Raw genomic sequence first — 230,686 nt, 5'->3', positions numbered from 1 at the left:
GTGGTAATGTCGGTGTAATCATCTACCTCGCAATGCTCCAGACGCTCGACCAGTGCCTCCAGGGCGGCATCGTCCAGATGGTGCAGGTTCAAGATATCCGCGCGGAAAAATAGCGCCTTATTGGTGTTATCCCAGATCAGATCTTCCACCGGATAAACTTCCGAATAACCGGGCACCAGAATACGGCACGCCGTTGCGCCCAGGTCTTCATATACCGCGACATAGACTTCCTTGCCCATGTCTTCAAGAATACCGAACAGGGTTGCGGCTTCTTCAGCATTAGCGTTTTCACCCTTGGCGGAAAAGTCCCATTCGACAAACTCGAAGTCGGCTTTGGCGCTGAAGAAGCGCCACGACACTACTCCACTGGAGTCGATGAAGTGCTCTACAAAGTTATTAGGTTCCGCCACGGCCTGGCTTTCAAAGGTGGGTTGAGGCAGGTCGTTGAGGCCCTCGAAGCTGCGGCCCTGCAACAGCTCTGTCAGGCTGCGTTCAAGTGCGACTTCAAAACTCGGATGCGCTCCGAACGAGGCAAACACGCCACCGGTACGCGGGTTCATCAAGGTGACGCACATCACCGGAAATTCGCCTCCTAACGATGCATCCTTCACCAGCACTGGGAAGCCTTGCTCTTCTAATCCCTGAATACCCGCCAGAATGCCTGGGTATTTTGCCAGGACGTCCTGAGGTACATCAGGCAGGGCGAGTTCGCCTTCCAGGATTTCGCGCTTCACTGCCCGCTCGAAAATTTCCGACAGGCACTGCACTTGTGCTTCGGCTAACGTATTGCCGGCACTCATGCCGTTGCTGAGATACAGGTTTTCGATCAGGTTGGATGGGAAATATATGACCTCACCGTCCGACTGGCGTACGAAGGGCAGTGAGCAGATGCCGCGGTCTATAGTGCCGGAATTGGTATCGTACAGATGCGAGCCCCGTAATTCGCCATCGGGGTTATAAATTTCCAGGCAGTAGGCATCAAGGATTTCAGACGGCAACGCGTCTTTACGGCCAGGCTTGAACCAGCGCTCGTTGGGGTAATGTACGAATGTCGCGTTGGCGATGTCCTCCCCCCAGAACTGATCATTGTAGAAAAAATTACAGTTCAGACGCTCGATAAATTCGCCAAGGGCCGACGCCAGGGCCGCTTCTTTAGTAGCGCCTTTGCCGTTGGTAAAGCACATGGGCGAGTGTGCATCGCGTATATGCAGCGACCATACATTAGGGACAATATTGCGCCACGAAGCAATTTCGATCTTCATCCCCAGGTCGGCCAGAATGCCCGACATATTGGCAATGGTCTGCTCCAGCGGCAGATCCTTGCCTGCTATAAAGGTGCTCGCGTCTGAGGTCAGACCCGGTATCAATAGCGCCTGTGCATCGGCATCCAGGTTTTCTACCTCTTCGATGACAAATTCCGGGCCCGTCTGCACGACCTTTTTAACCGTACACCGCTCGATGGAACGCAAGATCCCTTGACGGTCTTTGTCGGAGATATCCGCAGGCAGTTCGACCTGAATCTTGAAAATCTGCTGATAGCGATTCTCGGGGTCAACAATGTTGTTTTGCGACAGCCGAATATTGTCGGTGGGGATATTGCGCGTCTGGCAGTACAACTTCACGAAGTAAGCCGCACACAATGCTGACGAAGCCAGGAAGTAGTCAAAAGGTCCTGGCGCCGAGCCATCGCCCTTGTAGCGGATAGGCTGATCGGCTACGACCGTAAAATCATCAAACTTTGCCTCAAGCCGAAGGTTGTCGAGAAAATTAACCTTGATTTCCATGCGGAATTACCGAAATGTGAATAAACGAATTGGCCACCATTATCCGGTATCTAGGCAGGAAATTTTTGCCTTTAGAGGAAAGCAGACGGTAAATCCTGGGTGGTCTTCATGAAATGACAGGCTAGACCAGCTGTATAAGTGCAGTGTAGGTAGGGCTACACGGGTTTGCTAAAGTTTAGAGGGCAGGGCGGGGTTGCCTCCGGTATGACGTGAATACCTCTACATCAAAGAGGCGTATTTCGCGTCAGAAAGCGCCAAGGCTTGAGCAGGATCAATAAGGTATCCCCAGACTTCTGTACGGTGAATATTCACACCGAACGCTCAGGAGTCTCTGATGCCCAAGAAATTTCCTTTGCAACCCAAACACCCGGAACGTATCTGCTGGGGTTGCGACATGTACTGTCCTGCACATTCTCTTGCCTGTGGTAACGGTGCCAGCCGAACGATGCACCCGGTTGAACTGTTTGGTGATGATTGGGATACATTTAATACGCTCGGGGATGAACCAATGAAGGATGAGACAAAAGAGCACGACCAAAAGAACTAACCTCAACTCTTACACTAGAAGAGAATTGCGTTCATCCCCTGCGCTTAGCATAAGGTCTGTATAACGCAGTCACCAGGGTTTGAGTATCTACCAACGGGTTGATTGACTTGCGGAGCTTTCAATAAAGAAGGGTCTAAGATTTGGCTATGTAACGGTTATCAGCTGCCCTTACCGACAGAGATGATCCGCAGATAGAGGCTGTCTACCCGAGCACTCAGATAATTAGTGCGTCCGTACTTTTTTGGATGCAATCAAGACCATTGCGCGGCACCGATTCATTTAAATCAGTTGTAGCCGTTCATTTAACAGGCAGAATGATTACGTCAGAGATAGCCATGCTTATAACCGTATAGGGGTTCGTAGCGTTTGTAGCCGCTCTACATGTCATTTGGAAGGAGGAAGCGACAACTCCTTCATGCCAGCTGTCGTCAGCGTTACTGGGCCAGAGTCGACACTTGTGATCAGGTAGTAGCCATCAAATCCCGTCGATATTTGACAAAGCCGCGCTTACTGTCACCTTTAAATCCTGCCCGCTCAAAGAAGGCATGGGCTTGGGTGCGGTGTGTTGAGCTTAACAACATGATCTTTGAACAATCCTGACCCATACAAAGCTGCTCAATGGCTCTGATCAATTGTTTGCCTATTCCTGCTCCGCGTTTTACTTCATCAACAATGATATTTTCAACTACCGCAAATGGCTGAAAACCAAACATCGCATCTTTACAGAAAATAAGTAAAGCGCTGGCTATGACTGCACCTTCGTATTCACCTACCAAAAGGTAATGTGTAGGATCGTGCTGTAATTCCTCCAAACGTTCTGGAAGCACTTTAGTAAAGGCGCTTTCCACCAGCTGGTTGTACAGCCTTCCCAGGGCATGAGCGTCGTTAGGCTGTGCTCTTCGAATCATTAATATTCGTGATGTAGCCTTTATTGGTTTTCTTCGATCAAGCAACATGACTCAGGAGCGGTCACAGTGTTGACGTGCTGCTTGGCAGCGTACCTACTTTCATAACCAACTAGCGGTTAAGTATGGTTGACCGTCTAGGGATACGAGTTTTTGCCGTAAGGCATACACACGAAATAGTAGTGGCTTAGCCTGACAGAGACACTAAGTGTTCAGAAGACACTGTTGGGTATTAATTTATCATAACGACCGGCCGGCTCATTTTCTACCTGTGAGAAAATGAGCCATAAACTTCCAGGCTGTGTCCGATGACGCCTAACGCCTTGCTATGCGGCCCTCTGATGAGTTAGGGCCGCCATGTTACCAAGTACTTATTGGAGCCAACCTTCAACCACATCGGCGCCATGCTCGGCTTTCCAAGCCTTGAGCGTCTTGTGATTACCGCCTTTAGTCTCAATAACTTCACCCGTTTCCGGATGCGTGTAACGTTTCACAACGCGGGCGCGGCGTGGAGTTTTATCGGGGTGAGCAACCAAACCCTGAGGTTTGCGGGAGTAGCCGGGATCGATAATAGCAATAATATCGCCCAGATTTTTACCGTACTCGCCCATCAACGACTGGAGCTTGGATTCAAACTCGATTTCGCGCTGCAGCGATTCATCGTTTTTAAGCGATTCGAGTAGTTGAAGTTGAGCTTTCAATTGCTCTTCGGCGGCACGGAATTCAGCAAGCTTGGACATAAAACCCTTAGTAGTAAGAAGTAGGAATTAACATTTTATCGTCTTAGGCAAAGCCCATTGGATTGAGTGCCATAAAACGCATGCTTGTATGATTATGGATGAATCTTATTATGTCCAGATGCAGGCAAGGACTTTGACTCATTCATGCAAATTGGACAAAGCCAAACGAGCATATCACTTTCAAGCTGAAGGGTATAAGCATAGTTTGAAATCTTATGGCTTCTTTCACACTCGACGGGGAGGGTAACCTTCATGCTTCCCTAGGTATTTAAATAGCGGCCTGTTTAGCAGGGTCAATTTCGACTAGTTATGCCGCCTACTTTGCTACTCACAAATAAACGCCGAGGCGCTTATTCCGCTTTATATCCCTATGGAGCCGCTAGCCTAGCCTGCCCATCATTCTTCACTTGGGTAAAGCATGTTCTTGATCTTACCCATAAATGCAGATCTCTATCCTTGGAAAGGACCAATCAAACAGATTTCCCCACCTCCTGTAAGGTATTTATTGTCTCTGAATGAAAGTTCAGATAAGTCATCATAAACCGATTGCCGCCTTTCTCCTTTAATTAAGGAGATGAGTGTCGTAGCTGTTAAGTCGTAGCCTTTGTTGTCGCACTCAGGCTAGCCCATTTACGGCTTTTTAGAGCTGGACACCCTGATAGAGCAATGCAGGAAGCCGCTTTGCCGATACAGCAGGATCAAAACAGCCTCTGGCTGCATCAAGGCGCTTCGTTGTAAGGCTTATAAAGATAGTGTAGTGGTAGCCATTGCTACTGTTGTATATGCTTATGCCAATTTACGTGCAGCCTTGGAATTAACCTTACCATGAGTCCTGTCATTGAGAAGACTGAGCGGGCAACTGTTGTTATATGTAATACATGTAGCATGCCCATACAGATAATTATTGACCGTTTTGCTACCGATGAGGACGTTGCTGTCGTGGTAACGCATGCGGCAAAAGGATGCCTTATCAAACAGGTTACCGTGCAGCAGGCCTGGGAATTCGAAGGTGAGTGCAAATGTTAGCCCTGGGTTCGGTAAAACAACTCTGAACAAGTCGCACGCCCAGACTCTACCTAAGGAATATAAAACCTAGTACCTGCGTCAGTATTGCAGCCACCATTAATAGGCGATTGCGGTACGCGGCAGGAAGCATAAGGTATCTGGGCTATCCCAATAATTCGGGGCGCCTTACGCATACACAACGTATTGCTACTGACCGCATACTTGACTGATAAGAAAAGGGCGCAGGCCGGCAATGTGATAAGACAGGCTTCAAAGCCTTGATTAGGCCGCCTTGCCCTGCATGCGTTATTGCTATTTCTATAATGCTCAATACCTACTACACATTGTCTTACTGAAGTATTCCGCAAGCCGGATAAAGAACCTTGTGCATTGGCACGCACTCTAGTGTAAGCCCTGTAGGCGAGTGGTAAATGGACACTTTATCGCCCACAAAGCCGCATTTTCTATAAAACGCTGCGGCATTCAGGGTCGCATCCAAGTGCAGGTATTCAAGCTCTGCGTTCAAGGCTAGCGCTTCGAGATGCTGTAGCATGTCGCGTGCAGTTCCTTGGCCCATGTATTCGGGTAGAACAAAAATCGCGTCGATCTTGCCTGTCCCCAGATTGATCATACCGGTTCCTATGATCCTGCTTTCAGTAACCGTGACATAGAAGCTGGAGTCGACATCGTTTGCATAACCCGGCGTGGGCGCTTTGCTGGTCCAGGCATCGATTTGTGCTGCTGTATAAACATTTGCGCATTGATGTTGAATTGCCCGGCTTCTAATACGCCAGGTATCGTCCACGTCTGCACGTGTGGCTTTGCGGATGGTGAACACATCAACTCCTCTTTAGAGGTAATACAAATGTTTACTTAAATACGATAGCGGCTTAGTGCCTATACCCTCTAAGGCGAGACACGCGTTATTTTCTTATGTCCCACGATAGCCTGAAAAGTTAAGCCTGCTTTATTAGGGTAGCCAACCATGGAGCTTAAAAAAGAAAGCATGCATGAAGTCGTTGGCTCTATAGCGCCAAGCCACACTGAGCTAGCAGATGACCATGATCGGTATATCTGATAGCACGACACCCGTGGTGGACGAGCCACTATCAGCGGCAATACTCTGGAAACATTGTCGGAAGTAGTGCCTGGTAGCTATCGCTAAGCCATCACGCAGTAACCATTTGAAATAGTTTGTGTTTAGGCTTAAGCCTGAAAAGGCACAAAGTCGCTTTTTTCCATCCTTTAGATGGATTCCACTAATGACATTTTCCCTGAAAATCGAGCAGCTCTTGGTCATCCACCTGCACATGGATGAGCTGGATCGGCGTGCAGCGCCTGTCTTGCTTTTCCATCTGCGGCGGGCAATGCCTCGTTATGGATAGACAGGAACACGCCGTCTCTTTGTTCAGAGCCCTTTGGCGCTGGCTTGGTCGGTCAATCGGGTTGTCGCATACGACCTTCATGGATGCAAGGAAAGGAAATCGTTATGTCCCACTTGAAACCACTTGCTGCCGCTATCCTACTAGCCTTCAGCATGCCCTCATGGGCTCAAATGAACATCGCTGAGGCGATTCAGGAGGGTGAGAATAACGTTGCAACCCTTGAGCAATCCGATACTGCCATTAACAGTCAGGCTGCTATCAACCAGCTGGGAAGTAACCATATTGGGTATATCCAGCAGGAACAGGTTAATAACAGTCAGGTGACTATTACCCAAGACGGAGTGGCCAACGAAGGGCGGATCTATCAGGTCGGCGGAGGCGGGAAAGAGGATATTGTAACCCTTGAACAGCGCGGCGATTCCAACGTTGCCACGCTCAACCAGGGTAACGGTGGTGTAGCTCAGGTTAATGAACTGCACGCCATCCAGGAAGGGGTAGGTAATACCATGAATGTTACCCAGAGCGGGTATGACGCTTTTCTAGGCGTTTCCTCCCGCGGTAATAACAACTGGGTTGAGGCCGTTCAGTATGGCGGTACGACTTCAGGCAGTGTCACGCAGGAGGGCGATAATAACACCGCTTACTTTAGACAGTCCGGCGGTGGCGGGGCAGGTATTACTCAACGGGGTAACGGCAACAGCGCTTCGCTTGAGCAGTCTACGCGCGAATTTTCCAATGGTGGGATATCGCAGACGGGGGATGATAATTTCGCCTACGTCAGACAGAGCAATATGTTTGGCGGCCTGAGTGTTTCGCAGGAAGGCTCGAATAATGATGCCTATATCGTGCAAGGAACACGTGTTTCAGGACTTACGGGCACTACAGTAGGTAACGACAATGAAGTCGAGGTTACCCAATACAGCGACAATAGCCAGATCAGGTACAGCCAGACGGGCGATTTGAACATCGCGCAAATTGATCAGATTGGCTATCAGGCCAACAATGTTGCTTCTCTTACTCAAAACGGGATTGCTAATCAGGCACTGGTTACCCAGAGCGGCGAGACCTTTTATGGCAACACCGCAGGTATTACTCAAACGGGTATGGCTAACCGCGCAACAATCACCCAACAGTAACGCATCATTTCTATAGACAAACGCCGCTTTGTACGTCGCCTGACGACAAAGCGGCGTTATTACACGTTTACTGCTTTTGAATGAAACCCTGGATAATATCCAGCGAGGCGTCATTCACCCCTTGCGTTTCCTTTACCTTGTCCAGCGCAGTTTGCGCGGCCTCTACCGAGCTATAGCGGATCACCCCCATGCCTGCCGCTGACGATGCCTGAACCGTCGTACCGCCTGTAGCATTCGCAACCTGATCAATAACATCGGCAGTCTGTACAAACACCTTCAGACGGGGAGGAACGAGCACGGCTTGCCCGGAGTTCAGGTTGACCGCTACGCCCATAGTGCCCGACTGCGCAGCACTACCAGCAGAAACGGCTGATTGTGATTTCAGATGTGTCTGATTGTCCTGCTGCAGCACAATGGCATAAGGTCCTACCTGACCTACTACATTGCTATCTGTCGGTACTGACTGCTGACGACTTTGGCTCTGGATAGACGAAGAGGTCTGCACCGAGGCATTGGATTCGATACGCTGAGCTGTTGCGTTAGGGACCAGGCGGAACTGGGTGTTCCCCACGTTAAAGCTGGCTCCAGTCGCCGCCTGCTGCAGTCGGGCCGAATCTGTCGTTTGAGCATGCACCAAGGGTGCTGCAGCCAGGGTTATGGTCAACAAGAATAAAGTGGTCATTTTCATGATCAGTGCCCCACCACGCGAAGTTTGAAGGCTTGCAGCTTGGCGGCATTGCCTTGTGCATCAACCACATCTGTTAAGGATAGTGTCCAGTCGCCGGTCGCTGGCTCATCCAGGAACGCATTGCTCGCAGCCAATGAAACAGTGAAACCAGTTCCAGACGTGATATCCGACAGCGTGGAGAAAGGCGTCATGACATAACTTTTAGTGCCGCTTGGGGAGGTAAGAACAGCCTTAAGGTTCGATGGCTTCATATGACTGGTCTGAAAGCTGAGCTGTACAGCCTCAACCTTAATATTTTGATTGATACGTACCTTCAGCGTTGCAGGTGCATTCACATCGCCAATCGTACTGGCCGAGTCGTTAGACGCTTTCCATTGAGTATCTTTCATCGCTGGCAACAGGTTAAAGCTCATGGCTTTATTCACTGCTGCTGTTGCATCCACTAATCCAAAGCCATACCAGTTACTGAAGTGATGACCTGCCGCATTGGTAATCCACCCAGGTTCAATAACAGTACCACCGTAGCTCACTACTGGTTGGTAAGGATCAAGCGGGCGTGCCGTGCTGGCCAGGATATATTTTACGTCACGCTGGGTCAGCTTGGGATTAGCGCCCAGCATCAGGCTCACCACACCAGATACCGTAGGCGCGGCGGATGATGTGCCGTTCATACGTGCCCAGTAATTGCAGGATTTATCGATAGGGGACTGGTTACCTTCCAAGGCATTAGAGGAGGAACTCGCCGTATTGGCACCGCGAGAGCACCCCATCAGGTCCGTAGTCACAATCGCTGGAGAATAATAAGTGGGCCTGATGGCTTCTCGAACGTTGGTCAAATCCGGATTATAGGCTTTTTGATTACCAAACTCGCCGCCAAAGCCTGAGATCCAAACTGATGACCCTGCCGTGGAATAGGATGAGCGCAATCCTCGTACGTTGACAGCCGCGGCGGTAATAATCGTGATGAGATTATTGTTAGGGTCAACGGTTGAAGAGGCGCAGGTGACATTGAGTTCAGCCGCTTTCTTGGAACAGATGTTGACTCTTCCAAAAGGCGTATAGGAGAAAAACTCCTTAAACGAGTTGCCTGCAGACTTGATGTAAACACCACCCTTGCCACTGCGGGTAGACTGCATCAGCCTTTCCCAGGCAGCCTGTTCAGAGGTTGAGAACGCCGGGTAGTAGGGCGTGCTGCTTCCCCAGCTGTTATTGAAAACAGCAACATCTCTGGATTCCTTACCGCTACCCCAGGCATACAGAATGTTCGCATCCTGACTGGTAGAGTCCGCATCACTGGCCAGGAAGTTAAAGCCTTTTAGTTTGGCTTCTGGTGCGATGCCTCGTCCTCCTATCCCATTCCAGCCCATTTCGGCAATGATGCCTGCCACCGAGGTGCCGTGTTCATCCGTGTCGACACTAGGCGTCGGATCGTTTGAGCCATTTACGAAGTTTTTGGAGCCATTGGGTACAACATTACCTGACAGATCTTCATGACGTATTTCCAGCCCGTCATCGACTACCCCAACAATGACATTTTTACCCCTGAAACCCAACTCATGTAATACACCCATCCGCAGATCTACACCGGCAAGCGGCGTTACATCGCCAATAACTTTTTGCCCTCTATTTCGTAGATGCCATTGATAAATGAACAGAGGATCGCTACCGCTCTGAACATTGGGTGCTGCTTGAGACAATGTAGCGTCTTCAGCTGCCTGGGCTACGCCACAGATTCCCCCTGCAAAGAGCGAAACTAATAAAAAAACAGGTTGTTTGGATGAGAGCATTATTCCGGTCCTTCGCTTTATCATGAGATTTAGCCAAGCTGGATTAACGATACGTCCCGGATTCGTTATCCCAATAGGAATATAGAGTTAAGTTTCTATCTTTAGAAATAGGGGGTAGGGATGAATAATCTGTTTAATTCTCTTAAGTGCTACTCTTATGATATTGAAATGAGATTTTATGATAATTATTTTGATAGCATTTAACAGGTGTTACTTTGCATAGATAATTGATAATTAATGGGTTTTTATTTTTCTGTATTTTTTATCAGGCGTGATGTAATTTTTTCAAAAATGAAATAATCCGACAAGTGGTATATGTATTTTATGCGCCTTTGTATGCCCTTGTAGAGGGCAGTAAGTGACTGGTTAGTCATTTTAGGGGCATAACATAGCACTTGTAGGGCTTAAGAATGTTGAATTTCAGGAGCAAGCTAAAAGTTAGTTAAAGTGCAAGGTTTTCATTTCAGGTGAACGTGACAGCTTTAAAAGCGGGGGTCGAGGAGATCAGTATAAGCTTCACTCACTAAGTCTTTAGCCTCCAGGTTAAAATAATCAAAAGCCTCCAGCGTTTTTGCAGTAGCCGCCTCCTCACTTAGATGCGCACCGAACTCTACCTCCAGTTCAATAAAGGCTCCTATGCCTTCAACTTGGTCCAGGTGCACTTCCACCCCATTCACTGTAAAGACCTTACGAAGCTTGCGTACGCGCCCTGTAATACCTAATGCGTTGGCAAGTACTGCTCGAAGCCCGTCAGGATCATGTGTCTCAGACACCAGGAAGGTACTGGACGTAGGGCCGGGCTGGTCGTCTCGCTCATAGGCAATAACAAGGCCCGAACATTTTATATCTCCTCCCGCTTCAGTTATCGCAAGACCTGCCGATAGCCCTTCCGCATATATACATAAGCTGGCTCTAAAAGAACAAGCGCACCAGCTGAATTATTCGAAACGACACTTAACGGAAAAATTTATGAATAGCTGGTTTGGGAATGTCAGCGTTACGCGCAAGCTTACGCTGGGTTTCGGTGTAGTACTGGCCTTAACGTTGCTTCTTGCCTGGAGCGGCTGGAGCGGTTTAGGCAGTGTCATTCAGCGGAGCCTCTGGATGACAGAAATCACCAAGCTCAATAGAACGCTGACAGACCTGCGTATCGCACGTCTGCAGTTCATGCTGGCTAATGGCGATGAAACCAGCACGGAGCGCCTTCAGAAAAACCTGAACATCTATCTTGAACAACAGAAAAAGCTTTTGGGCAGCTTTACCAATCCCGTAAACGTCGCTCTGCTAAAGAAGCAGGATGAGATCAACGGCGATTACCAAAAGTCGTTGGGCAACATGCGTGATGCATACAAGGTTGCGAATTCAGCTCGCCAGACTATCAAGCGCGAGTCGGCTGAAGCGGCCACGCTAGTCGATAAGATGGCCCATAGCGTACTGCTGCTGCCAAGCTATGATGATCGTCGCTTTTCGCAATTCCAAACAATCTCCAAAACCAAGGAAAATCTGCTGAAAACGCAGTTCCTTGTCAGTGTGTATGCAGCCAACTCAACGTCCGAAAATGAGCAGGCATTGCTTAGCCAGATTGATACGGCGGGCAAGGGCATTGAGCAAATGATGGATACATTCAAGGATGAGCTGAGCTATACCGCCCAGCAAGTCAAGGCATCGTTGGATCGCTACAGCGTAGCCGTAATGGATTACAAGAAGGCCAACGCTAATATTGCTCAGGCTCGCAAAGAAATGACAGATCAAGGCTATGAGATCGTCAATATCAGCGAGGAACTCTATAAGTTCCAGCTGGATCGTCTGTCAGTTGAAAGCAGCCAGGCGCGCCAGCTGCAGATTGGCAGCACCATCCTGGCCTTGCTACTGGGAGTATTGGCTGCCTGGGTAATTACCCGCCAGATTACTCAACCGTTAAAGGAAACATTGGGCGAAGTTCAGCGTATTGCGTCCGGTGATCTGACAGCTTCTGCACGCGTCACCCGCCGTGATGAGCTGGGTGTGCTTCAGCAAGGTATCCAGAACATGGGTGATACGCTACGTGAACTGATCTCCGGTATACGTGATGGCGTGACTCAGATTGCCAGTGCTGCGGAAGAGCTTTCTGCCGTGACTGAGCAGACCAGTGCGGGTGTAAATGGCCAGAAGAGCGAAACGGATCAAGTGGCTACAGCCATGCACGAAATGACCGCAACCGTACAGGAAGTGGCCCGTAATGCTGGCGATGCATCTACTGCAGCCAGCGAAGCGGACGAGCAGGCACGTTTGGGCGACAAGGTAGTGAACGAGGCGATTGTACAGATTGAGCGCCTTGCCTCTGAGATGAACCGCTCCTCTGAAGCCATGACCAGCCTGCAAAAGGAGAGCGATAAGATCGGCAGCGTGATGGATGTCATCAAGGCTGTAGCTGAGCAGACCAATCTGCTGGCGCTTAATGCCGCCATCGAGGCAGCACGTGCCGGTGAAGCGGGTCGTGGTTTCGCAGTGGTAGCCGATGAAGTTCGCGGTCTGGCTCAGCGCACCCAGAAGTCTACTGAGGAAATCGAAGGGCTGGTGGCAGGGCTGCAGACAGGTACTCAGCAGGTCGCCAGCATGATGAATAACAGCCGCAAGCTGACTGATAGCAGCGTTGAGCTAGCCCGTAAGGCAGGTGGTTCGCTGGAAAACATTACCCATATGGTTTCCAATATCCAATCGATGAACCTGCAGATCGCCGCGGCTGCCGAACAGCAGAGCGCGGTGGCTGACGAAATCAACCGCAGTATCGTCAACGTCCGGGATGTCTCCGAGCAAACCGCTGCGGCGAGCGAGGAAACAGCAGCTTCCAGCGTTGAGCTGGCGCGTCTGGGAAATGAGCTACAAACCATGGTTAGCCGCTTCCGCGTCTGATTCCTTCTGTCAGTGCACGGTGAAAAGCCGTGCACTGAACATGCGTTTGCCTCTTTCCAAGTGCATTGTATTCCCGCAGGGCCATGAGCAGTAGGCAGTGATTTTCTCACTGCACAGAAACGCCCCGACTTGCGCAGCAGGTACGTCAAGTGAGTGCTTAAGCGGGGCGGCTTCGTTACAATACCCCTTCATTTTTGTACGCCCGTCTACAGGGATAGTGTCTTGGGTCTTTTTCCTGACTGCTTGCGTTATAGCGAGCCGAACAGTCAGCGAGACCTCTAGCAGGGAGCTTATTCAGCATGATCGTCGGTATTGACCTGGGAACGACCAACAGTCTGGTTGCCGTTTGGCGCGACGGTGCGCCTAAACTTGTTACAAACGCTCTGGGAGATACGCTGACGCCTAGCGTAGTAGGTCTTGATGACGAGGGGCAGGTACTGGTGGGTAAGACAGCGCGCGAGCGACTGCATACCCATCCTGCCCGAACAACAGCCCTGTTCAAGCGGTATATGGGAAGCGCTCAGGAGATACGCTTGGGCGAGCGTACCTTTCGACCGGAAGAGTTATCAGCATTGGTGCTTAAAAGCCTCAAAGCTGATGTCGAGCGTGAGTATGGTGAGCCAGTAACCGAGGCTGTCATCAGTGTTCCGGCGTACTTCAGCGATGCACAGCGTAAGGCGACCCGTATCGCTGGAGAGCTGGCAGGACTTCGGGTCGAAAAGCTCATCAATGAGCCCACCGCAGCAGCACTGGCCTATGGGTTGCATCAGAAGGACAGTGAGACCTCGTTTCTGGTCTTCGATCTAGGCGGCGGCACATTCGATGTGTCCATTCTGGAGCTGTATGATGGTGTCATGGAAGTGCGAGCCAGTGCGGGTGATAACTTCCTGGGCGGCGAAGATTTTGATCACATGCTTGTGGATCGCTTCGTGGCGCTTCAAGGCCAGCAGCCAGGTTTTCCCTCGTTAGAGCTTGTTCGTCAGTCGCTGCGGCGAGAGGCTGAGCGGGTGCGCAAGGCACTGGCTCAGGACGCCAGCACCGATTTCATACTGCGTTACAACGAACAGGAATGGCGACAGTCTTTTACCCAGGCGCAACTGGCTGAACTCTTCACACCGCTACTGGAGCGTTTGCGGGGGCCTATCGAGCGAGCACTACGGGATGCACGGATTCGTGTAGCGGATCTGGATGAGATACTGCTAGTCGGTGGTACGACTCGAATGCCACTGGTACGCAAGCTGGCGGCAGGACTATTTGGCCGTTTTCCCTCCATCAGTCTCAACCCTGATGAAGTGGTGGCCCAAGGCGCAGCTGTCCAGGCAGCACTCAAGAGCCGCGATGCAGCGCTCGAAGAGGTGGTCCTGACCGATGTCTGCCCCTACACACTTGGCATTGAAACATCGATCACGTTTGGTCAGCAAAGCGAGAGCGGACACTACCTGCCCATTATCGAGCGCAACAGTGTCGTGCCTGTGAGTCGCGTCAAATCAGTGCAAACGCTGCACGACGACCAGAGCAAGGTTCTGTTCAAAATTTTTCAGGGCGAGAGCAGGATGGTCAAAGACAATATCAAGCTGGGAGAGCTGGAGATTGAGGTGCCTCCTCGCAAGGCGGGCGAGATCAGTATTGATGTACGTTTCACTTACGACAACAACGGTATTCTTGAAACCGATGTCACGATTCCGCTGACGGGGGCCAAGCATCGACTGGTTATCGAGAACAACCCGGGCGTGTTAACCCCGGATGAGATCCAGGAACGGCTTAAAGCACTGGAAAAGCTTAAAATTCACCCGCGTGACCAGCAAGTAAATACTCATGTAGTGGCCCGTCTGGAACGTCTTTACCAGGAATTACTGGGCGATGAGCGTGAGGCCGTTGGGTATTTAGCCGCTCAGTTTCAACAGGTTCTGGAAACGCAGGACGAGCGCAGGATCAGTGACGTACGCAAGCAGATCGTTGAGCGGCTTGATAGCCTTGAACGAGGGGCATGGTAAGCCTCATGAACTGCTGGGATATCCTGGGCCTCGACGAAGAGGTCGATGAGCGTACTATAAAACGACAGTACGCCAAGCTACTCAAGGTACATCGTCCCGATGAAGACGCAGAGGCTTTCCAGCAGCTGCGCGAGGCGTATGAAGAAGCCCTGAGCTGGGTCAGAGAGCGTATTGCCGACGAGGCTGAAGAAACACCTTGGCCTGTTACCGCTCTGTCAGAAGGCCCTCTTTTCGCGCCGATTGAGCCAGTAACGCATGGGGGCGAAAGCGTCATGGGCGGGCTGGCGCAGGACTGCCCTTTGGCTGAGGCTGAAGAGCCGGCCTCACTTGTGGGAGGCGCACCTCGGCCTCGCCCTGCGCCTGATTATCCCGAACCCGCGCTCACTGCCGAGGCACTAGCGCGGCACGAGGCCAAGCGTTTGCTGGAGGAGGCCTCTGCTGAAAACCTGAAGCAAAAATGGGTTCAGGCTCAGGAGCTAAACTGCACAATACCGTTTCAGGCGGGTCTTGTTGAAAGGTGTCTTCATCATGACGAAACCGACCTCTTGGTCGCTGCGGTCGAGCACCTGCAATGGCTGACGCCCTGGCAAAGTGCTGCTCTCAGTCCCAGCCAGGAAGCGTACCTGGCGGCAGAGCTGCTTGGTCATCAGCGAGAGCCTCTTGATAACCTTGGCGAGGCCGGTAACGAGCTAGGCTTTCTAGCGCAGCTCAGAGTACTGAGCAAGCAGCCCTGGGCGAACTCATTCGATAGACAGCAACAACTTCAGGGTTGGGTGCTGGAGATGCTGGACGAGGCCGACTACCTTACACCTTCATTGTTTGAGGGCGTATGTTGCCTGTTTGGCTGGGATGACCGGAAGGGCATTGTACCTGCGCCGTACGAGACATGGTGTGCCTTGGTAGAGCGCTGTGAGCAGGAGGCTTACGCGCTCCGCCTGCAACAGCTCCTCAATGCAGAGCCGACAACTCCTGAAGGAAAGGCTGCTCATCTGTTACTGGGGCCTATCTCTCATTCCGAGCAGATTCGTCTCGCCAAGGCTTTCAAGCCAGAAGACAGAGTGGCGCGTGAGACCCTGAGGGACAATTTGAATCATCGTTACCCTGGTCTGAAACAGCGTTTTCCGGATGCGCGACTTGATGCGTTTGTTAAGGTAGAACCTAAAGAAGGCAAGCCACTTTCGTATGGCTGGATATGGGCAGGCGCTGCCCTGTTTGCACTTTTTTATACCTTGCCACAGCGGTGGCAGGAAGGGCGTCTTGACCTATTTACCTTGTTCTATTCCTTGACGCTTTGGCCGCTTATTGCCGTATGGGTAACCAAACTACTCACGCGCTTGTGGCGACCGGTAGCCAAATGGCTAGAACCGCTCGATTTGATCCTCACCTATAAGGTGCTGCCTGGGCGGTTATTCAACCCAGAAGCCTCGCGCTGGATGCTGCTGCGCAACGGTATTCCTCTAGCCCTTATGGCCTTGTTTATGGGGCAAAAGGCCGGGCTTATTGCACTTGGAATCATGGGGTCAGTGGCTTACGCCTGCTTTGTACGCCTACCAGCCGGGAGTACCCCATTCGATGCGATGATGGCTTATTACCGGCGTAACGATTTTTCTAAAGTCACTCGACTGATCCTCATTACGGCTGTCTTTATTGCTATAGGAGGTCTTGTAGGCCTTGTTACACGCGAATCATCCCCAAATCAAAAGGTACCTGTTTCATCCAGTGCGGTGGAGCAGTGCGTCATGCACTCTGCACCCCAGGTAGCAAAGCTCTGTGACAAAGCCCAGGATGCGCAGGCTTGTATGTTGAAGTTACAAAAACTTTTCAGCGAGCAATGCAACAGTCAGCAGCCTGAGCCAACTGTTAAAAATAGCGCATCAACATAAGGCTGGGCTCAAGAGGCACAGCTTTAGGAAATTTTTATGGACCACCCCGCGTTGTTTCATTGGCGCGGGGCTTTCCATCGTTAGCCTAGCAAGCAGGTAAAGGCGCTAGGCTCTCTACAAAAAGTCTTCGAGCGCAGGTACTTTTCTTACAGAGCCTAAAGTAGGTTACTCAAAAACTAAATCTAGCGCACTAGATATCATGATATTGAAATTTATAAATATGATGCGTAGAGTAGCTCCTTCATCTGCTCATGGTCGCCATCCTGTAGATCCACTTGGGCAGCTATGAGCTTAGGCTTTTGACGAAGCGTCATATTTATTCATTGATATTGAAGTATTTAAATGAGCAAATCCATACTGCAAACTACTATGCTTGGCCCTTATACGCTTAAGAGTCGTATTGTGTTACCGCCATTGACTCGTTCGCGTAGCACCCAGCCAGGCAACATACCCAATACGCTAATGGCAACCTATTACCAGCAGCGGGCTAGCGCAGGGTTCATGGTCACTGAGGGAACACAGATCGAGCCTCGTGGCCAAGGTTATGCCTGGACGCCGGGCATATACTCACCCGAGCAGATCGAAGGATGGCGACTGGTAACCGACGCGGTGCATAAGGCCGGCGGTATTATCTTCGCTCAGCTCTGGCATGTAGGCCGTGTATCGCATACATCGTTGCAGCCAGAAGGGGCCGCGCCTGTTGCACCCTCAGCCATAGCCGCTGAGAACGTCAGCGTATTCATCGAAACCGGCCCTGGTACTGGAGTCCTCAGTGCACCTTCAACGCCTCGTGAGCTCAGCACGGCTGAGGTAAAAGAGTTGGTCCAGTTTTACGCGCAGGCAGCCCGTAATGCATTGGACGCGGGTTTCGATGGAGTTGAAATACATGCCGCCAATGGATATCTGATCAATCAGTTTATCTCGGCGCACAGTAACCAGCGTACCGATGAGTATGGCGGTTCGCTGCACAACCGTTTGCGTTTCCTGCGGGAAGTTACCGAAGCGGTTGCCGCAGTGGTTGGCAAGGATCGAATGGGCGTGCGTTTTGCTCCGCTCTTTGAGACAACGGATGAGGCGCGGGTGTATCTGGGGCTGGTTGAGGAAAATCCTCAGGAAACCTACCTGGAAGCCATTAAAGTGCTTCAAGAGGTAGGAATAGCCTACTTATCAATTGCCGAGGCAGACTGGGATAACGCACCAGAGCTTCCTGATGATTTCCGCGAGGCGGTCCGCAACACGTTCAAGGGCCGTATCATCTATGCGGGGCGCTATACGTTAGAGCGTGCGGAGCGAGTGTTAAAGGCCGGGTGGGGTGATTTGATTGCGTTTGGCCGTCCTTTTATTGCCAACCCCGATCTGCCTGAACGGATTGCCAATGATTGGCCGTGGACTCCAGTGGACCCTGCCACGATGTATGGGGGCACTGAAGTCGGCTACATCGACTATTCTCGATACGAGTCCTGAGAAATCATTCAAATACCCCTTGGCAAAAATGCCAAGGGGTTCCGCTGTGATAACATTGACTGGCTGTTTACTATAAAGGAACCGTTACCGGATACCAGCAATGAGTATCGATGTCAGCTTGGCGCTTAAAGCGCTCGATAATCCTACCCGTCTCAAGATCCTGAATTGGTTGAAAGAGCCCCGCCGGCACTTTCCAAGCCAGGAAGTTGATCCTGAAACCACTGGGGTATGCGTAAGTATTATCCAAGACAAAGCTGGGCTTTCCCAGCCTACGGTTTCGCTGTACTTGAGTACTTTGCAGCGTGCACAGCTGGTTACCTCTCAGCGTATAGGTCCCTGGACATACTACAAGCGTAACGAGGCGAGTATTGCCTTGTTAAAGGAGGCGCTAGGCGAGTTGATCTAATCACGATGGGCCTGTCTAATCAGCGATACTGCGTGCCTGATTGCGATTATGCAAGCCTAGTAGACTGGCCTTTGCGTCTTTATTGTCGTTGTCTTCGCTCTCTTCAAAGCGCCTTACTTAAGTGCATGGTTGGCCTGCATGCGCTCCTGGTTATCTATAACACCTTAAGTAGAGTCCCTTCTTCCGCGGCTTTGTCCAGGCGCTGCATCAGAAGCGCTTTGCACACAGTTGTCATGTCTGCCTGATACGTCTTCTACCGCAGGCTAAAAAGATAGTTACCTATGGTGCTGAGAAGCTCCCTTACAGCACTGTGTCCTGATTGTGCATTCATATTATTTTAAGAAGACGAGCCGGGCTGCACAGTTACATTTCTCAGAGAATCGGTGTTATAGCCAACAGCCATGGGATATGTTCACGAATAAAAAAGGCAGCCCTAGGGCTGCCTTTTGTTAGCGTATGCCATTATTTCTTTTCGGCATATTTGCTCTGTAGCGTTTTGGCATGCTCAAGGTGCGCTTCCAGTTTAGGCAGTGCAGCTTGTGCCAGCGCCTTCAGCTCAGGATCTTTACCAGTATTCGCTTCGTTACGATAAATCTCGATGGTTTGTTCGTGAGCTACAACCTGGTTATTGGCATATGCGGCATCAAACGACTCATCGCGTACTTGAAGGATCATTTTCTTGGCCATGTCCATCAGCATCGCATTATCAGCGACTTCCAGCTTTTTCTGCTGGGCCAGTTGCTGAAGTTGCTCATTCATCTTGGTATGGTCATCAATCATTGACTGAGCAAAAGTTTTTACATCCGCAGACTGGCTCTTTTCAAGCGCAAGCTTGGCCGTTTCTATCTCAGCAATGCCTTTGGCCGATGCATCGTTAATGAAGTCTTCAGGCGACATGGCTTCAGCTTGGTTAGCATTGGCCGATTGTGCATGGCCGGAAGTGCCGTGTGCGCTATCAGCGTGGGTAGCGTTTTGTGCAAAGGCAGTCGCCGTGCCCATTGACAGCAAAAGGGCGCACGTGAAGGCAAATTTTTTAGGCAGTGCTGGGCTCATGGTGATTCTCCTGATCTAGCTTAAAAAACACCGGATCGCTTGGCATGCCTCTTAGGGCAGCGGCACAAGCAACTAGTCTCATCTCCGATGATGCTGGGCTTATATAGCCTACTGGTTGTGACTGGTATCCCATTCGAGTTGTTCCCATGTTCATGCAGATCCATGAAAACACTTGTAAAAACGTGTCTCGATTGAACACTGGCAGACAGTCAATTTATGAGCCGGCCCCGCTTAAGTTAATCGCAAGAAGGCAAGAGACAAGAAGGTATTCTTATGAAAGCTGAGATTTCGGCAGCGATGCTAGGGCTGGATTTGTCAGAGGAGAGCGAAAAAGCACTCTTCGGCTGGTTTCTGGCCAGTTACCTGTTTGGTAAGCGTATTTCGCAGGATATTGCTGCTCGGACCTGGCGCGTACTATTCGAAGCGCATCGCTGTGATACACCACTTAAGCTTATAGGCTGCGGCCGACAGGGTTTAGTAAGAATCCTGCGGGAAGGACGTTACACTCGCTATGATGAATCGACCGCCGAACGATTGCTTGAAGTATGCCAAGTACTTCAGGTCGAGTATGAAGGCCGGATTCTAGGCATCAAGGACAAAAGTGAAAGTCGCTCGGATTTTGAAAGACGGGTGCTTGCATTCAAGGGAGTAGGGCCCAAGACATTAGAAATTTTCATGCGAGAGGCCGGCCCCGTTTTGTTTAGCTAAGTCTAACGGTGCAGAGGTTGCGTAAGGTACGGCACTTTATAGGTACAGACTGGGAGCCAACGTCAATGTAGCGCCCAGCAGTGCAAAGAGGTATCTACTTATAAGTGGATGCAGGTATGCACAGCGCCAACCGGCATCGCCACGTTGTCAATCGCATGAATCATACCTGTGGCCAGCGCTGCCTCAGGGTTCAGAATGCGCGGAGAGGCCTTCAGATAATTGCGAATATCCATTCGCTCGCTGGCGCCCTCGGTTCGCTCCATCACAATGTCGGCATACAGGTCCAGATCGTAGTCCAGACTCATGGCGTATTCAGACATGCGAGCATGGTCAATGGCCCCATGCAGACTCCAGTGAAAGGGATGAATCAAGAACTTGCTATGCCGACAGGCCGTACGGTGACGTCCCGCCAAAAACAGGATGTTACCCATGGATTCAACGGTTCCAAGGTTATGGGTATGAACCGGAATAGGAAATGAAACCAGGAAGTTGTACATCGAAAAACCATAGCTGCAATCGCCGCCCATGGTTGCAATCTTTATCAGCAGGCTAGAGGCGTCCTGCTGTAAGGCCTGCGAGCATTTCTCGATCAGCTGACCACACGTGGTTGAATTGATAGGGCCAGTAAAATTAATTACGTGTGTGGTCATGGTGTATTTACTCAAGAATAAGCCAGCGGTGCTTAGTGGTAGTCCCTCTACCTGTTAAGCAAATCGGCACTGAAGGGCGATCCTTGAGTGCGTGTGGCAGGTCATTTACAGGCCGGAATACGCAATGTTTTCTTGAGTCCGCCCGTCTATTTTATCTTTGATAGAGGCGTCTGCATCAAAGCGGGACTAATGAAAAAGGCGCCTGAGCGGCACCTTTATCATTATATCGATTGACTTACCTGAGCTTAGTAAGCCTTGGAGGCATCGACCTGAACGGCTTTCTGCATCTTTGGCGGTAACGGGTTGCTGGTATTGGTCGGTAGAGACTGCTTGTAGAGGTTGGTCAATACACTTTCCAGTGGCAGATTATCCGAAGAGTCACCTACGGAAATGGTGTAGCGGCCAGCATCAGCAATCCAGTTCCAGGTGTTGGTATCAAAGTAGGCCAACGAACGAGCGTCCAGCTGAACAGTAACCTGCTTGGACTGGCCCGCCTTCAGGAAGACTTTAGTAAAGCCTTTAAGCTCTTTCTTCGGGCGATCGATCAGCGCTTTCTTCGGGCTCACGTAGACCTGGGCTGTTTCATAACCGTCTTTCTTGCCGGTATTGGTTACAGTAAAGGTTACATCGATAGTTGAGCCGGGCGTCAGTGACTTCGGACCAATCTTCAGGTCAGAGAAGCTGAACGTGCTGTACGACAAACCGAAACCAAAGGGGAAGAGCGGCTTAATACGCTGCTTATCAAGACCGCGATAACCCATATAAACGCCTTCCGAATAGGTCATTTCGGTCAGGGCATTATCCCCGATGTAAAGATCCGGATTCGGATAGCTGGCATAGGCCGGATTGTCTTGGATACGTTTTTCAATCGAGATCGGCAGCTTGGCAGAGGGGTTGGTATCGCCAAAAAGGATTTCCGCCAGGGCCTGACCACCGAACTGACCCGGATACCAGGCGTGCAGGACAGCCTTGCTCTTCTTGACCCACGGCTCAAGGTTCATGCCGCCACCACCATGCAGCACTACGATAGTGTTGCTGTTGGCCTTGATAACATTCTGAATCAGGTCGCTCTGGTATTCAGGCAGATCAAAACCATGATCTGACGCTTCGCCTTCGTACTCACTGTTAAAGCCTACCGCTACCATGACGGCATCGTATTGGCTCAGGTCCGCGGGCGCAGCCAGCGAAGCCCAGCTCATCTGCAGGCCATACAGGCTACCCGAGGTAGGAATGTAGTGGTCATTGACGCGGCTGTATTCGAGCTTGATGTCGTAGGTTTCGCCTGCCTTCAGGCCATACGCCTTGCCTGAGTGGGAAATCGAGTCGGCCAGGTCGTTGGATAACGGCTTGCCGTTAAAGTCGATGACCAGCTTGTTGTCGACCCACAGCTTGTACGCACCATCACCCCGCACCTTGAACACCTGATCGCCACTGACGGTGGGCTTGATCTTGCCGGTGAAGCGGGCGGAGAAGTTGTCCTGGTCCGGGCTGAAGCCGCTAATGGCGGTGGTGCCATTAGCTGTAATGTTCTGGGCCCTCAGGAAGTCCCAGTTTACGCCAGGCTCACGACGCTTAACGGCTGGCTCTCCCGAGAAGTTGGGGTTGTTAAAGTACTCAGCTGTCAGGCCTGATACGGTCTCGGTGGAATCAGTGCTGTCAACGGTGTACCACTCCGAGGTCTGCGGGTCGAGAGACAGCGCCTGGATGTAGGTGACCTGGCTCTGGTCCCCTGCTAGCTGCTGCAGGCCTTGCAACTCGGTGGTGTAGGTATTGGCAGCGGACCAGCCGGTACCGAACGGATAAGGCGGACGCTGTTTGGCGATGTCACCAATCACGGCAATGCGTGCTGTTTTGGGAAGTGGTAGCAGGGTGTCAGAGGAGCCCTTGGCCTTTTCGTTTTGCAGCAGAACAATGCCCTGACGAGCCATCTCCAGAGAGGTGCTCAGGCTGCGGGGATCGTTACCGATACCCGAGGCTTTTGGAAGGCCCTTGTCAAAGCCAAAGCCGATCATGGCGCGCAGGTTACGGCGAACCTTTTCGTCAATCACAGAGACTGGCAGCTGACCGCTCCATACATAGGGCATCAGAACGGATTCGTTCATCTGCAGGCCGCTGGGCATGTCCAGGTCAGCGCCCGCTATAGCCGCCTTGTAGCCATTCTGAATGGAGTTGAAGTCACTGACGACAAAGCCCTTGAAGCCCCATTCGCCCTTGAGCATGTCGGCAATCATGCTATGGCTTTCGCAGGCATAGTCGCCATTGATCTTGTTGAAACCACACATGATGGAGGCGGGATTGGCGTTCTTGACCAGGGACTCAAAACCGGGCAGGTAGATCTCACGCAGGGTGCGGTTATCGACCTTGACGTCCAGGTAGTGACGATTGGCTTCCTGCTCATTGGCGACAAAGTGCTTGGCACCTGTCCAGATGCCCTGGGCTTCAATGCCGTTGGCCACAGCGGGTGCAAGCACAGCGCCGAGGAAGGGATCTTCACCGGTCAGGTGCTCGGCGGAACGACCGTTGTACGGTGTACGGTACATGTTCAGGCCGGGCGAAAGCAGCTGTTGACCACCTGATGCGCGGGTATCGTAGCCGACGGCCAAGCCATAGGTTTTGGCAAGATCTACGTTCCAGGTGGCGGCCAGGGCAGACTGAGCGGGGTATTGCACACCAAACATGGTGCCTTCAACGGTTACGCCAAGCGACGAGTCACGGGCTAAGGTGCCAGGCAAGCCAAATTTGGGCATGGCACGCATCATATAGCCGTTATCGATATTGATATAGCTGATCTTGTCCGATAGCGACATCTGAGAAAGGATCGACTCGACTCTGCTTTCGACTTCCGAACCTTGCATGAGAGGGGCTGCCCAAGCACTGCTGGCACTTGCCAAGGCTACGGCTAGCAAGGATCTGCTGGCTACAGGAAAAACACGAGTAGGTTTCTGCATGTTGATGGGGGGTCCGTCCGTAGGATTTATATGATCAGCGTGAGACTGATCTCACTTAAGAAAAAAGAGGTGCGTAAAATAACCGTACTGTTCAGTTCAGTTATGTGACGAGTTCACATATTTAGAATCAAATAGCTATTACTTTGCTTTTAGGGGCCACTCTAGGAGTGGCAAATGGCCATTAAGTTTCCTGATGTGACAATCTGTCTTAGCATAGCGATACAGGTTAGTGATCACGGACGCAGGATGAGAACAAAAAGCCCAAGCAAGCGCCGCGAGATAGTGGACGCTGCGACGAAAGTGTTTATGGAAGTGGGTTTTGATCAGACCTCGATGTCAGAGATAGCCAGCCGGGTAGGAGGCTCTAAGGCCACGCTCTATAACTATTTCAGTTCAAAAGAGGAGTTGTTTGCCGAATGCATTCGTGCGAATGCCGCTAAACATTTTGAGCCACTGTTTGAGTTCCTTCCACTGGATGCTGACCTGCCTACCATGCTGGAACGGTTTGGTAATGAGTACGTCCGTATCATTATTCAGCCTGAGATCATGCAAGGGCGGCGTCTCGTCCTCTCAGGAGCTGGAAGCAGTAAGGTGGGGAGTATCTACTATGAGAACGGACCCAAGATAGGCTGGTCTCGCATGGCGGAAGTGCTACGTAACGCCATGGATAATGGCCTATTGCAACGTTCCGATCCATGGGTAGCGGCGCTGCATCTCAAGGCCCTTCTGGAGGCCGAGTTTCATGAACAGGCCATGCTGGCGTTAGAGCCCGTCATTGACCCCAGCCGGATCGGCCCTGCTGTACAAAGGGCGGTAGCTATCTTTCTCAAGGGGTATCGTCCAGGTATTTAGTCCGCAGTTGTTTTTAGCACCTCTTGAAGCGGAAGAGTTTGAGCTTATTCTGGCGAAGTGCGAAGCATTACACGTGCCATTTCGGCTGCTGTTTCGGTGGCCTGAGGCATAGATTCACGGTGTAGGCCTTGAAGTACGCCTTTACGATCCGCCTCGCTGCGGTTCTGACTCATCTTCCATTTTCCTTCCAGACGGGAAATATGGATTTCTATGCCGACAATTCGGGACAGCTGCTCGTCAATGAAATCAGCTGGCGCATCGGTCATTCTCCAGGGCGTGTCTTGAGTGGCCTCATGTTCACGGGTCAGACGAGCCGCAAGGCCTCTGACCCATTGGACATCGTCTCTGACCTTGATCCGTCCGTAGGCATGGACGGTGGCATAGTTGTAAGTCGGCACGACCCGATGCGTTTCAAGCTTGCTGGCGTACCAGGAGGGTGAAACATAGGCACTTGGCCCCTGAAAGATGACCAGCGCTTCATCATGTCCCTTAAGCACTTCCTGCCAGAGCTGACTGGCCCGGGCCACATGAGCCTTGAGGATGCTCAGCCCCGCCTCATTGGTCTCCAGCAAAAGCGGAAGGTGCTCGGCGGACAAACCATGACTTCCCTGTATAACCAAAGCACCCAACGAGTGCTCCTTGACGAAGCGATGCAGAACAGCCGGGTCCGTTTCCTTGAAGTGGTTGGGAAGGTACATGAGCAAGGCTCCGCTAGAAAATCAACGTAACCTTAGCGGTATGCCTCCAGAGGCAACCATATACAGAATGCAGCAGATTGGACATTACAGTTATGGCCCCCTGCAGCATCACGGTATGCCGTTTCTACCATAGGCCAGAAAGCCGGGGCGCTCAGCCAGCCGATCATAATAAGTGTTCAGGGCGGGTAGGAGGGGATGTGTTAAAGGCGTTTCGAACCATCGGTTTACGGAAAGGCCGATCGGAATGTCCGCGAGCGAAAAGGCTTCGCCTGCTACATAACCCTTGGTTTTCTGAAGCTGCGCGTCAAGGATGGCCATATACGCTGACCATTGACGATGGCTCTGGTTGATTTGTGTCGGATCCTGATGGCTGGGTGATTGCCTTACCAGCGCCTGGAAGGCATAGCTCCAGGAGGGGTTCAGCGTAGAGGCTTGCCAGTCGACCCACTGGTCAATGATGGCGCGAGACTTGGTATCCACCGGATATAGAGTCTCTCCATCGTAATGATTCGCCAGATAGCGAATGATCGAATTCGATTCCCATAAGACGAATCCCGCGTCCTGGATAACCGGGATCATGGCGTTAGGATTCAACGCCAGAAAGTTCGGATCACCCATTGACCTGAATCCTGTGCCCCACTCTTCAAGAGTGAAAGGAATGCCAAGCTCTTCGCACGTCCACATGACCTTGCGAACATTGATTGATGTCTCCTTTCCCAGTATTACCAGCATGGTATGTCCTTATCGGAGGCTGCTACTGATTCTAACCACTGCCTGGCATCGCTGGGTATTTATCAGGACGTCAATGTTTCGAGCCAGCCTGCATAGGGCGTGTTGGCAACCTGTCGACGGTTATAGTCAGGCGCTCCGTCTGTCCACCACACCGGTCCACGCTCACCCAAAGCGCGCTTGGCTTCATCGACCCGGTGGCGAGCCTGCTGTTCAGCCGTCTTGTCGTGGTTACGCTTCGCTTGGCCTACTTCTCTCCGCGCCGCCATTAGCTGTTGGGTAAGCGCCTTGCGTTGCGCCTCCGAAAGTGCAGGATTGGTGCATCGCCAGAGCTGACCGCGTACTACGAAATAGCGGCCGTCAGGCGTAACGGGGTAGGGAGGCGCATCGATACTCATAGGTTTACATACACACCCATGAAGAATTTTCAGAGCGCTGAGCGAACAGGCGTATTCGCTCGGGAGACGCTAGGAAAACAGCAGCGCAAGCGGGCCTATGTCGAATACGGAACATGCTTCAAGAGTAGGGGTTTAGTTGTGTGCCGTAGCGGGTTGATCAACAGGCGGTGTTGTTCAACCTGCTCAGGAGAGGTCAGGTGCTAGGAGTCGCAGAATACGCAACGCCTGTTACCATATCAATCAACTGGCCAATCGACCAAGGCTTGGGCAGAAACCTGACCTTATACTTGATACTGGCTGTGGCTGGCGTGTCATAACCTGACATGACAATAATCGGAATATGGGGCCACGTCGCACCTACATGATTGGCGAGCTGTGCGCCGTCCATCGAGCCTGGCATACGGATGTCGGTGATCAGCAAGTCGATATCTGCCGCCTTGTCCTGCAGGATGGTATGAGCAACATCAGCCGACTCTGCGGTTATGACATTCAAACCTTCACCATCCAGAAGTTCACGGACGAATTCCCGGATCACTTCCTCATCTTCTACAACGAGTACAGTGGAAGGGGTGCGGTTGGTACCTTGTGTCGATTGTTGACTATACATATGTCAGTGCTTTTCCAAATATCTGCCAGAAGCCGTAGTCAAACGGGTGTGCTCGGAAGACTCGGCGTATTCCCTGTATGGTTCGAAGAATGGACACAAAGAGAACAATTAAGTGCCAGCATAAGCCCCGTTATTGGTTAATTTGTTGCACCTGTACGTCCTCAGCCAGTTCTACTGACCCATCAAATGCCGGGAAGCGGAATAAAAAGCCAGCACAGTGTTGGCTTTTTATTCTGAACGTCTTTTATTTCCTGACCCACTTCCCATTGAGCTGGATGTATTGTCCTGCAGGTGTTTTCTCGATGGCTTTCTTACCGGCAATTGCTTCTACATCGCCTAGTTGAATGCCATTTTGCTGTGCCAGGCGCTGATACTCATCGCGACGTGCCTGGTTGATAAGATTGGCGATCTCGCTACTTTGGCTACTGCCATTGATGGCACCCAGGTAGCCATTAGGTTGCTCACCCACCTGGCCAGCGGCCTTGGCGTTACTCAAGGCTGCCATAGCCTCATTAAGACTCATGGCCCACGCAGGGTTGGTAAAAAGCAGGGCCAACATCAGGCTGGCGGTACGGATACGCATGGCTGGCTCCTTAGAATAGGCCACTGTTTTCGCTGAGAACGTTGTCGAGTGCCTTGTCTACCTTGATGTAGATTTCGTGCTGGATCTTTACGTTCAGGTTGATATTGATCGGCTCGTTTGGAACAGCGACTTGTACAGTAGGCGTACAGGCAGCTGTTAGAAGGCATGCGAGCAACATGCCGAATAATAGGCGCGACCCCATCAGGGCTTCTCCTCGGTAGTGGGTGCAGTTTGGTTACGGCGCAGACGCTCCTGCACACGGCGCTGAATAGTGTCGCTGACCCGGTCGGTCAGTTGCAGGCTGGTCAGCAATTGCGGAATATTCTCTTCCAGATTTATTCCAAAGTTGAATGCTCGTCCCTTTTCAATATCAGGGTTGCGACCCTCCAGGCGAAGCGAAAGGATCAACGTTCCATCTTCGTGATAATCAACACCGCTGCGAAGCACATCGTAATGGAAGTCATCTAGAGCGTCGGCTACCAACTTCATGCCAGGATTGCTGCGACCCATTGCGCTGATGCGTTCCGAGCGGAAGCGTAGCACGCCGGGTCCGCGTGCGCCGATAGCCCCTTGCTCGACGCGAATACCCTGGCGGGTCCAGTGCAACGGAAGCTGTCCATCAACCGTTCCCTCGCCGCTGAGTCCTTCGGTAGGGTAGGCCTCCAGTAGCGAAGCTAATTGCAGACCCGAGAGTTGTAGCGGCAATGCAAGCGTGAAATCACCCAGGCTACCCTGGCCAGGCGGTATCCATAAGCGACCTCCCAGGATGGCCGTTTGGGCCAGCTGCCAGGAAAGGGTGCCGGCCAGCGGCTCGGCCAGGCGGGCGCGGTAGGTACCACTCAGTTCAAGTGGGCCCAGGGTAAAGCCTGGGTTGAGCGTATCGGCTTTGAAGGTTGGTATGGATACGTTCAATTGATCGCCCTTTAGATCCAGCGCGACCTTTCCGCTCAGGCCATTCATTTCCAGGCGATCATAAACCCCACCCAGCCCTTGAGTATCCAGACCAATGTGAATGCTCATGTTGCCCTGCTGAGGGATACGAAGCGCAAGTTGACCATCGAGCCGCCCTGTATTGAGTTCCAGCAATGCCGGCCAGGCGGTAAATGTAGTCGTAAACGGGTTGCCAGCCCGCATAAACAGCGTATCTAGCGTACCCTCAAGCTCAAAAGGCTTACCAGAAGCCAGGCTAAGCTGTGTCCTGAAGTGGAGGCCTGTATCGGCGCCAAGCGTGCCCTTTAAATTCAATGCCTGATCTTTCACATTGATTTGTCCATCCCATTGCCAGCCGGTAGGTTTAAGCTGCGGGTGGGCAATACGCGTACTTTTCAGACGAGTATTACCTTTTAAGGTAAAGCTCATTTCACCCTGATCATCCAGATGGCTCATTAGTCTGAGTGCAGGCGAGGTCGCGGAAAGGCTGTCCAGGCGTGTAGCCGAGGGACCAGAACCCACCTCTAGCTGACGTGCACCTAGCATGACGTTGGAAAAAGTCAGGTCTGCGCTGTTTTGGTCAGCTTGACCATGAACTGTCAGTGTGGTGTCGAGGTTCTGAATGGCAATACTGGATTGCTTGATCTTTGGAGTTGTACCTTGCAGGTTAACTCCATCCAGGTGTATTCGCCACGGTGGCTGGGTGGCAACACTTACTCGTCCTTTTAGCCTTACAGTGGATTCACCCTGCGCGCCAATGGCAATGTCCAACGGAAGCATTGAGTCGGTTTGCGCGAACACGGTAGGTGTCTGTGCCTGGATATGAATCTGGTTAGGCCGCATCCCCTGGGGGAGTTGAAGTCGCCAGGGTTGATCTCCTATTGCAAGCTGCAGGTCAGCTTGCAATGCCCGGGGTAGTAAATAGCCTTTATCCAGGCTGGCATCCAGACGGGTATCACCTTGAAGTGAGCCTAACCCCGGCACGGGCCAGGCCTGGGGTAAATGTGCATCAAGTCGAATACTTCCTTGAGCATTGAGCAACGTCTGGATGTCATCAATCGTATTGGGTAGGGTCAGTTGCCAGTCGCCTTGAATTCGAAGCGCACCCGGTAAGGATTTGGTTGTAACAGCAGGTATGGGCCACCACTGGTTAATCCACGCCAGAAGCCAGGGCCCTTCATGAAACGCGGGGATCAGCAAATCACCGCTCCAGGCTACGCCTTTACCATAGGGCGTCAATGCAGTACGCAGCACAAGCCTTGGTTGGTCGTCGATTGCAAGATTGGCTGTTAGGCGCGGGGCCTCGGGCGTGCCTTCAAGAAGAGCCATGGTTTGCAGCGTTCGTCCCTCATGGCGAAGCTCCAGTTCCAAGCTAAGAGGGAGTGCCTGTTGTTCTGCCTGGCGTGCAGCAAAGGCGCCTTCTACAGTGCACTGACCTTGGGCGCAGGGCACGGATAGTGTGAAGGCAGAAATATCCAGGCGGTCGGGTAGCCACGCGGGTATGGCGAGGGGCTGGTTAAGATTCAGCGGTCCTAGGGGCTCGTCACTGGAGTCGGTTTTTATCGTTTGTATGGCTAGGTTAAGGTGATCGATCCTGAGGCGACTTTCAGACCATTCAAACAGCAAAGGTCCGGTTTCAAGTGACTGCACTGCACCGTCATTATCCTTCCTGACAACCGACAAGGTTTGCAGCCCCACTGAATGACTATTCAGATGAAGACCCTGAACATCCCAATGTGTAACGCCGAGCGCGCGAGCCAGTAGCGCAAAGCCCAGCGCACTCGCTGCCAGTAATAACAGGAAAACAACGCCCACCCAGCCCAGGCAGCGAAGCCAACGTACGGTGCGAGAAGAATCGAGGTTGGACAGTTGACTCACCGCTTTAAAACAGACTCAGCGCTAGGGTGAAGGGTCCGGAGCACCGAATCAACCCTGAAGCCCGCTTTTTGAAGCGAATGGCCGCTTTGGTTATGTAATACCAGCCCATTATTAGAGATAACAATATGCAAACATGCTTACCCTGTAATCAGGAGGTCAGTCATTCAGGCTAAATCCGCTAAACACAGGACTTGAAGAGCACGTCACGGCCACCGGGCCGTGACGTGTCAAATTACAAGCAGAACGTAAGGACGAAATTGAACACCAGGGCGGCTATAAAGCCGAGCGGTGCTGCTTTGAATAGCAGTTTTGGAAAGAGGGCGGAACGGCTCTTCTCTGTCGGGCATGAGCCTAGCAGCAGGCTACCTCCTGACGAGAAGGGCGAGATGGATGTCGCCTGTGCGCCCGCAACGATGCAGATGAAAATGATCATCGGATCGATAGACAAGTTGGCGGCAATCGCCGGCACGATTGGAAAAAGCGCAGGTGTTACTACGCCCAGCGTACTGGAAAACAGCGACATCAATGCAGCCACAACACCAAAGGCAACGGGAACAAACATGGCCGGTATATTGGCACTGATCCAGGAAGCCAGTAGGTCGACAGTGCCTGCCTTTATCGCAACCGATATCAACATGCCCACACCACAAATCATGATGATGGTCGACCAGGGAAGCGTCGCCATGACCTTGCGCTCATCCCCCAGCTTGAGCAGCAGTGCTATCACAGAGAAAACACTGGCGATCAGACCAATGTCCATCTTTGAATTGATAAAGCTGATAGTGGTGTTTTGAGGGAAAACAAGGCTGGCAATAGGTGCGAGCAATACAATCCCCATCATGAGGAGCGTCAACCAGAGCGTGGTCTTTTGGTCTTTGGTGAAGTGAGTCGGCGCGCTGATACTGAAGGCCGCCTCTTTCATGGACTTTTTATGTCCACTGAACAAGAGGAACGCCGTAATGACGAGTAGGGGTATAAAAATCGTACTGGCGAAAATACCAAAGCTATTTATAAAGGCAGTTTCTTCTGGAATACCTGAGTTGACCATCAGGCTACGGAAAATGATGCCACTCTGGCTGGAAACAAAGTTTGCACCACCCAATGCACCGTAGTTCACTGCCATCGCACCTACGATAAGGCTCATTCCTGTGCGCTCACACAGCAGCAGAGTAATTGGAGCCATAAAGGCCAGCACGGTGTAGTAGCCAGCCCCCAGCCCGGCAATCAGCGCAGAAGTAGCAAAGACGGCATAAGGCAGGAGATAGGGTACTTTTCTGCAGCTGTAGAGCAGATGCTCTGCCAGCTTTTCCAGGGTGCCGTTAACAATGGCAAAACTGTAGAACAGGCACACCGAAAAAATGATGAAAAAAATCTTGAGCGGCCAGAGGTTGATAACCTCCGACGGGCTCATGCCCATTACAAATGAGCCAATGAGATAGGCGAAAGCTATCGCAAACAGACCGATATTGATCCGGGTCTTGTACCCCAGCGCAATGGCAACGGCAATCGCCGTCACGACGAGTAAACTCATCATAATCGTCTTTCCTTGTTGTTATTGTCTGGTTTCAGGGATTGAACTTGAACAGCCTGGCCGGGTTGTCCACCAGTACTTTCCTTCTTTCCATTGCATCGGGGAGAAGTGAGTTCATTATCGAAAACTGGGCATCATAATTGGTCTGTTTCTCGAAGCGGGTATGAGGCCAGTCACTGCCCCACAGGAAGTGGTCGGAATGTCCATAAGCCTTGCGCAAGAGATCTACCATCGTAGCAGCCTGCTCCTGCGTGGCCTTGCTTCGGTAAGTAGCGGATAGCTTGATCCAAACGGGGGCATCAGGTAGAAGCGAAAGGAAGGCCTGATGCTCCGGAATCTCAGGGTCAATACAACCTGCCGGCAAGCCAAAATGGTCGATGATCACGCTAACGCCTGTATCCAGTAACACAGGAACAACCAGGCAGAGGTCTTCCATGGCACGCTGGATCTCGACAGACCAGTTACGGTCTACCATTTTCTTGAAGAAATTCTTCCACCGCGGCTGCGAGTAGTCCTCCAGTGGAAGGCCAACCAGATTCAGTCGAACGCCTACTACACCAGCCTTTTCCAATTCATCAAGCTCAGCATCACTGACCTCGGGGCTAACCACCGCTGTACCGCGAAGTCGTTCCGGATAGACACGGAGCGCAGCTACCATGAAATTGTTATTGATGCCTAGAAAACTGGGTTGCACCAACACGCCATGTGAAAGCCCGCAGTGCTCAAGGTGTGCCAGATAGCTTTCTACAAGAGCATCGTAGTCAGGGCTGTAGCGGCGATTTTCAGTAAGCGGAAGGTCGCGGGAAAAGATGTGTGCATGGGTATCGATGCCCGTGATGGGCATAACGTGCTGAGGCATGGGGACTACCCTTGTTGTTTGTTTTCAGCAAAGGTCACTACTTCCCCTTGCGGTCTTAAACATATATTCATCTATATGAATATTGGAACGTATAGCGACGGCTGTTAACTGTCAATGCATCGAAGACTAATGCTCATGATAGAGTGAACTGACTAGTCGTTTGGATGACGATATGAACAACGCAAAGTTGGGACAGGATGAGCGCTTGCCGCTCTATCAACGGTTAAGTGATGAAATACTGGCCAGAATCGCTTCAGGCGAATGGTTGCCAGGCCAATCAATTCCAACCGAAGCTGAATTGACCAAGCTCTATGGGGTGGCGATCGGGACGGTAAGAAAGGCTGTTGATACGTTGGTAAATGAAGGGTTGCTTGAACGTAGTCAGGGTCGAGGCACCTTTGTGCGCCGCCCCAGCTTCAATGCTTCTTTCTTCCGCTTCTTCCGTCAGGTGAGTTCTTCCGGTAGTCAGGCAGTTCCAGCAAGCCGGATCCTAAGTCGTACGTTTGAGCAGCCCCCTCCCGCTGTGGTTCATGCATTGATCCTCAAGAAGAACGAGCAGGCCTTGCATCTGGAGCGCGTCCGGGTTATCGAAGGGCAACGGACATTTTATGAAGACATCTGGCTTCCCGGCTCGAAGTTTTCTCAGCTGCTCGAAGTGGAACCGGGTAAGTTTGGGAATCTGCTCTATCCCTTTTATGAGCAGCAGTGCGGTCAGCATGTTGCTTCGGCGCAGGAAACGTTGACAGTAGAATCAGCCACGGCCGAAACGGCACGGATTCTGGGAATAGAAGAGGGTAAGCCGGTGGTGGTGGTCGAGCGTATCGCCCTGGGATATGACCGGCTTCCTATTGAATATAGAGTTTCCCGAGGGGCCGCAGAAGGCTTTCGCTACCAGGTCGATATCACGTAGCAGGGCACCTGATATGCTCTTTTGCCAGTATCCTTTCTAAGCTTTTCATAACCATGACCGATCAGACCACGCCAAACCCGTCACAGGATGATAACCGCTTTGCTGAGGTGGCTCAGCTCATCTCCGCAGCCCGTCAACGAGCGGTTCACGCTGTCAATATCGAGCTGATCGAGTTGTATTGGCAGGTAGGGGCACATATCAGCGCCAAGCTTGAGACGGCTGAATGGGGCGATGGTGTGGTTGATCAGCTGGCACGTTATCTGGCCAAGGCTCAGCCGGGATTACGAGGCTTTACTCGCGCCAATCTTTTTCGGATGCGGCAGTTCTATGAGGCATACCGCGACACGCCAGTGCTGGCTGGCCTGGTACGGCAGCTGCCGTGGACGCACAATCTTATTATTCTTGGGCAAAGCAAACGCATAGAAGAGCGTGAGTTTTATTTGCGGCTGGCTATGCAGGAGAAGTGGTCCAGCCGTGAGTTGGAGCGGCAGTTCAAGTCTGCGCTGTTCGAACGGTCCGTCACGCAACCGGCAAAAGTCTCGGCAGTGCTGAGACAAAGTCATCCTGAAGCGTTGAGCGTGTTCAAGGATGCTTACATGGTTGAATTTCTGGACTTGCCTGAAGGGCATGCTGAAGCTGATCTGCACCGTGGCCTGCTGCAGCGGCTTAGGGATTTTCTAATTGAGTTAGGGCGAGACTTCTGCTTCGTGGGTTCCGAATACCCCTTGCAGGTAGGTGGGCGTGACTTTGCGTTGGACCTGCTGTTTTTCCATCGAGGGCTGAATTGCCTCGTGGCCATCGAGCTAAAGGTTGGTCGCTTTGAGCCGGAGTACCTGGGCAAGCTCGAATTTTATCTTGAGGCGCTGGATCGGGTTGTACGCAAGCCTCATGAAAATGCAGCAATTGGCGTCTTATTGTGTGCAAGCAGGGATGATGAGGTGGTTGAGTACGCGCTGAATCGCTCCTTATCGCCTGCGCTCGTAGCGGAATATCAGACTCAATTGCCTGACAAAAAGCTGTTGCAGGAAAAGCTTCACGAGTTTTATCGGCTGAATACGGACAGTGACAGCAGCAGTTTAAGTTAAGAAAAGCTATTACAAAGAATTTCTGTCAGGGTATCTGGGAGGTGCGTAAGCTTGCTGTTGCAAATAGGCCAGCGAGACGCACGGTACAAGGTCAAGCATGGCCAACTGCCGGGCGACAGCACTTACTGAGGTATCCCTCGGTGTTTTCTTCTCCTGGTTAGACATGGCAGACGAAATGGCTTTCGCGACCTAACTATGATTCTCCCAGTGAAAAGGCTAGATGTTATGTGCGTATATCTTCTGAACATGCTTGCTGCATAGTCCTCTGAATAACAGCCCGAATCAGGGCCGGTCTGAGTGCACAAACATTCCAGACGAAGCCGAAGAGGTGCTGATACGATACCCGCATGATTGCTCTCTGCTGTTCACTGTATCAATACGAAACGCCTGCACATGACAGATAACAAGAAAAGCTGGGTCCATCTAAGTCAGGATGCTGAAACCGGCATCGAAACGATTCGTGCTCATTTTGAGGGGCACGCCTATGATCCTCATTGGCACGACAGTTATCTCGTAGGGTTTACCGAGCAGGGCGTGCAGCAGTTCAGCTGCCGAAACGCGCTGCATTTCAGTACACCTGGTAAAGTGTTCATGCTTGAGCCAGGCGAGGTCCACGACGGCCATGCACCAGTAGAAGGCGGCTTTACCTATTCCATGCTTTACCTGGAACCACAGTGGGTTGAGCGTGAGCTACGAGCGTTGCATGAGAGCACGTCTATAGAATGCCTACCCAGCTTTGGCTCTACGCTAACCGAACAGGCCGAACTCCTTGTCGCAATCGCTGACGCCTTCAAGGCGCTTGAGTACAGGGAGCTGCGGATAGTGAAACAGACGGCTTTGGATCGGCTTTTGATCAAGCTGACTGACCACGTGAAGTGGCGGATTCGAGCTGCCTATGATCCTCGACTTCCTCAGGTGGCTTATCGTGCCAGGGATTATTTGCATGCCCATATGCAGGATGATGTAGGGCTGGATGAGCTTGCCAGTATCACAGGTGTAGATCGCTTTCGCTTGACTCGGGCATTCAAGGTTGCCTTTGGCTTGGCACCCCATGCTTATCTCATTCAGCTGCGGCTCTCCAAGGCTCGCTTTCTACTGGCGAAAGGTGACCCGCTGGCCGAGGTCGCCATGAAGTTAGGATTTGCAGATCAGAGTCATATGGGACGCTGGTTTCGCCGTGCTTATGGACTGACTCCTGCTAGCTATCGCAAGCGTTGCTCAAATCTTCCAGACGCCTCGCGCGGTTGACGCAAGAATGGGTTTTAGCCCTATAGCGTCGGAGCCAATGTGATGATTTCTTTGCCGTTCATTCTGTTTTCCCTTGTTGCTTCTATAACCCCTGGACCTACAAACATCCTGGTACTGAGCCACAGTGCCCGCTATGGGTTTTGGAAGGCATTACCTATTGTATTGGGTGGGTGCGTAGGAGCCGCGGGTATTGTATTAGTAGCCGGAGTTGGCATAGGCCAAAGTCTGATGAACTATCCGACTGTACAGTTCGTGATGAGCATTGTCGGGGTACTGTGGTTGAGCTATCTGGCTTGGCAAATATTCAGTAGTCCTGCAGTACCCTTGAATGAGATGAGTAAGTCGGTCGCCGAGCAAAAACATGTCGGGTTTGGCGAAGCTGCCAGCTTGCAGGTGATAAATCCGAAGACCTGGATGATGGCAATTGCGGTTATCAGCGTGTTTACCCAGGCCGGTTCGGATAAGACGACGCAGGTCATGCAACTGACGTCTGTGTTTTTCGTGATCTCGATTCCTTGCCTGCTTGCTTGGGCATTTGTGGGCACAAGTGTTTCGCGCTGGCTGGACTCGGTGGCCCGAGTCAGGTGCTTCAACCGTATTATGGCTCTACTGCTGCTAGGATCAGCATGGTTAAGCCTGCTTTGAGGTGAAGCGTATAACGCGGCCAGATAGTGGGCTGAACGCGTTAAAGCCGCCTTTACCTATTGCTTTCAGGATGTTTGGCCCGAGCCAGCCAACCCTTCCATAACCATTTTTTCTGCTGAGCATCTAATGGCGTATCGAGTGAGTGCAGCGCTAGCCATCGGTTAAATCGTATCTGTTCGAGCTCTTCCGCTGGCTTGCATATAGGCCCGCCTAGAACTTGTTCCATATTGGTAAGCAGCGAAGCAGGCACTTGTTCCTGATATATACAAATCTGCTCTCTCAGAACATCCAGCGTGTAATTGAGGATTTCCTTGTCAGAAAACTCAGGCACAGACATAAGACACCTCATTGTAAATCCGGTCATCAAGCAAAAGCATTAAACACATGCCAGGGCCCTTTAACAAATACAGCTACCTGTAGCTACCTGTTGCTGCACGAAGCATCGCAACCAAATACGTCTTTAGGCGCGAAGGAAACATACGGGTTTATTGCCATGGCGTTCTAACACTAAACAGAACGAACGCAATGCCTGTAGTTTTATTAGCTGAGCCCATTTCAAACGCCTCTTAGAAAACCTTGTAAAGCAGAAAGGCTAATCTTGCTTATAGCCCTCATGCCCGTATGCGGCTGCATACAGAGGAGCGAATAAATGAAGTAAAAAACTGTACCTCCGCAAGTAAAGCACTTTCTCTACTACGCTAAACGCGGCGATACAGAGGAGCACACTTCATGAGCTATGACACCACAACAGAACAGGCCAAAATAACGACCTTGTATTAATGGAGAGTCAAAGAGGAGTTAAGTTGCAATGGCGTTAACTCTTTAAATACATTGAACTTTGTGAAAATATAAGTTTTCGTTTCTATGCTCTTGACCTGTTTAAGATAGCGTTTGGCTGGAAAGCTGAAGATACACAAGTCGACCCTTCTAAACTTCTACACCATACTTATACGTGTATAGGTATCGGTTTATTGGTTGCGTATTATCTATGTAATATTTTGAAATATTCATTAATCCGGACACATGAATGTCGCACCTGTAAGCAGGGAGGGTCTTTTGTCAGCACGTCCCCGTCGTTGGCGTTAGATGGTTAATCCGTCTTGTACGCTTGTCTCCGGCAAACACAACGCAGCCATAAATAAAGATGCCTTTCACCTGCATTGCGATCATGAGGTAACAAGACTCAGATCGCCTGTTTTGGCCAAGCGATACCGGGCAAGGTCTTCTGCTAAAAAGAGTGGCCCCTGGTAATAATGTGCTGCTTCGGAGCGGATGTCTTCGATGGAAGGGGACTGTTCCGGATTAGCCTGATAGCGGGCGCTAAAATGCGTCAATAGCAGATTAGGCAATGCAATAGATTGAGCAAAGGTTGCAATCAATGCCGCTGAGCTATGCCCAAAGGTATCGCCAGCCTTGTCTGCAACTTCCTGTGTGTAGGTTGACTCATGAACCAGCACCTGAGCAGGTTGGCAGAAGGTGCGTAACAGTTCAGGTTGATCATTATCACCGCAAACGACTACACAGCGAGCAGGGTGGGGGTAGTGGACATAATCGCTACTTTTTAGCGTTTGGCCATCATGGAAAGCATCAATACCTTTGCGCAGCTGCCCCCAGATCGGACCACGTGAAATACCGTCGGCTGTCAATTTCTCTGTATTCAGATAGGGTTCGCGGGCCGTCTCGGTGAACCGATAGCCGAACGAAGGGACACGATGCGAAAGCGGGATAGCATCGACTGCCCAGTGCGCAAAGGACCAGGTATCCAATGCCTCGGTTGGAAGAAAATCTACCTCAAAAGGCAAGTACAGCTGTGTGAACTGCTGAGTGGCCTTAAACCATTCAGCGATTCCCGCTGGTGCAATGATCGTAAGCGGCTTTTTTCGGCCAGACATCCCTGCACTGGCCAGCAAGCCTGGCAAGCCATAGCAATGATCGCCATGTACATGCGTGATGAAAATGGCTTGTAAGTCATGGAGTGAAAGGCGGGTACGTAGTAGTCGATGCTGGGTTGCTTCGCCGCAGTCCACCAGAAACCAATCACTGCCTGTTTCTTCTATCAGGGCAAGGCCAGTTACGTTGCGTTTTTTAGTGGGCACGCCAGCAGATGTGCCAAGAAATAATAAATCCACAAGCGCCTCGAATTATCATGAGTGTTGCTAAGGCTATAGTGTATAGCTTTAGCAACACTGGCCCCATCGTCTGACGGCCTGTTATCAGAAGTCAAATGCCCGGGGTTACATCATGTCTGACGATATGAATCAGCTGCGCCATAGCTACCGAGACGTGCTCTGTTACGCTCACACTGAATCAGCAGGGCGAAATGGCCAGCGTTTTGAGTGACTCAAGCTCAGCAGTCCTTATTTTGATGCCGAAACGCTACAGTCAGGTTGGCTGTCCCAGCCGTCGATGTTGTCGGCGGGCATCTCAGGGGTAAGTACAGGGTCATCGTCCTAGAAAACATCCTGAAAGACCTGGGTAAGTCTGTTGGGAATATCTTTTTCCTTTCATGCGTCGTTAACCTCGACTAAGTAGAGGGAGGCGCGGGGGGAGGAGGCCGTAAAGCCAGATACTGGCCGGGACTCGGCTGCTTCACTTCAGGTGCGGGGCAGAGGTCAAACCCCAACTTTAAATAATGCTGGCAATCGTGCCGTTTCGATTTGCACGCTTGTCAGTACATTCAGTCCGGCTTTTTCTGCCTGACACCCCAAGACACGAGAACTCATCGGCCGGGTATCAGTAAGAGCGCCAAAGATACATCCGGGCGGGGAAGAACAGGCTGTTATCACCACACCTGCCGCTTAGGCGCGCACCGAGGCCGCTGCACGTGGGTCCGTTGCGATGCCTTCTAACCTCCGCCTCGCGGTAGCGGCGGGGCGCTAGGTTAAATTGATGGGCTTTGTTGATGAGCTGCGTCGTACGGGCCAGTTCTGCTAGGCCGATTGCGCTGGCTATAAGGGCCATTTATAGCTCGCGTAGAGAGCCCGTCATGTCCGTAACCTGACTCATCGCCTCATGACGGATGACGCGGCGCTATCTCTTTTCGCATACTCATGCAAGTAGTTAAATAATACCAGCCCTTTATAAGTTCTGCTCAAATACCTAAACAACGAGCAAGAGTCATCAGGAAAAACCATAGAAACAAAAAGGCCACCTTAAAGGTGGCCTTTAGTACTACCTGAACTATTAACGTTTGGTTCCAGTAGTAGGGTCGATATCATCCATGTGATCGGTACCGCGCATACCTGTGCGGGTGGCTACATTGTCATTTTCAATATCGACATCAGTGCGACGTACTGTGTCGCGAACAGTTTCGTTATGGTGAGTCGTTTCCTTACCCACTACAACTTCTTCCACCACGCGCGCTGTTTTTTCAACGACAGCTTCTTCAGCTGTTTCCTGAATTTCTACTGCTCCAGATTTAAAAGCAGACACATCATCAGTCGAGACAGGGCGATCTACGGGGCGGCGTTCGATTACCGCATGCTGTTCGCTAAGATTAACGGTTTCTTCAACCGGGCGTTCGCTTATGCGTGAGACTACACGTACACGGCCGAGGCTGTTTTCCCGCTTACCAACTTTCAGTTCCTCTTCCATGACGGGGATCGCAGTACGATCAGTCATGTCAGTAGATGTCCGGCCTGCCAGAGTCGAGTCCACACCCATTGTCGAAGCGGTATTGGGATAGTCGCCAGATACGGGCCCGGTAGAAGTGCTGGTGCCCATGGTTGTTGCGGAAGAGCCTATTGCCCCTTGGTTGCTCCAGTTGGCGCTGCGCTCATCGATATCAATAGCGCCATTGCGCTCCATGATTTCCTCTACAACGGCCACCTGTGCATCGTCATTAACGGTCACAGTAAGCACTGTAGAGCCTCGACGCACCGCTTCTGGATAGGTTTCGGCGTAACGGCTGCTGTGTGTGTCATTATCACTAAAAATCGAGCTGAAAAAGCCGCTAATCTTGTCAGTCACAGACTCATGGTCATGGCCATGAGTAGTGGAGCGCATTGATGCGTCGGTCGTGCCATCCAACATGGCAGACTCGTTCGAAGCGGCCATGCGAATATCCGTCTGGGATACGCCTTTAGACAAAAGCTCACGCTTGACTTGTTCTGCTTCGTTAATGCGATCAAAGGCTGCGACTAAAATGTGCTGTTTCATAAGTTCACCTTTCGTTCTCTTCGGCAGCTGCGCTGCGATTCGATTGGGCGGTGCAGACTGCGTTTACCGCGCGGGACCGGAATCGTCTGAATCCGGGTGAGGGTGGCTGCGTTCCACAGTCACGTTTTCGCGTTTCAATGTGACAGGCACCGTACGGTGTGATTCACGAGTGACGCGTTGGACATGAAGTTCTTCCTTTAACATGAGCCGCTTTTCAACAACCAACACCTCTTCGAAAACAGGAATAATGGTGATGTCACCGTCCTGTCTTACCTGCGGAAGGTTTGCAGGGTCCACGGGGGTATCGTATTTTACCCGCTCAATAACCGTTTCCTCATAACGCAAGGTATCGGAAACGGTGTAGTCCTTGGATTCGACGGTTTTATTGATCCGGACACGGCCGGACTCAACAGTCTCTTTATGCAAGACAGCGTGTTCTTCCACGACGGGTATCGTTTCGGTCACTTGCCCATCAGACTGCTTGTTACTCATCGTCTATCCTGCTGTTGATTGCGCTCGATGTTTTCATGCCATTCGTAGAAGTTGAGTAAGCAGAAAAGCGTTAGTTCAGAGAAATTTACGAGCGGTAGAGTAGGTTCTAGAGCGGCTGAGAGGTGTGTCTAAAACCAAAGGATCGGTATGAACGCAAGTAACCTTTAGTAGTCCGGGCGTGCGCATGAGGCGAGGCAACAGGCGTAAGTGCCTCGACTTAAACCCTCAAGCCATGCATCCATACCAGGCCATCGGAGGTATTGGCGCGGGGACGATATTCGCAACCAACCCAACCCTCGTATCCCAATTCATCAATTAGCTTGAACAGGTAGGGATAATTGACTTCACCCTCGTCTGGCTCATGGCGATCCGGCACGCCAGCGATTTGTATATGGCCAATTCTATGCATGTCGCGACGAAGCTTCGCAGCGATATCGCCTTCTACGATCTGGCAGTGGTAACAGTCAAACTGGACCTTTAGGTTGGGAGCACCTATTTCTTCACAGATTGACTGTGCCTCATCCTGACGATTAAGAAAGAAACCTGGCATATCGCGTGTATTAATGGGCTCTATCACAACTGTCAGCCCTGCTCTGGCTGCCTCTTGGGATGCGTAGGCAAGGTTTGCCAGATAGATTTCACGGTGTGTTGCGCGATCTGCGTGTGCAGGAAGTAAACCAGCCATGACATGAAAGCGGTCATTACCTAATACCGTGGCATATTCCAGTGCACGGGCAATGCTGTTACGAAATTCAGCCTGTCGGTTAGGCAAGGACGCGATACCACGCTCGCCGGAGGCCCAGTCTCCAGGTGGAGCATTGAACAGGACTTGGACAAGTCCATTATCATCAAGTCGAGTCTTGAGCTCGTGTGGGCTGTAGTCGTACGGGAACAGGTACTCGACAGCCTTGAAGCCATCAGCTGCAGCAGCGGCGAAGCGGTCGAGAAAGTCATGTTCGGGATACAACATGCTTATATTTGCAGCAAAGCGTGGCATAGCTTCTCCTTGAGGTATTTCGGTTATAAACCAAGCATAGTGAGCTGCTGGAGGCTTGGCTTATCATATTCTGATCTCATACGTCTCAGCCGAACTCAGCCTTACTGAAGTCATCGCGTCACGGTTAAGCCATCTCCCTGTAAAAAGCACTTTCTATACTCGGCTCCGCTCTTGAGGCCTTGCAGGTAGTTGCGCCGCTATAAAGATCGGTGTCAGTGCAGATCCAGGGGCAACCCTATCGGTTTACAAGGAAACCCACATGTCGATGACGATCGCTTCGTTTCGCCGTACTCTGCTGGCCTGTGGTTTTGGCCTGACGCTATTGAACGCCAGTGTCCACGCCGCTGATAGTGAGGATTCATTGCCGTTACAAAAGGTGCAGTTACCTGGATCGCATAACACGTACGAGAAAAAAGACACCTTTAATTCGCTAGCCGATGCGTTCAGCTACGTGCGAATGATAGAAATCGATGTCTGGGCTCAGCTCGATAAGTGGTACGTCTCTCACAGCAATCCGGTAGGTAATGACAATAACTGTCCCAAGAGCGGGGTTGTCGGGAGTGATCGTAATCAGGACCTGCGATCCTGCATTGACACAATCGCAGCCTATCACCGTCAGAATCCCAACCATCCGCTGCTGCTGGTTAAATTCGAGCTCAAGGGTGGGTTCTTTCTGGGTAACTCACCACAGGCCTTCGACAATCTGATTGCGGATATACGTAATGGCGGTGCCAATGCGCGTATCCCGGAGCGGGATATTTTTACACCTCTGGATTTGCGCTGTGGGAAGGGCGCCTGTACGGCTACGACACCGACACTTGAGCGGGTCGTAGCCGATAAAGGCTGGCCAAGCCTTAACGATCTGAAAGGTAAAATCATGTTCATGATCGTACCGGGCACCGTCTCCGACTCAGCCCCTCGCGAGTATGCGCGTGCGCTGTCCCAAGGGCTGGCTCGTCTGGCATTTCCGGCGTTGATCATCAAGGATCAGGACACACGTACCAGTTACTTTGGTAACGACATTGGCTGGAATGTCATTCTGGACATTCAGGCAGGGCGTCTGGATGGCGGTACTGTAGCGAAGAGCGTAGTAGACGGCTATCACCGTAAAAACATGCTGCTTTCCATTAATGATGAAGCGCCAGGCGGCACACCCGTCAATGTTCAGGCCGGTCGGCAACGTCTGCAGCAACTGGCACGTGACTACCATGCCAATATTGTCAATACGGACCAGGAAACAAGTGGTATTCCGTACGTGTTCGCATTGCCGTAAGTCTACAAGGACCTGTCAATATTTGCGGCAGGTCCTTATGCCACCCGTTCCGTTGCTCGGCGCCATTGGCGATTGATCCACCGCCAGGCAATCCAGCCCAGACCCAGCATATAGGCCAGACTGCCGGGCACCCACATGATAAGCCCAGCCAACTGCTGGTCAGCCAGCTCACCTGATTCGTGATACAGCGTTTGTGTGCTGAAGGTCAAAAGTGCGCCCAACAGGCCGGTATGCATGAGTGTCAGGAGTAGTGCCAGCAACGCCTGAGGGACGCGTGCATGACTGGCTCGCAGGCAAGACCACCAGAGTAGCCAGCCGGTAAATAAAAAGCAGATATGCTCGGTTACATGCCACCAGAGGTTATCCAGAGCAAGCTGATAGGGTTTGGGTGCATGCCAGCCCCAGATAGCCAGCGCATGGAGTAAGGCAGCAGCCGTCGGATAGCGGCCTGCTTTCAGAATAGGGTGCCAAAGGCCACGGCCACGACCCTGCATGGCTGCCTGCCATTGAGGCAGTGGCCTGGCCAATGCCCACAGAGGCGCGACAATAACCATATACAACATATGCTGGACCATATGCATGGCTGTACTGGTTTCCGCCCAGCCATCAAACGGGCCGAATGTTGCCAGGGCGGCAATGATCATGCCTGTATGAAACCACAATGCCTCGCCGCGGTGAGGCGTCACTTTGCGCTGTCCCAGTAGATAAAGCCCCCACATGGCCGCCAGCAGAATAGCGCAGCCCCAGATCGGCAAGCGTTCAGCCAAATGACCATCCAGAAGCCCATGCCCGTATGCGGCGGGTGCGAAGCCCAGCAGTAGTACCAAGCCTACAAGCATGGTGGCATCACCAGAATCGGAATCCCTACGAACAGTGTGGCGATAGCCCCAACCAGATGCAGCCCAGCGCCGAGTGTCGCCAGAAAACGCTGCCGGCGCGCTTCCTCGGAATCACCTTGGTTAATCGCTTGCCAACAGCGCCGTGCATTCCATAGTAGAAAAGCCAGGGTAGCGAGCGTAAGCAAACCCAGCATCAGGTTTAAACGGTTGAGCGCACCGGCCTCGGCCTCGGGTGGTGCTATCTGGCAGGCTACCGAAAGCCCACCGTAGATGGCGATGAACCAGAGACTCCAGACGGCAAGGCCTGCAATCAATTGCAAAGGGTGAGCTGGGCGCATTAGTAGGGTTTCCAGGTGAGGGGAAACAGGACCGTAGCGGTATAGGTAATGACGAATACTGTTGTGGTATAGACCCACCACTGCAATACGATCTTGGGCTCATAGGGCGCAGAAATACCCACATACCCCCAGTGTACGCGCAAGGCTTGCAACCCAGCCGCCAATACGCCTACCACTGCATGCAGCAGGCTATAACCGAGCATGACCAGTAATACCGCATCGTGAGTCGTTTCAGTTGGTTTTAGCGGCGCCTCAAATATCAGCATTACAAGCAGCAAAGTATGCAGAAGGCCGAGCACCGTAATGCTCCATAAATGAAGGCCCAGACGCGAGATGTTCTTTTGCTTTAACTGACGTACAACACGGCGTAACCAAACGGTAGTGGCAAGTGCTGGTAAGAGGGCGGCCAGCATAAATCCATGGTTGAGTGGGTTTTGCGCTGGAATCTGCCAGTTGGGCGATACGCTCCAGAGGTAGAACCAGCCGAACAGCAGTGAGAGGTACAGGGAGCCATTGGAGATCAGCGTGGTACCCATTCCCCAGAGGCCTGGCCCGTCGAAGGTGCGAGAGTGTAAAGGTGGCTCGTCGGGTTTGGTGTGTGCATCAGGAGCGGCTTTAGGGTGAGCACCGTTCTCCCAGCTCCAACGCAGGCAAACGACGAGCGCAGCCATGGTGCCCAAACCTGCCAGCGTGTAGGCACTGACCAGCAGGCAAATACACACCACGGCCAGTAGTGCTGACAGCACAAAGGGCCACATCGAATTACCGGGCAGGTGAATTATATGGCGGATACGGCCCGTCACCGGATCGACGCCCCACGTTTCACGGCGTCCGTGGCCACTGACGGAGAGGCCATATTCACCGTTGGCGATGGCTTTGGGTAGATGGGGCTGATCCCACAGCGGGTGTCGGGTGGTCACATCTGGCAGGCTGACAAAGTTATAAGCCGTAGGCGGCAATTGAGTCGCCCACTCCAGAGTGTCGGCTTTCCACGGATTCTCGCCTGCCTTTTCGCCAAAGCGAAAGTGCAGGAACAAGTCGAGCAGGAAGGTCGCTACCCCAAAGGCCATGATGAAGCCGCCAATAGAAGAGATCAGGTTTGGTAGATCCCAACCCAGGCCGCTTTCATAAGTATAGACACGGCGCGGCATACCCATCAGTCCTGTCCAATGCATGATCAGAAACGTCAGGTTAAAGCCAATAAAAGTCAGCCAGAACCCCCATCGCCCCAAGGTCATTGAGGGCATGCGGCCTGAGAAGTGGGGAAGCCAGTAGTAGATACCAGCCATGAGCGGGAAAAACATGCCGCCCACCAGTACATAATGGAAGTGGGCTACGACAAAATAGGTGTCATGCACCTGCCAGTCGAAGGGGACGAGCGACAGCATCACGCCGGTCAACCCGCCTGCGACAAAGATGACGATAAATCCTACCAGCCAAAGCATGGGCAATTCGAACCGGGGTTTGCCCAGCCATAACGTGGCAATCCAGGAAAATACCTGAATGCCTGTTGGCACCGCGACTAACATGCTGGCTGCCGAAAAGAACAGCTGGGCCAGCTGCGGGATGCCGATAGTGAACATGTGGTGCACCCACAGCCCGAAACTGATGAAACCCGTGGTCAGTACTCCTAATACAACCCAGCGGTAGCCCACCAGCGGGCGGCCACAGAACACCGGAAGAATAGTTGAGACGATCCCGGCTGCCGGCAGGAAAATGATGTATACCTCCGGGTGGCCAAACAGCCAGAAGAGATGCTGCCACAGGATAGGGTCGCCTCCGCGGGCTACATCAAAGAACGGCAAGTCGGCAGCGCGGGAAATTTCCAGCATCAGGCTCGCCAGAATCATGGGTGGGAAGCCAATGAGAATCATCATAGCCACTACGAGCATGTACCAAGCAAAGACCGGCATCTGGTGTAGTCCCATGCCGGGTGCCCGAGCCCTCAGAATGGATACGACAATTTCAACGCCTGCCGAAATGGCGGAAATCTCAACAAAGGTAATCCCGATCAGCCAAAAATCCGAGTTGAGCCCCGGGGAGTACACGCGGTCCGACAGCGGCGTGTACATGAACCAGCCAGCATTCGGGGCAACATCGAGCAAAAGGCTTGATAGCAGGATCAACCCGCCAAACAGATAACTCCAATATCCAAGGGCTGACAGGCGTGGAAACAGCATGTCTCGTGCGCCCAGCATTTTGGGTAACAGATAGATGGCGAGGCCTTCCAGAATCGGCACGGCAAACAGGAACATCATGACCGTTCCATGCATGGTGAAGACCTGGTTGTATTCATCCGGTCCCAGGAAGGTATTGCCCGGAATAGCCAGCTGGGTGCGAATCAACATAGCCAGCAACAGACCGATCACGAAGAAAAACAATCCGGTGACTAGAAAGCGCACGCCAATGGTGGTGTGATTAACAATACTCAAGGCGCGCCAGCCTCGAGGATTACCCCAGATCTCGTCCAGATCCTGGTGAAGGCGATCCTGTTCGGCCTGATCGCTTTGTGGGTTGGCAGTGATGTCGGTCATGGGGTCAGCGTCTCCAGCCAGTCGGCGAGTACATCAAGCTCTCTATCCTCTAGATGGTCGAGCGATGGCATGCGATTTTCCGGTTTTAGACGCTGATGTTCTGAAAGCCAGCGTCGAATGGCTCCGGCCTCGTTTCTAAGCACGCCGGCTCCTAAATGGCTCCGGCTGGCCACATCACCCAAGTCCGGGCCGATCAGAAGCGTTTCATCAGTAGTCTGCACAGGTGACCCTTTAAGGCTGCTAACCTGATGGCAGGCAGCGCATTCGCGCTGGAACAGGTCTCTGGTTGTGGCATCTGGTTCTGGCGCTTGCCATTGCTGTCTCGCCCTAATCCAGTCTGCAAAATCTTCCGCCGTCTGGACCTCGCTGTAGAGAATCATGTGGGTATGCTGCATGCCGCAAAACTCACTGCATTGCCCCCGATGGGTTGCAGGCCGGTCGGCCTCCAGCCGGATGACATTTGTACGGCCAGGAATCATGTCGATCTTGCCACCGAGGCGCGGAATCCAGAACGAGTGAATAACGTCTGCACTCGTAACATGGATATCTAATGGGCGGCCCGCTGGAAGGTTCATCTGGTTGGCGGTTACCACACCGCTTTCGGGGTAGCGCACCTCCCACCACCATTGATGGCCAATGACTTCAACCTTGAGAGGCTGTTCGCCTTCCACTGGCAGGGGCAACATGCGCTTGCCCTGAGGAATACCAAAGCTAAGCAGCAATACGATGCTGACGCAGGGCAGCACGATGCCTCCCCAGACAATCCAGCGGCGGTTATAGATCGCCGCTTTTTCTTCCGGTATCGCTGCCGGTGACCGCCGCATCCCGATCAGCCAAAGCGCCACAACCCCCACCAGCACTACAGCAGAAAAGCCAAACATGGCCCACCATGTCCAGGCCACGGCCTCAGCCGCCGGCCCATAGGGGTCAAGCATGGATTGCGGGCCGCTACAGCCGCTTACTAAGGGAACTGTACATCCCCACGCGGTCCATTTAAGGGTCTGCCATTGACCGGAGATCTTTGCATGCCTGTAACCGAGAACATTGAAAGCCGTGCCGCTGTGGCTGGCCACCCGATTCACCCGATGCTGATTCACTTCCCGGTGGCGGCGCTTATTGCACTGGTTGGCGCTGACTTCGGCTACTGGTGGACAGGCGATGAGTTCTGGGCACGGGCCGGACTGTGGCTGGCGGGTGTGGGTGCTGCCGGTGGCTGGATAGCAAGTATCGCCGGGCTGATCGATATCACTACTGTGGCTGATATCCGCCGCCGTATCACGGCCTGGTGCCATGCAATTCTGGCCGTGATGATGCTGTCGCTGGCTTCGCTTAATTGGATGGTTCGGTATCAGGGAAGCGAAGAGCTGGTGCTCTGGAGCTTTTACCTGACTGGCGTCACGGCTGTGTTGATTTCTCTGGCGAGCTACCTGGGTGGTCGTCTGGTTTATGAGCATGCGGTGGGCGTTGATGTGGAGAGTTGATCGGTTCGTCATGCGCCGCTCCAGCCTGGCTTGGCTAGAACAAGATAGAGCGTGCCCACGATGGCAAGGCTGAGAGCGACTGCCAGACCCATACTCCAGGTCCGTACAGCTTTAGGAGAGAGACTGTCGAGTTTTAGTATCAGTGCGCCGCATAGCGCGTGCCCGACCACCATGATGGCAACCAGGCTGAGCTTGAGGATCAACCAGGGGTCAAACAGGCTATGGCGAATGAAGAGGACGGTCCCGCTGATGATCGCCACCAGGGCACAGGGCGTTGCGATCAATGTAAATACATAACGGAGCAGCTCAGGCCTCAGCAGTTGCAGCGCGGGAAGTGGGGTATCTAGTTCTGACGTAACGTCTCCTGTACCGGGTCGGTAAGGCCGGTCGGCCTTGTGTATATCGCGACCCTGCGCGATCAGCAGGCCCGGTAGATAGAGTAGGCTGCCGCACCACCCAATCAATCCTAGAAAATGCAGCAGCTTTAATAACGGCATAAGTGTCCCACTAATCCAGATACATGCTGGCCTACGGCCGGTCCTTGGGGTCCGACCCCGGGAGGCGTGCAGATGTTCTGATCAGGGAAGAATGGGTTGTAACATAGCTTGTATGAGTGAGCGTTGAGCTGAAGCAATGGAGAGAAAAGCGATCTTCATCATGGACTCTACACAAGCCAGGAACCCCATGCTGTGCGCGTTCGCAGACGGATGCCGCTGCCGCGAAACCATGGCCAGATAGGTGTAAACAAGGCTATATGGATTAAAGAGCCCGACAGCCTCTTGCCGCATTGAACAAAACCCGCCAGCGCGGGCATTGGTGTCAGTTCAACTGGCAGTCCAGGCATCGTTATTTCATATGCGTGCGACTGTACGGGTATCGTTACCTGCGTCTCCATACTACCTGGAACGCGATGAGTCATGGCCCGGATAGTCGGGGCGCTTCTCGCTGAAGATCTAAGAGGCAAACACTGGGCTCAGTGCTCGCCTACCGGCTCAAGATCGTCGGCAATCAAGGCGATGAGCGCATTCTGCTGTCGGCTTGAAAGCTGTCGGAAGCGCTGAAGCAGATCGCGTTCATGCAGGCTTAGGGTAGGGCTATCCATTCGCATGTCAGGATCAGCTTCCAGTAAGCCGTCCTGTACAAGACTTTGCTCAAGATAGGAGATGATTTCGGAGTTCATGCTGCGATGATGGTTGCGGGCGACCTCGGCGATACGCTCACGCATGCCTTCAGGCAGTCGAAGGACGAACTTTTCGGCGGTACGGGTCGAGTAGGATCGAAGGGCTTGTGGCATGAGTCTATTCAGCTCCGTTAAGGTAAGAACGAACAGCTGTGCAGTGAACCGCTCCAGCCAGGTTTCAACAGCGGCCTGACAGCTTGTGGCTATCAGGCCGTGAAATACTTAGATGATCGACAACAGCAGCCGGCCGGCAAAAAACACCAGTACCAACCCCATCGTGCGCTCGAACCAATGTCCCATGCGCAGGAACAGCTGACGCACACGGGGGCTCGAAAACAGAAAGCTGACGAGCATGAACCAGACTGCATTCACGCAGCACATCCACAGGCCATACAGCGCCTGGATTTTCATGGGGGTCTCGCCGCTTACCACGGTGGTAAAGATGGCCAGGAAAAACAGGGTTGCCTTAGGATTGGTAGCATTTGTCAGAAAGCCTATCCGAAAGGCTTTTCCAATCGTTTGCTCGTCAACGACTGCAGGGCTGCCCTGAACCTCATCCAAGGCTTTGGTCGGTTTGCTTTTGAGCAGGCTGATGCCCAGATAAAGGATGTATGCGCCCCCGACGACTTTTGCGACGCTAAGTAGCCATGGAGTGGCATGCATCAGGGCGCCAATGCCCAGAAGCGTGTAAAGCACATGCACTGAAATACCTGCGCCAATGCCCAGTGCCGTGAACAGGCCAACCAGGCGACCGTACCGTACGCTCTGGCGTACGGTAATGGCAAAATCCGGTCCTGGCGCTACTACCGCCAGGAAATGGATAATCGCAAGGCTTAAGAACTCGGTGAGATAAGAGGACGTCAATTTCAACTCCAGAAGGTCAACGGACTGCTAGTGCCTCGATAACCTACGAAGCAGGAAAGGCTAAGGCGTAAATGATCCGAGCCTGGGGTCACGGAGTGCATCTTTCTCGAATTGAAGAGAATGAGGTCACCCGGGTCCGGTCGGATTTCAACATCGGGTGGCCCCAGCAGAGCGGGGTCTATCCCATAACTTGCGCCCCGTAAGGCATCGAATTGATCAGGCGTAAGCTCAGTCCGCCACATTTGTAGAGCACCGCCCTCGCTTGGCATGTTCAGGTATACATTGCAGGCCATCTGAGCCTGAAGGCTCATGGCCTCAGTGCTCTGCGGAGCGTCTTTGATAAAGATATCGTGGTGGGCCAGGAAGCGAACCCCCGGTTTGACGACGCGGGAAAGCCCCACATACATCTTGCGTCCATAAAGGCTTTGCAAACGTGCCCCGGCAGGCCAAACCTCATCCAGGGTACAGCGCAGCAGATCGATAGGGGACAGGTAAGGTTGGCAGCGTCGCCGTAACTCTTCGATATTCTCGTAAACGCTTTCAAAATAGTCTGCCAGCCGCGGCGGCTGATTTTCCGCCTCATAAAAGGCCATACCGATACGGCCAATACTGGGTGCGTTGAGGTAGCTTTCGAAGCCTTGTCCAAGAATTTGCTGGGCTATTTTCAACGCCAGTTCCTGAGGAATGAACTGCCGGACGTGGATGGCCATGATCTCTTCGTTAGCGAGAGCGTTGATGGACGACGTCTCGAGACGCTGCTTTTCAAGCATCATGAGCAGGTTCCTTGGGTTATGGGGTGACTTCCTGATGTGCTCGTTGGGTCGTTATACGTCGTAAGTTCTGACCATTGTGTTGTCACGTCATGGGGAAGTCACATCGTAATGAATGGACAGTTTTCCTTTCTTTTCCTTAACCAGGAGGTCTTTCAACCCTGTGAGCTCCCGTGAAGAGCGAACATGCGTACCGCCACACCCGTAAGGGGTAAAATCACCAAAGCCGACCCGGCGTTGACCTTCCTGATCCAGGGTGATGCTTACTGGCAGGTCCTGCTGTACGAGCTGGACAAAGTGTGATTCCAGCTGCTCCGCATCCAGAGGGCGTGCCTCCTGATCAGGCATGAACTCAATCCGGCCTTCACCTGGCCAATGATGGGCTTTGACTGGCCGCCAGCCAAATGTCTCTCCAATATGACCAATCAGATGCCCAGCGGAGTGTAGGTGCGTATGCAGCTGACGGCGCTCCTTATCGACTCGCGCCTCAACGCGTCCCGGTGTAACAGGTTGCCGTGTGTAGTGGACGATACGCTCGCCATCCTGCTTGACCATAACGACTTCGGCGTCTCCCAGCCTGCCGGTGTCGCTCGGTTGGCCGCCACCCTGAGGATGAAAAGGTGTTGCAACCAGCTCGACTGCGTAAAGATCTTCCCAAGGGGCACAGGTGGTAACTTCAACCTCCATGACCAGAATGTCACTTGAATAATACAGACGCTGAGTCATGTCTAAAGCCCTTTGTAAAGCAGATGCCTGCCCCATTCTAGGGAAGGGGTGATATTGTGATAATCCGCCTGCATTCCAAAGGACTTTTGCGCGGTGAGCACAAATCTATCGATCACCCTGATGGGAGAGATGGTCGTCTTCGTCAAAGTCGTCGAGACCGGCAGCTTTTCCGAGGCGGCACGTCAGTTAGGCACGACGCCTTCTTCCACCAGCCGAAGTGTAGCCCGTCTGGAAAAGGCTCTGGCGACACGCCTCCTCAACCGGACCACGCGCAAGCTACGCCTGAGCGAAAGCGGCGAAGAGGTCTATCGGCGTTGTATAGACATGGTGAATGCGGCGCGTGCCGTTATGGACGTCAGTGGGCAATTCAGCCAGACCCCAGAGGGCGTCATCCGCCTGAGCGTTCCTAAAGCCGTAGGACGGTTTTTGATTCATCCGCACCTGCCCGAATTCCTGCGTCGCTATCCCCAGGTAGACGTACACATGAATCTAAGCGATCACTATGTTGATCTGATTGATGGTGATGTGGATTTTGCCATTCGCATTACCGATCAGCCGCCCCCCGGCCTGATGGGACGAGAGTTGGTGCAAATCGATCACCTGCTGGCTGCCACCCCGCATTATCTGGCCGAGCACGGCATACCCGAGCATCCGCGGGAGCTTACAAAACACAGTTGTATCTATCTTGGGCAAGAGCCAGCCGACTCTCGCTGGCGCTTCCGGAAGGGCAACAAGACGGTCAGTGTTAACGTGCGGGGCCGTTACGCCGCCAATCATACCGGTGCACGGCTGGATGCTGTGCTCCACCATATTGGTATTGGCAGCCTTCCGTATTTCACGGCGCGCTATGCACTGCGTAAAGGGCTGATTGTTCAGGTCTTGCCCGAGTGGTCATTTCAAACGCAATACTGCGGCGGAGCGTGGCTGCTTTATCCTGCAACGCGGCATCTGCAACCCAAGCTCAAGGTATTTATTGATTTTTTGGTTGAGCGATTAAGTCAGGAGCCAACACTCTATGATGATCCAGAAATTGGCGTAGCCGTTACCCAGTATCGTGAGTATGAGATGCCGGAAGCAGGCGGCGACTGGTAGTGCCGCCTGCATGGATCAATAACCGATCGCGGCCCCTGCCGGGCGGCGCACGTCGTTGGAACCGTAAAGATAGCCTTCCCGAACACGCCCGGAGACTGCCGAGTCGTTGCCTGAGTCATCCGCGTTTACGCCCGGCGCACCCGGTAGCCCTACCATGATCAACTCAGCTGCCCCCCATGGCGTTTGTTGAACCATGGTGTAGCCCATCTCTTGTAGGAGCTTGAGGCTGTCAGCTGATACACCTCGCTGCTCGTAATACACCTCGTCGGGCATCCACTGGTGGTGGATCCGAGGCGCATCGACCGCTTCCTGCGGTGGCATGCCATGGTCAATTACATTGAGGGCAGTTTGCAGTGTAATGGAGATGATGCGCGAACCACCCGGTGAGCCCAGCACCATAAAGGTTTTGCCGTCTTTGTTGACCAGCGTGGGTGTCATGGAGGAAAGCGGACGCTTGCCAGGGGCGATGGCGTTGGCAGTACCCTGAACAAGACCATAAAGGTTTTGCTCCCCCACCTTGACGGTGAAGTCGTCCATTTCGTTGTTCAAAAAGAACCCGGTTCCAGGTGCGATGACTACCGAGCCGAAGCGGCCATTGATGGTATAGGTAGTGGACACGGCATTCCCATGCTCATCCATGATGGAATAGTGGGTTGTTTCCGGTTTCTCGCGTGTTTCCATGCCGGGAATGACTTGTGCCGAGGGGGTAGCCTTATTAGGAATGATGCGATTACGCACCTGGGTGGCGTAGTCTTTGCTGGTCAGCTGCTCAACCGGATTGTCGACAAAGGCCGGATCGCCTAAGGAGGTGTTTCGATCCAGATAGGCCTGCCGCATGGCTTCAGTCAGCGTATGAATGTAGTCCGCCGAATTGAAGCCCATGCCTTTCAAGTCATACCCCTCCAGAATATTGAGGGTCTCGCACAGGGTTACGCCTCCAGAGCTGGGCGGTGGCGCCGATACAAACGTGTACCCTCGGTATGTACACGAGAGCGGAGCAGTTTCATTGACTGTGTAACGGGCAAAGTCGTCTGCAGTCAGGACACCGCCTGCAGCCTTGGATGCATTCTCAATGGCCTTGGGAATTGCGCCTTGGTAAAAGGCCTTGGGGCCGTCTTTGGCAATGGCTGCAAGGGTATTAGCCAAGTCGGCCTGCACCAGCCGATCACCCGGTTGAAGCGCAGAGCCATCCTTGCGAAGAAATATCCGGGCGGCTTCCGGATCATCCTTGAAGCGTTCAGCCGTGGTATCAAGGATGTCGGTATCGGCTCGGGTCAATACAAAGCCGTCCCGCGCCAGCTGAATCGCAGGTGCCATGACCTGCGCCCGGGAGAGTTTGCCGTACCGCTGGTGCGCCGTGTCCAGACCCAATACCGTACCGGGTACACCGGCTGCGAGATAGCCATACAGACTGGCGTCTTTACGGACCTTGCCATTGCTGTCGAGATACATGTCCGCACTGGCGGCGGCAGGCGCTTTTTCACGGAAATCGATAAAGGTATCTTTGCCATCGGCCAAGTGGATTGTCATGAAGCCACCGCCGCCGATATTGCCGCAACAGGGATTGACCACCGCCTGCGCATAACCAACGGCGACGGCAGCATCAATGGCGTTACCTCCCGCCTTGAGAATATCTACACCTACCTGGGAAGCCAGCTGTTGCGACGAGACGACCATTCCGTGTCGAGCCTCTACGGCAGGGCTTGAGGCAGCAAATGCAAGTGCAGGCGCCAGGAGCGTAGCGGTCGACAGTGAGACTGCCGCAGCAAAAGGCAATGTCCATTTAGCGAACATCAAGGTCTCCTTGTTGGGGTTATTATCAGGTATACCGCACCGGGCAAAACGCTCCGATGCCATGGATCTTTATGGATACTAAAGGCTGTAGAGTTGCATTGAAACGCTGAAAGAAAAGGCCGGACAATGTCCGGCCTTTTCTTCATCACCTTTAACGGGGTTGAAGCAGCAGCGCGACCAATGCGCTCCACCCGGTCTGGTGCGAAGCCCCCAAACCGCGCCCGTTCTCACCATGGAAGTACTCATGGAACAGGACAAGGTCTGCACAGTCAGGATCATTCTGCAGCTGTGGATAGGCCATCATGCTGGGACGGTGGCCATTCTCGTCTTTTAGGAACATGCGCGTCAGCCGTTCACTGAGCCCATTCGCGACCTCCTCCAGAGACGCGAGATAGCCGGAACCGGTGGGGTATTCCACCGAGAACTTATCCGAGTAGTAGAGGTGAAACTCATGCAGAGACTCGATCAGCATATAGTTGATCGGCATCCACAGCGGTCCGCGCCAGTTAGAGTTACCGCCATAGAGCCTGGAGTCGGATTCAGCAGGTTGATAGCGGGCACTAAGCATGGAGCCATCGTCCTGCCGCATCTCGAAAGGCGCTTCGGCATGTACCTTGGACAGTGAGCGAATACCATACGGGGAGAGAAACTCTTTCTCGTCCAGCATCCGCGTCAATAGACTCTTGGTACGCTGGCCACGCAGCAAGGCCAACAGGAATCGATTGCTTTGGCCGGGTTCAGTCCAACGGGAAACCAGGCGTGACAGATCGGGACGTTGCCGTACGAATTCCTTTAAGCGATCCCGTACGCCGGGCAAGCCTTCATATTCCTTGGATTCGAGAACCTGTACGGCAAACAGCGGAATAAGCCCTACAATCGAGCGCAGCCGCATGGGTTCGCAGGTGCCATCGGCACGGTGCAGTACGTCATAGAAGAACTCATCCTGTTCATCCCATAGCCCATCATAACGCTCCTCACCGGCATTGATCGCTCCGGCGATGTGCAGGAAGTGCTCGAAGAACTTGACGCTGATGTCCACATACACTGGGTTTTCTCTCGCCAGTTCGAGAGCAATGCGCATCAGATCAAGTGCGTAGGCAGCCATCCAGGCAGTACCGTCGGCCTGATCGAGATGCGAGCCCGTTGGCAAGACTGCAGAGCGGTCAAAAATACCGATGTTATCTAGCCCCAGAAAACCACCCTGGAAAAGGTTACGACCTTCGGCATCTTTGCGGTTAACCCACCAGGAAAAGTTAAGCAACAGCTTATGGAAGACACGCTCCAGAAACTCCCGGTCACCATGGCCTTTCAGCTCTTTTTCCTGCTGATAGACATGCCAGCAGGCCCAGGCATGAACCGGTGGATTGGCATCTTCAAAATTCCACTCGTACGCCGGTAACTGGCCGTTAGGGTGCATAAAGCGGTCTTTTACCAACAGTAGCAGTTGCTGTTTGGCAAAGCCGGGATCGATCATGGCATAAGCCACAGCCTGGAAAGCAAGGTCCCAGGAGGCGTACCACGGGTATTCCCATTTATCAGGCATCGACACGATGTCGAAATTGACCAAGTGTCGCCACTGAGTGTTTCGGCCGTTCTTACGCTCATAAGGTGGGGCCGGACGGTTGGGGTCACCCGTGATCCAGCGATTTACTTCGAAATAGTACAGCTGCTTAGACCATAGCAGCCCGGCAATGGCTTGGCGTTGTACGTTACGAGCGTCTTCGTCAACGATGTTATGCTGCAGTTCGGCATAGAAGGCATCGGCCTCAGCGCGACGTTGGGCGAATACGGCCTTAACGTCAATATGCGGATCAGCCGTCTCCGGGGCAAATCGCAGATAAACGACGGACCGGCCCTTACCCTGAACATCCAGCGTAAAATGGGCCGCGGCCTTGCTGCCAGAGTCACGGCGGATCGCCTGCTCATCACCGCTTACCACATAGTCGTTGATGCCGTCCTTGAACGGACCTGCTGCTTCAACGCCTTCCAGTTTAGGTCTGTTGGTTTCGTTGTTGCAAAAGATCCATTCAGGCGTTACGTCACCCCAGGCCGTAGTCACGTAGTCGGCCCAATTGTAATTGGTCGCCTTGACTCGGCCATCATCCATAATAGACAGCAACGGTCGTTGAGGCGCGCCAGTCCAGACCCAGGTATTACGTGTCCACAGGTGGGGCATGACATGCAGCCGGGCTGCTTCTGTCGAGCGGTTTACTACCGTAACCCGCATCAGCACATCATCAGGTGTATTCTTGGCGTACTCCACCGTGACGTCGAAGTAGCGGTTATCGTTGAAAACGCCAGTATCGAGAATCTCGTACTCGGCATCCGCCAGGCCACGGCGAGCATTTTCCTCAACCAGATCCTTATAGGGAAACTCGGCATGAGGATATTTGTAGAGCATTCGCATGTAGGCGTGGCTTGGGACACCATCAAGGTAGAAGTACAGTTCCTTGACGTCCTCGCCATGGTTACCCTCTGCATTGGTCAGGCCGAACAGGCGCTCCTTGATGAACGGATCGCGCTCATTCCAGAGTCCTAACGCCAGACACCATTGCTGGGCTACATCGGAAAAGCCGGCCAAGCCGTCTTCGCCCCAGCGATAGGCCCTGCTACGCGCATGCTCATGCGGAAAATAGCTCCAGGCATTGCCGTCGGCACTATAGTCCTCGCGCACCGTTGCCCATTGGCGCTCACTCAGGTAGGGCCCCCATTTTCGCCAGTGTTCAGCATCAGCGCCAGAAAGCCGCTGACCTTCGACTGTGTTGAGGATGCCCGGTGCTGGATGTGCCGTCATCGTGTCTCCCGTGATAATCCAGATTGTCCAATCCAGGTGCGCATGGAAACGCCCTTAATGATGTATAGACACTCTTTGCCCAGAGAGGATTCATATTCAACGCTTACGGCCTCAACTGGGAAGCATGTTAAGCAGGGGCTAGCGGCACGAAACGTCTTAGATAGCACCTTTTACGGAGGAGTTAACCTGAAACCTATTCATGTACGGCAACCTTTTCTTACAGTTCATAAGCGCTTGATATGACAGTACAATGGCCTATCGCTTTGTAATCATCAGTAGAGAAGAACAGGCACCTGTTTTCTTGCGGATGCAAGGTGGCTGCTCTCGTACTTACCCGTTCGCGAGAGAACTTACGGCTTGCCAGGCTTATAAAGCCTTTGAGTTGTGCATGTCGGCTTACCCACCGATGTGACATCTTACCGGTAGGCAATGAGCGTTCCCGTTCGTTACATGCGCGGGAATCCTTCCAATCCGTCACGAAAGACCCATCAGAAACAGGCCTGATCGTCACACCGTATTAGTCAGAAAGGAAACGGAAGTAAATGTTGAACAAACGGATCACCTTGATTGCTTGTGGCGTATTGAGTGCAACTCAAGCATTGGCGGCTGAAACCCAGGCCTCCAATGGATTCATAGAAGACAGCAGCCTCAAGCTATTCCTGCGCAATGCCTATATGAATCGTGACTACAAGCACGGCAATGAGGACAAGGCGGAGTGGGGGCAGGGTGTAACGGCTAATTTCGCATCTGGCTTTACGCAGGGCACCGTAGGATTTGGTGTTGATGCCTTTGCTCTTTACGGTTTGCGTCTGGACGGAGGCAGGGGGCGCTCTGGCGCTGGCGGTATCGATTTTTTCAAACAGGGTGACAGTGGCAAGGCTGCCAGCGACCTTTCTAAGGCAGGCGCATCGATCAAGGTAAGGTTTTCCAATACGACCATTACCTACGGCGATCAGATGCCAGCGCTGCCTGTGCTGAACACCGACACGTCCCGCCTGCTGCCGGAAAGCTACACCGGTACGCTGATTACCTCGAAAGAAATCGATGGGCTGATCCTTAATGCCGGACGATTCACTGAAGAGTCCCGCAAGAGCGCCCAAGGCCGTGACAGCGCGGGTCTGAAGAAGATTGACGTGATTGGGGGCAGCTATAAGTTCTCTGACCAGTTCCTGGCCTCGCTTTATGCCTCCGATGTAAAAGACGTTCTGAAAAAGCAGTACATCAATCTGAACTATGTGCTGCCGATTGATCAAGACCAGTCTCTAACGCTCGACTTCAATGGATACAGGACTCGCCTGGACAAGCGTTTTGCCCAAACCTATTCAGGCGATGCCAATGCGCGTGATAACAAGATCTGGAGTCTGGCTGCAACGTACTCAGTCGGCCCTCACTCTTTTACCCTGGCTCACCAGCGCAGTACTGGTGATATCGGCTACCCCTACGGCTGGTATCAGAACGCAGGCGGTGTAGGTGATGGTGGTATGACGATCTTTCTGGCCAACTCCTACTGGTCTGACTTCAACGCCAAGGACGAGCGCTCATGGCAGCTGGGTTATGGGCTGGATTTCTCCACCTACGGCGTGCCGGGCCTAAGCTATCAACTGGCTTATATCCGCGGCGATCATATCGATGCCGGTGATGGGCGCGGTAAAGAGCGCGAGCTGTTCAATCAGGTGAAATACGTGGTTCAGAATGGTCCAGCCAAGGATCTTTCAGTACGCCTGCGTAATTCCATCCTGCGTACGTCGAACAATGTCCGTTCCTATAACGATGATGGCAACGAAGTTCGTCTCTTCATCGATTACCCGATCAGCATCTTCTAAGTAAGTGCTGGCCGGTTAAGTCGACGAGGCGGATCGCTTATCTTGAGCGATCCGCCTCCTGCAATAATCAATTGTGATAACAGTTGATTGCAGCCCCAGATGTGTTCCATGAATTATTTGCAACGCGTTAGGGTAGCCAGTGTGTCGCCGCCCAGTACTCCCCTCCAGAATAGCCTTAATGCCAAGTTTGCCTAAAACGGCGCTCTTGGGAAAATAAAGCTTTTAAGGATAAACGGTCGGGTATTTGCATACAAAATGTCACAAAGAGAGCATAGCGTGAGGTGAACAGTTCTCTAAGGTCCTCTTGTATGTCCACCATCCAGACTCACGATGCGGCACCCCCAGCCACGCGTCCTCGGCTGGACCAGACGTTCAGTCCACGCAGTCTCTTTCTGTTTTTCGCTCTGCTCATTGCGGGCATTCTTATCAGCTCCTACGGCATCGTCAGTGATGTCCGCGAGGCGGGCTCGGTCGCTACCACATGGCTGCCTTTCGCGCTGCTGGGCCTTGCCCTGGTCATCGCGCTTGGATTCGAGTTCGTCAATGGCTTTCATGATACGGCCAATGCCGTGGCAACAGTCATTTACACGCATTCCTTACCGGCCCAGGTGGCCGTCGTGTGGTCCGGTATCTGGAATTTCATGGGTGTGATGCTTTCCAGTGGTGCCGTAGCGTTCGGGATTGTCGCGCTATTGCCTGTAGACCTGATTCTGCAAGTAGGCTCCAGCAATGGCTTTGCCATGATTTTTGCCTTGCTGATTGCCGCGATCGTCTGGAACCTGGGCACTTGGTGGCTAGGATTGCCTGCTTCATCGTCTCATACCTTGATTGGCTCGATACTGGGTGTCGGATTGGCCAACGCCTGGCTGGAAGGACGATCCGGTAGCAGTGGCGTGGATTGGAGTCAGGCATCAAAGGTGGGCTATGCGCTTTTCTTATCGCCACTGGTAGGCTTCATTTGTGCAGCGCTCCTGCTACTGACGTTACGTGTGTTGGTCAAGCAGCAAGCGCTCTACCAGGAGCCCAGAGGCACACAACCGCCACCGTTCTGGATCAGGGGGCTCCTCATCCTGACCTGCACAGGGGTGTCGTTCGCCCACGGTTCCAACGATGGCCAAAAAGGCATGGGGCTCATCATGCTGATCCTGGTTGGCACATTGCCGATGGCCTATGCACTCAACCGAGCGGTACCGGCGACTCAGACGCCACAGTTTGTTGCTGTAGCTCAAGTAACTCAGCAAGGGCTGGTCAGGGATGTACCTGGAGCCGCGCCCGCTGATCCACGGGGTGTACTCGTTGAGTATGTCCGTACCCGCAAGGCCACGGATGAAATTATTCCTGCACTAGGGGCTGTAACAGGGTTGATAGCCGATGAAGTGAAAAACTACGGCACGCTGGCTAACGTACCGGCCCAGGCCATGATGAACGTGCGTAACGACATGTATCTGACGTCTGAAAGTATCAGGTTGCTTGAAAAGCAAAAGCTGGACACCTTTTCCCAAGACACACGAAACAACCTGAACGAATTCAAGCGCCAGATTGACGAGGCGACGCGCTTCATTCCGCTTTGGGTAAAGGTGGCGGTAGCGATTGCGCTGGGCATGGGAACACTGGTGGGATGGCGGCGGATCGTCATTACCGTGGGTGAGCGTATCGGCAAAACGCATCTCACCTATGCCCAAGGCGCCAGTGCAGAGTTGGTGGCTATGGCCACGATTGGCGCCGCCGATATGTATGGGCTACCCGTCTCGACGACCCATGTCCTTTCATCCGGCGTGGCGGGAACCATGGCAGCTAACGGCAGCGGCCTACAGATGTCCACGGTACGTAACCTGGCACTTGCCTGGGTATTTACCTTGCCCGCTGCGATGCTGCTATCCGGCCTCTTGTATTGGCTCTTCCGAAGCATTTTCTAATAGCCAATGGCGAATAACTGGCTGCTGTAAACACAGCAGCCAGACGCGAAAGGTTAACAGCACATCTACCGCTCGCCCCTGAATACTCTATTCAACATAGAGTATTTCGTGTCACAACAGCTTTTCAGCTGCTCAAGTGAGGAGTCCGTAAGGAGTAGCCGCAAAGGAGGTCAATGCAGTATTTTTCTCTCTACACGCGCCTCCAGCTTACCGAGAAGCATTACAGTGCCTTTATGAGTATCTCGCTCATAGGGCTGTTTGCTGTAACGCCAAAGGTCCTCTAGCCTTATCTTACAACAAGATCACCAGAGTGACCTGTAATGGCTACTAATGCACCGTTTAGTTGGGAAGACCCTTTACTGCTCGAACAACAGCTCAGCGATGAAGAGCGAATGGTACGCAACAGCAGCGCACAGTTTGCGCAAGCCACGCTGGCGCCACGTGTTTTGGAGGCCTTCCGGCACGAGCAAACCGATCCGTGGATCTTTCGTGAGATGGGAGAGGCAGGCTTGCTGGGTGCCACAATTCCCAGCGAGTACGGTGGGAGCGGACTCAACTATGTATGTTATGGGCTGATTGCCCGTGAGGTTGAGCGGATCGACTCTGGATACCGCTCCATGATGAGTGTTCAGTCGTCTTTGGTCATGATGCCTATCTATGAGTTTGGAACCCAGGCACAGCGCCAGAAATATCTACCCAGACTGGCATCAGGCGAATGGATTGGCTGTTTCGGTCTGACAGAGCCGGATCATGGCTCTGATCCAGGATCAATGGCTAGCCGCGCCAAAAAGGTGGAAGGCGGCTATCGCCTGACTGGTAACAAGACCTGGATCACCAACAGTCCGATTGCTGACGTATTCGTCGTTTGGGCCAAGGATGAAGTTGGAGATATCCGCGGATTTGTCCTGGAGAAAGGCTGGGAAGGATTATCTGCACCTGTCATTCACGGCAAAATCGGGTTGCGAGCCTCCATTACCGGCGACATCATCATGGAGAATGTTTTCGTTCCTGAAGAAAATCTGTTCCCAGATATTCGGGGCCTCAAAGGCCCGTTTACCTGCCTTAACGCGGCCCGCTACGGCATTAGCTGGGGAGCCCTGGGGGCTGCTGAGTTCTGCTGGCACACCGCTCGGCAATACACCCTTGATCGTAAGCAATTCGGACGCCCGCTGGCAGCCAATCAGCTGGTTCAGAAGAAGCTGGCCGATATGCAGACCGACATTACCCTGGCCTTGCAAGGTTGCCTGCGCCTTGGCCGAATGAAGGATGAGGGGACAGCGGCTGTAGAGATTACGTCAATCATGAAGCGCAACAGTTGCGGCAAGGCGTTAGACGTCGCTCGTATGGCCCGCGATATGCTCGGAGGAAATGGTATCTCCGACGCGTTCGGCATTGCTCGGCATCTGGTGAACCTTGAGGTAGTCAATACCTACGAGGGAACGCATGATGTTCATGCACTTATCTTGGGCCGGGCACAGACCGGTATTCAGGCCTTCTTCTAAGTTCGTTGAAGAAGGCCGATTTATGGGTGGAGCACTACCAGTCTGAACCTGTCATGGATACCCGAATGTGCGGACGGCTGCTGCCAGCCGTTCCACGGCATGGCCGATCCCTTCGAGTGATGGGGCAGCAAACGACAATCGTACTGCGGAGCAATCAGGTGCCTTTGCATAAAACGCACTACCCGGCACGTACAAGACCTTATGCTCGATAGCCTTTTCAAGAACTGCTTTTGCGTCCAGTCCATCGGACCAACGCCCCCAGACAAACAGACCGCCTGCTGGCATCTGGCACTCGAACCGCTGTCCGAGCTGCGCCTGTAGGCCGCCCACCAATGCCTGACATTTTGCGCGATAAGCCTTGGTTAAAACGGGCAGATGCCGCTCAAGAAACCCTTGCGCTAAATAGGCCTCAGCAATGGCCTGCATCCAGCCTGAAGTACATAGATCGGCGGTCTGTTTGGCAATAGTGCAGCGCTTGAGCACATCGGCAGGGCCAATCATCCAGCCAATACGCACACCCGGCGCCACAATCTTTGAAAGGCTGGACAGGTACACCACGCAGTCTTGGGTTTCAGGCTGCATACGAGCCAGCTCGGCCAACGTAGGGATGGCTGCGCCGGTAAAGCGTAGATCACCATAGGGGTCATCTTCGACAATCAGCAGGTCATGACGAGCAGCCACTTCCAGCAAGGCACGTCGGCGCTCCAGACCGAGCGTAAGCCCGGTGGGGTTGGCAAACGTGGGTGACACATAGAGCAACGTGGGCCGTTGCTGCTGTGTATAGCTGGCCAGCTGGATATCCAGCTTTGCAGGATCGATGCCGTCCTGATCGGATGACACCGTTTCAATGCGCGCTTGGGCAAGCCGTAAGGCCTGGAGGGTAGCGGGGTACGTGGGCTCCTCGACGAGTACAATGTCGCCCGGCGAGAGCAGGACTCTAACCAATAGATCGAGTCCCTGTTGCGAGCCAGACGTGACGATCAGGCTATCCGCTTCACAAGGGATACCACGCTGACGGCTCAAATGGGCAAGCGCATCGCGTAGCCCCGGCAAACCCTCGCTGCTTGAATACTGCAGACAGGCAACCGGATTGCGAAAGGCAATCGCCATGGCTTCGGCCAGCCCAGCTTCATCAAACAGGTCGGACGCCGGGTATCCCCCAGCCAGTGAGATCATGCCCGGCACAGAGAGATACTTGAACAGCTCTCTAATCGGAGAGCCTTGCGGAGCAGCAAATACAGGGTTAAAGGTACGCATGGGAACCCACCGTTGGTCGCGATGAGAAAACTATGCGGCTGCCGCTTCGATCAACACAAACGAGAAAAAGTCATAGGCTGTTGAAAGAAAGGAATTCTGACGCTTTTAGCGCCTCGCTTGACTTTCCTGCCGAACTGTTTACTTTTAGCGCCCATGAACACCTTCATCACCCCCATCGCCGCGTATTATTACTACCTGAACGCTTTCGGGTGGTAGGTGCTGCGCTGCATTCCGAACCGCCTGTGGCGGCTCGGTGAATGCAAACTCTCCCAGTCTCTGCAGGTTAAAGAACCCAGGAGACTTATCCCATGAGCAAACCCCAGCAAGACCTTCTTCACCTGTTGGAAGAACGCGGTTTCATTCATCAGACTACTGATCGTGATGGCCTTAATGAGGCACTAAACAGTGGTCCTGTGACTGCCTACCTGGGCTTTGATGCGACGGCTGATAGCCTTCATGTTGGGCATCTGCAGGGCTTGATGCTTATGCGTTGGATGCAGCGCGCAGGACATCCCATCCTACTGCTGATCGGTGGCGCTACGACCCGCATCGGCGATCCCAGTTTTCGCGACAGCAGCCGTCCGGTGCTAAACGATGCCCAGATTGCTCAAAACATGTCGGGTATTGCCAAGGCGTTCACTACCTATCTTGAGCTGGGCGACACAGACGGTCGGGCTAGAGTCGTGGATAACGCCGAATGGCTTGATGGCCTCGGCTACCTGAGTTTTCTCAATACGGTAGGGCGGCATTTCTCGATCAACCGCCTGCTTACATTCGATGCCATTCGTAATCGACTAGACCGCGAACACTCGTTGTCCTTTGAGGAGTTTGGTTACACGCTGCTTCAGGCTTACGATTTCGTCGAACTAGCGCATCGGTATGGGTGCACCTTGCAATTAGGTGGCGCCGATCAGTGGGCCAATATCATTAACGGCGTTGAGCTTTCCCGCCGTCAGAATGGCCCGCAGCTCTATGGCCTTACCATGCCGCTCCTGACCACGAGTGATGGCAAGAAGATGGGCAAGTCGGCTCAGGGCGCTGTGTGGCTGAATAGCGACAAGCTTTCCGCCTATGACTTCTGGCAGTTCTGGCGCAACTGCGATGATCGGGATGTGGGGCGATTCCTTGCGCTATTTACCGAGTTGCCTATGGATGAGGTACGTCGCCTGGGAGCCTTGCAGGGAGCAGAGCTCAACGAAGCGAAAATCGTCCTTGCCAATGAGACCACGCGTCTGGGGCATGGCGAAGCTGCCCAGCGTGATGCCGAAGCGGCGGCACGTGCATTGTTCAGTGAGGGAACCCAGAGCGACACACTGCCAAAGGTAGAAGCCAGCCGCGCTGCACTGCAAAAAGGCCTGACGCTGACTGATCTTCTGGTGGAGACCGGTTTGCAGAGTTCACGCAGCGCTGTACGCCGATTGGCCGAAGGGGGCGGGCTGCGTATAGATGATGTACAGATCCAGAATCCTGATGAGCCTCTGTCCCAAGCCCTGGAGGGCAGCCGTTTGAGCCTGGGTAAGAAGCGCCATTTCCAGGTCGTGCTGGTGGACTGACAAAGAAAAGCCCCGGCATGCCGGGACTTTATCAACCATTGCAATCAGGTGGTGAATCGCATGACGAGCTTGTTCATGTCTACAGCTAGCCTAGACAGTTCTGCGCTGGCAGCAGCCGTCTGGTTGGCGCCTGCAGACGATTGTATCGAGAGGTCACGGATGCTGACCAGATTACAATCAACGGCTCGAGCTACCTGGGCCTGCTCTTCAGAAGCAGTTGCAATCAAGAGGTTCTTCTCGTTGATATCGGTAATTGCCTGGGCGATCTGAGCGAGTGCATTGCCGGCTTCCTGGGCAATGTCCAGACTGGACCTGGCTTCGTTACAGCTTCGCTGCATTGAGCTTACTGCCTGCTCAGAGCCGATCTGGATACCGCCAATCATTTGCTCGATCTCACGGGTGGACGCCTGTGTACGGTGAGCCAGTGCACGGACTTCGTCGGCCACGACCGCAAACCCTCGACCTTGCTCCCCGGCACGGGCAGCCTCGATGGCCGCGTTGAGTGCCAACAGGTTGGTCTGCTCCGCAATGGCGCGAATCACATCCAACACCTTGCTGATGCTCTGGGCTTGTGTGGCTAGACCTTGTACTTCGTTGCTAGTCGTTTCGACTGTAGCAGTCAACGCCTGGATCGCATTGACAGTCTGGGTGACGCGCTCGGACCCTGTGTGCGTAGCCCGCTCCGAAAGCTGTGCAGCATCGGATGCTGATGACGCATTACGTGCGACTTCCTCTACAGCAGCCGTCATCTCGTTGACTGCAGTAGCAGCCTGTTCAACTTCCTGGTTCTGTCTCAGCAGTCCCTGGCTGGACTCCTCCGTAACGGCATGCATTTCCTCCGCTGCAGACGCGAGCTGCGTCGATGAGTCACTAATGTGCCGAATAGTATCCCGTAAATTGGACTGCATAACGGCTGTGGAAGCCATAAGCTCACTCAGCTCATCTTTACCCGTTACCTTGATCTCAGCGCGAAGATCGCCTTCAGCAATCTTTTTGTTGACGGCCAGTACCTCACGTAAAGGCAATACGATGCTGCGAGTAAACAGGACAGCCATGACAACCGAGAGCAGGACTGCGAATACCACAATAGCGATCACAAATTTGAATGCGCTCTGGTAGTTGGACTCTGATTGATCACCAACTTCTTCAGCGCCTTCATAGTTTAAGTTGAGCAACTCCTCAATGGACTTCTGCAACTCGTTTGTAACAGGGCGAATTTGCGTATTGATATACGTTAATGCTTCGCTGGAGGGCTTGGTGTTAATGGTTATGAGGAGGGCATCCAGCATGGCGTCATACTTGGTTACCCGGCTATTCACCTCATCGTAAACCTTCTGCTCCTGTTCACTGGCTACCAGGGTCCCATAGCGACGATTGGCATCGGTCATCTTGGTACGTGCTGCCGCTATTGAGTCTAATGTTGTTTGTTTCAAAGACGGGTCTGTGATGGTGGCCAAGCGCAGACTTTCAAGGCGTAACCGAAGCACTGATGAGTCAATCTGACTGGCAACGCTAATGCTGCTCATCCAGTTCTGCTCGATTTCAACAGCAGCATTACGAATTTGCTGCATCTTGGATAAGGATAGCAACCCGAGCATTACCAATAAAACGGTAATCGCCATAAAGGCCAGGAAAGAACGCGGTGCGAGTTTGAGTGCTCTTAAAAACATGATCCGATTCCCTTACTACCCAAAAGCAGAGGAAGCCCATAAAAATTTTCTTGCTAAGAGCGTATCGGCAAAGAATTAAAATTACTGTAGTAAAAGCATGTTTATTTTCAATAAATCGCTAACATTTAAATACGTATTTTTTAAATTGTTGTTTTTATGAACTTTCTTATAGCAACATCTTTTATTACTGACGGTTACTGCTGTAAGCGCGCATCCCATGAGGAGGTAAAGCGTCAAACAGTACCTGCCTTGTTTAGTCAGGCTGTTCATTAGCTGTACGGGTGAAATACGGTTTTATTTTCGTTGGCCAAATGAGCGAAGGCCTTAGAGAGTGAGGCCTCAGTGCATAGCACGTGCAATACCTACGTAATGGTAAGTCAGCGGGCGAAGACCCATTAAGTAAAAGGTCTTCAGCTCAAGCATTTCAAAGCCAGCACTTTGAATAAGCTGGCTTATGTGCCGGTTAAGGCAACAGCCCCCAACCATACGCGACCACAGCGGTGTCATTCGATCCTGCCAAGAGCGGACCGTTACGTCAGGAGCTTGCCCATGCTCGCAAAACAAGAGCTGCCCATCTCGCTTTAGCACTCTATGCATTTCTTTGAGTGCAGCCACTGGGTCTGGAATGGTGCATAACGAATAGGTCACAACAACCGTATCAAAAGATTGACCGGGAAATGGAATCTGCTCGGCTGATAAGCCGACCAGCTCAACATTGAGGCCTGCACGTTGAGCACGAGACTGCGCCAGCCGATGCATACCAAGGGAAGGGTCCAGTCCAATGATGCGCTCGACTTGAGTGACGTCGTAGTACTCAAGATTAAGCCCGGTGCCGATACCAATCTCTAGCACCTTTCCATACGCCAGGGGGATTAGTGATTGCCGCTGCTGGCGCACGGGCTTGATCCCACACGCGATATCCAGAAGGTAAGGCAAAACATGGTGCTCGTACCATGAGCTCATACTGAATAGGCCGCTCGATTAATTAAGAAGAGAACCACTGTATCCGCTCTGACACGCTAGCGGGGAAGCAGCAGGCATGTCCGTCATATGACTACTGCTGGATTACCGAGCCTGTTAGCGGCGCCGAATTGGCGTGATGCCCTAATTTCCCATCTGGAGTATTCCATGGTGGCCGCTGTCTTGTACCAGAACAACGTGATCGTTCTGAGTATTCACCCGGATACCCCAGGAGATGTCCAGCGTCGTGACTACTCTGATCGAGATGGTTGTCTACCTGCCAGTATGGTTTAACGCTTTGTACATACAGTGCCGGTGCTAACCAATCTTAAAATTCGCAACTGCCTTGCGTAAGGTTTTGTCTTTTACAGGTACACGCTAAAGCCCAGGAAACAGGTATCAGGGGCACGACAGCTCTCTTACTTGGATGAGTATAAGGAGCAAGGGCATAGATCATATCAGTTATGGTTTCAGGCCTGAGCCTGTGCCATAGAGAGGGTTAAACAGGTGATCAAGCGAGTCGAGGATTCGCTCCTGCTCGGTCAAAACCGTACCTAAGCCACGACGGAGAACCTATTTATCCTGTCCTGCCGCTTAGACTCGCAAGCGGCAAAGGTGACTTTTTACATTAAATGTATATTTTTAGGAAAAACATATAAATCATTGTTTTAATTGAAAAAATATCTACATGGCTATCTATGGCCATCTTCTCCTTGCTCATTTAACGGCGTTCTTGAAGCTTCTTCTGAGGTTACATAAAAAGGTTGATACTTGGCTTAACAGTTAATGTGATTTCTTAGTTAAATCTCTAAAAGACATTAAATAATTCAGATAAGTTATTGATTTTATTCATGTTTATGATGAGAAAAATCATTCAAAAATCTATGCTCATCAAGATGCATGAAGCGTTGAATCCCGAGTCGCTTCTAAAGGTCCATAAGTACTCTATGTTTACTAATGAGGTTGGATCATGGGACTGTTCAATTCGATTCTTGAAAAGCTTGGTTTAGATGGTGTGAGTAACGAAGAGCAGAGAAAGGCTGACGTTGGTGTTATTGATGCTAGCAAGACCTCTACACGCATCGTCGTAGATTCGGAAGAAACCAATGCGGCCAATCACGCCACTGCTGGGCAAAACCAGACGGAGGCGGCCACCAGTGTGCACAATTCAACAGACATTTCGGCGCGGCTAGATACCATGGCAGAAAGTCATACCGACTCCCTGAACTGGCGGTCATCCATTGTCGATTTGCTTAAGGTGCTTAACCTCGACAGTAGCTTTGAGTCCCGCAAGGAGATGGCTACCGAGCTAGGCTGCCCAGCGGACACGCTTGAAAACTCGGAACAGATGAACGTATGGCTGCACAGGGCTGTTATGCAGAAGTTGGCTGAGCACCACGGCGCAGTTCCACCTGAGCTTAGAACGTAACCTGCTGTGTAAGGCAGGCATCCAAAACGGGGATGCCTGCGAAACACATCTGATGGTTAGGTATTCCCCATTAAGGGGTCACTAATAGAGTGACGGCCTGTCTCAAGCCGACCCGCCAGACGACGCTCCCAGCGGTTTTGATCAGCACGAATCGTGATGTCATACCATCCGCCACTTATACGGGTCGATACACGCTGCTTGTGCGTGGCACCCGCCCCAAGCTGAAACTGTCGTGGTCCTTCAAGTGTATAGGGGCAACGATCAATGTGAACCGTGATCGCCTGTAGACCGTTATTAGTGATCGTCATAACCAGGTTATGGCTTTTGCCATCACGTTGCAGGTGCACCTCAGTCTGTTGCTCTTTAAGGTTCCCGCGCAGCGCTCGATGAAAACCATTAGGTCCCAGCAGCCACAAGTCATAGGCGCCTTCATCGGTTGCAGTAGGAACCCAGACATCACTCAGCAGCTTTCCTGCCTCAATAGTGTAACGACGAGGAGGCTCTTCCAGATGCAGCCGATCATACACATGCAACACGATGCCTTGTTTACCCGTGTTACGCATGGTCAGCGTAAGCTGACGGGTTTCAGAGCTCCCCTCGGCTTCGACCTCTATCTGGTAGGGTAATGCACGTGAAGGCCGAGCCAGGCGGTGCTGTACTGGAGGCCGCTGCTGGTCAGCCGCAGGCAAAGGGACTTGTGGGAGCTGTTCTTGCTTTTCACGTAGACGGTCTGCCGCACGGCGCGAGGTCGTTTGCAGTGGCGGCAGCATTTCCTGATTCGGATTAACGAAGTTGAACGCCGAAGTCAGATCACCGCATACCGCTCGCCGCCAGGGGCTGATATTGGGCTCCCTCACATTAAAGCGCTTTTCCAGAAATTGGAGTACTGAGGTGTGGTCGAAGACCTGTGAGTTGACCCAGCCTCCACGGCTCCAGGGTGAAATGACAAACATCGGCACACGAGGGCCCGGACCATAAACGCGTCCATCCGGGGCCGGTTGCTCCTTCGAGCCAGGAGGGGCCTTGTGCTGAAACACTTCCGCATCAAAATCAACCGTTGATTTGCCTGCAAGTGTGCCGTCTGCACGCAAGGAAGGTGGAGTCGGTGGCGGCACGTGATCAAAAAAGCCATCGTTCTCATCATAGTTGACGAGCAATACCGTTTTGCTCCAAACCTCCGGATTCTCAGTCAGTGCATTGAGAACTTCCTGGGTGTACCAACCGCCCTGAACAGGGCTCGAAGGCCCAGGATGCTCTGAGTATTCTGCCGGGGCGACCAACCAGCTTACCTGAGGCAGCTTGCCTTGCCGAACGTCGCGCCTGAAGCTTTCAAACATCGTTTCAAGGTCACTGCTATTTGCTGCCGGCATGGTATTGCCATTGCCTTTATACAGCGGAGCGACCGCGTCCAGCTCCTCGCGATACACCACAAAATCAGTGAAATCTGCCGGGGGCTGAGCTGGGTTACCGACCTTGACGCTAGCCGCACGGTATTGGCGAAAGCCGCCATGAGCATTGTCGCCATAATTATCCGGCAGATACTGATAGACCTTCCATGAGACTCCCGCATCCTCAAGGCGCTCGGCATAGGTTGTCCAGTCGTACCCTTCCTCTGGTGGACCTGGGTCGTACCACTCGTTGACGACCGCTGCAACGTTGGAGCCGGTGGGGCCGTTAGTCCCGGTCCACAGGAACAGGCGGTTCGGCGTCGTTCCACCCAGCAGTGAGCAATGATAGGCGTCACAGAGAGTAAAGGTATTGGCTAGAGCGAACTGAAAGGGCACCTCGTTGCGCTCGTAATATCCCATCGAGGTAGGTGTCTTATAAGTAGGCCACGCACTTAGACGGCCACTGTCCCAAGCTGCATGGGTGTCGGCCCAGGAGTGAGGCGTGTCATGTACACGCTGAGCGTTGCCTTTGCGGCTGTCAAGATGATAAGGCAGGATCACACGTCCCTGGCCTTGCTGCTGCCAGACGGAGCGTCCTTCGGGCAGCGGGATTGTCAGCCGGTCGGCAAAACCTCGTACGCCGGGCAGCGTTCCGAAGTAATGGTCAAACGATCGGTTCTCCTGCATCAGGATGACTACGTGTTCGACATCCTGAATAGTGCCAGTACGGTTATGAGCTGGAATAGCCAGTGCTCGTTGGATCGAGGCGGGCAGCATAGCGATTGCCGAACCAACGGCTGCTGCCTGCAAAAGATTTCTTCGAGTGAGAGAAGGCATAACTCGTTCGCTCCCTGTACGTGCTGAGGTGGGTTTAACCGGAACAACTCGTTACACATTTGTACGGGCAGCAAGTAGCAGAAATATGACACCGCGAAAGGATTGTGAGTCTCTGGACGGGCCAATCGCATATTGGCCTGCTGGGGAGGCCGGGTGCGACTGGCCATGCCCGGTCGCACCCGGGAGAATGTCAGGATTTTTCAGTAATAATGAATTGATTGGTGCCGAGCTTATGGGCTCCCCAGGAGACAGCGTAACCCTGGCCAAGCCTTACGGCCTCGGAGACGGCTACCGCCTCGCTGTTATACACACAGGCCAAATGCCATGGGGTGTTTCGATAAACTCCCCAGCCTTTGACCCAGTCCTGGTCGTTGGGATCTGTTTGTAGCTCACGGAGTAGCCATTTGAATTCCATAACAGCCTTCCTGGTAGCAGTGGGATAGGTAATACCACAGTAACGCCCGCTCAACGCAGCGGGCGATTCGGGCTTTTGGGAAGTGTAGCCAAGATCTTTGCGTTAGCCTGACGAGCTAACGCTATCGAGTACACGACCAGGAATGATGGCGTCACGATGAGATTGAACATCGAAACGGACGGATGTTCACGAGAATAAAGAGGGAGGGATAGGGCCCCATCCCTGGGGCAGCATGCTCAGCTAGGCAGTAGATCCTGTCTGCCTATGTGATTTATCGTTTGCCTAATCAATAACTTGAGCCTTGATTTACGATTTAAGTTGGCCATTCATCCCATTAGACAAACGGCAGGCTGTAGTGGCGAATAAATATTAAAACGCCCCCTCTAAGAAGAAGTACCACTGCCTGGCCTGCTGCATCATGAAATACCTGTCTCGTCTTACCTATATGTTTGCTGATTCATTTGCTCTGAAGGGTATTATCGATCAAGAGGGGAGCCTTACCATTACAGCAGATCCACTCGACGGGGGTGATCCTTATATCTGGCGCTTCTCGGCGCGGTATCTGCAAAATGGTGCTCTGTTCCAGACATTGCTGGACGACATCGAGCATGAGCTGCATAAACATAGCCAGCAAAAGGAGCAGGCTCTGGCAGACGAACTGGCCGCACCGCCTGTAGGTCAGGTGTCTCCTTAAGACAACTACGTACCAGGCTTGCTTTTGGCAGTTGCCCATCTTGTTAGCGCCAGTGCTGCCAATCATTCGACAGCCTTCCCAGGATCTTGAGCAGACTTACTCAACCTCTGCCTGTTTTTGACGTCAAAGGGTATCTCTCTTAGCAGGATCTGGCAGTCCATGAGCCTTACCTACGGCATCTGCTCGGATGCGCATTTGCATAATTGGTCAGCATTTTCTCGCGTTGACGAAAAGGGACTTAACAGCCGTCTCGGGCATATTCTGGACCAGATTCAACGCGCAGCCGAGGATACTTGCAAAGCAGGAGGACGAACGCTCTATATCACGGGCGATCTATTCCATGTACGCGGCTCCGTTTCGCCAACAGTGCTTAATCCCACTATCGACCTTTTTACACGGCTTACAACCAGCCTGGGCCTGAAAGTCCGTGTGCTTGCCGGCAATCACGACCTTGAGTCACGCGATAGCAGTGCATTGGGTAATGCCTGCGAGAGTTTGCGTACTATTTCAGGCATCGAAGTGATCTCGACGCCTGCGCTTTTCGAGGATGAAAAGGTGGTAATGGTGCCCTGGTACGACAGACTTGATGACGTTCGTCATCATATCGATACCTGCCTGGCAGACGTAAGCAGACGTGGAGAGATACCCGATACATGGACATTGATGCTCCATGCTCCAGTCAACGGTGTGCTGGCAGGCTTGCCTGATAACGGCTTTAGTGCAGCGGAATTGGCACGTTATGGCTTCAAGCGTGTCTTTGTCGGGCATTACCATAACCATAAGCGGTTTGAGGGCGAAGTCTATAGCGTAGGCGCAACGACTCATCAAACCTGGAACGACGTAGGGAGTCGAGCCGGATATCTCCTGGTCGGTGAGGCCGAGGTAGACTTCCGTAACTCTTCTGCACCTCGTTTCATAGACCTTGATAATCACTGGAATGAAGCCGAAGCCCGAACGCAGTGTGCAGGCAATTATGTGCGTGCCCGGCTGGGCGAAGCTACCGAGGATGATATTTCCCAGCTTCGTAACCAGCTCAAGGATTGGGGGGTCTTGGGAAGTCTGGTACAAGCCATACCTTTGCCACGCTCTGCTACTACCCAGCGTCGTTCACACGTATCCAACGCACCCACATTGCGCGAGTCGATTCGTGGATGGGTGCAGGAAAACAGTACTTTTGGTGATCCACTGATCACGCTATGCAATGACATTCTGAACGAAGCCGAGGCCATCGACCCATGAAGGTGCAAAACCTTTCGATTACTCACTTCATGGCCATTGGGCATGTCGAGACACTCCCGCTGAATGATAAAGGGCTTGTGCTGATTCAGGGTGAGAACCTTGATGATACAAGTCAGCAGAGTAACGGAGCCGGCAAGTCTTCAATAGCCGATGCACTCTGCTGGGGGCTGTATGGCGAAACGGCTCGCCAGGAGTCTGGGGATGCGGTTATCAACCGTACCGCGGGAAAGGGCACAGAAGTGAGTCTTGAGCTGCTCGACGAAACCGGAGCGCTCTACCGGATCAGTCGCTATCGCAAGCATCGCCGTTATAAGAATCAGTTACGCCTGGAACACTTGGCGAATGGCGTTTGGCAAGACTTGACCAAAGGCTCGGATAAGCTAACGCAAGCGCTGGTTGATAGGGTGGTTGGTTGTTCACGCGAAGTCTTTACTAATGCGATCTATCTTGGGCAGGAAGCCATGCCTGATCTACCCGGCATGACCGACCGCAACCTCAAGCTTCTGGTAGAGGAGGCCGCTGGTATCGATCAGCTCCAACGGGCTTATGAGATTGCACGCGCCAGGCTGAGCCGGTGCAAGGTTGAGGTAGGTGAGCTGACAGCTCAGGCTCAGGCATTGGTAAATGCCATTACAACCTTTGCGGCTAACGTCAGCGCGGCCGAGCAGGATCGTGACGCCTGGATCCGCCAGCAGCAGACCGCCATTCAGGCGGCTATACAGCAGCATTGTAATGCGCTGGCAGCTTTTGACGCTGGCATGGGGGACTACCTTGAGGCACGCATCAGGAGTCTGGATGACCAAGCCGCTGTTATCCGCGGCAGGATCGCTGCATCTGATGCCGAGCGACAGCAGGAGCGGGTGCTTGCCAAGGCGCATCGTGAAGCCGAGCTGACCTATGCGGGCATTCAACAGAAACTCAGGGATGAGCAGACCAAGGCCCAGCAGCTTACTCACTCGCTGGAGCATATCAGTGATCAAGTTGGGACGACCTGTTCTCAATGTGGGCATGTTATCGAACCACAGGATTTAGAGACCTCGCGAGCGGCGGCCCAACGAGCTGTAGAAGCTCAACTGGAAAAGATCCTTCTTTTGGAAGACCAAAAGAGGTCAGCTCAGCAAACACTGGAACAGGTGGAGAAAAGCCTGCACGGCTTTCGTGAACACATGACAGATGTTTCTGAGCAAAGCGCAGCCTTGGGGATGCTTGAACAGCAAAGACAGAAAACCCAGTCTGAGCAGCGTGCCTGGGAGCAGCAGGCCAACCACCTCAAAACGTTAGAGGAGCGGATCGTGCAATTGAAATCCGCGCAAAATTCTCATGACGCAACCATTCATCGTGCGCGTGAGCAATTGGCTCAGGCACGAACACGGCAAGAGGCACTCATTACAACGCTCGATACGGCACAGAGGCATTTAACCCTAGCGGAAGAAGCCGTCCGCGTCTTTAGTCCTGCAGGTGTACGTGCTCATATCCTTGACAACGTGACGCCTTACCTGAACGCTCGGACAGCGCATTATCTATCGACGTTAACGGATGGAAACGTGACCGCGGTATGGTCCACTATTGCGCTTACCGCCAAGGGAGAGCTGCGTGAAAGGTTCTCTATCGATGTCGTGAGCGCAACGGGAGGAAAGACCTTTAAAAGTCTCTCTGGAGGCGAAAAGCGTAAGGTCAGACTTGCGACAGCCATGGCTTTACAGGATCTTGTTGCATCACGCGCAAGTAAACCCATCAAACTATTCATGGCAGACGAGATTGATCAGGCCCTTGATAACGCAGGCCTTGAGCGACTTATGTTTCTATTGGAAGAAAAATCCCACGACAAGGGAACGGTGCTCGTCATAAGTCATACAGACTTGCGTGACTGGATCCGCAACAGCATTACGATTATAAAGAAAAATGGGCAGGCAACAGTGGATGCAGCTTATGCCACGTAGGCGGTGGCAGTAACTTAGAGGAGATGGGAGAAGATAAAGCTAAGCCGAGCATCCCTGCAGGCTTGCTGATGAACGAAGGAGAGGACTCATGCCGCGTTGTCCTGACTCTTGCGTTCCTGATACTTTTTAGCAGCTGACTCAAGGCTACTGACAATGCTGTCATAGACATCAACGGTCATCTTGCTGGCATCTGGATAATCCGTTTCGAATTTCTTCTGAACGGCTGGACTGCATTCGCTAACCGCGTTCTCTATACGCTTAAGCTGTGTCTTATTGATGTAGACCGCCGGTTGACGGTTGGCGTTAGTCTGAGACGCCTCGTTGGCATCATCATCTTCTTGAGCAATTCCCGCAAAGGCCGCCAGAGAATAACGGCGGTAATAGGTAATCGCGCTACCTACACCTTGAGGATCCATTTTCATGCAGGGTCCGAGCAAGGTGTTGCTTATCCATTGCCCCGACTCATGCATCAGTACTGTCTCGACACTGACTTTGCCATCTTCAAACCCAGGCATCTGCACGATCGAAAGACCGAACTTGCTCAAGATCGGACGGGTTGTGTTCAGTACCTCAGCCAAATCCGCATACTTGCTTCTAAAGTGCGGGTTGATGCTTCCCTTCGTGGCGTTTTCAATCTCAGCCTGTGCAGCAGCCAGAGCCTTGGCAAGGGCGTCGATACTTTCTGACATTTTCATACAGGTATCTCCAGAGCAATATAACCCCTACCAGTGGGCAGATAAGGGTGGACGTCGAGAACGGATGAGAAGGGTGAAGGAAATGTTTCAAGCAGTACCTCTTATATGGGGACTACACGCTCAAAACCAACCAGAAAGCCTAGCGTGAGCTGACCTTTTGTCGGCTAAAACTCAACCGTCACGGCGGCTTCTCATTCGTCCGTACGCTATTGCTTGGACCACAATAAAAGCCGTTTAGCTGCAGTGAACGCAGCTAAACCTGATAAAAGCTCATGCCTTATGCAAGGCGAGAGAAATACCATAACTTAAGGCTTGCCCTGTCAGCTGGCGAAGCTCGTCACCAGACTCCCGTTTAGCTGCTTGAACGAGGCGATCACCGAGGGCACCTTCCAGGCAAGTAGGAGTTGCCTTGAGAATTTCCAGCCCCTTTGCGGTAAGAACGCAGTCATGGGCCGTTCCAGCGATAACATCCCCGTGCTCGATCAGCCCTGCGTTGCCGAGCCACTTGACGGAAGCAGTGAAGAACCGGGCTTCATCTGCACAGGGATTGAAGTCATCAATCTCGTTCAGGCCGGCCGCCTCGATATGGTTTTGCATATCGGTACAAAAGAGATTACGGGGAATAGGAAAGGCCTCGTACAACTCACCAAAAAGCCGACCGACCAGATCATCGAACCGTTCAATATTGGTAGTCATGGGCACTCCTTAGTCAATTTCATCGCATCATAGCTGACATCCTTAACCAGAGGAGAGCACCGCTCGGCGAAAAGCACGGTAAATCAATATCTTAAATCTCGCTTTCGATCTTTATCGGTCTGGACCTTAAGAGGCACTGTGCTAGCGAGCCCATGCCTCGTTACGTTACTATTTGCCTTACGATTTTTATCTTTTACGTAAAGCGAGTGGTTATGAGCCGTACCGGTATAGATAAGGATATGGTTGCCAGTGCGATCCGGCAGTTAAAGGAGGAGGGCAAATCTGCGTCTGTACCTGAAATCCGGGCGCTGACAGGAGGCTCCTTTACAACCATTCAGCGTTATAAAAAAGAACTTGAAGCGGATAGCCGAAGTCTGTCCGGTCCAGGGGGCCGCATCCGAGCGGATATCCTGGGGCTGGTCGAGCAGCTCGAAAAGAAGTTACTGGAAAGGGCTCAGCTGGAAATAGGCGAGGCCGAACAGAAACTGGCAGCCCAGGCCAAAACGGTTAACGAAAAGCTCCAGCTTGCAGATGAACGCGCCAGTGCTCAGCAAGAGCGTATCAAGGACCTGGAGGCAAGGCTCGCCAAGGCCGAAACGCTTGGCGAGGAGTACGCAAGCAAATACAACGCGGCGAATAACGAACTTGCCAGGCAGGCAGTGGACTTGACCCACAGCCAACGAGAATCAACTGCCCGCGCCCAGCGCATCGAAGCGTTAAGCACTGAACTCAAGACAGCACGCGATGCGCTGGAAGGCTATCAAGAAGTCATGCAGCGGCAGCGCTTGCAGGATCAAGTGCAGTCCGATTCTGCCGTCAATGACTTGCGTCACCAGCATCAAAAGGTCTTATCTGAAAACGAGTCCTTGCGACAGCAAAATATCCACCTCATCAGGGATAATGAGCGACTCCAGGCTCAGCAAACAGCCCATATTCGGCAGCTGGATGAACTCGCTCGCCAGCTTGAACAGGAACGTGCCACAGGTAAGGACCTGATCAGGCAAATTGCTCGTTTAGAGGCACGGCTGGAGACGCTTCAGTCTTGAGGCGTGCCATTTAGTGCAAGCTGCTGGCCAAGCTGTTCGACCAGATGCTCCACTGGAAAAGGTCTGCCCAGGAGAAATCCCTGCGCCTGATCGCAGCTCAGGATACCCAGCGCTTTAAGCTGCTCGGCCGTTTCGACACCTTCTGCCGTCACGGACATCGACAGAGCCTTACCCAATGCAACAATGGCCTTGATGATTGCCTGATTACTGGTATCGCCCTCGCTTAAGCTCATGACGAAACTGCGGTCTATCTTGATGCCATCGAACGGATACTGACTTAGATAGCTGAGGGAAGAGTACCCCGTCCCAAAGTCATCCATGGACAGCTTCACCCCTAGCATCTTGAGTTCATGCATCAGCGCAAGAGCGCTCTCGGCATTATCCAGCATGACGCTTTCGGTAATCTCCAGCTCAAGCCGCGCAGGGTCTATACGGGTTTCGCTCAATATACTGCGGATACGTTCTACCAGGTCATTACGTTGGAATTCGATACAGGAGAGGTTGACCGACACGAAGATAGGCTCTTGCCACTTCAGGGCTTCAAGGCATGCCTTACGTAAAACCCAGTCGCTCAACGGCACAACAAGCCCACTCTGTTCCGCAATGGGTATGAATACAGCGGGACTAAGCAGACCACGAGTAGGGTGGCTCCAGCGCACAAGAGCTTCGGCTCCGATGATCCTGCCGCTTTGAATACTGAACCGCGGTTGAAACACGAGCCGCAACTCGTCGCGCACCAAGGCTGCTCGCAGGTCTTCCTCGATCTGCTGGCGCTGGACAAGTCGCTCGTTCATCGCACTGTCGTACAATCGCCACGTATTGCGGCCGGCACCTTTAGCCTCATAGAGCGCAATATCGGCAAACCGAAGCAACTCACCCTTGATGACGCCGTGGGCTGGCGCTTGCACAATACCGATGCTAACGCTGACCCTCACCTCAAGATCATCGACCGTAATTGGAGCAGAAAGACAGGCCAGCAGACACTCTGCCAATACTGCGGTGTTTGGCTGCCTTTGACCGGTGAGCACAAGAACAAACTCATCGCCCCCCTGGCGAGCTATAAATACGCTGCTAGCCATACAGCGCCTGAGCCGGTCTGCAACTTCAATCAAAACCTGATCCCCAAAGCCATGCCCTTGGGTGTCATTGACGTGCTTAAAGTCATCCAGATCCAGATAGAAAATGGTCAATGGGCTCTCGGGTGTCGGGCCATGCGCCAATTGCTCCTTGAGATACTGGTACATGTACGTGCGGTTTGGTAATTGAGTCAGCGGGTCATACTTGGAAAGGTGCTCGTAATGTGCATGAGCCTCCATCTCGTCTGTAATATCGCTCAAGGTACCGCGGTATCCGGACAAGACGTCCTCTGTCCAGACGGGACGAAAATACAAATGCCCTATGCGCTTACGACCTTTATGGTCCATGTAAAAGCACTCAAGTGCCTTGGGATTTCCCGCAGACTCAGGCGTCTGGTAAAGATTCTCCTGGAATTCCGTTTCGCTGAAGTCAATGAGTTCCTCCAGGGATTTTCCCAGCCAATCACGGATATTAAGGCCAGTATTCGTGGCGAATCGGTCGGAAAGGTAGATCAGCTCCCGCCGGGCGTTTGTCTCCCAGATCCAGTTCGAAGAGGCTTCGGCAACATCACGGAAACGGGCCTCACTATGCTCCAGGGCTTCGCGGCTGCTGTCGATCAGTGCAGCCGTGCGCAAGGAGCGGCCTTTGAGTCTGGTCAAGATCAGGTATAACACGAGCGCTGTAATGAATAGTAAAGGCAGCATTACCTTCAACAAGGTACTCCCCGGACGTTCAAAGTTCCAATGGAGCTGGAAGGGAACGCCCAGTTGATCACTGATGACCAAACTTGCGTTATCTAGTGCTGCAGGACCTGCTTTTAGCTGGTTGATACCGGATGCTGCGCCTATCGAAGTCAGTTTTTCCTGATCCAGGCGTTCTACAAAGACGATGACAGGAAGCTGACTTCGGTCAGGGAGATTATCAATTCCGTTTGGATGAACCAGGGCAGCGGAAACAATCGTGGGTAGGCCACTGACCTGATAAAACCCCTGGAGATAGGTAATCTTTGGTGAGTTTCGAAGCTGGTCCAGCATGGCAGGCAGCCCGCCTTCTATCCATGAAAGGGCATCTACCGGATCAGAGGTACCCTTTATAAAGGCGTAACTGGTGTTATTAGCACTGTCGATAACCAGAACGCCGTCCAGCCCAAATTGTGAGAGAAGCGAGCCGGCCAGCTTGTCCTTTCCGCGTGCCCACGTTATGTCAACGGCAGGGTAGATGTGGACATAGTTTTCATCCCAGGACGCATAGTCCAAAAGGGTAGCTGCAGTGGACTTCTTGCGAGCATCGAGAGTACTGCGTACGGCCTGTTCGTCCTGTGTAACGGCTTGGGCATTAAGCGACCAGGCGATGTAGCTCGTTACCGCACCTGCCAGCGCAAACATGCTTAGCATGAGCACAGTAAAAATCAGCACTGAGCGCTGAGCCAGCTCAGTATGGGTTTGTGAACGAAAGGACTCGTCCTTGTTTATGACAGGCGGCAGCGGGGACATAGGCATGGTCAGCAAGCGGGTCGGCAATCTGCTATCAGGTTGTTTGATATCGACCTTTTCTGCCATCTCTATAGCTAATACCCCAAACCAGACGATGTGAGGCATTACTAGACAGACAGGCAGACCTTCCGGCGGCTTTTACCTCAAGAATTCCTTTCAGGTGCCGCTTCAATAAGTACCAGTTTGCATTACTTCATTGACCCCCTATCAAGGTTATGTGTATGAGCCTTCGCTCCTTGAAAATTGCATACCGAAGCCTGTTTTGCTTTGGCATCATCGCTATCATCCTTACAGGGCTAGGGCTGTTCGGCCTGTCTCAGATGTCGCATATCCAGAGTCAGTCTCGAAAAGTAGAGCTGAACTCGCTGCCCAGTATTATTGAAAGCGACAATCTGGCACTGCAGATGGCCCGTGTTCGTATAGAAGCGTTGCGACTGATCGCATTGCCGGGTCCTGAGACCTTTCAAAAGACCCAGCAAAAAATCAAGGATTTGAGCCTGTTGATCGAAGCGGGCTTCAAGCGTTATGAGCCCCTGACAAGTTCGCCAGAGGAGAGCCAGACGCTACAACGCCTGCAGGCTATCTATCGCGACTACATGACGAATGTAGAGCAAATCAAGGCATTCATGCTGAATGGGCAAGTTGATAATGCCCGCAAACACGTCATGGGGGGCATGGCTAGCCTTGGTTTAAGCATGAATGAGCAGACGGAAAAATTGCGCTCTTTGAACCTGGAGGCCGCAAAGGTCTATGGCGAAGACGCACAGGCAGTGTATGACAACTCGGTCTCTATTACCCTGACAGTTATCGGCTGTGCCCTGGCCCTTACGATACTGCTGGCTTGGCGCCTGACGCATAGTTTGTCCAAGCCTATTCGTGATGCTGTACAAGCGGCTGAGACCATCGCCTCGGGTGACCTGACCCATCGCCTGGAAACTGCCGGTACAGACGAGGCTGCTCAGCTTCTCAAGGCCATAGAAAAAATGCAGGGTAACCTGCGCGATACACTCGAGCAGATCAATAATTCTGCTGAGCAACTGGCCGCTGCGACTGAAGAAATGAGCGCAGTCATGAGCGAAAGCACTCAGGGACTGCAACAGCAGAATAGTGAAATCGAAATGGCGGCCACGGCAGTCACCGAAATGAGTCAAGCAGTCGAGGAAGTAGCCGGTAATGCCACCTCGACCTCTACCGCCTCCCGGGCAGCGGCTGAAACGGCTCGTCATGGACAGCGTCAACTCAACGACACTCTAAGTGCCATTGGTGTACTGACTGATAATGTTCTAAGTGCCTCTGAGCAAGCGCGTCAGTTAGCCGAACAAACACGCAATATCAGCCAGGTGTTGGATGTCATCCGATCGGTAGCGGAACAGACCAATCTACTGGCCTTGAATGCCGCAATTGAGGCGGCCAGAGCAGGGGATGCCGGTCGCGGTTTCGCGGTTGTAGCAGACGAGGTGCGCTCCCTGGCCCATCGGACCAGTGAGTCCACCCGTGAAATCGAAGCCATGATTGGCAGTATTCAGCAGGGAACGACCCACACGGTAGATGCGCTATTGACCAGTGCTGATCAAGCCAGGCAGACGCAGGAACAAGCCGAAGCGGCCAGCCATGCGCTAGGCACCATTAACGAGGCGGTTAATGGCATTGATGAACGTAATCTGGTGATTGCCAGCGCAGCCGAGGAACAGGCGCAGGTTGCGCGGGAAGTCGACCGCAATTTGGTCCGTATTCGCGACCTGTCTGTCCAGACTTCCGCTGGCGCGGAGCAGACCCATACGGCCAGTCAGGAGCTTTCCCGCCTGGCTGGAAACCTGAGCGGCATGGTTCGCCGTTTTAAAGTCTAACTGACTGGTAGAACGATGCCGGGAGAGACCCGCATCGTTCTACTCTACGTTTTGGCAGGGTAACGCAACGGACTGTAGTAAGTGCGTCCTTGATAGAGGACGTTTGTAAGCGTCTCGTTGCAGTCATGCTTTAAGGTAGGTTCATGTCTTTTCTTGATTCACCTGTTCCCAGCGCGCTCAGACGCCTATCGCTGGAAACATTGACGATGGCCCTTTTGAGCCTGGTCTTTGTGTCGCTGGTGGGATTTGACTTCTGGCAGAGCTGGCATGCCCGTAATGTTCAACTGCACCAGTCTGAAAGTACGACGCTCAACCTGACTCGAGCATTGGCTCAGCATGCAGAGGACTCATTCGAGGAAGTTGACGTTGCGCTTATGAGTCTTCAACACCTGTTGGAGCAGGGGAATGAACTAGATCTTAAACCGGAAGCACTGCATGGGCTGCTTCAGAAATATGCACGGTCACTGGAGCAAGTAGAAGGTCTTTTTGTTTTTGACGAGCAGGGCAACTGGAAAGCGACATCCCTACAGGATACACCTTGGAAAGGTCAGAACTCTGACCGTGGCTACTTCAGGTTTCATAACCGCAACACTACCGAAGATCCCTTTATCAGCCGCGCTATCCATTCCCGTTCTACAGGTAATTGGATCATCCCGGTATCCAGGCGGATTACCGACAGCCAGGGACAATTTGCAGGTGTGGTACTGGCCACTGTCAAAATGGACTATTTTCTTAACTTCTATAGGCACATTGAGCTTGGTCCCTCGGGTGCCATAGTGCTGGCTATGCCGGATGGTACGATCCTGAGCCGTCGTCCCTTCAAGGATGAGTATTTGGTTGGTAAACACCTTGCGCAGAGTTATGTGATTACCACGGCATTGGCTCAGGCACCTTCAGGCATCGTTACCATCAAGGCAGTCATTGATGGAGTAGAGCGGCTGTATGGTTACCAGCGTATAGATAAGTATCCTTTATTGGTTATGGTCGCCATAAGCAAGAAAGAACTCTTGTCAGACTGGACAGGTGATACACAACGCTCGGCCTTCATCGTAGCCAGCATTATTATTGTGATGTCGCTGTTTGGCCTGGTATTGATGCGTCAGATCGGTCATGCCAATACGGTAAAGGCTGAACTCCTTGAAGCACATCGTGCCTTGGAACAGCAGGCCTTGTCTGACGGACTGACAGGCTTGGCCAATCGTCGCTATTTCGACACTGCGTTGCAGCAGGAACTCAAACGGGCAGAACGTTCGGGGCAGCCGTTAAGCCTGATTATGCTGGATATCGATTTTTTCAAAGGATACAACGACCGGTATGGACATCCTGCAGGTGACTACTGCCTGAAACAGGTTGCACAGGCGCTGAAACGAAGCCTTCCACGATCCGGAGATCTGGCTGCACGTTATGGCGGTGAGGAAATGGCTGTAATCCTGCCAGCCAGCGACAGACAAGGCGCTTGGGTTGTAGCCAAACGTATTCAGGATCAGATCCGCAATCTCAGGCTTGAACACCACAGTAGTCCATTCGGGATGGTAACAGTAAGCGGCGGTATTCATACCTATCTACCTGGCGAGGATGGCGTACTCACTACGCAGGCGCTGATTGAACAAGCAGACAGAGCGCTGTATGAGGCCAAGCATAACGGCCGTAACCGAATAGTGGCGAGAGAGGATAGCGGTCACACCTGATCAGCAAGGAGGGCCGCTTCAATCCTATAAAGGCATGAGAACGATAATGCGTAAGAAAGGTAAGCCCTGAGTCATATATTCAATACGCAATTTAACATAAGATATATTATGCGAAGTTATAGGTTAGGCTTTAAAGGCGTAGTGACCGTGACTGTTAATAGCCTCGTCATTTCCGATTAAAGCGCTAATCGGAAATTAAACGCTAAGACAGCGAATGTTGTTATTTGAAGTAATCCTTTTAATACCACAGTGCAGCGGTAAATTTGTTAAATCATACGACCCTAACTTATCGTATTCGGCCATGTATAATTTCTTTATACAGTTGGTACTCACCGGCAATATTTGCGCTAGAAGTTCCCGACGGCCAAAGACATGATCGAGTCTGGTCGAATGGAGAACTCTGCGTCATAGACGACGAGAAGTTCTATCTGTACGGATCGATAGAAATCGCAATTCATGAGCACACTGAAGGGTTCATGTGGGGTGCATGGGTAGAACTGAGCGAAGAACTCTTCTTTTGGTATCAAGAGCTTCTGGAAGCTGAAGGCCGCGAAAGGAACCCACCTTTTCCGGCAGTGCTAGGCACTGACATTCCGTTTTACCCGCTAACACTTGGTTTGCCACTTACCGTCCACATCCAGCCAAAGGGAATACGTCCACTTTTCTTTCTAGAAGCTGGGTCACATCCACTTATCCATGACCAGAAGACCGGGGTCACCGTTGAGGACATCAAAGCAATCAAGCGCTGGCTTTTATCTCTCTCACAACCAGCCATCTAACCCTTCTATCGAGTTGCTAGGTCGATTCATAAGGGCAGACACGGCAAGTCAGCGTCCTTTGGGCTTTGCAGTACGAAACCCCCCTATTCTTCGCTAAACATTAAGTGTCATGGCAAGCTGGCCGCTATAGAAATTCAAGGCCCGGACATTCATATCGCTTACTCCGAGTCTGTAAAAAACCGTCTTTATACTTATCTCTCGATACCGTCTGACACACAACCGGGGTCTCTGTTTTTCCTTACTTACTCAAACCAAGGCTATCCGCCATTGCTGATTGATAGCTCGCTTGACTTAGTCATCCATGTTATTTCTAACGATGCATGAGGGCTTGGTTTACACCTTGGTTCAAAGCGTTCGCTTCGCTCGCTTACGACGAGCTACGCATCAAACATTAGGTACTTATCTATGCCGCTACACCGCGTAGTTATCTTCTGCTCCGAACCCGTTGCGCTCGCTAATTTTTATTGTGCCGCTTTCAGGTTAGAAATTATTAGCAGCGAAGGTACTTTTATTGATACCGGAATCAAGGACTCGCAAGTATCAAGGCTTGCGTTTCACAAGAGCAAGAAAGCATCTACAAGCTCTATCAAACTTTGCTTTTACACATCCGATGTCGCAGCCGAACGAAAACGCTTGGTTGATCTTGGCGCAAACATGGGCAAGCTGCAGGGCAACGCAGAATCACTGTGTTTTTGTGACGGAACGGACCTCGAAGGGAATGTATTTCAAATTACAAATCGCGCCTAACAAGTCGTTCAAGTCACTCGCGGTGCTCATTAGAAGCGATGATAAAAGGCTGCACCTTGCTCTCTAGTGCCAGCGCCATCTCGCAAGCCTCACGTAGGTGACTCATAATCAAGCCTTAGTCCCAACCCATCAGGACTTTCGGACAGCGCTTGATATCAGCTCTCTGGCGGGCATAAAGAATCCCTGCATCAGCCCTCTCCTCTTCTCCAGCAGGTCCATACGACCCTTCTAAAAACTGGCACAGTTCAACAGAGTAAACTGTGCCAGTTTGAATATTACTGTTGAAGGACCGTGGCCATATTTCCTGTACCACTCTGGGTTACAGTAGCAGCGTTACCGTTTAGGTTCGAAAAGTCAGTTAGATTAGATTGCTGGGTAATAGAAACAATATTTCCTATTCCTGTTTGCATAACATCTACCGAGTGGCCTGTATCGGCGATGATTTCGTCAGTGTTGACCTGTGAAAGGGTAATTTCGTTTGAAGAGCCAAACTGTGCGAGGCTAGTATTAGTACGACTGCTCGCTTGGTCAACACTAGCAGAGTTATTATCCCCTTCCTGGATGAGATCTGTACGCGTATAGACGTTATTCTGGTTTATATTCGCTACGTTATTATTTCCTGCAGAATGACCTGTAATGCTGCCTGATATGGCTCCTTGAACGATAGCCAATTCGTTATTATTACCCTGTTGGGAATAGCTGAGGCTGTTTAAGCCGCCCGACTGAAATACCGTGGCTGTATTGGCATCGCCCGACTGGGAGAAACTAAGGCCATATTGTGAGTAACGGCTACCAGAATATTGTTCGACTGTAGCGACGTTTGCATTACCGTTCTGAGAGGCTGTAGCAGGCGAGTCTGAAGGGCCGCCTTGCTGACTAAAAGTCATCTGATTCGAATCGCCAACTTGAGTAACGCTGCCAGATTTATAACTTGATTGCGTAGCGTTTAGAATATTGCCGTTACCAATGGTACTAGCGGATAGTCTGTTAAAACCCTCCCCTTGCTCTACGTTATGAACGTTATTGGATCCTTCCTGATACAACGTAGCGGAATTCTGATTGTAATAACCCTGTTGAGTAAGCATCACAGTATTAGCGTCGCCCTGCTGGGCTATTGAAGCGGTAGCCTGAGGCCCTGGCGAAAGTTGATAAACAGCAGCTGTATTACTATTGCCTGTCTGACTAAGTTCAGCAGAATGCCCATTGCCCTCCTGAGAGGTTTCCGCTGAATTACCATTACCGTTTTGTACGATGGCCGATCGGTTAGCATCACCGGTTTGCGTCTGTGTAGCGCTATTACCTTCACCGCTCTGTTCGAGCGTTACCTCGTTGCTATTTCCATCCTGAGTTTGCGTTGCACTATGGCTAGCTGCAAAAGCTGTACCAGTGAGCGAGAGAAGAACAGCAAATGCTAGGGGTTTTAGCGTAAACATAGGTACTTTCCTTGTGAGGCGATAGGATCATTTTGCTCAGTCAGGGACAGAGCTCAGAAGCTATAGACCACCTATGGGAAACACGCAAAATCTGGTCGCTAAGTGGTGCATTTCTTCGAAAATCTCAAAGAGCTTGCTTCAACTTTGAAAGGCCTAGCTACCGGCACCTAATGTAATCTACCTTATTACCTGGCAGGTAGTTCGTAGCCTCTGCCGCCTGGGTTTTGAGCGTTGTACGGAAGCTGGAAGACAAGACTCAATGTCACCTAACGTCACCGTTAAGCCGTGATAGCGTTATGTTCCTAAACAGGTCTTCGAATACCCTTCCAGCTGGCATCTTGAAGATACAGACACTGCTGCCTCGCCAGCACTAATTGCTGTCTTGGTAGAGCCTGGTCATAGGGGCAGTTGGATTAGCCCTTTTGCCTGATAGCCACTGAAACGCTCGACCGGTTCAATGCTCTTTTGGACAATTACCCGTTTTTGCTCTGTATTCCAATGGCAACGTTGTGCCTGGCCGAGCCGCCTGCCCTACCCTTAGCGTAAGCGCTGGAGGTCGCTAGTGACCAAAAAGTGTCAATAATTATTGTAGTTGTAAAACTTGCTCAACCGCCGTGCTCGTTCGCTCTCGCTTTCAAGCGCATAGAGCCTACGATAAAACTGACTCCGGTTTACGCTATTACTTTCACAGGCTTCAGTGACCGGTACGCCTTTGATCAAGAAGTCTTCCAGGGCGCGGATAACCTTCTCTCCTCTGATGGAGGTGCCTTCCAGCAAAAGGTCAAAGTGTTCACGCTCAAGTGATCCAGGTTTCAAAAAAGATAATGTACGCGCGCGCATGGCTCTCTCAGTAGTACCCAATGGCAGACATATGGGGTGAACTATCGCAAAGGTAGGCTAGCAAAAGCTAAGTGAGTCTCACTTCGAGTAAGGTCAGTAGAGACTAGCCGACAAGATACTAAAGTGACGTTTGGATATGAAGAGTAACTTATTGAATTGGCTAGGTCAGCTACCTTTCTGGTTTAGCCTGCCTTACCACCCCTCATCCCAAGCGAGAATCAAAATAGGTACTGTCGCCCTTAAGAGTATAGCAAAGGGTAAAGCGCTGACACCTCCTTAACGCTACGGCAAGTGTAAGAGCTGTCGATCCTTCGTTTTTGTCTATGCCGTTTATAAGATACACATTACCGCACCTCTGGACGACTTCGCTTAGTTCACCGATGTGATATCAGCACTGCAAAACGGGTTGAAACATGGCTTGCCATGCCCTTCGCCAGCTCCTCTTCGCCAAAGAATACCGTTCCTACGCCATCCCGACGCATGAGGTAGGACTCATCTTCACTATGGGTGCGGATCACGATTTCCACTTCTGGATTAAGCGTCTTGGCCGTTTCTACCATTTGACGCGCGCTGATCGAGTCAGGCGTTGCAACGACCAGCATGGCTGCCTTGGCAATATGGGCCTGGATAAGAACTACCGGGTCAGCTGCATCTCCAGAGACGGCCGCTTTGCCTTCCTTTCGCAACTGGTCTACCACTTCTCTGTTCTGCTCGGCAATGACGTAAGGAATGCCCTGCTCGTCCAGGACCTTTGCAATACGACGGCCTACTCTGCCGTAGCCCACCAGGACAATCTGACGCTCAAGGTATTTGCGGTCAGTATCCATAGGTAGCTCAGCATATGGGTCCTGGCGGCTTTCGAGCTCGCGCGCAAAAGCCGAGCGCGCCAGTACCCAGCGACGCAAGGGTTCGATAAGGGTAAAAAGCAGTGGATTGATTGCAATGGAAACCAGGGCGCCAGCCAGGACAAGGCTCATGCCTTCTTGTGGCAGCAAGCCCAGCGCCAGACCAAGGCCACCCAATATGAAAGAAAACTCCCCTATCTGGGCAAGACTGGCAGCCACTGTCATCCCGGTATTGAGCGGATATCGCAGCGCCAGGGTAATGATCAGCGCTGCCAGCGATTTCCCGAGAACGATAATGGCGACAACGGCCAGCACATGGAGCGGCTCCTGCATCAGGATCATCGGGTCGAACAACATGCCCACGGAAACAAAGAAGAGTACCGAAAAGGCGTCGCGCAGCGGCAAGGATTCTTCAGCGGCCCGATGGCTGAACTTGGACTCTCGCATGACCATGCCGGCAAAAAATGCACCCAGCGCAAAGGATACGTTGAACAGCTTGGATGCGCCAAAGGCGATGCCTATGGCAATGGCTACCACGGCCAGTGTGAATAGCTCGCGCGAGCCGGTACGTGCTACCTGCCAGAGCAGCCACGGTAATGCTCGGCGGCCCGCAACCAGCATCAACGCAACGAACGCAACGATTTGCAGCAGGGTTTTGCCCAGCGTAATCCAAAGCGGGCCGTCCTGAGCAGGCAATGCCTCGCTTGTACTGCCAAGCATACCCGCCAGCGGTGGCAGGAGCACCAGTACCAATACAGTGGCGAGATCCTCAACCACTAGCCATCCGACGGCAATCCGGCCATTCATGCTGTCCAATATGCCACGTGCCTCCAGCGCCTTGAGAAGGACCACCGTACTGGCGCAAGACAGGCACAAGCCAAAGATAAGCCCACTGCCCCAACTCCAGCCCCACCAGTGCGCCAACGCAGCGCCAAGGACCGTGGCAAGGCTCATTTGTACAATGGCCCCAGGAATGGCGATGCGCTTGACGGAAAGCAGATCACCAATTGAAAAATGCAGCCCCACACCAAACATCAACAGCATCACGCCAATTTCGGAAAGCTCTGAGGCGATATTCATATCGGCGACAAAGCCAGGTGTGGATGGACCTATGAAAATGCCTGCCAAGAGATATCCAAGCAGTGGAGGTAACTTCACTTTTTCAGCAAGAAAACCCAATATCAATGCGACAACAAGCCCCACTGCAATAGTTGTGATCAGGGGAATGTTGTGCTCCATATAGCTCCTATTGATCTGTCTGATTCCAACCCCGAGACATGAGCATAACGGGCCCTACTCTCATTAGCTCTTATTGAATAGCGGAAAGAATGTTCTTTCATTACAGGATATTGATGCTGGCTTTTGACGGATAGCTCAATTACACGGTTACCAAAAAGAAAAGCACAGAAGAGCAGGCAGAGACGCAAGCTCAGACATAAGTCATCGTGTAGAACTCAAGGGGAAATTGGGTAGCCCCTTGAGCTATCGCCTTGTCAGCCTCTGGGTCAGGGCGCGCGCTTTGGCTGGGTAGAGGGCAGAAGAATGGTAAGAATGCCCAGCAGCGGCATGAAGGAACAGAGCGTATAAACGTATTCGATTCCGCGTAGATCTGCCAAATGGCCCAGCGCTGCGGCGGCAATACCGCTAAAGCCGAACATAAGCCCAAAAAATACGCCGGCAATCATGCCTACATTACCCGGCACTAACTCTTGCGCATAAACCACAATAGCTGAAAACGCCGAAGCCAGGATAAAGCCTATTATGACGCTCAGTACGCTCGTCCAGAACAGGTCAACGTACGGCATGGCGAGTGTAAAGGGCGCTGCGCCAAGAATGGAAAACCAGATCACGGCCTTGCGTCCGATCTTGTCACCAATGGGTCCGCCAAAAAAGGTGCCTGCGGCCACAGCGCCTAGAAACAGGAACAGGTGAAGCTGAGAGCTGGCCACTGACAAGCCAAACTTCTCGATCAGATAAAACGTGAAGTAACTCGTGATGCTAGCCATGTAGATGTATTTGGAGAATACCAGCAGCGCCAGCACAACCAGAGCGGTAGTGACCTGGCGGCGAGAAAGCCCATGCGTGGCCCCATGACCGCTCTTTTTGCCAGAGGTATTCAGGTGACCTCGATACCAGACGCTAAGCCTGTATTGCACACCGATGGCAAATAGTCCGAAAAGGCCAAACCACACGATATTGGATTGACCAAAAGGAATGATCAGTGCTGCTGCCAGCAGAGGGCCAATAGCCGTTCCTGCATTGCCGCCCACCTGGAAGGTAGACTGCGCCAGCCCAAAGCGGCCGCCTGAAGCCAGACGGGCGACTCGAGAGGTCTCGGGGTGGAATGTAGAGGAGCCGATGCCTATCAGGGCTGATGCCACAAGGATCGTTGAAAAGGTATCCACAAAGCCTAGTAGCAGGATGCCCAGCAATGTACAGACCGCGCCAGCCGGAAGCAGATATGGTTTTGGATGGCGGTCTGTATAAAAGCCAATCCACGGTTGTAATAACGAGGCTGTTACCTGAAAGGTCAAGGTAATAAGACCTACCTGAGTAAACGTCAGCGCGTAATTTTCTCTCAGCATCGGATAGATAGAAGGGAGAACAGACTGGATCAGGTCATTGATCAGATGCGCAAGCGCGCAGGAGAAGACAATGCTCATTACAAGGGGACTGGTGGCAGAGGCTGGGCGAACAGACGTATCAGCCTGGGCAGTAGGCACGGACATGAACGGTTTCTCGTTATAGTCATTATTTAGCCCCGTACTGTGCCATTTCGTGAGCATCGGATCTAGATACATTTTGAAACAGAGCGGACTGCGAGGCGATATGCAAGAGAGAAGCGGCTCTCTGAATGACCGCAAGCGAATACGCACAGAAGGCTGCTAGCCAGCTTCTACTGTCTACAAGCGCAACCACTTCAAACCAATAGGGTACGTCACGAATAGTGATCGTTTCCCCAAGCCAACATCTCAGCAATTAAAGCTTTAAGCACAGTTTGCGTACGATGAGCCACGTTCTCTTGGTACCCAAATGGCTCTATTTCTTCCATGTAGGTACTCTGCGCCAGTTCCAGTTGGACTGCATGGATATTGGCGGCGGGGTCGCCATAATGACGGGTGATATAGCCTCCCTTGAAACGGCCGTTCAGAACATGGGTATACCCCTCTGCCCTGGCACACACGCTTCTAAGGCGATCAGCCAATGCTGAGGCACAACTCTCGCAGTTGAAGGTCCCCAGATTAAAGTCAGGCAATGTTCCATCGAACAGCCGCGGGATGTGTGAACGGATAGAGTGCGCATCGAACAATAGCGCATAGCCAAATTGGTCGCGTAGCCGCTTTAATTCAGCGGCCAGGGTCTGGTGGTAAGGTCGCCATATCGTATCCAGGTACAGCGCTCTCTCCTGGGTAGACGGAGCCTTGCCATCCAGAAACAGCGATTTTCCATCAAATAACGTATCAGGGTACAAACCGGTCGTGGCACCAGGATAAAGCGGTGTATCGTCTTCCGGGCGGTTCAGGTCGATTACAAAACGGGAGTAGTTGGCGCTCAGCATGCTTGCGCCTAGCTCAGTGGCGAAAGCATACAACCGAGGGATATGCCAGTCGGTGTCAGGCAGGCATCGGGCATCATCGGCTAGCCCAGCCTCAATAGCCGGTGTGAGCCGTATTCCAGCGTGGGGCATGCTGATGAGCAGCGGCACGCGACCCGGCTTAAAGGTCAAGACATTATCCATGAACTACTTCCTCTCCATGATAAACAATGCGCTTGGGCAGGTCTCCGCCTAACCAATAGGCCAGGTCGGCGGGCTGCTCGATATCCCAGGCGATGAAGTCAGCTACCTTGCCCACCTCTAAGGTTCCGTGGGTAGCTGCCAGGCCTAGAGCCTTGGCGGCGTGTACCGTAACGCCAGCCAGGGCCTCTTCCGGCGTAAGGCGAAACAATGTGCAAGCCATGTTGAGCATGAGGCGCAACGATAGAACAGGCGAGGTGCCTGGGTTCATGTCTGTAGACAGTGCAATAGGCACACCTTCCTCGCGTAACCTGTCGATTGGTGGTAGTTGCTTTTCGCGTAGCAGGTAGAACGCGCCCGGTAAGAGAACAGCCACCGTACCGGAGGCAGCCATGGCCTTCACATCGGCCTCCGTCATATATTCAAGATGGTCAGCCGACAGGGCTTTATAGCGTGCTGCCAGACTGGAACCACCCAGGCTGGATAGCTGCTCAGCGTGCAGCTTGATCGGTAAGCCCAGTGCATGGGCCGCTTGGAAAACCCGCTCCACCTGGGCAGGTGAAAATGCCAAGTGCTCACAAAACGCATCTACGGCATCTACCAGCCCTTCTCTCGCCAGGGTTGGCAGAAGGGTTTCGCAGATGTGTGTGATAAAAGCATCCGGCTGCCCAGCATATTCGGGTGGCAATGCGTGGGCCGCCAGGCAGGTAGTACGAACCGTTAACGGTAGCCTCTGACCTAACTGACGCGCCACTTGCAGCATTTTTCGTTCGGAGGCCAAGTCCAGCCCATAACCAGACTTCACTTCAAGGGTAGTTACCCCTTCGCGTAACAGGCTGGCCAGACGCTTTCGAGCACTTGCAAGCAATTCATCTTCGCTTGCATCCCGGGTGGCCCGAACCGTACTGGCGATGCCTCCCCCCGCTCTGGCAATATCAGCGTAGCTTGTCCCCAGCAGGCGTTGCTCGAATTCGCCGCTGCGGTTACCGCCAAAGACGGCATGGGTATGGCAGTCGATCAGCCCCGGGGTGACCCACGCGCCCTGGAGGTCATGGATTTCATCATAATGCTGGGCAGGAACGGCGCTATGCGGCCCAACCCATTCAATAAGGTTGCCTTGAGTCACCAATGCGCCATGCGTAACGATACCGTAGGTACAGTCTTTCATTGTGGCGAGATGACAATTCTGCCAGAGGCGTTTCATAAACATACTCCGTCCTGCATCAAGCGCTTTTCGCCTGAATTCAACGCGGTGTTTTTGCCATAACCATCCTGATGGGTCGGGAGCCCAGGCGGTCGCGTTCGCACATACGGCGTCCGCCTCTATGCCGTTGGTGTAATCATCGGCAGATTGAGCCCCTGCTCCTGTGCACATCGGATGGCGATGTCATATCCCGCATCGGCATGGCGCATAACGCCAGATGCCGGATCGTTATGTAATACGCGGGCAATGCGTTCGGCAGCCTCGTCAGTACCGTCACATACAATGACCATGCCTGAGTGTTGCGAAAAGCCCATGCCTACACCGCCACCATGGTGTAACGAAACCCAGGTCGCCCCGCTGGCAGTGTTGAGCAATGCATTGAGCAGTGGCCAGTCCGACACAGCATCGGAGCCGTCACGCATGGCTTCAGTCTCGCGGTTGGGACTGGCAACCGAGCCGGAATCAAGATGGTCGCGTCCGATCACTACCGGGGCTTTAAGCTCGCCACTGCGTACCATCTCGTTGAAGGCCAGCCCCAATCGGGCTCTATACCCCAGACCAACCCAACAGATTCGAGCTGGCAGGCCCTGGAAGCTGATACGCTCCTTGGCCATATCCAGCCAACGGTGCAGGTGTGCATCATCTGGAATGAGTTGCTTGACCTTAGCATCGGTCCGGTAGATGTCTTCAGGATCACCTGATAACGCTGCCCAGCGGAACGGTCCTACGCCACGGCAGAACAGTGGCCTGATATATGCCGGAACAAAGCCAGGAAAATCAAAGGCCCGCAGGACACCTTCATCCCTGGCCATCTGCCGAATGTTATTACCGTAATCAAAGACTGGCACTCCCATCGTCTGAAATGCCAACATTGCCTGAACGTGTTCAGCCATAGACTGCTTAGCCGCTTTGATGACCAGCGCAGGCTCGGCCTTGCTTCGGGCACGATAGGTATCCCACTCCCACCCCTTGGGAAGATAGCCATTGAGTGGGTCATGGGCGCTGGTCTGGTCAGTGACCATGTCAGGCCGTATCCCGCGACGTACCAGCTCAGGCAGGATTTCTGCCGCATTACCCTGCAGGGCGATGGAGATTGCCCTGCCCTCGGCCGTGTAGCGCTCAAGGCGCACCAGCGCATCGTCCAGGTCCCTGGCTTGCTCGTCTACGTAACGGGTCTTCAGACGGAAGTTGATTCGACTCTGCTGGCATTCAATGTTGAGTGAGCAGGCGCCAGCCAATGTCGCGGCCAATGGTTGTGCCCCACCCATGCCGCCCAGGCCAGCCGTCAGAATCCATCGGCCCTTGAGATCACCTTTATAATGCTGGCGCCCGGCCTCAACAAACGTTTCATACGTGCCCTGAACAATGCCCTGGCTGCCGATATAGATCCAGCTCCCCGCTGTCATCTGGCCATACATCATCAGGCCTTTGGCATCGAGCTCATTGAAGTGCTCCCAACTGGCCCAATGGGGCACAAGGTTGGAGTTGGCTATCAGCACCCGGGGTGCGTTTGCATGGGTTTTGAAAACACCCACTGGTTTGCCAGACTGGACTAACAGCGTCTCGTCAGATTCCAGCGTCTTGAGCGTTGCTACGATGGCATCGAAACATTCCCAATTACGCGCAGCTCGACCAATTCCCCCATAGACAACCAGCTCATTAGGATTTTCCGCTACCTCAGGATCAAGGTTATTCATCAGCATGCGCAGGGGTGCTTCAGTCAGCCAGCTTTTTGCGTTCAACTCAGTGCCGCGCGGGGCTCGAACAGTCGTATCACGGTAACGGGTTGGTTCCGACATAGCAGCTCCTGGTGTTCAAACGTAACAACGCACTTTATGTACTTACTTGTATATACAAGCAAAGCAAATATAAGGCCAGCTGTTCTAAAATCGCTATGACCTGTTGCCCGCGATATACCTTAAGCCGATGTAGACTGGAGAATCTGTATCAGAGGACTAAAACACGTCGCCCCGACTTGAGAATATTTAGATCGCCTTAGCGTTACCGCTGCCTAATCAGTGGGCAAAAACGCTACATTATTGTGCAGTCGTATAGGATGCCTGCTTTAAGTAGAGCCCAAAAAGCTTGATAAAAAGAGTTCACACGATGTTTGGCCTGGATATTGCTCGTCCTGTATATACAGGCATGTACGTGAGTTATTCATTCTCAACGTTTGCCCATGCATACAGGACCTATCATGCATCCAACTCTTGTTATCCAGCCGGGCCAGTTCACGCTCGATGATCTCCGCACCGTGTATCAGCAACAGGTCGCGGTCAGCCTTGACTCAAGCTGTCACGCGGTTATCGAACAGAGCACCCAGACGATTCGTGACATCATAGCCAGCGAGCGCACCGTCTACGGCATCAATACAGGCTTTGGCCTTTTAGCGCGTACGTCGATCCCGACTCCATCCCTGGCGACATTGCAGCGTAACCTGATCCTGTCTCATTGCACGGGAACCGGTCAGCTACTGGATGATGCCAGTGTCGGTCTGATCATGGTGCTCAAGATCGGGTCCCTGGCGCGAGGATTTTCCGGGATAACCCGACAGGTCATCGACGCATTGCTTGCGCTGTATAACGCCAGGGTATACCCCTGCATCCCCTCTCAGGGTTCGGTAGGCGCCTCAGGGGATCTGGCACCGCTCGCGCATATGTCGTCGGTGTTGATCGGAGTCGGTCAGGTCCGTCATGAAGGTCGTACTCTGGAGGCTACCGAAGGCTTGGCAATTGCCGGCCTTACCCCTCTCACGCTTGGGCCCAAGGAAGGCCTGGCGTTGATCAACGGTACCCAGGTGTCTACGGCGCTGGCCTTGCGTGGTCTGTTTGCTGCCGAAAAACTTTTTTCTGCCGCTGTGGTAGCCGGCTCACTGACCGTTGATGCCTTGAAAGGCTCTGATGTCCCCTTCGATCCGCGTATCCAGGCCGTGCGCGGCCAGCCGGGTCAGATCGACGTGGCAGCGCTCTACCGGGACCTGCTGGCCAGCAGCGAAATACGTGACTCCCACCGGGACTGCAAGCGCGTCCAGGACCCCTACTCCCTGCGTTGTCAGCCACAGGTCATGGGTGCCTGTCTTGACCACTTGCGCTTCGCCGCAGGGGTATTTCTACGAGAGGCCAATGCCGTTTCAGATAATCCGCTGGTGTTTGCCGCGGAGGGCGACGTGCTCTCTGGCGGCAACTTCCATGCTGAGCCTGTGGCCATGGCGTCGGATGTTCTTGCGCTTGCCATATCGGAAATCGGTGCGCTCTCCGAGCGCCGTATTGCTCAACTGGTAGACCCTGCACTTTCCGGCCTGCCCGCGTTCCTGGTAAAGGAAGGTGGACTGAACTCCGGCTTCATGATCGCTCAGGTGACTTCGGCGGCGCTCGCCTCGGAAAACAAAACGCTGGCGCATCCTGCTTCCATTGATAGCCTCCCCACCTCGGCCAATCAGGAGGATCATGTTTCCATGGCGACCTTTGCAGCGCGCCGACTGCTTGATATGGCTGGCAACAGCTCCGCCGTCGTAGCGATTGAACTGCTCGGTGCAGCACAAGGCATCGAGTTGCATGCGCCTCTCAAGACCTCAACCAAGCTTCGTGAAGTCCTGGCAATGATCCGTGAAGAGGTGCCTCATTATGATCAGGACCGCTATTTTGCCCCTGATATAGCAGCGGCGCGGGCCTGGGTGGAAAACGGCCTCTTTGCTCGGTGGGTACCTTTTGAACAGCTATATGCCCAAGTTGGAGACTGATGCAGCCTACCAAGCCGTGTTGATTTCAGACTGGGAGCAGAAGTAGAGCTGATGCAATGCATTGACTCGGGCACCTATGCGACTCGACTCACCGCATTACCCATCTGACATGGGTAATACAGCGGCGCGGGAGATAAAACCCTCTGCGCCGCCATCGCCAGACGTGTTGCTCAATGTGGTTTTGGATTTCCAGCGATCCGCACCCCAAGGGCGTGCATGCTCCACGTGATGTGTCGGGCTAGGCCTAAACTGAGCATGTCATTACCCGTTATCGTAGACGCCAACTCGATAGCATTCCGCTCATCAATCAACTGCGTTGGCGCTATTGCAGCTGCTGTTCAGGGCAAACGCTGTATTCTGTACAGCAGCGGTATTCGACGCGACACCAATATCTCCAAAGCCTATGCCTCCGATGTTGCCGTCGGCGAAAGCGAAAAGGCTGGCGCACGCTATGCCCTGGATATTCTGCGCGAGCATTGCGGCTCGCCCTGGCGCTGTTAGACACCCGCCCCTTATGCGACTGGTTCTTTTGTCAGAACCGCTCTCCTTTTCTTACGGGTGACCATACATGAACCTGATCGAACAAACCTTAGCCACGCTGCGCTACATTCTGGACAGCAGGGCCATTGTCACCGGTGGAGCAATCAATCCGCGCCACCACACGGACTGGAGCCATTACGGCCCTACCTGCCCGAACGTTCTGCTACTTCCTCGTACCACGGAAGAAGTGTCCAAAATGCTGCGTATCTGCAACACACACAAACAGCCGGTAGTCCCGCAAGGAGGAATGACGGGGCTTGCTGGCGGTAGCGTGCCCCGCGCAGGTGACATCGCGTTGTCGCTGGAGCATATGGCAGGTATCGAGGAAATCGACGCGGCGGCGGCCACCATGACGGTGCTTGCAGGAACCCGGCTGGAGACAATCCAGCAGGCCGCTGCCGAAGCAGGCTTTCTGTTTCCGCTTGATCTCGAAGCCCGGGGCTCTTGTCAGATTGGCGGCAACATTGCTACCAATGCTGGCGGCAATTCGGTTATTCGCTACGGCATGACCCGTGATCAGGTACTTGGCCTTGAGGTTGTTCTTGCTGATGGCCGAGTGCTCAACCTCATGAACAAGATGATAAAGAACAACACAGGTTATGACCTGAAACAGTGCTTTATCGGTTCGGAAGGCACATTGGGCGTCATTACGCGTGCTGTACTCAAGCTGCAGCCGCTACCCGGTCATGTCACGACAGCAATGTGTGCGCTGCCCGACTATGCCAATGCGGTACAGCTGCTGCGTGCGCTGCAAAAGCGGATCGGGACGCCCCAGGCCTATGAGGTCATGTGGCCGGCGTTCTATCAGATAGGTGTGGAGTGGTCAGGCCATGCCGCCCCTCTGCCGAGTGACAAGCCGCTTTATGTCCTATTTGAATCAACCGGTTCAGGCGAGGCGCTTGAGGCCCTGCTAGCTGACGCGCGTGGCACTGGAGACGTTACCGACGCGGTCGTTGCGGCTTCGCCCCTCCAGGCGCGCCAGCTCTGGAAGGTGCGGGAAGCGACCCGTGAGTTTTCGGCACGCTTCAGCCCGTTGAGCTTCGACCTCAGCCTGCCGATGGGCGAAATCGACGCCTTTATCCAGGACTGCCAGCAGCAGCTGGATAGCCGCTTTCCAGGCCACCACACCTTGTATTTCGGCCATATCGACGACAGTAGTCTCCATGTCACCATAGATCTGAACTCACTGCCGGAGCCTTCACCTGTGGACGCGCTGAATGACCTGATCTATACGGCGGTTGGAGGACGCAAGGGTTCGGTGTCCGCTGAGCATGGTATCGGTGCGCTTAAGCGTAATTATCTGCATCACTCGGTTACACCCGAGGCCATGGACGTCATGCGTCAACTCAAGCAGACCTTCGACCCGAATGGCATTCTCAACCCTGGAAAGGTTATTGCCTGAATCAGTCTATGCATAAAGGATTGGCTGTCCCGATATATGCGAGTATTCAGGGGCAGCCTGAAGGAAACCAATCAACCGCGCAGGCGCTGCCCCATACTTTGAATGCTTTCTGTTACTACATGGAAAACAGTTGTCGATGACCGAGAAGAACGCGCCGCAAGCCCTGTACCGCCAGGCGAAATCCTTTGTTGAAGGCAAGTTACGCCTGGGGGAATGGAAGCCGGGGGATCTTATCCCCTCGGAAAACCGCCTGGTTGCGGAGCTGGGCATGTCGCGCATGACGGTCAACCGAGCGCTTCGGGAGCTGACCGCCGAGGGCCAACTCATACGGATTGCCGGTGTGGGTACCTTTGTGGCGGATCGCAAGCCACAGTCGAATCTGCTGATGATTGCAAACATAGCGGATGAGATCGCTGCTCGCGGTCACCGCTACAGCTGCGAGATCCTCGAAGCTACACGCGAAGCCGCGTCGATGACAGTGGCCGCAGCGCTACAACTACCTACCGGAAGCTCTGTCTTTCATATCGTGTGTGTGCATTGCGAAGAAGGCATACCCGTTCAACTGGAAGACCGCTATATCAACCCTGCCATGGCGCCGGAGTTTCTTCAGCAGCGTTTCGGTGAGCATTTACAGCCTTCCCAATATCTGTTGCAACACGTCCCGGTTGATGAGATGGAGCATATTGTCGATGCGACTCTGCCTACCGCAGACGAATGCAAGGCGCTAAAGATTGACCCGTCCGAGCCTTGTCTGGTCCTGATGCGCCGCACCTGGGCCGACCGTCAGACCGTGACCTATGTGCGGTTCCTGCATCCTTCCTCCCGCTATCGGCTGGGTAGCCGCTTTCCTGTCAACGGGGGTAATCGCGCACGCTGAGTCAGACCGGCGTCAGCTCGACCAGACAGCAGGCCACGGTGCTACTAGACGCAAGGCGTAGTACCTTCAATTCGCCCGCTTGCTCGATCAGGAAACTATCCTGTACGCCAAGTTGAGCGGACTCAGTGCCTGTCTCAACCGTCAGCGAGTCGCCTGCGCTAAGAATCAGGATGACCGCGGCTGAGGTATACAGGCTGACCTTATCTGATATCGTCTGCCACTGTAGGCGCGCCTGGAATCGAGCTGGATCATAGATCAGGTTAAAGTCACGCACTGGACCCTCAAGCAGTTCGCAACTCACTACAGCCTCACCGGCAAAGGCAAACGGATCGAGTGGCCGTAGTAGGCGGGAACGCTGACCGTTTACTGTCAGTGTCATGCCCATACCTTCCAGCACGGTGATGATGCGCTGATACCCTGCGAACGCTGAGAAGTCCCCCGGCACCTCGACATCTGCAACGGAAAACCGCCAATCGAAGCCACTCTGGCTACCGCTAGTATCCCGGGCGATTTCAAGCGTAACGCCTGCGCCATTCTTCCAGGGCATGCGGGAATAACTGGCACAACGCAATAGCTTGGCGCTCATGAGGCGAAACGTCCTTCCAACCGATAACGTGAGCCGGGGTAGATCAGTCGGGCACTGGTAACCGTTTGCCCGCCTGACCAGGTACGTCGCCGTATTAACAAGCACGGCTCGCCAGGCGCAATGTCAAGCCAGGCGCATTCCTGCGCGGAAGCCAGAATTGCTTCTACGACATGCTCCCCTTCACTTAGCGGCGCGGCCTGAGTCAGGTAAGCATGAGGCGTTATCTGCGTGAAATCCTGCGCCAGATAATCCGGTACCAGGGATGCATTCACGTAACGATCTTCTATCTGCACCGGCACATCGTTTTCGTAATGAACGAGGACGGAATGAAACACTTCTTGCCCTTCACGCACGTTCAGGAGCGCCGCCAGCTCTGGAGTAGCGGTCGTAGCCTCCAGCATTTGCACCTGAGCCCGATGACAATGCCCACGCGATTCGATTTCATCAGCGATGCTGTGTATCTCGAATAGAGCCGCTTGCCCTTTGGGCTCCGCCACAAAGGTTCCAACACCCTGCATTCGTATGAGTACCCCGTCCGCCGTCAACTCGCGCAAGGCTCGGTGAACCGTCATACGGCTAACGCCTAGTTCGGCTACCAACTCGCTCTCGGAGGGAATCTTGTGGTGAGGCGGCCATTTACCGTTCTGAATCTGCTGAACGATCGTATGCTTCACGCGGGTATAGAGTGGTGCAGGCGCGGCTTCCAGGCCCTCGGGTAGATAGGCTGGCTTGGTAGTCATCAACAAATTCCTGGAGTCGTAGGGTTTCAAGTTTACGGCCCCCGCATACATCTGTATATGTATATACAAGTATAATCTTTGCCAGGATATGCGTATGCATGGGTATTTTGCTGAGCGCGCCCTGTTAGCCCAGGGGTGGACACAAAACGTACGAATCGAAGTCTCGGAAGATGGCATTATCGAACGGCTTATACCGAACACTTCGGCGGATCAGGGGGAGCGACTCAGGGGGCCCGTCCTGCCCGGCATGCCCAATCTGCACTCTCATGCGTTTCAGCGCGCCATGGCAGGGCTTGCAGAAGTCGCTGGCAACCCCAACGACAGTTTCTGGACCTGGCGTGACCTGATGTACACCCTGGTCAGGCGGCTCCAGCCAGATCATATCGAGCTCATAGCACGCCAGCTCTATATCGAAATGCTCAAGGGCGGTTATACCAGCGTCGCGGAGTTTCATTACCTGCACCATGACCGGGACGGTCGACCTTATACAAATCAGGCGGAACTGGCGCTGCGGTTGAGCCAAGCCGCACAAGACATTGGCATCGGCCAGACCCTTCTACCGGTTCTGTACTCCCATTCAGGGTTTGGTGGCCAAGTACCTACAGATGGACAAAGCCGTTTCATCAACAGTACCGATAGTTACCTGCAACTGGTTGCACACCTTCAGGCTGAACTTGCCCAACGGCCAAGCCAACGGGTTGGTTTATGTTTCCATTCCCTGCGCGCCGTGACCGAACAGCAGATCCATACGGTAATCGCCCAGGCAGAGACTAATATGCCGATCCATATTCATATTGCCGAACAGCAAAAAGAAGTAGAGGACTGCCTCGCCTGGTCTGGTCGTCGCCCACTGCAATGGTTATATGACCACATTCCGGTCGATGCTCGCTGGTGCCTGGTCCATGCGACACATGCCCAAGCGGATGAAGTGATGCTTATGGCGCGAAGTGGTGCCGTTGCAGGGCTGTGCCCAACGACCGAAGCCAATCTGGGCGATGGTATCTTTCCGGCGGTGAGCTACTTGAGCCAAGGCGGACGTCTGGGCATTGGCTCGGACAGTCATGTTTCTGTCAGCATCGTGGAAGAGTTACGCTGGCTCGAATACGGTCAACGCTTACGGGACGAGCGCCGTAATCGGCTGTATAGATCGCATCAGCCCAACGTAGGCCGCACTCTATTTGAGGCGGCGCTTGCTGGCGGCGCACAAGCACTGGGGCAACCTATTGGCGCCCTGGAGGTAGGCAGGCGTGCAGACTGGCTCGTGCTCGATGAAAATGACCCCTACGTCGCCAGCGCCAAAGAAGATGCCCTACTCAACCGCTGGCTGTTTGCTGGCCATGATCGGCAAATCCGTGATGTGATGGTGGCTGGCCGCTGGGTTATCCAAGATGGCCACCATGTACTTGAAGAGCAGACCGCGGTGCGCTTCGCCGATCTTCTGCATGCCATACTTTAGTTAGCTCGATTCCTCAATTGGGGCAGTGGCTGTTAGCAGGCGCGAAGCGGTGTTCTTATAGGCTATGGCGCAACGCCATAAGGCATTTGGTCGTATAGTTGAAAGGCTTATGCTAGGCGAGCTGCGCTAGTTCAAATGCTGACTACACTCACGGAAGACACAACTGCTTCAGTCAAACAGGTAAAAACCAATGCGTAGGAACAGGGAAGAATGGGTTTCCATGCTTGAATCACGAGCTCACCATGAAACGCTCTGGTTTAGCCGTGCGCCTTTGCTGATTGGCATCGTTGCGGCGGTTGTGGTCTGCCTGGGCTATGTCTTTTCCCACTGGACCTTTATGGCAGTGGGACTCTTTGTCCTTATCATCGGTTTTAGCACCCAGGCGGTTCTCTGGTTCGGCTTAAAGGATCTTAATCGTCGCCGCTAACTCTCGAATCGCCCTTGCTTATAAAAGGGACACCGGCCAAACGGCGCGCTCAAGCAATACGTTAAGACTGCCTAAAGCGAGCACAAGCGGGTTTCATGAGCAGAATCCCCCAGACCTGCTCGCATATACCTTTATCCAACTTAAATAGCCTGTTGTAGCACTCAGATCAGCCTGGCTTTTGCGGTTAGGGTCTTACTAAAGAACTCTGCAACCATTGGAAAAATGCAACCACGCTGGTGGAGTACCTCGTCCGGCTTTTGGGTATTCCTGTACTGCAGATGGAAAGGGCCTCTTTCATCCAGATCGTTACGATTGAAAAATCCGTGTCCTAACCCCTCGATAAGCACAAGCTCCGCATTACACCCCGCCTGAGCAAGCGCGTTATATAGCATCTCGCTTTGCTGCCAGGGCACCGCGGTGTCACTTAACCCGTGAAGGATCAGAAACGGCGTGTTCTGGGGCCGGATATGGCTTATAGGGTTGGCCTGAGCCACCTGATCCGGCACTTCTAAAATAGGCGCACCGATAAAAAGTGATTCTAGCGAATCCGGGTCCGTACTTCGTTTACCCGCGGGTAGCTGGATGGATTCTGGATCGTCCGAGGGCTTGCCGTCAGGGTCACGAAATTCGTCCTGTCTGAGAAAGTCAGTCGGGCCATAACCATCTACCAGCGCTTGAACGTCGCTGGAATATTCCGCATAAGCGTCTCCAGCAAAGCGCTCTGAGCCACTCAGCGCCGCCAGCGCGCCTAGATGGGCGCCGGCCGAGGAGCCCCATATGCCTAGTTGGGAAGCATCGACCCCATATTGGTCAGCCACGGAGCGAAGCCAGCGGATTCCTGTTTTTACATCCTCTACAGCAGCAGGAAACGGCGCAACGGTAGACAGCCTGTAATCAATACTCGCCATCGCAAACCCCTGGGAAGCAAAGTATCGCTGCAGGTCAGGCGCCAACTTGCGATCGCCAAATCGCCAACCGCCCCCGTGCAAGAACAAGATGACAGGCGGTGGAGCGTCGACTGAGTCTGGCAGGTAGAGATCGGCTTTAAGCACCTCTCCGTCAGGAGCCGCAAAGGGAATATCAAGAAAGGTTGGCATATTGACTCCTCCAGACCATTACTGACGTGGCAGTACTTTCAGATCGATCGTATCCAGATTGGCCAGAACGCGGTCAAAGCGGAACGCTGGCGGGTCGAGTGGAAAAAGGTGTGGCTCGTAAGGATCGCCAATCAAGCGGAAGAAAGGCTCGAAGAGGCCAGGAATCAACCATCCCAGGAAGCGCGTGTACGGTGCATCCAGGCGATACGAGTGAACGCAGTGCGCAGGCACTTGAATATAGTCGCCGGGCAGAACTTTGATCTCTTCTCCATTGATCCACATCGTCATATGGCCATCGATACAAAAGAAGTTTTCCGCGTGTTCCTCATGGTAATGAGGAGGAATGGCTTCTCCAGCAGGCCCTTCGGTCATTACCGTAATGAAGCGGTCCCCACTTGAGGCCTGAGTTTGCAGGAAGGAAAACACCTGATCAGCCGCCACCAGCCGCTCACCCTCACCTTCTCTTAGGACATAGGGCTGGCGAGTGGACGGCAGATCAGCTTCAACCACGGGACGGGCGTCCTCCCAGGCAATGGGTTGATCCAGTATCTCAAGATCTGACAGTACCGATTGATACTGCTGGCGGGTCAAGGTGGGGCCGGGTTGCTCTGGCGGTACTGGTCGCGAAAAAGGTGTACCAAGCGCAGAGTATACGGCTGCCCCTTGCTGTCCAGTCGTCCACGCAAGCACTCGCGTACGCCAGCTAAGCATCCGATAGGCATGCGGTGTCTGTGAAGGGATGTAAGCATAGTCACCACGGTTGAGTAGACGGAGCTCACCGTTTAGGAATAGCTCAAGTTGGCCGTCCATTACGTACAAGGCCTTGTCTGTTTCGCTGTGCAGCATGAGCGGCGATTGCGTATCTTTACTACCAGACAGAATAAATGCCTCAAACAGCCCGCCGGTCTCCTGGCTACGTGCGATAAAGGTTACAACAACATCTCCTAGCAACAGGTGCTGTCCTTCCCCATTGCGTAAGGCATAAGGGCTCTGCTGGCCGGGGAGCTTTCCAATGGCTACTGGCTGCCTGCCAAGAGGTTCGCTTGAGTATTGGACGTTTGCGCTGAGTGAACTCATAAGATTACTCCGAAAAGCGGCTTGTATGAGTCTACCTTACGAGGTTTCACTAATCAGTTTCCAACGCTTTATTATGATCAATTAATCATCTGGAGTGATCATGGAGCTAAGGCATCTCAGGTACTTTACGGTACTAGCACAGGAGTTACATTTCGGCCGTGCGGCAGAGCGCCTGTGTATCGTCCAGTCGGCGTTAAGTATGCAAATCAAAGCGCTTGAGCATGAGTTTGGCCTACCGCTTTTTATACGTAACAAACGCAATGTCACGTTGACCCAGGCTGGACGCCTGCTGCTCAAGGACGCACAGATCACACTTCAACATAGCGAGCGAACGGCGTTTCTGGCCAAACAGCTGGCCAACGGCGCTGCGGGCTCCCTGAGGATTGGTTATGTGGCCAGCGCGTTGTATTCAGGAATTCTCCCAAGAATACTGCGCAAAATGCGCCGAGTGATGCCAAATGTTCTTCTGGACGTTGATGAGCTTCATCCTTCAGGTCAGTATCCGGCGCTGATGGAGCGCAAGATAGACGTGTCATTTGGCCCTACGCTGACCCTTTCACCGCCGGCGGAGCTCTGCCAGCACAAAATTGCATCCTATCCGATCAAGCTGGCCTTACCTACGGATCACTCCCTGGCGTCCATGCAATGTATTCCACCCGAGACCCTGATTCATGAAAGCTTTATCGGCTATATGGGCTCTCATGATGCTTCCGGGACACGTTTAACCCAGTTTTTGCTGGGCTTTGAGCCCAACACGCACTATCGGGCAAATAACCCACAAATGGGGCTTGGCCTGGTAGAGGCTGGCCTGGGCGTAATGCTGGTTGCCGATCTGATGGTGCCGCTTGATGAACGTTATGTTGTACTTCGGGACATACAGGGTATCAGTGCAGAACTAGACACTACGATGAGCTGGCGAGCGGATGAAGATGAAGAAGTAGTGTTGAACGTAATCAAGTTAGCGATGAATCAGGATCCTGCTTGCACTCAGGACGTGACAGGCTCAACCAGAGCGCCATGACAGATCTCGATGTGATGTTTTGCTCTATAAATCAGACTCTAATGAGGACTGGCCGCGTCTACAGTGCAGCCAGCCCACGCTTGAATCTACAGTTGCCTTTGTTTCAGCCCAGAAAACGATGCCCTGAACCCCAAAATAAGGTCCCAGGCCAGAAAGGCGAGCAGGCTGATACCCAATACGGGTAGAAAGACGCCCAGTGCTGCCGAGATCACGACCGTCAGGATTCGTTGAACGAGCCCTAACTCACGCCAGGCTTCTATAAGGCCAGGTTGTGCCACGCTGCTTAGGGTCGGACGGCGACGCCACCAGAGCACGTACCCCCAAACAACCATGACCACCAGTCCGCTTGCAAACGCTATCAATAACAACTGGTTGGCAAGGCCAAACAAAACCCCCATGTGTGCATCGATTCCCCACCGGGTCAGTTTGGCCGGCAGTGAATACTGAGCAAACGTAACATGATCTACCACCGCCAGTGTGTTGGGGTCGATGGCGACGGCATCCACATGAGTAGGCCAGCGACGGTCGATCTCACTCACCGTCCAGGCCTTGCCCGGCTGCATAGGTGGTTTGATTTCGACTTTCGCAGCGTCGATATGCTGGGTACGCGCGGTGGCCATTACCTGATCGAACAGTACTGGATCAATCGGATCGGCCTTTGGCATATGATCCATGTGCATATGGTGTTCGGCATGCTCATCCATGCGCATCTTCATAGCCGTAGCACTATTCAGTTCAGTCGAGACGGCAGGGGTCGACCAACCATAATAGCTACGTAGAACGCCGATGTTGCTACCTGCATACTCTGACCAGGTCAGCCCTGTGGCGGAAAAGAATAGCAGCCCTATCAATAACCACACGCCGGTGGAGGCATGTAGCGAACGCAAGCCTGCAGGCGTTTTATGGCGCAAACGCATCCGCCGTGAAGCCCACAACACCAGACCGCCCAGACTAGCCACCCATAGCCACGATGCCGCCAGCTCACTATAGATCCGGCCAACATCGCCCAACAAAAGACCACGATGGAACTGATCGAGCCAGGTTCGTAATGGCAGAACACCACTCGTCCCGTATACCTTCATGTCTCCTTTGACTTCACCCGTCACCGGGTCGATAAATATGGCGCGGCTTTCAGAGGCCTTCAAGCTTGGTTCACTAAACATGACCCGCGTGGTATCACCCGGTGCAGGGGCTGGTCTTACAGCGCTAACGCGCGATAACGGCTCCACTTCTGCCTGTGCGGCCCGTACTTGTGCAGCCAGACTCAGTGATGGTCCCTGACTATGGGTATGTAAGGCATCCGCATAGAGGTAGTTTTCAAGTTGCGGTGTCAAAGCGTAGACAATCCCGCTCAGCGCCGCTACGAATAAAAAGGGACCGATAAAGACCCCGATATAAAAATGCAGCCTTTTAAGTAATTGGATAAAGGCGCTCGGGCTGTTTTGAACCGGCGCAGACAAAGAACCTGACATGTGATTTCACCACGGCTAAGCACTACGGCAACACAGGGTTGCCGCTAACAAAGGGTTAGGACGTAAATGCAAAGTGCACGTGTAGCCAGGAGCTGTCAGGGTGCCCGTGGATTAATGCAGGAAAACGTATCCCGTGGAGGTCGGCAACGGCCGATTTCAATCTGATACAGGCGTTGCCGTTTATAACGAAGCAACCAGCCCAGCGCAGCAAACATCAGAAGCGCCAGGGGCAGTGTGCCCGCAAACGCACAATCGCTCATGGCGAGCTGCTCTAATGGCGAGGTATGAGATGAGGCAGCCATGTGCATAGTGCCTTTATGCTCATCTGCTGCGCGGGTCATAGTGGAGTGATGCGCATGATGAGCCACTCCTACCACCGTATCGTGCAGCGAAGGGATGCGGTACGTCTGCCCATGCATGACACCATGGCCCAAACTGCAAGCGAGACCATTGAGCAGGATGACTGCAACCAGTATCCAGGCAAGAGAAAAAAAATGGGCTCGGACTAACTTCATACCCTTAAATTTAGCATTGATGTCCGGCTCAGACCATACACACACTAGAACCAGCGAGATAAGAACCGGTTTTATTATCGAATGTATGCCTGCTGCCTGATAGGAAATAATCGCCAGTGCCGCTCGCTTTAGACCGACACTGGCATATCCGCCTGGCGCACAACAATGAACCCTGTATCAGGCTTGTCTCGGTTGACCATTGGACGCTGAAAGTCCGCCATCCACAGGTAAATTCACACCGTTTACGAACCGAGCGTCATGGCTGGCCAGAAAGGCGATGACGTCAGCGACTTCTTCCGCTTCAGCAGGTCTCCCCAGTGGGATACGCTCCTTGAAGCTGGCCATAAGCGCCTCGTTGCCTAGCATGTCTTCCGTCAATTCGCTTTTAGTAAGGCTAGGACATACAGCATTGACCCGAACGCCCTCCTCGCCAAAATCCATGGCGAGTGCCCGAGTAAAATTGGTAACAGCGCCTTTGGCAGCATTATAGATACTCATGCCCCAGTCACCGCCCAGTCCCGAAACCGAAGAGACATTGACGATACAGCCTTTGTGCTTGATCAGCTCTGGCAGTGAGCATCGGCTGCAATAAAACACGCCATCAAGGTCGGTAGCCATTACCTTGCGCCAGTCTTCCACATCCGCCTCGGTAATCTTGCCTTCCGCTACAGTGCCTGCGTTATTGACCAGCACATCCAGGCGTCCGTACTTCTGGACGACATCGGCGACCAATTGTTCAACCTGGCTCAGGTCCGACACGTCGGTCGTTTTAATGTAGCTCCTATCAGCCGGGAGAGAGTTAGCCACCTGCTCAAGTTTTTCAGCAGTTCTACCCACCAATATTACGTTGGCACCTTCCTCAGCGAATCGCTTGGCTGTTGCAGCGCCAATGCCCGATCCTGCACCTGTTACAAGCACTACCTTGTTTGTAAAACGAGTCATGTCAGCCTCTCTTGGTCATGGAATGCATGACTCAGTAGAACCGCAGCAGCAATTGCAAGTTCATCAAAATGGCTTGCCAGAGCACTTTAGCGCCCTGAAGGCGATGCCTTTTCCTAACAGGAATGGGGCAGCAAACCATTGATCGATTATGTGCCCCCAAGCAATCGCCTGAAGAGAACTCATAAGCCTTCTAAATATCTGTACCAGGCGGCTCATGAAAACCCTTCTAGCAGCCTGCGGCGCTTCTGATAAGTGTCGTGCTGTAAAGTCACAGCGCTTGCCTGGCTGATCTGTTCTGAACAACCTCTCAAACGCTATAAATCATTAGATTTACTATAAAGGACAACTGTCTATCTTACAGGCAGAGCTTTTTGCTTAATCCTTAGCTTAAACAGGCGACCTTTTCATGATGGCCTAAATGGATTTAGACAAATAAAACAATGCGTTAAATCAAGCCAGAACAAAGACCACCTATATGAAATTATAATAGCCTTACTATTATAACTGTTTATATCCAGTGACCTCATCGCTATAAAATGGGGAGATCACGGCATAGCGATATTGAACATTCTGCTAAATAGCCCACCAAACAACCCCGATCAATCTCGTCACTGTTTGTCGTCTAACATTACCCTTCGCACATATTTAGTCCTACTAGTTTCCAGAACACTTTTACGTGAATTTCTAAATCCGAATTATCGCTCTTAAGCAACGAACGACTTGTAACATTTTGACTCTGAGCTGTATCGCAAGGATTAGGTAGGTATATAAACATGCGCGCCTCAGGGTTACTTATTATTGTTTTAAGCCTACTGGGTAGCCAATACGGTGTGGCATCGACGCTTATTCAAGCGCCCTATGGGACCACACAGGATGGTCAGCCGGTGACTCGCTACACCATGACCAATGACAAAGGTGTCAGCGTTTCCTTTCTGAGCTTTGGTGGCGTCATTACCGAGATTGTTACGCCTGATCGGGATGGGAAACGTGCCAACGTGGTACTTGGCTACGATGACCTGAAGGGTTATGAAGTCGTTGATGCGCGTGAGGGTATCCACTTCGGCGCGCTGATTGGCCGCTATGCTAACCGCATCGCCAAGGGACACTTCGTGCTTGATGGGGCATCCTATCAACTAGAAAAAAATGACGGTCCCAATACGCTGCACAGTGGCAACAAGGGATATGACAAGCGCGTCTGGCAGGTTACACCGCTGATGACTGAAGGGCCGGTCGTCAAGGCCGCGCTAACGCTGGAGAGTCCAGAAGGCGACCAGGGATTTCCGGGTAATCTTCAGGTCACCGTTACCTATAGCCTTTCCAATGACAATGCTTTTCGGATTGACTATCAGGCCCAAACTGACAAGAGCACTGTCCTTAATCTGACCAACCACAGTTACTTCAATCTGGCCGGCCCTGACAGCATTCATGGTGTACTAGACCAAGTGGTACAGATCAATGCTGATCATTATCTCCCCACTGATGCCCAGTCTATCCCCACCGGCACCTTACAACCTGTCGAAGCCAGTGTGTTTGATTTCCGTACACCCAAGGCCATAGGTAAAGACATTCGCAGTAACGACCCGCAGCTGCTTTATGCCCATGGCTTCGACCATAACTGGGTCTTGAACAAAAGCGCTGATCCAAAGGAGTTACAACTCGCAGCCAAGGTCATTGATCCTGAAACAGGCCGCACGCTTGAGTGCCTGACGACACAGCCTGGCCTGCAGTTTTACACCAGCAACGCTCTTAAAGGGAACGTAGCCGGAACAGGCGGCAAGGTGTATCGGCAAACCGAGGCATTTGCGTTTGAAACCCAGCATTACCCAAACAGTCCAAACCAGCCGGCATTTCCCAGTACGGTATTAAAACCTGGGGAGGTCTTTAATAGCTCGACCGTATTCCGTTTTGGTATCCAATAACGCCTTTGATAGTTAACTGAAGGATTCACGCTTCTTACAAAGAGAGAAACCGTTGATGAGTACTTTATCGACAAGATCTGGATTGAGAACGTTTACTGTCATTATTACAGCACTATTCGCGCTGATTTTAATGATAGGAGGGGCATGGCTTGCAGTATTAGGCGGCTCGTATTACTACGTGGTCAGCGGTATTGTTCTGTTGATTTGTGCCGTCCTGCTTGCGCGTCGCTCTACTACTGCAATCTGGCTTTATGCGGTATTAATGCTCGCCACTCTTATATGGGGGCTCTGGGAAGCGGGTACAGATTTTTGGGCCTTGGTGCCACGCCTGGATATTTTAGGCCTGCTAGGTATCTGGCTCTTGATACCAGGAGTGACGCGCGGGATCGGTGCAGGGCTCAGGGCCAGTAAGACTTTCCTGTCTGCAACACTGGCGCTGGCTATTGCCGTACTGGTGTACTCAATTTTCAACGATCCGCAGGAAATAAGCGGCAGCATGGCTTCTGCGCAGCCCGCTCAAGCTCAGCCTGTTGAGGGTGTCAGCCCGGCGGACTGGCCTGCCTACGGCCGGACCCAGAGCGGAACACGATATTCGCCGCTTAATCAGATCAATGAAAATAACGTCAAGGACTTGCAAGTCGCCTGGACGTTTCGCAGCGGTGAATCGAGAACCGAAAATGACTCGGGCGAAACCACCAACGAGCTGACACCTATCAAGATCGGCGACAACATGTATATCTGTACCACGCACCAGATATTGGTCGCGTTGGACCCTGCTACCGGCAAGGAGAAGTGGCGATTCGACCCTAAACTCAGGTCAGAGCCCTCTTACCAGCACCTGACCTGCCGTGGCGTATCGTATTACGACCAAGCCAACACCACTGAGTTTGCAGCTAGCCTTGCGGGTAAGACTCCAGCTCAAACCAGCTGTCCACACAAGGTGCTCCTGCCTGTCAATGATGGTCGCCTGTTTGCTATCAACGCAGACAATGGTCAACCCTGTAGTGAGTTTGCCGACAATGGCGAGCTGGATCTCAAGAAGATGCACCCTTACACCTACCCAGGTGGTTTGCAGCCTACCTCCCCGCCTGTTGTAACCGGGACGACCATCATCATTGGAGGCTCGGTTACTGATAACTTCTCCGTCCATGAGCCTTCTGGCGCTATTCGTGGCTACGACGTCAATACCGGTGAGTTGAAGTGGATTTTTGATACGGGGGCGGAAGACCCTAATGCCATTCCAACGGATGGCCAGACCCTGGTAAATAATTCACCCAATGCCTGGGCGCCTTTGGCCTATGATGCCGCTGCAGATGTGGTTTATGTACCAACAGGCAACGCAACCCCGGATATTTGGGGCGGTCATCGTACCCCGCTTATGGAACGCTATGCCAGCGCGATCGTGGCATTGAATGGCTCGACGGGTAAGTTGGTCTGGTCCTACCAAACTACCCGCCATGACTTATGGGATATGGATGTTCCTTCTCAGCCCACGCTGGCTGATGTAAAGACACAATCCGGAGAGACTGCTCCTGCCATTTATGTGCCTACAAAGGCGGGTAACCTGTTCGTACTGGATCGTCGTGACGGCAAGCCTATCGTGCCTATCACTGAGGTACCTGCCCCACAAGGTGCCGCCGAGGGTGACTGGGTAAGCCCGACTCAACCACGCTCTGCACTGAATCTGACGCCTATCCAGACACTTACTGACAAGAACATGTGGGGTGCCACAATGTTCGACCAGCTGATGTGTCGCGTCATCTTCAAGCGCCTGAGCTATAAGGGGCAATATACCCCACCCTCTGAGCAAGGTACGCTCGTTTTCCCGGGTAACCTGGGCGTATTCGAGTGGGGCGGGATCTCCGTTAACCCTGATCGCCAGGTGGCGCTGATGAACCCTATGGCGCTGCCCTTTGTCTCCAAGCTGATTCCGCGCGGCCCGGGTAATCCCATGTGGCCGGAGGAAGGCGCGAGAGGGACTGGCACCGAAACCGGTATTCAACCTCAATATGGCACGCCATTTGGTGTGGAAATCAATGCTTTTCTCTCACCATTGGGCCTGCCCTGTAAGGAGCCTGCCTGGGGTTACGTCGCTGGCGTCGATATGAAAACCCATGAGGTAGTATGGCGTAAGCGTATCGGTACCATCCGCGACAGCTTGCAGGGTCTTCAGCTACCGCCTTTGAAAATTGGCGTTCCCATGCTGGGCGGTCCTATCTCTACCGCAGGTAACCTGATGTTTATTGCCGGTACTCAGGATAACTATATCCGAGCGTTTAATGTGACTAACGGCGACAAGGTCTGGGAAGCGCGTTTACCGGCAGGTGGCCAGGCGACCCCCATGACCTATGAAGCCAATGGCAAGCAGTACATTGTCATTATGGCCGGCGGTCATGGCTCTTTTGGCACCAAGATGGGCGATTACCTGATCGCATACGCCCTGCCTGATTCCAAGTAAAAGCAGTAATCAGGTTATTTGCCTTAACAGAGCCCGGACAGGTTTATCCGGGCTCTGTCGTTTTACTTCATATTACTCAAACACCTATCGCCCTATGAGCCCAGAGCATTAGCTCAGCCGGTTTCTGCGTTATGCTTGGCCACACTCCTGCACCTGCACACAAGCGCCTTACCTAATGGTCCAGCGTGCCGAATCATGACAACAAGAGATAACAACAATGCGAGCATTTTTCAGGTACTGCACCGCAGCCCTGGCCTTTAGTCTTTTGGCCAGCCCTTTATACGCTGCGGAGAAAGTGATTTTCGATACCGATTTCAACGTACTAAACGATGACGGACAGGCTTTCATCATGCTGGCGCAACTGCATGCGCAAAAACGCATCGAGCTTCTAGGCATGACGCTGGTCAGTGGTAACGCCTGGGTTGATCAAGAGCAGGTAGATGCCCTTAAGGCCGTCGAGCGTATGGGGGTAGAAAACGAGATTGGCGTTTATTCGGGCGCAGCCTACCCGCTGTTGCATGACATTGCCACGTACCCACATGAGCAGGCGCTATTTGGCGCGGGCTGGCCTGGTGCCTTCCAAAACGCACGGCCAACTTCAGCTGATCAGCTCACGCCTCCACCCGATGGCCTTGCTTCCCACACTACGCTGCGTCCTGAATCAGCAACCCAGTTCATTATCGAAAGCGTCAAGCGGCATCCCCATGAAGTCACGATCCTTGCGGTAGGCCCTTTGACCAATATTGCCTTAGCCATCCGCAGCGCACCAGAAATCGTTCCGCTGATCAAACGTATCGTCTACATGGGAGGTGCCATTGAAATACCTGGCAACACCACCCCTGCGGCTGAATTCAACTGGTGGTTCGATCCAGAGGCGGCAAGGATTGTTTTGCGCCCACCTGTAGAGCATGTGATTTTTCCCAACGATGTCTGTGAGAAGGTCATTTTCAACGCTGAAGTCTACAAGCGTATCGTTGCAACCGAAGGGACAATTCCAAACCTGTATAAAACGGTACTAGGCCCAGAGTTTGACAAAGACCCTGGTTATCAGAGTTTTACCTGGGACAGTCTTCCAGCACTGTTTCTGGTACATCCAGAGTTGGTAACCGAATCGAAAGACTTGTGGGTAGACATCGACACCCATTTCGGGCCGGATTATGGAAGATCATTGGGTTATGAAAAAACCCCTCCAATGGGTACTCAGAAAGCCAAGGTGGTGTTTGGTATAGATCAACAAGCCTTTTGGGATGACTACGTTAAGCTTGTCACCCTGCCTGCCCCAATCAGACAGCGGTGAGGCAGGCTCGCAAGCCTTCTTAGGGTTGTTGGCAAAGCTGCGACAACCCACCCTGTTCAAGCATAAGCAAAGTTACCCTTTGCTTCCCTTATGATCAGGATGCCTTCAAACGCTTAAGGTCATGTTAGATCTTAAGCATGACCCCTGATATATAGGGAAAGATGTGTTTCTACACATCCTAATGAATCATAAGCAAATCACCCTGCATGGGACGGCCCAAATAAAACCCTTGGGCCTGATGGCAGTTGAGCCGAGCCAGTAACTCAAGCTGCTCTTGGGTCTCAACGCCTTCAGCAGTAATCGTGAGTGATAGCGCCCTGCCTAAACCAATGATGGCCTCGATAATGGCCTCGCCACTGGATGTACCGTCCAATACAGAGATAAAGCTACGGTCTATTTTGATACCGTCAAAAGGATAGGTATGGATGTAACTTAATGATGAGTAGCCCGTACCAAAATCATCCATAGACAATCTAACACCCAAGGCTTTTAGCGCTTTCATAATGGCCAAGGCGTCGTTGGTGTTATCGAGCATAACGCTTTCAGTAACCTCAAGTTCCAATCGCTCAGGGGCAAGCCCGGTTTCCTCAAGAGCAGCTTGCACGCGAGCAACCAGGTCACTGCGTTTGAATTCTATCGGTGAAAGATTGACCGAGACAAAGGCCGAGTCCTTCCACTGAGTAGCCTCCAGGCACGCCTTGCGTAATACCCAATCACTTAGCGGCACAATAAGGCCGGTTTCCTCAGCGATAGATATAAAGCTGTCTGGGCTCAGATAGCCGCGTAGAGGATGCTGCCAACGTACGAGCGCTTCAGCCCCCATCAGACGGCCACCGCGTACTTCATAGCGGGGTTGGAATTCCAGGCGCAACTCATCCCGGCGTAGTGCAAGCCGGAGATCCGTCTCAATTTGCCGCCGCACCAGCAGACGGCTGCTCATACGTGAAGTGTAGAACTGCCATGTGTTGCGGCCTGCTGCCTTGGCTTCATAAAGGGCTATATCGGCAAAGCGCAAGAGATCATCCGCCTGGGAACTATCGTCTGGCGCCGAAACGATCCCTATGCTGCACCCTACACTCACCTCATGCTTATTGATTGATACAGGCTTTCGCAGGCTCTTAAGCAGCCGCTCACAGAGTTTATCGATACACGCTCGGTTTGGCAGACCATTGGCCACAATAACAAACTCGTCGCCGCCAATACGGGAGACAAGATCATCCTCACGCATACACTGCTTCAGACGGTGGGAGACCTCAACCAACATCTGATCGCCAGCCGCATGCCCAAGGGTATCGTTTATAGGTTTAAACCCATCCAGGTCGAGATACAAAAGCCAAAGTGGATCCTCCGTCGTAGGTTTCGCCTCCAGCCTGGCCTTGAGAAAGCGATACATCACACGTCGGTTGGCCAACCCTGTCAGAGCATCCTCTTGGGCATCCCTCAAACGCGCTTTTTCCTGAAGCTTACGCGGGGTTATATCTTGCACAAAGGCAGAAAAGATCGTCCGGCTGTCGATCTGTACTGCAGTGACACGTATTTCGACAGGAATCAGCATGCCATCCTTACGCAGCGCAGAGTGCTCGACAATACTCCCCACATTGTTGCTCTCTCCTGTGGCCAGGAAGCTTTTTAAATCCTCCCGGTAAGCCTCGCGCATGGCCGCCGGAATAATCAGATCCTCTATCAGCGCGCCAATTGCTTCCTCTCGGCTCCAGAGAAAAATCTCCTCGGCTTTGCGATTCCAGGCGGTAACCGTGCCAGCTTCATCAGTACAGATATAGCCATCACTGGTGTTTTCCAGGATTGCACTGAGTTCGGTCTCACGTTTATGCAGCGCCTGAATATGTTCCTGGGCCTCTCTTGTCAGCGAGTCTTTTCTGGCTAGAAGACTCTCCTTATCAGCCAACATTTTTTGCAACTGCCCGTTCAGCCCCTGCAGCACGTTTTGCATGCGCAGTTCAAGAACCGCTCGCCCAAACTTGCGCGCTGAATCTATTTCAGCCTCTGACCAGGGCCTTGCCTGATAGCGAACCGTCTCTTTCCAATCTTCAAATGACTTTCGCGGCGTTAATTGCCCGGGGAGAGCACCTGGCTCAGCCGGTTTATGAGGGTTGCCTGCCCAATTGATGGTTTCAAGATATTCGGCCCTGAACCACAACAGGACAAACGGAGGGCTATGGGAGATCACAACGGCTAGCAGGCCGCTAGCCTGTGCGGCATACGCTTTTGCAGGCTCATAGTGATCTACCAGGCTTCTGGTCGCAAAGGTGGGAGGCACGGAGGCTTCCAGAAGCCACTCAATCAGCGCTCGGGCTTGCTCTTCAGAGGGGGTACTACCCAGTAGGGTAAGCTTGCCATGAAGCAGCAACGCTGCACCGTCTGCCTGAACAAGGTGCTGAACATCCGTCAGGTAGCGCTGAATGCTTTCCTCAACAGCGGAGACCCCTGCCAGCCTTTTGAGTAACTCCTCCCGCGCATGGGCCAGCTGCTGCGCCTGATTACTAATCGCTGTCTCTACATGCGCTTTGATTAGTTGGCCGAGGGTCTGCCCTAATAATTTACATGTCTCGCGCATCTCATAGGAGACTTGTCTGGGAGACGTATGGTGGCAGGAGACAAGCCCCCATAGCTGCCCATTTACGACAATCGAAACGGACATGGAGGCGACGACGTTCAGATTTTTGAGGTACTGAACATGAATTGGCGAAACGCTGCGCAAGCTGCATCCGCTCATGTCCAACGGCTGACCTGTCACAGGGTTTAACATCGGAATGAGCGGAGCAGGCGTATACCCCACATCAGCTATCACTCTGATTGGATTTCGAAGATAAAGCGCCCGTGCCTGCCTGGGTATGTCCGAGGCGGGATAGTGATGATTGAGGAGCGCATCGAGGCTGTCGATTTTGTCTTCAGACGCGACGAGTCCTGTCTCATCTTCCAGGAAACGATAGATCATTACCCGATCAAATCCGGTCAGGCGGCGAAACTCCTCGCTTGCGCTTTTAAGCAGCGCCTGCAGGTTGGTTGCAGCACTCCAGACCGTAAGTACCCGACGGATCTCACCGACCCTCTGCGCAGCAGTAATCAGATGCTCCGAGGAAGGCTCCAGCTCCAGGAACAGTACGCCATTACAGATATGTGCGGTCAGGTCCAGTGGTTTGTCACGGACGCCCGGCAACGACAGTGAGCCCAGATAAAGGGGCTCCGCCATATCTGCCTTAAGCGAGAGAAGAGACGCCCCAGCCTCAGCCCCAAGAACCGTATCGATTGGCTGCTCCAATAGATCAGTAGGGGCTCGCGTTAAAAACCGTACGGTATCACCAGCAACCTGCTGAATAATCTGGGTGTCGGGGTCGACGGCAAGCAGGATTCCGTGTGGCTGAATCGATCCGGGAATATGGATCGGCTCCCTGTCACACTGAGCAAGATCAAGAGGCTGGGTCGTTTGATCCATAATCAAGAGGTACGCCTGGAGTCAGTGTCGGGTAAAGCAACAGCCCCTCCACTATAGGCTGCGGCTTGATTTGTTATAAATCTGAGCCAATACGCTGCCAATGGTTCGTTAAGGATTGGACAAAACTCCAGGCGACGGTTTGATGGGAGTGAAGGTTTTTAACGAAGTTGCTGGCTACCCTTGCCTGCCTCAGGCTACGTCAATGGCACTACGCTCATGGTTGATGGTGCAGAGACCGCCGGGCTGCTAAACCCCAAACGCTGACAGCGCGCACGCTTAGCCCAACGCGTCTGTGCACTCAATGGCATCTGGTAATGGCCATAGGCTAAAAGAGCTTGCCAACGCATGTAGCTATGCTTAAGTTAGCGCTACCTCGAAGCAGTAGGCGGTAAATTGCTTTATTTTTCGAGTTGCATGATCTGGCAAACAAGAGCTACAACACACGAAGTCGCTATTTGTACAATTTTTCTTTTAAAGATAGCGCTATCTTCGGCTGGAGAACACTATGAATACGTATATCCCTGCCCTGGTTGTCATGGGCGTGGCTGGTTGTGGCAAGAGCTGTATTGGTGAGGCGATTGCTCAGCGCAGCGGAGGCGTCCTGATTGAGGGAGACCAGTTTCACCCGCCCGCAAATATAGCCAAGATGAGTGCCGGTATTCCGCTGACCGATGAAGACCGCGCTGACTGGCTCATTCGGCTGGGTCAGGAAATGGCAAACGCTGTGAATGCGGGTGTAAAACCCGTCTTGACCTGCTCCGCGCTCAAGCAGAAATACCGTGATACGCTCCGCTCAGCCGTTCCAGGACTGGGTTTTGTATTTCTGAATCTTACCCGTGAAGACGCGGCGCTGCGTGTGGCCAACCGACCAGGGCACTTCATGCCCGCAAGTCTTGTAGACAGCCAGTTTGCGGCTTTAGAGCCCCCTCATCAGGAGGCAGCGACCCTTGTCGTGGACGCGACATTGCCTATTGAGGTTATTAGCCAACAGGCTTCTGACTGGTGGAATGACATGCTTCCAGCGGCCAAACACGCCTGATCGGCAAAAGTCTTCTTAACGCTTCATCTATAACAATACGTGTGAGACGAGATTTCCGGCATGTATGGCCCCTGCTTTACACGTCACCTCGATGCGCCTATGCAATGGGGCTGAACGTGTTGAGTTGGTCTCCAGGGACAGGAGCACACATGCATGGCTTTCGCTAACCTCCAACAACAATAGAAAGTGACCCACCATGACCGAACCCACCGTTCTCAGCGCGAGCACATTGTTACTTATAGCAGGAGGCGCTGTGATTCTGCTGCTCCTGCTGATCATGCGCTTCAAGGTTCACGCGTTTCTCGCGCTTGTGCTAGTCAGTATCCTGACGGCGCTGGCAACCCAGATTCCGTTTGATAAAGTAGTCCCTACGCTATTGACCGGCTTTGGCAATACCCTGGCCTCAGTTGCATTGCTTGTGGGTCTTGGTGCGATGATTGGTCGCCTGCTGGAAATCACAGGAGGCGCCCAGGTTCTCTCCGACACGTTGATTAATCGCTTCGGTGAAAATCGCGCGCCGCTGGCATTGGGGCTTGCATCCCTGCTCTTTGGCTTCCCCATCTTTTTTGATGCGGGACTGGTCGTCATGTTGCCCATTATCTTTAGCGTTGCCAAACGCCTGGGTGGCTCCACGCTAAGTTATGCGTTGCCAGCTGCGGGTGCATTTGCCGTTATGCACGCGCTAGTTCCACCGCACCCAGGCCCTGTTGCCGCGGCAGAGCTGCTAGGCGCTAACATAGGTTTGCTGGTCATTGTTGGGGGGATTATTGCGTTACCCACATGGTATTTCGGGGCTTATCTGTTTGGTGTGTGGTCGGGCAAGAAATTCCACGTCAGTATTCCAGCGAGCTTCCTGACTGATGTTGAGCGTGATACGACGGTTACCCCGCCCCGCTTCTCCACAGTACTTGCGATCCTGCTGTTACCGTTAATCCTGATCTTCCTGGATACCGGCCTTAATACCTTGAGCGTTATGGGCACGGTGGACGGCAAAAGTACTTGGGTTCAATTCCTGCGCATGTTGGGCAAGACGCCAGTAGCGCTGTTAATCACTGTGCTCTTTGCATTGATTATTTTTAGCGGTAGACACAGCCGTAAGCATATGGAAAAGGTCTGTGACGGCGCACTGGGGCCGATCTGCTCCATCGTGTTAGTAACAGGAGCGGGCGGCATGTTTGGCGGCGTCTTGCGCACCAGCGGTATTGGTGACGCGCTGTCCCAGATGCTGACTGATACCGGCCTACCGGTGATTGTCGCTGCCTTCGTAATCTCTGCGGCACTGCGGGTCGCTCAAGGATCAGCAACCGTTGCGCTCACGACTGCGGCGGCGCTGATGGCTCCGACCGTAGCAGCCACTGGCGGCCTCAGCCAATTCGACCTGTGCTTTATCGTGGTCGCGATTGCAGGTGGTGCTACGGTACTCTCCCACGTAAATGACTCAGGCTTCTGGCTGGTTGGGCGCTTCCTCGATATGGACGAAAAGACTACGCTCAAAACCTGGACGGTAATGGAGACGTTGATCGGTACCATCGCCTTCCTGCTTGCTCTAATTGGCAGCCTGATCCTGTAATGCATAGAGCGTATCGGGCACACTATCGCTGTGCCCGATACGCTCTTCATGTTTTGGACGTTACACCTCCAGCTGCACTGCTGGTAGTCGATTTACAGCGTATAGACCTCGATAATACTGCCAAGCAGATGATGCAAATCATCCCGGTGGCCTGAGCGCGCGGCTGAAGCATTGCTGCTTGAGGTCATGACAACCGTTAGCTTGAGGTTGGGTACAACGTATAGCATTTGCCCGCCGTATCCCCAGCCGTAGAACACCTCTGTATTGGCGATTCGGGTTACAAACCAGCCATAGCCATATCCATCACCGGTGTAACGTGAATGGGTACGAACACGCCAGGATTCCTTTATCCATTCAGATGGAATCAACTGCTCGCCTTCACGAGTTTGCCCACCCATGCGATAGAGTTCGCCGAGGGCCAGTAAAGAACGTGGACTCATCGCCATCTCATTACCACCGATGTAAATGCCCTGAGGATCTCGTGTCCAATTGGTAATGGCGAAACCATCAAGTGGCTTTAACCACGTCTGTGCTAGCTGCAAGGTCGAGTGGCCGGTTTGCCGCGTTAGAATGGCTGAAAGCAGATGGGTCGAGCCGGTAGAATAGATCATTGCCCCACCGGGATCGTTTTCAAACGGACGGGCCAGGGCGAACCTTACCCAGTTCCTGCTTGCAACCCAGGCGCCATAGTTCGGCCCTGAGGTAGAGGCAAGCCCTGCCTGCATGGATAAGAGATTACCAATCGTAATCTCGCGCAAGCGAGGATCTGGCGATGCCGGAAGATCTCTTGAAAGCAAGGGCGCAATCTTCTGACCAGTGCCTTTGAGAACGCCTTTGTCGATAGCGATACCCACCAGCGCAGAGATCACCAGCTTCGAAGCGGATTTGATATTAGTGGAGGTAGTGGTTCGGTGCCCCGGTACCCCTGCTCTGCCGTTATCCGTCCATCATGAGAGACGATAACGGTTTCCAGTGGTGCAAGCGCCTTAGCGTCATCAAGCACCTGAGATAGCTTGAGGTCACTAGTATCTGCACAAGCGTTAACTGACATCAGTAATGCGACAGTACCTACTAGCCCTAAGCGGGTCAGCCAATACACACGTAGCATGGCATAACGAATTATCGGAATCATGGTCAGCACTGTACCGATGTGAGTCAAAAATCGGACCTGCCTCGTCGTACAAAGGTGCATTTACTGAATTACCAAGCATTTCTTAATACCGTTGGCTTGAGCCGTATGAGACGGTGCGAACCGGTGTTCTTGCCTCGCCCACGACACCTATAAGCAGCCGGCCCTGGTGGATTGAGCGCGCGCGGTGCACATGTACTCACCCGTTGCATCTACTCTTTGGAATGCTGTGCAGGCTTCTGCCGTGAGTGCTCTAGCTTTGGCACTGTTGCTCAGTGAAAAGCTGTCGCGCTCAATAACAGATAGCTTCTCCTAAAGAGTTTTTCCTAAGCTGGCTGGTAGAGATCAAAGCGGTTTCACTGTTTACTTTGGTTGGGTATGGCTTATCTAAATGTGTATTCTAATAAAGGGCTGGTATTATCCACCGCTTACGTTCATGAACCGAAGCACCTGAGGATCCCCGCTCAAGGAAAACTCATGACGGAGCGGTTTTTGTGCCAGCACAGTGTGGATAGCGTCGATAACCCGGCCATCTGACTCAGGGTAACGTCGCATTAGCTGTTTCAGATCAAGGGCCTTCTCATGTCCCAGGCACAGCAATAAGCGGCCCTCCACTGTTACTCGCAGGCGATTACAACTTGAGCAGAAATTCTGTGAATGCGGGGAAATAAAGCCGATTCGGGAATGCGGATACGCTGGAATACGTACGTAGCGGGCAGGCCCTCCGCTCTGCTCTGCAGAATGGATCAGGCTATAGCGCTCTTCAATCTTGGCTCGGACCTCATCATTTGAACAAAACCGTTCCTGGCGAAGGCCGCCTACCCTTCCCAGCGGCATTTCTTCGATAAAGCTGATGTCCAGCCGATTGGAGAGCGCAAAATCTACTAGATTAAGAATCTCGTCAGCATTCCGGCCATTCATGACGACACAGTTAAGCTTGATACGCTGGAAGCCAGCCTTCTGGGCGCTCTCAATCCCCTGTAGCACGTGGCCAAGATTGCCAATGCGCGTAATGGTTTTGAAGCGGATAGGATCAAGACTATCCAAACTGATATTGAGACGCTTGACGCCTGCCTCTGCCAGCGGAGTTGCCAAACGGGTCAGTTGGGTGCCGTTGGTGGTCATGACCAACTCTTCTAACCCGGAAAGCTTTGCGATGTCGTGACATAGCTCAACAATGCCGGGCCTGATTAGCGGCTCACCGCCTGTCAGCCTTATCTTCCTAACGCCCTGCCCTACAAATATACGTGCCAGGCGATACAGCTCCTCAAGGCTCAATATCTGGGCTCTTGGCAGAAATGTCATCTTTTCAGCCATGCAGTACAGACACCGGAAATCACAACGGTCGGTAACAGACAGCCGCAGGTAATTAATTCGTCGGCCAAAGCCGTCTTTCAGGTCCATCGTCATAGCATCCTCAGGGCAGCGTCAGCATGTTTACTCTGCCGTTACCTATTGCAGGAGCGGCGAGTCGATTCCATCAAAGCGGATGCCCTCAATGAGAGCCTGACCGACAAGAATACGCAGGTGATGAGCCAGCGCTATATGCCAGGCTTGCTGGTTCAATTGGTCTTTGATGGTGTTTTTCACCACCTCATAAGGCAACATGGACCCTTCCAGACGCTCATCCACGTGCACTACATGAACGCCATACCGGCTTTCCAAAGGTTGTTTACTTAGCCTCTTGGGAAGCCGAAACAATACTCGCTCGAATTCAGGAACCGTTTGCCCCTGGCTGAGTTGACCCAGCGAACCACCCTGGGCGCTGGAGGGGCACGCAGAATAGCGCTGAGCCAGTTCACCAAACTGATCCGGGAAACGGCTCAGCTGTTCGATCATTTCAAGGGCTTGCACACGGGCCTGGCTACGAGTGTCTACATCATCGGGTGCGCAAGCCAGGAGAATATGGGAAGCCGCGATAAGGGGAGCTGAACTAAAACGTGCCTGATGACTGGTGTAATAGCGCAAACAGGTCTCCTCATCAGCATCGGGGCTCTTTACATCCCTTTCGAGCAACTGACAGATTGCGGCCTCTTCTGCCACGGCTTTAGTTCCAGTCCCTGCGAGCCCCTGCTCGACTACCCTCTGACGTAGTATCTCCCGCATAACCAACGCCTGCACGGTCTGATAAATAGCAGTTTCGCGCGAAGGTGCCGGGTGGTACTGCAGCTCCTCCGCAATCGCTTCCGGCGTAATGGCGACGCCGTTGACCCGAACGCGCGGCCACTCCTGCTCGCTACTTGCAATTACCATCGGCTCTGCCCCAGAGGCTCTCAAGGGCGCCCCATCCTGCGGTGCTGGGTGTTTGCATCCTTCTACATTTCCCTGCTTATTTGCCTTACAGCCGCCTGTACAGGTCATAGCGCCTCTCCTGATTATTGATGGGAGACGGGTGGGCTACCCGCCCACCCGCGTGATGCTAGTGGACGGTATCTTCGCGTTTTGCCAGAGGAGCGGTTTGCTTGGGGCCAATCGCAGGCAGGCCATAAGCAGGTACAGGCGTATCGATACGTGATTTTACGGGCACGCCTAGTGCTTGAGGCTTGGGTTGTTCAGGACGCTTGGCTTTCAACCGCACGATTTGATAACGACGGCCCAGATACCAGACGGGTGCGCTGACAGCGTGTACCAACCGGGTAAAGGGAAACAATACGAAGAGTGTCAGCCCCAGGAAAACGTGCAGTTTGTACACCAGCGGCACTGAGCTGATGGATACAGCCGCCGCTTCGGGTCTCAATGTCACAATGGCCTGTGCCCAGATGGCCAGACGAGCCATGATGGAACCGTCCATATGCTGGGTGGAAGCGACAATGGTGCTAAGCCCCAGCAGCAGCTGTGCTAGCAGGACAAACAGAATCATGATGTCAGACGGACTGGAGCTGGCCCGCACCCGAGGCTCAGTCAGGCGACGGTAAATCAACATGCTCAGTCCGATAAGCGCCAGACAGCCAAAAAAGCCTCCGGACATCATGGCCAGGAGCTGTTTATTAGCCGTACTCATCACGGTATGGTAGAGCGCTTCCGGCATGAGCAGCCCCACAAAGTGGCCTGCCAGGATAAACAGTATGCCAATATGGAAGAGGTTACTGGCCACCCGCATATTGCGCTTGCTTAGCATCTGGCTGGAGCCAGCCTTCCAGCTGTACTGCGACAAGTCGAACCGAGCCCAGCTGCCCACGAGGCAAATAGTCAGCGCGACATAAGGGTAGATGCCAAAGGCAAACAGATCTACTTTATCCATGATAGGCCTCCCGGACCGGCGCCTGTGCCGGTGTCTCTTGGTTGAAATCAATCCAATGCAGCGGTACAGCCTCCTCCTGCTTCGCCTTGCCTGGTCGGGAAGGTTGTGCGCCGCAACGCCCTTCCTGTTCGGCTTTCAGGAAGTCCACAGCTTCCTCTTCCCACACCTTGTCCAGTGCTTCCAGTGAGTCGTCACGGGATTCAGACGCGACTTGTTCGCGTAGCGCTTCTACCGCCTTTATCGGGGTTTCACCTGCGACCTGCAGTAGTGCGGTAAAGCAGGCGGCATACGGACTTCGGCGTTCGGCAAGACGAGCTGCCAGCAAGGCCAATAGATGTGAGATGTCACCCAGGCCCTCTCGGGCAGCCAGTGCATCACGCGTGGCCAGGTATTCAAGGTAAAGCGGCAGATAATCGGGAAGCTCTTTCACGCCGAGCGAAAAGCCGGCTGCTTCATATTGAGCCAACAGATCCACCATGGCCTGTCCGCGATCGCGGGACTCGCCGTGGACATGCTCGAACAACAGAAGAGACAGCGAACGGCCACGATCGAACAGCTCTGTATAGGCCTCTTGTACATCCATCAGCGCTGAATCCGTGAGCTGGTCCAGCAGTGCCTGCAAGTGGCGGCGCTGTTCCGGGCTAATCTCGCGAGCTTCTTTTATGGCGCTGGCCAGTTCCTGTCGTCCCATTGCCAGGGCTTCGGTGGGATAGTCCATCAAGAGCGAAATGACTTTAAGGATGCGCATGTCTAGTCCTCCCAGAGCTGTACGGTTTGGATAACATCGCGGCGATTCGCCTTCTTGGCGCCAAACATGTTGAGGTCGGATGTACCACTGCAGCCGCTGCCAAAGCTGAAACCGCAACCGGACCGCTCAGCGAACACATCGCTCATGGCCTCCTCCCGATGGGCAGACGGCACGACGTAGCGATCCTCGTAGTTGGCGATGGCGAGGTAGCGGTACATTTCCTCTACCTGTGTGACGGTAAGCCCAACGCCTCTCAATACGTCGAGATCCTGGCGGCCTTCAACCTGCTCGGCGCGCTTGTAGGCACGCATCGCCAGCATGCGCTTCAAGGCGCGCCGAACCGGGCGCTCATCCCCTGCGGTCAGGAGGTTAGCCAAGTAGCGCAATGGGATGCGCAGGCTATCGACATCGGGGAGGACTCCATCCATCCCTATAGCGCCTGCCTTGGCTGCGTTCTGAATGGGAGACAGGGGCGGGATGTACCAGACCATGGGCAGCGTACGGTATTCTGGGTGCAGCGGCAGGGCCAGTTGCCAATCCACCGCCATTTTATAGACCGGCGACTTCTGGGCAGCATCGATAACTGACTGTGGCACGCCGTCGGCCAAGGCCTGGCGGATTACCTCTGGATCGAACGGATCGAGAAAGATGTCGAGCTGCTTTTCGTACAGATCCTGCTCGCTGGCAGCACTAGCTACATCTGCAATACGGTCTGCGTCATACAGCAGTACCCCCAGATAACGGATACGGCCAACGCAGGTTTCAGAGCACACGGTAGGCATACCGGCTTCGATACGTGGATAGCAGAAGATGCACTTCTCAGACTTTCCGCTCTTCCAGTTGAAGTAGATCTTCTTGTAGGGGCAGCCACTGATACACATGCGCCAGCCGCGGCATTTCTCCTGATCAATGAGGACTATTCCGTCTTCGTCGCGCTTGTAGATGGCTCCGCTCGGGCAGGATGCTGCACACGCCGGGTTCAGGCAATGCTCACATAGCCGCGGCAGATACATCATGAAGGTATTTTCGTATTCGCCGTAAATATCCGCCTGGACCTTGTCGAAGTTTTTGTCCTTGCGGCGCTTGGCGAATTCAGTTCCCAGGATCTCCTCCCAGTTGGGCCCCCATTCAATCTTTTCCATTCGCTGACCGGAGATCAGCGAGCGAGGCCGGGCTACCGGTTGGTGGTTCGAAAGCGGGGCGGTATGCAGGTGCTGATAATCGAAATCGAACGGCTCGTAATAGTCATCAATGCCTGGCAGGTCGGGGTTGGCAAAGATATTGGCCAAGACCCTGAATTTGCCGCCGATCCGAGGGTTGATTGAGCCATCCTTGTTGCGTATCCAGCCACCTTTCCATTTGTCCTGATTTTCCCACTCCTTGGGGTAGCCGATGCCAGGCTTGGTCTCGACGTTGTTGAACCAGGCGTATTCCATACCCTCGCGGCTAGTCCAGACATTCTTGCAGGTGACCGAACAGGTATGGCAACCGATGCACTTGTCCAGATTCAGAACCATGCCGACTTGCGAACGAATTTTCATGATGACTTCCTCAATCCAGTTGGGTCGGCAGGGGCTGTGGCAGTGCATGGCCATTGGGGCCATCCAGCCAGTCGACCTCTTTCATCTTGCGCACCACGACAAACTCGTCGCGGTTACATCCCACGGTGCCGTAGTAGTTGAAGCCATAGGCCTGCTGGGCGTAGCCACCGATCATGTGGGTGGGCTTGAGCACCACGCGGGTAACCGAATTGTGATGACCGCCGCGGGTCTTGGTGGTCTCGCTGCCGGGTACGTTCACGATGCGCTCCTGAGCGTGATACATCATGATCATCCCTTCCTTGACGCGTTGGCTGACCACGGCACGCGCTGTCAGGGCGCCGTTGGCATTGAAGCACTCCACCCAGTCGTTATCTTCGATATCGGCCTTTTTAGCGTCGATCTCCGATAGCCAGACGATTGGCCCGCCGCGGCTCAGGGTGAGCATGATGAGGTTGTCGGTATAGGTACTGTGAATGCCCCATTTCTGGTGGGGAGTGATCCAGTTCAGAACGATCTCGGTATTGCCGTTACCCTTCTTGCCCTTCACATAATCAACGGTCCGGGTATTAATAGGCGGCCGGTAGCTTTGCATCTGCTCACCAAAGGCCTGCATCCAGGGGTGATCCTGGAAGAATTGCTGGCGGCCGGTGATGGTGCGCCACGGGATGAGCTCATGAACGTTGGTGTAGCCCGCGTTGTAGCTCACGTGTTCATCTTCAAGACCGGACCAGGTAGGGCTGGAGATGATCTTGCGCGGCTGAGCCTGAATGTCACGGAAACGAATGGCTTCGTGCTCCTTGGGCAGCGCCAGATGGCTGTGATCGCGTCCGGTGAACTCAGACAGCGCCGCCCAGGCTTTTACAGCAACGTGACCATTGGTTTCCGGAGCCAATGAGAGAATGACCTCAGCAGCATCAATGGCCGAATCGATCCTGGGCCGACCTTGGCTGACGCCTTCATCCTTCACCCGATAGTTCAGCTCGCCCAGAAATTTCACTTCGTCCTGGGTATTCCAGTTGATACCCTTGCCACCGTTCCCCAGCTTTTCAAGCAGCGGCCCGAGTGATGTGAACTTCTTGTAGATTCCCGGGTAGTCACGCTCGACCACCGTCATGTTCGGGCAATTTTTGCCGGGTACCGGATCCACACCAGCGGTTTTCCAATCGGCGCCACCAAAAGGCTGGGCCAGTTCGCCGGGGCTGTCGTGCAGCAACGGCACCGTTACCAGATCCTGCTCGACACCCAATACGCCCTCGGCCAGTTCCGAAAACTTTTTCGCGATGCCCTTGTAGATCTCCCAATCGGAACGGGACTCCCAGGCCGGATCGATGGCTGCCGAAAGCGGATGGATAAAGGGGTGCATGTCCGATGTGTTCATGTCGTCCTTCTCGTACCAGGTTGCAGTAGGCAGGACGATGTCGGAGTACACACAGGTGGAAGACATGCGAAAGTCCAGCGTAGTGACCAGATCGAGCTTGCCAATGGCGCCCTCGTCTACCCAGTCCGCCTCGGCAGGCTTGAAACCACCTCGTTTGCCAAGGTCTTCGTTCATCACGCCATTTTTGGTGCCCAGCAGGTACTTGAGCATGTACTCATGGCCTTTGCCGGAGCTACCCAGAAGGTTCGAGCGCCACACGAACATATTGCGGGGGAAGTTGGCCGGGTTGTCCGGCTGTTCGCAGGCAAAACGTAGCGAGCCATCCTTGAGCGACTGGATGACGTAATCGACAGGTGACATACCCGCTGCGGCCGCCTCCCGAGTGATCTGCAGAGGATTACGATTGAGCTGCGGCGCGCTGGGCAACCAGCCGGCGCGCTCGGCACGAATGTTGTAGTCGAGCATATGCTCAGGAAACTGAGACTTGTCGGCCATGGGCGAGAGCACTTCATGAATGCTCATCTTCTCGTGGCGCCACTGTGAGGAATGGTTATAGAAAAAGCTGGTTCCGTTCATCTGACGGGGCGGGCGGCTCCAGTCCAGGCCAAAGGCCAGTGGCAGCCACCCACATTGTGGGCGCAGCTTTTCCTGTCCCACATAGTGCGCCCAGCCACCCCCGGTCTGTCCTACGCAGCCACACAACATGAGCATGTTGATCAGGCCCCGGTAGTTCATGTCCATGTGATACCAATGGTTCATGGCCGCGCCAACAATGATCATCGACCGGCCACGGGTCTTGTCGGCGTTATCGGCAAACTCACGGGCAATCTGGATAGCTCTTTCACGGCTCACGCCGGTGATCTGCTCCTGCCAGGCCGGTGTTCCAGGCACGCTGGCATCGTTGTAGTCCCGCGCGACATGATCGCCGCCCAAACCCCGGTCGATCCCTAGATTAGCGGCCATCAGATCGAAAACGGTGGCAACCTGCGCGAGGGAGCCGTCGGCCAGCGTAATCATGCGGCTTGGAACCCGGCGGTATTGCACTGCATCGCCTGGCACATGCGGGAAGTGCTCATGGCTCTGCCCACCAAAGTAAGGAAACCCTACTTCGGCATAGTTGCCGCTGTCGATCAGGCTCAGCGTCAGGTCGACTTCCCGGCCCTGACCGCCTTCACGCGATTCGATGTTCCACTTGCCCTTCTCGCCCCAGCGATAACCAATCGACCCCTGTGGAGAGACCAACTCACCCGTCGCATCCAGGGCAACGGTTTTCCACTCGGGATTGTTGTCCTGCCCCAGGTTGTCAGCCAGATCCCATGCCCGTAGGAAGCGATCCGCCTTGTAGCCATCTCCATAAGGCTCCAGCAGTACCAGCATGGGGAGATCGGTATAGCGCTTGGCATAGTCCTGGAAATAGGGGCTGGGTTTTTCGAGATGAAACTCCTTGAAGATCACATGATTGAAGGCTTGTGCCAGGGCGGCGTCAGTGCCTTGCTTGGGGTTGAGCCAAAGGTCGGTCAGCTTGGCCACTTCAGAGTAGTCAGGCGTGATCGAAACGGTCTTGGTGCCCTTGTAGCGAACCTCAGTAAAGAAGTGCGCATCCGGGGTACGGGTCTGCGGGACGTTGGAGCCCCAGGCGATAATGTAGTTGGAGTTGTACCAGTCAGCCGACTCTGGCACGTCAGTTTGCTCACCCCACACTTGCGGAGAGGCAGGAGGCAGGTCGCAGTACCAGTCATAAAAGCTCAGGCACACTCCGCCGATGAGCGAAAGGTAGCGCGCGCCAGCAGCGTAACTCACCATGGACATGGCTGGAATGGGTGAGAAGCCCACCACCCGATCCGGGCCATACTGCTTGATGGTGTACAGGTTGGCGGCGGCAATCAGCTCGTTCGCTTCCTCCCAGCTGGAGCGGATAAAACCACCCATGCCCCGCTTGCTCTTGTAGGACTCTGCCTTCGCCTTATCCTCAACGATGCTTGCCCAGGCTTCCACAGGCGATAAGCTAAGACGAGCTTCTCGCCAGAGCTTTAAGAGCGGCTTGCGAATCTTGGGATACTTGAGACGGTTGGCACTATAGATGTACCAGCTGTAACTGGCCCCACGCGGACAGCCCCGTGGCTCGTGGTTGGGCAGGTCATTACGAGTGCGTGGATAGTCAGTCTGCTGCGTCTCCCAGGTAATCAGCCCATTCTTGACATAGATCTTCCAGGAGCAGGAGCCGGTGCAATTCACACCGTGAGTGGAACGTACGATCTTGTCGTACTGCCAACGTGAGCGATAGATATTTTCCCAGTCACGGGACTCCAGGCGCGTCTCACCATGCCCGTCGGCAAATTCACCCTGCTTGCGGTTGAAGAAGCGCAGTTGGTCGAGTAGATGACTCATGGTTATATCCTCTCAGGTGGGCGCTCGCCGTGCGGCGCCCGGTCATCAATGTTCTAAGTGGCAGGCGTCTAGCAGGGTGTCTCGGCCCCTTTGCGCGAGTACCACCACCAGGTCACGAAGAGGCAGGTCACGTAGTAGACGACGAACCCGTACATGGCTATTTCAGGGCCACCACTCAGGGCAATGGACGTGCCGAATGCTTTAGGGATGAAGAAGGCGCCAAACGCGCCGACCGCCGAGCTGAAGCCCAGTACCGCAGCGGACTCTTTGCCCGCCTGCCGCTGCGCCTGCTCCCGATCAGCCGAGCTTTTGCCTGCACTGACACGCTCATGAAACAGGCGGAAGATCACAGGGATCATGCGGAAGGTGGAGCCATTGCCAATCCCGGTAGTAACGAAAAGCAGCATGAACACCGCCAGGAAGCCATAGAAATTCCCTTCGCTCCCGTGGCTTGGCAGGAAGTGCATGACGCCGAAGACCGCTACGATCATCAGAATGAAGTTCCATAGCGTGACGCGGGCGCCCCCCAGCTTGTCGGCCACCCAACCGCCCAATGGCCGTGCCAGGGCACCTACCAGTGGACCCAGAAAGGCGAACTTGAGTGCATTGATGTCTGGGAAAGAGGTCTTGATCAGCAGCGGAAAGGCGGCCGCAAAACCAATAAAGGAGCCGAAAGTCGCAAGATACAGCCAGCACATCAGCCAGTTGTGCTTGCGGGTAAAGATGACAGACTGCTCACGAAATGACGCCTTGGCACAGGTCAGGTCGTTCATCCCGAACCACGCAGCCAGAGAGACCAGCACAATAGGCGGCACCCAGAGAAAGCCTGCGTTCTGCAGCCATTGCACAGAGCCATCGGTTAGCTGTTGCGGTGCACCGCCTGCCGCCCCGAATAGCCCCAGAGATACCACCAGCGGTACGCTGAACTGCATGACCGAAACGCCGAGGTTACCGAGCCCGGCATTCAGCCCCAGCGCAGTGCCTTGCTGGGACTTTGGAAAGAAGAAGCTGATATTGGACATGCTGGAAGCAAAGTTGCCGCCCCCTAGGCCACACAGCAAGGCAATGATCACGAATATGCTATAGGGCGTCCCGGTATTCTGGACGGCAAATCCCATCCACAAGGAGGGAATCAGCAGGGAAAGCGTACTCACGGTAGTCCAGCGACGTCCGCCAAAGATCGGGACCATGAACGAGTAAAAAACCCGTAGCGCTGCGCCAGATAGTCCTGGCAAGGCTGCCAACCAGAACAACTGGTCTGTGGTGAAGCCAAAACCAATGGCGTTGAGCCGTACAATTACGGTGCTCCAAACCATCCACACGGCAAAAGACAACAACAGCGCCGGAATGGAAATCCACAGGTTCCGTGTCGCTATCGCCTTGCCGGTGTGCCCCCAGAACTGAGGATCCTCTGGTCGCCAGTCATCGATTACCGGCCCCTGCTTGGGCAGCTGCCCTACCGCTGGGTGCTTGATCACGGTCATCATCATTCTCCTTCAAAAGGTCAGGAAAGGGAGGCAGCGCGTGCCTGGCCAAAGACAGGGGTCTGGCGTACCTCGCTTAGGTACATCCAGATCAGCGAGACCCACACCGCGCCATACAGCAATACGAAACAGGAACTGCGGATGCCGGTCAGGTCGACCAGCGCGCCAAAGAGAATGGGTAGAACGAAGCCACCAAGCCCACCGGCAAGGCCGACGATGCCGGCGATGGCACCCATGTGATCGGGGTAGTCGTTGGCGATGTACTTAAAGACGGATGCCTTGCCAAACGCCCAGGCGGCGCCCATGACAAACATGAGCACGGTGAAGACATAAACGTTAGGGCCGATTTCGTAGGTCTGCGGGCCATTAGCGGTTTGAATGGTCAATGCGGTTTGAGGGATAGAGAGCAGGAACAGGCATACCCAGCTGACCCATAGCACCCACCAGGTCACGCTGTGGGCGCCAAACCGGTCCGACATCCAGCCCCCTACGGCACGCAGGATGCCGCCTGGCAGAGAGAAGCAGGCTGCCAGGACAGCAGCGGTCTGCAGGCTTAACCCATACTCCTGCACGTAATACTTGGTCATCCATAGCGCCAGCGCAACGTATCCGCCAAAGACAATCGAGTAATACTGGCAGTACCGCAATACAGTCGGGTCCTTGAGCATGCGAAGCTGTGCTCGCATGGAAGGGGCATGGGTCGTACGGGGCGCCTTGTCATTGGTTGTGAAAAACCAGAACAGCAGCGCCATGATGAAAAGGATGACGGAGTAGACCTTTGGAACCATTTGCCAGCTGGCTGCTGCGATAATAGCTGGCGCCACAAACTTGGTTAGCGCAGACCCTGCGTTTCCCGCGCCAAAGATTCCCATGGCCAGGCCCTGGGCAGAGGAGTCAAACCACTTCGCCACATAGGCAATTCCTACAGAGAACGAGCCTCCAGCTAGCCCTACAAACAGGCCAAGAACGAGGAACTGCCAGTATTCGCGTGCATAGCTGACCAGGTAAATGGGTAGCACGCAGACCAGCATCAGGATAAAAAAGACAGGACGACCACCAAAGCGGTCGGTAAGCATGCCGAGCGGCAACCGGATCAGGGAGCCGGTAAGGACGGGCGTCGCCGCCAGCAAGCCAAACTCTGTTTCGCTGAGTTGAAGCAGCGTCTTGATGGGTACGCCCAATACCGCGAACATCATCCAGACCATGAAACACAGCGTAAAGGCCAGGGTACTCATCCCTAGTGCCATTCCTTTCTGTATTTTCTCACTGCCCATGATCCCGCCCTCCTGGTCGATAGGGGCGAGACTAGAGATGACAGCAGGTCAAACGTTGACGCAGATCAATATCAAACCGCCAGTCAACTTCCTATGATGACGCCCTCTACCTCTTCGGAGGTAGGAGACAAAAGCAAAAATAGTCTTTGAATACAAATAGTTAATATATTTTCTGACACTGAAAGCGCAACAGGTACCCCTAGCGAACTCTTTGGAGGTATCCCAGGGAGGGATAGATGTTTCACTGGTTCAAGAGCTCCCTTCCGGCGCGTGCAGGGCTTGCAGTCATCCTCATCTCCACCCTGGCGTTAGCCAGCACCATCAGTGCAGGCTTAATGGCCTGGGTGACTGAAAAGGATGCAGCCGCCATCAATACGGCAGGCTCCCTGCGCATGGCTACTTATCGGCTGAGTTGGAAACTTGAAGCCAGGGCAGCAGACTCCATAATCCAAACGCTGCAACACGACCTGGAGCAGCGGCTGCACAGCCCTGCCCTATTTCGCCTGGTCCAGCGTGATGACCAGTCATTGCTACGTCAGAGTTTCACTGCTCTGGAAAATAACTGGGAAGACCATCTAAAACCGGCATTGAAGGCGCAGCAACCTGTCGTCTTTCAGCAACAGGCCGACATTTTCGTTGAGCAGCTGGACCGTTTCGTCATGCTCCTGCAGCATCAGAGCGAACGGCGACAAATCTGGCAGCAGGCCATTCAGGGGGCAGCCCTTATTTCGATCGTCATTATCCTGCTAATTGGAATGTACGAGTTATTCAGTAGCGTTATCACTCCCTTGCAGGAACTGGTAGGCGCAACCGAGCGGTTTCGGGCAGGTCAGTTCGACGCCCGCATCAATTACCGCTCCGACGACGAACTAGGGCAGATGGCAGTGAGTTTCAATGCCATGGCTGAAGCGATCGAAGACTCACACCGAACACTCGAAAGTCGGGTCGAACAGAAAACCCAGAGCCTCGCGCAGGCTAACGCTGCACTTGAGCTCTTGTATCAGAGTAGCCGGAACCTTGCGGGAAGCGCTGCCAATGCAGACCAGCTGAACGCGCTGATCGACAGCTTTCAGCAACGTTTGCCTGGTCTTAGGCTAACGCTTTGCCTGCGCGGTCATGCCCTGGAGCCTGCCGATCATTTGATTGCCCTGCATGGCAATCAATCGCGCGAGATCTGCTCGCGTAACGATTGCGCCAGTTGCGAACGCCATCATGCGGGTCAGCTGCAAACCTACCTTATCAGCAACCAGGGCAATACCCTGGGTGAGCTGCGCGCCCGGTATCTGGACGGACGCTTGCCGCATCCCTGGGAAGAACGGCTCATCGAAGCCCTATGCAACCTCATTGGCACCTCGCTATCGCTTGAGCGACAACGTGAACAGGACCATCGCCTCTTGTTGCTCGAAGAACGTGCCATTATTGCGCGGGAACTGCATGACTCCCTGGCCCAGGCCTTGTCGTATATGAAGCTTCAGGTGAGCCGCCTGCAGGCGCTGATCCGTCGTGGCGAACCTGTCGATCGCCTTGAGCAGGTCAGCGAAGAAATCCGCGACGGTCTCAACAGTGCTTATCGCCAATTACGCGAACTATTGACTACCTTCCGCCTGCGCATTCAGGAAGGTGGTCTGGAGCAGGCGCTGGACGATACCGTAAAAGAATTCGCCGAGCGCGGCGGCTTTGAAGTGTTACTTGAGCGCACCTCATTGGCCTTTACGCTGGCCGCCAACGAACAGATTCATCTCTTGCAGATCGTGCGAGAAGCACTGTCAAACTGTGCGCGACATGCTCATGCCAGACGCGTCTGGGTACGCCTTGAGCAGCAGGCAGAAAATATTCATCTGTGCATTGAAGACGACGGTTGCGGCATTGATCCGGACTTCGATTCGCGGCAGCACTACGGCTTGACCATCATGCAAGAGCGTGCCAGCAGCCTGCGCGGACAGCTCAGTATTCAGCCTCGACATCCTAACGGAACACGCGTTGAACTTGTTTTCGCACCTCACTTTCTCGGCCATCATGCCGTGCAGGGATTATCATGAATACCGCCAGCACTTATCGACTGTTTCTTGTTGATGACCACCCTATGATGCGACGTGGCCTCAAGCAGCTCCTGGAAATGGATGAGTCGCTCAGCGTTATCGGTGAAGCCAGTGACGGCCTTGAAGCATTGGAGCAGATCAAGCCCTTGCAACCTGACCTAGTGCTGCTTGATAACAACATGCCTCGCCTCAACGGAGTGGAAACGCTCAAGCGGCTGAGAGAACAGGGGTACAGCGGCAAAATCCTGCTTTTTACCGTATCCGATGACGAACAGGACATTCGTAACGCCCTACGCCTGGGTGCAGAGGGTTACCTACTTAAAGATATGGAGCCAGAGATGCTGATCCAGCAGGTGCTAGAGGTACTGAACGGCTCGCTGGTGGTGAGCCCGACATTAACGCGTGTGCTGGCTCAGGCGCTACGGGCGCCTTCCGTCTCCCAGGTTGAGCTAACGGAGCGAGAGCGCCAGGTACTGAAAATGATTGCAACCGGGATCAGCAACAAGGTTATCGGCAGCAAACTGGGTATCACAGAAGGCACAGTCAAGGTTCACGTCAAGAACCTGCTGCATAAGCTTGGCTTCCGATCCCGTGTTGAAGCGGCTGTGTGGGCACTGGATCATTTACGTTAGATGGCCGCATTGTAGGGAAAGGAATAGCAAGCGCGTCCAGGCCTGAGCTGACATTCAGGTCTTTTACCGACCCGCTATCTCATCATAGAGCCAGTCATGAAAGGCGGTGTAGCAGACCTCGCGCACTTGCGGCTCTACATTCAACTCGCACAGTCGATTGACCTGTTCGTCTTCGCTGGGTCTCTCAAGGTGCTTGCAAGATTGATAATGGATGGCCTTGATTACTCTTAACCCTTTATCGGTCAGCCAAACGATTCATTCCCAAGACAACAAAGATGTCACCGCAACTATAGTGACCCAAATAGGTCATCTATGTGACCTAAAGAATATCGAATGTAGATGCATATTCGCTGCCCAAGCATCCATAAGGTACTGTTGTTTTACCCATGAGATTTGGCTTATGTCCTTATGAATGGCCAAGTTACCCGAAGCGCCACAGGTGGCACTAAGCCTACCGCTTGCCCAGCGTGCTTATCAGGTCCTGCATAGAGTAGTGTGTGTACCGCGCGCCTCCAGCGTTGGGTTAGCGTGGTACATGAAGCAGCGCTATTCGCTCGTCATGGGAAGGCCCGCTGAAGAGGTCCTCCTAACTGCTGAACAGCGTGGCTCCCGCCTGCAAACATGCAGCGCCCTACCCCATCTATGTCGCTTGCAGCAGCCTATAAAACCGCTTGAACCGATATTACTCAGCCGTGACATCCGAGAATTTGAGGTAGTAGGCTTGGTCAATCTGGAGCCCAACTGGCCGCTGCTCTTTTAGCAGAATACGCCCAGAGGCTTCATAATTATCCAGGGTGTCCATCCGGGAGACCGTGATCTTGCGGATCCTGAACCACTGTGCTCTGAATTGTAATCTAACCCCCGCGTAGCACTCTTGGCTTCTTGAAATGTTCAGGATATCTGAAGCGGTCATGTCTTCATGGAGGATAATGGATGCTGGCTGGAACGGCGGGAAGTATGAGCCTTCGCTGTTCGGAATGGGCTCAAGCTCACCCTTCAGGTATCGAACGAGATCACTCATGAGCACTGGCGTTTTTGCAAACAACGCCTGCATGAGATCTTTTTCATTCATCCAGTAGTAAAATTGGGCCTTTTCTCTAGAGATGATAGCCCCCTCATCTATTGATGAGGTCACCTTGTGCAAGGAAATGCCAATTTCTTTCTCGCCCGCCGCGATGGCATGAAAAACAGGGTGCTTTCCCTTATAGGTGGGCAGGTAGCTGGCGTGGATGTTGAAAAAGGTAAACTTTTCCAACAGGTCAGACTTAATGATTCGGCTGAAATAACAAATGACGCAGAAGTCGAGGCTATCAAAATCTGCCAAGGCTGCTTCGATCTCGCTATACGATGCTGCCACCCTAAGGGGAACATCTCGCAGAAAGGCGCACGTGATGACATCGTCATTCAATAACTGCTCTTCACAGATAATGCCAACGACCTCAAAGTTACTATTACAGCAAAAATAATCAAGAACAGCAGCATTGCTGCCTAGAAAAACCATCTTATATTTCATAAATGTCTGCCTGGTCGTTGCGACTGCACTTAAGCAACCTAAAGTGCAGGCGACTTTACCGACGCATGATAAATACTGTAAAGGATTAATACTTAATTAAGGCTAGGATTAATTACTACTCACCACTGAAGTTTCCAATAGAGCAACAGCGCATAAATTTTCGATCTATTTCTCAAATTTTAAGAAATAGGTATTTCAGTCTGTTTACTTACCAATGTCGCATAGACTTTTTGAATTTCGCCTCGCTCAAGCGCTCTGCTGACTAAGGGGCGGAAAGCCGCAGCATGCATAGGAACCGCTCTACAAGCGTACGCAGTACAAAATGGTTTTATGTTAGTAAAGGCGTATGTAAATACGTCTATATAACCTTGAAAGGTGCCCTTACGCCGGCCCATAACCAAATAATCTTAAAACGCATTTGAACTTAACCAAATCCGGTCTATTCATATAACGTGTTTCATAAAAGACACGTTTATAGCTCTGGCTATAGTAAAAGTTGTTCTTGGAAGTCGTAGGATGAAATTGCGGCATTGAGAAACCTCTAAATACTAATCAATCCCGTTTTAAAGGTTTAACTGCTCATTGGACGAGGAATAAAATGATCAATGTTACGCAGCCTTTCCCAGGCAATAAAGCCAAACTTCAAGCATATATCGATCAAATATACGCTTCAGGCTGTTTTACCAATCATGGTCCTCTAACTCGTCTGCTTGAGCAGCGTCTAAAAGAGTATCTAGGCGTACGCAATATTGTGCTCACCAGCAACGGCACCCTGGCGCTGCAAATCGCCTATCGCGCCTTGGGTATCCAAGGTAGCGCAATCACCACGCCGTTCAGCTTCATTGCAACCAGCAGCACGCTGCAATGGGAGCACATCCGCCCTGTCTTCTCTGATATCGACCCTGTCACGTGGAATCTCGACCCTAGCCAGATTGAAGCCAGGCTACAAAAGGACACCTCAGCCATTGTCGCAACTCATGTGTTTGGTAATCCATGCGATGTCGAACGCATCCAGGCGGTGGCAGCCCGCAATGGCCTGAAAACTATTTACGATGGGGCTCATGCCTTTGGCGTACGTTACAAGGGAGAGTCGATCGCCAACTGGGGTGACATCTGCACCTTGAGTTTTCACGCGACCAAAGTTTTTCATACGATTGAAGGGGGCGCTATCGTTACTAATGATGATGGTCTTGCCCAGCATGTCAGAGAGCTTGCCAATTTCGGGTTTTCCGAGGGAAATCGATTAGGCGGTCCAGGTATCAATGCCAAGCTCAACGAGTTCTCGGCGGCGATGGGGCTATGTGTGCTGGATGACATAGACCGGATTCTTGAGGAGCGGGCGGAGATCGGTTATCGGTATGAATCAACGCTGGCGGGCTATCTGGACCTACAGCGCCAGCAGCCCGATAGCGAGCGGAACTACAGTTATTTTCCGATTGCATTGCAGGAAGAAAACGAGCTGCTCAGAGTTACGAGTCAGCTTAATCAAAGGCAAATCAACCCACGTCGCTATTTTTACCCGTCGTTGGATACGGTTGAATACCTTCAGCCGCAGCAACCTCAGTGGATATCACGGGGATTGAGTAAGCGCGTCCTTTGCCTGCCGATCTTTCCCGGACTTAGCAAGGAATCGCAAAGCGTTGTTATCGAGACGGTGCTCAGGGAAGTCGAGGCGAGACAATTGGCACGCGCCCAACGCGAAACGTGTGAGCCATACAACGATGCCTTTGCCTTTAACACCATGAGCGCCTTGCCTCTTTCCAGTATGTGCAAGAAGTCCACCCTGTGACTACCTCGTTAAAACGGTTCATGCTCAAAAACACCGGACTTAGCTATCTGGGCCAAGTCTATGTGATGCTGGCCGGCATCCTGATCATGCCTTTCTACCTTCGGCATATGGGGGCTGAAGCCTACGGACTCATCGGCTTTTTTACGGCCATGCAGGCTTGGCTCTATTTGCTGGACGCGGGGTTATCACCTGCTCTTGCGCGCCAGATCGCTCATTTTCGCGGGACGCAACAGCACAGCCGATACTCGTCAGGTCGCCTATTGCGCTCATTCGAGCTTCTTATCCTGCCAGTAGCAGTACTGACTGGTCTGAGCATCCATATAGGCAGTAACGCCATAGCTCATGGCTGGCTGAAGGCAAGCCAACTTGATCCGGTGATGATTGGCCAGTGTATCAGCCTGATGGGACTGATGATCGTTTTGAGGCTCTATGCCACGCTCTACAAGAGCGGTATTCAGGGGATGGAGCAACATCACTGGCTCAATGGCATCAACGTTTTTTTCGCAACGCTTAGGTATTTTGGGGCGCTGCTATTCATTAGCTATGTCAGTGCAAAGCCCTTGCACTTCTTCGTCTATCAGACTCTGGTAGGGCTTCTGGAAACGCTATCCTTTGCTAACCGAGCCTACAATCTGATGCCCAGGCCCCGCCGCCTGACAGGGTTCAATTGGCAAATGGTCAAGCCTGTACTGCCATTTGCGCTTGGCATGTCGTCCAGTACAGTGCTCTGGATGCTGCAGACCCAGCTGGACAAGGTGCTGCTCTCAAAAGCGCTTACCCTGCAGGAGTACGGTTATTTTTCCCTGGTTGCTCTGATTGCGACCGGTATCCTGTCATTGACTAACCCGCTTGTACAAACGCTCCTGCCACGCCTGACGATGCTAACGGCAGAAGGTCGCATTGCCGAGATGCGAGCGCTGTACCTAAACGTGTCACGGCTGTTTTGCAGCGTGCTATTCCCTATGGCAGGTGTCATTGCCTTCCATGGGCGCGAACTCCTCTATGCCTGGACGGGCAATGCCGAGGCAGCCGCCTGGAGCAGCCCGGTCCTGATCTGGTATGTCCTAGGCAGCGCGCTGCTGGCCATGAGTGGTTTCCAGTTCTATCTGCAGTATGCCCACGGCCAACTGCGGATGCATGTCTGGTTTGGAGTCTGCTCTACCGCTATCAGTGTCCCACTGATGATGTACGCCATCCTGACCCATGGTGCACTGGGTGCCGGCGCGATCTGGTTCGCGGTCAGCCTGGGAACCCTGGTAATCTGGCCTCACATCGTCCATGAGCGTTTTTCACCCGGCCTTAGTTTCCTTTGGCTGTCAGATCTTCTGCGTATCGCCGTAATGACTGCGCTTGGCCTGGCCTTGGGCGACTGGCTTCTGCCTGCGCTGGACGGTAGCCAACGCATTGAAACCTTCATAGGTCTGGCGGGACGAGGATTGCTCTGCCTGGTGTTCGTGTTCCTGTCTGCTAAAGCCGTTTTTTCAAAGCCGTATCTCCTGGGCCAGAACCCGAGCGTTTAATCATGGAAGTAAAAACCGAACAGGCCATCAAGAAGCATTGGGGCGCCGACGAGAACCCTCTGGTGAGTGTGGTTTGCCTGACCTATAACCAAGCCAGCTTTATTCGCGAAACGCTGGACGGCTTTTTGATTCAGGAGACCCGCTTCCCCTTTGAGGTCATCGTGCACGACGATGCCTCGACTGATGGCACGCAGGCCATCATCCAGGAATACGCTGAGCGTTATCCTTCTATCATCAAGCCTATCTACCAGCAGCAAAACCAGTACAGCCTTGGTGTTCCCTTTATCACTAAAATCTTTGCTTCGCTGGATAGCCCCTATATCGCGATTTGCGAAGGTGACGACTTCTGGACGGACCCTCGCAAACTGCAGCTCCAGGTCGATTTCCTCGAACAGCATGATGACTATGTCATGACGTTTCACGACGCCTATATGTTCAATGAGCAAGGCATCATCCGAAACGTCCAGCTGGCCGGACTGCACCGCCGCGATGCCAGTCAGCAGGAGCTGCTACGGGCCAGGTATTTTTCCACCCTAACGGTCTGCTTTCGCAATGTGATCAAGGCGCTCCCTCCTGAGCTGCATGGCGTACGCATGGAAGACATATGCTGGTGGTCTTTGCTGGGTGCTCACGGTAAAGGCAAATACATGAAGGAGATCCGGCCTGCCGCTTACCGTGTACACAAGAATGGGGTCCTGTCGATGCGCCCGCAAAAGCAGCGCACGGCAATGAGCCTGCACGCCTATTACAACCTGGCACGCTACTACCAGCGCATCGGCCAGCAGGAGCTTTACGAGTACTTCATGACGCAGGTTTTTAGTCAGTCGCTCATTGTCATGACCCATCGCAACCGTTTTCTGGCATTTCTGCAGCTGGCTCGGAAAGTCTTACTCAAGCCGTTTACAAACGTCATTCCCTCAGTCATTCGGAAATGATCATGCTTTCCTTCCAAAAGACTGCTGGTTTCTGCCCCGTAGGCGCTCAGGCGAAAGCATATTTCCACCCGATTCATGTCATCCCGTGCAAGGAGAAGCACCATGCTTAAAACGATCTCGATGATGCAGCCCTATTTGTTTCCCTATCTGGGCTACTTCCAACTGATCGAAGCCAGCGATGCTTTTGTGCTGGTTGATGATCTGCAGTTCGTCAAGGGCTCCTGGATGAACCGTAATCGCGTATTGACCCACGATGGCCAACCCAAGCTGATCACCTTTCCACTGCGTAAAGGAAGTCGTCGAGCGGCTATCAACGAGCGCTGGTTATCCGATACGTTCGATGAAGAAGCAAAAGCATTATTGATTATGCTGGAGCACAGCTACAAGAAAGCACCGTACAGAGCAGAGGTTCTGGCTTTGCTGACCAGTATTTTCGCAAATCCAGACCGCAATCTGGCCCGCTTTACTGAAAACTCAATTCGCGCCCTGTGCTGCTATATGAAAATTGATACCCCTATCCACATCCTGTCGGAACTAGCTGATACACGACAGATGGATAAGCAAGACCGGATCATAAAGGTTGCCCAGCAGTTGGGGGGCACTCGTTATCTCAACTCGATTGGGGGCGTCCCACTCTACTGCCCTGACTATTTCGCAAGCCACGATCTACAGCTGCGCTTTATCAAGATGGATGAAGTGACCTACCCTCAGCTTACCTCTGAATTCGTCCCCTCCCTTTCCATCATCGACGTGCTGATGTTCAACTCTATCGATGCTGTAAAGGAGCTGCTCGCACGCTATACGCTTGTAGAGGGCATAGCGCATTTGGATAGCTCATCAACTGAAGCGTTTTTAGAGCACATTGCCTAATGATATAAGCACTACTCGCCTCTAGTCGCTGGCTTTAAAACTTGTAATTAACCGCAACATCCAGCGTCTGAAGCGAGGCGCTGGATACTGGACTGCTTTTCCAGAAGCAAGTCTGCCTTATAAAGACAAAGACATCCGAAATATACCTTTGGTGATAGACTGGCATCTTTGGATGCAAGGTTTTTCAAGGAACGATGCGGGGTTTAAAATTCTCCCACAATGCCAGGCTCGGCCGCCTGGTGGATGATGGGTATAGAGAGCTTGAAAAGGCTACTTCTCGTGATGACCTATTTGCCATTATCGACACATTCGAGTCCTTTCCAGGACCAAAGACGTTCCAGCCTACACTAGGGCTTGGATCGTTGGTTTCAGGCGCTCTGTTGATCCTCTTGTCGCTCATCCTCTACAACAGCCTGCATTCGCCCTTGGACTTTGGCAGCTACCAGCATTCTGCAAGCGTTTGTATCGGTATTGTTGGCAGCTTTGCTGTCTTGGCGGGCATTTGCATACTAATCGGTCAAGCCAACAATATACCCATGCTTTCCAAGGTTTTGATAAGGAAAATGATCCTTATCGAAATGAAACTACATCCCTTGGATGATTATCGCTATTTGATTCTCGAACGGATTAGCGCCGACTTTGGAGATTATCAGCGGGAAGGTCATTCCAGAGAATTAGTTGTAGCTCAAGACAACTCTCTGAAGCCTTCATCTGATCCCTGTCAATCCTTTTCCTATTATGAATTGGCCTACGCTGAAAAAAGAGTTGAGGTCAATTACAACACCGAACGCGCGCGAGATGAGTGTAAAGAGGTCATTCATCATTTTAAACGCTACAGTCTCATATTCGACTTCCAGGGGTTGCGCGGTCTTACAATACGCACCCATGCGGCAGGAATCCTCTCTGACAGAAGGGTATGGCTCGATACAAGGGATTCAGTCTTCGACCAACTGTTCAGGCTGTCAGGTGACAGTCTATTGGAGTGCGAAACACTCCTGAAAAATGATCTACTCGGCCTGTTCATCGAACTTGAAAGTTTCCTAACACGGCCATCCCTGGAATTTTCAGAGAAAGGTCAGCTCTGCTTGAGTTTTGATGATGATCTGCTGAAGCCAGCTATCGAGGAAGATCTGAGCTTACCCGCCGCATTACGTATAAAGCTCGAACATGGCACTGCAACCAGCCGGTTTATTGAAGTTCTGGAATGGATTGAGCGATTGCAGAAGCAAGTGAATACGATCACGCCAAGTGCTTGATGCGCTCTGAACACTGCATGGCGGATCATGGTTGGCGCCTATAAAGAGCAGGTACCAACCATTTAGAAAATCCTGCCAAATGCTGCGGTACTGGTATCGACAGGTTTATGTTGTCGGATTCAGGATCGTTAACAGCACTTGCGCATGCTCTGCTGCATCCCGTCCTAAGCCTGTCAGATAGCCGCCGTCGACCTGACTGATTAGGCCTTTATCGTAAAGCCTCTTGATCGCTGCCAGCACTTCTTGCGTAGCGTCCTGATGGACCTTTAGTCCTGCCAGATTATTACTCAGGTCATATCGAGCCAAAAGGTTGATTTCTTCGATGAGCGCTTGGGTATACGGCATGGCGTGTCCTTATTTGAGTAACCCTGTCATTGAGTCTAGCCGCCGTGTTCCAAAATGCTCGCAGGGTAATATGTTTCACTTTAAATCAAGCGCGAGCTGGCCTATCCACTCACAGCCATATACAACACCAGCGCTGAAGCCAGGAGATAAACCGCGCTGTGCAAGAAAGTACTCATGGTCATTGCCTCTAAAGGGACTGTAGAACACGAGACTAATAGTCCTCCTCTTGTAGAAAAAGCCGATATAATAGGAATCAGTGTCAACCAGGAAGAGACTTTCGCATGCAATTCGAGGACTTACGGCTGTTTGTGGCTACGATCAATGAGCAGAGCTTTACAGCAGCGGCAGAAAAGCTGGGTCTCTCCAAGCAGTACGTGAGTCGAAGAACAATGGCATTGGAAGAGGAGCTAGGTGTACGCCTGCTCAACCGCACCACGCGAAGCCTAAAGCCTACCGACTTGGGTATGACGCTTTATGAGCGTGCGGTTCAGATTCTGGATGACGTTAACGAAACACAGGAGCTGGTTTCAAGTCAGGGGGTAAATGTCCGCGGAACACTGCGTGTTTCAGCGCCGATGACGTTTGGTACTCTTCACATCAGCCCTCTCCTGCCTAAGTTCATGCAGGAAAATCCGTTGATCAATCTGGAATTGGACCTCAATGACCGAGCCGTCGATCTGGTAGCAGAAGGCTACGACATGGGCATTCGTGGTGGAATACTGGAGGACTCTACCCTCATTGCCAAACGGCTGATGGACATTCCTATGGCCGCCTGCGCAAGCCCCGAGTACCTTAAGCAGCATTCAACTCCTGAAACGCCAGACGACCTGCGTCATCACGAGTGTTTGCTCTATGGGCATGTGAAAAGTGTAGAGTGGAAATTCCAAACCCAGGGCCAGCTTGTATGCGTCCCCGTAAAGGGTAAGCTGCGCACCAACAACGGCGAGGTGGTCCGGGATGCAGCAGTTGCCGGGCTCGGCATTGCCTATTTGCCGGTGTTTATTGTCAACAATGCGCTCAACGATGGACGGCTGGTGCCTGTACTGCAAGCTCATCAACCCCCTACGTCTGCCTTTTATGCCGTCTATCCGCAGCACCGCCAGTCTTCGAGAGCGGTACAGGCGTTTGCCAATTTCCTCCGGGAGCACTTGGCTGTTTAAAGGCTCGGCTCTCATCCCAAGGCCTGCTGAGGGGCTTGCTGGCCCCCGGAGCGGCGCCAGCTGAGTGGTGTACACCCTACTGCCTTGGTGAATACACGGGTGAAATGTGATTGATCCGAGAAGGCACATTCCGTACCTATCTGGCTAATCGGCAGATCTGTATTCACAAGCATTCGCTTGGCCTTGGCGATACGCAGCTGCTGGTACCAGTCGCGAGGCGATAGCCCAGTATTTTTTTTAAATGCTCGGGAAAAATGGCTTCTCGACAACGAGCAGGCCTGAGCAATCTCGGATACCGAAAGTCCTTCATCCAGCTGCTCTATCATTAAACGCTTGGCCATCCTCTCCTGCCAGCGTGACAAAGCGATTCTATCGTCGACAGGCGCTTCAGGCTGAAAACCATTAGGCGCAAGGCGAGCCTGCAATTCGTCGATTAAGGTGCGACTGATTGGCCCTGCTGCGTCCTGAACACTATCAAGTGTTTCGAGCAGGCGGCGTACCAGGACATGAGCAGTACCAGCCATACCTGTATCAGGCTCTGCACTACTGGCGCAGTCCAGTCCATGTAACAGCTTGGGATTGAGCATAGTCATTCCAACGCTCCTTAGAGTAGTAGGTTGGAATGCAGTATTGAGGTTGGGAGCCCTTAAGGTCCTTGGCTAAAGTTGAAACGTTCTTAAATGAAAAATCTGATCTGTCACTATTCTTTAACAGTGAGTTGCCTTGAGTGACATGCAATACGCGAAGTGTGGCTATAAAAAAGCCAGCTACCTGTAATACGGTAGCTGGCCAGTGAATGTTAAAGCTGCCCTAAAGGGACGCTAAAACCTTAAGACTTCTTGATCAGCGATTCGACAATGTTTCTGGGCGCCTCTGCATAGCGAGAAAACTCCATGGAATAACTGGCACGACCTTGTGACATAGAGCGTACATCCGTCGCGTAGCCAAACATCTCACCCAAAGGTACTTCGGCACGCACGACCTTGCCGGAGAGGGTATCTTCCATACCCTGAATCAGACCACGCCGACGGTTCAAGTCGCCCATCACGTCACCCATGTAGTCTTCAGGCGTAACCACCTCAACCTTCATGATGGGCTCAAGCAGCACCGCACCACCCTTCTGGGAGAGTTGCTTGGTTGCCATTGAGGCAGCAATCTTGAACGCCATCTCGTTGGAGTCCACATCATGGTAGGAGCCGTCAAAGACCGTTGCTTTCAGACCGAGCAGTGGATACCCCGCCAGGACACCGTTCTTCATCTGATCTTCGATGCCCTTTTGAATCGCGGGGATATACTCCTTGGGAATTACGCCACCCACGACTTCGCTGGTGAACAGTAATCCCTCTTCCCCTTCATCGATGGGTGCAAATCGAATCCAGCAGTGACCAAACTGGCCACGGCCGCCAGACTGACGCACAAACTTGCCCTCTATTTCGCAAGTGTTACGGATCGTCTCGCGGTACGCCACCTGAGGTTTGCCAATGTTTGCTTCAACATTGAATTCACGCCGCATGCGGTCGATAAGGATATCCAGGTGCAGCTCACCCATCCCTGAAATGATAGTCTGCCCGGTTTCCTCGTCCGTCTTGACGCGGAAAGAGGGGTCTTCCTGGGCCAGCTTGCCCAACGCAATACCCATCTTTTCCTGGTCGGCCTTGGTTTTGGGTTCGACGGCCACTGAAATCACCGGCTCGGGGAAGTCCATCCGCTCCAGGATAATCGGCTTCTCGAGTGAGCAGAGGGTGTCCCCGGTTGTCACATCTTTCATGCCGATCAGGGCAGCGATGTCGCCTGCACGAACTTCCTTGATTTCCTCACGAGTGTTGGCGTGCATCTGCACCATCCGGCCGACCCGCTCCTTCTTGCCTTTCACCGAGTTAAGTACCGAGTCGCCTGATGACAGCACGCCTGAATACACCCGCGCAAAGGTAAGCGTACCTACGAAGGGGTCGGTTGCGATCTTGAAGGCCAGTGCCGAGAACGGCTCATCATCATCGGCATGGCGCTCGTCGGTGCGCTCGGGATCATCCGGGTGCACCCCTTTAATGGCAGCAATTTCGATGGGAGCCGGGAGATAATCGATAACCGCATCCAGTACCAGCGGCACCCCTTTGTTCTTGAACGAGGAACCGCATACCGCCGGAACCACTTCACCCGCCAGCGTCCGCAAACGCAGACCTGTGCGAATTTCATCGTTGGTGAGCGGCTCGCCTTCAAGGTATTTGCTCATGAAGTCTTCATTGGCTTCAGCCGCCGCTTCCACCATGTGCTCACGCCACTCCTCGGCCTCGACCTGCAACTCGGCAGGGATATCCTCCTCGCGATAGGTCATTCCCTGGTCATCGTCGTTCCAGTAAATGGCCTTCATCTTCAGCAGGTCTACCTGGCCGACGAAGTTTTCTTCACGACCAATTGGGAGCTGAATCGGAACCGGTGTATGGCCCAGGCGCTTTTTGATCTGATCGACGACGCGCAGGAAATCCGCACCCGCACGGTCCATCTTGTTCACGTAGGCGATACGGGGCACATGGTATTTGTCTGCCTGACGCCAGACCGTCTCGGATTGAGGCTCAACACCATCGGCTCCGCTAAATACCACTACGGCACCATCGAGTACGCGCAGGGACCGCTCCACCTCAATGGTGAAGTCCACGTGACCGGGCGTGTCGATAATGTTGATTCGGTGCTTATCGAACTGCTTGGTAGAGCCAGACCAAAAGGCCGTGGTCGCAGCAGAAGTGATTGTGATACCGCGCTCTTGCTCCTGCACCATCCAGTCCATGGTTGCGGCACCGTCATGCACCTCACCCATTTTATGGTTCACACCGGTATAAAAGAGGATGCGTTCGGTCGTGGTTGTTTTTCCGGCATCCACGTGGGCAACGATGCCGATATTGCGATAGCGGTCGATAGAGGTCGTTCGGGCCATAGAAGATTCTCCTAGAAACCAGCGTTGTCAGCCGGCAGACAGGCGATACGGATATCCGCCCGGGGCTGCAATAACAATAGACTGACTTACGAGGCTTGTATTGAACGTTTGTGCGTATCGCTTGGAGAGACGAGCCTAATCAGACAAGCTCACCGTACTGTCAACCATATTGAGACTTTTTTACGCATTTCAAGTGATTTATCACATCATTTAACCGCTTTACTCTGGGCCCATACCTGATTCGGGTAACAACACATTGTTGATTGACCAGGAGACTGAACATGTTAGCCCTTCGTAAAGCAACTGAACGTGGATTCGCCAATCATGGCTGGCTCAAGTCTTTCCATACCTTTTCTTTTGCCAGCTACCGTAACCCTCAAGAGCAGGGGTTTTCGGATCTGCTGGTGATCAATGATGACCGTGTTGCTCAAGCACAAGGGTTTGGTACTCACCCCCACCGCGATATGGAGATCTTCTCCTACGTCCTGGAAGGGGCGCTTGAACACAAAGACACGTTGGGAACAGGGTCCGTCATCCGCCCGGGCGACGTACAGCTCATGAGTGCCGGCACCGGTGTGGCGCATAGTGAGTACAACCACTCTGAGAGTGATCCTGTCCATTTCCTGCAGATCTGGATTGTACCTAACGCCCGAGGCGCCGAGCCGCGCTATCAGCAAAAGCACTTTAGTGCAGAGAGCAAGCGCGGCCAGTTGCGCCTGGTCCTTTCGCCAACCGGCGAGCAGGGCTCCTTGGAAATTCGTCAAGACGCACGTGTCTATGCGGGTTTGTTCAACGGTGAAGAACAGGCAACCCTGAATCTGCAAGAAGGCCGATATGCCTATGTGCACGTAGCGCAAGGGCAGATTGAGCTCAATGGTCAGGTACTGGGTGAAGGCGACGGTGTAAGAATCCGCAACGAGCAGATGCTTGCCTTTAGCAATGGAAAAAATGCAGAAGTGATCGTATTTGACCTGCGCCCTAATGAACTTCCCATGATGCCATGACTTAAAGGGGAGCCCCGATCTTCGAGGCTCCCCTTTTGATCAGCCTTGCTTTTGTGCTGCCAACGGTAGTGTAAAAACAAAGACACTGCCGCGCTTACGACCCGTGAACGCATGAATGCTGCCTCCATGAGACTGGATAACCGACCGGCAGATAGCCAATCCCATTCCCATACCGCTGCTCTTGGTGGAAAAGAAGGCATCAAACAACTGCTCACGGTGCTTGTCCGGGATGCCTATGCCGGTATCCTCAATGGATACCACGACATAGTCTAACGCCACCACATTTGAGCACACCTCAAGCTGACAGGGAGACTGACTGGCCTGGAGCATCGCTTCAAGCGCGTTGTTAATTAAGTTGAGAACTACCTGCTGCAACAGAACCCGGTCGCCAAGCACAACACCACCACCCGCAGCCAGACGGGACGTAAGCATGACGTGGCGATGTTCGATCTCACCGGAGATCAGCCGAAGTACCGTGGCGATTACTTCGTCAATGAGCAGCGGCTGCAGATCAGGCGTGGCCTGTTTGGTCAAAGATCTAAGAGCATGCACGATGTCACCGGCCCGCTTTCCTTCCTTGGCTATCTCTTCCAGGCTTTCCCGTGTTTCAGAAAGCTCAGGGACAGGCCTGTCCAGCCATCGAATACCAGCGCTGGCATTGGTTACTATGGAAGCCAGCGGCTGATTGATCTCGTGGGCGATGGATGCGGCCAGCTCTCCCAGGATGGTTGACTGCGCGGCTCGTGTCAGCTCGGCCCGGGCGTTACGCAGTTCCGATTCGGTCGTTCTGACCTCGGTAAGATCAATAACAGCGCCAATGTAGGTTTCACCATCCAGATGGCCCATGGTTTCAAGGCGCTTTTCCTTCCCTTCAGGTGTAGTGATCCGGATCTCGTAACGGTACGGGCCCCTGGCACGTACCGCCTTGTTTACATGGGCCTGAAACCCGGCCAGGTCATCGGGATGAATCAGATCCCACAACCCCACGTAGCCAGGCGGAACATCACTTCCTGTAATGCCAAACAAGGCATACATCTCCGAGGTCCATACCGCTTCGTCCGTAACGGGATTCCAACGGTAGATACCGATATTGCTGATCTGCTGCCCCAGTTTCAAAAAGCTTTCGCTTTCTCGAAGCGCCGTTTCAACGGCTTGTCGACGCTGGTTTTCAGCGACCAGCTCTTCGTAAAGCCGGGCAGTTTCCAGAGAAATGGCGGCCTGGGCGGCCAGCAGTTCAAGAACCTGCGTCCGTTCCTGGGTAAAAACTCCCGGCATGAGGTTGTTTTCCATATAGAGGGCACCCACGACCTCGCCCTGTCTGAGCAATGGAAGGCACAGCAGCGCGCGTACCTTATGGTCTGTAAAATACACGTCACCCGAAAAGCGAGATGGTTGACACGCATCTGTCAGCACAACTGGCTTCTTGCTTCGGATTGCCGTATTGAGAACAGAGATAGGTAGCCACTGTGGCTTTGCAGGCTCAGAGACCAAGTCAATGGCGACGTCCTGGTTCGGCTCAACCCAACTGCTGGCCGCAACCACTGCATTTTCCTGTTCGACAAAAAGCAGCACACCGCGCTGGGCGCCTGCATGGATCAGCGTATTTGTCATTAGCCGAGCGATCAGTTTGTCCAGCTCAAGCTCCTGGGACAAGGCCTGGGAGGCTTTAAGTACAGATATAAGATCAAGGTTCTCCTGGCTATCGACCGTGGCTGGTGCCCTACCAACCGAGGCCGACTCTGACCATGGGTGATGCCTATCCAGCTGAGTAACCTTCGCGTTCGCCTCCCAGATCTTGTAATACCGCTTTGCACTGTCCAGGTGGCTTTGGCTGGCAACATGCAGATCATGGGCAAAGCAATGTCTGGCCGCCAATTCATGGGCCAGAGCCTGAACAGGTACAAACCCATAACGGCCCGCCAGCATGGCGGCCTTTTCATACAGTGCCAGAGCATTCAGTCCGTCCCCGGCGACTCGGGCATGTTCAGCATCAAGTAGCGTTGCCTTGTCCTTGAACACGCCAGGATTGATTTCGGCCCAGGCATGAAGCTGCTGCCGATGCGGCTCCATGGCAGCCAAGGCTTCCTCCGGTGAGCCAGTGCCGGCAAGTGCAGCGTAGGTCAGTGCCTGAAACAAATGCAGATCAACCAGGTGAATATGTGCGGGTACAGACCAGGCTACCTGAGCGGCTCTTTCCAGGGCCGATTGGGCATCAGCGTAATAACCGAAATGATAGGCGCTCATTCCTCGCAGCAGGGCTTCCCAGAACAGGACCACTGTTGTCTCGCTCCGAATATGATCGCGAGAAGGTGCACTGGTACCCAGTTGATGCACATACTGCTCAAAGCACCGTATGGCCATCTGAACATCCTGGAAATCGATACGCTCGGTAAAGGAGCGGGCAAGCTCAAGGTGCTCTTTAACCTCGGATAGCGGTTTGCCGGCGACCATCAGGTCGAACACGATATGCATACAGGCATAGCTGGATGTCGTGAGATTACCTTCGGTATAGCTCACGGCACATGCCTGGCGCGCATAATCCAATGCGGACTCTACGGGCTGCGTCCAGACACTGACTTGATCCAGCGGCACCAGCACGCCCGCCCGGGCCGCATGAAAGCCATGTTGCTCCACAACGCTTAACGCGGTTCTAGCCAGTTCATAGCCCTTGGCATAGAAGCCATGCCGCTGCGCAATCAGCACACCCAACCAGGCCATGCCTTCTGCACCGGCGCCAGTCAAGCCATGCATGAGCGTAAGAAGCATCAAATGGCACTGCTGCCGAAAGGATAATTCAGCATCAACGACCGTCGCAGGTATGATCATGCTGGAAAGCAACCCAACAACAGGCTTTATCGAATCGTTGGTCATCAGCGGTAAATGCAGGATCGACTCGATGCCATGAGTGTCAAGCCAGCGGCAAATCTCATCCCAAGGCGCTTTCAGGTTTGCCAGATCAATACCCAGTTCCTTTAACGCGACGGTTGCGACGTCGACAGCGCCTTGGTAGTCGGATTGCAAACCGCGCAGCTCTACACCGAGCTGATGAAACTCGGCTCGCTCGGCAGGCGATGTCAACTGAGCGAGGACCAGTTCCAACCGGTGGGGTACTGCCTCCAGCTGCATGGACAGTAACAAACATTGCAGGTAGAGCAGATTCAATGCGCGTCGCTGGTCATCCATAGGACGACATGCAACATCCATCAGAGCTTCGGCCTGTTGTAGATACTTCAGCGCCGCGTGGGTCGCAGCTGCGGCTTTTGCACACCGCGCCGCATTCAGCAGGGCTGTAGTGATCAACGAATAATCGGCAGGCTGGAATGCAGCAATACCGGCTCGTTGAATGTGTGAGGCAATGGCGTAATGCGCTTCGGGTTGGCCTGCTGTAGCGATACGATCAATCAGATAACAGGCGACCCGGGCATGTTCTTCCAGACGCTGCGCTTCAGGTATCGAGCCGTAAACCGTCTCCTGTACGCGATCATGAGATAGCCGGTAGTAACCGTCCTGCTCATTGACCAGCGAAGCCCGCAAGGCGGGTTGCAATTGATGCTGCACATCGGATGTAGACAATCCACACAAGTCTGCCAATGCGGCAAGCGGCGTATCGTTTCCCATCAAGGCCAGTGTCTGTAATACAACAAGACAGCTGGCAGGCAAACGCTCCAGACGGCTGAGCATCAGATCAATGACATTATCGGCATAGTGGTGCTGCTCAAGGTGATCCATATCCCACTGCCAGCACCCTTCCCTCTGCTCAAGGCGCTTTTCCTCAAGCAGATAGCGGATCAGCTGCTGCGTAAAGAACGGATTACCACCGGTCTTATCCTGCACCGCTCCAGCCAGAGCGTTGATGGAAACAGCCCCGCTCTTCAAATAATGCTCAATTAATCTACCGGTCTCGTCCGGAGACAGAGGCCTTAGCGGCAGCATGGTGAGATTGGATGAAGAATCTGTCAGCTGCTGCAGGAACATCTGAAACTCACCTGGCAGACGTGCATCATTCTCACGGTAGGCGCCAATGAACAGAAAATCAGAAATACCGGCCTTGACCACGTGGAGGATAAACGTAAGCGTTGCCGTGTCGAGCCACTGCAAGTCATCCAGAAATAGAACGAGTGGACGCTCTGGTGAGCCAAACACTGACAGCAACGCTACCAGCGCTTCGTTGAGCCGGGTATGTACTTCATTGGCAGGCAAACTGGGTGTATAGGTAACTGGCCCAGTGAGCAAGTAAAGATCTGGGATAATGCTCATTAACAGCCCGACCTGCTTGCCAAGTGCCTGGTCAAGGCGATGGCGCAAAAAGGATAATCGTTCGTTACCTTCGCCCATTGCCCTTATCACCAGACTGTTCAAGGCCTGGGCCAGGGGTGAAAACGGCGTCTGCTTCAACTGATCGAACTTGCCTTCGATGAAACAGGTATCGTGACTGTGCAAATTGGAGGCGAACTGCCGGACCAGTGTCGACTTGCCGGTGCCTGAATACCCTTCCACCAGAATGAATTCGCATCCGTGCGAACGCTTGACACGATCAAGCGCAACGGCCATATGTCCGAGTTCTTGCTCCCGCCCAACAAAGGTATCACGCGTGTTAAGAATAGAGCTGATGGCAGGCGAGAAGGTAGAACGTTCGGGTTGCCTCAATGTCTGAAGGCAGCACTCTAGCTCCAGCGCTAACGCCTTGGCTGTTTGATAACGTTCGGCGGGATTCTTTTTGATCAGTGTCAGGATTATCTGATCCAGCACAGGCGGAATGGTCGTGTCGAAACGACTGGGCGGTGCAGGTTCGCGGGCTAGATGGCTGTGGAACCACTCAACCGCATCGCCTCCCGAAAACGGTAACCGGCCTGTCAACCACTCATAAAGCGTCATTCCCAACGCATACAGGTCACTGCGAACGTCTACGCTCCCCTGCGCTCCATGGAGCTGCTCGGGAGACATGTAGTCAACCGTACCTTGTAGGGCACCATTGCGTAGAGTCTCAGCCTGAGACAGTGGTATCGTGTTACCAAACCCGGTCAGGCGTATTCCGCTATCAGAAACACAGACGAAGTTGTCTGGCTTGATGTCCTGATGCAGCAAACCTTGTGCATGCAGGCAGCCTAGGGCATGAGTCGCAGCTAGTGCCCTAACGATAAAACACTCGATGCGGTCATCGCCAGACACCAGCGGACCAACCGGTCGCCCCTGCTGATCATCAAGCAGTAGAACAGGGCCCTTCTGGGTTGGGATATAGGCGATAGGTATCAATGCCCATTCAGGTTGCAACAAATGACGTAAGGCGAATTCCCGCTCCAACCGCTGACAGGCGGTCCTGTCTGTATGTAGCGCAGCAGTGCAGGCAAGCCAGGTTTTGCCGGTTATCGGATCACGAACACTAAAACGGTGTGTGTGCTCACTATCAAATGGCTCCCAGGAGAGTCCCTGCAACCAGGCCTCATCCAACGGGATCTGCTGTACCTGGCCACTCATATCTATAGTCCGTCAAATTCTTGCTTGGTCGTACTGGGCCAATGCAACGCTGATCCGCTCCAGCAGAGCCAGATCATCGAATGGTTTGTCGAGAAAGCTGATGGCGCCTGCAGCATACGCGCTCCGTTTAACATGGTCATCTGCGTGCGCCGACATGCATATCACACTGATCGTCCTGCCTGCTACCAGCAGCTGCCGCTGTACTTCAAGGCCATGCATGCCTTGCAGACACATATCCAGCAACAAGCATCCTGCCGTACCCGCCGCTTCTGATTCGAGAAATGCTTCGCCTGACTCGAAACTGGCAGGGCGATAGCCTGCCGACTTGAGGAGGTTCCCGAGGCTCTTGCGTACAGAAGCATCGTCATCGACGATACAGATGACTGTCATAGTAGCGTTCTCATAAAGGACGAATCGTCGCCTGCAAGCTCATGGCTGAAGCCGTTCATAGATTTTTAATAGTTCCAGGGGCGTCCTTGCCTTCATTTTGGTGAGTACGTGTCGCTTATGCACTTTTGCCGTAATCTCGCTAATGTTCAGCGTAAATGCGATTTGCTTGACCATGTGGCTGCTCAGGATCAGCTCAAGTACTTCTTTTTCTCGCTTTGTAAGGCTTTGGTAACGTTGTCTCAGGGCCTCTGTTTCCAGACGGTAAGCCAGCCGCCCGGCATCAAGCTGGAGCGCCTGCACTACCACCTGTAGCAGTTCTTCTTCATTGAACGGCTTTGTAAGGAACTCATGAGCACCGGCCTTCATTGCACGAACGGACATTGGAATAGTGCCGAATCCGGTAATGAAAATGATGGGGAGCATCAGCCCGCGCTGATTCATTTCATCCTGCAAGGAAAACCCGTCACCTTGCGCCAGGTTGACATCCAACAGCAGGCAACAGGGTTGCAGTGAGCAGGGTTGATCCAGAAAGTGCTGAGGGTCTGAAAACGTCTCGCAACGAATATCGTACGAGCGTAACAAGCGGGACAATGCCTGGCAGATGCTTGCCTCGTCATCAACGATATAAACAACAGGCTCAAATCCCTGTGCCCGTAGTGAGCCTATAGTTTCAGGACAGAACGACTCGGTCATGCAGTGATTCTCTTCAAGCGTCTGAAATACGCTTTTCACAGTGTGAGCTGGGCTGTTCATGGATACATGCTAAGCGATGAATCATTTCTCACTGCTATTTGGTGTAGCAGATAGCTGCGTGTCGCCCGCATTAGTCGGTAACGGTGAAACGGTCCCTGGGGGACAATAAGCAGGAGCGATTTGGTAATCAGCCCCATCATGCTGTCCATGAGCTGTCGGTGGGTAAAGCCTAGTCCGCTAGCAACTTCACAAACGGCGTCCAGAGAAAACTGACCATCCAGACGACTGATCATAAGCAATACACTGCGCTCTTCCATTTCTAAAAGCCGATAGCTCCACTCAATGCAAGCTGCAAGGCTCTGCTGGCGCCTGGGCGCTGTTCGCAAGCTGGCATCCAGCATGTGTGGCCGATCAATCAATTCATCAATCACTATTTGCAGCCCTAATGCTGAGGCCCGGATGGCAGCCATTTCCAGAGCCAATGGTACTCCATCGACAAGTCTCCCTACTTCTCCCAACAGCGCCAAGCTGGCATTGTCAGGGACAAAGGAGGGGTCAAGTCCCGATAGCCGGAGAATTAACAGCTGTGTTGAACTGCAAGTGAGAAGCGCCTGCGCGCTAGACTCCACACCAACGGTGTCAAGTGGCGGAATGCGAATCGTATGCTCATTACGTATCCGCAAGGGCTCGCGGCTAGTGACCAGGATTTTTAGGCAAAGTCCCGTTGCGAACAAGAATTCGCACAGCGAAGCCACCCCCTCGATCAGATGCTCACAATTATCAAGCACGATCAGCAACGCATTGTCTGTGTACCGTTGCTTGAGCCGGTCCATTACCTGCTCCATGGAGCCTGGCTCAATGTCCATAGCTTTGGCCAGTTTATCAAGCAGGCCATCGGGTGACTGCTCATCAGCAAACATCACTTGAAAAACCACCCTCGCCTGACTCTCATGAATCGAGGCAGCCAGCGCTAGTGCTATTGCTGTTTTCCCGATGCCACCACATCCAATAAGGGTGACCAAGAGGTTACGTGCCAGCGCGTCATGGACCTGCGCAAGGACGTCGTCGCGTCCGATCAACACGCTGCCTGTGTCCGCCCAAAGTGATGGAGTCGGAGTCTTTGGCATTAGTGCCTCCTCGTCCTGCCCAACCAGCAGATATCCCCTTCCTGGTATCGTGCGTATGATGTCCTTATTACAGCCCAAGGCTTTGCGAAGCGAGGAGATATGTACTTGAAGGTTGTTTTCCTCCACAACCGTTGAAGGCCAGACGCATTGCAGGATCTGGTCTTTATTGACGACCTGCCCTCTTGCCTTCAACAATAACTCTAATACATCGAACGCACGCGCACCCAAGGGCTGCACTATGTCATTCCTCAAGACCTTTCTCTGCTGAAGAAATACCTGGGCTTGACCTAGCATAATCATGAGCGTCACCCAATCCTTTATTATTGACAGACTGCCTTCTCAACGTGGAAAGCACTGGCAGGATGGATGCTATAACGGCTCGGATCAGAGTAGATATTATCTCTTGAGATAATAAGCGTGATGGAGCGTAAAAAGAGTTACCTGCTCTAGGACGCGGTATTAAGGTATATTTATACGCGCTTCAGCTAGACGAGCACTCCTTTAGCGTACTCAGATATAGGCGCTTGTTGTTCAAAAAAGTGACACGAAGGCGCTATGGCCTGTTTTGTATCCAAAGGAGTATATAAAGCAGGCGTGACCTCGGATGACGTTAAGCCCTCCTCAATGATTTAGCGATCATCCTGGACGCCACCCAGGCGAACCGTCTTTTGTTCAACCTGATTCTGCGCATTGACGACCAGCACCGTAGCCTGCCCAGCCGTATCATGCTGAACGGTCCGCTGGGGGGGAATAATGATACCTTGCTCGTTTAAAGCCTGATCAAGACGTACCCGGACCAAAGTGCATGACAGTAAATCAGGCTGATACCTCTAGCATAGTCCTGGCATAATTCCAGGCCATAGCCCCCTAAATAATGGATGCTTTCATAACCTAATTATAGCGCCCCTGCTAACTCAACCTTATTGCAGTCCAAGCAGGTATATAGACAGGTAAACGTTAGCCTGGGTCCTCAACTGCTCAACACAATGAAGCCTTAATAGAATGTACTCATCCGAACGGCGATACAGAGGGCTTCCCAAGCACTCACGCCATTACGATCATAGACACAGCAACCAGAAAACCGGATTAGTAATATAGATATATAGTTAGAAAGCTCTTTTAGGCAACCTTAATAAAGACAGGGAAAACGTAACCTATTGACTGTGATGATCAATAGTACATCCTCGCCAAAATTATCGGAGACAGTAAGCCTATATCCTTCCTTAGACAGTTTATTTGATAAAGACCAGCTATTGATTAAGCAATTTTCTAAATTAGTTGAAGACAATTTTTATTTATAAAGTGATTTTTGATAAAGAAATTATTAAAAATACATTTCATGCAATACGGATTAACCACTTAGTGAACCCTTTTCTCAGTGCCATAGTCGAGATGGGTCAAATCTTTATTTTGATCAAACCCCTGTTACCTCTGACGGCATTACTGCGGGGATGATATGACCTCAGCCCTATAGCTGATGATCATGGTCAAAGCGTTGCGCTTGGGGTTGTAAACGTATTACCAGCAGTCATCAAGCGTCAGGGTGAACAGCGATAATAAGGTTCTTTGCCGGCAGCTATCGCGAGAGGCGTTAGCCCTATTGCAAAAGCACAAACCCATAGTATTGATCATATCGACGAGCCTATTACGATCGATCTTGCAAAGATAAGTCTACGCAATTTTAGGCGACGATTCTTGCTCAAAACCAATCGTCCCGCCATAGAATATGTACAAAATACCAAGGTAGACTTTGCCCGCAAATTACTTGAGCAAAGGGTTCTACCTCTGACACCTCTTTCTACATAAGGTGGCTTTGGGATACCTCAAAGGGTACGTTATATTTTCTGCAATCAGTTAAGCTTGACGCCGACACAATACAAAAAGCAATTTGGGTACACGGTACCAGCTAGTCATACCCAAGCCGAGTACAGATAGAGAAATACTGTCCTAAACAGCGATGGAACCGCTTCGCGTCCACGAGTAACGCAGGCAGGGTTTCTCCACTACTACGAGATGCTACCAGTGAGCTCCATGCGCTACGACTCCAGTTCGAGTAACGCACCCGATGCCGGCACTAACTTTGATGAGACCTGGCTTTCCAGGTGTAAATTATCCTTGCTCTGGCGCGAAAATGAATTTGCTTATCTGCACATAGTAGACCCTCGTACGGGGCATGAGTGGGAGGCAATACGAGCGCCCTCTCAATCAGAGTCTGCGGTTGAGCAATTAGAAGCAATCTACAACATTCCCTTAAAACCGGAATGGGCTGTAGTGCCGCTTGCGTTACTGAGAACAATTGATGGACCGCTTGTGGTGTATCCACATGTAAGCCCTGCAAACCTCCCCGTTCTTTTAGATAAGGGTAAGCTATCCATTGCTCACTTTCTTGACATTGCTCAGGCTGCTGCCCTGGCCCTTGCAAAAGCGCATATGAACGGTGTGCTACATGGCAATCTAAGGCCTGAGCAGTTGGTAATCATGCCAAGCGGTACGGTTAAACTACGAGGCTTTCGCCCGCCACCTATCTTTTTGCTTCCAACCGAAAAATCCTGGCCTTACCAAGCACCTGAGCAAAGCAATCTAAAGACTGGCTATCTGGATGTTCGGAGTGATATCTACGCCTTAGGCACCATTTTGTACCAAGCGCTATGCGGAACATTACCCCTGTCAGCCGTGGACGCTGTCCAATGGAGATATGCTCATACGGCCGTGCAGCCAGCCTCACCTTGCGCGACGGATCTATCCATCCCCAAGATGGTTTGCGATATTTTGTTAAAAACGATAGCTAAGGATCCAGAGGCTCGCTATCAAAGTGCCGAATCTCTTGCCTCAGATCTGCTCTACTGCCTTGAGCAGTGGAAAGCCCATGGGCATATTGAAGCATTTAACTTAGGTCGTTCAGATCCGTTAGTAGGCTCTGCTAGAGGGCAAAAGCTCGTGGGGCGCGATCACGAGTGCAAGCAAATAGAAGAGGGCTTACAACGCACTACTCATACTGGCGCCTCAGAAGTAATCCTGATATCAGGACCTGCCGGCAGTGGTAAATCGGCTTTAGTTCATGAGGTATTGGCTCAGGTAACGGGTATCTACTACGCCAGCGGAAAAAGTAGCCTCCTCTATCGTGGAGTACCTTATGCGCTGTGGTCTCAAGTCTTTACTTCGCTTACTGATCAGCTATTAGGTAAAGACAGTACTGAGGTTCAAGACACAGGTAAGCGGCTGCTTGAATTACTTAACGGCCGTGGACGCCTGCTTACCGAGCTTTCCCCCCAAATAGAAATGGTCATAGGTGCTACAGCAAGCCTGCCCGCCCTGCCTGCACGTCACGCGCAGGAGCGAGCAAATAGTGCCTTTTTGGAATCGCTATCTGCATTCGCCAATAGTGATCAACCATTGGTACTTTTTTTTGATGATATACAATGGGCAGATGCCTCGTCTTTGTCTCTTCTCAAAGCGTTTCTTCTCTCTCCACCGCACAACGTCCTGCTCATACTGGCCTATCGAGATAGTGAAGCCGGGGATCTGACAAGCAGTGACGGCCTAATAACTTTAGCGTCACATCACTCATCCCTGCTGGTTCAGCAGATTTATATGCAGCCCTTGCCTGTCGCTGCTGTCGCAACATATTTGGCTACCCATCTTGAGATGCCTCCTGAAGAGACGGAAGCTCTGGCTCACCTTATTCACGTCAAGACGGCAGGAAATCCATTTTTTGTAAACCAGATGCTACGCACCATGATTGATGACCGCATCATTCGTTTTGACGCAACGTCACGAAAGTGCATATGGTCAATGGATGATGTTGTAAGGCATCGTTATGCAGATAATGTCATAGAGCTGATGGTTAACCGACTTGGCCGGTTGCCGTCAGAGCAACGTGAGCTAATACGGGTAGCGGGGTGTATTGGAGAACGTTTCGACGATGATTTGTTGGCTCGCGTGGCTAACCTCGACGTCGAACAAATGCGCTGTCTGGCAGATACGCTGGTAAATGCAGGTCTTTTACAGCGAGAGGGTCAAAGCTACGTATTCCCCCATGACCGGGTACTTGAGGCTGCCTATAACCTTACACCAGATTCTGAACGCGCAAGTGAGCATACGCATATAGCAGTAGCCATGCAGTGTATCTATGGAGCGCGCGCTTCTGAGGCTGCATTTGAAATTGCCAATCATATTCAGCGAGCCTCGCCTCGTATGCTGACGTGTGAACAGGTGAGAGCATTTATCGGCTTGCTTTTAGATGCAGCCCGTCGAGCCAAGGACGCTTCTGCTATAGAACAAGCGGCCGGATATTTAAAAACGGCCAAAAAATTGATGGGAAATAGTGGTTGGGCCAATTGGTATCCTGAAGCCTTTGCAACCCACTTGCTTGCAGCGGAGTGCGAGATGTTGCTTGCGCAACTGGATAATGCGCACCGCCTCATCAATGACTGTCTGGCGGCGGCTACCAGCCCACGTGATAAAGCACTGACATATCGTCTACAGGCTACGCTCTTTACGTTGCACTCTAATTATGAGGGAGCAATCGTAGCTGCACTTGAAGGCTTAAAGCTGCTTGGAATCTCGCTTCAGAGAAATCCTTCTGAATTTGAATTGGACGAGACCTATAAGCAAGTCAAAGCGATCATTGGCAGCAGGTCTATTGCCGAGCTTGGTACTCTACCTAAAGCAAGCGATCCACAGATAGAAGTGGCAATGGAACTGTTGAGTACACTCATTGCGTCTTTTTTCGTAAACGATGGAATTAGCTTTCTCCATCTTGCGAAAATGGTTGAGTTAACTCTTTTACATGGCACCACACCTGGTTGCTGCTATGGTTTGTCTTGGTTTGGCGTGATGATTGCTGCTCGTTATGACGCCTATGCTGATGGCCTAGCGTTTGGAAATGTAGCCCTAAGCTTTGTCGAACAGCATGGATACGCAGCCGCCCGAACAGCAACCTTAGTTGCAATCGATCAGTTAAGTCCTTGGACAGAATCACTGGACTATGCCAGAGCAAGAGCACGTGAAGCATTAGCATCAGGCTATGGAGGGGGCGATTTGGGAATGGCATGTTATGCCTGTAACCACATTGCCTCGGATCTGCTCATTATGGGCGAACGCCTTCCTGAGGTACTTAAGGAAATCAGCTCTGGTTTAGCACTGGTCAGGCAGTTTCAATATATCGATATTGAACGCATTCTACTGGCTCAACAGACCTTTGCTTTGAATATGCAATTAGGTCGACCAGCACAATCGATCAAAGACCTTGATAAACCTGAGTCGGATAAGTTCGGTCCTCTAGATAAAGATAAAGTCTCTCAGCCGACGCTATTTTGGATTTATCTCTATTCGGGAATGTCCGCCTTTTACTACGGCCATATGGACTACGCACTTCGCCGGTTTGCAGACGCAGCACCGCTCGCCTGGTCTCTTCCCGCTCATATCAATCTTTCTGATTTCCATCTTTTCTACGCCTTGGCACAAGCCAACCCTGCGGCTCCTGGTGATACTGCATCGAAACTGCAGCGGCTTGAAAGGCACCGTGAACGATTTGTAGTTTGGAACTCAATCAATCCCAAGACCTTTCGTAACCGGTTGTTTATGGTCGACGGGCTTATTGCCAAATTGCGTGGACAGTATCTAGTGGCCCTGCACTGCTTTGACCAAGCCGGTATTGCTGCAGCAGCATCTGGATTTGTGCATGAGCAGGCTCTAGCACATGAGCTAATGGCCGAAATGTGTGAGGCCAGCGGTTTGGTAACCGGAGCAAATCTCCACTTTCGTGTGGCTCGTGATTGTTATCGCCTATGGGGCGCGCTCGGTAAGGTCAAACAGCTAGAAAGCACCCATTCTTTCCTGGCGAGCGAACCGATTGTAAAGCAAACGGATCAAGCCTCAGCCCATACAGGCATTGACCTTGCGGTTGGGATTCAAGCTGCAAGGGCGCTTTCTGAAGAGGTCTTGCTGGACCGTCTGGTAAAAACGCTGATGAATCATCTCATGGTTCATGCGGGCGCAGAGCGTGGGATTTTATTGACTGTAGATAAAGAAACGCTGGTACTTGCAGCCATTGCAAACCTGAGCGAAGGTGAAGTCGTGGTCCAAATGCATAGCGGCCAGCCTACAGCAGAAATTGCTCCCATGTCTGTGCTTTATGCAACCATGAGAACGTGTAAACCTCACGTGTTTGAGGATGTGCAACGGGATTGTCCCGAAGCTCATCGTATGGATCTTGGAAAAAGCATTGCGCGTTCAGTGCTCTGTATGCCACTTCTCAAACAAGGCAATCTTATTGGCCTCATCTACCTCGAGAACAACCAGACTCCTGGCGTTTTCTGCTCAGAGCGGCTAACGATGCTTGAAATTCTTGCTTCTCAAGCCGCTGTGTCTATAGAGACTGCTCAGTTATATGCCAGACTCGTTGAGGACAATCAGGTACGAGCTCAAGTAGAAGCTGAGCTGTTGCGCTCTCAAACAGAGCTGGCGCGAGTTTCGCACCTTACAGTAATGGGAGAGCTGTCTGCTTCTATTGCGCATGAACTTAGCCAACCGCTACTTGCCATTGTTTCAAACGCAGGGGCGAGTCTGCGATGGCTCAAACGTGAGCCTGCCGATATAGAGGAAGCGTTGGCCGGCCTTGAAGGGATTCGACTAGATGGCATTCGTGCGTCCAACATTCTCAAGGCGTTGCGTTCTCTAGCTAAACAAGCCCCGCCCAACCTTCAAGTTATCTTCCTGGATAGGTTAGTGCTTGAGGTGCTTCGGCTGACAGCTTCTGCCACGGAGAAGCTGGGCGTTAAACTAGACATCAGCCTGAAGGCAGATACGGCCACGCTTGCCGATCCAGTTCAGATCCAGCAGGTAATTTATAACCTGGTCACCAATGCTCTGGAGGCACTATCAAGTGTCGCACAAGAAAATCGACGCCTTGTCATAGCCTCAAGCGTCGAGAACAACACTGTAAAGATTACTATCGAAGACACAGGTCCTGGCATCGCTGAGGAAGACCGTGAACGAGTCTTTGATACTCTTTACACGACAAAGACTGAGGGTATGGGTATCGGGCTTGCGATATGTCGCTCAGTTGTTAAAGCTCATGGCGGGTCACTAACGATAGAATCAGGAGAATACGGCGGCTGCCGTATCTGCTTTGGAATCTCTACTGCCATGTAATTGTTTTTGAGCTCTTTAGCCGAATTATCGCCACTGATCGCTGCAAAAAATGTCTTCTTATTAGGCACCACCATACTGTTACGCCTGAACTCAAGCGCGAGGCCTCGGCTTGGTGCTTGACTAGAGATATAGCTGCATTAACGTGGCTCGCGTTTGCTGGAAATCGCTAAGCCAATCCTGCACCGCTGCAACTATTCCACATAGCATGCAAATGATTATTCCATAACAAAGCGTTAGTACCTGAGCAGCAGAAAATTTGTGCAGGAATCGAGATCATGACCAGTAACTATAAAACGCTCAGTGCTTAAAAGACCGAACATGAGACTGAAAGCTAGCGTCATGATATATGCTGCATAGCAGACGTATTTATAAGATACTTTTGCCTCCGCCGATCTCAGGGTATTTTTAGCAGATATTTAATGCATAAAAGCCGACGGTAAATATCGGCTCTTATCTTAACCTACAGCTCAAATCGCATGGCTGTAAAACAACGCGTAAGACTCAATGCCGTCGTTAGGCTCCTTGATACCCGCATTGGAGTAGTGAATCGCACGAATACCTACTCGCTGCGTATCCCCGATTTTTACGCCAGCACCTATGCGGTCCTCAAAGTTAAAAGCCGCGCCTAGATCTTTTTCACCTACCCGGGTGCTAGAGAAAACAGATACGCCAATGCCCGCCTCAATAAACGGCTTTAACTGGCCGTTACCAAACTCATATACAAACACAGGAGCAAATGAAAGCGAATGCTTAGCCGCTGCATAATGATTTGCGCCTTCCCAGTAGGTGTACCCGGCGTCCCAATAGCCCGTCAGACGACCCGCTGATGTCTGCCACCATTGCGTGTTCCAGTTAACGCCCATGGCCAGACGATACGTCATATCCCCCTGCCCTGTAATCCCTACTGACCCTGAAATATCGGTGGCCTGCGCCGATAGTGCAGATCCACAACATACCGCGAAAGTCATGGCTAATGAGAGCACTTTGTTCACTTCAAAATCCTTCTGTAGTTCCGCTACCATAAAGCTGCTGTATTCCAAGTGTTTCCCTATAGAGAAACACTTTGTAAGAGCTCATTTACCACATGAATTTAGTCTCAATGCCTAGGTAGTTACTATCGTGACCACCAGCATTACGCAATGACTGCCCCACTTCATAATGGACAGCCTCTACGGCGGTAGAAATATTGCGAGTCAATGCATAATCAGCACGCAACTGATTGTAATAACCCGTCCAGCGACTGCCCTGACCTGCGGTACCTGCCACCGGAAGATTTGGCTGTGTATAGACGGCATCATTAATAGTCTGCCGCCACAGCAGACCGACAGCGCCCATCACTGAAAGCCCAACTAAAGGTTTAACAGTAAGTGAAGGCTTGACATGGTAGAGGTTGCTGTAACCGGTATAGCCTGATAATGAAAAATAATAACCGTTGGGAAACAACGGGTTGAAAGTACCTAGAGTGCCATTTCCAGCTTGACGATCTCCAGATGCTGCGTCCAACTGTAGCCCTAATCGAGGACTCCAAGCGGCGTCCTTCCAGGTATAACCCAGCCGGCTTCCCGCGGCCCAGGCCTTGATGTTTTTTGAACCTACAGAGCCCCGTTGCAACATACCCTCTAGATCCCAATCGTAGCCTTGGGCATTGCCGCCCAAGCGAGCGTCGAAAATGTTTCGGTGCTCATCACCAGTGGCATCAAGGTAAGCGGCGTCCCGCTCTTCATACAGTCCATAGTAAGCAGAGAGTTCGTTACTCCCCCCCACAAGACGCTCTGCGCGAATCATATGAAATGCGACATCAGCATTGGACTTATCATCGAAATGACGTTGGTCCTGATACTGTACAGGGTGGCTGGCGATACCAATAAATCGCCACTGCGGAGTCTCCCAGTCAGCCCATACTGCATCAAAGGATTGCCTTACATTAGGTCCTTCTCGGCTAGATATGAACCGTTGCAGGTCAAAGGCAAAGTCCTGGCGCCCTGCACGTGCCTTGAAGATGTTTTCCCCGAACTGATCGGTGTACTCAACAAATGCAAGACGTAGATCCAGGTGATTCTGGTCGGCGCCTCCCACTGTCTTTTTGTTGAAAGCGCGAGCGTCTTCCAACTGCGTAAACATCCGCCAGTGTTCATTAATATGGAGGTCAGCATGCACCTGCAGACGCTGAATCAACCACGTATCCCGTTGCCCACGTGTTCCAAAGCCAGAGGCATCGTTGATCTCATAACGCTCTCGCAGCGTAGCGCCCAAGGATAAATAGCTCTGGAGATTATCGCTGGACAGCGAAATATACTTGAGGCCATCCAGTGGAGCGGTACGCAAATCAGGGTTGGACAGAGCAGACCAGTCTTCCTGCCATCGGTTGGTTTTGAGAGCGGGTCGCTCAGATGCGGTTGCGGACTCGGCAGCATGGCTACTGAGAATACCCAGTGGCCATGCCAGTACCAAAGCCCATGCGTAGGTCCTGCATGCCGGACGCTGGCGCATAAGGTTTCCTCGCAGTATTAGGATTTCTTCATGGCACCGAACTGGTGAATCTCAGCGATATAACCGCCCGGGAACTCAACCATGGCAGCGGTACGGTCGGCTTGCTGCAAGGCGAGAACAATGACCTTGGCTCCAGAGGCTTCGGCCTTGGCCAGGGTGGCAGTCAGATCACTCACCTCATAGCCGGTGGTCTCGCGCCCGAAGGGGTATGGAAGATGTCCATCAGTAATAAACACTGTCATCTTTCCAAAATCCGAAGAAAGCTCGATACGACGGAACGTTTTTCCAGGCTGGCCAATCTGCTCACCCTTCGCCTGTTTGTCATCAGCTACTACCTTGCCATGGGCAAAACCCAGGAATGCTTTGACAAAGGCATCTCCGCGATCAGGCGAGACGTAAACCCTATTCTCAGGAACCGTCTGGAAAGCAGCGTAGCTTGGGGTCTTGGTGTGCCAGTACAACTGCATGTTTACCCCGCCCGGCCATTGCACCACGGCATCCCGACCGATAGGGTCGGGAAAATCCTGCACGATGATGTCTGCACCATTTGCCTTTGCTTCGGCAAGCGCTACGTCCATGTCCTTAACCAAATATCCGTTTCGCTCAGCTCCAAATGGATAGGGTACAGGTGTAGTAAAACCAAATAACGAAACCGTACCTACAGGCGTTTGTAGCAGTTGCGAGGTAGTGCTGCTAGGCACAGGCAAAACGTTCACAACGACCTGAGGAGTGCTTTTTCCGCCAAATGTTGCAAGAAAGCTCTGAACGAAGCGATTGACATCACCTGGTGCCACGTACACGTGACTAGTGTCGTATTGTGGAGCAACCGCAACTGGTGCGGCCTGAGCACTCAGGCCAACTGTGAACGAGATAGCCAAGGCGGCAAATAGCTTCTTATGCAGATATCTGGGCATAGTGACAAACCATCGAGAATAGAAAGATGTCCGCGCTTAAGCGGGCCGTGCTAGAGCCTGGGCAGTCTATGAGGTGAGTGTGCGTCTGGGATTGTATGTTTGTGCTAAAGCAAGCAGGGTTCAGGCTTGCTCAAGCTCCCACCTACTATCTGGGCAGATAAGTTAGACGCGCCGTAATGTATGAATTGGTAGAGCAGCTGTTCAGCCGCTCTACTGCAACACAGCGTTTCATCAGGGATGCACGGGGTAATCTATATACCCCTGTGATCTCCACCAAAGAAGGTAGAGGGATCAGGCGTATTCAACTGAAGGCCTTCCTTGATACGACGCGGCAGATCAGGATTGGCCAAAAAAGGCCGGCCGAAAGCTACCATGTCTGCACGGCCGGTAACCAATGCCTGCTCTGCTGCCTCAGGATCATAACCTCCGGCAACAATGAGTACGCCCTGCCATATTGCCCGTAGCTGCAGAATAATTTCATCCCACTGCGGATCAAAATTTTCATCTTTTACCGTACCCACAACAGCAGGCTCGACAAGATGAAGATAGGCCAGCGGCCAGCGATTGAGTGAATGCACAATATGGCTAAACGTCTCCTTGGGAGTCTCGTCGCCCATTCCCATGAACCGTCCCATAGGTGTTAGGCGCACCCCTACTTTGCTTGCGCCTATTTCTTGCGCAACGCCTTCAACGACCTCCAGAAGAAACCGTGCACGGTTTTCATAAGACCCTCCATAGGCATCCTGGCGGTGATTGCTAGCGCTGTTGATGAATTGGTCAAGCAGATAACCGTTGCCAGCATGTATCTCCACACCGTCCATACCAGCCTGGATGGCATTACGTGCTGCCTGCCGGTAATCACTGATAATGTCTTGAATTTCGTTGGGCTCCAGTGCCCGAGGTATTGGCACCTCACCCCAGACGCCCTTACCCTGCTCATCAATAATGAATGTCTTTCCCGAGACGGGTAATGCACTCGGCGCAACAGGAAGTGCATGGTCTGGCTGGAAAGAAGGATGGGATACCCGTCCTACATGCCAGAGCTGCATAAAAATGACCCCGTCTGCCTCATGCACTTGCTCGCTCACCTGGCGCCAGGCGTTTACCTGCTCTGATGTATAGATGCCAGGCGTCCAGGCATATCCTTTACCCTGCTGCGATATTTGCGTAGCCTCGGTGATGATAAGTCCAGCCGTGGCTCGCTGCCTGTAATACTGCGCATTCATCGCGGTCGGTACATCTCCGGGTTGACCTGCGCGAGAACGTGTAAGGGGCGCCATGGCGATGCGATTGGCTAGATGATAAGAACCCACTGTGATTGGCTGAAACAAGTGTGCTGTCATGAATGCATCCTCGTATGTAACTCGGCGGTTAAGCGTCTAAAGGCACTGACGCAGCGTTAAACATCAGATGATTTCCAATCTCCCGACCATCCCTGTGCAATCGCCTGGCAAACGCAACTTGCGAGACCTGCCACTCTTTGAGTGCTTGGTCGATATCTGGAGGAGATGCACGCAGCGCATCAGAAAGCGCCAGGGCATTTGTGGCGGCTTTGGCTGTACTTGCAGCAGTGTGGGGACGTGGGATAGCAGCGGCATCGCCGAGCAGGATCACTCTTTTGACCACCATCTCGTCGACAATAAGGTCTCTGATTACTTGCATGAACGGCTGCTCTGTAGCTTTGACTACCGCCTGAAAGGAGGCGGTAGTAGCGTGTCAGCCTGTATGTGCAACTCTCTTCTCCACGTGTCTGACAAGAGTCCTTCGGGGACCGAGTAACTACGCTTTTGTCCGTAACGGTCTATAAGGAGAGCCGGTAACGTTTGCGCAGAAACAGTCCGGTACCATACCCAGTTGTACAAGCGACGCCCTGGGGTTACATCGTTATGCTCTCCGGGCACCAGATAGCCAAGGATGTGTGAACCTTGATTATTGGCAAAAGCGAAATTACCCAGTAAGACGCTTCTCACTTCTTCTGGAACAGCGCTTTCTGGTATCAAGCCGCGCCATGCAACATAGCCGGCGTAGTGCGGCTCGCTGTGAGCCCATAACAGACTGCGTACTGTCGAGCCACCGCCATCAGCACCAATCAGAAGATCAGCTTCAACACTCGCTCCATTATCAAATAAGGCGTCAACTCTATTAGGTGATATCATCTTGATATCATTTAACGTATAGCCCCGATGATAGTGTTCCAGTCCGAAAGCATTACGCAGGGTGGTGTAAATGAGTGACCAGGACGTTTGTATCTGTGGCGCATAGTGATGGCTTTGAACCGAGCCGTCAGGTCGAAAGACGATGCGGTACCTTGAAGCCACCCCTAGACTTTCAGCCGGAAGACTACAGCCGCTACGGCGCAAGACGTCAATTACAGACGGCTGCAACACAATACCTCCGCCTCGACTGTCAAGATCGTGCAGAGAGCGCTCGAAGACCTCAACCTCCCACCCGGCGGAACGAAGCATATTTGCGGCAAACAGACCGCCAAGAGATCCGCCAATGACAGCTGCTGAATGACTATTAGTGACGCGCGAAGAAGTGCCAGACATAGTTCTTTCCTCCTTTTGGCACTAAGGTAGTCTGCTCAGGCTAAGGTGATAATCCACCCCATAAACTCAGCTGCATTGCGTCAGACGCAACGGTCTCAGAAAGCAAGGGTCGACGCGTATATACCCAAACTGCTTCTTAAGGGCTTAAGGCCCAACCTGTCACACTTGACTTATAGCCGCGCACTGTTGTCTGGCGCACAACGCTTCTGGAAACGTATACCAAGCTAGGGAGCGCTGTAAAAACCCTTCTAAAATGTCATAGCTCTGCAAGATGAAGAGAGCTACTCACAGCAAAGCCAGTGCCTTTGCATAAAAGCTTGTACTAGAAAACTATTCCTGCAGCCCACTGTGTTAGGTGCATTGAACACGGCTCTAGAGAAGGAAGTGGAACCCAAAAGGGGCAGGTGTCAGCTTAAAGCTCTCTTCTTGCCGAGGCTAAAACCGAATGGTACGCACGAGTTTTTAGATAACTGCCTTTGATCTTTCAAGCCTCTTCAACCGCACGGCCCAGCGGTAGGTTTAATCGCCTGCGTCCCGTTGCATCTGCCACGGCATTACCCAACGCAGCGGCCATTGGTCCCTGGACAATTTCAGCAGCCCCAAGAAAGGGCTGTCCCGGTTGATCCAACATATGAACGTCGACATGACTGGGTAGCTGCGGAAAGCGCAGGATAGGGTATCCGCTCCAATCATAGCTGCGGACCCCTTCTGCGTTGTAACTTACCGCTTCGTACAAGGTCCAGCTCATCGATTGCACGATGCCCCCTTCGACCTGATTGCGTAGCCCGTCAGGGTTTACAATCTGTCCTACATCCACTGCGGTGACAACGCGCTCTACCTCAATGACTTGTGTTTGAGGATGCACGTATACCTGAACGGCAATAGCGCAATAACCCATGATGTTTTTGTAGCGCGCAAAAGCGAATCCAATTCCAGTGCCCGGCGTAGCAGGCCTTTGCGGCCACCCAAAGGCATCTCGGGTCTGCTCAATAACCGCCCGGGCACGCGGATCCGTGAGGTGGGTAAGCCTGAACGCGACGGGGTCGCTTCCGCTTTGCCGGGCCAGCTCATCAATGCATGCCTCAATCGCATAAATGTTGATATGCGCACCGAGCGAGCGCATGGCAGAGGTTCGAAACGGCATATCAGTAACAAAGTTCATGTCTATGCGCGTCGAGCCAACGGTGTATAGAGGAACCGCGTTACGGTCACCGTCTCCTTCGGGTTGAGCAATCGGTATAGAGGGGGCCGACACAAAGGGATAAGCCAACAGGCGCGCCGGAATCAGTCGGCCTGCATTGACGATCCGCTCGTTATGCGGTGTTGTCCATAACTCGTAGGACCAATCCTCAAGCCGCCCCTGGCCGTCCAGTCCGGCATCAAGCTGGGTGAGCATTGCAGAACTATAAGGTTCCCATAAATTTTCCTGCTCGCGCATCCACTGTACCCTGATCGGCTGGCCGGGCAGACGCATTGCGATCAGTGCAGCATCGGCCGCAGCATCATCGGCCCCATTATGACCATAGCAGCCAGACCCTTCGGTATGGATACATCTAACCTTTTCCAAGGGTAATCCCAACATTTCGGCAATGCCTGCCCTTAATGGGTAAACGCCCTGGGTGTGTGTCCAGACAGTCAAGAGACCCTCCTTGAACCACGCGACCGAACAGGAAGGGCCAATCGAGCCATGCATCAGATATTGCTTGGTAACCCGCGCCTGAAACCGCGCACCACTACCTTTGAGTGAGCCACCTTCGTGGCTGATAGGGTAACGTTTCGCTGGCAGCCTGGTGAGCAGCTCATGGATAGTACTCGACTCGGGCACTGGGTCTCCGCCATTCCACTGCGCCAATTCATACCCCTTGCGCATGGCCTTGATGGCCTGCCACTCATCATGAGCAACCACAGCGAGGTAATTTCCGTCGTGAACAACCTCAAGCACACCGGGCATGCTCCTGATGAGCTCCGAGTCGAATCGCTCAAGCGAGGCACTCGGCCTCGGCGGACGAATAACACGTGCGTGGAGCATACCGGGAAGGCGGATATCTTGTATGAATGCCGCACCGCCGCTTACTTTGGCAGGAATGTCCAGACGAGGCAAAGAGTGCCCAATCAACTTGAAATCAGATATCGGCATTAAAGGCGAATCAGCCTTTGCGTACTGATGCAGTTCCACGCCTGCGACGGCATCCGCATAGGTCATCTTCTGCCCTGAAGGAGCCTGGATTACCGCATCGTGGGTTTTCAGGATGGAGGGATCGAGACGCCAGGTTCGGCCTGCGGACTCGAGTAGAAGCTGACGCACTTGAGCGGCTGCATTGAACAACGCTGTACCGCTATCAAAAATACTGTGACTCCCGGCGGTATAACCTTCATTAGGCGTTAGCGCCGTGTCGGCAGTCAAAAATCGGATAGATCCGGGCGAAACCTCCAGCCGCTCTGCTGCAATTTGCAGCAATGCTGTCTTCACACCAGTGCCCAGCTCTACCTTGCCGGTGTATACCGTAATGCCATCACTTCCTATCTTGATCCAGGCATCCAAATAAGGGTTGGTACGTAGACTTCCAGGCAAGTCAGGTGCAAGAACCACGGTCCCTAGCGTATCAACTTCAGTATCGGCCAACACGCGACGTGACGCAGGAACAAGGGTAAAAACCATCAGCAATGCGCCCCCCTGGAGAAACGCGCGACGGCTAAATCCTTTCTCAGTACTAGCCGGCATGTTTCACCCCATCCTTACTCACGTGGCGAATGGCCTCAAGGATTCGCAGATGCGTTCCGCATCGACACAAGTTTGGCGCCATATGCGCGAGAATAGCCTCCTCGCCAGGATGCGGCTCTTGCTCGAGCAATGCCTGAGCCCTCATGATCATGCCTGCAATACAGTAACCACATTGCGCTGCTTGAGTATCGATAAAGGCTTGCTGAAGCGGGCCTGGTTGCTCAGCGCTACCCAGGCTCTCAACCGTACGAATTTTTCTTCCTTCCATACCTGAACAGGGTGTGAGGCAGGAGAACACCGGCTTGTCGTCAAGCAGTACGGTGCATGCGCCGCATTGCCCTAAGCCGCACCCATACTTGGCACCATTGAGGCCCAAATGGTTGCGCAAGGCATAAAGCAGAGGCATGTCCGGGTCAATATCAAGTGTATGAGCCGAACCATTGACGTGAAGCGTAGTGGTCGTCATTTTGCCTCCTGGCGCAGATCATGGATCGTTGAAGAAAGATCAGTCCAAGGCTCGTCCGGTTGTGTTTGCTCTCTAAGGTAAGCTGCGAGTGCCTCCAACTGGTCGTCACTCAAGCTGGCTGAGAATGCAGGCATCACAGGACCGGGCATGCCAGGAACAGGCGCAATCCCTTCCATCACCGTTTTCAGGAAATTGCGTGGACTAGTGGCATGTAACGCTGAGGTCTGCTCAAGTCCAGGGCGAGCATCTATAGTTCTCATGGCAGCGCCAGGTGCATGGCATCCTGCACATGAGCCTTGGAAAAGAGCCAAGCCTGCCGCTTGCTGGGCAGCTATTGGAGTCATTTTTGAAGACTCTTTGGACCTGGTTGCTGCTGGCGCCTGAAGGCTGAGAAGATAATCAGCAATTGCTTCTACGTCAGCCAACGGCAGGCGTGCCAGCCCCAGGCTTACAGGCCGCATGGGACCTGCAGGAGTACCATGATTGGGGACTACTTGTGCGCGCAAGTACCCTACGAGCTGCTCAGAGGTCCATGGGCGTGGACCTGAACTCATCCCACGTAACGAAGGTGCCTCCCAACCGTCTACGACACCACCTGCCAGAGACTGCCCTGACTTTTCCGCGCCAAGCGCATTAAGCGGTGTATGACACCCTGCGCAGTGCCCCGCCCCCTCAACCAGATACTTTCCTCGATTCCATGTCTGCGACTTGTCCGGTAAGGCAGTAATTCTGTCGCTGTGTAAAAACAGCAAATTCCAGAACGACACCAGGGGCCGTATGTTCATGGGAAAATTCATCTGGTTAGGCGTCGCCGGCGCATGCACCCCTGGCCCGCTTATAAGGTACATATAAGCATCGCGAATATCCTCATCCGTCATTCGGCTGTAATGCACATAGGGAAAGGCGGGGTAGAGAAAGTGGCCATCCCTTGAGATACCCTGACGCATGGCCCGCTCAAATGCAGGCAGCGACCATCGTCCGATTCCAGTGTCAGGATCGGGGGTAATGTTAGTGCTGTAAAGCGTGCCGAAAGGGGTAACCAGCCCCAGCCCACCGGCCAGATACTTTCCACCTGGCCGGGTATGACAGACAGCACAGTCACCCGCTTCTACTACCCTCGCCCCACGAAGCAGTTGCTCGGAATCGAAGTGCTGAGGAAGCTCGACTGGCTCAATTGCCGGGCGCCACATCAGCAGAAACGCACTTACGCCTCCGAAGACTACAACCATTAGCGCCGCGGCCAACCATAGTGATCGTCGGGTCATCGCAACACCCCGCACAGATCCTTGTAACACGCAGTGTAAAGGGCGGACCAGAACACAAGCGTTATGCATATTGATAACAAGGCACAGTGCAAGTGGTTATGGCCGCTCGGTTGCGACTTTAAAGCTGAGCTTGCACTGAAGAAGTCTGTGGGTAAGTCTTTCGATAGTCTTGCTCCCAAGCGCACTGACAATGCTTCGAAACAAGGGTTGGCTATGCCATAAAGCAGAGCACGGTATCGAGCAATATCAGCCATGCGTCGCCACTGAGCAGGGAGAGATGGCAAGACAAGTAATCGCCCCAGATATAAATGCTCTTCCGGTATAGCTGTTTGGCTGAGCGCCGGATAACCGCATGAGTATAGCGACCCTAATGGGTCACTTCTATCAATGCTACTTTCACAGCTCGGCGTCCCCTTCAACGCATCGAGAAAACGCCATGCCATGGTCTTCAAGTATTTATTTGGACATAGAGGCAGGTTCATAAGCCGTCTCCCAGACCACCGGCTCGACCGTTTGGCCGTGGTTAGATGACCTAAGAGTAAAAAATACCTATGAACCGGAGTATCCGAAACAGACGCAACGGCGTTTTGCGCCAAGAGCAAAGCTGCCGTTCCCTACGCTTTGATGTTTTCCTTAAAATACCTGCAACGTGATCATACGGCATGACTCTAGCCCTCCGTCCATCATGGTCCATGGCCAGTAGCGTCCTACTTTTGTACGCAGGTGTGAGCTTTAGTAGTGAAAGCTTTCCTTCAAGGCTGGGAAAAGCTCAACCATGGCCCATTAAGTCAGCTGCATCGCTGGATTTTGCCGGGTAGTTATACAGACTGACGGGGTAGCGTGAGGTTTATGTGCCTAATCCAAACAGCTATAGGATTGAATGCAATCTAGATAAGACTCTCGTCATCAGCATCGCTTAATAGACGAGGCGCCTGTCTGAGGTTGGTCCGAAAATTGTAGCCATATCAAGTCTTGTGCTTGCCCTGTTTGCTCTGTACTGAAAAGCCACTATTAAGAGCACGTTTATTCAATCCTTCTGCCAGGTATCAATCTAACTTGAAGTGGCCATACCAAGTCTGGTCAGAACCGGAATTGATATTTGCCAGGTCGCTCAGATGGATAAATTACTTGCGCTTAGAATGTTTGTGGAAACTGTACGCTGTGGCGGCTACTCTGCTGCCGCGCGCAAGCTTCAAATTGCCACCTCATCGGTTACTCGGCAAGTTGCGGCCCTGGAGGCTGAACTAGGCTCTGCTCTGCTGAACCGCAGTACCCGACATAACTTCCCTACTGAAGCAGGTCAGTTATATTTTGATAGCGCTGTCGCTATTCTCGAAGCTTTGGAGCGCGCCGACAATGCAGTCACCGATCGCGGTACCTGCGCACGCGGCAAGCTGCGTGTCAGTGTACCCGTAGAGTTCGGTCGACGGGTTATTGCACCTCATCTGCCACGTCTACTTGCTCAGCATCCCGACCTTGAAATCAGCCTGCATTTGAGTGACGCGAGAGTTGATTTGCTTAAGGATAGGATAGATCTATCCGTGCGGCTCGGGTCGAGTGTGTCCACTGAAGAAATCATTTGCAAGCCGGTTGGTTGGTTTGAACGCTGGATAGTGGCCAGCCCTCACTATCTTGTAAGGAAACCCACACCTACCCTTCCCCATGACATAAGTGAGCATTGCTGTTTGCTCTTTGATTATGGAGGCAGTGGCTATACTTGGCTGTTCCGTCAAGGTGAAGAGCAGGTCTCCGTGAACGCTCATGGACGGATGCAAAGCAATAATGCAGATGTGCTGCGACGAGCAGTACTTGCAGGAGAGGGACTAGCCCTGCTTGCAGACTGGCTTGTTATCAAGGATGTGCATCAGGGCAGAATGACACGCCTGTACTCAGGCTATGATGTCCATCCAGGCAGCGCTAATGGCTCTATCAACGCTCTTTATTTACCCAATCACCGGGGTTCTACGCGCATTCGTGTATTTATTGATTTCCTTGAAGAGATTCTTTCTAGAGAAAGCACGAGTTAACACAATCCTGTATTGCTTCAAAGGCTATTACTGCCAAGGCTCTGTTTCAATTAGTTTACGTTAGCCATTTCCTTATTTGGATGTGTCAGAGTGGGACTACCGTACAGCTGGTATTTGGCGCGCCTGATCACTAGCGCTGAATAGCCGAGCTGAGACTTCGCTGCGTCCAACACTTCTAACTATGCTCTCCACGTAAATTATGTTCTTTCCCGTAATTGACTTTCTATAGCAACGGCAGGCATGAACTACTCTGACTATCTGAAAGGGCGATTACCGTCATTGTGCGCCTCTCACAATGCGTATGGCGCGCTCCAGGTCCCTGATTAGGGTGACTAAAGACCTTAAACAAGACTAAATCACCCTGAAAAATCCATGGTTCACACAAGAGGGATTGTTTAATTAAATCATTTCAACAATAAGCAGAGATCACAAAGAGGACCTGGTTTCAGCAGGCCCGCTTCGCAACGGCGTTAGAAGTCGATACTGGCCGAGAGCTTGACGGTACGAGGCTCACCTTGGGTCAGGTAGCCACCATAGGCAGACTGCCAATAAGCCTTGTTTGCAACGTTTTCAACGTTGGCGCGCAGGGTTACGTCCTTGTTTTCTACTTTGAAGCCGTACCGTGCGCCTAAATCCACTCGAGTCCAGGCAGGAATGCTCAGGTTATTGGCTGCATCAGCATATTGACCACCTGTTCGTAACATTCGAGCGTTAAGCGCAGCCCCCTCTAGTCCAGGTACATCCCAGTCAACGCCAAGGTTGTATTGAAAGTCAGGGACGCCAATTGCATGGTTACCATCATTAGTCCCCCCCTGCGTGTCTTTAAGTTTGGTGTCGATAAGGGTAGCACCTGCCAAGAGGCGCAGGCCTTGCCAGGGTTCGCCATAAACATTCAGCTCAACTCCCCGATTACGCTGCTCGCCCTCGCGAACATACATGTTCCCTTGGATATACCCGTCTGCAGGCTGCTCAATCTGATATATGCCCAGGCTGGCCCCAAAGGTATCGAGGTCAAGCTTTACACCGGCCTCGACTTGCTTTGACCGGGCAGGCGGAAAGACCTCTCCTTTATTTATAATGGCAACACTGCCACCTGTTGCAGGTGCAGTAGGCCCTTTTGCCAGCCCTTCAATACGATTGGCATAAAAGGATATGTAGTCCCAAGGCTTAATAACAATGCCATAAATGGGCGTAGTAATAGTCTCGTTGTAACGAGCGTTACGTTGCTCGTTATAGCCCCAACCGCTGACATTCAAAGACTGACGCCGTACGCCGGCGGTAAGCAGTATTCGGTCATCCAGAAAGCCTAGGGTATCAGAGAGCGCTATGCTTCGATTCTTGGTCTTGCCGGTGATATTCGGGTCGCGTACATCCCCTCCAAAGCTTCCATTTAAGGGAGGCTCCACGTTAGGCACAGGGTGGTACAGATTAGTAGTGTAACGGGTGGCTCTGGTGTACAAATATGCCGACCGTTGTTCAGCCCATATGCCTGCTACGCCAAGGTTGATCTGATGGCTGATCAACCCGGTTTGGAGGTGCCCTCTAAGCCCGCCCATGGCACTGCGGTTATCTTCGTCATGGGGAAAGAAAGAACTCGAACTGGTTATCGTCTCCAGCGAGTCAATCAGCGTTGGACTTGAGTATGTGCCTGCCTCGTGCGTGTGCTTGGCGCCCGCAGCAGCATACGCTGTCCAGTTTTCACTGATGTCATATTCTCCTCTAAGCATGCCAAACGTATCTTCTAGCTCGGACTTCGTCCAATCGTGACCATAATTGGTATCTGCTGAAGGTGCCTTAGGAATTTTAGTTAGACTACTGCCTACATAGACGACATTACGGTCGCCGTTAAGGCGCTGCTTCTGATAACCGAAGTCTCCCGATACCCGGAAACGATCGCCACGGTAATCAAGTCCGAGGGCAAAGAGTTTGGTTCGCTGGCTTTCATCATCGACGGATGTGTCTCCCTCTCGCTGCGCCAGATTCAGCCGAACGCCAAAGCGATCATCTTCCCCAATGCGCTCACCTATATCCAAATGCTGACCGAGTTGTCCGTCGCTAGTGAAATCAGTCGTGAACCGTCTTACGGATGTCTCCTCGGCCCGCTTTGGCTGAATATTGACCCCGCCGCCGATGCCCGATCCGGTTGGTGTAACGCCATTGATAAAGGCATTAGGCCCCTTAAAAACCTCAACGCGCTCTACAGCTTCAGTCGCAATAAGCTGTCGGGGTATCACCCCGTAAAGACCGTTGTATGAAATGTCATCGCCTGTAAGCGGAAAGCCTCGAATGACAAACACCTGAGCGGCATTACCATAGCCTGATGCCACTCTGACTGAAGAGTCATTTGAAAGGACATCACCAACAGTGTGCCCCTGTTGGTCTTCAATAAGTTTTGACGTATAGCTGGAAGTGGTAAACGGAACGTCCATGATGTCCTGATTACCCAAAATACCCAGCTGTCCACCACGTGCGACCTGTCCTCCCCCATAGGCTGGTGGTAACGCATCGGGAGCCGCTTCGGTTGCAGTAATAATTGTACTGTCGAGGCTCAGCGTTGAATTTTCTGTTTCGGATGCGCCCGATTCAGCAGCCTGTGTCGTTCCAAAGATAGGTATGACACACAAGGCAGCACTAAATACCAGACGATAAGGTTGCCTTAAAAAAACATTCCGTTCCCGAGAGACCATGGCCAGACATTCCTATGAATAGGTAAAAGCAGACGTGCACAGCAAAATCCAGCAGGAATGTTAGTTCAAAGCACTCTCAATCAATAATGCGTCTCAAACTTAATAGCACATTCGTTATATAGCCCTACTGAGCGAAATAAGATAAGAGCCATTATCTGCGTAAAGCTCACAGGCTTCTGGCATCGATCTTTGATACCGACTGGTCAGGCGCTTATAGCCCATGGCACTCAAGCAACTTCAGATACTCAGCTTGACCAGAAGGCATAAGGGCATGATTGGATCCTGCTACGCCTAAGTCCTATATCAGGTATGCCTGTTGGTGGATCAGTTGCTCAGCTCCTGAACGAGGAAGTCTAGAAACGTACGAGTTTTGAGGGGTATGCGCCGAGCCGTTGGATAAACGGCATTGATGGAAATAGGAGGCGCCTGCCAGTCAGACATTACGCAAACGAGCCGCCCTTCTTCTAGTGCCTTCTTCACAATGAACGTTGGCAATAGCGCAATCCCCATTCCTGCTTCTGCGGCCTGCGCCAGAAGATCACCATTGTTGGCATGCAGGGGACCGGTCACATGCACGCTCTGCGTCTCTCGTCCATTGCTGAGCTGCAGGCTCACGCCACCTTGGAGGTAGCCGTAATTCAGGCACTGGTGAGCGGCCAGATCACGCGGGATCCGTGGGATGCCCTTGTGCTTGAGATAGTCAGGGGAGGCAACCAGTACACGCGGTGCAGGAGCCAGATGTCGGGCCACCATTGAAGAGTCTGCAAGACTTGCAATGCGGATAGTTACATCGAATCCCCCTTTTACAGGGTCAACTTGCTGGTCGCTAAACACCAACTGCAACTCCACCTTTGGATGTCGCTGGTAAAACCTTGGAATCAATGGCCCCAACCGGCACAGCCCGAATGACATCGGAGCGTTGACCCGCAGTACACCTTGTACCTCTGCAAGACTGCTACGCGCTCGCTGTTCCGCCTCGTCCACCGAGGCCAACACTTCCCGACAGGCCTCATAGTAGTCACTGCCCGATTCTGTGAGATGCAGACTGCGAGTCGTGCGCAGCAGCAATTGCACGCCGAGCGCCTCCTCCAGCGCCTGAATCTGTTTACTGACCTTTGAGCGAGGTACACCCAGCATACGTGCTGCGGCAGCAAACCCATTGGCATTTACCGTAGCGACAAATGCATGCATGCATTCAAGGCGGTCCACTATTGTCCCTTTTTTAGAATCAATAAGTCTCTATTTTAGATAATTGTATCCATCTTAGACCAGGCCTAAAGTAGCGCCATACCGCCTACACAGGTAAACGCGCCGACGCGGCCTGTTAGGGCTTAGTTAGTCCAAACCTCATTTGAATGGAAGCCAACATGAACATGCTCAAGAAAACCCTGACCGCCCTAACACTTGCTGCATCCATCAGCAGCGCTTATGCCGCTGAGCCTGTTGCAGAGCATCAGACCCAGGCCTTCCTCGATGCCCTGAATGCAGGCGGTGGCAAGCCTCTTGAACAACTAAGCCCAAAGGATGCACGCGCTGTGCTTACCGGCGCACAGGCCTCTGTCAAGGTTGACCCGTCAGGAACAGAAGTAAGCGAGCGTACAATCAAAGCTGATGGACAAGACATCAAGCTGACTATTGTTCGTCCCGCCCAACAGAAAGGTAATCTGCCAGCGTTCATGTTCTTTCACGGTGGTGGCTGGGTGTTAGGTGATTATCCGACGCACGCACGCCTTATCCATGATCTGGTAGTAGGCTCAGGTGCTGTTGCAGTCTATGTAGATTACACCCCCTCCCCTGAAGCTCATTATCCTACTGCCATCAATCAGGCATACGCGGCCACCCGCTGGGTAGCTGATCATGGAAAGGAAATTGGAGTAGATGGCAGTCGCCTGGCTGTAGCGGGTAACAGTGTAGGCGGCAACATGGCGGCAGTCGTCAGCCTGATGGCAAAAGAGCAAAAAACACCCAAATTGCGCTTTCAGCTACTGCTCTGGCCTGTGACAGATGCCAATTTCAATACTGCCTCGTATAAGCAGTATGCTGAGGGGCACTTCCTGACTACCGGGATGATGAAATGGTTCTGGGATAACTACACAACCGATCCCAAACAGCGCGCCGATATCCATGCCTCCCCGTTGCGAGCCAGTACGAATCAGTTGAAAGGTCTACCGCCTGCCCTGATTCAAACCGCTGGCCTTGATGTACTGCGTGACGAAGGCGAAGCCTATGCACAAAAGCTCGATGAGGCTGGTGTTGATGTGACCGCCGTTCGTTACAACGGCATGATTCATGATTATGGCTTACTTAATCCGTTGAGCACTATTCCTGAAGTCAAGGCAGCAATGCGTCAGGCAGCAGGTGAGCTCAAGGCCCACCTGAACTGATCCTCCCATCCTCTCCCGGCAGCTTTATCTGTCGGGAGCGTTTTGCGTTAACAGTTACCAGGCCAGTCACTCATTGGCAGTGTCCTACACGCGTCATACCACATGTCCGACTACGTCCGGGCGTCACAGTCTTAAAGGATTTCTACATGCCACATGAAGGCAGCCTTCTACAAGCCTCGGTAATCTTCCTCTTAGCGGCAGTCATTACCGTTCCATTGGCAAAACGGCTTCAATTAGGTGCAGTACTGGGCTATCTGTTGGCAGGTGTCATTATCGGCCCTCAAGTCCTCAAGCTGGTTGACGATCCGGAAAGTGTCGCGCACTTTTCTGAAATGGGCGTTGTGCTCCTTCTTTTCATTATTGGCCTTGAACTTTCGCCCAGACGACTCTGGCTTATGCGCAAGGCTGTGTTTGGCGTAGGCCTTGCCCAGGTCATCGTGACTGGCGTCGCCATCGGCGCGCTTGCAATTATTTTCTTTGGCCAATCAATTGCAGCGGCCGTAATTCTCGGCTTGGGGCTTGCACTATCCTCCACGGCCCTCGGCCTACAAAGTCTTGCGGAGAGCCGACAATTGAACAGCCCCCATGGCCGACTCGCGTTTGCCGTCCTGCTGTTTCAGGATATCGCCGCCATTCCGTTGATTGCATTAGTGCCGCTCCTTGCCACACAGGGTGCCAATACAGGAGGTGAAAGTTTGTTAATGGCTGGACTGAAAGTGCTGGGCAGTATTGCCGTAGTCGTGATAGGCGGGCGTTATCTGTTACGGCCAGTCTTTCGAATCGTTGCCAAGACAGGCCTGCCTGAGGTTTCTACGGCAACCGCATTGCTTATTGTAGTTGGCACCGCCTGGCTGATGGATACGGCAGGTGTTTCGATGGCCCTTGGTGCCTTTCTCGCGGGCCTGCTACTGGCTGATTCTGAATACCGTCATGAGCTTGAATCCCAGATAGAGCCCTTCAAGGGCCTGCTGCTAGGACTCTTCTTTATCAGTGTAGGTATGGGGGCAAACCTAAGCCTTTTACTTGAAATACCTGCTTTGATCATTGGTTTGACCCTCTTACTCATCGCCATCAAGCTTCCATTGCTAATGATGATTGGCCGGATGGCAGGCGGCCTTGATGCAATCTCGGCATTACGCCTGGGGACTGTGCTTGCGGCAGGAGGTGAGTTTGCTTTCGTGGTCTTCAAGCTGGCCCAGGGTAATGGACTCTTTGATACCCGTACCTATGACATCCTCTTGATGACCATTACGTTGTCCATGGCCGTCACCCCACTGCTACAGCTTGCTATTACCCAGTGGCTCAAGTCCCAACCGCAGCCTGTCAAGCCAATACCGGAAAGCTTCAAGGCGATTGAAAGCGAAGGCCCACGGGTCGTTATTGCGGGCATGGGACGGGTAGGACAAATTGTTGCGCGCATCCTGCATGCCCAGAACATCCCATACGTGGCATTGGACACCTCCGTAGACACCATCGAAATGACACGTACCTTTGAACACGTACCTGTATTTTATGGAGACCCTACGCGACCAGAAATCTTGAGTGCAGCCAAGGTAGGTAACGCCCAATATTTCATCGTGGCATTGGATGACGTAGAGAAGGCAGTTAGTACTGCAGAGGTAGTTCAACGTCTCTACCCACACGTTAAGGTCATTGCTCGTGCCCGTAATCGGCAGCATCTACATCAGTTACTTGATGTAGGCGCCACCCCTGTGCGCGAAACGTTGTACTCAAGTCTTGAGATGACCCGACGCACCCTTGAAGGGCTGGGCCTTACAGCCAGTCAGGCAGACTTTAGAATCAGGCAGTTCATCACGCATGACGAGCAGGTCCTGGCTGCGCAACATATGGTACGAGAAGACCGAGCCAAGGTGATGCAGACCGCTCAGGAGGCACGTGTAGAGCTGGCGCGGCTTTTTGAGGAGGATGCTATTGATAGCCCTGCCTCAACCATTAGCTCCTGAGCCAATTAGAATCAGATGTTTGCCTTGTGTTAGGTTTTGTACGAAAAGTAGTGACGCATACAGCATAAAGACACATACCAGCGTGGCCATAGCCTCAACGCTCTTGGCCAGCCGGTGTTGGGTTAATAGTCTGCGTCTTTTCTTTGCAAATGGGAGATCACTGATCGGATCGCCCGTAAGGGAGTAAACAGCAAGCAACGGCTTGGCCGTCATCGCTGGATAGTAGAGCGTACCCATACCTGGCTAGCTGCGCGGGGCAACCTGTGTATCAGGTCTGAGCGCAGGCTTAATACTCACCGAGCCTTAGAGCCTTACTATCCCTGGCCTGCAGCCTCACCTGTATATGTCATTGAGGGGTTTTGTTAGCGGCCCTATAACCCCAACCTTACCCAGTAAAATCAGAACCTCAAAGGCACGACTACTGACAAGTTTATTGCTACCATTTATTCATATCTTTCGCTTGTGAAAACCATGTGCTTGACCTAGATCATCATGAGCCTCACCCAGCCTTTAGTGACAAAAGAAACCACTATAGAAAGGATGTTAAGCCTGCTAATCAAGTTGGGAATTATCCCTTGAATATTACCCGCGTCAGATGGGGTTACCCATGAACTGTATAATCTGGTTACGCAACCAGCGTTCACCCGGGTCAGTATCCTGCGCAGCACGCCATACCAGTGAAAGATTGGCCGGCTCGATCGGAAATGGCGGCTCTTCAACCCGCAAAGCGCCACTTGCAGCAAGTGCATAAGCAGCATAATCCGGCACTGTTGCCAGCAGGTCCGAATTAGCCAGGATCGCTCCCAGCCCGTTGAAATGCGGTACCCCCAGGGCAACTTGTCGCATGCGACCCAGACGGGAGAGATCCTTGTCGATATTGCCGCACAGGTCTCCCGACATGGAAACCAGCACATGCGGTCTTGCGCAGTAGTCTTCCAGTGTCAAAAACCCCGGACGACTGTCGGAGCGAATCACCAATGCACGAATCTTGCGCAGCGTCCGGCACTTGGCATTGGCAGGTAGTTGCGTCGTATAGCTGATGCCCATGGAGATTTCGCCGCTACCTAAAAGGCCGGGTAGCAACAGAAAGTTGGCATTTCGAACAACCAGCACGCAGCCGGGCGCAGCCGTACGAATATGGGCAAGCAGCGCAGGCAAGAGACCACATTCCACGTCGTCTGACATACCGATGCGAAAAACCGCCTTGCTGGCTTCAGGAACAAAGTCATGTACTTCGCTAATAGCACAGGACAGGCCGTCAAGCGCTGGATGCAGGCGCTCCAGGATTTGCAACGCACGGGGCGTCGGCTCCATGTGCTTGCCATTACGGACCAGGAGCGGGTCCTTGAAGAACTCGCGTAAACGAATCAGCGCCGCGCTGATACCGGGCTGGCCCATAAAGAGCTTTTCTGCCGTACGGGTCAGGTTACGCTCATGCATCAAGGTTTCAAAAATGACCAGCAATTGCAGGTCTACCTTGCGTAGATCGTTCCGGTTCAAAGGTGCTCCTTATAGCCGGCCGCCCGGTAAGGCGGCCGGCCTTGGTCTTACTTACCGGCCAGCTTGAAGTAGCTGGTCATCAGGTTGCGGTAGTTGGGGATGTGGTTGGAAAGCAGCGCACCCAGCCCTTCGATGTCATTGCGCCAGTCACGGTGCAGCTCACACGCTACGCTGAACCAGTTCATGAGTTGTACACCGGATGCACTCATGCGGGCCCAGGCCGCTTGCTGGACAGTCTGGTCAAACGTACCGGACGCATCAGTCACGACAAACACATCAAACCCTTCAGCAATGGCGGAGAGTGCTGGGAAGGTTACGCAAACATCCGTCACAACACCGGCCATGATGAGCTGCTTGCGACCTGTCGCCTTGATCGCCTCGACAAAATCGCTGTTATCCCAGGCATTGATCTGACCGGGACGTGGAATGTAGGGCGCATCGGGGAACAGCTCTTTTAGCTCAGGCACCAGCGGGCCGTTCGGGCCGTTTTCAAAGCTGGTAGTCAAAATGGTAGGCAGACCAAAGAATTTGGCGCTATTGGCCAGGGCCAATACGTTGTTCTTGAAGTCATTCGGCGTAAAGTCCTGCACCAGAGAGATCAGGCCGGCCTGATGGTCAATCAGCAGAACAAGGGCGTCATCTTTGTTAAGGCGGTTGTATGGCTTAGTCATGATTTTATCCTTTAAAAGTGTTGGCACATCATGAGCCTTTGAGTGCAGGCTCTTCTCGTACCGACGGGTACGAATTCGTGGTTTCAAGCGTCGCGTGATCCGGTGGCGGCGCTTAAAAGGTGTCGTATGGCAATCGGCACATCCGGTTTTTGATAACGGCGTGCCGCGGCTTCGATCTGTTTCTCGCCATGGGTGACGCGTCCGTGATGGCGCAAGTGAGCGAGCCAGGACTCATCGAAAAAGAACTCCTGCCAGCGCTCGGGATTTTCACTGTCCTGCATGAGCCCCCAGGAAAACGCGCCGTTACGCTGGCGCATATGGCGGACCGGCACCATGGCCTGCCGGAACGCCTGGGCATGCTCGGCAGGGATGACATAATCCAGCGTGACCAGTACCGGGCCACGTTCACGGTCCAGGCTTGAGTCCAGTACCGGCTGCGGCCAATGCAGCGAAGGGGCAAGGTCTTCGCTTTGGGTAACGGGTAGACGAAAACGCAAGGTCAGGACGATCCCGGCGAGCAGCACACCGGCGGCTGCGCTCAGCGCCAGACTGGGCGAGAAATGACTGGCAACAGCGCCCCACACCGCAGCGCCCAGTGCGCTGGTGCCAAAGAAAATCAGGATATAGACCGCCAGTGCACGCGCCTTGACCCAAGCAGGCACTGAGGTCTGTGCAGCTACCTGAAGACTGGACAGTACGGCAATCCAGGCGGCGCCACTGACCAGCATGACCGGAATCAGGCCTGCAAAGGAATGGATCCAGGCCAGGCCCAGCAACACAAGGGCATACACTGCGCTAGCGCCGGCAACGATCAGATCGCCTCGTACTCTGGCTCTTAGCTGTGGTAATCCAATAGCACCGGCAATCGCACCAATACCGATGCATCCTAGCAGCACACCGTAATCAGCCGCGCTGCCCTGTAAAGCTTGCCGCACTATCAGAGGTAGCAAAGCCATGCCGGCACTGGCACCCAGAAAAAAAGCGGCAGTCCGGGCCAGCACTGCTTGCAGCGAAGGGGCGCTACAGGCATAGCGAAGGCCAACCCGAACGGCGCCAAACAGGCGCTCTGCGGGCAGTACCGCAGCCGAGGGAGTCCGCCGCCAAGCCAGGAGCGCGGCAATGACAGCGAGGAACGATACGGCATTCAACGCGAACGTAAGCCAGGGTCCACTCAGGCTTACCAAGACTCCAGCCAGGGCAGGACCAATGGCACGTGCCACGTTCATGCCAAGGCTGGACAACGCCACGGCAGCGGGCAGCTCTGATTTGTCTACCAGTTCAGGCGTTACCGCTGACCAGGCGGGCATCATCAAGGCCGTGCCGATACCCATGGCCAATGTCAGGATCAACAGCATTGACACCGACATGAGATCGAGCAGGCTTAGCGCTGTTAAAAGCAGCGCAACGCTTGCCATCCATACCTGGACACCCACCAGATAGCGACGCTTGTCGACAATATCTGCCAGCGCACCGGCGGGCAGTGCCAAAAAGAACATAGGCAAGGAACCAGCTACCTGGACCATTGCGATCGCCAGCGGACTAGGCGATAGCGATGTCATAAGCCAGCCAGCGCCCACTTCGTGCATCCAGGTGCCTATATTGGAGGCGATGCTGGCCAACCACAGCCAGCGAAAGGTCGCCTGTCGCAAAGGGCTCCAGGGAGAAGATGACGTCATTATGGGCGCTGCACTGCTCATATCAAGGTCCTCAGAAGCTGAAGCAGGAGCAGCCAAAGGCGCCCCAGAAACCGGCGTAATCACTCACCGGAACCGATTTCTGACGAGCCCGCTCATGGCTGTGCCCGTGCACACCACAGGAGCCCACGCATTGATGTACCTGCTGCTGAAGCGGGGCTGACGGTTTCCAGTGACCTGGCACCTTGGCAACCGGCGACCAATCCGGAACTACGGGGATAGCCGGAGGACCCAGGCGATCAAACTCACCCGCACCATAGACGACGTTGCCGTTCACGACCGTCAGCAGTGACTCGATATGCTTGATGGCCTCTTCATCCACGCTAAAGAAGTCAGCCGACAGCACGGCAAGGTCAGCCAGCTGACCTGCTTTGATCTGTCCCTTCTTGCCTTGCTCCGAAGAGAACCAGGCACTGCCTTGCGTAAAGAGCTGCAGAGCCGTTTCGCGCGGCAGACCCTCTTCATACAGCGCCATGCCGCCAACAGTCTTGCCGCTGACCAACCAGTACAGCGAGGTCCAGGGGTTGTAGCTGGACACACGGGTGGCGTCCGTACCGGCACCGACGGGAATACCCTCGGCCAGCATGCGCTTGATAGGTGGGGTCGCTTGTGCAGCCTTGGCACCATAGCGGTCAACAAAGTATTCGCCCTGGAAGGCCATGCGATCCTGAATCGCAATGCCGCCGCCCAATGCCTTTACTCGCTCGATATTACGCGGGGAGATGGTCTCGGCATGGTCAAAGAACCAGGGCAAGCCATTAAATGGAATATCGCGATTGACGCGCTCGAATACATCCAGCATGCGCGAGATGGATTCGTCATAGGTAGCATGCAGGCGGAACGGCCAGCGTTGCTCGACCAGATGGCGGACCACAGGCTCAAGCTCAGCCTCCATGTCTGGTGCAAGGTCCGGGCGTGGCTCAAGAAAGTCCTCGAAATCAGCGGCCGAGAACACCAGCATTTCCCCTGCCCCGTTATGACGGAAAAAGTCAGTGCCCTGTCCGTACTGAACACTACCGGTCCAGTGGCGGAAATCGGCCAGTTCTTCCTTGGGCTTCTGGGTAAACAGGTTATAGGCGATACGCACCGTCAGCTGACCGGCATCGGCCAGTTCCTGGATAACCTGATAGTCATCCGGGTAATTCTGGAAGCCACCGCCTGCGTCGATGGCACTGGTCAGCCCCAGACGGTTGAGTTCACGCATGAACTGGCGGGTGGAGTTGACCTGGTACTCCAGGGGGAGTTTAGGTCCATTGGCCAACGTCGAATACAGGATCATGGCATTGGGCCGGGCAATCAGCATACCGGTCGGCTCACCGTTGGCATCACGCTGGATCTCGCCTCCGGGCGGGTTGGGGGTATCGCGGGTGTAGCCCACCACACGCAAGGCAGCCCGGTTGAGTAGTGCGCGGTCGTAAAGGTGCAGGATAAAAACTGGTGTATCCGGCGCCGCCTGATTGATCTCATCCAAGGTCGGCATCCGGCGCTCGGCGAACTGAAACTCGTTCCAACCGCCAACCACACGGACCCATTGTGGTGTCGGAGTCCGCTCAGCCTGAGCCTTAAGCATGCGCAAGGCATCAGCCAGGGAAGGCACCCCTTCCCAGCGCAGTTCAAGGTTGTAGTTGAGCCCACCCCGAATCAGGTGCAGGTGCGAGTCGTTGAGGCCGGGAATCGCGGTGCGCTGCTGCAGGTCAATGATCTGAGTTGCAGAACCACGGTGGGGCATTACCTCAGCATCAGTCCCTACTGCCAGAAAACGCCCATCCTTGATGGCAACAGCACTGGCCTGTGGCTTTTCGCGGTCCACCGTATGAAAACGGCCGTTGTACAAGATTAAATCAGCGTGTTGCATGGTGCCTCCAAATACATAACCGGTGCCCTGACCAAACGGCAGCGCAGACCAGAGCGCACCCGCAGCGCCCAGCAGAGAAGCGTTCGCAATCACCTTGCGGCGGCGCGGGTTCTCAGGATCCCTTTGCATAAATACGTCTCATGGACCGGCGGACGTGAGGGCCGCCGATACTGGTTTAGCGATTCAGAAACGCCAGCAGGTCTTCGTTCAACTGCTCGGCGTGGGTCACGGCAAACCCGTGTGGGGCGTTGTGATACACCTTCAGCTCAGCGCCCTGGATCATCTCGGCAGCCAACTTGCCTGTTGCCTCCAACGGGACAACCTGATCACCGTCGCCATGGATAACCAGCGTGGGTACATCAACCTTGGCCATGTCGGGGCGGAAGTCGGTTTCAGAGAACGCCGTAACGCAATCCACGGTGCCTTTCAGGGACGCCAGCAGGGCAACATTCAGGGTCTGGGTCATCACGCCGTCTGAGACTTTCTGATCGCGGTTGGTGCCATAGAACACCGGACCAAAATCGCTGATGAACTGGGCGCGGTCCTTGAGCAAACCCTGCCTGATGCCGTCGAACACGCTTTTATCCACACCGTGAGGATGATCCGCCGTCTTGATAAACAACGGCGTCACTGCGCCCAGCAGCGCCAGCTTGGCGACACGGGCCGTGCCATGGCGGGCGATGTATCGCGTCACGTCGCCACCGCCCATGGAGAAGCCGACCAGGGTCACGTCCTTGAGGTCCAGGTGCTCGATCAGCTGATGAATATCATCAGCAAACGTGTCGTAGTCATAACCAGTCCAGGGCTGGCTGGACCGACCAAAACCACGACGGTCGAATGCAACGGTGCGATAGCCGCGGGATGCCAGGTAATGCATCTGGTATTCCCACATGTCCGCATCCAATGGCCAGCCGTGGCTGAACAGAACAGGCTTACCGCTGCCCCAGTCCTTGTAATAGATTTCAGTGCCGCCTTGGGTTGTAAACGTGCTCATAGTGTTCTCCTTCAGGTTGGCTGTGTAGCGGTAGGGTTGATGGATCGACTCAGAGGGGGCGCTTGGTAAGGCTCACCGACATAACCGTGCACAGTGCCGAAGCGGGCGTTGCCGCTCTCCCAGTCCGCACGAGCGCTGGCAATGCTGTTCCAGTCGTAGGCCACGAAGTTCCACCAGATCAGAGGCGTCTCGGGCAGCGGCTCACCCCCCAAAAGCAGTGCATGTGCTCCAGGCGCAAGCGCCAGTGGCACTGAAGAACGGCTACCACCCAGATAAACAAGCTCGTCCGGCCCTACACTTTCGCCAGCAAGGCGCGCTTCACCTTGTAGAACCAGCAACCCATATTCATGAGCCGGATTTAGTGTCACGTCGAGCACACCACCGCCGGATGCAGCCAGATCAAGGCAAAGCAATGGTGAGTGCACCTGGACCGGGGATTGTTCTTCGCAATAGCGGCCGACCAGCAACGTCATCTCTACACCCTGGATATGCCACTGTGGCAAATCGGGGTAATGCGTAAATGCGGGTTCACAGGCCTGCATCAGCGGCGGCAGTGCAATCCAGAGCTGTGCAGCGTGAAGGTTAAGCGACGCAGATGCCGATTCTTCCGTATGGCTTATGCCGCGTCCGGCGGTCATCAGGTTGACTTGGCCTGGACGCAAGGGCTGTACATTGCCCAGGCTGTCGCGGTGAAGAATTTCCCCCTCGATCATCCAGGTAAAGGTTTGCAAGCCAATATGCGGATGCGGGCCAACGTTCATTCCGGTGTCTTCTTCCAGTACGGTGGGTCCGGCATGATCGAGAAAGCACCAGGCACCAATCGTACGGCGTTGCCGTGTGGGCAGAACCTGGCCTACTCGCAGACCGGCACCCAGTTCAGCGGACCTGGCAGATATGCGCAGGAAAGAGGCCTCAGGCATCGCCAGCTACCTCTTCCATCAGCCGTGTCTCGATATCCACTGTGCCATGCAAGAGTTTATGAATCGGACAGGCATTGGCGACTTCAAGCAACCGCAGCCGCTGTTCGTGATCAAGGGCACCCAGCAGTTCAATGTCTCGCTCTATGCGCGTGGTGTGTGGGGCGCCCCCTTCCGAGACAATCGTGAGCACCACATGGGCTTCCTCGATGCTCCATCCCTTGCGCTTGGCATAAAGTCCAAGCGTAATAGCCGTACAAGCACCCAATGACGACAGCAGCAGCTCATGGGGGTCAGGGCCGGTATGCCCTGTTTCTGCAAGGTCAAGATCAGCCAGCCAGCGGTGCGTGCCTTCAGTAAGCGTCACGCGATATGGAACGGGGCCTAGCATGGCGGTAACAGTATGAGTCATGTTGCTGCTCCTGTTCCTTTACTGAGCGTTCAGCCAGCCTGCAAGCCAGCGCGTTACGTTTGGCATAATCAGAAAGACCACCAGCACCACAATGCAAAATGTGATCAACAGGTTGCTGGGCACCAAACCGCCCAATGCCGGAAAGCGCTGAAATACGGGATGCCACAGCTGGGGAATCAGCATGCTTAGTGGGCTGATCACCAGAAAAGTCAGTACTGCCTGCTTCCACTGGGGCGGCTTCTGCACGTCCGGCTGCGGCGGGGTAAACCAAAATTCCGCATCTGCGTGCACCAGCGGATGGTCACCGTCTTCCAAAAGCGGCATCACTTCTTCCACCAACTGACGACGGCGGTCCGATGTAATCCAGTCCTGCAGTTGCTCCGCCGTTGCAAAGCGCACTACCGTGGTGAATACTCCGTTGGCCTGTTGGGGGCGGACAACATTGACACCCAGATGCCCGTGCGCCTCCTTGGCGGCAGCCACCGCGCGGCGCAGCCAGGCCTCATACGTATCACGCTTCCCTGTCTTCACCTGATGGTGGATGACTAATGTCACCACATGGTTGAGATCAATCTCGTTCATGCGAGCTGATTCCTTGTCAGAGGCTGCTGGGCATGTCGATGCTGGCGCCATGCATCAAGCGACAGACGACCCGGCCCGGTAAGAGCAAGCGTGCAAAAGAGGATGGTTAACAACCAACCGAATTGGGCTTGATCCATGGTCCACTCGGGATGCACAACCACCAGCGCTATCAGCAGAAGAAACAAAATAGGCAAACAAGCCAGACGTGTACCGAACCCTGCGATGATCAACAGCGGGCAGATGATCTCGGCAAATAGAGCCGCTGCCAACGTGGGCCATTGCCCTAGGTGTAGCGGGTCCTCAATCACCTGCAACTGCTGCTGATAATTCATAAGTTTGGGAAGGCCATGCACCCAGAGCAGCAGCAAACCACCGCTTGTACGCAGGAACAGCAGGCCGATATCGTTTAATGCGGGCCGATGCATGGCATTCATCGCTGACCTCACCTGTCTTATTCAGTGGCCTTCAGAGGCATTGAACATGGTCTTGGCATAGATCAGCCCTAAGCCATAACCGCCACCATGTGCGATGGCTGTCTTTACAGTCTGATCATACGTTTCACCACGTGCCCAATCTCGCTGCAGCTCAAGCAGGTATTGAAGAGAGGTCATGGGTCGGGCACCCGCCTGAATCATGCGCTGCATAGCACGCTCGTGGGCTTCGGTTGAGACGTCGCCACAGGCATCTGCAATGACATACACCTCAAACCCCTGATCCAGTGCTGACAATGCTGGCCCCACAATGCAGACAGAGGTCCAAAGGCCCGCCAGTACAATGCGGCCTTTATCAAGCGTGTTCACCCGGTCAGCAATACGCGGGTCTTCCCAAGTGTTCATGCTGGTACGGTCAATTACCGAAGCCTCGGGGAAAACAGAGCTGATCTCTTCAAAGATCGGGCCGGAAAAGCTTTTCTCAGCCACGGTGGTCAAGATGGTGGACACCTGGAACTCCTTGGCTGCCTTGGCAACCAGGGCGGCGTTGTTACGCAAGGTGACCGCATCGATCGAGTGGGTAGCGAAAGCCATTTGGGACTGGTGATCAATCATAATCAACGTATGGTTGAAAGGATCGATGAGACCTTTGCCTGGGGCAGCGATGGCGGTTGGCATGGAAGCGTTCCAGTAGTAGTGGATGTGCCGCTACTGTCGCTTAATGATGATCTTGAAGATTGAACGCTTGTGCTGTGTTTGGAACGTATGTGCTATTGACTGAGCGCCTGACACATGTGAGTGCTTTCAATTGAACAAGAGGAGACGGGAAGCGTAACTCCTCCATAGTGAAGGCCAGCCTAAATCTTAAGCACCCAGCTATTGTCCACCAATTTGTGACTAATATTCGTAATCTATCTAGTTAATCATTTCTATAAGAGACATTAAGCTTTCTTCCATACCGCTTCGGCCAATCAGCCGGGCCCCTGCTACCTCCAATGGAAGATATGATCATGACTACTCTGAACGCCTCTCAAGCCTATACCGCCACTGTTGGACGCCTGCTGCTAGGTACACTGTTTCTGTTCAGCGGTATTGGCAAGCTGGCCGCGCCTGCTGCAACCATGGGTTACATCGGGTCCGTCGGTATGCCGTTTCCACTTCTGGCCTACTTGGGGGCGATTGGCGTTGAGGTAGGGTTGGCCAGCCTGTTGCTCGTGGGCTACAAGACCCGCTGGGTAGCAGCCATCATGGCAGGTTTTACCCTCATGACGGCGGTGGTCTTCCACAATAACCTTGCTGATCAGAACCAGCTGATCCACTTTCTGAAAAATATCGCCATTACCGGTGGCCTGTTGCAGGTCGTAGCCTTCGGGAGCGGCGCCTTCAGCTTGGACGGCGCTCTTAGCAAACGTCGCCTCGCTCTCGCCTGACTTGACACCGCACGGTACGCCGCCTAAAGGGCGTACCGCCCTGCCCTGCACGATCAAAGAGACCCGCCGCCATGCCGTCCGTAATGAGCGCCTTGCTGACTGGAAATGCCGTGTTGCTGTTCGTGAATGTCTTCGCCGAGCAGTTGGGCGCACCGTTACCGTCCTATCCGTTTCTGGTTGCCTCCGGTGCCTCCGCCACAGGTTCCACAGTGCTGACCGGGTTTCTTTTGCTGGCCTCGTTAGCATGTGTGCTGGCCGATCTGGTCTGGTATTGGGCAGGCCTGCGCCATGGCGACAAGATCCTTGGCTGGCTGGCAAAGCTTCCCTTTTCACACCGGGAAAATGCCGGCACTTGCTCGGCACGCTTTACCAGGCGCGGCGCACAATGGCTACTGATATCCAAGTTCGTACCGGGTATGGGCGCGGTCGCCACCTTGATGGCAGGAGCGCAGAAAATGTCGCTGGTTCAGTTTCTGGTGTATGACGTCCTGGGGTCGGCGCTATGGGCCGGTTCCGCATTAATGCTCGGCCATGTCTTTCAAGCGCCCGTGCTCATGGCGCTGGACATGCTTCAGGAATACCTGCTTCCCGGGCTGGCCGCTACAGGACTGCTGCTTGCTCTGACACTACTGGTACTGCACCAACTTCGCTCCCGCCGTCTTGCCAGCCGTCTGACGCAGCAGACCGCTACCTATCGCCTGCAATCGGTCAATCAGCCCTTTGTAAAGCGCTCTGCCAGCCAACCTGCTATCCCGACAGTTGAAACCCTTGTCATGACGACGCCTCAGGATACCCCAAGCCTCGGACGCACCCTCCATACAGCACGATACCAACGTGCCCGGCCGGACGCCTCTCAATGGGTGCATTGCCGTGCGCGTATTGACCCCTGGCAAGACTGGCACAGCTCGGCTCATACCTTGCAGGAGGCCTCATGAGTATTTCTTCACTGAATCTGACCACGCTTCCTCTTGCTAAGAGTCCGTTACGTCTTGCGTACGGATGGCGCTCGAGCTGGGCTACCAAACGCTCCATATGGCTCAGATCAATAACCATAGGTAAGACGCTGGTAGTGTTCTTGCAAAAAGCGGCGTTGCACGTGAGCCAGTATTGCTTACCACCAGAGTTTAGGCTGATGACCTCGACCGTGCTCGCTTGCTCCTCAGCCTACACAAAAGCTTTAGCAAGTTAAAAACCGATTATGCGGATCAGGCAATCATTCACTGATCCTCACTGAAGCCACTGGTTACATGACGGCGCTACAGAAGATTCAGGAGGCTGCCTCACCCGCTTTGGCGTGGCCAACTTTGCCCGCGTACTGATACGGCAGGCCGCAGCCGCCGTAGGTACGGCTACAATCGCCACCAAAGCACTTCACTTGCCTGAGACTGATTCCCTTCTTCCTCAGAGCAGCATAGACAAGGTCAGCTGCTATATGATGATCAGCCTTCAGCCACGGTTTATGGAAGATTTCATCATGGACAAGCTCCTGGCGCTGCGCTGGTTTGTAGAGACCGTTGACACAAAAGGGTTTTCGGCAGCTGCCCGTTCGCTGGGGGTGGCCACCTCCTCCGTCACCCGTCTCATGGATGCACTGGAACAGGAGCTAGGCACAACGCTGCTAAACCGTTCAACGCGGCAGGTCACCGTGACAGAGGCCGGCTCGCTCTACTACATCAAGGCGAGACAGATCCTGGATGAGGTAAAGGCCGCCGACGCCCAGATTCACGATCAGGGTGAAGAGCCTGCCGGGCCACTTCGGGTTACAGCACCTGCTGCATTTGGCCGTGCTTATCTTGCGCCCTACCTGGCTGCCTTTCTCGCGCGTTACCCCAAGGTAGATCTGGAACTGGAACTGACAGATACGCTTGTCGATCTTTTTGCTGATCGGATCGATGTTGCCATACGGCTAGGCTCACCCGGTATCCAGGATGAGCTGATCTGTCGTTCGATTGGTCACTTCCAACGTTTCGTCGTTGCCAGCCCAGCGTATCTGGCGCGCAACAAATCTCCTGAACAGCCTGAAGATCTGGCTCGTCATGACTGTTTGCCTTTCAACTTTAGCAACGCACCGCAGGCATGGCTCTTCACCAGAGACGGAGAAACCAGCCGGGTTATTATCAAGGGGCGTTTGCGCAGCAATGACGCCGAGGTTTTGCATAAAGCAGCTCTTGCCGATGGTGGCATCACCCTATTGGCTGACTGGCTGGTACAGGCCGATATCGAGAGCGGCCGACTTATACGGCTATTTCCCCATCATGAGGTCAATCCAAACCAGGCTAGTACGGCAATTTCAGCGCTGTATCTGCCCAATCGGCGTGGCTCCCGGCGGGTAAATGCCTTTATTGAGTTTTGTGAGACTCGCCTTGCTGGGCTACGTCCCTGCTAGGCATTGCACCCAACGCAACGCAGCATTGTTCAGCCATCCGATTCTCTCTTTCCGTCCTGGTCTTTAAGGTACGCCTTATTAATGACGTTATGAGCAATCAGCCATGCGTGGGACCGGTATTGAGTCATCTAAACGCTGCCTGCTTCGATGTCTTATCGAGCGGACCGCCTTTAATAGTCAGGAAAACCATGCCAGCCCGTCGCCTTTTAAACCTGCCCTGAACTGATGCCAATAAACATTGCCTTGCCAGGAGACTTTAATGACTACCGCCTCGATGATCGATCATAAGAGTTCACCTACTGCCTTCTCAAAAGGGCTGGTATTACTTTTTGCATTCTGTTGCGGCGCGATCGTTGCCAACCTTTACTACTCGCAGCCTATTATCGAATTGATCGCACCCGCCGTTGGGCTCAGCGAGCACGACGCCAGCTTTATCGTCTCGCTCACTCAAATAGGATACGCCTTGGGGCTACTCCTGCTCGTTCCACTGGCCGACCTGGTAGAAAATCGTCGCCTGATGGTCATTACGGTACTTGCATCGGCCGTGATGCTGGTGGCTGCCGGTCTCTCAACAGATCCGAGTGTATTCCTTGTAGTCTCTCTTTTGATTGGTGTCAGCTCGGTTGCCGTGCAGATTCTGATCCCTCTGGCCGCGCACCTGGCCCCGGAGCAATCGCGCGGGCGTATAGTGGGCACGATTATGAGCGGCCTGCTGCTGGGTATCCTCCTGGCACGTCCAGCCTCTAGTCTTGTGGCCGACCATTTCGGTTGGCGCACGGTGTTCTTTACCAGTGCGCTGATTATGCTAGCGATCGCCGGGGTGGTCTTGAAAGTTGTCCCCGCGCGTAAACCGACTCATCAGGCGCATTACGGCCAACTCCTGTTGTCTATGGTCCATCTGTTCACTCGCGAGCCTGTATTACGCCAGCGCTCTTTATATCAGGGACTGATGTTTGCCGCGTTCAGCCTGTTCTGGACGGCCGCCCCCCTTGAGTTGATTCGCCATTACGGCCTATCACAAACGCAGATTGCAATCTTTGCACTGGTCGGTGCTGTAGGTGCTGTGTCCGCACCTATTGCAGGGCGGCTTGCCGATGCCGGCCATACGCATCGCGCTTCGGCTTTCGCCATGCTGCTTGCAGCCTTGAGTTTTCTGCCAGCTTTAATTCACTCACCGTATGGGGTCATCAGCCTGGCAGTGACCGGCATCCTGCTCGACTTTGCGGTGCAGATGAACATGGTTCTGGGGCAGCGCGCCGTGTATATGCTGGACGCCAATAGCCGTGCTCGCCTGAACGGTCTCTACATGACCAGCATCTTTATGGGCGGGGCTATGGGTTCGGCCATTGCCAGTACCGTGTATGAGCGTGGCGGCTGGACTGCCGTCGTCTGGGTCGGCAGCAGCCTGCCACTACTGGCGCTGGTGTTTTTTGGCATTCGCCATCTACGAGGCGCTAACGCTTAATCATTTACCCTGTTGTAAAGGCGGTCTTGCCAGGCCGCCTTTCTCGTAAGCATTGATTCAATGCTTACGGGGTTCAGCCGCAAAGTTCACCATCCATTGCGCAATCAGTTCGCCCTGATGAGGCTGCTCAAGCGATGCTACCGCCGTCTCGTACTGTTCAGCAGAAAACGCCGACTGGCGCCGAATCAGCAGTCGGTTAGCATAGTCAGCCACAAACTCCGGGTGCCCTTGGAAGCACAGCACCTGATCACCCACGACAAACGCAGCGTTTGGACAATAACGACTATAGGCCAGGCATTGCGCCGTCGGTGGCAGCGCTGTTACCTGATCCTGATGTGAAACAATTAGCGTAACCTCTTGCAGCGGAGGATTCTGCCAGGAAAACCCCTGGGCCACCTCAAAGCGCTGCACCCCAAGTCCCCACCCTGTCTTGGCTCGCTCGGCTATACCTCCTAGCGCCAGCGCCAGCAATTGATGACCAAAGCAGATCCCCAGTAGTTTATCGCCCCGTGCATAGCGCTCCTGCACATAGGTTTTGAGGCGCAGTATCCAGGGATCATCAGCAAAGGAATCCGCTTTGCTACCCGTAACGAGATAGGCGTCGAACTGCATATCGTCGGAGGGATAATCCCCTTCGACTACGTTGAACACCGTGCACTCAACGGGCTCAGGTACCTGAGCGAACAGGCGAATAAACATGGCACCGTAGCCTTCGTACAGCTCGGCCAGTTCAGGGACAAGAATATCGGTTTCGAGGATGCAGATCCGAACAGGCATGGGACTCCGAAGCGATAGCAAAGATAGCGAAATCAACGCGCGACTGCGCGAGTACAAATGACATGGTACGCCAGCGCCGTATGGCGGTTCTACCCCAAGGGACGGCAATCAAATCAATCTGATATCGAATAAAAGGAGAGTCTGAACCGCCCCGCCTGCTGCGGAAAAGACGGAACATACATCTCCTTTAAAGGTGGACGTAGTACCTGCCGCCTTTTGCATCCAGAATGTTGCAGTGCTTTCCAAACGGGCTTTCCAGAGGGTTATACCTTGTAGGCTACCAATTCAGCATCTCATCCTGGCAGAGAACGTAAAAAGCCAGGCAGGTTTTTTTCAGTGTGGCGAGTGAGCACCGTAGCCATGCGGGGTGGTCGGATCCTTGATCTGGATGATTTTCCCTTTCTGCCAGGCATCCGCACCGGGATCAATAGCGGGCGCAACAATATCGGCCCGAGCGGCTTTTTTCGCTTGGCTGTCGATGCCCATACGACGATCACGTGCCTCGACCATCTGCGGATTAGCTTGGCCGTCAGCCGTGAAACCCATCATCAATTGAGGGACACCCAGCGGTAACGTCTTGTCCAGGTCGGTATGCCACGTATGCCAGGTTTTTCCATAGGTGTGCACGAGCTTTTCCATCAGCTTGTGCTCGGCCAGCTCCGGTACTCCCGGTGCCACCAACTGCCCTGATTTCACCTCGTGAACATGACTGTGCCACAGCGCTTTTTCTGAAGCGGGCAACTGCTTGAAGAGCGCCTCATCAATGATGTATTCCACCCCCATAAGCTTGGCACTCTTGGTGTTGCCATCATAGATAACGCATTGAATGACCTGCTCATTAAGAACCGAGCAGTAATGGTGAGCCTCCATTTGCCCATGCGGATTCCCGTTATAAAAGTGAAACCCATCCAGATAGGCATTCAGCGCTTCGATAGGCGGTTTGCTCTGTAGGACATCGGCACCGGCTTCCAGGGTTTTGGTCATCGCTTGTTTGGGGGTGCCGGGCGCGGCGATGTACGACTCCGTATTACCACCACTGGAGCAGGCGCCTGCTAGTAGGAAGGCCAGAGATAAAGGAATTATTTTTACATAGACACTCATGAAACACCTGTATAGATCACGCTGATCAGATCAGCGTAATAGATATCCCCGAGGGCGCAACGCAGGTCCCTGGCAAAAGGTTAGGCAAGGCGGATACCAAATAAGCGCTGCAACCGGATAGTTGCGCAAAAAATCCGAGCCCCATTGGGCGTGGACGTTACTCACAGCGCCATACTGTAAATTTCATAGGGTTACCGAACGCGCCTGTGTTCGCCGGGTCGCTATAGGATGATGGATCATCCCTAGGGAGCTGAACAATGATAGAGCGTTGGAAATGGTTCTTGCTCAGGACGAGCAAACGTCCATGGTTCAGAGCCAGCCTCTATTCCCTGCTAGGCGTGGTGACAGCGTTGGTAGCCTTGGTGCTGGCGCCTTATATTCCAGATGAGCTTCCTACCAAGATCGGCGCTGACGCAGTCGACAACATCCTGGGTATCATTGCGTCGAGCATGCTGGCCGTCACGACCTTCTCCCTGAGTACAACGGTGTCGGCCTACGGCTCAGCCACCAACAACGTTACCCCGCGTGCAACCTCTCTTCTGGTAGAGGACCCTACTACACAGAATGCCCTGTCAACCTTTATCGGATCCTTCATATTTAGCCTTGTTGGTATTATTGCGCTCAGTACCGGAATTTATGGCGCTAAGGGCCGCGTCATTCTGTTTGCGGTAACGCTCTCCGTCATCGTCCTGATAGTCTATGCCCTGCTACGCTGGATCGACCGGCTCAGCAGCCTGGGTCGGGTAGGCGATACGACGGCTCAGGTGGAACACGTTACCCTAAAAGCACTACACCAGCGGCTGGAACAGCCTTATCTGGGCGGTAATCCGCTACCAGAGAACTCCTTTTATAAAACCCAGGCGCGACCTGTATTCCCTACACGTATCGGGTATATCCAGCATCTCGACATGCCTGCCCTGGCGAAACTGACACGTGACGAGCGCAGTCGTGTGTACGTGAATGTATTACCAGGAAGCTTTGTTGACCCCAGTTGTCCGCTGGCCTGGGTAGAAGGCCTCGACGAACAGCATGATGATGAGTTCAGAGATGCCTTTGTCCTCGGTGAACAGCGCACCTTCGAGCATGACCCGCGTTTTGGGCTCTCTGTAATGGCCGAGATTGCTTCACGGGCACTATCACCCGGCTTTAATGATCAAGGGACAGCCATTGATGTCATTGGTCGTGCCGTAAGGGTACTGGCTTGTCTGGCTAAGCATCCTGAGGCTACACCTCCTGTGGAACAGGCGTTTAGCCGTATCTATGTTAAGCCGCTTGTTATTGGTGAGCTGTTCGACGATCTGTTTACCCCAATCGCACGCGATGGTGCCACTATGATCGAAGTAAACATACGTCTGCAAAAGGCCCTGGCCTGCCTGGGGCGCCTGGGGAACACCACAATACAGGCTGCAGTGGTCAAGCAAAGCGAGCTGGCATTTAAACGCGCATACCAGGCAATGACAATGGAAGCTGATAAGCAGCGGCTCAGTCAGCTAAGGGCCGAGCTGTTCCATGATCAATGACTGGCCATCACTGGCCGCTCCGTTAAAGCCCACCCTCAGGAACGCTCTGAAGGATAGAAAAACTACCGTCTGTTTCCAGCACTACCGCGCCTATCTCACTCAAGGAGCTTTTCCCTTGCTTTCTCAATGCCTGCATGACCTCATCTTCCGTCACGCGATTACTCTCTAGATTGTCCTTTACCCAGGCGCCTTGATAGACCAGCAGAGAAGGTGATGATCGGGCGAGCTTTCGTACAACGGGCCAGCGGACGCTACTCCAGGTGACTATATATTGCAGGCCGATAAGCAGGGCAAACGCGGTCAACCCCTCCGCCAAAGCCACACTGGAGGACAACAGTACTGTAGCGAGCGTTGAGCCCAACGCTACAGTCACGACAAAGTCAAAGGCATTAAGCTGTGCCAATGTTCGTTTGCCCGAGATACGCAGAAGTGCTATCAGGCCTATATAGGCGGCCGTCCCAACGACGATGACCCTGATCAGCCCGCTCCAGCTATCAAAAAACATAAGTCCTCCGGCTTGTGGGGGTGTATGGGTTTCCTTTACATGTCTTATAAAGTGTGAGGGCAACAGGCCTGAGTCGTTCATCCAAGCGTGCTTGTTGGAGCTCCCCCTCTGCCCCCTCGGGATTGATACATCCATAAAGCGTGGTCGTTTCACGTTTCCTGTTGAATCTGAACCGTGTGCCCATGCTTAAAGTTGCCAGGGTTTGCCCCGCGTCTTGGGCGTTGTTTTCAATCGCTGCTGCATTGCACTTTTACAGAGTATTTGCGCACTGACAGGCGCAGTGATGAAGAGAAACAAGGGGATCAGAAGTTCGTGCAGGCTCAGACCGTCGTGCTGGGTTGTGAAATACAGCATTGATGCAATCACCGTACTGCCTACCCCTAATGTAGTGGCTTTGGTTGGACCATGCAGCCGGGTAAAGAAATCAGGTAAGCGCAGCAGGCCAATAGAGCCTACCAAGGTAAACCCGCTACCAACCAGCAGGAGCACGCAAATGAGACCTTCAAGCCATGGATTCATATGTTTCCTTACTCAATGATGTCACCACGGGTAATGAACTTGGCCAGTACGACCGTGCTGATAAACCCCATCAGCGCAATAATCAGCGCCGCTTCAAAAAACAGGTTTGAGTCAAGCCAAAGCCCGAACAGAACGATCAGGGCAATTGCATTGATATTAAGTGTGTCCAAGGCAAGGATACGATCGGACTGATGTGGCCCTCGTACCAAACGGATAAATGCCAGTAGCACCGCAACAGAACACAAGCTCAGACAGATGGGAATCACGATGGTCAGCATGGAAATATCTCCATCAGCGGTTGCTCGTAGCGCGTCTTGATACTGTGGATCAGTTGCTCAGGGTTCTCCTCACTAAGTGCGTGAACCAGGATACGGGAATGATCCTCACTGAGCTCAGCCGATACCGTCCCGGGCGTTAACGAAATGATGCTCATGAGTAATGTAAGCCCCAATTCGTCGCGGATATCTACAGGCACTTCAATGAAGGCAGGCTTGAGCCGCCGTGTAGGGCCCAGTACAAGCGCAGCTACCTGGATATTGGCAATCAGCGCATCTTTAGTAACTCTTAAAAGCAACCTTACTGTCGTCCAGCCGTGCCGTGGTCGAGCGTTCTCGAACCACATCCGGGTACATAACCGGGGAATACCCCAACCCAGGAAAAGTCCCATGATCCAGCTGCCCAGGCTTAAACTATTGACCAGCAAGAGCCAAAGAATGACGAGAACTCCGCTTAGCAGCGGGTGCGGAAATAGACGGCTCATCAGCTGCCCTCCTGTAACACAGCCCTGGCATAGGCCGTTGGAGACATGATTTGCTGTGCGGCCTGATCAAGGTACAGCGTCAGCGGTTTCGCAACCACTACCAGCACGACACTGGCCGACATCAGCACAGCCACTGCCAGAAGACACCAGCCATTGGCTTTTGCCTGAACGGCTTTGTCTTCACATGTCCGCCAAAATACCGTGCTTCCTGCTCGACTTAATGCAATGACAAGGCCCAAGCTGGAAATCAGCAATACCGGCCATAGCCAGCGTGCCTCTGTTAGCGGTGCCGATTTCAAGATCAGCAGCTTTCCAAAGAAGCCTGAAAAAGGCGGCAAGCCTGCCATGGATACTGCCCCGACAAAAAACAGACTGCCCAAGAGCATGGGTTGGCGAAGAACGGGCCCCTTCTCAAGCCGGGCCTCGGTCTCTCCCCGCTGCCGGGCGATAATATCGCTAAGCAGGAAGAGTCCCCCGGTAATCCACGTGGTATTAATCAGGTAGTACAGACAGGCAGAGACAGACTCAATACGTCCAAGCGATATGCCTGCCAATAACAAGCCTACTGAGACCAGCACAAGATACGATACCAATTCCTGAAGCTGGCGTGCCGCCAGGGCACCAATGGAGCCCAAGGCCAGTGTCAGCAGTGCCAGTGGCCAGAGCAAGGGCTGCGCAAGATGAGCCAGTAAGCCCGCGTCCGGGCCGAACAGCAGCGCATAGATACGCAGGATCGAGTACACCCCTACTTTTGTCATCACCGCGAACAGGGCGGCTACGGGTGCCGTCGCACCGGCATAGGCTTTTGGCAGCCAGAAGTACAGCGGCAGCAAAGCGGCCTTGAGCGCAAAGACCAACAGTAGCAAGAGCCCGGCGGCAGCAATAAGTGGAGCATCGTCCGGCCCTACTTGCGCAATGCGTACAGACAGATGCGCCATATTCAAGGTGCCTAGCAGTCCATACAACACGCCTACAGCTACCAGAAACAGCGAAGAGCCTAGAAGATTAAGCAGTATGTAATGCAGGCCTGCGCTGGTGCGCTCCTTACCACCGCCGTGCAATAACAGCGCGTAGGAGGCAATCAGCAAAATCTCGAAGAACACATAGAGATTGAACAAGTCGCCGGTGAGAAACGCACCATTGAGTCCAGCCACTTGAAACTGGAACAGCGCATGAAAATTAGGCCCGCGTGCATCATCGCCCTGACAGGCATACATCATGGCTGCGCTCGCCAGAACAGATGTGATCAGCACCATAATGGCGCTTAATCGATCCAGGACCAGCAGAATGCCAAAGGGCGCCGGCCAGTTGCCAAGGGTATACGTCACGATCTCGTCGTGGGCGGCAGTGTTAACCAGCCACGCGGACAGTGGAACGAGTAACAGAGTGGTTAGGGCTGAAAAGTACCGCTTGCTCTGCGACGTCATACTGCTCAGCAAGAGCAAGGCCGCACCGCTAAACAGCGGCAGGAGAATCGGCAGGATGATCACATGGTTCATTGTCCCTCCCCGTCCACGTGATCGTTTCCGAGCTCACACACCGCACGGATAGATAACACCAGCACAAACGCTGTCATTGCAAAACTGATGACAATGGCAGTCAGTACCAATGCCTGTGGCAGCGGATCGGCATACATCTGGCTTTGGCCAATGATAGGTGCACCTCCGGTAGACAAGCGCCCCATGGCAAAAAGAAAAAGATTCACGGCATAGGTAACCAGCGTCATTCCCAGCACAACCGGAAAGGTACGTCCGCGCAGCATCAAGTAAACGCCGCTTGCCGTCAGCACGCCCAACGTTATGGCAAATAGTAATTCCATCAGGAGGCCCCCTCTTCTTGCGGTCGACCGCTTGAGGCCAGGTGAGCCAGGGTGAGTAAAGAGGAACCCACAACGGTCAGGTAAACGCCAAGATCAAACAACGCTGCGCTGGCCAGTTCCACATCGCCTATTACCGGGATATGCAGATGCGTAAAGCCGGAGGTAAGGAAGGGCTTGCCAAACAACCAGGCCACAAGCCCTGTCGCACCAGCCAGCAAAATACCGATACCCGCCATGCGGCGATAATCAAGGGGTAAGCGTGCCGTCGTCCAACGTAACCCGCTGGCAATGTATTGCAATATCAGCGCTGCCGTTGTGATCAAGCCGGCTATAAAACCGCCGCCAGGGAGCTGATGCCCGCGCAGGAAAATAAAGACAGAGACCAACAGCGCCAGCGGTAAAAGAAGTTTGGCCATGACTTTCAGCATTAACGGGTGCCGGTCACGTATCCAGGGATAGCCACCAAGCCCTCTTTCGGGCAGTTTTGGCGTAATGCCATCCAGCATGGCGTACACAGCGATACCAGTAATGGCCAACACGCTGATCTCTCCTAACGTATCGAAGCCACGAAAGTCCACCAGAATCACGTTCACGACATTACTGCCACCGGCGTCCGATACACTTTTATCCAGAAAAAACTGCGCAATGCTTTCGTAAGGACGTGTCAGCACGGCATAGGCCAGTAGAGAGACCAGTCCACCACACCCTACCGCCAGCAGACCGTCTCGCCCACGCCGCAGCGCAGACGACTCCCGCGGCGTATGCCAGGGTAGGAAAAATAGTGCCAGCACTAGCAATACCGTAGTGACCACCTCAACAGAGAGCTGGGTCAATGCCAGATCTGGCGCTGAGAAACGGGCAAACAGCAATGACACCATTAGCCCGGCCACACTGCTGAAAATGATGGCCTGTAATCGTCGACGGTGGAATAGTACGACCGAAATCGACGTTGCCATGAGAATCACAAGCCCTGCTGAGGTGATGGAGTCAAGCGGAGTCATCGCCACCGGCCCGGTCAGTATCTTGAGATCCCATAAGGCGCTTCCGGTTACGAGCAGTACACCTATCAACATGAGTGCCATGTAACGTTGCAGCGAACCGTTTTCTACACGCTCGGTAAACAGAACTGTCAGGCGGACAAGGCATTGCATCGCTCCCTCGAAAACGTCTCGTGCCTCGGCATCCGGGAGTCGGTTGTACAAACGAAACAGTGGGCGGCGCATCCCGAAATACAGCAGCAAACCACCCCCTAACGCGATCAGGCTCATTACCAAGGGCAGGTTGAAGCCATGCCATAGCGCCAGGCTATATTCAGGTAAGGGTCCACCTAGTGACACACGTGCCGCCAAGGCAAGCAGACTGCCTACGGTTTGCTCAGGCATCAGTCCCACCAGCACACACAACAGCACCAGAATATTGGCCGGTGCACGCATCCAGAACGGCGGCTCATGGGGAGGATAATGAGGGAGCGCCGAAGGATCAGCCGTCTTATCCAGAAACGCCTGATGAATAAAGCGTATCGAGTAAGCCATGGTGAGCAGATTGGCTACCGTAGATACGACTGGAATTACCCAATTGAACGGACCGAGCAACCCCTGCTGCAAGGTCTCACCCAAGAACATCTCCTTACTGAGGAAGCCATTGAGCAGCGGTACCCCTGCCATAGAGAGAGATGCCACAATCGCAAGCAGTGCCGTATGCGGCATGTAACGGTAAAGCCCGCCCAACCGACGCAGGTCTCGCGTGCCGGTCTCGTGATCGATAATCCCGGCCGCCATGAATAGCGAAGCCTTAAAGGTTGCATGGTTGATGGTATGGAAGATGGCAGCGACCGAACTCATGTCCGTATCCAGCCCAAACAGCAACGTAATCAGACCCAGATGGCTGATAGTGGAATAGGCCAGCAGCCCCTTGAGGTCTTGCTGAAAAAAGGCCATGGCAGACCCAAGCAGTAGCGTAGTCAGACCTGTAAGACTGACAATGTAGAACCACTCATCCGTACCTGAAATCGCAGGATACAGACGCGCCATGAGGTAGATGCCCGCTTTTACCATCGTAGCCGAGTGCAGATAGGCCGAGACAGGGGTTGGTGCCGCCATCGCATGCGGAAGCCAGAAATGGAAGGGAAACTGTGCAGACTTGGTAAAGGCGCCCAACAAAATCAGCACCAACATCAGCGGATAAAGCGGGTGCTCGACAATACGTGAGCCAGAAACAAGGATTTGGCTCAGCTCGAAGCTGCCAGCAATATGCCCCAGCAGCAGTATGCCAGCCAATAAGGCAAGCCCACCGCCGGATGTGATCGTCAGGGCCATTCGCGCCCCGCGACGCGAGTCGGATCGATGGGACCAAAAGCCAATCAGAAGAAACGATGACAGGCTTGTGACTTCCCAAAACACCAGCATCAGCAATACGTTTTCTGAAAGAACAACGCCCAGCATGGCCGCCATGAACAACAGCAGATAACTGTAGAACCGGCCTATAGCCTCCTCAGATGATAGGTAATACCGCGCATAGAGAATGACCAGAAGACCAATACCAAGGATCAACAGTGCGAAGAGAAAGCTCAACCCATCCATGCGTAAGCTGAGATTAAGGCCCAGGTTCTCCAGCCATGTGTAAGAGATCGTAATCGCTGCTCCATCGACTAACCTGGAGCGCAGGCTTAATAAGATGAAGAACGCGATAGCGGCAGGTATCGCGGCGGCAACCGCAGGTAAGCGTCGCCCACCACGATCAAGCATCACAGGTAACACGCTGCCAAGCAGTGGCAACACAACAATTAGCGCCAGCATCATATGGCGCACCTGCCCATCACAATGAAAACGATCATGAGTTGCTTTACCACTCCCCTAATAACAAATACAGGCTCGACTCCAACGAGCTCATTAGGGGGTGGGACAAGCAACCGTCGCGTTAGTGCGCCGCATGGTGGCACTCAGGCAGCTACCTGATTCATTACAAGACGTTAAAAGCGTCTTTAGACGATTGACGAGCCCACTACATCAAAGCCTTCCATCCCAGGCCTGCTTTGCAGGGGTGGTTCACGGATGTGCTAGTCGGCTTAAAAGAGGTGTAAGCCCTGAGCGGGCTCAGTAATGAGTCATTACAGTCTGAGATTAAAAGCTCGAACCAGAAGCAGACTGATAGCTCTTGCTGACCTAGCGAGTATCAAATGCCACTCATTTGCCAAAGTCAGTTATTTAAAAATAGGCGTCGGTGGAGCATCGCAGACGCTTACACAACCTTCTGCTGCTTTACGAAGCCACAAGACACTAGACCAACTTAAAGGGCTGTACAGCCGTTGAGTCCTGCTAGTGTCCTTGTACCTTATACGTAACAGTATTGTTACGCGGTAATGCCAGGGTTGGGTCAATGGGTAACGAAATCAAGGACCCCACAGGAACACTAGAAGAGCGTAAAACTATAAGGCATTGATTTTAAACGACTTTAATAAGTTGGCATGCCATCTGCTTTATCTCTGGCATAACAAAAACAAAAACAGCTCACTTCAAAACAATAAAAACAAGATTGAATGTGGCGAAGCGAACGGATCATTTTAGAACTTGTGAAGTGTCTAAAGTAATACGTTCACTGAAGACAACATAATGCATCCGAGGCATCCAGGGGTTGCTTCCGGGCCATACAAGAAAAACAAAAGGCATCGTGCAGCATGATTGAGAGGGAGCTTAGGCTCCCTTTGTGCTATCTGCAGATTGGTTTATTCAGGCAGATAGCTACTCATTAGCAGCCCGGGTCGCCCGACAGACGAGATCAGTCCAGGCGGGTATAGATATAGAGCGCTGAAATCGTCAACGCAAAAAGAACTGCCACAACGCTAATAGTTCCAGAAAGCGTGAGCGCCGACACCCTGTTTATCAGTCCTAGCCAGTCCGCTATAATCAAACCTGCAGTCATGCTCACCAAAAGAGCTACTACTCGCGCCAGCATCACATCACCTGCGTTTTGCTATTTGACCATTAAGGTGCATTGCACGATGGCATACAATGCTGGCATATAAGTGTCAAATTGCCTTCATAAGTTCACCCAAGCCACATACCGTCTGTCGACCTAATTACATTTGAAGGCATACGCCTGTAGAGAATTACGACTTTACCCACATCTCTAACGCTGATGGCGCCTACGCCGCCATGACTCACCTGTCAGGATGGCCAGATAGATACCCCATGCACTTAGCAGGACAAAGACGTCTCGAGAGGGCCACTGCATAGGATTAAAACTTTCGCGCATTCCTTGAACCGTATAGAGGATTAACGCGACGATCACCGCGCTACGAAAAAGTCGCGCAAACGTCATGACCTACTCCTGATAAACCCGTGACACTATGACTATAGCGTTTTCAGTTAAGTCATACCCTACACCGCCTACTGTCGTGGGATATAGCGGCCGCCAGCAGAAAGCTTTCGTTCGGGCTCGAAGAAACATCTATGCAACAGCGATACTGCTCGCGGGTTATGCCACTCTCCTTCTATACTCAAGGCCTTAAGTGAACTTGATTGATGGCATGCTGAAAGAAGAGTGTTGTTGAATTTAAAATCGACACCTTACCTCTAGTAGAAACAGGTCCGCTAATGATCATGGAGGATAACCGCAATGCTGTTTGCTCTGGGTGCACTGCTTTGCCTGAGCGGCGCGGGTTGCCTGGCATTCGATCCGCTGGACCCCATGCTTCAACTTGAAGGATTGGCGTTAATAGGCCTTGCCTTATTGATGATTCGTGAAGGCATACTTGAGCTTACTTAGAGCCCTCCTGAAGCCTGTTGTCATCTTATGCTTAGCGTTCGTTCTTCACCTAACTTTCCTTTTACGTCTGCTCAAACCCGCTTGGGTACTCGTTGAGTTCCAATGCCTTGCATACTCAGGCCAAAACACTTAAACCGCCATATTCCGCAAAGGTAGCGCTGGAAAGCTCACAGGGACATTTGTCATACCCCCCTCGCAATTCCGTCAGCGTTGGTAGCGCCCTGTCAGTGACATCATCTGTGCAGTCAAAGGCAGCTGATCCAAGAGTAGGCAGGAGCACACTGGCGTTCCGCTCAAACGCGAACACGCGAGTCCCTACCAGGCAACCTCTTCAAAGGTGATTATCAGAATCAGGTTGGCCAGATTGGGGGAGGTATGCTGCCTACGCATTTATTCCCCTGTTCTTCTGGATAAGTCGGTATTCACTGACTTGATCTGGATGCACTCATGCGCCCCAATGAAAGCCTGATCCCTATTAGGCTCTGTACGAAAAGTCTTCAAGCGAAGGGCAGGCGAGGCACAAATGGGTAAGGAATCGGAGTTTACGTGTTGCAAATGAGCATTTCGAATCGATTTTTAACGAAGCATCACCGGGTGCAGATACGTTTCGTACAGAGCCTAAAGGACCGACTTGTTCGTACGTCGAATGTAGGCTTATGTGCTGCCTCACTGCAATGACTTTACATTTTCACGAAATTTTCACAAATTCAGCATGTCTAGCAATAAGGTCTGCCTATTGCCCATGGAACAAAGGTTCGTATTGAACTGATCTAGAAGGGAGCCGTAGAAGTATGAGTCACTTTATCAGCAATACGTATGAGCTTTTAAAGGAGCCTGCCGGCCCACTGATACTTGAATGCCTGAAAGGCTTTGAGAGCTACGGTCGCTCGTGGCGGCTCGATAAGGGTTCGGTTTATGGGAACCGCCTGTCTACCCTCTTCTCCTCCAGCAAGCCAGACGGCAGAGGACGCAATCAACTCATGGTTGTGGCAGTGGAGACGCCTACATGTGACTGGACGGTTAGCTACCAGCTCTTGTGAGCGCAAACCGTAAGCCGCTTCCCTCGGCTCTATCAAACAAACCCCAGGCTATGTGCACTTGCCTGTTCTTGGCTGTCCCTGTTTTGCTTACCTTGATCTATCCACGTGGCTTAGAGAATAAGCATTATCTAGAGTAAATGGGCTGGTATTACTCTGATGCTTAACCAAGCGACGAACAATTAAAGTCTTTTGTGGCTGCCAAAACAGACTAAATGTCATCTACCCGTTAAACTACGCCTTTTTTTGTTTGGATTTTGAAAGCTGAGGGTAAGTTTGGGGTCTTGGTAGACTGAGCTCAGTACCCAAAACGCTGCCCTTATGCCCTCTTAATCCTGCCGCAATACCCTCGTCGCACGTGTACGCGACGACTGTTTTAGCTTGTACTGAAAGGAAGTAACACCATGGTAATGCACTACTCCACCGGCACTGATCAAGTGGCTTGCGGCCGCAGCAGCGCTAACGCCTCCGCTCAGCCCGATCAGGTTACCTGCAAGACGTGCCTGCGCTCGGCAGCCTATAACGCAGCCGCTAGCGCCGATGCAGGCTCTCAAGTTCAGGTTCAGGGGGTTGCGGATGTGGCTACCCAGGCACCGGCTGCAAAAGCACAGCCTGTTGAGCAGTCCGTAGTAACCTACCGCACCCGCAGCGTTGCGTTTGAGGAGTGGCAAGGCCAGTTGGCAAACGGCAGTCGTCTTCCCCGTGGGCGTCATTTCAAGAATCAGCAAAAGAAGATTACGCTCTAATTGCTTTACTAGCGGCCAAGGGCAGGGGTCGGCCCTGCCTTGGCGCACTGCGCTCATGACTCACCCAACAGGCTCAGGCGATGATAGGTCTATAGACTCGTCCCGGACGATAACCTGTGGCATCCTCTCGTTGCGAATAGACAAAATGACGTATCGCCTCATCACTGGGTTTATGCTCACGGCAGCGTTCGCCTTGAGCGGATGCCAAAGCCGCCCTCTAACGCCTGTTGAAGTCTCCCTGCAAGAGCGTGCCATACCACTTGATCAATCCGGCCGGCAGTCGGAGTGCCGCTCCCTGGCCGAACTCTATTCCAGCTGCTACGTCGCGCTGGCAACCTGGACGTATGCCAAGACCGACCAGAAAGCCACACGTGAAGAGTTTGAAGGAGCCATGCACGGCGCCAAAGCTCGGGCATTGCAGTTGAACTGCCCGTCCTTCTGGGAAGCGGAATAACCTACTGCCCTAAAAACGATTGATTGGGATTTTTAGGAAGGTCGCTCCTGCTTCATCTGCAGGCGGCATCTGCCCTGCCCGAATATTGATCTGGATTGACGGCAGGATAAGCGTAGGCATTGCAAGCGTCGCATCCCGACGGCTGCGCATTTCAACAAAAGCCTCCTCGGTAATGCCATCATGAACATGAATATTCCGGGCCTTTTGCTCGACGACAGTAGTCTTCCAACACACGTCTCTGCCAGCAGGCGGGTAATCGTGGCACAGGTACAAGGTTGTCTCAGCCGGTAGCGCCAGTATTCGCTTGATGGAGCGGTAGAGCTGCTGCGCACTCCCACCTGGAAAGTCGCATCGCGCCGTTCCCACATCAGGCATGAATAATGTATCGCCTGCAAATACTGAATGCTCTTCGATCTGATAGGCCATATCGGCAGGGGTATGCCCAGGCACATGCAACGCGCGCGCCTTCAACCGGCCAATATAAAACACCTCATCAGACTCGAAGAGATGATCAAACTGGGAACCGTCCAGCCTAAACTCAGGCTCCAGATTAAAGACATCCCGAAAAACCCCCTGCACCTGTCGAATGGAAGCACCAATAGCAATCCGTCCGCCTAGCGCCTTTTTCAGGTAAGCCGCTGCCGAAAGATGGTCAGCGTGGGCATGGGTTTCAAGCAGCCACTGTACCTTGAGGCTATGCTCCTGGATAAAGGCAATGATTTGGTCGGCCCCTTGAGTGCTGGTTCGTCCAGCCTTTGAATCATAATTCAGCACTGAGTCAATGACGGCACACTCGGACCCATCTGCCTCAAATACTACATAGCTGACGGTAGCCGTATCGACATCGAAGAATGCCTGTACAAAAGGAGTCATATCTTTTACCTCGCCATCGATCTACCTTTTTACAATATATTGAATTATATATTGTATGAAAATAGACTGATTGGACGCACGACGAGGAATGGACCAATGGCCACCCAGCTTTCCACTACTGAAGTAGCCCTACTCAGGGCCTCCGCCTCGAAGGCTTGCAACCTGCTTAAGGCATTGGCCAACGAAGATCGCCTCCTGCTGCTCTGCCAGCTAACCCAAGGTGAGCGCAATGTTGGCGAGCTGGAAGACCTGACCGGCATCCGGCAACCAACGCTCTCGCAACAGTTGAGCGTCCTGCGTGAAGAAGGGCTGGTCAACACGCGCCGCGAAGGCAAGTACATCTACTATGCCCTGGCCAGCTTCGAGGTCGTGTCTGTTATGCAAACATTATCCAGCCTGTACTGCGGTCAGGCGCTAAAAGGCGTGCAGTAAGCAGGCGCTCCTGCTTACTGCAGGTCTGCCTCCGTTAAAACCATAGACCTTTGTTGTTCCCTACGCTGTCTGGAGTTGCCCATGGATCAGCCCATCAACCGACTCGATGAAATGTTCGCGACCTGCGGGCAGCTACACCCTGATGACTTGCCCCACATCGCCCAACAAGGCTATCGCAGCATCATCTGTAATCGACCGGATCATGAAGGTGGATCAGAGCAGCCCACCAGCGAAAGCCTTCGACGCCATGCCGAAGCACTGGGATTGAATTTTGTCTATCTCCCAGTAATACCCAGCACGCTTCATCAGGGCCAGGCACAGCAATTACACACCTTGCTCAGTACCCTTCCCCCTCCAATTCTGGCGTTTTGCCGTACCGGCAATCGCTCAACCCAGTTATACCGAATGACTTGCGAGAATGAAGCGGCGAGCAGCCAATACGATATTGTCATCATGGGTGGCGGATCAGCGGGCATAGGCGTTGCCGCGAGTCTGCTACGACGCTCGCCTGAATTGAAGATTGCCGTGGTCGAGCCGAGCGACCACCACTACTATCAACCTGCCTGGACCCTGGTAGGCGGTGGCGCCTATGAGGCCGCGGATACGGTTCGCCCCATGGCCAGTGTCATTCCTGAAGGCGTTACCTGGATACAGGCATCGGTCAGCGCCTTTGCACCGGAGCGCCAGAGTGTGTTGCTCAGTAACGGCAAACAACTGGGCTACCAGCAGTTGATTGTCTGTCCTGGTCTGCAATTGGCATGGGAGCGTATTGAAGGGCTGGAGGATACATTAGGGCAGCATGGAGTAACCTCCAACTACCGCTATGATCTGGCCCCTTATACCTGGAAGCTGGTACAAAGCCTAAAGCGTGGAAAGGCCCTTTTTACCCAGCCGGGCATGCCGATCAAGTGCGCTGGCGCGCCACAAAAGGCCATGTACCTGTCTTGTGATCACTGGCTTCGCCATGGGGTACTCAACGAGATCCAGGTCGAATTCAATCTGGCGGGCGCAGCGCTGTTTGGTGTACCGGACTTCGTACCACCACTAATGGCTTATGTTGAGAAATATCAGGCATCACTGGCATTCCAGTCCAATCTGGTTGCTGTAGATGGTCCCGGTAAAACCGCCTGGTTCGAGGTTACCAGCAGCGACGGCAGCATAAACCGCCATGCCAAACCGTTCGACCTGCTTCATGTAGTGCCCCCTCAGCAGGCACCGGATGTCATCCGCCGCAGCTCGCTAGCAGATGCAGCTGGCTGGCTTGAGGTCGATCCCGCCACCCTGCAACACCCTCGTCATTCGAATATTTTTGCGCTGGGTGATGTATGTGGAACCAGCAATGCCAAGACGGCCGCGGCGGCGCGCAAGCAGATTGTGGTCGTAGCGGAGAACTTACTTGCCTTGCGCGAGGGCCTTCCTTTACCGAGCCGATATGATGGATACGGTTCCTGTCCGCTCACCGTTGAGAAGGGCAAGGTAATCCTGGCCGAATTCGGCTACGGCGGAAAGCTACTGCCAACCTTTCCTCTAGACCCCAAGGTCGCTCGTAAATCCGCCTGGCTGCTCAAGGCGACCGTACTGCCTCGTTTCTACTGGAATGGCATGCTCAAGGGCCGCGAGTGGCTCACACGTTGCGGCTAACACTAAAGGAGTCTGCGCTGTGCTGCTCGCCTCTTTTCTAGGCATCGGTATTGGCATTGTACTGGGTTTGACAGGCGCAGGTGGGGGCATCCTTGCCATCCCCGCCTTGACACTCGGTCTGGGATGGGCCCTTCCCCAGGCTGCGCCCATTGCATTGCTGGCAATCGGCACCGCAGCGGCATTAGGTGCGATAGATGGCCTGCGAAAAGGGCTGGTTCGATACCGAGCCGCATTGCTCATGGCCGCGCTGGGCCTCTGCTTCTCGCCACTGGGGGTTCGCTTGGCCCATCACCTGCCCAACCGTACATTGATGCTGTGCTTCTGCGCCATCATGCTATTTGTGGCCCTGCGCATGCTATTGCAGAGCAGACCCTCGACGGAACAGGCCTATACCATCCACAGCCCGCTTCAGAAGAACTGCATGCTGGACCCGGCAACCGGGCGCCTGCACTGGAATGGTAAGTGTACGGCCACACTATCAGTTATCGGGAGCCTATCCGGCTTGCTGACGGGCATGCTGGGCGTAGGTGGTGGCTTTTTGATCGTACCGGCGCTGCGCCAATGCAGTGACATCCGTATGCAAGGGATCGTAGCGACCTCACTGATGATGGTGGCATTGATTTCCCTGGGTACGGCTGGTGGAGCGCTTTACCACGGTGTCACACTCAGCCTGCAGGCAGAGCTTTTCATCGGCGCTACACTGATCGGCATGCTGGCTGGCCGCCTGCTGTGCAAGCACCTGCCCGCCCATCTCTTGCAGCGCTCATTTGCACTGCTGTGCCTCGGCGTCTGCCTCTACCTGTTCGTGACCATTTTCTAAGTACCTCCGCCAATCTCATTTTTTGGTGCGAAAGCATTCGGTCAAGGGTTTCAAATAAACCTTATTAACGTATGGGTAGACGGATCATTCAGCACAGCAGCTTACCGTCTCAAGCCAACAGCGTTTCCCTTGGGCTCAACTATCATTCACACCAATAGCAGGCACAACCAGGATCGATTTCACGCATAGTAGATACGTGCGGTTCAATAGCCTCATCGACAGCAATCATCCCATCGAAGAGGTTATTATCATGAAATATACCATCGCTACTGCACTGCTTGTCTCCGCCTTTGCTACCGGCGCGTTTGCTGCAGACTCTCGTTCGGCACAAGACAACATTCCGGTTGAGGAGTATCACTACGGTATGAAGGTTGATGTTGCCAAGGTCATTTCGATCGAAGAGACCGACACGAATGATCTCAACAATGCCGAACCTGCCACCATGGTGTATCAGGATCATCAAGGCAACCTGCACAAATTGCAGTACCTGGAAAGTGTTGAGCGGCAAAATACCAATGGTTGATACAGCTGTTACAAAGCCCCGGTTTCACGGGGCTTTGAAGTTAAACCTGCATAGATAAAGCTATCTGCTGGCGAATGAGCGCGACACTTTCCTTTCTCTCTGATAAAGCGAACCCCTAAGCAGCTCTGCCTTCTCTATTCAATTGCCTTGCGCCGACCTGCACGGCATGGCGCTGCTCCTTCTCAAACACACCGCCGCACGATCAACTTGACAGACCTCCATGCCGCACCAAAGATTACTCAGCGCGTAATCGGTTTACGATTTTTACTGGCATTGTACTTGCTCTTCGGAGCTGCTTTCCCGTTTGCCCACTAGCCGATCCCCGCGCCCCTCTTGCCTGCACAAATAAAAACAAAAGGTATTGGCAATGCAGAACCAAATCACCAGCTTTCGCGATGCTCTCGATTCACATCCGGTATCACGCTATCAGTGGCAGATACTGGTGCTGCTGGCACTCTTGCTCATCAGTGATGGTTATGACGCTCAGCTACTGGGCTATGTGGTGCCAGCCATCGCTCAGGAATGGGGGCTGGAGAAATCGGCTTTTGGGCCTGTATTCAGTGCAAACTTGATTGGCCTGACCGTTGGTTCCCTGCTCGTTACACCGCTTGCGGATCGCCTGGGTATCCGTCGAGTGCTCATGAGCTGCGTCCTCTTGTATGCCGGCCTGACCTTTATCACCATCTATATCGATTCGTTGCAAGGGTTGACGATACTGCGCTTTTTGTGTGGTCTTGGAATGGGCGGCGCCATGCCCAGCGCGATGGCACTGATGTCGGACTACTCACCGCCCAGGCTACGCACTTTGATGGTCACTCTGGCCGCCTGCGGGTTCTCGTTTGGCGGCGCCGCGGGTGGCTTCGTGGCAGTGGCATTCATGGACCGTTTCGGCTGGCATGCCGTGTTCGTCATAGGAGGTATCGCCCCGCTGCTGCTCTTCCCGTTTCTCCTGATGCGGTTACCTGAATCGCTCCCTCGCCTGCTGAGAGACGCCCCGCCCTACGCCCGTTTGACCTCCGTCACGTCCCGTATGGTTGCTGGTTGGCAACCGCCAGCCCCTGCTGTTGACACTCAACAGGAGCCTGCGTCTGCCATTGCCGTGGTGGATCTCTTTCGTAACGGATACGCAAGGCCTACCCTGTTTCTATGGGCAACATTCTTTGTCAGTCTGATCCTGCTTTATTTCATGATCAGCTGGTTGCCCTCTCTTCTTCAGGAAAGCGGTATGCAGCGAAACTCGGCAAACCTCGCAACGTCAATGTTTCTGTTTGCTGGCACGTTGGGTGCCATGCTCCTGGCATATTTCATGGATCGGGTAGCCAGCAAGGTTCGTCTGCTGAGCTGTATCCTGGCAGGCGCAGCAATGTTTACTGTGCTGCTTGGGTTGACCCACCAGTATCAGGCCCTGCTGCTGGTATTCGTATTCGCTGCAGGCTTTTGCACCATAGGCGGTCAACTGACCCTGAATGCCTTCGCAAGCAATTTCTACCCTGCGCAAGTACGCGCTACTGGGGCAGGCTGGGCGCTGGGCATTGGCCGCTTTGGCTCGATCCTCGGACCTCTCTTGGGTAGCCTGCTGCTCGGCCTGCATTTGCCAGCCCAGACCATCATTGTGCTAGCGGCTATTCCGGCTGTCCTGGCCGCTCTGCTGATTCTCAACGTCAAAACGCCCTCACACAACGCGACGCCCGTTGGGCAACACGTCTACCCCAGTGATCAACCGCCTGCGCTTAAAGGCGAAGCGCCTCTGTAATCGATCGCTCAAGGTCCCGCCGGGGCAGATGGTCAACATCCTGCCCCGCCTGGTTACAGAAGCATCTTTGCCACCTCAACCTTTGACCGAAAATCAAAAGTGTTCTGAGGATTAAGGGCTTATTCAAGTGATTTCAACCGATCACACTGAGCTCCGAACCTTTTGCCTGGGACGCAGCTGTGTCCCTCAATCCTTTCGGAGAGCCCGTTATGAGTATTCCTTCCTTTGGTCTTGGTACCTTCCGCCTCACAGGACAGACCGTCCTCGACCAAGCGCGAGAATCTGGCCAGCAACCTGTTAGCGCAGGAGCTGCATCTGGCTCAGGAGGACATGGCAAACATCGCTTTATTTGAACGTAGTGCTCGCGAGGTAAGCCCTGAAGGGCTTGCCCCTGCCTAGAATTAATCATCTGCATGACCGTAACGTACGGTATTCTTCGAGTACCGTCGCTAACCTATTATAAGGCTATATGCTGGCCTGCCCTGTTTCGTTCATGTGAGGAGAATTGCTGTGACCAATGCCTATGCTTCGATTGAGATCGATGTAGATGCCAATCAGATATGGCAACTTATGGGAGGCTTTGGCTCGTTGCCTGACTGGCTCCCATTTGTAGTTGAAAGTCAGCTGAGCGAAGGTGGCCGGGTCCGGCATCTGAAAGATATCGAAGGTAACGTCATCATCGAGCGGCTGTTGAGCTTTAACGAGGCTGAAAAAAGCTACCGGTACACCATCATCGAAGGACCTGCTCCCATCAAGGATTACGACTCTACGCTGCGTGTACTGGCGGATGTCTCTGGCAAGAGCGCCAAGATAGAATGGTTCTGTACCTTTACCGCTACCCATATCAGCCAGACGGAGGCTGAAACCTTGTTTACTCAGTTTTACAAAGATGGGCTGGCAGCACTCAAGCAGGCAATCGAGGCTCGGTAACCGTTCGAAAATATAGAAGCAATAATACGTCTGCTTTTGCACCCTCACGGCGGCCCTTCCAGGCCTGCCGTGATAGCTCCAAACCGTCCACTATTCCGCTTCGCTGAACTGCATTTCCGGTGGTTGAGTACGAAACCCGTGTGTGAGCTTGCCCAGGTAGATAACTCCGAGTGCCAGCCAGCTCAACCCTAAGAGAACGGCCATCGAGTCCAGGCTGATCATGAGATAGAGATCTGCGCTGAGCCCCAGCAACGGGCAGATCAGAAACAATAGGACCTCACGTACACCCCGTTGAGTCGCACCAAGATAAAAATGAAAGATCACCGCAAGGTTCACCAGGCTGAACGCCAGAAACGCGCCGAAGTTGATGAACGAGGTCGATGTCGCTACATCCAGCTTCAATGCCAGTAACGCAACAACGCCACACAGAACGAGATTGTTGACCGGCGTACCGAAGCGCCTTGAAAGCTGCCCGAAAAACGACTGAGGAAACACACCGTCCCGCCCCATGGCAAACAGTAGCCGTGAGACGCTGGCCTGTGCAGCCATACCAGACGTGAACTGCCCCACAATCAGCCCCACCAGAAAGAGCGAAACGAAAATGTCGCCGCCAATGTTCCGGGCAATCTCATAAGCTGCAGAATCGACATTGGCGAACGCCATGCCAGGGTGTACCCGCTGTACCCAATAGGATGCCAGGATAAACACCAGTCCGCCGACTAGAGTAACTAGCAGAATTGCCTTGGGAATCGTACGCTCCGCATTTCGGGTTTCCTCCGTCAGGGTACTTACGGCATCGAATCCAAGAAACGAATAGCAGGCTATCGCCGCGCCGCTCATGACAAGCGGCCACTGCAGATGACCGTCCGTAAAGGGCGCCAGCGTGAACAACGGCTCGCCAGAGCCCTGCACATAATGAACGCAAAGCGCTACGAAAGCGGCCAGTACCAGAAACTGAACCAGCATCAAGGCTATATTAATCGTACTGGCGAGCTTGAGCCCCACTACGTTGATCACCGTCGTAAGTGCGATGAAGCCCAGTACCCACACCGCTTGCGGGATAGCGGGAAATGCAGAGCTCAAATAGGCAGCTCCAATCAGCCAGATCGCCATAGGCAGAAACAGGTAGTCCAGAAGAACCGCCCAGCCGGCGATAAAGCCCAGCTTGGGGCTTATAGCCTTGCGTACATAGGTATACGCGGAACCTGAAACCGGAAACGCCGCCGCCATGCGGCCATAACTGATGGCGGTAAACAACATGGCAACCAGCGCTACCAGGTAGGCGGAAGGCACATGCCCACCTGTGCTCTGGGCAAGAATCCCGAAAGTGCCGAGCACAATGATGGGCGTCATGTAGGCGATGCCGAACAGCATCACCGCCCCTAACGAAAGGGTGCGTTGCAGATGGGCCATGAACAACTCCGTATAGTGATTGTTGGTACCGCGCTTACGCGGTCGGGTGTTGTGGCAGTGCTGAATCAGCAAAAAGACAATTGTTGTTATGTGTTTTTTGGCCTAGATAATAAGTTCGCGAATCCCTCCCGGTTGCTCGACCAGCTCCCCCGGCAAATTCAGGCGACGGTCATCGAGATACCGATAATCCTTGCGCACCGCCTGAAGCTGGCTCAGGTCCAGCGATGCGCTCAGGTGCGCCTCTTCCCGACCGGCCTCGACCAGCATGTTTCCAAAGGGATCGACTACCGCACTGCCTCCTGCAAAGGTCAGGTCACCATCGCCTTCACCCACGCGGTTCACCATCACGGCAAACGCCTGGTTTTCGATTGCGCGAGCCATGATTGATGCCCTATGCACCGGGCCATACGGGTCCATGTTTCCGTTGGTCACGATAATGAGCTGCGCACCCAGCTGCGCCAGTGCGCGGGCTGTCTCGGGAAATTCAATGTCATAGCAGATCAGTAGGCCAACCCGAACACCATTCCACAGACAGGTCGCAAAGCGGTCGCCAGGCAACAGCACACCCTGATCCGAGGACCACAAATGCGTCTTCCGGTAACGCAGCGCAATCTCATCAGGGGTAATCAGAAGCGTAGTGTTGTAATAACGTCCGCCATCTGCCTCAGCAAAACCAATAGCCACAGAAACCTGTTTGGTACGTGCGGCCTGGCGAATCTGGGAAACCAAAGGACCGTCAAGGGGTTCCGCTACATCCGCTACATTGGCAATCGTAGGAAAACCGCTCAGATGCGTTTCTGGGAACACAATCAACTGGGTATCCGGTGCACAGGCATCAATAGCACTCAGTGCTGTTTGCAGGTTATAGGCCTTGTCGCCGTCGCGGCCAGCGACCTGGGCCAGTTCGATCTTCATGAATGCTCCTTTGATGCATCAGCCGTATCGATTACCTCGATTTGGCAGTATGTTGTCCACTAGCCGGCAATGTAATCACGCCGGTGGGTTAACCCTTTTGAGGTAGATATAAGTATGGAGTTACAGGATATCGCCTGGCATCAATCGGTTGGCCAGTTGATCGATTCCCTTGATGCACCCAACTTCTGGGTCAGGCTGGTCAGGTTACTGGAGCACTATCTACCGTTCGATAGCTGGGTAGCATTGCTCTTCAGTGCTGACAGGCCCGTTGTACTAGCAGAAAGCCCGACGAGTGATGGCAGGCCAGACCCTTTGTTTCAAGACTACATAAACGGTGTGTATCTATTGGACCCGTTTTATATCGCCTCGCGCGAAAACGGCCAGGACGGCCTGGTTCGGCTCGACGACGTCGCACCCGAATGCTTTGAGCAAACCGACTATTATCGCTTGTACTTTCGATTAAACGTGGTTGCCGATGAGCTTCAAATCAACTGCCAGATCGATGCTGACCGCACCCTGTGCCTTTCCCTTGGATCACAACAGCGTTTTACTCCCGCACAGGTAGCCTTGCTCAGCCTGATTCAGCCTTGGATTAGGGGGCTCATGCGCCAGCGGCTTCGCTTTGAGGAAGGGCTTGTGGCGGCATCCGCTGTACCTACCTGGCAGCACCGGCTGGAAGCCACCAGTCAGCGCAGTGAAATGCCACTAACAAGTCGCGAGATGGACGTAGCACGACTGGTGCTCAGCGGCTGCTCGGGAAAAGAGATTGCACGTAAGCTGGATATTTCCATAGAGACAGTCAAGGTGCATCGAAAACACATCTACACAAAACTCAACATCAAGTCACAATCCGAGCTGTTTGCTGTTTTCTTCAAGGCTAATTGAAGGATACCGTTTCGGCCCGTTTGCAGGGGTAACGTGCAGGTAATAAAGAGGCAAGACTTCGGCTTTTGCGTAGCCTTGATATCCTCGGTACGCCTGCCGAGCAGCCCCTCGACCGTGTCACCCAGCTGGTTACCAGGCTGCTGCAGATGCCCATTGCATGGGTTTCGCTGATCGATGAAAACCGCCACTGGTTCAAATCCAAGGCCGAAATCGGCACTCTAGAAATGCTTAAGGATATTGCGTCTTGTGCCCATGCGCTTGAAGTCGAAGACCTGCTGCTGGTCGAGCAAGGACGGCACTGACAAGATCATGAGGTCGGCTGGTTCCTCCCGGCTTCGATCTGTTTCATTCACGGATACGCCAAACAGCTCTGGCCTGCATCATACACGCCACTTCTTTTTTCAATTATTCCCTCAAGAAACCCAACGCCATACCGATATCTGTCTAATGAAAGCCTCCAACTGGTAAAGCATGAGACGCCAGAAAGGCCTTGCACCCGGTTAAAATTTCCAGGTGCATACTCTCATTAGAGGTATTCGGGCCTTGGAAAGGCCTGCTCGAACAGAAGGTATAACGATTCATGTCTACTTCAGCACTGGCGTTGATGTTTGTCAGCTGCATCCTGCTATTTATGTTTATGGCCTATGTGGACCAGGTTGCAGACCGCTATCAGTTGGATAAGGCTCGCCTGCGGGCAGACTTGAATGATCGGATTTTCCGTATTGGAACACTATCGGAAAGCTTTCCAGCGCAGTTCATGACTCCAGAACTCAAACAGCTTCTTATAAGACTTGAGCTGAACCTTATCCAACGCATTGCCCGCTTAGAAAAGCCTACCGAAGCACTAACGGAACGTGAGTCCCTTCTGCAGGAACAGGAGAAGCTCGGGATAGAAATTTCCATTGACAATCAGCCGTGCCCCCTCTCAAGCGAAGCCGCCTTCAAGGCCGTGAACTTTCAGCTCGAAACACTGAACAGCCAAATCCATCGTGCTGTACAGGATGGCCTTCTGACCAAGGCCGATGCTTCCAATTGGTTCAAATCGATCAGGCACTGGTTGACACAGAGCAACCTTGAAATGTTCGATAATATGGCCGCTCAAGCACTTGAGTCAGACCAACCTCGCCTGGCGAAGCGCGCTTATGAGCGCGGCCTGCAATACATTCGCAATCAGTCAGACCAAACCGCCTTTCAAAGCCAGCGTGAAGCATTTGAGAAAGGCATGGAACTGGCTGAAGAGACGATTGCAAAACAGACCGAGGCCGAGCAGCAGCTCAAGGCTACCCCTCTTGAGGAGAAGACACCTGAGCCTGAAGGCAGCCAGTGGAAAAAGAAACCACTCTACGACAAAACCGAAGCGTGAGGTCTAGGCTCGATACTCCACCACATCGGCCTCGCTTGGCAGAGGCACCTCCCAGCGATAGAGCATTCGCTGGATGTCCTGGTTTCGTAATGACGTGTCTCGCCTGGCGTTACGCTGTAAAATGATCCGCTCAGGTTGCTCCAGGTAAACAATGCGTACCGACGCGTTGTATTGGTAGAGCAAATCCAGTGTCTTCTTACGCATTTGCTTGGATAAATGCGTTGCGTTCCAGACAAAGGCCTCCCTGCTCCGTAACAACGACTTAGCAGTATCAACGGCATAATGGGCAACTGCCCCTTCGTTCTTGCCATGGGCAAGTCCCAACGCCTCCCGCGCATCGTCGAACGAAACGACTGGCAGCGTCGGCAGATTTTCCTCAACCCACGTGTTCTTGCCACTCGCAGGCATGCCTGCCATTACCACAACATCCGAGCCTTTCTCTTCGCGGTAGTGACTGAATGCCGGATGGATACGAGCCCCTCGAAAATAGCTCACCCGCGTATAGTCGTCAGGGAAAGCCTTGGCTGAATACAAGCAGTCCTCTTCCTCTGCCAGAGCCTTGAACAACGCTATATCGTCAAGCACTGACTGTTTACTCTCATAGAGACGCCCTTCCATGTCCGCAGTGGCCATCGCACATAGCATCCAGACAGGCAGTTCCCAGGATAGGCGATGCGCCAGAAACTCTGGAGTATGTCCTGAGCGATCTCCAGTAAATGCCCAGAACGGTACCTGATGCACACCAATGATTCGGCAAATGGTCTCTCGCAACGAGAATGGCACGCCTGCCTTCCAAAGCAATATGCGGGCATCAATTGAACCACGACGGGAGTGTCCCGGCTGGCCGATGCGCCCAGTGACCTCATCTATAACAGTGGTGTCCGGCTTGGCAATGTCGTGCAAAAGTGCCGAGTAGAACAGCACGAAACGCTCTTCAGCACTTGCGCGTTCATAGTCACTTCCACCTACCATGGCTTCAACCACCATACAGGTATGGGTCCAGACATCGCCTTCGCCATGATAGGCAGGCTCCTGCGGCGTACTTGCCAACCGAGTCAGTGCCGGTATTGCTTCTACGCATCCCTTGAAGTCGGGCTGCTGGCCTGGTGCAGCAACCAGGCGCTCAAGTGTTTGAAAATCCATATTCCATTTCTCCTTGTTATTGTTTGTTCAAACATTCCCACGTCACCACAGGTACTGGTGCATAGAGATCAACACCAGGCGCAAGCTCATTAGGAATGTAGGGCTGACGCAAGTGATGCTCGTTGGCGTCCAGAATGGTCTGCACGAAGTCTGGCCTGACCCACTTCATCCGTGCGACTGTTTCACAGGTTGTCTCGACTTTCAGGTACAGCCCTTCCATCAGATCAGAGGCATCGCACTGAGACCATGCCTTACTCAGGTCCAGCCCTTCACGCCGTACTGTATCTTCGAACCGCTCTCTCCACTGACCGGTTCGGGCCCAGGACTTGCCAACCAGTGCCAGCAGGTCTTTGAGCCTTACAGGCGCAGGACCCTCATACAACACAGGTACAGACAGAACAGGCCCGCCGGCTAACAACACACGGCGCTCAGCGGTTGACAGAAAGATCTGCCTACGACGATCCCAGATGTCGAACTCGAAAAAGACACCCGGCAACTGATCGTAGAAAACCGAATGCTTCTTGCTCATGACCTCACCAAACATCACGTAGCGATCTTCAAGTCTCTCAAGCAGAAACAGTTCATGGACGCGTGCCCATTGCTTGAACAGATTGAACTGCTTCTCCCGTGAGCCCCCGATAAGGTAGTGCCCACGAGACTGAAGCAGGAGTTCGGCATTAGCGGAAAAGCTGATTGCTGCATTAGCGCCATCAAGCTTTTCCTCCACCACGATGAATTGATCTTTCAGCGTGCTTAGCTTTACCTGGTCATGATCGCAGTCACCAGGTTGCAGGCGCGACGACTCCAGGTGAGGCGTTCGCGGGTATTTAAATAATTCATGTAATTGCGCATAGACGCGCGGGTCGAGAGTCATGGTCTTCTCCAATCAAACAGGGAAAACCGACAACGCTCAGGAACGACAGATGACAGCTACGCGCAGACCAACCGTTTACCGGGACCGTTGTCGGATCAGATGTAAAGGTTGATGCAGGGCACTGGCTTCACCACGTTGGAAAGGGGGTCAAACGAAGGGCACGAATTAGGCCCGATTAAGGCTTCGTCTGTCAAACATAAAAACAGCACTTCGTTATGTCCGTCAAATAGTGCAAAAAGCCGCCCGAGGGCGGCTCTTGTATAGCTCACGTTATTTCAGCGGCCCGACGGCAGTACAGCTATTGCTACTTTGTACATGCTTTTGCAGCGTGGTCCATTGGGGGCGATCCTGCCCATTTACAGGCTCAACCGACAGCTTGTAACCGCCCCAACCGGGGCCGGCCGCCCAATAAGTGGCTGGAATGCAGTTTTGCTGCAGGTACGAGAGCAGGTTATCCATCAGCGGCAACCAGCGAGCATCATCATCCGGCACGCCAAACTCGGCGATGTAACCCTTTTTGCCATTCTTCTTTAACCAATCTACGAATGGCTTTGCACGATTCACACCCAACATTGCATTGAGCTGGCTAGTGTCTTCCGGGTTATAAGTACCACTCCCATCCTTGTCCAGATAGACGTGCGCTGCAAAGATAATGTTATTGGCCGAGTCCTTGAGGCTGAGCAGACTGTCATTGTAATAGGGCCATAGCGATGCGTTGGACCAAGCATTACCTTCCACAATCACCGGGTGAGTATGATCTACCGTTCGTACGCCATCGATTCCGGACTGGGCAGCCTTGAGCCAGTAATTATCCATGTCATGCGGCTTGGCCATGATGTCATACCCATACAGGGCAGGATGGCTGGCCCAGCGGTAAGCAATTCGGTACATCAGGTCCCAGAAATGGGTGTAGGTAACCTGCCCCGCCCCAATGATATTGCCGTTGTAGCGCCCATTGTTATGCACATCCAGGATAACCTTGATGTTGTATTTCTGGGCCAGGTTCATAGTGGTCTGGATCAAGCCAACCTGGTTGGGATCGAGCATTGTGCTGAGCTTAGGCTGTATGCGCTCCCATAGAATAGGAAAGCGGATCAGACGGATCCCTTTCTGATTCCACTGCTTGAAATCCGCCTCTGTGGGATACAGGTAGTCAACACCGTTTTTGCCGGGTACGACGTGTGGAGCAAACGCTGCTCCTGACAAATTCAAGCCGACCAGATCTATCCCGCTGCGGGTGACAGGCGTTACCGGTTGCACGACAGGTTTCGCCGGTTGGCTAGGCGTAGCGGGCTGCGCAGGTGCAGGTGCAGGAGTCGCTGGTTTTGCTGGCATGGCAGGCACTGCTGGCGTAGCAGGTGCAGTCACAGGTTGACTCGGTGTTGCAGGTGTTGTCGTAACAGGCTTACTCGGCGCAGGAGTGGCAGGTTTTGATGGAGTAGCAGGCTGCGCAGGAACTGCCGGCTGAGCCGGTTTAGCGGGTTGGCTTGGTGCTGTTGCGTCAGTACCGTTTATAGGTCCAAACGCAGTACATCTGGTGTTATTGACGTACTTTTTGAGAGTAGGCCATTGAGGACGCTCAACACCATTTATAGGCTCCACAGACATGAAATAGTTACCCCAGCCCGGACCTGCCGCCCAATAGGTGGCCGGAACACAATTCTGCGCCAGATATGCCAGCATGTTATCCATGATGGTATTCCAGCGAGAGTCATTGTCCGGGATGCCAAACTCACCGATGTAGCCTTTCTTGCCGTGCTTCTTGAGCCACTCGATAAAGGGCTTGACTCGCTCAACGCCATACATGGGGTCAAGCTTGCTAACGTCAACGGACTCGTAATTGCCGCCCGCATTGTTATCAAAGTAGGTGTGCGCAGAAAAGATAAGGTTATTTGAAGGATCCTTGAGATCGAGCAACGTATTATTCCACTGCTCCCAGCGCGTAGCCTCGGCCCACCCGTTGCCTTCGACAATAATGGGGCGAACGGTGTCAACCGCACGTACGCCATTGATGCCGTATTGAGCTGCCGTGTTCCAATAGTTCAGCGCACCATTGGGCTCATTCATGATGTCGTAGGCATAAAGCGACTTCTGGCTGCTCCAACGCTGCGCGATCTTTGTCATGATCTCCTGATATCGCGCATAAGGCACACCGCTTGTTCCAATGATCTGGCCGCGATATCGAGCATAGTTATGAAGGTCCAGAATGATCTTTACGTTATGCTTTTCTGCATAGCTGAACGTGCTATCGATCAATTGCACATACTTAGCGTCCAGTGCACCGCCAAGCGTAGGCTGCAGCCGCTCCCAGATAATCGGGAAGCGCACCAGTTTTATGCCCTTCTCACTCCATTGCTTGAAGTAAGACTCTGTCGGAAATATATAGTTGGTTCCGTTGATGCCGGGCAGCACGTGTGATGCGAAGCCAGCCCCAGACAAGTTCAGCCCCACCAGGTCGACCGATGCCACAGCCGAAGACGAAACCAGTAACGCCGCCAATGGTAGCGCGCATTGCCTCATTACTTTGAAAGCCAGACTACGGGAACGCCTGCTTGAGCTTTTCATGAATTCCCCAATAAACCTAAAGTGTCATTTCTGAAGTGCGCACTTAACGGCCGAACCTAAAAGGCTCGTATCAAGACTGTTATCGTTTTGGTCTTCA

Annotated in this window: 188 protein-coding genes and 4 pseudogenes (1 of these 192 running past the window's edge); 78 read left to right on the top strand and 114 right to left on the bottom strand. The window is 53.1% G+C overall.

Going from position 1 to position 230,686, the window contains the following annotated elements:
- Nucleotides 1–1,784: the 5' portion of an OsmC domain/YcaO domain-containing protein gene (locus tag IEX86_RS15195; protein ID WP_188866972.1), read on the bottom strand. It extends 430 nt beyond the left edge of the window; 1,784 of the gene's 2,214 nt are visible here — the first part of the coding sequence; the start codon lies at nucleotides 1,782–1,784; its stop codon lies off the left edge, out of view.
- A gap of 334 nt (nucleotides 1,785–2,118) precedes the next feature.
- Between IEX86_RS15195 and IEX86_RS15190 the strand changes: the two genes are divergently transcribed.
- Nucleotides 2,119–2,331, top strand: a complete 213-nt coding sequence (locus IEX86_RS15190; RefSeq protein ID WP_188866971.1) for a DUF3079 domain-containing protein — start codon at nucleotides 2,119–2,121, stop codon at nucleotides 2,329–2,331.
- Nucleotides 2,332–2,792: 461 nt separating this feature from the next.
- Here IEX86_RS15190 and IEX86_RS15185 read toward each other — a convergent pair whose 3' ends face one another.
- The 3 genes from IEX86_RS15185 to IEX86_RS15175 form a co-directional block, all read right to left on the bottom strand.
- Complete coding sequence (locus IEX86_RS15185; protein ID WP_229685360.1) at nucleotides 2,793–3,239, bottom strand: GNAT family N-acetyltransferase; 447 nt, start codon at nucleotides 3,237–3,239, stop codon at nucleotides 2,793–2,795.
- Between the two features lie 368 nt (nucleotides 3,240–3,607).
- Nucleotides 3,608–3,976 (bottom strand): histone-like nucleoid-structuring protein, MvaT/MvaU family, encoded by a 369-nt coding sequence (locus tag IEX86_RS15180; RefSeq protein WP_188866970.1) that lies wholly within the window; start codon nucleotides 3,974–3,976, stop codon nucleotides 3,608–3,610.
- A 1,354-nt stretch (nucleotides 3,977–5,330) separates the two neighbouring features.
- Nucleotides 5,331–5,819, bottom strand: coding sequence for a GNAT family N-acetyltransferase (locus tag IEX86_RS15175; protein ID WP_188866969.1), 489 nt, complete (start codon nucleotides 5,817–5,819; stop codon nucleotides 5,331–5,333).
- A 424-nt stretch (nucleotides 5,820–6,243) separates the two neighbouring features.
- Here IEX86_RS15175 and IEX86_RS25405 point away from each other — a divergent pair, with 424 nt between their 5' ends.
- Together IEX86_RS25405 and IEX86_RS15170 are read left to right on the top strand one after the other, a co-directional pair.
- Nucleotides 6,244–6,366 (top strand): hypothetical protein, encoded by a 123-nt coding sequence (locus tag IEX86_RS25405; protein ID WP_268239864.1) that lies wholly within the window; start codon nucleotides 6,244–6,246, stop codon nucleotides 6,364–6,366.
- Between the two features lie 104 nt (nucleotides 6,367–6,470).
- Nucleotides 6,471–7,502 carry a hypothetical protein gene (locus tag IEX86_RS15170; protein WP_188866968.1) on the top strand — a complete coding sequence of 344 codons (1,032 nt, stop codon included), beginning with the start codon at nucleotides 6,471–6,473 and terminating at the stop codon, nucleotides 7,500–7,502.
- Between the two features lie 67 nt (nucleotides 7,503–7,569).
- Here the strand turns inward: IEX86_RS15170 and IEX86_RS15165 are convergent, their stop codons facing one another.
- The 3 genes from IEX86_RS15165 to IEX86_RS15155 form a co-directional block, all read right to left on the bottom strand.
- Nucleotides 7,570–8,190, bottom strand: a complete 621-nt coding sequence (locus IEX86_RS15165) for a hypothetical protein (protein ID WP_188866967.1) — start codon at nucleotides 8,188–8,190, stop codon at nucleotides 7,570–7,572.
- Nucleotides 8,191–8,192: 2 nt separating this feature from the next.
- Nucleotides 8,193–9,977, bottom strand: a complete 1,785-nt coding sequence (locus IEX86_RS15160) for a S8 family serine peptidase (protein WP_229685359.1) — start codon at nucleotides 9,975–9,977, stop codon at nucleotides 8,193–8,195.
- Between the two features lie 482 nt (nucleotides 9,978–10,459).
- A complete protein-coding gene (locus tag IEX86_RS15155; protein ID WP_188866966.1) occupies nucleotides 10,460–10,750 on the bottom strand; it encodes a CYTH domain-containing protein in 291 nt (96 codons plus the stop codon).
- 196 nt (nucleotides 10,751–10,946) lie between these two features.
- On the opposite strand from IEX86_RS15155, the pseudogene IEX86_RS25700 reads away from it, so the two are divergent.
- From IEX86_RS25700 to IEX86_RS15130, 6 genes and pseudogenes are all read left to right on the top strand, one after another.
- A pseudogene (locus IEX86_RS25700) lies at nucleotides 10,947–12,014 on the top strand (methyl-accepting chemotaxis protein); the annotation flags it as partial.
- Complete coding sequence (locus IEX86_RS25695) at nucleotides 12,006–12,869, top strand: methyl-accepting chemotaxis protein (RefSeq protein ID WP_373290446.1); 864 nt, start codon at nucleotides 12,006–12,008, stop codon at nucleotides 12,867–12,869. The pseudogene IEX86_RS25700 and the gene IEX86_RS25695, both read left to right, overlap by 9 nt.
- A 299-nt stretch (nucleotides 12,870–13,168) precedes the next feature.
- Complete coding sequence (locus IEX86_RS15145) at nucleotides 13,169–14,863, top strand: molecular chaperone HscC (RefSeq protein WP_188866964.1); 1,695 nt, start codon at nucleotides 13,169–13,171, stop codon at nucleotides 14,861–14,863.
- A gap of 5 nt (nucleotides 14,864–14,868) precedes the next feature.
- On the top strand, nucleotides 14,869–16,746 hold the full coding sequence (locus IEX86_RS15140) for a J domain-containing protein (RefSeq protein WP_188866963.1): 1,878 nt from the start codon (nucleotides 14,869–14,871) through the stop codon (nucleotides 16,744–16,746).
- 342 nt (nucleotides 16,747–17,088) lie between these two features.
- Entirely contained in the window at nucleotides 17,089–18,210 is a 1,122-nt protein-coding gene (locus tag IEX86_RS15135; protein ID WP_188866962.1) for an alkene reductase, read from the top strand.
- Nucleotides 18,211–18,310: 100 nt separating this feature from the next.
- On the top strand, nucleotides 18,311–18,616 hold the full coding sequence (locus tag IEX86_RS15130) for an ArsR/SmtB family transcription factor (RefSeq protein ID WP_010798560.1): 306 nt from the start codon (nucleotides 18,311–18,313) through the stop codon (nucleotides 18,614–18,616).
- A gap of 462 nt (nucleotides 18,617–19,078) precedes the next feature.
- Here IEX86_RS15130 and IEX86_RS15125 read toward each other — a convergent pair whose 3' ends face one another.
- On the bottom strand, nucleotides 19,079–19,669 hold the full coding sequence (locus IEX86_RS15125; protein WP_188866961.1) for a DUF4142 domain-containing protein: 591 nt from the start codon (nucleotides 19,667–19,669) through the stop codon (nucleotides 19,079–19,081).
- A gap of 273 nt (nucleotides 19,670–19,942) precedes the next feature.
- Between IEX86_RS15125 and IEX86_RS15120 the strand changes: the two genes are divergently transcribed.
- Entirely contained in the window at nucleotides 19,943–20,377 is a 435-nt protein-coding gene (locus tag IEX86_RS15120) for a DNA methylase (protein ID WP_188866960.1), read from the top strand.
- 98 nt (nucleotides 20,378–20,475) lie between these two features.
- On the opposite strand, the gene IEX86_RS15115 is transcribed toward IEX86_RS15120, so the two are convergent.
- Both IEX86_RS15115 and IEX86_RS15110 read right to left on the bottom strand, forming a co-directional pair.
- The gene (locus IEX86_RS15115; protein WP_188866959.1) at nucleotides 20,476–21,027 is read right to left on the bottom strand and encodes an ATP-dependent Clp protease proteolytic subunit; all 552 of its coding nucleotides are present in this window, start codon (nucleotides 21,025–21,027) and stop codon (nucleotides 20,476–20,478) included.
- 245 nt (nucleotides 21,028–21,272) lie between these two features.
- Nucleotides 21,273–23,975 (bottom strand): beta-glucosidase, encoded by a 2,703-nt coding sequence (locus IEX86_RS15110; protein ID WP_188866958.1) that lies wholly within the window; start codon nucleotides 23,973–23,975, stop codon nucleotides 21,273–21,275.
- Nucleotides 23,976–24,221: 246 nt separating this feature from the next.
- Here IEX86_RS15110 and IEX86_RS15105 point away from each other — a divergent pair, with 246 nt between their 5' ends.
- Complete coding sequence (locus IEX86_RS15105) at nucleotides 24,222–24,827, top strand: TetR/AcrR family transcriptional regulator (protein ID WP_188866957.1); 606 nt, start codon at nucleotides 24,222–24,224, stop codon at nucleotides 24,825–24,827.
- A 44-nt stretch (nucleotides 24,828–24,871) separates the two neighbouring features.
- Here IEX86_RS15105 and IEX86_RS15100 read toward each other — a convergent pair whose 3' ends face one another.
- The 9 genes from IEX86_RS15100 to IEX86_RS15060 all read right to left on the bottom strand — a co-directional run bounded on the left by IEX86_RS15100 (nucleotide 24,872) and on the right by IEX86_RS15060 (nucleotide 33,040).
- On the bottom strand, nucleotides 24,872–25,525 hold the full coding sequence (locus IEX86_RS15100) for an FMN-binding negative transcriptional regulator (protein ID WP_188866956.1): 654 nt from the start codon (nucleotides 25,523–25,525) through the stop codon (nucleotides 24,872–24,874).
- Between the two features lie 108 nt (nucleotides 25,526–25,633).
- On the bottom strand, nucleotides 25,634–26,257 hold the full coding sequence (locus IEX86_RS15095) for a glutathione S-transferase family protein (protein WP_188866955.1): 624 nt from the start codon (nucleotides 26,255–26,257) through the stop codon (nucleotides 25,634–25,636).
- Nucleotides 26,258–26,319: 62 nt separating this feature from the next.
- Nucleotides 26,320–26,652 carry a hypothetical protein gene (locus IEX86_RS15090; RefSeq protein ID WP_188866954.1) on the bottom strand — a complete coding sequence of 111 codons (333 nt, stop codon included), beginning with the start codon at nucleotides 26,650–26,652 and terminating at the stop codon, nucleotides 26,320–26,322.
- 193 nt (nucleotides 26,653–26,845) lie between these two features.
- Complete coding sequence (locus IEX86_RS15085) at nucleotides 26,846–27,259, bottom strand: response regulator (protein ID WP_188866953.1); 414 nt, start codon at nucleotides 27,257–27,259, stop codon at nucleotides 26,846–26,848.
- Nucleotides 27,260–27,503: 244 nt separating this feature from the next.
- Nucleotides 27,504–27,842, bottom strand: a complete 339-nt coding sequence (locus IEX86_RS15080) for a YdbL family probable chaperone protein (protein ID WP_188866952.1) — start codon at nucleotides 27,840–27,842, stop codon at nucleotides 27,504–27,506.
- 10 nt (nucleotides 27,843–27,852) lie between these two features.
- Complete coding sequence (locus IEX86_RS15075) at nucleotides 27,853–28,044, bottom strand: YnbE family lipoprotein (protein ID WP_188866951.1); 192 nt, start codon at nucleotides 28,042–28,044, stop codon at nucleotides 27,853–27,855.
- Entirely contained in the window at nucleotides 28,044–30,650 is a 2,607-nt protein-coding gene (locus tag IEX86_RS15070; protein ID WP_188866950.1) for an intermembrane phospholipid transport YdbH family protein, read from the bottom strand. The genes IEX86_RS15075 and IEX86_RS15070 overlap by 1 nt, the downstream gene beginning before the upstream one ends.
- A 232-nt stretch (nucleotides 30,651–30,882) precedes the next feature.
- Nucleotides 30,883–32,184 (bottom strand): SLC13 family permease, encoded by a 1,302-nt coding sequence (locus IEX86_RS15065; protein ID WP_188866949.1) that lies wholly within the window; start codon nucleotides 32,182–32,184, stop codon nucleotides 30,883–30,885.
- A gap of 31 nt (nucleotides 32,185–32,215) precedes the next feature.
- Nucleotides 32,216–33,040 carry an amidohydrolase family protein gene (locus tag IEX86_RS15060; RefSeq protein ID WP_229685358.1) on the bottom strand — a complete coding sequence of 275 codons (825 nt, stop codon included), beginning with the start codon at nucleotides 33,038–33,040 and terminating at the stop codon, nucleotides 32,216–32,218.
- A gap of 172 nt (nucleotides 33,041–33,212) precedes the next feature.
- Between IEX86_RS15060 and IEX86_RS15055 the strand changes: the two genes are divergently transcribed.
- The 4 genes from IEX86_RS15055 to IEX86_RS15040 all read left to right on the top strand — a co-directional run bounded on the left by IEX86_RS15055 (nucleotide 33,213) and on the right by IEX86_RS15040 (nucleotide 36,928).
- The gene (locus IEX86_RS15055) at nucleotides 33,213–33,950 is read left to right on the top strand and encodes a GntR family transcriptional regulator (RefSeq protein WP_188866948.1); all 738 of its coding nucleotides are present in this window, start codon (nucleotides 33,213–33,215) and stop codon (nucleotides 33,948–33,950) included.
- Nucleotides 33,951–34,003: 53 nt separating this feature from the next.
- The gene (locus IEX86_RS15050) at nucleotides 34,004–35,035 is read left to right on the top strand and encodes a PDDEXK nuclease domain-containing protein (RefSeq protein WP_188866947.1); all 1,032 of its coding nucleotides are present in this window, start codon (nucleotides 34,004–34,006) and stop codon (nucleotides 35,033–35,035) included.
- Between the two features lie 393 nt (nucleotides 35,036–35,428).
- On the top strand, nucleotides 35,429–36,283 hold the full coding sequence (locus tag IEX86_RS15045) for an AraC family transcriptional regulator (RefSeq protein ID WP_188866946.1): 855 nt from the start codon (nucleotides 35,429–35,431) through the stop codon (nucleotides 36,281–36,283).
- Nucleotides 36,284–36,325: 42 nt separating this feature from the next.
- Nucleotides 36,326–36,928 carry a LysE family translocator gene (locus IEX86_RS15040; protein ID WP_188867034.1) on the top strand — a complete coding sequence of 201 codons (603 nt, stop codon included), beginning with the start codon at nucleotides 36,326–36,328 and terminating at the stop codon, nucleotides 36,926–36,928.
- Nucleotides 36,929–36,980: 52 nt separating this feature from the next.
- Here IEX86_RS15040 and IEX86_RS15035 read toward each other — a convergent pair whose 3' ends face one another.
- The 5 genes from IEX86_RS15035 to otnI all read right to left on the bottom strand — a co-directional run bounded on the left by IEX86_RS15035 (nucleotide 36,981) and on the right by otnI (nucleotide 42,575).
- Entirely contained in the window at nucleotides 36,981–37,265 is a 285-nt protein-coding gene (locus tag IEX86_RS15035) for a hypothetical protein (protein ID WP_188866945.1), read from the bottom strand.
- 829 nt (nucleotides 37,266–38,094) lie between these two features.
- On the bottom strand, nucleotides 38,095–39,057 hold the full coding sequence (locus IEX86_RS15030) for a ribonuclease Z (RefSeq protein WP_188866944.1): 963 nt from the start codon (nucleotides 39,055–39,057) through the stop codon (nucleotides 38,095–38,097).
- A 1,054-nt stretch (nucleotides 39,058–40,111) separates the two neighbouring features.
- Complete coding sequence (locus tag IEX86_RS15025; protein WP_188866943.1) at nucleotides 40,112–41,086, bottom strand: YsnF/AvaK domain-containing protein; 975 nt, start codon at nucleotides 41,084–41,086, stop codon at nucleotides 40,112–40,114.
- A gap of 63 nt (nucleotides 41,087–41,149) precedes the next feature.
- Nucleotides 41,150–41,578, bottom strand: coding sequence for a YsnF/AvaK domain-containing protein (locus IEX86_RS15020; RefSeq protein WP_188866942.1), 429 nt, complete (start codon nucleotides 41,576–41,578; stop codon nucleotides 41,150–41,152).
- Nucleotides 41,579–41,795: 217 nt separating this feature from the next.
- Nucleotides 41,796–42,575, bottom strand: a complete 780-nt coding sequence (gene otnI, locus IEX86_RS15015) for a 2-oxo-tetronate isomerase (RefSeq protein WP_188866941.1) — start codon at nucleotides 42,573–42,575, stop codon at nucleotides 41,796–41,798.
- Nucleotides 42,576–42,834: 259 nt separating this feature from the next.
- On the opposite strand from otnI, the gene IEX86_RS15010 reads away from it, so the two are divergent.
- Complete coding sequence (locus IEX86_RS15010) at nucleotides 42,835–43,848, top strand: Ca2+-dependent phosphoinositide-specific phospholipase C (RefSeq protein WP_188866940.1); 1,014 nt, start codon at nucleotides 42,835–42,837, stop codon at nucleotides 43,846–43,848.
- Between the two features lie 35 nt (nucleotides 43,849–43,883).
- Here the strand turns inward: IEX86_RS15010 and IEX86_RS15005 are convergent, their stop codons facing one another.
- The 4 genes from IEX86_RS15005 to coxB are packed head-to-tail and all read right to left on the bottom strand — an operon-like array spanning nucleotide 43,884 to nucleotide 48,494.
- Nucleotides 43,884–44,687 (bottom strand): cytochrome c oxidase assembly protein, encoded by an 804-nt coding sequence (locus tag IEX86_RS15005; RefSeq protein WP_188866939.1) that lies wholly within the window; start codon nucleotides 44,685–44,687, stop codon nucleotides 43,884–43,886.
- The gene (locus tag IEX86_RS15000; RefSeq protein WP_188866938.1) at nucleotides 44,678–45,025 is read right to left on the bottom strand and encodes a hypothetical protein; all 348 of its coding nucleotides are present in this window, start codon (nucleotides 45,023–45,025) and stop codon (nucleotides 44,678–44,680) included. The genes IEX86_RS15005 and IEX86_RS15000 overlap by 10 nt, the downstream gene beginning before the upstream one ends.
- Nucleotides 45,025–47,559, bottom strand: coding sequence for a cytochrome c oxidase subunit I (gene ctaD / locus IEX86_RS14995; RefSeq protein WP_188866937.1), 2,535 nt, complete (start codon nucleotides 47,557–47,559; stop codon nucleotides 45,025–45,027). The genes IEX86_RS15000 and ctaD overlap by 1 nt, the downstream gene beginning before the upstream one ends.
- On the bottom strand, nucleotides 47,556–48,494 hold the full coding sequence (coxB, locus tag IEX86_RS14990) for a cytochrome c oxidase subunit II (RefSeq protein ID WP_188866936.1): 939 nt from the start codon (nucleotides 48,492–48,494) through the stop codon (nucleotides 47,556–47,558). The genes ctaD and coxB overlap by 4 nt, the downstream gene beginning before the upstream one ends.
- 90 nt (nucleotides 48,495–48,584) lie before the next feature.
- Between coxB and IEX86_RS14985 the strand changes: the two genes are divergently transcribed.
- Nucleotides 48,585–49,040, top strand: a complete 456-nt coding sequence (locus IEX86_RS14985; protein ID WP_188866935.1) for a DUF2231 domain-containing protein — start codon at nucleotides 48,585–48,587, stop codon at nucleotides 49,038–49,040.
- Nucleotides 49,041–49,048: 8 nt separating this feature from the next.
- Here the strand turns inward: IEX86_RS14985 and IEX86_RS14980 are convergent, their stop codons facing one another.
- The 5 genes from IEX86_RS14980 to IEX86_RS14960 all read right to left on the bottom strand — a co-directional run bounded on the left by IEX86_RS14980 (nucleotide 49,049) and on the right by IEX86_RS14960 (nucleotide 52,580).
- Entirely contained in the window at nucleotides 49,049–49,537 is a 489-nt protein-coding gene (locus tag IEX86_RS14980) for a CopD family protein (RefSeq protein ID WP_188866934.1), read from the bottom strand.
- Between the two features lie 476 nt (nucleotides 49,538–50,013).
- Nucleotides 50,014–50,334: an Arc family DNA-binding protein gene (locus IEX86_RS14975; RefSeq protein WP_188866933.1), complete on the bottom strand. Its 321-nt coding sequence runs from the start codon at nucleotides 50,332–50,334 to the stop codon at nucleotides 50,014–50,016.
- Nucleotides 50,335–50,442: 108 nt separating this feature from the next.
- A complete protein-coding gene (locus IEX86_RS14970) occupies nucleotides 50,443–51,084 on the bottom strand; it encodes a LysE family translocator (RefSeq protein ID WP_188866932.1) in 642 nt (213 codons plus the stop codon).
- Between the two features lie 2 nt (nucleotides 51,085–51,086).
- On the bottom strand, nucleotides 51,087–51,857 hold the full coding sequence (locus tag IEX86_RS14965; RefSeq protein WP_188866931.1) for a 2OG-Fe(II) oxygenase: 771 nt from the start codon (nucleotides 51,855–51,857) through the stop codon (nucleotides 51,087–51,089).
- Nucleotides 51,858–51,944: 87 nt separating this feature from the next.
- Nucleotides 51,945–52,580: an alanyl-tRNA editing protein gene (locus IEX86_RS14960; RefSeq protein WP_188866930.1), complete on the bottom strand. Its 636-nt coding sequence runs from the start codon at nucleotides 52,578–52,580 to the stop codon at nucleotides 51,945–51,947.
- 93 nt (nucleotides 52,581–52,673) lie between these two features.
- Here IEX86_RS14960 and IEX86_RS14955 point away from each other — a divergent pair, with 93 nt between their 5' ends.
- On the top strand, nucleotides 52,674–53,672 hold the full coding sequence (locus IEX86_RS14955) for a LysR family transcriptional regulator (RefSeq protein ID WP_229685357.1): 999 nt from the start codon (nucleotides 52,674–52,676) through the stop codon (nucleotides 53,670–53,672).
- A gap of 15 nt (nucleotides 53,673–53,687) precedes the next feature.
- On the opposite strand, the gene ggt is transcribed toward IEX86_RS14955, so the two are convergent.
- Together ggt and IEX86_RS14945 are read right to left on the bottom strand one after the other, a co-directional pair.
- Nucleotides 53,688–55,466 carry a gamma-glutamyltransferase gene (gene ggt / locus IEX86_RS14950; protein ID WP_188866929.1) on the bottom strand — a complete coding sequence of 593 codons (1,779 nt, stop codon included), beginning with the start codon at nucleotides 55,464–55,466 and terminating at the stop codon, nucleotides 53,688–53,690.
- Nucleotides 55,467–55,617: 151 nt separating this feature from the next.
- Nucleotides 55,618–58,260, bottom strand: coding sequence for an MGH1-like glycoside hydrolase domain-containing protein (locus IEX86_RS14945; protein ID WP_188866928.1), 2,643 nt, complete (start codon nucleotides 58,258–58,260; stop codon nucleotides 55,618–55,620).
- A 542-nt stretch (nucleotides 58,261–58,802) separates the two neighbouring features.
- Between IEX86_RS14945 and IEX86_RS14940 the strand changes: the two genes are divergently transcribed.
- The 3 genes from IEX86_RS14940 (at nucleotide 58,803) to IEX86_RS14930 (ending at nucleotide 63,501) form a co-directional block, all read left to right on the top strand.
- The gene (locus IEX86_RS14940) at nucleotides 58,803–60,083 is read left to right on the top strand and encodes an OprD family porin (RefSeq protein WP_188866927.1); all 1,281 of its coding nucleotides are present in this window, start codon (nucleotides 58,803–58,805) and stop codon (nucleotides 60,081–60,083) included.
- A 308-nt stretch (nucleotides 60,084–60,391) separates the two neighbouring features.
- On the top strand, nucleotides 60,392–61,999 hold the full coding sequence (locus IEX86_RS14935) for an inorganic phosphate transporter (protein ID WP_188866926.1): 1,608 nt from the start codon (nucleotides 60,392–60,394) through the stop codon (nucleotides 61,997–61,999).
- A 320-nt stretch (nucleotides 62,000–62,319) separates the two neighbouring features.
- Nucleotides 62,320–63,501, top strand: coding sequence for an acyl-CoA dehydrogenase (locus tag IEX86_RS14930; protein WP_188866925.1), 1,182 nt, complete (start codon nucleotides 62,320–62,322; stop codon nucleotides 63,499–63,501).
- A 51-nt stretch (nucleotides 63,502–63,552) separates the two neighbouring features.
- Here the strand turns inward: IEX86_RS14930 and IEX86_RS14925 are convergent, their stop codons facing one another.
- A complete protein-coding gene (locus IEX86_RS14925; protein ID WP_188866924.1) occupies nucleotides 63,553–64,758 on the bottom strand; it encodes an aminotransferase-like domain-containing protein in 1,206 nt (401 codons plus the stop codon).
- Nucleotides 64,759–65,066: 308 nt separating this feature from the next.
- On the opposite strand from IEX86_RS14925, the gene tyrS reads away from it, so the two are divergent.
- A complete protein-coding gene (gene tyrS, locus IEX86_RS14920) occupies nucleotides 65,067–66,311 on the top strand; it encodes a tyrosine--tRNA ligase (RefSeq protein WP_188866923.1) in 1,245 nt (414 codons plus the stop codon).
- Nucleotides 66,312–66,355: 44 nt separating this feature from the next.
- Here tyrS and IEX86_RS14915 read toward each other — a convergent pair whose 3' ends face one another.
- Together IEX86_RS14915 and IEX86_RS14910 are read right to left on the bottom strand one after the other, a co-directional pair.
- Nucleotides 66,356–67,981 (bottom strand): methyl-accepting chemotaxis protein, encoded by a 1,626-nt coding sequence (locus tag IEX86_RS14915; RefSeq protein ID WP_188866922.1) that lies wholly within the window; start codon nucleotides 67,979–67,981, stop codon nucleotides 66,356–66,358.
- 339 nt (nucleotides 67,982–68,320) lie between these two features.
- Nucleotides 68,321–68,944, bottom strand: coding sequence for a class I SAM-dependent methyltransferase (locus IEX86_RS14910; protein WP_188866921.1), 624 nt, complete (start codon nucleotides 68,942–68,944; stop codon nucleotides 68,321–68,323).
- An 87-nt stretch (nucleotides 68,945–69,031) separates the two neighbouring features.
- On the opposite strand from IEX86_RS14910, the gene IEX86_RS14905 reads away from it, so the two are divergent.
- Nucleotides 69,032–69,235 carry a hypothetical protein gene (locus IEX86_RS14905; RefSeq protein ID WP_188866920.1) on the top strand — a complete coding sequence of 68 codons (204 nt, stop codon included), beginning with the start codon at nucleotides 69,032–69,034 and terminating at the stop codon, nucleotides 69,233–69,235.
- A 676-nt stretch (nucleotides 69,236–69,911) separates the two neighbouring features.
- A complete protein-coding gene (locus IEX86_RS14900) occupies nucleotides 69,912–70,370 on the top strand; it encodes a DUF3597 domain-containing protein (protein WP_188866919.1) in 459 nt (152 codons plus the stop codon).
- Between the two features lie 56 nt (nucleotides 70,371–70,426).
- Here the strand turns inward: IEX86_RS14900 and IEX86_RS14895 are convergent, their stop codons facing one another.
- Nucleotides 70,427–72,595 (bottom strand): phosphocholine-specific phospholipase C, encoded by a 2,169-nt coding sequence (locus IEX86_RS14895; RefSeq protein WP_188866918.1) that lies wholly within the window; start codon nucleotides 72,593–72,595, stop codon nucleotides 70,427–70,429.
- Nucleotides 72,596–72,785: 190 nt separating this feature from the next.
- Complete coding sequence (locus tag IEX86_RS14890) at nucleotides 72,786–73,010, bottom strand: hypothetical protein (protein ID WP_188866917.1); 225 nt, start codon at nucleotides 73,008–73,010, stop codon at nucleotides 72,786–72,788.
- A gap of 418 nt (nucleotides 73,011–73,428) precedes the next feature.
- Between IEX86_RS14890 and IEX86_RS14885 the strand changes: the two genes are divergently transcribed.
- The 3 genes from IEX86_RS14885 to IEX86_RS14875 all read left to right on the top strand — a co-directional run bounded on the left by IEX86_RS14885 (nucleotide 73,429) and on the right by IEX86_RS14875 (nucleotide 76,883).
- The gene (locus IEX86_RS14885; RefSeq protein WP_188866916.1) at nucleotides 73,429–73,704 is read left to right on the top strand and encodes a hypothetical protein; all 276 of its coding nucleotides are present in this window, start codon (nucleotides 73,429–73,431) and stop codon (nucleotides 73,702–73,704) included.
- A gap of 159 nt (nucleotides 73,705–73,863) precedes the next feature.
- Nucleotides 73,864–74,943 carry a metallophosphoesterase gene (locus tag IEX86_RS14880; protein WP_188866915.1) on the top strand — a complete coding sequence of 360 codons (1,080 nt, stop codon included), beginning with the start codon at nucleotides 73,864–73,866 and terminating at the stop codon, nucleotides 74,941–74,943.
- On the top strand, nucleotides 74,940–76,883 hold the full coding sequence (locus tag IEX86_RS14875) for an AAA family ATPase (protein WP_188866914.1): 1,944 nt from the start codon (nucleotides 74,940–74,942) through the stop codon (nucleotides 76,881–76,883). Before IEX86_RS14880 ends, IEX86_RS14875 begins: the two co-directional genes overlap by 4 nt.
- An 86-nt stretch (nucleotides 76,884–76,969) precedes the next feature.
- Here the strand turns inward: IEX86_RS14875 and IEX86_RS14870 are convergent, their stop codons facing one another.
- Nucleotides 76,970–77,578: an ERF family protein gene (locus IEX86_RS14870; protein ID WP_188866913.1), complete on the bottom strand. Its 609-nt coding sequence runs from the start codon at nucleotides 77,576–77,578 to the stop codon at nucleotides 76,970–76,972.
- A 270-nt stretch (nucleotides 77,579–77,848) separates the two neighbouring features.
- Nucleotides 77,849–78,274, bottom strand: coding sequence for a hypothetical protein (locus tag IEX86_RS14865; protein WP_188866912.1), 426 nt, complete (start codon nucleotides 78,272–78,274; stop codon nucleotides 77,849–77,851).
- A 212-nt stretch (nucleotides 78,275–78,486) separates the two neighbouring features.
- On the opposite strand from IEX86_RS14865, the gene IEX86_RS14860 reads away from it, so the two are divergent.
- Nucleotides 78,487–79,320 (top strand): DNA-binding protein, encoded by an 834-nt coding sequence (locus IEX86_RS14860; protein WP_188866911.1) that lies wholly within the window; start codon nucleotides 78,487–78,489, stop codon nucleotides 79,318–79,320.
- Here the strand turns inward: IEX86_RS14860 and IEX86_RS14855 are convergent.
- Nucleotides 79,311–81,995, bottom strand: coding sequence for a bifunctional diguanylate cyclase/phosphodiesterase (locus IEX86_RS14855; protein ID WP_188866910.1), 2,685 nt, complete (start codon nucleotides 81,993–81,995; stop codon nucleotides 79,311–79,313). The two genes, IEX86_RS14860 and IEX86_RS14855, sit on opposite strands and share 10 nt — an antisense overlap.
- 116 nt (nucleotides 81,996–82,111) lie before the next feature.
- Here IEX86_RS14855 and IEX86_RS14850 point away from each other — a divergent pair, with 116 nt between their 5' ends.
- The 4 genes from IEX86_RS14850 (at nucleotide 82,112) to IEX86_RS14835 (ending at nucleotide 86,951) form a co-directional block, all read left to right on the top strand.
- A complete protein-coding gene (locus tag IEX86_RS14850; protein WP_188866909.1) occupies nucleotides 82,112–83,737 on the top strand; it encodes a methyl-accepting chemotaxis protein in 1,626 nt (541 codons plus the stop codon).
- A 143-nt stretch (nucleotides 83,738–83,880) separates the two neighbouring features.
- Nucleotides 83,881–85,425 (top strand): sensor domain-containing diguanylate cyclase, encoded by a 1,545-nt coding sequence (locus tag IEX86_RS14845; RefSeq protein ID WP_188866908.1) that lies wholly within the window; start codon nucleotides 83,881–83,883, stop codon nucleotides 85,423–85,425.
- A gap of 263 nt (nucleotides 85,426–85,688) precedes the next feature.
- On the top strand, nucleotides 85,689–86,204 hold the full coding sequence (locus IEX86_RS14840) for a DUF2199 domain-containing protein (RefSeq protein WP_188866907.1): 516 nt from the start codon (nucleotides 85,689–85,691) through the stop codon (nucleotides 86,202–86,204).
- Between the two features lie 405 nt (nucleotides 86,205–86,609).
- Nucleotides 86,610–86,951: a VOC family protein gene (locus IEX86_RS14835; RefSeq protein WP_188866906.1), complete on the top strand. Its 342-nt coding sequence runs from the start codon at nucleotides 86,610–86,612 to the stop codon at nucleotides 86,949–86,951.
- 275 nt (nucleotides 86,952–87,226) lie between these two features.
- Here the strand turns inward: IEX86_RS14835 and IEX86_RS14830 are convergent, their stop codons facing one another.
- The 7 genes from IEX86_RS14830 to hutU form a co-directional block, all read right to left on the bottom strand.
- The gene (locus tag IEX86_RS14830; protein ID WP_188866905.1) at nucleotides 87,227–88,384 is read right to left on the bottom strand and encodes a hypothetical protein; all 1,158 of its coding nucleotides are present in this window, start codon (nucleotides 88,382–88,384) and stop codon (nucleotides 87,227–87,229) included.
- Nucleotides 88,385–88,960: 576 nt separating this feature from the next.
- Complete coding sequence (locus tag IEX86_RS14825) at nucleotides 88,961–89,224, bottom strand: PapB/FocB family fimbrial expression transcriptional regulator (RefSeq protein ID WP_188866904.1); 264 nt, start codon at nucleotides 89,222–89,224, stop codon at nucleotides 88,961–88,963.
- A gap of 374 nt (nucleotides 89,225–89,598) precedes the next feature.
- Entirely contained in the window at nucleotides 89,599–91,308 is a 1,710-nt protein-coding gene (locus IEX86_RS14820) for a cation:proton antiporter domain-containing protein (protein ID WP_188866903.1), read from the bottom strand.
- A gap of 266 nt (nucleotides 91,309–91,574) precedes the next feature.
- The gene (locus tag IEX86_RS14815; protein ID WP_188866902.1) at nucleotides 91,575–92,798 is read right to left on the bottom strand and encodes an MFS transporter; all 1,224 of its coding nucleotides are present in this window, start codon (nucleotides 92,796–92,798) and stop codon (nucleotides 91,575–91,577) included.
- A 209-nt stretch (nucleotides 92,799–93,007) separates the two neighbouring features.
- Nucleotides 93,008–93,808, bottom strand: a complete 801-nt coding sequence (hutG, locus tag IEX86_RS14810) for an N-formylglutamate deformylase (protein WP_188866901.1) — start codon at nucleotides 93,806–93,808, stop codon at nucleotides 93,008–93,010.
- Nucleotides 93,801–95,009: an imidazolonepropionase gene (gene hutI, locus IEX86_RS14805; protein WP_188866900.1), complete on the bottom strand. Its 1,209-nt coding sequence runs from the start codon at nucleotides 95,007–95,009 to the stop codon at nucleotides 93,801–93,803. Before hutI ends, hutG begins: the two co-directional genes overlap by 8 nt.
- 119 nt (nucleotides 95,010–95,128) lie before the next feature.
- Nucleotides 95,129–96,808: a urocanate hydratase gene (hutU, locus tag IEX86_RS14800; protein WP_188866899.1), complete on the bottom strand. Its 1,680-nt coding sequence runs from the start codon at nucleotides 96,806–96,808 to the stop codon at nucleotides 95,129–95,131.
- 398 nt (nucleotides 96,809–97,206) lie between these two features.
- Between hutU and hutH the strand changes: the two genes are divergently transcribed.
- The 4 genes from hutH (at nucleotide 97,207) to hutC (IEX86_RS14780) (ending at nucleotide 101,567) form a co-directional block, all read left to right on the top strand.
- Nucleotides 97,207–98,748 (top strand): histidine ammonia-lyase, encoded by a 1,542-nt coding sequence (gene hutH / locus IEX86_RS14795; RefSeq protein ID WP_188866898.1) that lies wholly within the window; start codon nucleotides 97,207–97,209, stop codon nucleotides 98,746–98,748.
- A gap of 255 nt (nucleotides 98,749–99,003) precedes the next feature.
- On the top strand, nucleotides 99,004–99,249 hold the full coding sequence (locus IEX86_RS14790; RefSeq protein WP_188866897.1) for a hypothetical protein: 246 nt from the start codon (nucleotides 99,004–99,006) through the stop codon (nucleotides 99,247–99,249).
- Between the two features lie 67 nt (nucleotides 99,250–99,316).
- Complete coding sequence (locus IEX86_RS14785; protein WP_188866896.1) at nucleotides 99,317–100,690, top strand: FAD-binding oxidoreductase; 1,374 nt, start codon at nucleotides 99,317–99,319, stop codon at nucleotides 100,688–100,690.
- A 136-nt stretch (nucleotides 100,691–100,826) separates the two neighbouring features.
- Nucleotides 100,827–101,567, top strand: a complete 741-nt coding sequence (gene hutC / locus IEX86_RS14780) for a histidine utilization transcriptional repressor HutC (protein WP_188866895.1) — start codon at nucleotides 100,827–100,829, stop codon at nucleotides 101,565–101,567.
- Between the two features lies 1 nt (nucleotide 101,568).
- Here hutC (IEX86_RS14780) and IEX86_RS14775 read toward each other — a convergent pair whose 3' ends face one another.
- Nucleotides 101,569–102,153 (bottom strand): HutD/Ves family protein, encoded by a 585-nt coding sequence (locus IEX86_RS14775; RefSeq protein ID WP_188866894.1) that lies wholly within the window; start codon nucleotides 102,151–102,153, stop codon nucleotides 101,569–101,571.
- Nucleotides 102,150–102,893, bottom strand: coding sequence for a histidine utilization transcriptional repressor HutC (gene hutC, locus IEX86_RS14770; RefSeq protein WP_188866893.1), 744 nt, complete (start codon nucleotides 102,891–102,893; stop codon nucleotides 102,150–102,152). Before hutC (IEX86_RS14770) ends, IEX86_RS14775 begins: the two co-directional genes overlap by 4 nt.
- 94 nt (nucleotides 102,894–102,987) lie before the next feature.
- On the opposite strand from hutC (IEX86_RS14770), the gene IEX86_RS14765 reads away from it, so the two are divergent.
- The gene (locus IEX86_RS14765) at nucleotides 102,988–104,349 is read left to right on the top strand and encodes a formimidoylglutamate deiminase (RefSeq protein ID WP_188866892.1); all 1,362 of its coding nucleotides are present in this window, start codon (nucleotides 102,988–102,990) and stop codon (nucleotides 104,347–104,349) included.
- 220 nt (nucleotides 104,350–104,569) lie between these two features.
- Nucleotides 104,570–104,776 carry a hypothetical protein gene (locus IEX86_RS14760; protein ID WP_188866891.1) on the top strand — a complete coding sequence of 69 codons (207 nt, stop codon included), beginning with the start codon at nucleotides 104,570–104,572 and terminating at the stop codon, nucleotides 104,774–104,776.
- A 161-nt stretch (nucleotides 104,777–104,937) separates the two neighbouring features.
- On the opposite strand, the gene IEX86_RS14755 is transcribed toward IEX86_RS14760, so the two are convergent.
- Both IEX86_RS14755 and IEX86_RS14750 read right to left on the bottom strand, forming a co-directional pair.
- Nucleotides 104,938–105,873, bottom strand: coding sequence for an alpha/beta hydrolase (locus IEX86_RS14755; RefSeq protein ID WP_188866890.1), 936 nt, complete (start codon nucleotides 105,871–105,873; stop codon nucleotides 104,938–104,940).
- An 18-nt stretch (nucleotides 105,874–105,891) separates the two neighbouring features.
- Nucleotides 105,892–106,950: a quercetin 2,3-dioxygenase gene (locus tag IEX86_RS14750; protein ID WP_188866889.1), complete on the bottom strand. Its 1,059-nt coding sequence runs from the start codon at nucleotides 106,948–106,950 to the stop codon at nucleotides 105,892–105,894.
- Nucleotides 106,951–107,050: 100 nt separating this feature from the next.
- Between IEX86_RS14750 and IEX86_RS14745 the strand changes: the two genes are divergently transcribed.
- Nucleotides 107,051–107,971 carry a LysR substrate-binding domain-containing protein gene (locus IEX86_RS14745; protein ID WP_188866888.1) on the top strand — a complete coding sequence of 307 codons (921 nt, stop codon included), beginning with the start codon at nucleotides 107,051–107,053 and terminating at the stop codon, nucleotides 107,969–107,971.
- A gap of 86 nt (nucleotides 107,972–108,057) precedes the next feature.
- Here IEX86_RS14745 and IEX86_RS14740 read toward each other — a convergent pair whose 3' ends face one another.
- Both IEX86_RS14740 and IEX86_RS14735 read right to left on the bottom strand, forming a co-directional pair.
- Nucleotides 108,058–109,443 (bottom strand): PepSY-associated TM helix domain-containing protein, encoded by a 1,386-nt coding sequence (locus IEX86_RS14740; protein ID WP_188866887.1) that lies wholly within the window; start codon nucleotides 109,441–109,443, stop codon nucleotides 108,058–108,060.
- Between the two features lie 95 nt (nucleotides 109,444–109,538).
- Nucleotides 109,539–109,745, bottom strand: coding sequence for a hypothetical protein (locus IEX86_RS14735; RefSeq protein ID WP_188866886.1), 207 nt, complete (start codon nucleotides 109,743–109,745; stop codon nucleotides 109,539–109,541).
- 54 nt (nucleotides 109,746–109,799) lie between these two features.
- Between IEX86_RS14735 and IEX86_RS14730 the strand changes: the two genes are divergently transcribed.
- On the top strand, nucleotides 109,800–109,952 hold the full coding sequence (locus IEX86_RS14730) for a hypothetical protein (RefSeq protein WP_188866885.1): 153 nt from the start codon (nucleotides 109,800–109,802) through the stop codon (nucleotides 109,950–109,952).
- A gap of 183 nt (nucleotides 109,953–110,135) precedes the next feature.
- Here the strand turns inward: IEX86_RS14730 and budC are convergent, their stop codons facing one another.
- Nucleotides 110,136–110,900 (bottom strand): meso-2,3-butanediol dehydrogenase, encoded by a 765-nt coding sequence (gene budC, locus IEX86_RS14725; RefSeq protein ID WP_188866884.1) that lies wholly within the window; start codon nucleotides 110,898–110,900, stop codon nucleotides 110,136–110,138.
- 773 nt (nucleotides 110,901–111,673) lie between these two features.
- Between budC and IEX86_RS14720 the strand changes: the two genes are divergently transcribed.
- From IEX86_RS14720 to IEX86_RS14710, 3 genes are all read left to right on the top strand, one after another.
- Nucleotides 111,674–112,819 carry an aldose epimerase family protein gene (locus IEX86_RS14720; RefSeq protein ID WP_188866883.1) on the top strand — a complete coding sequence of 382 codons (1,146 nt, stop codon included), beginning with the start codon at nucleotides 111,674–111,676 and terminating at the stop codon, nucleotides 112,817–112,819.
- Nucleotides 112,820–112,901: 82 nt separating this feature from the next.
- A complete protein-coding gene (locus IEX86_RS14715) occupies nucleotides 112,902–115,277 on the top strand; it encodes a glucose/quinate/shikimate family membrane-bound PQQ-dependent dehydrogenase (protein WP_308423898.1) in 2,376 nt (791 codons plus the stop codon).
- Nucleotides 115,278–115,494: 217 nt separating this feature from the next.
- Nucleotides 115,495–116,574: a nucleoside hydrolase gene (locus IEX86_RS14710; protein ID WP_188866881.1), complete on the top strand. Its 1,080-nt coding sequence runs from the start codon at nucleotides 115,495–115,497 to the stop codon at nucleotides 116,572–116,574.
- A gap of 178 nt (nucleotides 116,575–116,752) precedes the next feature.
- Here the strand turns inward: IEX86_RS14710 and IEX86_RS14705 are convergent, their stop codons facing one another.
- Nucleotides 116,753–120,028: a bifunctional diguanylate cyclase/phosphodiesterase gene (locus tag IEX86_RS14705; RefSeq protein WP_188866880.1), complete on the bottom strand. Its 3,276-nt coding sequence runs from the start codon at nucleotides 120,026–120,028 to the stop codon at nucleotides 116,753–116,755.
- Nucleotides 120,029–120,533: 505 nt separating this feature from the next.
- On the opposite strand from IEX86_RS14705, the gene IEX86_RS14700 reads away from it, so the two are divergent.
- Nucleotides 120,534–121,067: a gluconokinase gene (locus tag IEX86_RS14700; RefSeq protein ID WP_188866879.1), complete on the top strand. Its 534-nt coding sequence runs from the start codon at nucleotides 120,534–120,536 to the stop codon at nucleotides 121,065–121,067.
- Nucleotides 121,068–121,263: 196 nt separating this feature from the next.
- Complete coding sequence (locus IEX86_RS14695; protein ID WP_188866878.1) at nucleotides 121,264–122,637, top strand: GntP family permease; 1,374 nt, start codon at nucleotides 121,264–121,266, stop codon at nucleotides 122,635–122,637.
- 92 nt (nucleotides 122,638–122,729) lie between these two features.
- Here the strand turns inward: IEX86_RS14695 and IEX86_RS14690 are convergent, their stop codons facing one another.
- The 10 genes from IEX86_RS14690 to IEX86_RS14650 form a co-directional block, all read right to left on the bottom strand.
- Complete coding sequence (locus IEX86_RS14690; protein ID WP_229685356.1) at nucleotides 122,730–123,506, bottom strand: serine hydrolase domain-containing protein; 777 nt, start codon at nucleotides 123,504–123,506, stop codon at nucleotides 122,730–122,732.
- Nucleotides 123,503–123,769, bottom strand: coding sequence for a hypothetical protein (locus IEX86_RS25025; RefSeq protein WP_229685355.1), 267 nt, complete (start codon nucleotides 123,767–123,769; stop codon nucleotides 123,503–123,505). The genes IEX86_RS14690 and IEX86_RS25025 overlap by 4 nt, the downstream gene beginning before the upstream one ends.
- Before the next feature lie 414 nt (nucleotides 123,770–124,183).
- On the bottom strand, nucleotides 124,184–125,176 hold the full coding sequence (gene moaA, locus IEX86_RS14685; protein ID WP_188866877.1) for a GTP 3',8-cyclase MoaA: 993 nt from the start codon (nucleotides 125,174–125,176) through the stop codon (nucleotides 124,184–124,186).
- Between the two features lie 42 nt (nucleotides 125,177–125,218).
- Nucleotides 125,219–126,127 (bottom strand): peptidylprolyl isomerase, encoded by a 909-nt coding sequence (locus IEX86_RS14680; protein ID WP_188866876.1) that lies wholly within the window; start codon nucleotides 126,125–126,127, stop codon nucleotides 125,219–125,221.
- 58 nt (nucleotides 126,128–126,185) lie between these two features.
- Nucleotides 126,186–127,007: a respiratory nitrate reductase subunit gamma gene (narI, locus tag IEX86_RS14675; RefSeq protein WP_188866875.1), complete on the bottom strand. Its 822-nt coding sequence runs from the start codon at nucleotides 127,005–127,007 to the stop codon at nucleotides 126,186–126,188.
- A complete protein-coding gene (narJ, locus tag IEX86_RS14670; RefSeq protein ID WP_188866874.1) occupies nucleotides 127,000–127,755 on the bottom strand; it encodes a nitrate reductase molybdenum cofactor assembly chaperone in 756 nt (251 codons plus the stop codon). Before narJ ends, narI begins: the two co-directional genes overlap by 8 nt.
- Nucleotides 127,756–127,757: 2 nt before the next feature.
- Nucleotides 127,758–129,296 carry a nitrate reductase subunit beta gene (gene narH / locus IEX86_RS14665; RefSeq protein WP_188866873.1) on the bottom strand — a complete coding sequence of 513 codons (1,539 nt, stop codon included), beginning with the start codon at nucleotides 129,294–129,296 and terminating at the stop codon, nucleotides 127,758–127,760.
- 10 nt (nucleotides 129,297–129,306) lie between these two features.
- Complete coding sequence (locus IEX86_RS14660; RefSeq protein ID WP_188866872.1) at nucleotides 129,307–133,062, bottom strand: nitrate reductase subunit alpha; 3,756 nt, start codon at nucleotides 133,060–133,062, stop codon at nucleotides 129,307–129,309.
- A gap of 68 nt (nucleotides 133,063–133,130) precedes the next feature.
- Nucleotides 133,131–134,546, bottom strand: coding sequence for a NarK family nitrate/nitrite MFS transporter (locus IEX86_RS14655; RefSeq protein WP_188866871.1), 1,416 nt, complete (start codon nucleotides 134,544–134,546; stop codon nucleotides 133,131–133,133).
- A 20-nt stretch (nucleotides 134,547–134,566) separates the two neighbouring features.
- Nucleotides 134,567–135,820, bottom strand: a complete 1,254-nt coding sequence (locus tag IEX86_RS14650) for an MFS transporter (protein WP_188866870.1) — start codon at nucleotides 135,818–135,820, stop codon at nucleotides 134,567–134,569.
- A gap of 236 nt (nucleotides 135,821–136,056) precedes the next feature.
- Here IEX86_RS14650 and IEX86_RS14645 point away from each other — a divergent pair, with 236 nt between their 5' ends.
- The gene (locus IEX86_RS14645) at nucleotides 136,057–137,859 is read left to right on the top strand and encodes an ATP-binding protein (protein WP_188866869.1); all 1,803 of its coding nucleotides are present in this window, start codon (nucleotides 136,057–136,059) and stop codon (nucleotides 137,857–137,859) included.
- On the top strand, nucleotides 137,856–138,491 hold the full coding sequence (gene narL, locus IEX86_RS14640) for a two-component system response regulator NarL (protein ID WP_188866868.1): 636 nt from the start codon (nucleotides 137,856–137,858) through the stop codon (nucleotides 138,489–138,491). The genes IEX86_RS14645 and narL overlap by 4 nt, the downstream gene beginning before the upstream one ends.
- 682 nt (nucleotides 138,492–139,173) lie before the next feature.
- Here the strand turns inward: narL and IEX86_RS14635 are convergent.
- Nucleotides 139,174–139,992, bottom strand: coding sequence for a formyltransferase family protein (locus tag IEX86_RS14635; protein ID WP_188866867.1), 819 nt, complete (start codon nucleotides 139,990–139,992; stop codon nucleotides 139,174–139,176).
- A gap of 610 nt (nucleotides 139,993–140,602) precedes the next feature.
- Here IEX86_RS14635 and IEX86_RS14630 point away from each other — a divergent pair.
- The 5 genes from IEX86_RS14630 to IEX86_RS14610 all read left to right on the top strand — a co-directional run bounded on the left by IEX86_RS14630 (nucleotide 140,603) and on the right by IEX86_RS14610 (nucleotide 146,374).
- Nucleotides 140,603–141,793 carry a DegT/DnrJ/EryC1/StrS family aminotransferase gene (locus IEX86_RS14630; protein ID WP_188866866.1) on the top strand — a complete coding sequence of 397 codons (1,191 nt, stop codon included), beginning with the start codon at nucleotides 140,603–140,605 and terminating at the stop codon, nucleotides 141,791–141,793.
- Between the two features lie 20 nt (nucleotides 141,794–141,813).
- A complete protein-coding gene (locus IEX86_RS14625) occupies nucleotides 141,814–143,313 on the top strand; it encodes a lipopolysaccharide biosynthesis protein (RefSeq protein ID WP_188867032.1) in 1,500 nt (499 codons plus the stop codon).
- A 2-nt stretch (nucleotides 143,314–143,315) separates the two neighbouring features.
- Nucleotides 143,316–144,248 (top strand): glycosyltransferase, encoded by a 933-nt coding sequence (locus IEX86_RS14620; RefSeq protein WP_188866865.1) that lies wholly within the window; start codon nucleotides 143,316–143,318, stop codon nucleotides 144,246–144,248.
- 102 nt (nucleotides 144,249–144,350) lie between these two features.
- Complete coding sequence (locus IEX86_RS14615) at nucleotides 144,351–145,118, top strand: WbqC family protein (RefSeq protein ID WP_188866864.1); 768 nt, start codon at nucleotides 144,351–144,353, stop codon at nucleotides 145,116–145,118.
- A 194-nt stretch (nucleotides 145,119–145,312) separates the two neighbouring features.
- Nucleotides 145,313–146,374: a hypothetical protein gene (locus IEX86_RS14610; protein WP_188866863.1), complete on the top strand. Its 1,062-nt coding sequence runs from the start codon at nucleotides 145,313–145,315 to the stop codon at nucleotides 146,372–146,374.
- 105 nt (nucleotides 146,375–146,479) lie between these two features.
- Here the strand turns inward: IEX86_RS14610 and IEX86_RS14605 are convergent, their stop codons facing one another.
- A complete protein-coding gene (locus IEX86_RS14605; RefSeq protein ID WP_188866862.1) occupies nucleotides 146,480–146,719 on the bottom strand; it encodes a TIGR02647 family protein in 240 nt (79 codons plus the stop codon).
- 281 nt (nucleotides 146,720–147,000) lie between these two features.
- Here IEX86_RS14605 and IEX86_RS14600 point away from each other — a divergent pair, with 281 nt between their 5' ends.
- Nucleotides 147,001–147,879 (top strand): LysR family transcriptional regulator, encoded by an 879-nt coding sequence (locus tag IEX86_RS14600; protein ID WP_188866861.1) that lies wholly within the window; start codon nucleotides 147,001–147,003, stop codon nucleotides 147,877–147,879.
- Nucleotides 147,880–147,890: 11 nt separating this feature from the next.
- Here IEX86_RS14600 and IEX86_RS14595 read toward each other — a convergent pair whose 3' ends face one another.
- Entirely contained in the window at nucleotides 147,891–148,472 is a 582-nt protein-coding gene (locus IEX86_RS14595; RefSeq protein WP_229685353.1) for a helix-turn-helix domain-containing protein, read from the bottom strand.
- A 236-nt stretch (nucleotides 148,473–148,708) separates the two neighbouring features.
- The gene (gene fusA / locus IEX86_RS14590; RefSeq protein WP_188866860.1) at nucleotides 148,709–150,808 is read right to left on the bottom strand and encodes an elongation factor G; all 2,100 of its coding nucleotides are present in this window, start codon (nucleotides 150,806–150,808) and stop codon (nucleotides 148,709–148,711) included.
- A gap of 281 nt (nucleotides 150,809–151,089) precedes the next feature.
- Here fusA and IEX86_RS14585 point away from each other — a divergent pair, with 281 nt between their 5' ends.
- Nucleotides 151,090–151,812 (top strand): pirin family protein, encoded by a 723-nt coding sequence (locus tag IEX86_RS14585; protein ID WP_188866859.1) that lies wholly within the window; start codon nucleotides 151,090–151,092, stop codon nucleotides 151,810–151,812.
- A gap of 39 nt (nucleotides 151,813–151,851) precedes the next feature.
- On the opposite strand, the gene IEX86_RS14580 is transcribed toward IEX86_RS14585, so the two are convergent.
- The 5 genes from IEX86_RS14580 to IEX86_RS14560 all read right to left on the bottom strand — a co-directional run bounded on the left by IEX86_RS14580 (nucleotide 151,852) and on the right by IEX86_RS14560 (nucleotide 160,297).
- Complete coding sequence (locus IEX86_RS14580) at nucleotides 151,852–157,287, bottom strand: trifunctional serine/threonine-protein kinase/ATP-binding protein/sensor histidine kinase (protein WP_188866858.1); 5,436 nt, start codon at nucleotides 157,285–157,287, stop codon at nucleotides 151,852–151,854.
- A 12-nt stretch (nucleotides 157,288–157,299) separates the two neighbouring features.
- Nucleotides 157,300–157,668 carry a response regulator transcription factor gene (locus IEX86_RS14575; RefSeq protein WP_188867030.1) on the bottom strand — a complete coding sequence of 123 codons (369 nt, stop codon included), beginning with the start codon at nucleotides 157,666–157,668 and terminating at the stop codon, nucleotides 157,300–157,302.
- Nucleotides 157,669–157,716: 48 nt separating this feature from the next.
- Complete coding sequence (locus tag IEX86_RS14570; RefSeq protein ID WP_229685352.1) at nucleotides 157,717–158,430, bottom strand: response regulator transcription factor; 714 nt, start codon at nucleotides 158,428–158,430, stop codon at nucleotides 157,717–157,719.
- On the bottom strand, nucleotides 158,427–159,797 hold the full coding sequence (locus tag IEX86_RS14565) for an ATP-binding protein (protein ID WP_188866857.1): 1,371 nt from the start codon (nucleotides 159,795–159,797) through the stop codon (nucleotides 158,427–158,429). The genes IEX86_RS14570 and IEX86_RS14565 overlap by 4 nt, the downstream gene beginning before the upstream one ends.
- 329 nt (nucleotides 159,798–160,126) lie before the next feature.
- On the bottom strand, nucleotides 160,127–160,297 hold the full coding sequence (locus IEX86_RS14560; protein ID WP_188866856.1) for a permuted SH3 domain-containing protein: 171 nt from the start codon (nucleotides 160,295–160,297) through the stop codon (nucleotides 160,127–160,129).
- A 1,678-nt stretch (nucleotides 160,298–161,975) separates the two neighbouring features.
- On the opposite strand from IEX86_RS14560, the gene IEX86_RS14555 reads away from it, so the two are divergent.
- The gene (locus tag IEX86_RS14555) at nucleotides 161,976–166,652 is read left to right on the top strand and encodes an ATP-binding sensor histidine kinase (RefSeq protein ID WP_229685351.1); all 4,677 of its coding nucleotides are present in this window, start codon (nucleotides 161,976–161,978) and stop codon (nucleotides 166,650–166,652) included.
- A gap of 467 nt (nucleotides 166,653–167,119) precedes the next feature.
- On the opposite strand, the gene IEX86_RS14550 is transcribed toward IEX86_RS14555, so the two are convergent.
- From IEX86_RS14550 to IEX86_RS14515, 9 genes and pseudogenes are all read right to left on the bottom strand, one after another.
- The gene (locus IEX86_RS14550) at nucleotides 167,120–167,644 is read right to left on the bottom strand and encodes an acyloxyacyl hydrolase (RefSeq protein WP_373290443.1); all 525 of its coding nucleotides are present in this window, start codon (nucleotides 167,642–167,644) and stop codon (nucleotides 167,120–167,122) included.
- An 85-nt stretch (nucleotides 167,645–167,729) separates the two neighbouring features.
- Nucleotides 167,730–169,142 carry an alginate export family protein gene (locus IEX86_RS14545; protein ID WP_188866855.1) on the bottom strand — a complete coding sequence of 471 codons (1,413 nt, stop codon included), beginning with the start codon at nucleotides 169,140–169,142 and terminating at the stop codon, nucleotides 167,730–167,732.
- A 17-nt stretch (nucleotides 169,143–169,159) separates the two neighbouring features.
- Entirely contained in the window at nucleotides 169,160–170,056 is an 897-nt protein-coding gene (locus IEX86_RS14540; protein WP_188866854.1) for a glyoxalase, read from the bottom strand.
- Between the two features lie 231 nt (nucleotides 170,057–170,287).
- A pseudogene (locus tag IEX86_RS14535) lies at nucleotides 170,288–171,399 on the bottom strand (alkene reductase).
- A 28-nt stretch (nucleotides 171,400–171,427) separates the two neighbouring features.
- Complete coding sequence (locus IEX86_RS25020) at nucleotides 171,428–171,718, bottom strand: Rossmann-fold NAD(P)-binding domain-containing protein (protein ID WP_229685350.1); 291 nt, start codon at nucleotides 171,716–171,718, stop codon at nucleotides 171,428–171,430.
- Nucleotides 171,719–171,741: 23 nt separating this feature from the next.
- The gene (locus IEX86_RS14530; protein WP_229685349.1) at nucleotides 171,742–172,605 is read right to left on the bottom strand and encodes an FAD binding domain-containing protein; all 864 of its coding nucleotides are present in this window, start codon (nucleotides 172,603–172,605) and stop codon (nucleotides 171,742–171,744) included.
- Between the two features lie 484 nt (nucleotides 172,606–173,089).
- Nucleotides 173,090–175,327, bottom strand: a complete 2,238-nt coding sequence (locus IEX86_RS14525) for a xanthine dehydrogenase family protein molybdopterin-binding subunit (protein WP_188866852.1) — start codon at nucleotides 175,325–175,327, stop codon at nucleotides 173,090–173,092.
- The gene (locus IEX86_RS14520; protein WP_188866851.1) at nucleotides 175,317–175,793 is read right to left on the bottom strand and encodes a (2Fe-2S)-binding protein; all 477 of its coding nucleotides are present in this window, start codon (nucleotides 175,791–175,793) and stop codon (nucleotides 175,317–175,319) included. The genes IEX86_RS14525 and IEX86_RS14520 overlap by 11 nt, the downstream gene beginning before the upstream one ends.
- Nucleotides 175,790–177,058, bottom strand: a complete 1,269-nt coding sequence (locus IEX86_RS14515; RefSeq protein ID WP_188866850.1) for a c-type cytochrome — start codon at nucleotides 177,056–177,058, stop codon at nucleotides 175,790–175,792. The genes IEX86_RS14520 and IEX86_RS14515 overlap by 4 nt, the downstream gene beginning before the upstream one ends.
- A 1,115-nt stretch (nucleotides 177,059–178,173) precedes the next feature.
- Here IEX86_RS14515 and IEX86_RS14510 point away from each other — a divergent pair.
- Entirely contained in the window at nucleotides 178,174–179,085 is a 912-nt protein-coding gene (locus IEX86_RS14510) for a LysR family transcriptional regulator (protein WP_188866849.1), read from the top strand.
- Nucleotides 179,086–179,555: 470 nt separating this feature from the next.
- Here IEX86_RS14510 and IEX86_RS14505 read toward each other — a convergent pair whose 3' ends face one another.
- Both IEX86_RS14505 and IEX86_RS14500 read right to left on the bottom strand, forming a co-directional pair.
- Nucleotides 179,556–181,772 (bottom strand): TonB-dependent receptor, encoded by a 2,217-nt coding sequence (locus tag IEX86_RS14505; RefSeq protein WP_188866848.1) that lies wholly within the window; start codon nucleotides 181,770–181,772, stop codon nucleotides 179,556–179,558.
- A 324-nt stretch (nucleotides 181,773–182,096) separates the two neighbouring features.
- Complete coding sequence (locus tag IEX86_RS14500; protein ID WP_188866847.1) at nucleotides 182,097–182,981, bottom strand: LysR family transcriptional regulator; 885 nt, start codon at nucleotides 182,979–182,981, stop codon at nucleotides 182,097–182,099.
- 158 nt (nucleotides 182,982–183,139) lie between these two features.
- Between IEX86_RS14500 and IEX86_RS14495 the strand changes: the two genes are divergently transcribed.
- From IEX86_RS14495 to IEX86_RS25015, 3 genes and pseudogenes are all read left to right on the top strand, one after another.
- Nucleotides 183,140–184,156: an alpha/beta hydrolase gene (locus IEX86_RS14495; RefSeq protein ID WP_188866846.1), complete on the top strand. Its 1,017-nt coding sequence runs from the start codon at nucleotides 183,140–183,142 to the stop codon at nucleotides 184,154–184,156.
- A gap of 146 nt (nucleotides 184,157–184,302) precedes the next feature.
- Nucleotides 184,303–186,120, top strand: coding sequence for a monovalent cation:proton antiporter-2 (CPA2) family protein (locus IEX86_RS14490; protein ID WP_188866845.1), 1,818 nt, complete (start codon nucleotides 184,303–184,305; stop codon nucleotides 186,118–186,120).
- Between the two features lie 156 nt (nucleotides 186,121–186,276).
- Nucleotides 186,277–186,473 (top strand): annotated as a pseudogene (locus IEX86_RS25015) (IS5/IS1182 family transposase); the annotation flags it as partial.
- A 238-nt stretch (nucleotides 186,474–186,711) separates the two neighbouring features.
- Here the strand turns inward: IEX86_RS25015 and IEX86_RS14480 are convergent.
- The 10 genes from IEX86_RS14480 to IEX86_RS14435 form a co-directional block, all read right to left on the bottom strand.
- Nucleotides 186,712–187,620 (bottom strand): LysR family transcriptional regulator, encoded by a 909-nt coding sequence (locus IEX86_RS14480; protein ID WP_188866844.1) that lies wholly within the window; start codon nucleotides 187,618–187,620, stop codon nucleotides 186,712–186,714.
- A 47-nt stretch (nucleotides 187,621–187,667) separates the two neighbouring features.
- A complete protein-coding gene (gene ycaC / locus IEX86_RS14475; protein ID WP_188866843.1) occupies nucleotides 187,668–188,291 on the bottom strand; it encodes an isochorismate family cysteine hydrolase YcaC in 624 nt (207 codons plus the stop codon).
- A gap of 83 nt (nucleotides 188,292–188,374) precedes the next feature.
- Nucleotides 188,375–189,988: an MFS transporter gene (locus tag IEX86_RS14470; RefSeq protein ID WP_373290442.1), complete on the bottom strand. Its 1,614-nt coding sequence runs from the start codon at nucleotides 189,986–189,988 to the stop codon at nucleotides 188,375–188,377.
- 10 nt (nucleotides 189,989–189,998) lie between these two features.
- Nucleotides 189,999–191,840: an amidohydrolase gene (locus IEX86_RS14465; protein WP_229685363.1), complete on the bottom strand. Its 1,842-nt coding sequence runs from the start codon at nucleotides 191,838–191,840 to the stop codon at nucleotides 189,999–190,001.
- Between the two features lie 175 nt (nucleotides 191,841–192,015).
- Complete coding sequence (locus IEX86_RS14460) at nucleotides 192,016–192,834, bottom strand: alpha/beta fold hydrolase (protein WP_188866841.1); 819 nt, start codon at nucleotides 192,832–192,834, stop codon at nucleotides 192,016–192,018.
- A gap of 11 nt (nucleotides 192,835–192,845) precedes the next feature.
- Nucleotides 192,846–193,754 carry a pirin family protein gene (locus IEX86_RS14455; protein WP_188866840.1) on the bottom strand — a complete coding sequence of 303 codons (909 nt, stop codon included), beginning with the start codon at nucleotides 193,752–193,754 and terminating at the stop codon, nucleotides 192,846–192,848.
- Nucleotides 193,747–194,163: an OsmC family protein gene (locus IEX86_RS14450; RefSeq protein WP_188866839.1), complete on the bottom strand. Its 417-nt coding sequence runs from the start codon at nucleotides 194,161–194,163 to the stop codon at nucleotides 193,747–193,749. The genes IEX86_RS14455 and IEX86_RS14450 overlap by 8 nt, the downstream gene beginning before the upstream one ends.
- Before the next feature lie 18 nt (nucleotides 194,164–194,181).
- A complete protein-coding gene (locus IEX86_RS14445) occupies nucleotides 194,182–194,745 on the bottom strand; it encodes an antibiotic biosynthesis monooxygenase (RefSeq protein WP_188866838.1) in 564 nt (187 codons plus the stop codon).
- Nucleotides 194,742–195,179, bottom strand: coding sequence for a DoxX family protein (locus IEX86_RS14440; protein WP_188866837.1), 438 nt, complete (start codon nucleotides 195,177–195,179; stop codon nucleotides 194,742–194,744). The genes IEX86_RS14445 and IEX86_RS14440 overlap by 4 nt, the downstream gene beginning before the upstream one ends.
- 21 nt (nucleotides 195,180–195,200) lie before the next feature.
- A complete protein-coding gene (locus IEX86_RS14435; RefSeq protein ID WP_188866836.1) occupies nucleotides 195,201–195,854 on the bottom strand; it encodes a hydrolase in 654 nt (217 codons plus the stop codon).
- Between the two features lie 332 nt (nucleotides 195,855–196,186).
- On the opposite strand from IEX86_RS14435, the gene IEX86_RS14430 reads away from it, so the two are divergent.
- From IEX86_RS14430 to IEX86_RS14415, 4 genes are all read left to right on the top strand, one after another.
- Nucleotides 196,187–196,606 (top strand): DoxX family protein, encoded by a 420-nt coding sequence (locus tag IEX86_RS14430; protein ID WP_229685348.1) that lies wholly within the window; start codon nucleotides 196,187–196,189, stop codon nucleotides 196,604–196,606.
- 71 nt (nucleotides 196,607–196,677) lie between these two features.
- Nucleotides 196,678–197,541 (top strand): DedA family protein, encoded by an 864-nt coding sequence (locus IEX86_RS14425; RefSeq protein WP_188866834.1) that lies wholly within the window; start codon nucleotides 196,678–196,680, stop codon nucleotides 197,539–197,541.
- A 539-nt stretch (nucleotides 197,542–198,080) separates the two neighbouring features.
- Entirely contained in the window at nucleotides 198,081–198,992 is a 912-nt protein-coding gene (locus IEX86_RS14420; RefSeq protein WP_188866833.1) for a LysR family transcriptional regulator, read from the top strand.
- Nucleotides 198,993–199,251: 259 nt separating this feature from the next.
- On the top strand, nucleotides 199,252–200,457 hold the full coding sequence (locus tag IEX86_RS14415) for an MFS transporter (RefSeq protein WP_188866832.1): 1,206 nt from the start codon (nucleotides 199,252–199,254) through the stop codon (nucleotides 200,455–200,457).
- A gap of 57 nt (nucleotides 200,458–200,514) precedes the next feature.
- Here IEX86_RS14415 and IEX86_RS14410 read toward each other — a convergent pair whose 3' ends face one another.
- Nucleotides 200,515–201,234 (bottom strand): amidotransferase, encoded by a 720-nt coding sequence (locus IEX86_RS14410; RefSeq protein ID WP_188866831.1) that lies wholly within the window; start codon nucleotides 201,232–201,234, stop codon nucleotides 200,515–200,517.
- A gap of 333 nt (nucleotides 201,235–201,567) precedes the next feature.
- Nucleotides 201,568–202,335 (bottom strand): OBAP family protein, encoded by a 768-nt coding sequence (locus IEX86_RS14405; protein ID WP_188866830.1) that lies wholly within the window; start codon nucleotides 202,333–202,335, stop codon nucleotides 201,568–201,570.
- Nucleotides 202,336–202,592: 257 nt separating this feature from the next.
- Between IEX86_RS14405 and IEX86_RS14400 the strand changes: the two genes are divergently transcribed.
- Complete coding sequence (locus IEX86_RS14400) at nucleotides 202,593–203,855, top strand: DUF2254 domain-containing protein (protein WP_188866829.1); 1,263 nt, start codon at nucleotides 202,593–202,595, stop codon at nucleotides 203,853–203,855.
- Between the two features lie 22 nt (nucleotides 203,856–203,877).
- Here the strand turns inward: IEX86_RS14400 and IEX86_RS14395 are convergent, their stop codons facing one another.
- From IEX86_RS14395 to IEX86_RS14360, 8 genes are all read right to left on the bottom strand, one after another.
- On the bottom strand, nucleotides 203,878–204,360 hold the full coding sequence (locus IEX86_RS14395; RefSeq protein ID WP_188866828.1) for a DUF421 domain-containing protein: 483 nt from the start codon (nucleotides 204,358–204,360) through the stop codon (nucleotides 203,878–203,880).
- Nucleotides 204,361–204,546: 186 nt separating this feature from the next.
- Nucleotides 204,547–204,879, bottom strand: coding sequence for a Na+/H+ antiporter subunit G (locus IEX86_RS14390; protein WP_188866827.1), 333 nt, complete (start codon nucleotides 204,877–204,879; stop codon nucleotides 204,547–204,549).
- A gap of 8 nt (nucleotides 204,880–204,887) precedes the next feature.
- Nucleotides 204,888–205,157: a K+/H+ antiporter subunit F gene (locus tag IEX86_RS14385; protein ID WP_188866826.1), complete on the bottom strand. Its 270-nt coding sequence runs from the start codon at nucleotides 205,155–205,157 to the stop codon at nucleotides 204,888–204,890.
- On the bottom strand, nucleotides 205,151–205,639 hold the full coding sequence (locus tag IEX86_RS14380; protein WP_188866825.1) for a Na+/H+ antiporter subunit E: 489 nt from the start codon (nucleotides 205,637–205,639) through the stop codon (nucleotides 205,151–205,153). Before IEX86_RS14380 ends, IEX86_RS14385 begins: the two co-directional genes overlap by 7 nt.
- Nucleotides 205,639–207,138, bottom strand: a complete 1,500-nt coding sequence (locus tag IEX86_RS14375) for a monovalent cation/H+ antiporter subunit D (RefSeq protein ID WP_188866824.1) — start codon at nucleotides 207,136–207,138, stop codon at nucleotides 205,639–205,641. The genes IEX86_RS14380 and IEX86_RS14375 overlap by 1 nt, the downstream gene beginning before the upstream one ends.
- Nucleotides 207,135–207,458, bottom strand: a complete 324-nt coding sequence (locus tag IEX86_RS14370; protein ID WP_188866823.1) for a Na+/H+ antiporter subunit C — start codon at nucleotides 207,456–207,458, stop codon at nucleotides 207,135–207,137. Before IEX86_RS14370 ends, IEX86_RS14375 begins: the two co-directional genes overlap by 4 nt.
- Nucleotides 207,458–210,256, bottom strand: coding sequence for a monovalent cation/H+ antiporter subunit A (locus IEX86_RS14365; protein ID WP_188866822.1), 2,799 nt, complete (start codon nucleotides 210,254–210,256; stop codon nucleotides 207,458–207,460). The genes IEX86_RS14370 and IEX86_RS14365 overlap by 1 nt, the downstream gene beginning before the upstream one ends.
- A gap of 1,327 nt (nucleotides 210,257–211,583) precedes the next feature.
- Nucleotides 211,584–211,775: a hypothetical protein gene (locus IEX86_RS14360; RefSeq protein WP_188866821.1), complete on the bottom strand. Its 192-nt coding sequence runs from the start codon at nucleotides 211,773–211,775 to the stop codon at nucleotides 211,584–211,586.
- A gap of 297 nt (nucleotides 211,776–212,072) precedes the next feature.
- On the opposite strand from IEX86_RS14360, the gene IEX86_RS14355 reads away from it, so the two are divergent.
- The 4 genes from IEX86_RS14355 (at nucleotide 212,073) to IEX86_RS14340 (ending at nucleotide 214,459) form a co-directional block, all read left to right on the top strand.
- On the top strand, nucleotides 212,073–212,222 hold the full coding sequence (locus IEX86_RS14355) for a hypothetical protein (RefSeq protein ID WP_188866820.1): 150 nt from the start codon (nucleotides 212,073–212,075) through the stop codon (nucleotides 212,220–212,222).
- A gap of 791 nt (nucleotides 212,223–213,013) precedes the next feature.
- Nucleotides 213,014–213,262, top strand: coding sequence for a hypothetical protein (locus IEX86_RS14350; RefSeq protein WP_188866819.1), 249 nt, complete (start codon nucleotides 213,014–213,016; stop codon nucleotides 213,260–213,262).
- 401 nt (nucleotides 213,263–213,663) lie between these two features.
- The gene (locus tag IEX86_RS14345; protein WP_188866818.1) at nucleotides 213,664–214,005 is read left to right on the top strand and encodes a hypothetical protein; all 342 of its coding nucleotides are present in this window, start codon (nucleotides 213,664–213,666) and stop codon (nucleotides 214,003–214,005) included.
- A 145-nt stretch (nucleotides 214,006–214,150) separates the two neighbouring features.
- A complete protein-coding gene (locus IEX86_RS14340; protein WP_188866817.1) occupies nucleotides 214,151–214,459 on the top strand; it encodes a hypothetical protein in 309 nt (102 codons plus the stop codon).
- Between the two features lie 9 nt (nucleotides 214,460–214,468).
- Here the strand turns inward: IEX86_RS14340 and IEX86_RS14335 are convergent, their stop codons facing one another.
- Nucleotides 214,469–215,332 (bottom strand): MBL fold metallo-hydrolase, encoded by an 864-nt coding sequence (locus tag IEX86_RS14335; protein WP_188866816.1) that lies wholly within the window; start codon nucleotides 215,330–215,332, stop codon nucleotides 214,469–214,471.
- Nucleotides 215,333–215,428: 96 nt separating this feature from the next.
- Between IEX86_RS14335 and IEX86_RS14330 the strand changes: the two genes are divergently transcribed.
- The 7 genes and pseudogenes from IEX86_RS14330 to IEX86_RS14300 all read left to right on the top strand — a co-directional run bounded on the left by IEX86_RS14330 (nucleotide 215,429) and on the right by IEX86_RS14300 (nucleotide 221,431).
- Nucleotides 215,429–215,764, top strand: a complete 336-nt coding sequence (locus IEX86_RS14330) for an ArsR/SmtB family transcription factor (RefSeq protein ID WP_188866815.1) — start codon at nucleotides 215,429–215,431, stop codon at nucleotides 215,762–215,764.
- Nucleotides 215,765–215,845: 81 nt separating this feature from the next.
- Nucleotides 215,846–217,405 (top strand): bifunctional protein tyrosine phosphatase family protein/NAD(P)/FAD-dependent oxidoreductase, encoded by a 1,560-nt coding sequence (locus tag IEX86_RS14325; RefSeq protein ID WP_188866814.1) that lies wholly within the window; start codon nucleotides 215,846–215,848, stop codon nucleotides 217,403–217,405.
- Between the two features lie 19 nt (nucleotides 217,406–217,424).
- Nucleotides 217,425–218,225 carry a sulfite exporter TauE/SafE family protein gene (locus IEX86_RS14320; RefSeq protein WP_188866813.1) on the top strand — a complete coding sequence of 267 codons (801 nt, stop codon included), beginning with the start codon at nucleotides 217,425–217,427 and terminating at the stop codon, nucleotides 218,223–218,225.
- A gap of 250 nt (nucleotides 218,226–218,475) precedes the next feature.
- The gene (locus tag IEX86_RS14315; RefSeq protein WP_188866812.1) at nucleotides 218,476–218,748 is read left to right on the top strand and encodes a DUF2790 domain-containing protein; all 273 of its coding nucleotides are present in this window, start codon (nucleotides 218,476–218,478) and stop codon (nucleotides 218,746–218,748) included.
- Between the two features lie 367 nt (nucleotides 218,749–219,115).
- The gene (locus tag IEX86_RS14310; protein WP_188866811.1) at nucleotides 219,116–220,501 is read left to right on the top strand and encodes an MFS transporter; all 1,386 of its coding nucleotides are present in this window, start codon (nucleotides 219,116–219,118) and stop codon (nucleotides 220,499–220,501) included.
- 258 nt (nucleotides 220,502–220,759) lie between these two features.
- Nucleotides 220,760–220,900, top strand: a pseudogene (dkgB, locus tag IEX86_RS14305) (2,5-didehydrogluconate reductase DkgB); the annotation flags it as partial.
- Between the two features lie 111 nt (nucleotides 220,901–221,011).
- On the top strand, nucleotides 221,012–221,431 hold the full coding sequence (locus tag IEX86_RS14300) for an SRPBCC family protein (RefSeq protein ID WP_188866810.1): 420 nt from the start codon (nucleotides 221,012–221,014) through the stop codon (nucleotides 221,429–221,431).
- 90 nt (nucleotides 221,432–221,521) lie between these two features.
- Here the strand turns inward: IEX86_RS14300 and IEX86_RS14295 are convergent, their stop codons facing one another.
- Nucleotides 221,522–222,844 (bottom strand): APC family permease, encoded by a 1,323-nt coding sequence (locus IEX86_RS14295; RefSeq protein WP_188866809.1) that lies wholly within the window; start codon nucleotides 222,842–222,844, stop codon nucleotides 221,522–221,524.
- Nucleotides 222,845–222,946: 102 nt separating this feature from the next.
- The gene (locus IEX86_RS14290; protein WP_188866808.1) at nucleotides 222,947–223,759 is read right to left on the bottom strand and encodes a carbon-nitrogen hydrolase family protein; all 813 of its coding nucleotides are present in this window, start codon (nucleotides 223,757–223,759) and stop codon (nucleotides 222,947–222,949) included.
- Nucleotides 223,760–223,867: 108 nt separating this feature from the next.
- Here IEX86_RS14290 and IEX86_RS14285 point away from each other — a divergent pair, with 108 nt between their 5' ends.
- The 3 genes from IEX86_RS14285 (at nucleotide 223,868) to IEX86_RS14275 (ending at nucleotide 226,007) form a co-directional block, all read left to right on the top strand.
- A complete protein-coding gene (locus tag IEX86_RS14285) occupies nucleotides 223,868–224,644 on the top strand; it encodes a helix-turn-helix transcriptional regulator (RefSeq protein WP_188867025.1) in 777 nt (258 codons plus the stop codon).
- Between the two features lie 65 nt (nucleotides 224,645–224,709).
- Complete coding sequence (locus IEX86_RS14280; RefSeq protein ID WP_188866807.1) at nucleotides 224,710–224,946, top strand: hypothetical protein; 237 nt, start codon at nucleotides 224,710–224,712, stop codon at nucleotides 224,944–224,946.
- A 278-nt stretch (nucleotides 224,947–225,224) separates the two neighbouring features.
- Complete coding sequence (locus tag IEX86_RS14275; RefSeq protein WP_188866806.1) at nucleotides 225,225–226,007, top strand: hypothetical protein; 783 nt, start codon at nucleotides 225,225–225,227, stop codon at nucleotides 226,005–226,007.
- A gap of 3 nt (nucleotides 226,008–226,010) precedes the next feature.
- Here IEX86_RS14275 and IEX86_RS14270 read toward each other — a convergent pair whose 3' ends face one another.
- The 3 genes from IEX86_RS14270 to IEX86_RS14260 all read right to left on the bottom strand — a co-directional run bounded on the left by IEX86_RS14270 (nucleotide 226,011) and on the right by IEX86_RS14260 (nucleotide 230,589).
- Nucleotides 226,011–227,150, bottom strand: coding sequence for an AAA family ATPase (locus IEX86_RS14270; protein WP_188866805.1), 1,140 nt, complete (start codon nucleotides 227,148–227,150; stop codon nucleotides 226,011–226,013).
- 16 nt (nucleotides 227,151–227,166) lie between these two features.
- Nucleotides 227,167–228,024: an RNA ligase family protein gene (locus IEX86_RS14265; RefSeq protein WP_188866804.1), complete on the bottom strand. Its 858-nt coding sequence runs from the start codon at nucleotides 228,022–228,024 to the stop codon at nucleotides 227,167–227,169.
- A gap of 270 nt (nucleotides 228,025–228,294) precedes the next feature.
- The gene (locus IEX86_RS14260) at nucleotides 228,295–230,589 is read right to left on the bottom strand and encodes a glycoside hydrolase family 5 protein (protein ID WP_229685347.1); all 2,295 of its coding nucleotides are present in this window, start codon (nucleotides 230,587–230,589) and stop codon (nucleotides 228,295–228,297) included.
- Between the last annotated feature and the right edge of the window lie 97 nt (nucleotides 230,590–230,686).

Origin of the sequence: Pseudomonas asuensis, from assembly GCF_014646755.1 — a bacterium.
GTDB lineage: Bacteria > Pseudomonadota > Gammaproteobacteria > Pseudomonadales > Pseudomonadaceae > Chryseomonas > Chryseomonas asuensis.
The sequence above is the reverse complement of the archived record's forward strand: the minus strand, read 5'-3'. Positions and strand labels throughout refer to the sequence as shown.

Coding starts and splice junctions, on each gene's coding strand:
- IEX86_RS15190 (WP_188866971.1), top strand. CDS start 2,119: ATGCCCAAGAAATTTCCTTTGCAACCCAAACACCCGGAACGTATCTGC.
- IEX86_RS15185 (WP_229685360.1), bottom strand. CDS start 3,239: ATGATTCGAAGAGCACAGCCTAACGACGCTCATGCCCTGGGAAGGCTG.
- IEX86_RS15180 (WP_188866970.1), bottom strand. CDS start 3,976: ATGTCCAAGCTTGCTGAATTCCGTGCCGCCGAAGAGCAATTGAAAGCT.
- IEX86_RS25405 (WP_268239864.1), top strand. CDS start 6,244: ATGACATTTTCCCTGAAAATCGAGCAGCTCTTGGTCATCCACCTGCAC.
- IEX86_RS15170 (WP_188866968.1), top strand. CDS start 6,471: ATGTCCCACTTGAAACCACTTGCTGCCGCTATCCTACTAGCCTTCAGC.
- IEX86_RS15165 (WP_188866967.1), bottom strand. CDS start 8,190: ATGAAAATGACCACTTTATTCTTGTTGACCATAACCCTGGCTGCAGCA.
- IEX86_RS15160 (WP_229685359.1), bottom strand. CDS start 9,977: ATGCTCTCATCCAAACAACCTGTTTTTTTATTAGTTTCGCTCTTTGCA.
- IEX86_RS25695 (WP_373290446.1), top strand. CDS start 12,006: ATGGGTGATACGCTACGTGAACTGATCTCCGGTATACGTGATGGCGTG.
- IEX86_RS15145 (WP_188866964.1), top strand. CDS start 13,169: ATGATCGTCGGTATTGACCTGGGAACGACCAACAGTCTGGTTGCCGTT.
- IEX86_RS15140 (WP_188866963.1), top strand. CDS start 14,869: ATGAACTGCTGGGATATCCTGGGCCTCGACGAAGAGGTCGATGAGCGT.
- IEX86_RS15135 (WP_188866962.1), top strand. CDS start 17,089: ATGAGCAAATCCATACTGCAAACTACTATGCTTGGCCCTTATACGCTT.
- IEX86_RS15130 (WP_010798560.1), top strand. CDS start 18,311: ATGAGTATCGATGTCAGCTTGGCGCTTAAAGCGCTCGATAATCCTACC.
- IEX86_RS15125 (WP_188866961.1), bottom strand. CDS start 19,669: ATGAGCCCAGCACTGCCTAAAAAATTTGCCTTCACGTGCGCCCTTTTG.
- IEX86_RS15120 (WP_188866960.1), top strand. CDS start 19,943: ATGAAAGCTGAGATTTCGGCAGCGATGCTAGGGCTGGATTTGTCAGAG.
- IEX86_RS15115 (WP_188866959.1), bottom strand. CDS start 21,027: ATGACCACACACGTAATTAATTTTACTGGCCCTATCAATTCAACCACG.
- IEX86_RS15110 (WP_188866958.1), bottom strand. CDS start 23,975: ATGCAGAAACCTACTCGTGTTTTTCCTGTAGCCAGCAGATCCTTGCTA.
- IEX86_RS15105 (WP_188866957.1), top strand. CDS start 24,222: ATGAGAACAAAAAGCCCAAGCAAGCGCCGCGAGATAGTGGACGCTGCG.
- IEX86_RS15100 (WP_188866956.1), bottom strand. CDS start 25,525: ATGTACCTTCCCAACCACTTCAAGGAAACGGACCCGGCTGTTCTGCAT.
- IEX86_RS15095 (WP_188866955.1), bottom strand. CDS start 26,257: ATGCTGGTAATACTGGGAAAGGAGACATCAATCAATGTTCGCAAGGTC.
- IEX86_RS15090 (WP_188866954.1), bottom strand. CDS start 26,652: ATGAGTATCGATGCGCCTCCCTACCCCGTTACGCCTGACGGCCGCTAT.
- IEX86_RS15085 (WP_188866953.1), bottom strand. CDS start 27,259: ATGTATAGTCAACAATCGACACAAGGTACCAACCGCACCCCTTCCACT.
- IEX86_RS15080 (WP_188866952.1), bottom strand. CDS start 27,842: ATGCGTATCCGTACCGCCAGCCTGATGTTGGCCCTGCTTTTTACCAAC.
- IEX86_RS15075 (WP_188866951.1), bottom strand. CDS start 28,044: ATGGGGTCGCGCCTATTATTCGGCATGTTGCTCGCATGCCTTCTAACA.
- IEX86_RS15065 (WP_188866949.1), bottom strand. CDS start 32,184: ATGATGAGTTTACTCGTCGTGACGGCGATTGCCGTTGCCATTGCGCTG.
- IEX86_RS15060 (WP_229685358.1), bottom strand. CDS start 33,040: ATGCCTCAGCACGTTATGCCCATCACGGGCATCGATACCCATGCACAC.
- IEX86_RS15055 (WP_188866948.1), top strand. CDS start 33,213: ATGAACAACGCAAAGTTGGGACAGGATGAGCGCTTGCCGCTCTATCAA.
- IEX86_RS15050 (WP_188866947.1), top strand. CDS start 34,004: ATGACCGATCAGACCACGCCAAACCCGTCACAGGATGATAACCGCTTT.
- IEX86_RS15045 (WP_188866946.1), top strand. CDS start 35,429: ATGACAGATAACAAGAAAAGCTGGGTCCATCTAAGTCAGGATGCTGAA.
- IEX86_RS15040 (WP_188867034.1), top strand. CDS start 36,326: ATGATTTCTTTGCCGTTCATTCTGTTTTCCCTTGTTGCTTCTATAACC.
- IEX86_RS15035 (WP_188866945.1), bottom strand. CDS start 37,265: ATGTCTGTGCCTGAGTTTTCTGACAAGGAAATCCTCAATTACACGCTG.
- IEX86_RS15025 (WP_188866943.1), bottom strand. CDS start 41,086: ATGAAACAGCACATTTTAGTCGCAGCCTTTGATCGCATTAACGAAGCA.
- IEX86_RS15020 (WP_188866942.1), bottom strand. CDS start 41,578: ATGAGTAACAAGCAGTCTGATGGGCAAGTGACCGAAACGATACCCGTC.
- otnI (WP_188866941.1), bottom strand. CDS start 42,575: ATGCCACGCTTTGCTGCAAATATAAGCATGTTGTATCCCGAACATGAC.
- IEX86_RS15010 (WP_188866940.1), top strand. CDS start 42,835: ATGTCGATGACGATCGCTTCGTTTCGCCGTACTCTGCTGGCCTGTGGT.
- IEX86_RS15005 (WP_188866939.1), bottom strand. CDS start 44,687: ATGCTTGTAGGCTTGGTACTACTGCTGGGCTTCGCACCCGCCGCATAC.
- IEX86_RS15000 (WP_188866938.1), bottom strand. CDS start 45,025: ATGCGCCCAGCTCACCCTTTGCAATTGATTGCAGGCCTTGCCGTCTGG.
- ctaD (WP_188866937.1), bottom strand. CDS start 47,559: ATGACCGACATCACTGCCAACCCACAAAGCGATCAGGCCGAACAGGAT.
- coxB (WP_188866936.1), bottom strand. CDS start 48,494: ATGCTTGACCCCTATGGGCCGGCGGCTGAGGCCGTGGCCTGGACATGG.
- IEX86_RS14985 (WP_188866935.1), top strand. CDS start 48,585: ATGCCTGTAACCGAGAACATTGAAAGCCGTGCCGCTGTGGCTGGCCAC.
- IEX86_RS14980 (WP_188866934.1), bottom strand. CDS start 49,537: ATGCCGTTATTAAAGCTGCTGCATTTTCTAGGATTGATTGGGTGGTGC.
- IEX86_RS14975 (WP_188866933.1), bottom strand. CDS start 50,334: ATGCCACAAGCCCTTCGATCCTACTCGACCCGTACCGCCGAAAAGTTC.
- IEX86_RS14965 (WP_188866931.1), bottom strand. CDS start 51,857: ATGATGCTTGAAAAGCAGCGTCTCGAGACGTCGTCCATCAACGCTCTC.
- IEX86_RS14960 (WP_188866930.1), bottom strand. CDS start 52,580: ATGACTCAGCGTCTGTATTATTCAAGTGACATTCTGGTCATGGAGGTT.
- ggt (WP_188866929.1), bottom strand. CDS start 55,466: ATGTTCGCTAAATGGACATTGCCTTTTGCTGCGGCAGTCTCACTGTCG.
- IEX86_RS14945 (WP_188866928.1), bottom strand. CDS start 58,260: ATGACGGCACATCCAGCACCGGGCATCCTCAACACAGTCGAAGGTCAG.
- IEX86_RS14940 (WP_188866927.1), top strand. CDS start 58,803: ATGTTGAACAAACGGATCACCTTGATTGCTTGTGGCGTATTGAGTGCA.
- IEX86_RS14935 (WP_188866926.1), top strand. CDS start 60,392: ATGTCCACCATCCAGACTCACGATGCGGCACCCCCAGCCACGCGTCCT.
- IEX86_RS14930 (WP_188866925.1), top strand. CDS start 62,320: ATGGCTACTAATGCACCGTTTAGTTGGGAAGACCCTTTACTGCTCGAA.
- IEX86_RS14925 (WP_188866924.1), bottom strand. CDS start 64,758: ATGCGTACCTTTAACCCTGTATTTGCTGCTCCGCAAGGCTCTCCGATT.
- tyrS (WP_188866923.1), top strand. CDS start 65,067: ATGAGCAAACCCCAGCAAGACCTTCTTCACCTGTTGGAAGAACGCGGT.
- IEX86_RS14915 (WP_188866922.1), bottom strand. CDS start 67,981: ATGTTTTTAAGAGCACTCAAACTCGCACCGCGTTCTTTCCTGGCCTTT.
- IEX86_RS14910 (WP_188866921.1), bottom strand. CDS start 68,944: ATGAGCTCATGGTACGAGCACCATGTTTTGCCTTACCTTCTGGATATC.
- IEX86_RS14905 (WP_188866920.1), top strand. CDS start 69,032: ATGACTACTGCTGGATTACCGAGCCTGTTAGCGGCGCCGAATTGGCGT.
- IEX86_RS14900 (WP_188866919.1), top strand. CDS start 69,912: ATGGGACTGTTCAATTCGATTCTTGAAAAGCTTGGTTTAGATGGTGTG.
- IEX86_RS14895 (WP_188866918.1), bottom strand. CDS start 72,595: ATGCCTTCTCTCACTCGAAGAAATCTTTTGCAGGCAGCAGCCGTTGGT.
- IEX86_RS14890 (WP_188866917.1), bottom strand. CDS start 73,010: ATGGAATTCAAATGGCTACTCCGTGAGCTACAAACAGATCCCAACGAC.
- IEX86_RS14885 (WP_188866916.1), top strand. CDS start 73,429: ATGAAATACCTGTCTCGTCTTACCTATATGTTTGCTGATTCATTTGCT.
- IEX86_RS14880 (WP_188866915.1), top strand. CDS start 73,864: ATGAGCCTTACCTACGGCATCTGCTCGGATGCGCATTTGCATAATTGG.
- IEX86_RS14875 (WP_188866914.1), top strand. CDS start 74,940: ATGAAGGTGCAAAACCTTTCGATTACTCACTTCATGGCCATTGGGCAT.
- IEX86_RS14870 (WP_188866913.1), bottom strand. CDS start 77,578: ATGAAAATGTCAGAAAGTATCGACGCCCTTGCCAAGGCTCTGGCTGCT.
- IEX86_RS14865 (WP_188866912.1), bottom strand. CDS start 78,274: ATGACTACCAATATTGAACGGTTCGATGATCTGGTCGGTCGGCTTTTT.
- IEX86_RS14860 (WP_188866911.1), top strand. CDS start 78,487: ATGAGCCGTACCGGTATAGATAAGGATATGGTTGCCAGTGCGATCCGG.
- IEX86_RS14855 (WP_188866910.1), bottom strand. CDS start 81,995: ATGCCTCACATCGTCTGGTTTGGGGTATTAGCTATAGAGATGGCAGAA.
- IEX86_RS14850 (WP_188866909.1), top strand. CDS start 82,112: ATGAGCCTTCGCTCCTTGAAAATTGCATACCGAAGCCTGTTTTGCTTT.
- IEX86_RS14845 (WP_188866908.1), top strand. CDS start 83,881: ATGTCTTTTCTTGATTCACCTGTTCCCAGCGCGCTCAGACGCCTATCG.
- IEX86_RS14835 (WP_188866906.1), top strand. CDS start 86,610: ATGCCGCTACACCGCGTAGTTATCTTCTGCTCCGAACCCGTTGCGCTC.
- IEX86_RS14830 (WP_188866905.1), bottom strand. CDS start 88,384: ATGTTTACGCTAAAACCCCTAGCATTTGCTGTTCTTCTCTCGCTCACT.
- IEX86_RS14825 (WP_188866904.1), bottom strand. CDS start 89,224: ATGCGCGCGCGTACATTATCTTTTTTGAAACCTGGATCACTTGAGCGT.
- IEX86_RS14820 (WP_188866903.1), bottom strand. CDS start 91,308: ATGGAGCACAACATTCCCCTGATCACAACTATTGCAGTGGGGCTTGTT.
- IEX86_RS14815 (WP_188866902.1), bottom strand. CDS start 92,798: ATGTCCGTGCCTACTGCCCAGGCTGATACGTCTGTTCGCCCAGCCTCT.
- hutG (WP_188866901.1), bottom strand. CDS start 93,808: ATGGATAATGTCTTGACCTTTAAGCCGGGTCGCGTGCCGCTGCTCATC.
- hutI (WP_188866900.1), bottom strand. CDS start 95,009: ATGAAACGCCTCTGGCAGAATTGTCATCTCGCCACAATGAAAGACTGT.
- hutU (WP_188866899.1), bottom strand. CDS start 96,808: ATGTCGGAACCAACCCGTTACCGTGATACGACTGTTCGAGCCCCGCGC.
- hutH (WP_188866898.1), top strand. CDS start 97,207: ATGCATCCAACTCTTGTTATCCAGCCGGGCCAGTTCACGCTCGATGAT.
- IEX86_RS14790 (WP_188866897.1), top strand. CDS start 99,004: ATGTCATTACCCGTTATCGTAGACGCCAACTCGATAGCATTCCGCTCA.
- IEX86_RS14785 (WP_188866896.1), top strand. CDS start 99,317: ATGAACCTGATCGAACAAACCTTAGCCACGCTGCGCTACATTCTGGAC.
- hutC (WP_188866895.1), top strand. CDS start 100,827: ATGACCGAGAAGAACGCGCCGCAAGCCCTGTACCGCCAGGCGAAATCC.
- IEX86_RS14775 (WP_188866894.1), bottom strand. CDS start 102,153: ATGAGCGCCAAGCTATTGCGTTGTGCCAGTTATTCCCGCATGCCCTGG.
- hutC (WP_188866893.1), bottom strand. CDS start 102,893: ATGACTACCAAGCCAGCCTATCTACCCGAGGGCCTGGAAGCCGCGCCT.
- IEX86_RS14765 (WP_188866892.1), top strand. CDS start 102,988: ATGCATGGGTATTTTGCTGAGCGCGCCCTGTTAGCCCAGGGGTGGACA.
- IEX86_RS14760 (WP_188866891.1), top strand. CDS start 104,570: ATGCTTGAATCACGAGCTCACCATGAAACGCTCTGGTTTAGCCGTGCG.
- IEX86_RS14755 (WP_188866890.1), bottom strand. CDS start 105,873: ATGCCAACCTTTCTTGATATTCCCTTTGCGGCTCCTGACGGAGAGGTG.
- IEX86_RS14750 (WP_188866889.1), bottom strand. CDS start 106,950: ATGAGTTCACTCAGCGCAAACGTCCAATACTCAAGCGAACCTCTTGGC.
- IEX86_RS14745 (WP_188866888.1), top strand. CDS start 107,051: ATGGAGCTAAGGCATCTCAGGTACTTTACGGTACTAGCACAGGAGTTA.
- IEX86_RS14740 (WP_188866887.1), bottom strand. CDS start 109,443: ATGTCAGGTTCTTTGTCTGCGCCGGTTCAAAACAGCCCGAGCGCCTTT.
- IEX86_RS14735 (WP_188866886.1), bottom strand. CDS start 109,745: ATGGCTGCCTCATCTCATACCTCGCCATTAGAGCAGCTCGCCATGAGC.
- IEX86_RS14730 (WP_188866885.1), top strand. CDS start 109,800: ATGATGAGCCACTCCTACCACCGTATCGTGCAGCGAAGGGATGCGGTA.
- budC (WP_188866884.1), bottom strand. CDS start 110,900: ATGACTCGTTTTACAAACAAGGTAGTGCTTGTAACAGGTGCAGGATCG.
- IEX86_RS14720 (WP_188866883.1), top strand. CDS start 111,674: ATGCGCGCCTCAGGGTTACTTATTATTGTTTTAAGCCTACTGGGTAGC.
- IEX86_RS14710 (WP_188866881.1), top strand. CDS start 115,495: ATGCGAGCATTTTTCAGGTACTGCACCGCAGCCCTGGCCTTTAGTCTT.
- IEX86_RS14705 (WP_188866880.1), bottom strand. CDS start 120,028: ATGGATCAAACGACCCAGCCTCTTGATCTTGCTCAGTGTGACAGGGAG.
- IEX86_RS14700 (WP_188866879.1), top strand. CDS start 120,534: ATGAATACGTATATCCCTGCCCTGGTTGTCATGGGCGTGGCTGGTTGT.
- IEX86_RS14695 (WP_188866878.1), top strand. CDS start 121,264: ATGACCGAACCCACCGTTCTCAGCGCGAGCACATTGTTACTTATAGCA.
- IEX86_RS25025 (WP_229685355.1), bottom strand. CDS start 123,769: ATGATTCCGATAATTCGTTATGCCATGCTACGTGTGTATTGGCTGACC.
- moaA (WP_188866877.1), bottom strand. CDS start 125,176: ATGACGATGGACCTGAAAGACGGCTTTGGCCGACGAATTAATTACCTG.
- IEX86_RS14680 (WP_188866876.1), bottom strand. CDS start 126,127: ATGACCTGTACAGGCGGCTGTAAGGCAAATAAGCAGGGAAATGTAGAA.
- narI (WP_188866875.1), bottom strand. CDS start 127,007: ATGGATAAAGTAGATCTGTTTGCCTTTGGCATCTACCCTTATGTCGCG.
- narJ (WP_188866874.1), bottom strand. CDS start 127,755: ATGCGCATCCTTAAAGTCATTTCGCTCTTGATGGACTATCCCACCGAA.
- narH (WP_188866873.1), bottom strand. CDS start 129,296: ATGAAAATTCGTTCGCAAGTCGGCATGGTTCTGAATCTGGACAAGTGC.
- IEX86_RS14660 (WP_188866872.1), bottom strand. CDS start 133,062: ATGAGTCATCTACTCGACCAACTGCGCTTCTTCAACCGCAAGCAGGGT.
- IEX86_RS14655 (WP_188866871.1), bottom strand. CDS start 134,546: ATGACCGTGATCAAGCACCCAGCGGTAGGGCAGCTGCCCAAGCAGGGG.
- IEX86_RS14650 (WP_188866870.1), bottom strand. CDS start 135,820: ATGGGCAGTGAGAAAATACAGAAAGGAATGGCACTAGGGATGAGTACC.
- IEX86_RS14645 (WP_188866869.1), top strand. CDS start 136,057: ATGTTTCACTGGTTCAAGAGCTCCCTTCCGGCGCGTGCAGGGCTTGCA.
- narL (WP_188866868.1), top strand. CDS start 137,856: ATGAATACCGCCAGCACTTATCGACTGTTTCTTGTTGATGACCACCCT.
- IEX86_RS14635 (WP_188866867.1), bottom strand. CDS start 139,992: ATGGTTTTTCTAGGCAGCAATGCTGCTGTTCTTGATTATTTTTGCTGT.
- IEX86_RS14630 (WP_188866866.1), top strand. CDS start 140,603: ATGATCAATGTTACGCAGCCTTTCCCAGGCAATAAAGCCAAACTTCAA.
- IEX86_RS14625 (WP_188867032.1), top strand. CDS start 141,814: ATGCTCAAAAACACCGGACTTAGCTATCTGGGCCAAGTCTATGTGATG.
- IEX86_RS14620 (WP_188866865.1), top strand. CDS start 143,316: ATGGAAGTAAAAACCGAACAGGCCATCAAGAAGCATTGGGGCGCCGAC.
- IEX86_RS14615 (WP_188866864.1), top strand. CDS start 144,351: ATGCTTAAAACGATCTCGATGATGCAGCCCTATTTGTTTCCCTATCTG.
- IEX86_RS14610 (WP_188866863.1), top strand. CDS start 145,313: ATGCGGGGTTTAAAATTCTCCCACAATGCCAGGCTCGGCCGCCTGGTG.
- IEX86_RS14605 (WP_188866862.1), bottom strand. CDS start 146,719: ATGCCGTATACCCAAGCGCTCATCGAAGAAATCAACCTTTTGGCTCGA.
- IEX86_RS14600 (WP_188866861.1), top strand. CDS start 147,001: ATGCAATTCGAGGACTTACGGCTGTTTGTGGCTACGATCAATGAGCAG.
- IEX86_RS14595 (WP_229685353.1), bottom strand. CDS start 148,472: ATGACTATGCTCAATCCCAAGCTGTTACATGGACTGGACTGCGCCAGT.
- fusA (WP_188866860.1), bottom strand. CDS start 150,808: ATGGCCCGAACGACCTCTATCGACCGCTATCGCAATATCGGCATCGTT.
- IEX86_RS14585 (WP_188866859.1), top strand. CDS start 151,090: ATGTTAGCCCTTCGTAAAGCAACTGAACGTGGATTCGCCAATCATGGC.
- IEX86_RS14580 (WP_188866858.1), bottom strand. CDS start 157,287: ATGAGTGGCCAGGTACAGCAGATCCCGTTGGATGAGGCCTGGTTGCAG.
- IEX86_RS14570 (WP_229685352.1), bottom strand. CDS start 158,430: ATGAACAGCCCAGCTCACACTGTGAAAAGCGTATTTCAGACGCTTGAA.
- IEX86_RS14565 (WP_188866857.1), bottom strand. CDS start 159,797: ATGATTATGCTAGGTCAAGCCCAGGTATTTCTTCAGCAGAGAAAGGTC.
- IEX86_RS14555 (WP_229685351.1), top strand. CDS start 161,976: ATGCCAAGCGGTACGGTTAAACTACGAGGCTTTCGCCCGCCACCTATC.
- IEX86_RS14545 (WP_188866855.1), bottom strand. CDS start 169,142: ATGCGCCAGCGTCCGGCATGCAGGACCTACGCATGGGCTTTGGTACTG.
- IEX86_RS14540 (WP_188866854.1), bottom strand. CDS start 170,056: ATGCCCAGATATCTGCATAAGAAGCTATTTGCCGCCTTGGCTATCTCG.
- IEX86_RS25020 (WP_229685350.1), bottom strand. CDS start 171,718: ATGCAAGTAATCAGAGACCTTATTGTCGACGAGATGGTGGTCAAAAGA.
- IEX86_RS14530 (WP_229685349.1), bottom strand. CDS start 172,605: ATGTCTGGCACTTCTTCGCGCGTCACTAATAGTCATTCAGCAGCTGTC.
- IEX86_RS14525 (WP_188866852.1), bottom strand. CDS start 175,327: ATGCCGGCTAGTACTGAGAAAGGATTTAGCCGTCGCGCGTTTCTCCAG.
- IEX86_RS14520 (WP_188866851.1), bottom strand. CDS start 175,793: ATGACGACCACTACGCTTCACGTCAATGGTTCGGCTCATACACTTGAT.
- IEX86_RS14515 (WP_188866850.1), bottom strand. CDS start 177,058: ATGACCCGACGATCACTATGGTTGGCCGCGGCGCTAATGGTTGTAGTC.
- IEX86_RS14510 (WP_188866849.1), top strand. CDS start 178,174: ATGGATAAATTACTTGCGCTTAGAATGTTTGTGGAAACTGTACGCTGT.
- IEX86_RS14505 (WP_188866848.1), bottom strand. CDS start 181,772: ATGGTCTCTCGGGAACGGAATGTTTTTTTAAGGCAACCTTATCGTCTG.
- IEX86_RS14495 (WP_188866846.1), top strand. CDS start 183,140: ATGAACATGCTCAAGAAAACCCTGACCGCCCTAACACTTGCTGCATCC.
- IEX86_RS14490 (WP_188866845.1), top strand. CDS start 184,303: ATGCCACATGAAGGCAGCCTTCTACAAGCCTCGGTAATCTTCCTCTTA.
- ycaC (WP_188866843.1), bottom strand. CDS start 188,291: ATGACTAAGCCATACAACCGCCTTAACAAAGATGACGCCCTTGTTCTG.
- IEX86_RS14470 (WP_373290442.1), bottom strand. CDS start 189,988: ATGAGCAGTGCAGCGCCCATAATGACGTCATCTTCTCCCTGGAGCCCT.
- IEX86_RS14465 (WP_229685363.1), bottom strand. CDS start 191,840: ATGCAACACGCTGATTTAATCTTGTACAACGGCCGTTTTCATACGGTG.
- IEX86_RS14460 (WP_188866841.1), bottom strand. CDS start 192,834: ATGAGCACGTTTACAACCCAAGGCGGCACTGAAATCTATTACAAGGAC.
- IEX86_RS14455 (WP_188866840.1), bottom strand. CDS start 193,754: ATGCCTGAGGCCTCTTTCCTGCGCATATCTGCCAGGTCCGCTGAACTG.
- IEX86_RS14450 (WP_188866839.1), bottom strand. CDS start 194,163: ATGACTCATACTGTTACCGCCATGCTAGGCCCCGTTCCATATCGCGTG.
- IEX86_RS14445 (WP_188866838.1), bottom strand. CDS start 194,745: ATGAACGAGATTGATCTCAACCATGTGGTGACATTAGTCATCCACCAT.
- IEX86_RS14440 (WP_188866837.1), bottom strand. CDS start 195,179: ATGAATGCCATGCATCGGCCCGCATTAAACGATATCGGCCTGCTGTTC.
- IEX86_RS14435 (WP_188866836.1), bottom strand. CDS start 195,854: ATGCCAACCGCCATCGCTGCCCCAGGCAAAGGTCTCATCGATCCTTTC.
- IEX86_RS14430 (WP_229685348.1), top strand. CDS start 196,187: ATGACTACTCTGAACGCCTCTCAAGCCTATACCGCCACTGTTGGACGC.
- IEX86_RS14425 (WP_188866834.1), top strand. CDS start 196,678: ATGCCGTCCGTAATGAGCGCCTTGCTGACTGGAAATGCCGTGTTGCTG.
- IEX86_RS14420 (WP_188866833.1), top strand. CDS start 198,081: ATGGACAAGCTCCTGGCGCTGCGCTGGTTTGTAGAGACCGTTGACACA.
- IEX86_RS14415 (WP_188866832.1), top strand. CDS start 199,252: ATGACTACCGCCTCGATGATCGATCATAAGAGTTCACCTACTGCCTTC.
- IEX86_RS14410 (WP_188866831.1), bottom strand. CDS start 201,234: ATGCCTGTTCGGATCTGCATCCTCGAAACCGATATTCTTGTCCCTGAA.
- IEX86_RS14405 (WP_188866830.1), bottom strand. CDS start 202,335: ATGAGTGTCTATGTAAAAATAATTCCTTTATCTCTGGCCTTCCTACTA.
- IEX86_RS14400 (WP_188866829.1), top strand. CDS start 202,593: ATGATAGAGCGTTGGAAATGGTTCTTGCTCAGGACGAGCAAACGTCCA.
- IEX86_RS14395 (WP_188866828.1), bottom strand. CDS start 204,360: ATGTTTTTTGATAGCTGGAGCGGGCTGATCAGGGTCATCGTCGTTGGG.
- IEX86_RS14390 (WP_188866827.1), bottom strand. CDS start 204,879: ATGAATCCATGGCTTGAAGGTCTCATTTGCGTGCTCCTGCTGGTTGGT.
- IEX86_RS14385 (WP_188866826.1), bottom strand. CDS start 205,157: ATGCTGACCATCGTGATTCCCATCTGTCTGAGCTTGTGTTCTGTTGCG.
- IEX86_RS14380 (WP_188866825.1), bottom strand. CDS start 205,639: ATGAGCCGTCTATTTCCGCACCCGCTGCTAAGCGGAGTTCTCGTCATT.
- IEX86_RS14375 (WP_188866824.1), bottom strand. CDS start 207,138: ATGAACCATGTGATCATCCTGCCGATTCTCCTGCCGCTGTTTAGCGGT.
- IEX86_RS14370 (WP_188866823.1), bottom strand. CDS start 207,458: ATGGAATTACTATTTGCCATAACGTTGGGCGTGCTGACGGCAAGCGGC.
- IEX86_RS14365 (WP_188866822.1), bottom strand. CDS start 210,256: ATGATGCTGGCGCTAATTGTTGTGTTGCCACTGCTTGGCAGCGTGTTA.
- IEX86_RS14360 (WP_188866821.1), bottom strand. CDS start 211,775: ATGACGTTTGCGCGACTTTTTCGTAGCGCGGTGATCGTCGCGTTAATC.
- IEX86_RS14355 (WP_188866820.1), top strand. CDS start 212,073: ATGCTGTTTGCTCTGGGTGCACTGCTTTGCCTGAGCGGCGCGGGTTGC.
- IEX86_RS14350 (WP_188866819.1), top strand. CDS start 213,014: ATGAGTCACTTTATCAGCAATACGTATGAGCTTTTAAAGGAGCCTGCC.
- IEX86_RS14345 (WP_188866818.1), top strand. CDS start 213,664: ATGGTAATGCACTACTCCACCGGCACTGATCAAGTGGCTTGCGGCCGC.
- IEX86_RS14340 (WP_188866817.1), top strand. CDS start 214,151: ATGACGTATCGCCTCATCACTGGGTTTATGCTCACGGCAGCGTTCGCC.
- IEX86_RS14335 (WP_188866816.1), bottom strand. CDS start 215,332: ATGACTCCTTTTGTACAGGCATTCTTCGATGTCGATACGGCTACCGTC.
- IEX86_RS14330 (WP_188866815.1), top strand. CDS start 215,429: ATGGCCACCCAGCTTTCCACTACTGAAGTAGCCCTACTCAGGGCCTCC.
- IEX86_RS14325 (WP_188866814.1), top strand. CDS start 215,846: ATGGATCAGCCCATCAACCGACTCGATGAAATGTTCGCGACCTGCGGG.
- IEX86_RS14315 (WP_188866812.1), top strand. CDS start 218,476: ATGAAATATACCATCGCTACTGCACTGCTTGTCTCCGCCTTTGCTACC.
- IEX86_RS14310 (WP_188866811.1), top strand. CDS start 219,116: ATGCAGAACCAAATCACCAGCTTTCGCGATGCTCTCGATTCACATCCG.
- IEX86_RS14295 (WP_188866809.1), bottom strand. CDS start 222,844: ATGGCCCATCTGCAACGCACCCTTTCGTTAGGGGCGGTGATGCTGTTC.
- IEX86_RS14290 (WP_188866808.1), bottom strand. CDS start 223,759: ATGAAGATCGAACTGGCCCAGGTCGCTGGCCGCGACGGCGACAAGGCC.
- IEX86_RS14275 (WP_188866806.1), top strand. CDS start 225,225: ATGTCTACTTCAGCACTGGCGTTGATGTTTGTCAGCTGCATCCTGCTA.
- IEX86_RS14270 (WP_188866805.1), bottom strand. CDS start 227,150: ATGGATTTTCAAACACTTGAGCGCCTGGTTGCTGCACCAGGCCAGCAG.
- IEX86_RS14265 (WP_188866804.1), bottom strand. CDS start 228,024: ATGACTCTCGACCCGCGCGTCTATGCGCAATTACATGAATTATTTAAA.
- IEX86_RS14260 (WP_229685347.1), bottom strand. CDS start 230,589: ATGAAAAGCTCAAGCAGGCGTTCCCGTAGTCTGGCTTTCAAAGTAATG.